The following is a 230,686-nucleotide window of genomic DNA, read 5'->3' on the forward strand; positions in this document are numbered from 1 at the left end:
GCCTGCCGCTTCTTGGTCGCCAACATAATCACGCTTTACGGTTTCCGCATCTAAGATCTGCGCATCGTAATCGAACGTGTCACGCAGCAACTTGGCTTCTTTCTCAAGCGTTGCCATCACTTTTGGACGGTGAGCCACATATAGGTGACCGCCCGGCTGCGGGTCACAATCGATGTCTTTGATCAGTGACTTGAACGTTTCCATGCCATCCACACACTCGCGGTGCATTTTTAGCGCCGTTTCTAGACCCCAGCGTTCAATCCACTGAGAACGCTTCAAACGCCCAGAAGCACACTGTGCTTGACCACCATTTCGGGTACTGCAGCCCCAACTCATACGGTTAGCTTCAATCACCGTTGCTTTAATGCCGTACATTTCAGCAAGGTGTATCGCGGTACTTAGGCCTGTGTAGCCTGAACCGATAATGGCCACATCGACATCCATGTCTGACGTGATTGGGCCATCATCTTCAGGTGGCGCGCCTGCAGTATCTACCCAATAAGTCGGGGCATATTCCTTACCGTGACCTGGGCTCTTGTCTTTAAGTGGGTCGTATTTTGGATCGTATTTATCTTTTGCTTGGGTACTTTCTTTTGCTTGGGTGCTTTTCACCTTTGGCGGCACATCGGCTGCCGGTTGTTCCATTACTAAACTCATAATTCGACTCTCCTAGTCATAACACGTGAACGGGTTGTGGTTTCGTGTCTAGCTATTGGGAGTGTTGTTAGGAGTCAAAAGAGGTCGTGTTTTACGGAAGGCATTTTTTACGCTGATTTTTCCATCTTTCAGGGTAAACACGTCGACCATGCGAGCTTCGATGACGCTGCCATCTGGGTTCGTCGCAGAAAACGTTGATTCACTCACAGCGCGGTCACCGCACACAAAGTGGACAGGGTCGCTCCAAGCCGCATCTGGAAAGTTCTGCCAAACCAATTCAAAGCTATTTCGAACCGCTTCGTACCCTTCGATAGTGTTTCCAAGCAAGCCTTCTCCTGCCACCGTGTGGAATACACAGTCTTCTGTCATGAAAGACATCAGCGCTTCAATATCATGGTTATTCCACGCATCACTAAAAGACTGTAAAAAGGCGGTGTCGACTTGGTTTTCCAGCACGAACGTCGCTGCATTGGTTTGCATATTCATATTCCAGAATCCTTTATGTTTTCGTTATTGGTTTAAATTTCAGTAGCTTTGCGCCACTTTTTTATTAGAGTGTTTAAACTAGATCTGTGAAAATTTAACAACTTGATAACAAGGTTCATCACTCTAACTTCGAGTTAGGTTATAAACAATCTCTAAGCTCACAGATTTCATCTTTTTATAAATTAATTAGTGTTCTAATTTTATTTACTCAACTTTTCACTCACGATATAAGAGGTATAATTAAATTAGAACATGTTAGCCTTTAGTCGAAATCAAAGTCTTGATGATACTTTCGACCATACTGTTCAAGTTGACGATCATGAGTATTAACTTGCAATTCGATATTGCCGTCACCTTTATTTATGACTTGGTTGTTATCTACATGTGCTTCGTTTTTTAAATCCGTTAGTTTCTCTTCGACATACTCTGTCGGTTCATTTAAAACGTTCATGGATATTAACTCCTTTATTAGGTTTACTTTCACTGATGGAAGAATATGAACGGATACTAGACCGTTTGAATATTCTTTCTCATCGTACAAAGGCTGAATGGCATCATTGCCACCTTCCTTAAATGGGTGAATGGAATACCACTTGTCCTTACGTGGCTCTTGCTTATCGCAATCCGCCACATTAAATATCTGAGTTTTGTTGAGATCATACGGCGAACGAAAAACACTAACCCGCTGATAATCAATAGCTTTAATTATGTTTATGCAGTCTTTACTTTGGCAGTGACACACCGACCAAAGCGCATTTAACAGGTTATCGGTCCATTCCAGTAAACGGGTGGGAAAGCCCTGCTTCTTGGCTAAACACATCAATAACCAGTCATTTATGTCGTGTGAGCTCAGCGAGTGACCACCGTAAACTCTCACTGTTGAAAGCAACTCTTGTTCGACACGGCGTATGTTCTTACGATTGGAACGGCCTAAACTTGGCATTAGATTATTATTTTCATAATCACACACGTTATACATCAAACCACGTTGGTCACTGCATTCAGCCATTAATGAATCAATTATTTTATACAGTTCTCCGAGTGTGCTGATATAACGTTTATTGTTCATATTTGGTTCCAACCACTCGACAATATAAATAACTAGATTAAAATTTATTCGTTAAAAACTGACATGTAATAAAATACACAGACTAAAGTCTAATAACTCTATCGACTTATCGGTAATTACTATTTAAAAGCAACTCATAATAATTATTGATAAGTCTCTATTAATGAAACCGAGCACCTATTCACCTTAGTTATTTCATTAGGGCTCTAATATTTAGAGCGAAATAATAAAAATATATGACCCAATACTTAGATAACAGCACTATTAAGAATCTTTAAAAACCACTCGGCCGCTAAACCATTTTGTTTCATCATCTAATTTAAAATTAATGGCTAGTGTTAGAGCTTAATTTGTTTGCCCGACCACATTCTCGATAACTCTTTATCTAGCATTCACGAGACTGCTTTGGTCGGGCAAACTTCCTATGACTTATACGTAGTCTTTGTACTTATCTAGGAAACGAACCGGCGTTGATAGTGCATCTCGGCGGAACGGGTCGCCCAATTCCTGAGTACACATGATTTCAATGATGGTTGTTTTGCCTTCGTTCATTTGCATGTCGATGGCTTTCTGTAGAGTTGGGCCAACATCTTCTAGCTTATCAACCGTGATACCTTCAGCGCCCATTGCTCGTGCGATTTCTGCAAAGCTTTGGTTGTCCAGTTCACCAGCAACAAAACGTCGGTTGTAGAAGTCGACTTGGTTCTTCTTCTCTGCACCCCATTGACGGTTGTGGAACACCACGGCTGTCACTGGAATGTTATGACGAACACATGTCATGGTCTCCATCAAGCTCATGCCCCACGCACCATCGCCTGCATAAGAGATAGCCGGACGATGAGGTGCTGCCGCTTTCGCACCAATGATGGTTGGGAACGCGTAGCCACAGTTACCGAAACTCATTGCCGCGAAGAAGCTACGTGGTTTTTCAAAGCGTAAGTAGCTATTTGCCACCGAGTTGATGTTACCGATATCCGTTGAGACCATAACGTCTTCTGGCATCGCTTTTTCTAGTTCACGCAGTACTTGGCGTGGGTGTAGATATTCGCCACCAGAGAACGGAGTCTCGTGCGAATTTTCTTCAATCATATCCAAGCTGAACGAGTCACGTTCGTGCGTCCACTCATCAAGCTCTTTCTCCCACAACGCTTTTTCTGTTGCTACTGTGTCTTGGCGAGCGCCTTTATTGTCATCACACAACAGTGCACGACCTTCCAGTCTTTCAGCTAATGCCACAGCCGCTGCTTTTGCGTCGCCACAGATACCAACAGAGATCTTCTTAACGAGACCAAGCATCTTGTTGTCGGCATCGATCTGAATGATTTTCGCGTCTTTCGGCCAGTAATCCATGCCATGTTGAGGCAAGGTACCGAATGGACCTAGACGTGTACCTAATGCGATAACCACATCCGCTTGAGCCATCAACTTCATTGCTGCTTTCGAACCTTGGTAGCCTAAAGGACCACACCATAATGGGTGGCTAGCAGGGAAAGAGTCATTGTGTAGGTAGCTGTTTACTACGGGTGCGCCTAGTCTTTCTGCCAATGCCGCACACTCTTGAACTGCATCAGCCATTACCACGCCGCCACCAGAAATGATGACTGGGAATTTCGCTTCAGCAATTAGGTCTGCCGCTTCATTCAGAGACTTCTCACCACCCGGGCCACGGTCTAAACGCGCTGGCTTAGGGATCTCGGTTTGAGTTTCGCCGTAGAAATAATCACGTGGGATATTCAGTTGAGTCGGACCCATTTCGCTCATTGCGCGGTCAAAGCATCGGCCCGTGTATTCCGCCATACGGTCTGGGTGCGTTACGTGTCCTTGATACTTAGTAAACTCTTGGAACATTGGAAGTTGGTTACACTCTTGGAAACCACCTAAGCCCATTGTTTTAGTACCAGTCTCTGGCGTCACAATCACGACCGGGCTGTGTGCCCAGAATGCCGCTGCAATCGCAGTTACACAGTTACTGATACCCGGACCATTCTGCCCGATAACCACACCGTGGCGACCAGATACACGAGAGTAACCATCTGCCATGTGAGCAGCACCTTGCTCGTGTACCACTGGGACCAATCGAATGCCAGCAGGAGCAAAGATATCCATTGCGTCCATAAATGCTGACCCCATGATGCCGAACATGTCGGTAACATCATTAGCAACCATAGTTTCAACGAACGCTTCTGATGGTGTCATTGTTACTGTGCCGGAAACAACCGTACGTTTTTCTTGCTCACTCATTCTTCCATTCTCCTTGAGTTAACCAAAATTTCATTTTTCGGAATGAATTGTCTCTTTTTCGAATTCAATTTCACCTTAGTAGTAGATTTTTTGCGCGTCAACTTTTTATATTAAATTGGAACAATTCATTCTAATTAATAAAACTGGATCACATTATTGATAGTTTTTCGTACAAAAAATGCCGTTAACTTAGAGTGAGCTGTTAATAATCGATGACATATGGCCCATCGCGGCAGTCATGGAAGCTATTAAGAGGGAAGAAAAATGAATGATGCGGAATTGATACCAACGCAACCAGTAAGTGTGAGAGAGTGTTTTGGCATCGACAGCAACCTAACCGTATTGGCGTTTCAACATGCGGGAGAGTATGTACCCAAGGTCGATCCTAACTACTGTTTTGATCCTGAAGTAACACTAGCGATATTGGCGGGTTTCACCTCTAATCGCCGCACGTTAATACAAGGTACACACGGAACGGGCAAGTCTTCCCACATTGAGCAAATTGCCGCGAGATTGAATTGGCCGTGTTTGAGGATCAACCTAGACGGGCACTTAAGCCGCTTGGATTTCATAGGAAAGGACAGCATCGTTATTAAAGATGGAATGCAGGTGACAGAGTTTAAAGAAGGCATTCTTCCACAAAGCATCCAGCAACCCATCGCTCTGGTATTAGACGAATACGATGCAGGACGACCAGATGTGATGTTTGTGATCCAGCAACTCTTAGAGCAAGACGGCAAATACACCTCTTTAGAGCAAAACCGAGTGATCACGCCTCACCCTTCTTTTCGCCTATTTGCTACCTGTAACACGCTGGGGTTGGGTAATTTCTCAGGTTTGTATTCCGGTACTCAGGTACTTAACCATAGCCAACTTGACCGATGGAACATCATCGCCACGCTTAACTATTTAGATCCACAACATGAAACCAAGATCGTGTTATCCAAGCGCCCAGAGCTGAACAATGAAAGTGGTCAGCAGTTAGTTGAGAAAATGATCGCAACCGCTGGTTTAACGCGAAATGGTTTTAGAGCGGGTGATCTGTCGACGGTAATGTCTCCGAGAACCGTGCTCACATGGGCTGAAAATATCCGAATATTCGATAACGTAGCCACGGCATTTAGGCTTTCATTCCTAAACCGTTGTGAAGATGAAGAGAAAGAGTTGGTAAGCGAATATTACTTCCGCTGTTTTGGTGAGGCCCTAGAAACGCCTACTCAGAGTTATGCGCAGTCGGAGTCGTAAACCATGGCCAATGTTTCTTCTCAGCAGAAAAAGATCCTCGACCTTGGTGTGTCTGTCGCTAGAGCGATCAGTGGTGAATTGAACCTAAATTATCGGGGCGAGCGTCTCTATAACGGCAATAGCCCCTGCTATTATCAGTCTGCACACACCAACGATCTCACCTTTGTGTCTCGCCACGAGCTGACAAACAGCAAGCTCTCAATGCAAGGCAAGATCGATTCATCGGCGCTGCGACTCTTGTTGTCAGACTCTGATCTTCACTGTTCATTGCGACCCAAAAACGAAGTCGAACGTCTGTTATATGATTTTTGTGAACAAGTACGAATCGAGTCACAAGTCCCGTCTTACCTAAAAGGCGTGACTAAGAGCATTCAGTTCAACTTTGCGTATTGGAGCGATCAGTACCATCAAAATGGCTTTACTGAGTCACGAATAGGGATGTTACTGTTCACTCTGATGCAGGTCATCCACACCCGCTTAACCGGTGTCCCAGTCTCTGAGCCGATTGCTGAAACCATTGAATCAACTCGTGCGGGCATCGTGCCTATTTTCGGAAACAGCCTGAAGCGCTTGAAGGAACATCGAGCCGACCAACGACAGTTTGCTCACTGCGCCAATGAACTCGCCTCTTTAGCACAAGAGCTCATCAACCAAGAACAAGAGAGTAATAACTCAGCGACACCAACGTTTGAAGAAGACATCAAGATCCTTGCTCAGCTGGCTCTTATCGTTGATGGCGACATTCAAGATGAAGACGTCGATACCGACATAACAGGCAGCAGCAAGGTATTTGAACTGTCGGGCGCTAATTATCAGGTCTTTAATTCAGAATTTGACCAAGTGATCGCCGCAGACAAACTCGTCAGGCGCACCCTGTTACTCGAACTGAGGCAAAAACTCACCGATGACATTATGGCGAGACAAGTGAACACTCGCCGTTTAGCCGCTATGCTCACCAGCTTTGTTGCGACGCCCCAAAGTAACCGACGTCAGGATCATTTAGAAGAAGGCATTGTTAACGCCACCACTATCACCAAGCTCATCACTTCACCGCTGGATCGTGCTGTCTTTTATCAGCCAGATATTGGCGCATCCCATCAATGTGCCATCACTTTTTTGATGGATTGCTCAGGTTCAATGCAAAAACACAGTCACAAACTGAGTCTACTGATGGATACGATTCTCAAATCCGTTGGACTCGCCAATATCCCTTTCGAGATTATCGGCTTCACCACCAACAACTGGAATGGTGGCAAGGTCTATCGACAGTGGCTCAAACAAGGTCAACCGAAACACCCAGGTCGTTTAAACGAGATTCGACACATTGTGTTTAAGGATTTTGATACCCATTGGAGACGCTCTCGCCTTGGCATTGCTAGCCTTCGAAAAGCAGACATCTTTAAAGAAGGGATTGATGGCGAAGCGGTTCAGTTCGCTAGCCAGCGCTTGCAGCAACATAGCGCACAGCGAAAGGTGTTGATTGTGTTCTCAGACGGCTGCCCGATGGATACCGCCACCAGCACAGCCAATGATCAGTTCTATTTGGATAACCATCTCAAACAAGTGATTGAGCGTGAGTCGACCAAAAACGTTATTGAGATTCATGGCGTGGGAATGGGAGTAGATTTGAGCCCGTACTACCGCAGTAACATTACTTTAGATGTACAGGAAAGCTGCCTGTTTGGGTTATCTAGGAGCATCTTTGAGATGCTAAAGCGTGTTTAAACATGGGAGGCTTAGGCTAGCGAATCACTAGCCTCCTTTGTCGAAAATGGTTTAGGAAGAGCCAAGCAACGACCACGCAGAAACAGCCATCAAATACCCACCAATCAACATCAGCACCATAAATACTAACTTCCTGAGTTGGTCATTCGACAATGGCGGCGGGAAGCGCCGAGCACACATAGTCACAAGCGCCACCAAGGGAACTGCAATCGCAGACAACCACAGTATGCTTGCTTCCATGGCACCTGCCGCGTAGACATTGACGGTACGGGACATCGACGTACAAGCGAACACCATCAGCAATGTGCTTCGCACCAAGTCGAGCGTAAAAGGCTGTCGATAGAGGTGATAAACAATCGGTGGACCCGCCATCCCAAACAACCCGCCCGCTAGGCCAGAACTAAAACCAGACAACAAGAAAGATACGGTTGCCGAACGGTCTTTTCTGGTTTTAGGTTTGAACATAAAGCTCAGACCTGCGAATAACACCATTGCCCCCAATAATCCTCTCAGGATATGCGTTGCCGACTCGCTCAACTCGTCCAGTAAAAACACACCCAACGACACGCCGGGGATTATACCGATCACTAACACCACCAGAATTTTGAGTTCCCCAAGCAGTGGCTTGCCCATCAACGCGACCAAACAATTAAACAAGGTCACAATACTAACCACGGCAGCAATCACCGGCAACGAAACCAGATTAAGACTGACCGTAAGACCAATCACGATAATGCCAAGCCCAAACCCCGTGACGGTTTGGAAATAAGTACCCACCGCAATGGTGGCAAGAATAGCGAGTAAAACAGGTAACTCCATTAGCAATCCTAATTAGGTGTTTTTACTTAGTATGAGTGCGAGCTTTAAGTGTGATCCTTAGTATCTAAACTCAAATTCTGATTCTTCTCTTTCTTCAGCTTTTTGATCTTCTGGAGCTTCTTGAGCATCAGCTTCAACATCCGTCGTTGTATTTGCCGTTTTACATTGTTGTGCTTGCACGGCAGTCACCGCGATTACATTGAAGATATCTTCGGCACTGCACCCTCTGGATAAGTCATTGGCAGGTTGATTCAGCCCTTGCAACAACGGACCAATTGCGACCGCGCCACCTAACCTTTCAGCAAGCTTATAACCGATATTGCCTGCTTCTAAGTTGGGGAATATCAACACGTTCGATTCGCCCTTAACCTCGGAATCGGGCAATTTTTTCGCTGCTATTTCAGTGACAATCGCCGCGTCGAGTTGAACGTCCTGATCAACCGCAATTCCCGGGCAACGCTGCTTCACTAACTGGGCGGCATTACGCACCTTATCAACCGATTCATGTTTGGCACTGCCATTAGTAGAAAACGACAACATCGCCACCTTCGGTTCTTCCATCAACAGCGTTTGTGCACTGTTTGATGCCGCCACTGCAATTGATGCAAGTTCAGTTTCATTGGGGTTAATCACCAAGCCACAATCACTGAAAATCATGCCGCCTTTAAGGTTATGGAAAGGCTCGCACAACATCATTAAAAAGAAACTCGATACCAATTCACTGTCTGGTGCTGGCCCAATGATCTGTAGCGCAGCTCGCACCACATCTGACGTGGTATAAACCGCGCCATTGACCGTGCCGTCGACCAGCCCTTCTCTTACCATCAAGTTGGCAAAAATCAGTGGGTCTTTAACCTTCTCCAAGGCATCTTCATAACTCATGCCTTTGGCTTTTCTTAACTCATACAGTCGTTCAGCCAACACAGCTTTAAGTGCTGATGTTTGTGGTGAAACAATATGAATGCCCGCGAGGTTAATATGATGCAACTGAGCGGCTTCGATAATCGCCTTTTCGTCGCCCACCAGCGTGATATAAGCGAGCTGTTTATCTATCGCTAATCGCGCCGCTTTCAGTACACGGGGGTCTTCCGCTTCGCTCAAAACCACACGCTTACGATCTAAGTGCGCCTTATCAATAATCCGTTCAATTGCTTTCATCTTAAAATTCCATTTATTGAGATTAATTGTTCCACAATTTATGTTTATATTATTGAAATAATAAAAAAGGTCAAATTTTATTCAGATAATTGAAGAATATTGATTTGGTATGTACACTCTTACACATAGACATATCGCAAGGATGAATCACTGTATGCAAACAGAAACACCACAAGTTCAAGGAGATACGCCCACTCTCCGACTTTTTGCACTATTAGAGGTGATAGCGCAAAAAGACGAGTTTATTTCCCTTCAAGGGCTCGTTGAAGAAACAGGACTACCGAAACCCACTCTGCACCGCATGCTGCAACAATTAGAATCCGCAGGCATCATTCAAAGAGACGGTGATGAAAAGCATTACAGCTCTGGCATTCGACTCAGAAAGTTGGCTGAAAACCTACTGTTCAACAGCACCATGCATAGTGCACGACGTACTATTCTTGAAAACCTTCGAGCAGAAGTCGGCGAAAGCTGCAACCTAACCGCACTATCGAGCGGTGAGATCATCTACCTTGACCGTGCAGAAACCGAAGCACCACTTCGCTTCCACCTGCAACCCGGCTCTCGCGTTCCTGTTCACTGTTCAGCGACAGGCAAACTGTTTTTGGCTCACATGTCGAAATCACAACGCAGAAGACTGATCGAAAACGTGCCACTGACTCAGTACACAGTCAAAACCATCACCGACTACTCAGTATTAGAGCAAGACATCGAAGAAGCGAAGATCCAAGGCTTTGCGATTGATGACGAAGAGTTTCTGCCGGGTTTGGTGTGTATTGCGGTGCTCATTCCATCGCCAACGGGCCAATCTAATCTCGGCTTAGCAATTCAAGCACCTGTGATTCGAGTAAAGCCGGACGAGGCGATCAAGTTCCTACCTGCTCTACAAAAAGCCGCGAAAGCATTGGCGAAGATAGAAGCAGACAACTGGGCGCAAGAATAACCTTGGTAGGCTAAAGCGAATCATCAGCACTGCCATAGACATCAACTCAATAACAGTACCAACACGTGTTAAGTAATCATCGAGAAGGAATCACATGCTAGAAATTAATAACCAGCGCTTACTCTCTTTTATGGTGACAGAAGCGAATAACGCGGTTGCCGTGAGCAATCCAGCAACAGGTGAACTTATTGGGCATGCGCCTATCTCATCTGAGGAGGAATTGGACAGTGCTATCGATCGATCTCATATTGCGCAGAAAGAGTGGGCGAAAATTCCAGCTAAATCTCGTGCTGCGATACTGAAGGCTTGGCATCAACTGATCCTTGAAAACAAGGATGACCTTGCTCACTTAATGACGATTGAACAAGGCAAGCCATTGGCAGAAGCTGCAGGCGAAGTCGTTTACGGTGCAAGCTTTATCGAATGGTTCGCCGAAGAAGCCAAGCGCACTTATGGTGACTCGATTCCAAGTACCGCTGGGGATAAGCGTTTAGTGACAATCAAGCAGCCAATTGGCGTTGCATGTGCCATCACACCGTGGAACTTCCCAATTGCGATGATCACCCGTAAGGCCGCGCCTGCTCTAGCGGCTGGGTGTAGTTTTATTGTGAAGCCTTCTGACGAAACGCCACTTTCTGCGTTTGCTGTTGTTGAACTGGCTTACCAAGCGGGTGTTCCTAAAGACCTGCTTCAAGTCGTGCTGGGTGACAGCCCAGAACAGATTGGTGAGTTATTCACATCACATCCATTAATCAAGAAGATCTCTTTTACTGGTTCTACTCGCGTCGGCAGTATCTTGATGGCTCAAGCGGCAAAAGGTATCAAACGCACCTCGATGGAACTTGGCGGTAATGCTCCGTTTATCGTATTTGACGATGCCGATATCGATGCTGCGGTCCAAGGGGCAATGGCTTCGAAATTCCGTAATGCAGGCCAAACCTGTGTTTGCGCTAACCGATTCTATATTCACAGCAAGGTGCACGACGAGTTTGTGGCTAAATTCGACCAAGCGGTACAGCAACTTAAAATTGGCAACGGCTTAGACGCGGGCGTCAACATTGGCCCTGTGATCAGCGAAAGAGCGAAGCAGAACATCCAAGGTTTGATTGACCGCGCCATTGAACAAGGCGCACAGCCTGTCACCCCAACTCAAGAGCTTGCAGGCTTGTTCATTCAGCCTGTCATTCTTAAGGACGTGAAGCATGATATGGACATCGTTCAACAAGAGATCTTTGGCCCTGTCGCTCCAGTTATGAAGTTCGACAGTGATGAAGAGCTGATCGAAATGGCGAACGATACCATTTATGGCTTGGCGTCTTACTTCTACAGTCAGAATATCCACCGAGTGTGGAAGGTAGCAGAAGCTCTTGAATACGGTATGGTTGGTATTAATGACGGCATGATCTCAACTGAGGTTGCACCTTTCGGTGGTGTGAAACAGTCAGGCATTGGCCGTGAAGGCGCTAAAGAAGGCATCGATGAGTACATGGATATTAAGTATCTATGCTTCGGTGGCAACTAAGCTTCGATGGGAACTAAGGTTTTGGCGAAAATTAGGTTTGATGATAGATAAGATAACTGTTTTTCATTTCTAACCTCTGATTCCGCATCTAATCTCAGACCCTCGCACTAACTAACAGCTAAAAAAAAGCCGCGCTATAAAGCGCGGCACCTTGGGCTCGGTTAAAGGGGGTTTCTTTTTTTAGTATTTTTTCTTTCTCTATTTTTATTATTAGATCACTTTGCTATTTCAGTGATTTAGGCTTTTTGTGCTTTCGCTTATCTGCGACTCAGCACTTTCCGACTCAAGCACTCTGCGCTTTCAGCTTTAGACGCATCGCGTGTAACACTGGCTCAGTATAACCACTCGGCTGAGCACAGCCTTCAAAGACCAACTGACACGCTGCTGAAAATGCAATGCTGTTTTCGAAATCAGGCGCCATGTTTTGGTAGCTTGGATCCCCAGCATTTTGCTCATCAACCACAGCTGCCATGCGCTTCATGGTTTTCATTACTTGGGCTTCCTCGCAAATACCGTGGCGTAACCAGTTAGCGATATGTTGGCTTGAAATACGCAGCGTTGCACGGTCTTCCATTAACCCTACATCATTAATATCAGGCACTTTCGAACAACCTACACCTTGGTCAATCCAACGAACTACGTAACCAAGAATACCTTGCGTGTTGTTGTCCAGTTCATTTTGGATATCTTGAGCTGTCAGCTTTTGATTGCCTAGCAACGGGATAGTAAGAATATCGTCAACATTGGCTCTCACACGCTCACGAAGCTCTTTCTGACGGCTAGGAACACTCACCTTGTGATAGTGCAAGGCATGCAGAGTCGCCGCAGTTGGAGAAGGAACCCAAGCAGTATTCGCACCAGCTTGTGGGTGTCCAATTTTCGCGTCCATCATCTTGGCCATGTTATCTGGCTCTGGCCACATACCTTTACCAATCTGGGCTTTACCTTGCAGGCCACAAGCTAAGCCAAGATCAACGTTTTGATCTTCGTACGCGCCAATCCATGTCATGGTTTTCAGCTGTGTTTTAGGAGCAAAAGGACCCGCTTCCATACTGGTGTGGATCTCATCACCCGTTCGGTCTAGGAAACCTGTGTTGATAAACACGACACGGTCTTTGGCTGCGCGAATACACTCTTTCAAGTTCACAGAGGTACGGCGCTCTTCATCCATAATGCCGACTTTAATCGTGAAGCGGTCTAAACCTAGTGCATCCTCAATGCGACCAAACAACTCATTAGTAAAAGCCACTTCTTCCGGGCCATGCATCTTAGGTTTTACAATATTGATGCTGTTCGCAGTCGAGTTTTGGTACGGGCTATTACCCTTTAAATCGTGCATAGCGATAAGCGATGTCACCATGCCATCCATGATACCTTCAGGCACTTCATTACCTTCGGCATCAATAATCGCAGGGTTAGTCATTAGGTGGCCCACGTTGCGTATGAACAACATGCTGCGACCTTTAAGCGAGATTTCACCACCCGTCACACTTGTGTATTGACGATCGGGGTTCAGGTTACGAACTATGGTTTTACCGTTTTTCTCTAGCGACTCTTGCAGGTCGCCCTTCATTAAGCCTAACCAGTTGCGGTAAGCCAATGCTTTGTCTTCACCGTCAACCGCAGCGACAGAATCTTCGCAATCCATAATCGTGGTCAGTGCCGATTCCACCAACACATCTTTAATGCCCGCAACATCAACGCTACCAATTGGCGCGCTCGGGTCGATTTGAATTTCGATATGAAGATTGTTGTGTTTAAGCAGGATACAAGAAGGCGCGCTTGCGTCTCCTTGATAACCAATAAACTGGTTGCGATCAATTAGCGTGACTTCTTCGCCATTATCTAGAGTTGCTGTGAGCGTGTTGCCAATGCTCACATTGCTGATGCTGTATTTGGTCACGTCTTTATGAGAAACACCATTCAGCGGTGCGGCGTCATCAAGGAAGCCGCGAGCATAGCTCACTACTTTAGCGCCACGAACAGGGTTAAAGCTTCCACCTTTCTCTGCCCCGTCGCTTTCGCTGATCACATCGGTGCCGTAAAGCGCATCGTATAGACTGCCCCAGCGCGCGTTTGCTGCGTTAAGTGCAAATCGCGCGTTCATGATAGGCACCACAAGCTGCGGCCCAGCTTGTGTTGCGATTTCAGGCTCTACGCTTGCGGTGGTCACTTGGAAGTCTTCGCCCTCTGGTACAAGGTAGCCAATCTGCTGTAAGAACTGTTTATACTCTGCTGCATCCAGTGTTTGACCAGCACGCTCTTGGTGCCAAACATCAATCTGATGTTGAAGATCTTCACGCTTGATAAGCAAAGCACGGTTCTTTGGTGCCAGGTCTTTAAGGATGGCTGCGAAAGATTGCCAAAAGTCCTCTGCGACAATGCCTGTTCCAGGAATGACCTGCTCATTAATTAATTGGTAGAGGGTGCTATCAATGCTCAAGCTTCCCTGTTGAATACGACTGCTCATAAAATCTCTCTCAAATTAACCGCTGACTACTAAATAAATTTACGTAACTGACGAAAATTTAGCTAATTTATGCCGTTTATATTGGATATTCACAAAAGAAATACCACAAAAACTGTGTTATCCCGTCACACCACTTTCGATTTCATTGGCGACACTTTTGATCAAGCGACGCATCCACTGGTGGTCTGGATTGGTTTGTAACAATGGGCTCCACGCCATCTTCACCTCAAAAGGTTCAATCGCAAATGGGGCTGGTTTGATTAACAAATTAGGGTTGTTGCGCTGCAATTGCGCGGCTTTGGTTGGAATAGTAAGGATAAGGTTTTTCTGCTGAGCGAAGAGAATCGCAGATAGGTAATGTCGGGTAAACACCGTGATGTTACGGGTTTTACCAATGCGCATTAACGCTTCATCTATCCAACCGAGCTTTTGCGCTTCACTTGGGTTGATCCCGACTCCGGTTCCCATTCCCGTCTTACTTACCCAGATATGTTGCGCCTTTAAATAAGACAAAATATCAAAGTTATCGGCTATTGGATTATCACAGCTAAATAGGCAAGAGAACCCGTCGTGCCAAAGGCTCATCTGGTGAAAGGACTGTGGAATATCATCAAAACGGTTGATGATAATGTCCACGGTGCCTTGCTCAACATCCTGGTAGCTCACATCACTTGGCGTCATTATATCCAGCCGTATTTTCGGCGCTATCTCGCTCAGTTTTTTCAATAGCGGTTGAATAATGGTCGACTCTGCATAGTCACTCGCCATGATGCGAAACACGCGTTCACTGTCTTCTGCATTAAACTCTGTGGTCGGTTGAAGTGTCTTTTCTACATTCGCCAAGATGTTGCGGATCAGCGGTTGCAACTTTTGCGCGCGCTCGGTTGGCACCATCCCTTCACTGGTTCTCACCAATAGTGGATCTTCAAACAGATCGCGTAGTCGGCGCAGTCCATTACTCATGGCTGGTTGAGTTATTCCTAATTGATTTGCCGCTCGTGTAACGTTTCTTTCACGTAGCAACATGTCTAAATACACAAGCAAATTAAGGTCTATACGAGCAATATTCATAAGAAAAATACCGAATATAATAACTATAAATTAACAAAATTATCACATGCGTGGTTATTCTTTGTCCATAGCAAAGTTTTAATCCAAGCCAATTTGGCAACCATACCCCACGTGAAACTAAGGAATAGTTATGTCGCAAATTACACAAGATATCGAAATGATAGAAGTTGCAAAAAGCGCTGCAGGTGCTCCATGGGATGCAATCAATGCTGAATCTGCTGCTCGTATGCGAGCTCAAAACAAATTCAAAACAGGTCTAGATATCGCGCAATACACGGCAGATATCATGCGTGCGGATATGGAGGCTTACGATAAAGACAGCTCTCAATACACTCAGTCTTTAGGTTGCTGGCATGGTTTTATCGGTCAACAAAAGCTGATTTCTATTAAGAAGCACTTTGATGGTAAAACAGACCGACGCTACCTATACCTTTCAGGTTGGATGGTTGCTGCACTTCGCTCAGACTTTGGTCCACTTCCAGACCAATCAATGCATGAGAAAACATCGGTTGCAGGCCTAGTAGAAGAACTATACACATTCCTGCGCCAAGCTGATGCACGTGAGCTAGGTGGTTTATTCCGTGAGCTAGACGCTGCACGTGAAGCGGGCGACGTTAACCAACAAGACCTTATCCAAGACAAAATCGACAATCACGTAACACACGTGGTGCCAATCATTGCAGATATCGATGCAGGTTTCGGTAACGCAGAAGCGACTTACCTAATGGCTAAGCAGATGATTGAAGCGGGCGCATGTTGTCTACAAATTGAAAACCAAGTTGCCGATGAGAAGCAATGTGGTCACCAAGACGGCAAAGTAACGGTTCCACATGCAGACTTCCACGCAAAACTTCGTGCACTTCGTTACGCTTTCCTTGAACTAGGCATCGACAACGGCGTTATTGTTGCTCGTACCGATTCTCAAGGTGCTGGCCTAACAAAAGAAATCGCAGTAGTGAAAGAGCCGGGCGACCAAGGTGATATCTACAACTCATACCTAGATGTTGAAGAGATCGATGTTGCAGATATGGCAGAAGGCGACGTTTGCTTTAACCGTGACGGCAAGCTAGTTCGACCTAAGCGTCTGCCTTCAGGTTTATACCAATTCCGCCAAGGTACTGGTGAAGACCGTTGTGTATTCGACTGTATTGAAGCAATCAACGCAGGCGCTGACCTACTTTGGATTGAGACTGAGAAGCCACACATCGGCCAAATCAAAGAGATGATGGACGGCGTTCGTGAAGTTCACCCTAACGCGAAACTGGTTTACAACAACTCTCCATCATTCAACTGGACGCTAAACTTCCGTCAGCAAGCTTACGATGCATTGGTTGCTGAAGGTAAAGATGTATCTGCTTACGACCGTGCAAACCTAATGAGCGCGGAATACGACGAAACTGAACTGTCTGCAAGTGCTGACGAGAAGATTCGTACATTCCAAGCGGACGCATCTCGTGAAGCGGGCATCTTCCACCACTTGATTACGCTACCGACTTACCACACTGCAGCGCTGTCTACCGACAACCTTGCGAAAGAGTACTTCGGCGACCAAGGCATGTTGGGTTACGTTGCAAATGTTCAACGTAAAGAGATCCGCCAAGGCATCGCATGTGTTAAACACCAAAACATGTCTGGTTCAGACATCGGTGATGACCACAAAGAGTACTTCGCTGGTGAGAATGCACTAAAAGCAGCGGGCGAAGCGAATACGTCTAACCAATTTGATTAATCGCTAGAACTAAAGCCTCCCCCGCCCTTCTCTCTTACTTAGGTAAGATCCGGGGGAAGGCTTTGAGATAAAGCTTGTACTGCCGGCTTTATCTCAAAGTCTAAGAATTGTGTTCTACACCACGGTCAGCTAAGCAACATCTGTTTAAGCTAACTGTATTCATGTTTGTTGAGATTCCTGTTTGTTGATATTTCTTTTGATTGAGAGTGCCTATGACTTCAATACCTAAACACCTACAAGATGCAAAAACGCTGCTGTCAGAAAATGGTTTCGCAACGGGTGATACTTGGTATCACGGCACGTCTTCAGCCTTACTCGCTTCAATTAAAGGCCAAGGTCTGAAACGTTCTGGAGACAAAGCACTCAATGAAGCCGCTTCAAAAACCATGGCAACGATTGGCAATAACTACACCGAGTCGGTTGAACCTGTGTTCCTGACTCAGAGTAAAGAGCTGGCGTATTACTGGGCTCAACAAACCGTTCGTGAGCGCAGTGTTCGTTTCGAAGGGGAAGAACAACCTATCGTGTTAGCGGTAAACCTGTCTGAAAAGCAGCGTGCCAAAGTAAGACCGGATGTAGGAGCGATGAGCCTGTTAATGATGAGTGTGGGCGAGCAATTCATGGCTCACATGGCTAAGGTTTATCAAGAGAACAACATCGCAGGCCCAGACATTGAGCTTCGCACTGCTGATCGTATGGATTACTTGAACAAGCTGGGAATGGCTTACATTGATGAAGACATCAGCCGAGCTTGTGTACAAGAACTGTCTGAGCCTAATATTTCTGAACCAGAGCTTTCTGAACCCGCGCTAACGGATTAGGAACGTCTTCTATTAGACATAATAAGCTGACCTTAATTAGAATCAAAAATGGCTCCCAATTGGGAGCCATTTTTCTTATTCGTCCATCGAGCCTAGTCAGTAATCTGACTCAACTCTCTAATCAACTTGCTTATTGGCACAAACGACCTTGCTGTGCAGCCTGCATCATTTCGATATCACCTTGAAGTGAACGATAAACAACAGTATTCCACACCTGACCATTATCCATTTCAAACTCGATCGCGTAGTTCAAACCCGCAACAACCTGAGTGCGAACGCTCAAGATTTTTTCAAGCTTTGCTGAGGTATTCATTTGTCCAAGAACCACATCTAAAGCTTGCTTGGCTTCTGGGGTGATATCGCTTTGTGACCAACCACCTGTCAGGTTCTTAGTGCTACAGATCGGATTCGCCGTCTCTTGTGCTTGTTCTGGAACCTCAGATTTCTGACTACACCCTGCTAACGCAGCGACACTAAATACGGTTACCAATAATACTTTCTTCATAGTTATCTCTACCTCTATCACTCACGAGAGGTTACTCGCAATGATGTTTCATATGCAGAAAAGCTTAAACCTCGAATGTCATCACTTCATCAGAGATTATGGTGTAACTACTCTATAAACACAGAACATTGTCAGAAAAACAAAGCCGGACACTGATGCCCGGCTTTTATCCGTCTACTTTATTGATATTTAACCGATTAGTTTAGTGACATTGTCATTAATACAGCTTGGGGATACCCCCTTTTTTAATGCCAATTACCTAACGCCTATTCTGTCAGTGAAAATACACCAACATCTCGACATCATCCCCTTGCTGCTCTGCACTCAATAAGAAGTGTATATAGCCTTCTTCTGTTATAGGGATTTGCAGATACTCATTGCTTCCACGGTAATCAGACGCGTAGTCATGCTGCCCAGCTGTTGGCCAATATGAGTGGCAGGCGAACAGATCAACGTTACCCGAATTCGACTGTTCGTTTTCAGCAGTGTCGCTCTTATCGCTGAGCCATACTCGCACCTCTTGTACGCCTTCTGGTACATAGACAGCGGCATAACGTCGTTGGTGCACGGTAAGCACTTGAGCCTGACCGGACTCCAATACCACAGGCGTTAAATCATCTTGCTGTTGCGTTGGAGGCGTTGGCGTTTCTGTGACTACCGATGCCGTTAGAGACACCTCATTAAAACCGGTACGACCCGTGACACTCATGTAGTAACGACCCGACTTGATGTAGCCCGAAGATTCTTGTTCAAACGTCACCACTTCAGTGCTGCCATTGCCGTATTGGCTGAATTCAAAATCGTAGTAATGCGCTGGTTTGTTGTAGCTCATGTATAGGTCCGCATCACCTTGAGTTTGCCCCTGTATAGACACTTCAAAATGCGTCGTGTTCTCCGGAATATCAACATAGAACAACTGCTCGCTATACGCATCGCCACTCAACACCATATTTTGGTTTGCTGCAAGCACTATGGCTTGGTCTGTTGGTTGCGTAGGATCTGTCGGTTCTGTGGGATCAGTTGGTTCTGTAGGCTCTGTGGGTTCACTTGAAACCGAGTCTAACCAACACTCAAACTCCCCGTTGTATTGCTGCCCTAGCACTTTTACTTGTTGTGCCCATTCGGAGAATTGACCAGTGCGAGACAATGCCAATAAACCTTGCAACTCTTGAGGATGCTCTTCCAGCATGAAGCGTACCGCCAAGTATCCCCAGCGATATATTCGATTGGAATCATGGGAGTAAGTGGTCGCAAGCACATCCGACAGACTCATCTTCCCGCTGCTAATCAAACCAATCGCTGCATCGTAACCTTGCTTGTAATGCATAAATTCGGCAAAGCCCTCTAACCACCACACTACATAGCCATGTGCTAGGTTGTCGTTGAATGAGCCATATTGGTTAAAGCGGGCATCAAGATAGTGAGTGTATTCATGCTCTAAATTGAGAATAGAAAGATCATCACCATTGGCATAACGATAAGCCACAAAGCGAGCGACGTTACCTACTACTGCAGGGTTACCCTCTAAATACTGACCGCCATTGTCTGTGGTATTGCCAAACAAGAACGATGAATAATCAATGTAACTGCCTTTGCTGCCAAACACCGCGACTTCTACTCGCTCGTTGTTATCATCAGCGACAGGTTGTTGACCCGTATTCACGACTTGGTGGAAGTCGGCCTCTTTGACAGCCAACACATCACACGCCTCCATCGCTTGTGACTCCGTAAGATCTTGAGAGCGAATAATCGCAGGTCCTTGACACTCATAACGATGAGGAAGTACACGCGTTGCCAAGTCTCGTTTCGCTTGCTCTAGGTCTAACCCATTCAAACCTTCTGGTGCGAAGTAACTCATCATTTCGACGGCCGCTAGCCATAGCTTATCGTGCTCGCTGCCCAGTGGGTTTTGCGCCATCACTTGCTGCATAACCCGCATCGCTTTGTCTTTGGTCGCTTTATCCGGGCTGGCTAACAAGCGGCCTGTTTCACGTACGGCGTTATAAACAAGGAAACTCGTATCCGTATCCAACGCCCACGTGTTATCACGAGTAAAAGTCGCCAGCGTATCGATATGTTGGGTGTGGTTTGCCATGTAATCGTAGAAGTCATCTCGAGCGGCGTGCCCTGCCATTGCTCGGAATAGATTGTTAAGACCATCGACCCATTGTGAATCCTGCGCTGTTTCATGGTTAAAGTGATTCAATGCCGCAAGTTGCGCATCCATGGTCAGTGGAAGTTGCTTAACATTATCGACCATCAGCGTCAGGCTTTTCATCGCCCCAACTTGCTCACGGCCTTGATCGAGTGCATTTGGGTTCGCCAGAAAAGCATTAATAGATTGAGCGAAGCGTTGGCTTAACGCCTCGGAGAAATCCTGCGCTCGCGCGTTATAGCGAACGTAATAAGCGGCGCGAACAAATTCGCCAAGGTTTTCAAGTTTACGAGCCTGTTCAGCATCACCTCGGTAACGGGCAATTTCTAGGTTAAGTGCTACTTGAATACGGCTTAGGCTCGCTTCGCTATAGATATTATTTAACGAACTCTCTTGAGCAGAGAACCAAGCGCCATAGCAACTGTTGTCTGCTGATGAGACAGCGAGAGCAAGGTCAGACGCCTGCTGAAGATCAAGCACCTCACACTGACTTTGAGCAAAGGAGAAACTGGAAACACTGGCTAGCATACAAGCGAGAGCCAAACGATGACGTGGAAATAAACGGTTATGAGACATACAACACTCATTAGTTAATTATATATTTGGGCTCGCCGTTATATTCCTTACGATTAATAAGGTGAATTCAGTTGCGTATGATTTATGAGCTTGGTTCAAAAAATAGATATTTTACGTTAATTTATAAATTCAAAGAATTATGCTCAATTGATACAGGTCAGACTCGGGGCAAGGTTAGGCTCTAAGTGATTGAGAATATTCTAATTTAGCAACTTATAAACTAGTAAATGTTCTGTTGTTAAGGGGTAGCGCAAGTAGTAAACTTACGCTCGATTATGCAACTTGTTTTTAAAAACTATAGACACAATTAGAGTTACTCAATCTCAACAAGGTAACTTTATATCAAATAACTTAATAACAATTCGTGTCTGGTTAACGAGTACAAATCCAATAAAAATAATTATATAAACCTAGGCTAGGTTAACACCATGGAATTAACGTCGTCTTTAGTCTCACTGTTGGCTAGCAGTCTGGCTATCGAAAAGAAACAACACGCGCTGATCGAGCTCGTGATCAACACTTATCAGCCACAAGATCGCACTGCGCTTTTCCAAACCGTCACAGACTACCGTAGACGACTATTGGAATCGTTCTTCCCAGAACATCAACATAAAAGCCTCTCCGTTTTATTTGAATTGATGGACTATCGCGATCTCATTCAACGCTATCCCAGTAGCTTATCGACCGAGATGGCATTGTTAGAGGAAGCGGCAGGTCAGTGTTACATGCATTGGTTAGACTTTTGGTGCGAATGCGAAATTGCCGCCATAAAGGCAAAGTCGCCGCTCGATAGTCGTTCACCCCCTGGTATCGATCTGCCGATTAAAGACAGCGCTTACTACAGTGCGATCATTGATCAGATAGAAGAAGATCAACTTGTGGTGCAAACACCCAGTCACCCACAAGGAATGCCTATCAGTGATGCCATCGCTTTAAGCAACCTTGAGGTTTTCATCAAGGGTGAAAAATGGTTTGAGATGCTGCCTTTATTACACCTGTCACAAACGGGTAAACACTTTATTTTGCTCAAACACCCAGACGATGAAGCCTTCCCGACATTAGTCTCTTCCGCATTGATTCAAGATTGGTCAAAAAACGAAACCTGGCTGAGCTACGCCCCGCCATTCAGCAATGATCACTGGCAATACTGCTTACCAAATCATGGTTACGATTCACTTTCGGGGTTACAGCTATTCACGCCACCGATATTGTTAAAATGTGATTCTCTGCCAAAATTCGATAATCAGTTTCAGTTACAACTATCCGAAACTCGAGCCATATGTGAAGTTCTGCGCTTAACCGTCAGTGGAAATACCCAACAAAAACTCTACTTCCTCTATCTCGCTCAAAAAGAGCTGATGAGCGTCTTACATCAAGTTGGCTACAAAATTGGCTTCACCATCATTGAACAACCTTTCATGCTTCAGTTTTATCAAGCTATTGACCCAAAAGCGTATTTCCATTCGGGATATTGCGAATTGAACGATGACGGCACCACCATTTACCGTGGCTTTTGGAATTTCGAATTGATGGTCAACGTATTTAATGACACCGATTTTAAAGGCTACAAACGCGCCGTGCGTAACAGCAGAATGCTTGGCTCAGCAGAAAAGTTTAACTCTGTTCAACAACCTGATTCTCTGCAACAGCCAAGCTCGGTAAATAAGGACGAACATGTTTGATTTCGGCTTAGAAGCCATCATTCACGCCAAAGCAATAACGCTTCTTGCAACGGTTGCTGTGGTCGTGATGTGGTTACTCTACTATTGCTACCGTCTGAAACTAAAGAGCGAAGCGATCGCAGGTACACACCACGTTGCCTACATCGCCTACTCGGTCTGTATTGTGGCGTGGATAAGCAGTAATGCTTACTTCCATACTGACTTGTTGCCAGAACTTGGGCCGTCAGCTGCTGTGTTTGCAGCCAAATTTGCCAACCTCGCCTCTTTCTTTGCGTTTGCCTTTGCGTATTACTTCTCGTGTCAGCTGGCCGCCGAGCAACGCAACGGTAAGGTGCACCTTTGGCAACAAACGATTTTCGTCACCCTGACCGTCTACTCCTTGTTTATTAATTTAAGTCCGGACTTAACCGTTGAAGACGTTATCATTGTTGGCCCAAGTCAATTTGTAATTGAATTTGGCCCGCACACTTCGTACTTCTTCATCGGGATGATCAGCTTTGTGGTACTGACACTGGGTAACCTAGTGGCAATGCGCGCCAACAGCAGCAAGCTCACGCTGACCAAAACCAGCTACATGATTGCAGGTATCTTGGTGTTCATGCTGTCTACAGCAACAATCCACCTTGGTATGACTTACTTCTTGCGTGATTTCTCACTGACTTGGCTACCACCCGCCTTATCAATTAGTGAGATGTTGTTTGTTGGGTATGCTCTGCTGACTTCTCGTTTCTACAGCGTGAAATACCTTGCGTACATGAGCCTAAACGCCCTGTTAGTATGTGCGATTTTAGTGATACCGTTTGGTGCGATATTCATCCCATTGACCGAAGATAATCAATGGCTAATCGCCATTCCAATCTGCGCGCTGATAGGCATTACTTGGCATGTACTCTACAAACGTGTGAGCCGTTATGCCTCCTTCTTTGTCTACGGGAACAAGAAAACACCAGTACAGCAAATCCTTGCTTTAGAGGAAGATTTCAAGCTATCAATTGATGATGCGATGCGTCGTTTAGGTAGCCTACTGCAAATCCCAGAAGACAAACTGCGCCTTGTTAACAGCAACTACAACGAGACTTTCTACGAAGACTACCTGTCTACTAACAAGTCTGTTTTGGTATTCGACGAACTGTCTGAAGAGCTCGATTACACAGCGCCAGCAAAACGTTCGATCAAGGCGCTCTATGAGAAGATGAGTTCGAACAACACTGCCTTGGTAATGCCTCTGTTTGGTCAGGGAAAATCGGTCACGCACTTGTTGGTATCATCACACAAGAGCAACGATCAAATGTTCTCTAACGAAGAGATCTCTGCACTGCAAACCTTGTTAACACGTGTGCAAAGTACCATCGAAGCGGATAGACGCATTCGCCAAAGTCGTGCTCTGGCGAACTCCATTGCTCATGAGATGCGTAACCCGCTCGCTCAAGTGCAACTGCATTTCGAAGTACTAAAGCAGCACATCGACAACCAAGCGCCAGCGAAACAGATCCTACTTGATATAGAGAACGGCCAAGCTGCAATTCAACGCGGTCGACAGCTAATTGATATCATTTTGCGTGAGGTCAGTGATAGCTCTCCTGAGCATGGCCCGGTGACCATGACCTCAATCCACAAGGCCGTGGATCAAGCGGTCAGTCATTATGGTTTTGAGAACGAAAAGATCATTGAAAGGATTCGCCTACCACAACACGCTGATTTTGTGGCAAAGCTGAACGAGACCTTGTTTAACTTCGTTATCTTTAACCTGATTCGTAACGCAATCTATTACTTTGATTCGTATCCAGACAGCCAAATCGAAATCAGTACCAAAACGGGTTACTACGAGAACGTGCTCGTTTTCCGAGATACAGGTCCAGGGATTGATGAGACCATCGCCCATAAGATCTTCGATGACTTTTTCTCTTACCAAAAGAGTGGCGGCAGCGGCTTAGGTTTAGGTTATTGCCAACGTGTGATGCGTTCATTTGGTGGCAGAGTCGAGTGCAAATCCAAGCTTGGTGAGTTTACAGAATTCCACCTGTACTTCCCTGTTGTACCGAATGCGCCAAAAGCCGATGACCTGCGTACGCCTTACTTCAACGATTGGAAACACAATCAACCGACAGAAGAGCAAGCCGAAGCAGAGGCGCAGGCAGAAGTGCAGCCAGAGAATCCAACGTCAAGCGTTGATAACGTTTCTGAACCAGCACCTACACCTGCACCCAAAACTGAGCCAGAAAAGACGCAAACAGCAAATCCACTAGCATCAAACCATCTCGCGCCAACTGTTCTGATTGTTGATGACAAAGAGGTACAGCGCACCCTTGTTCAGATGTATTTGAGCAGGCTCGGCGTAAATAGCTTACAAGCCAAAAATGGTGAGAATGCGGTTGAACTGTTTAGGACTCATCAAGTTGATTTGATCTTGATGGATGTGCAGATGCCAGTCATGAACGGCTTTGACGCAAGCCAGATCATCAAGGCACGTTCGCCCAATACGCCAATCATTGCTCTGTCTGGAGAGTCGGGGCAACGCGAACTCGACATGATCAGCAAGTTAATGGATGGCCGCCTAGAAAAGCCAACGTCATTGGATGCGCTTCAACATGTACTCGATAACTGGTTGAAGCAAGGCAAAACATCCAACGCTTCTAAGCAAGCAGAAAGCGAGTAGCGACTCGCTCACTTGCTGTTAGCTGTTAGCCCTTGGTAAAGAACGAAAAAAGAAAGGAACGTAAAAAGTCCCCTCAAGAACCTATCTTGAGGGGACTTTTAATTTAGACACCTATCGCTATAACGACTTAGCTAACGACTCAAAAGCTTCCACTCTCACTTTTGACTCTTCACGCGCTGCATTCGAAGCGCTCTCTGCTGAAGAGAAAGTTGCGATGACGACATTCTTGTCTTGGTTGATATACAAGAACTGACCAAACACCCCACGATATGTCGCAATGTTTTTGTCTGAGTCATGTACCCAAAGGAAATTTTTGTAACCCTCTAAGTGTGGATCAAAAACTTGAGCCTCAGTATCTTTGTAGACACTGTTCATCATGTGTCGATTTTCTTCTGGCGTAATGTTGAAACTGTCTTTGACCCACTTTTCAGAGAAGACTTGTTGGCCGTTGTATTCGCCATTGTTGACCATCGCTAACCCAACACGTGCAAAATCTCTTAGCGTAGTATTGAAACCGCCAGTTGCGACTGGGTTGTAGTTCATGTCCGTCATGAAGAAGGCGTCATGCTCCGTACCCAGCTTGTTCCAGATGTTGTCAGCAATAAATTGATCAAGCGTTTGACCGGAAACGCGAGCGACAACCCAACCAATAACATCAACGTTCGGGCTGTGGTATTCAAACTTATCGTTCACCTTTAAATTTTCATTCTGTTCAAACATCGCAGAGAAACTCAGCAAGTCACGAGGCTTATCTGTCTTGGTCGGATCCAATGCCAGCAAGTCATACGCTGGAATAAAACCTAATCGACGGAAGTATTCGAAATGCACATCACCCGGAGCCATGTTGACGTAGTCTTCGCTGTAATCAATCGCAGAGGTCATGTTCAGTAAAGTTCGTAAAGTCTGCTCACCAAAGTGTGTTCCTTTAAGCTCTTCGATGTATGTGCTGACCTTTTTCTCAACATCAACCTTACCTTGCTCAACCAACAAACCTAAAGCTTGGCCAACCAAAGATTTGGTACTTGAAGCCCACAAGTGGTGATCTCTTGCTGTGAAGTCACCAAAGTACTCTTCATGCAATATCTTTCCGTCTTGAATAATAATGTAACCATCGGTGTGATCATTAATCATCGCATCACGAAAAGTCAGCTCTTCCCCAGCATAAGTAAATTTGTGTTGAGCGACTTCAGCGTTTAACGCTTGTGGGATCTCGTTGATTGCACCATCTCGAGACACCATAACCGTTGGATGGATTCCCATGTTCTGGAAAGCCCATTTATTAAATGGCGCATGCGTCCAGTTTTCCAGTGTGACTTGTTCATTCGCTTTTGCTGGCACTGTAGACATAGGCTTGATATCCGCCATCGCGGTTGTCGAAAATAAGCCCGCCGTGACCAATGAAATAATCGACTTTCTCATCTGAAATCTCCGTTAACAATCTTTTGTGTACGGATGTAGAGTACTTTGCTAAGTTCAAACATATAAATCCAAAATGTATGCCCAAACAGTACAAAGGTGATCAAATGATGATTTCAAATGAACAGGTGGCATGCTTCACCAGTGTTTATGAACTTCAAAGCTACAGTGCTGCAAGTAAAAGATTGAATAAGGCTCGTTCTACGGTGCGAGAGAGAATCAACGCATTGGAAGATTTGATGGGAATGGAGCTGTTTTCTATCGAAGGAAAAAAGGCAGTTGCAACGGACATTGCTCATCGTCTGTACCCAAGAGCACGGTTACTGGCGAGACAATCGTTAGAGTTCGAGAACATAGCCTTATCTGCGTACAAAGGCGAGCTCAACAATATTACCGTTTATCACGATAGTTCGATCCCTTGTCAGCTTTTGCTTAGCATTGAGTCTGAGATCAAGGCTCTTCACCCTCACATGCTTATCAACTGGCTGCAACGAGACAGAAACCACTGTTTACAGCAGATTGAAGACGGAGATGCCCTGTTTGCCATTATGCCGGGGATGGGCAACTTACACCCGAATGCGGGTATCGGGAATATCAACCTTGGATCTTTTCAGCTGAGCCTGTTCACGTCCGTTCACTCTGGCATTCCAAACCGAACGATTTCGATTGCTGAACTGGCTACCTTTCGTCAATTAATCACTGAGAATGACGTTGCGAACGAGCTCAGACACACCAAGATCAGTAGCGAGTTTGAAGTGGTCACATCACAAAGCCTGCTTATCGAAAAGTTAAAGCAAGACGGATGGGTTGTGTGCCCTCGGGAGAACCTAGCCCAATACATAAAAAGTGGTGAGGTACGTGAAATCGAGCTCCAAGAAGCGCCAAATATGATTCAGCAAGATTGCATTATGTTTTACAACTTATCGTCTAAAGCGTCTGAACAAGAATCTCAAATCATCGACGTGGCCGCTAAAGTGATTAAGAATCAGGTGCTTCGTAAAGAGCTATCCTTCTGATGAAAGCCAGTATTCGATCTGCCATTTCAAGAACGTTCTAGCAAAAAAACGCCCTCAAGAAACCAGTCTTGAGGGCGTTTTAATTTGAATCAAATCAACCTAGAAATAATAATCTAAATAGAGAGTCACCTAAATAAAGGGCAATCTAAAGCTCTTTAATCTCGATCTTACGCAGCGTTTCCATGTACTCCAAAGTTTCATTCACATCAACGGGCTCGTATAAACGCAACACGCCCGCCCAGCCTTCAGACACTTCAAAGTCATAAGCTTCACCGGAACCACAGTTGAATGTCACTGACACAGTACCATCACCGTTATCACGCATAGACTCACCCGACGCATAGAAATGCTCAGAATCAATCCAACCGTCCGCACCATAGGTTGTCAAAGAGTAATAACCACCACGCCCTTCAAAGTCCAAGTTTGGTGTTGGAATCGTCCATTCTTGGCAGGTCGTTTTGCCTTGTCCCGGAACGCGCTCTAGATACTGTGCAGTGTCTGCTGGTAGTCCGGCATAACCAAATGCCGTCACGTATTTAAAGTGGTGATCTTCTACGTCATCCAAAGTCGCACCAAATCCTTTTAATCCTTCAATAGGCGCACCATGTTTCATCACGTTATTGATCAATTTCAATCGGTAGTTTTCAACGTCACTTGGGTTGTAACCCTTGCCTTGATAAGGCTTGTTAGAGTTTGCTTTGATAGACAGTAGACTCTGACGACGCTTGGTATCTTCGATTGATTCAGCGATACGTGTTCTTGCTAGTACATGAACATGAGTACCCATCGTTAGATCATCGGCAGTCAGATTGAGCGTTTCACCACGGCGAACTACTTTATGAACAAGGTGGTTTTCGTCCATGATATGAATAATTTGGAAGTAGTCATTGTCCTCGTCCGGCACATGGAATGTTGCACCTTCAGATACATCCACAACCATGGTTGAGTAAACGACATCGCGATTAGAGCGAATCACCGTTTGTGCGTCTTTAGATACTGGGTCTGCGTGCAGCCAATGGTTAACACCGACTTTGTTTTGCAAGCCAAGGAAGTTCCAGTCAGACTCCGCTTCAGGGTAGTTGTCCCAATTAACACCACCGATAGCCGCGTGGTCATAAACCGCTGAGCTGTTATTGTCTGCAGCCGTTGCGCCGAATGCGGTTAACGCCAAGAACGTCACTAACGTTGTTTTCTTCATAATGGTTTCTCATGTTTGTTTCGATGAGCTCAGTATGTAGATGCTGCGTGATATACTCCAATTGATTATATGAAATCAAGATATACAATATAGGTATATCTAAACCATTTCGATGATGGAGTCCCGCGATGATGAGTAACCGGTTTAAACAACTAGACCTCAATTTACTTAAAGTATTGAAGGTGTTGATTGAGGTGAAAAATACTCGCAAGGCTTCAGAACTGCTGTTTACCAGCCAACCCTCAATCAGTCGATCACTACAAAAACTTCGTGATTACTTTGACGATGAGTTGTTCATACGATCTCAACATGGCCTAGAACCGACAACCAAGTTGCTTGAAATTAAGCAGACTTTGTTACCCGTGTTATCGCAGTTGGAACAGGTGCTTGAACCAGAATCTGAATTTGACGTTGCTCAGTTTGATGGCACAGTGAACATCGCGATTAACGGATTTATTGCCAACAGCATCTCAGCAAAGCTGACTCAGATATTGTTAGCACAGGCACCACAGGTAAAAGTGAATATTGTAGATTGGGGAAGCCATACGTTGGATTTACTCACCTCAGGCGAGGTTGATTTAGGGGTCAATTATTACCCACTAGAACTGTCTAAACAGGTTTACCAAAAACGTGTCGCAAGTGATGATTTTGTATTGGTATGCCGCACAGGCCACCCACTCGCCAACACATTATTGAAAAGTGACCAGCAAGAACCTTTGCAATTAGCGAGCTTGGTCGTCAGTGATTGGAACGACAATATTGCCTTAGCACCGAACGTGTTAGCCGATGTCGGCATCAAGACTGAGGTCAAAATACGTTCGACGTACTTACACAGTTTATTGTCTATAGTGAAGCAGAGCGACGTGTTATTCCCATGCTCAAAACTACTGGCCAATTCGCTTTCAAATGAATTTTCCTTTGTGCAGTTTCCTCATATGCCCAACATGCCAAATGGCGATATTGGCATGACTATCGGGCGTAAACATCGCAATCAACCGAAAATGCGCTGGTTGGAATCGTGTATTGAAGAGGTATTCAGAGGTTAGTTACTGCAGCTCTGAAAGTAGAAAAACAAAGCTAGCTCTTACTGGTGATTAGCCTCAGCCATCGCCGTTTCAATCAAATCCAACAGCCATTTGTATTTGGCTGAGTGCTGATTTTTCTTATGAAGATAAGCGAACACCTCCATCTCCTCGGTTCCCTCTTCCAGTCCTTCAATCACGATTGAGCGTAATACACCTTTGTGTTGCTCAATCACTGGAGGCATGCAAGGAGCGATAATATTGGAATGCTTGATCGTTTCAATTAACCCGACAATAGAAGTCGTTCTCAGTGCCATGTTAATTGTCTTACCTTGACTTAATACTTCCTCCTCCAACCGTGAATGCTTGTTTTGGTCGAAATAAGCAAGGTCAACGTGAGCAAATGGAAACGACAACAAGTCATCAATCGTCGCGATGGATGCCTTGAAAGGATGATCTTCTCTTACTGCCAATACAAACTTTAAGTTCACGAGAGGTACAGCAATGATCTCAGCAGGTAAATTCTGAGCTTCGAAATGAATGACAAAATCAATCTCGTCACTCTTAAGCCTTTCTAAAGAGTTTTGGGAACTCGTATGGCTGATCAATCTTGAAAGTGGACTTTCTACTGATAGCTGATGAAACAGAGCGGGAGTCAACCAAGGTAGAACATGAGGGTTCGCCTCAATCTTAAAATCTTCACTGAGGTCCGCGGGATTAAATTGTTTTCCTTCTTCTATCGCCGTAACCAATCCGTCCAATAGAGGGAAAACGCGTTGATAAAGGTCGTCCGAATAAGGCGTTGGTAAAAACTGCTGATGAGACAGCACAAACAATTCTTCACCTAAGGATTCCTTAAGCTTCTTGATGCTCTGGCTAACCGCTGGTGTCGAGACAAACAACTTCTCAGCCGCTTTTCTCAAGCTCTTCTCCTGATACACCACCACAAACACTTTCAATAAGTTCAGATCAACATTGTTCAGTTTCATGAGACACCATAAAGCATTGCTTAACGAATGGTTAAGTTTATATGAATTAACTTAACAAAGTCCACTTTGTATAGTTATCCCACCTTCACAAAGTACACGGATGTAGTGAGATAACTCTATGAGGCAGCTATGTTATTACAACGTTCGATCCTTTCTCTAACCCCTCTTTTGTTAGCTAGCGGTGCTATCGCTGAAGAAACAGAAGTTCAAGATATGTCAGACCCATTAGCGGTCTACACACAAGCAGGCTTCGGCTACACCGACAAGGGCTTAAACCTAAAAGTTGGACAAACCTACGACACTGGCAGTGATACCACCATGGGCATGAATGTGTTCGAAATCAAAGGTATCGCTGGTGAGGCTATTGGTTGGAATGGTCGAGGTGCAGACGACAGTATTGATTCCTTCCGCTTTAGAAACTTCGGTGTAGACCTAACTAATGGCCGAGGTTCGCAAGTTGATATGTCTTGGGATTTCGATAACAACCAAGGCAGCGCGTCTTACAGCTTTATTCAAGCTTTACCGCAAATGGGCATGTTTAACTTCTACCCGCTCGCTGGTGTCGGTATCGCTGCAGGTGAAGAGCTAGTTGAAGGCACTGGAGGCGATCTCGATGCCGATCAACTTCGCGACCGCTACAACATGCACGGTACTTTCTACGTCGCAGGTATGTACGCCAAGATGCAACTGACTGACAAGATTTGGCTGAACTATAACCCAATGTATTTAGGCACAATGTCGGGGTCTTCAACGTTCAAAGATTTTGGCTTTGAGGGCAGTGACTCAGTACTCGCACATGAATTTGCAGCGAGCTATCAGATCACTCCAAGAGCCAACGTTCGTTATTTCGCAAATTGGACTGAAAACACCAGTATCGAAGACGGTGATCACCGCATCGAGTTTAACTATCAGTTTTAACTGAGCATTTCTAACGAACGGTTTCAATTTCTAAGAACAGTTTCAAATTAAAAACCAAGTTTCGAATAAAAAAGTTTCGAATTTTTGAGGACACAACATGAACATTTTATCTAAAGCGATAGCCGGTACTTTCACCTGCCCACTGCGATCGACAGCGATGCTCGTTTCTGTAACAGCTTTGTTTTCAGCAACAGCTATTGCTGGAAACGATAACCCAACAGAAACCCTTCAAACACGTGCGGGAGACTTCACCTTCGAAACCGACTTTCTTCATGGTATTCCAACACAAGAAAGTTCAGCGAAGCTATTTGAACTGATGGACTATCAACGTGCTTCACAAGCTTACATTTGGTCGGTGCCTTTGGTTTCAAACTACGCATGGAAACAAGCTTATGCCGACATGGGTGCAGAGGACGGTCAAATTACTTATGTTGAGTCCCATGAATCTAAGCTAGGAGGTTTAACTTACAACACCTCTACGCCTTACGCGATTACTTGGTTTAACGTAGAAAAAGAGCCCGTTGTTATAGAGATTCCCACAGATGAACTGCGCGGTGCAGTGCACACCATGTGGCAAATCGGTATTTCTCAGATGACAGAGCCGGGCGTCTACGTGGTAAAAGCCAAAGGAGCAGAAACACCGAGTAACCTGCCAAAAGGCGCTAAAGTTTTTGAGTCTGATACCAACTATGTTTTCTTCGGCGTTCGTTTAATGGCAGATTCAGACAAACAACGTATGAAAGACTTAGATGCTCTCAAAATTACAGACCTCAACGGTAAGCCACTGAGTGATAACGGCGTAAACTTCCCTGAGCGTGGTGAAGATGCCAAACACCCAAGAGGCATGGCATTTTGGAATACGTTGAATGAAGCCATTCAAGCTGAACCAGTAGAAGAGCGTGATCGCATGATGCACGACATGTTACGCCCACTGGGTATTGAGAAAGACAAAGCATTTGCCCCATCGGCTCAACAGCGTGAGATTTTAGAGCAAGCTGTCGTGATGGGAGAAGCAATGGTTAAGAACATCGACTTCAACAAAACAGAACGCTTGCCACACGCGGCTTACGGTAAAGAAGGCAACTTTTGGGAAGTCGCAACGGCTTCCACACCGAACCAAGACCGTTACTACGGTATGGATCTCGATGGTCGCGCAGCATGGTTCTATGAAGCTGTGACTAATGACGTTGCAATGCACGGTTTTGAGAATGGCGGTTGGGGTCAGATCTATCTAGACAACTACCGTGATGACAGCGGTAAAGGGCTTAATGGCAGCAACCACTACACTCTGACTCTGGATGGTGATGTAAACTTCGCCGATTTGTTCTGGACAATCACTGTTTATAACGTTGAGAACCGCGCCATCATCGACAACGACATTGAGCGTGCCGATGTAGGTTCAAACATCGAAGGTACGGTCAAAGACGCACAAGGCAATTACACCTTCCACTTCTCGCCAACTAAGCCAGCAGGCGTGAATGAAGCTAACTGGGTGCAAACACGAGAAGACGAAAACTGGTTTGTTTACTTCCGTGCATACTCACCAAGTAAAGCGTTTGTCGCGCAGCAGCCAGAGACCCTGTTGCCTAACTTTAAGCGTGTGAACTGATCATCTAAAGCTCATCATATATGACCTGTTCACGCCAAAAATAACAATCAGGTTCAAAGAGCAAAACAAAAGAGGAGCCTCAGGGCTCCTCTTTTCTATCTTCTATCTTCATCTAGCAGCTATATAAACTCTTGATAAACTTAATCTAAAAGTGAACGAACATAGTCTGCAATGTCTGGATTTTGGCAATGATCAAAGAAGCATTGTTGGAAACGCTCACTGCCAACCGCTGTTTTCACCAGATCTTGGTCGATTGCTCTTAGCGAATCAATAAAGTTGTCTTTTACCACCGCCGCTTTCACTTCATTTAAAATGGCTGCATTACGCTGTTGTGGTTCTGCGCGCTCCAGTGGGTAACCTTGGCCACGTTCACCTTTGAAAGCTTTTTCGAATATATAACGGATATTCAGCTCACCAGCCCAGCCAAAGCCTTTAGCAAAAGCAAGAGCGATAGCATTGCCGTTGTTGATTTGATTAAACAAGAACGCATCTGATGGCTCTAGGCAGTAACCACAAACCACCCCCGGATGCAGGTTCAATGACATCAAAGCCCCTTGCCCTGTACCGCAACCAGTCACAACAAAGTCCACAGCCTTTGAGTTGATCAGAATGCTCGCCATGATACCGAGGTGGATATACGTTAAGTGGTGATCGTTCTCGTCTGTCATGCCTAAATTGAAAACATCGTGACCAATGCCACCTGCCACTGACTCTAGCTCAGCTGCAACCATGGCATTTTTACCTGCCTGACTGTTTTCCATCATTAAAGCGATTTTCATTTATCTTCTCCTGCAAGATTGCTGCAAACTCAAAATTTAGAATAAAAAACCAATTAGCGTGCTAACCAACCACCGTCAACAGCGATGGTGTAGCCGTTAATGTAGTCCGATGCTGATGATGCTAAGAACACACAAGGACCTGCGATGTCTTGCGGTTTGCCCCAACGTTCAGCCGGAATGCGCTCAAGGATCGCTTGATTGCGCACAGCATCTTCACGCAGAGCTTGAGTATTGTTCGTTTCCATATAACCGGGTGCTATCGCATTCACATTGATATTGTCTCGCGCCCATTCGTTCGCCATCGCACGTGTCACTCCCATCACAGCACTTTTTGAAGCCGTATAAGAAGGAACTCGAATGCCACCTTGGAATGAAAGCATCGATGCAATGTTAATGATCTTTCCGCCAGTGCCTTGAGCCTTAAACTGCTTTGCAACCGCCTGAGACATAAAGAATACAGTCTTGGTGTTCACATTCATTACGTCATCCCAATCTTGCTCTGAGAACTCAATAGCATCTTGGCGACGAATAATTCCGGCATTGTTCACGAGGATGTCGACTTGACCAAACTCAGCCAAAGTGCGCTCTATAACCCCGGGAATGCACGCTTGATCGAGAAGGTCAGCACGAACGTTTAGGAACGTATGGCCTGCTGAATTCATTTTCTCAATAGTCTCTTCAGGCTCTGTACGGTTAACACCGACAACTTTACAACCTGCTTCTGCTAGGCCTAACGCAATACCTTGCCCAAGCCCTGTATTACAGCCCGTCACTATCGCTACTTTCCCTTCCAGACTGAATGACTCTAAGATCATGCTCGCTTCCTCAATTACATTGGATTCATTGCGTATCGTTATTATCAATAATTAAATCATACAATAAGATGTAAATGCGAGAGCGACATTGTGGAAGTTCGATCTTGAACCAAAACCCGTCTTACAAGTTGAAACGATCACAACAAAATGAATAGATGGGGTAATGATTTAAAGAGGAGTAAATCTGTAACCGACGAGGAATAGAGAGCCCGAAGATTCTCTAAATCAGATAATTGGGGATTATGGCAACAATCCCATGATTTATAAGGTAAAAAGGTTTATACATAATAATGTGTTATTTAAAGTACTAAAATTATCATGACGCTCAAAGAAATCCTGAAAATTCCCAATGTCCGCTACTTCTTGATGTTCAGAAGCAGCTACTTTGCGCGTTTTTATTACCCTATTTTCACCCTACTCTATTTAGATTACGGCTTAACCCTTTCTCAGTTTGCCATGCTCAACGTAGTTTGGGCGGCGACCATCGTGCTTGCAGAAGTACCTTCAGGGGCGTTCGCCGATACCTTAGGCCGTAAAAAGCTTGTGGTGCTGTCTTCGATTGTCATGTTCATTGAGATCGCTATGATCGCGCTCGTGCCAACCGGAGACGCTAACTTGGTGTTCATGGTCTTCTTGGTCAACCGGATACTCAGCGGGCTAGCGATGGCATTAGCAAGCGGTGCTGATGAGGCACTGGCTTACGACACCTTAAAAGAGCAAGGCAATGAAGAGTTGTGGCCGCGAGTGTTACAAATCCAGCTTCGTATTGCATCTAGTGTTGGTATCTTTGTCACCTTGATCGGTGCTGCGATGTACGACGTAAATTTCATGGCGAACATCTTTAATGCTCTTGGACTAGCCGAGCCAGAAAGCACCAAAGACCTGATGCGTATTCCTGTATTCGCCACGCTATTGGTCGCGTTGCTCGCGATTTATGCCGCAGTAAACATGCGTGAAGAAAAGAAAGTGATACCAAGCGATCAGAGCAAATTAGCAACGACTGTCGCCAGCCTCAAGTTAACGGCTGATACCGGTAAGTGGGTACTTGCTACGCCTTACGTGCTGTTCATCCTGTTCTATTACAGCCTGTTCGAACACACTTCACGCATGTTCTTAACCATGAACAGCCAATACTATCTCGCGATTGATATTCCTATTATCTATTTTGGTTTTATTGGCGCGGGAATCAGTCTGCTAAAAATCATTTTAGCGGGGCAAAGCCGCAGGTTAGCAGAAAGTATCGAGCCAAAAACCTTTATTATTGTCATGGGCTTAGCAAGTATCGCGACCTATTATTGGATCAGTTTAGGGTGGTCAATTTATGGAGTGATTCCAGCTCTGGTACTTATCTTTATCATCATGACGATGAACATTTTCATCAGTTATCACCTGAACAAAAAGACCGAGTCACACAACCGAGCCACAGTTCTTAGTTTCAAAGGTTTGATGTTTAACCTCGGATACGGGTTGATCGGTATTTTGTATGCTTACTACTACAAATTGGTCTCTAATAATTACACCGAGCAAGAAATAGAACAGAACCTTGCTTTCCTAGCATCGTTGTCTTCGTTCTGCTATTACTTCGCCTTGTTGTTCGTTTTGATCAGCGCGCTGTTCTATTTCAAAAACAAGAAACAGCCGATCTTCTGAAGAAAGCGTCGAACTGTTGAAGAGATCTTTACTGCCGAGTAGAGAATAAAGGTGAACCTGTGGCTATAAACAGCTCATGACGGTTCTTATCATGTGATTTTTTGTTAGTATCATCATCAAATTACATTACTCATGGAAGCGTCATGTCTTTTAGTTGGATCGCCTTTACCCTGCTTGCTGCCTTCAGCCAATCTTGGCGCAATGCCTTTCAAAGCAAGCTAGCCGGCACAATGAGTGTGGCTGGCGTGACACTGGCTCGTTTTATTTGGGCAGGGCCAATTGCGCTTCTCTACCTCTATGCTTTATATCAATGGCAGCCAGTCTCAGCGCCTAATTTTTCTGGTGAGTTTGTTTTCTATATAGTTGCTGCGGCAATTATGCAGATCCTTGCGACCGGCTTAATGGTGATGCTGTTTAAGCTAGAAAACTATGCGATTGGTGCTGGGCTTGCCAAGTGTGAGGCTCCAGTTTCAGCCGTACTTTCGGTACTCTTCTTTGGTACGGCATTAACCTTAACAGGCTGGATAGGCGTGTTAATTGGTACCTTAGGTGTATTGATCATGAGTAGCGCTTCCGGCTGGCGAAGCCTCTCTCCTAAAGTCTTTTGCTTGGGTATGGCATGTAGCACCGCCTTTGCCTTGACCTCGCTTTGGGTACGTGAAGCGAGCCTAAGTATTGGACTCCCTTTCCCTCATAGCGCTGCTTGGGTGCTGTTTCTGGTGATTACCCTTCAGACATTCATCATCTGTACTTACCTCTTCTTCAAAGAACGCGACACATTACGCCAGATATTCAAGAAGTCGAGACTGGTTGTGATGACAAGCCTAGCCAGTGTGATTGGCTCTCTTGGTTGGTTTAGCGCGATGTCACTTCAAGCCGTGCCATATGTGAAAACACTGGGACAAATTGAAGTGGTCTTTATGGTGCTGATTTCTTACTTCTGGTTGGGTCAGAGCATCGCTCGCAAAGACATTCTTGCGCTGATTTTGCTTTCTATCGCCGCAGTATTGGTGATGTGGCAGTAGTTTGACCAACACTACCGAGGTGAGTCCTGGCAAACAAACGTAAGCGAACCGCCCTTTTATCCATACTCATGATAAATATATCACGCCATCATATAAGTTTTATGATAGCGTAAAATGATAAGAACCACCTTCACATAATTTTTATAGTGCCCGTATCAGCTATTTGTAATTGCCTTTACTCAATAGGATACAGCCAAATGAAAACACTCACTCAAATCGCACTAGCAACAATCGTATTTACAACCTCACTAATGGCATTCGCTGAACCGACGACCACCAACGAAGTCCCATCAGAAGCGCAGACTATAACGGTAAAACATGAAGCAATGACAGTGACGCTAACAGATAAACATTTTGTGCCTGCAGATGAAACTGAATCCGCCGAGGCTCAGAAGCTAACGCAAAATACCGACTCAAAGCCACAACCAACAATATAGTGTGAGCACCAGTAAAGACTTGTCACGGATTTACTCATCATCGAGAACGTTCACATCGACTTAGGTGTGGACGACATCGTTGAGAACGCAACAACAATCAAGCAGTTCAGCGCTACAGTTAATTTATTGTCAGGAAATCGATAAGCATAGCTCTGAAGGCTAGAATTAAGCCAAGATTCAACCATAATCTAATTATTGTTAACGTTAGCTTAAATGGTTTATGTCATGGATCTTAATCTTCTCAAAACTCTCGATGCGGTAATGAAGGCACGAAGTGTTAACGTTGCGGCGGAAGCATTGGGCATTTCAGCTCCGGCAGTAAGCCAATCCCTTAATCGATTGAGGGAGCAATATAACGACCCTTTATTCATACGAGAAGGACGCGGTATTGCGCCAACAAACTTTGCCATAGAGTTACACGCGGAAGTACAAGAGCCTTTGAATTTACTCTTAAATGGGTCTAAGTCTCGCCAACATTTTGATGCCCAGAATAGTCGCCGCACCTTTCGAATATCCAGCCATAAAGACATCGACATATTAGTCGTTCCCACATTGACCAAGTATCGAAACGAACATGCTCCTAATACCAATATCGAAGCTGACATTGAGCACCTTGATGAGCAATCTCGACAAGCCGATTTAAGACAACGCAAAGTCGATGTGATCTTGTCTACCGTTCCCCTAGAAGAGCACGGTTATGACAACATGAAGTTGTTTGAACAGCGCCTTGTCGTGGTACTCAATGCAAGCCATCCTCGCATCCAAGGCAGCATAACAATGGAACAGTTTTTTGCCGAAGAACACATCATTTGGCAAACACAAAGAATGAATGACTACACACTCAACTCGGTCAGTAATGTTCCACTGCCCGTGCGCAAAGTCGCTTACACAACAAGTTCCGCGCTCACTGGGTTGGTATTAGCCAGCCAAACTGATTGGCTATGTGTCACCGCGAGTTCCATTGCAGACAAAGTGTCTAAAAGCGATAAATATCAGATCATCGAGTTACCCTTCTCGACTGAGCCCGTTCCCATCTATATGACTTGGCATCATTCTCAACGCAACGACAACGGTCATAAATGGTTTCGCGATGCTCTGATTACGTCGACTCAATCTATCAACTAAACAATACCCTCCCCTTCAATTAAGCCAAAGCGCGCTTTCGATTAAGTAATACTTAAATGTCATTTAACCTTTACCCTATCGATTGGGTAAGGGTTCGCTTTTATGCTTTCTGATACTGCTGAAATTAATGGTCGATTTCATCCGTAATGGAGAGAGCCTTATGAACCTTACTTTAGATTACTTATCTTTGGGTATTCTGATCCTCGTACTACTGATCCTAGTGTACGGCCTGATTGTGATTCACGATATTCCTTATGAGATTGCTGTAAAACGCAATCACCCTCATCAAGATGCCATCCACGTAGCCGGTTGGATCAGCCTATTTTTCTTACACGTAATGTGGCCACTGCTTTGGGTTTGGGCCATGTTGAGTGAGCCTTTGAGAACGACGAATGCAGAACAATCAAAGCTCGATGAGCTAGAACAACGTATCAATGCGCTGCAAGCAAAAAGTGAGGAGGAACAGTAATGGAAACCTTGATAATCCTAAGCTATATCGCATTGTGTGTGATTGTATTTCGTGTCTTAAAGCTGCCTAAAAACAAATGGACAATTACAACCGCAACGGTCATTGGTGCCTTCTTAGTCGGTTGGATCTTCTTATACATGGCGATGTACCAGCCAGTAGCAAGAGTGGCCGGTGTGTATAGTGTGACTACCCCAATCACCTCAGAAGTTTCAGGCGAAGTCACCGACGTTTTTGTAAAAGGCAATGTTGCTTTGAAAAAAGGCGATCCTCTGTACCAAATTGACCCGACTCCATTTCAAGCAACAGTAGGCAGATCCAAAGCAGAAGTCACCGCAGCAAATGCCGCCATTGATGAACTGCTTCTGTCTAAACAAGACATCCGCGAATCCATCAACAAAACGCAGGCTCAACTTGTCTTTAACGAAAAGGAATTAAGCCGTTTTAATGAGTTGGCAAAAAGCGATTTTGCTTCTCAAACAAAAGTAGACAAATGTACTGATTCGATTGCAGAGCTCAAAGCCGTTCAAGCACAAAATCACATTCAATTAGACGTAGCTGACTCAAAGATTGCACAACAATTGGCCGCAAAAAAGGTTCACCTAGCCGAACTCGATAAAGCTCAGTTCGACCTCAATAAAACGTTGGTTGTCGCACCGACAGATGGCTATGTCACGCAGGTAGCACTACGCCCAGGCATGAAAAGTCGTGTCGTCCCTTTTCAAGGAAACCTAACGTTTGTGCATGACGAATCTAAAACCATTGTCGCGGCATTCAAACAAAACCCAGCGCGTTATATCAAACCCGGCTACGAAGCAGAAGTGACTTTCAAAACCATTCCCGGCCATGCTTACCGAGCAAAAGTCGTCGATGTAATGGACATATTTAAACAAGGTGCCGTCACGCCATCGGGCAATCTGAATGACCCAATTCAGAGAGTCGGTGGCCGCGTGTTAGTGAAAGTCGAACTTGTTCAACCGGAGTTATTGGATGGTCAGCCTATCCCTGCGGGCACAGACGCGCATGTCGCTGTGTATTCACCGAAATGGGAAATGTTCTCTATCGTACGTAAAGTAATTCTACGCATGCAAAGTTGGCAAAACTGGGTTTTTGAAGGGTAGAAATAACCTTTAAAAAGTATTTATCAAAAATAACATTTAACTTAACAGAGAAAACAAAATGAACTTGCAACACATCACCAACAAAGTAGGAAAGAGCGTGTTCGTCGCGCTCGTATTGTTTGGTGTAAGCATGGTGTTTAGTGATATTAACGCGCCATTCACGACTAACGCCTATCTAAAAAAAGACATCATCTCAGTGACAACAGGAGCAGAAGGCAATGTTAGTGAGATCTTTGTGAAAAACGGCGACTACATCAAGAAAGGCGACCCAATTTTTGCCATTGATGAGCAGGATTTGGTTGAAAATAAAGACATCGCTTACGCCAATATGGTGGTTATTCAGCAGCATCTGACTCGCTTAAAAATCGAAATAAAACAAGCAACACAGCAGGTGGATCAGCAACAAGAAATTGTTGATAACACACGAACGCATTGTCAACGCTTCAAAGCACTACTTACCAAAGGAACCATCAGCCAAGAGATGTTTGATGATGCGCACTTAGCTTATTTGGACGCTGAAAAAGAACTTAAAAAGGACAAACTGGAACTTGAATCAAAAACAATTCAGTTGGCAGAAGAAGGTGAGAATGGCGGATTAATGCTGGCACAAGCTCTAGTTAATAGAGCGGATAGAAAGATCTCAAAAGCGATTACGTTTGCTTCGGTTTCAGGCTGGGTTACAAACCTACAACTGAATGTTGGTGAGTTTATTAATAACCGCAACCCTCAAGTAGCTATCACGTTAGATCACAATGCCAACCTAGTGGCAAACTTCAATGAAAAAGCGTTAGGGCGACTAGAAGGTGCTACCGTCATGGTCGTGTTTGATGCCCTACCCGGTGAGATATTTACTGGAACCATCAAATCCAAAGACTCCGCGGTGCAAGTAAACCAGCGTAACGATAATGATCTAGGCAAAGAAGCATTTGTGCAACGTGATGAACGTTGGATAAGAAAAAGCCAACAAGTAAGAACAATAATTGAAGTTGAAGACTTACCCACTGAACTCATATCTGGATCTAAAGCCACCACGATGATTAAACCGGAAGGTTCCGGGTTTTGGAGTTTGTTCTCTGTCACCGTGATGAAGTTCGTCTCCCTGTTTCGCTACATCTATTAGATCTTGCCCCATGAATATACGCCCAGTTCTTCGAGCTAGCTTATTTTTTACCGTCGCTATCGTGATTGCAGAGTTATTAAACATGCAGCAAGTCGTGCTGTGTGTTTTCTTAGGGCCTGCAATCATCAGTGGTCATAAATTTAGCCTTAGAGTGTCAGTCATTTTCCTGATGCGAATCTTAGCTTTTGTGGTGGTAGGCATGTTGGTTGGGGAGATGTTTTATAACAACCAGATGTTTGCAGTCATGTTGAGTGCCTCATTATTCTGGTGCTTGATGACTGGCATAAAATACCCATCAAAAATCATGGCCTACACGTCACCCGTTTTTCTGTATTGTTATGCCTTTATCAATACAACCAGTGGCTTAGTCGTCGAAAATACAATTCTAGAGTTACTACAAGGGGTCTCATTTATGATTCCGCTCGGGTGGCTCTGCTTTAAACTGTTTCCGTCTGACAACGAGCTTCCCAAAACAAAAAGCACAGCCAAGGAACCTACGATTTCAGAACTGCATAAACTGCTGATAGTTGTCCTGATAACGTGCGCTTTAGTCACATTTCTGACCATGGATATTGGTGGTGCTATTTTTTGTCTTTCTGTCGTAATCAATGCCGCGCTACGAAGCAGTATTAAGCAAGGTAAATTGGTCGTTCAATCCATTATCCCAGTGCAAATTACAGGCTGCTTAATGGCGCTACTATTCCACCTTTTACTGCTTGGTCATCCAAACAACATTGCGCTCTTTGCCTTACTATTGTTTGTATTGACTAGCGTGGTTCATTACTTTTCATTCCATAAAGAGTTGCGACATAAGGATATCCCAAACTTCGAAGTGGGCTTTATGTCTGCGGTATTAGTCCCTGTAACTCTTTATACACAATCGAATGGTTTTCATGTCGAACCTTTTGTTGAACGAATGTTTGATATGGCATGCATTTGGGCAGTCTTAAATGTCATCGTGTACTTCGTGCTACGGCATAAACGTAAGAATCATCCGGTATCCACTAATTAACCTCGATTCACTTCGCCATTAGTTATTGTGTTACTCATGGCGTGATTGGCTACGCTCGACATCTAACAAAACAGGGCTTCAGGATTAATGGCAATATCTCACAGTACTAAGTTACTATTGTTATTCTAAAATCGAAAGCTCATCCCCACCAGCTTAATGCAATAACTCCATTTTAAACGATAAATCGAAAGCTTCGATCTCTTCATTACTATTCCGATTATCAATATCGACCATTTCATTCAGTTTTTTAGTCCGTGTAACTGTTGTTTTATTGAAAATAATTGAACACATGCTGATCGTATTCAATCTAAATTTATCGCCATCCTCCCCCAATACATGCAAATGCAAACCCTTTTTTTTCACGCAATAATCTTCTATAAATCCACTTTTGCACCAGTGCAATTATGAAGCGTAATTCAAGATATTTATCGAAAACAAGGTGGTGAATATACTCTCTCTCAACAACACGGCACTACGCCAAATTTTAAATTGAAAGAGAAAAACATCATGAAACTTAATACCACAACAACCGCTATCCTAATTGCTTCACTGGCTTCAACTAGCGTTCTAGCAGCTAGCAATACAGATACTTCTTCTGTTTCCGCAGGTATTGGCTTTGACAACTACGGCGCAAGCGTAAAAGTTCAATTCGATGACCAAACTGAAGCAAACCAAACCAAAAGTATTATTGAAGTAAAAGGCATTGCAGGGGACAACCTAGGTTGGTCTGGCTCAAGCGAGCGTGATGATTCAATTGATAGCGTTCGAGCTCGTTACTTCAATACTGACAAGGCATCGAACATCGGTAGCTACATTGATACCGAATATGACGTAGAAAAAGAACAGCTTGATCTATCAGCAAACATCACTTGGAAATACCAATACAACCGCATTGAAGTTTTACCTTATGCGGGTGTTGGCTTAACCATCATGAACGGCGAACTGCCTCTTGAAGAAAATGGTTACCCAATTGATGACCACGTTACAGGCTACACCCTACCAGGTACTTACGGCCAAATCGGTGCGTACGCAAAAGTGAAAATCTTAGACAACTTGGATTTTATGTATAACCCAGAATGGCGCAGCACATTGGGCGGTGCAACGGTTTACACAGATAACTATTACAACGGTGAAGACACACTATTCACGAACGAAATACGCTTAACGTACCAAATCACCGCAGATTTAGACGTTCAATACCATGAAGAATGGGATTCAGAACAAGACTACTCAGACGCAACACGTGGATTTGAATTTAACTACAAATTCTAACAACGAGAATCAACCTCATTAATTTTAATCACTATCAATCCTAATAAATAACATTTCATAACCAATGAGTTAATTGAATATTTATTAGGATAGGAGACATACCATGAATACACATATGACAAAAATCGAAGCACCAACATGGCTGCCAAAACTGTTTCAGGCAATTGATACATTAGATTTTTCTGAAAATTCAGGCTTCGAAATCTTGCGTGACGATATTGTGATGCAATTTGGACAGGAAAAGATCATCGGCCTTGAGAACGTGAAAGCTTACTTCAAAAAAATAGATGAACCCTTCATCACTGAGCATTTTATTCACGACGTTTACCAAGTGGGTAACGCGATCATTATGAACGGTGGTGCAAAAATCACAGAAAAACAGAACCTTGATAATGTCATTTCTTTTGATTCGTTATTGAACATTCTGTGGCTTGATGAAAATAACTTAGTTGAACGTTATGTCGTCGATTATCCGCCAGAACTTGAGCAGCACAAACCGAAAAACTAAGCGCCTTAACAAAACAAATTCCATTGGCAGCGTTGCCGTTATACCCAGCAGCGCTCAATAAAGTAAGAATTAGAGACAAATATTATGAATACGAATCAACACAAAGTTTATCAACATATTGCAGATACACTTAACCTATCTACACCAGCATCAGACATCAATGTGGTTCAAACACCGACTTACCTAAAAGAAGATCTAGCAACTGCAGATTACATTACCGGTGTGATTGCAGCATTTGGGGCTAGCTTGGAAGAGATTGGCGAACTACGAGGCCTGCCAAAACAGAGCGTAACCGTTGACCGACGCCATGCGACCATGAGTTTGAACGACCCGGCATACCATTACCTAAATGGTACACTAATTCTTGGTGGTGAAATCGAAGTTCCAGTGAACAGCATCCAACAATCGAAAGACGGTCAATGGATGTGTATGAATGGTGCTTACCCGCATTTACGCGATGGTATTTTAAATTACTTCGATTCAGCAAATAACTACCAAAGCTTGAGCGACCAAGTTGCTAAAGTTGACATTGCAAAAATTGAAGCCGATTTTGAAGAGCAAGGCCTATGTATGGCGCCGCTTTACACACCAGAACAATGGCTAGCACATCCGCAAGGGCAAGCTATGGCTAAGCATCCTCTGGTATTGGTTGATCAACAAGGCGATGCAAAATCTAAAAAGTTAACTCAAGCAAAACATCGTCCACTTGAAGGGCTTAAAATCATTGATGTCACTCACGTGGTGGCTGGCCCATGGTCTACTCGTCAGCTCGCGGAATACGGTGCAGACGTCATCTCGGTTCGTAACCCTGAATTTCCGTTCTTGTACCCAGTAATCTTTGAGCAAAGTTACGGTAAAAAGCAGATACAACTCGACTTGAAGCAGCAACAACACAAAGAGAAGTTCACTGAATTGTTGAAAGATGCCGATGCACTCGTATGGGGTTACGGTCCAAACTCTCTAGAAAGACTAGGATTCGATCAAAAAACACTAATGGAGATCAACCCTAACCTCGTTATTACTCAGATCTCTGCATACGGTCCAACGGGCCCTTGGAGCAAACGTAAAGGTTGGGAGCAATTGGCTCAAACTTGTACAGGCATGACACACATCGCATCGCAAGGTCGCGACCAATACCACCTTGTTGGCGCTCTCGTACTGGATTTCAGCACAGGGTTCTTAGCTGCAATCGGCACGATTTCAGCACTGATCCAACGTGAGAAGAAAGGTGGATTCTGGAATGTAGAAACCATGCTAGCACGTTCAGCAATGGAGCTTTTAAGTTTAGATGCCCAAAAAGAAGAAGTTGTGCCGATTTCAATGGCTGACATGCGCGAGTACTTAATCGACCAAACCAGCGAATCAGGTTCGGTGTTCACTCGAATTACACCTTATGTACAGTTGTCTGAGACCCCAGCTTACTGCCAAACAGGACCTTCCGTGATGGGCGCACATGATCCAATCAAAACAACATGGAGCGACGAACCCGCAGGAAACGGCGCAATCACTCACCGTCCATCAGAAGTCGTTAACCGAGGCTTGTTTGGTTTCATACCGGGCTATGGCCACGAAGACATCATGCTACGCTAAGTAAACGTTCTTCATAAAAACAACGAGCATTAGCGATAAGACTGGGGGTTTCGTCCCCCACCCTGCCCACACAAAAACGAAACGAATTATGAGTCACCAAAGAGACGGGATAAACATAGGAACTTATGTTTATCCCGTCTCAATTTTATTTGACTATATGCCTACACATACCGGAAATAATTAGACATGAATTCAAGGAAATATTCAGTCCTCATAGGTTTAAGTTTCCGTTCTGGATACAACATATTAACCACCGTTTCAGAAAAAATCTCACTCTCTAATATCGTCACTAATTGTTGGTCAGCGTCATATTTATTGGCCATCGATTTCGTAATATAAGCAAGCCCAAGGCCTGCTATACATGACTGAAGTACCGCATAACTGCTGTTTACCGCAACCGAATACGGTAGGTGTTTTATCGCGTTTTTATCTTTATAATTAAACGGGTTTTTGTTTAACACTTGTCGGTGAGGGGGAGTCATTTCGTCAATCGAATTAATGTCACCGTACTGAGCTAAATACTCTTTCGAGGCCATTAAATAGCGTCTGTGTGTCATAAGATGTTTTGAAATTAAACTTTGATTCGATGCTTCACCGATACAAAACCAAACATCAACGCCTTCTTCAACGATATCTACGGAACGATTTGAAAACTCTAAATCTAACACCACTTTTGGGTACTTAATCGCAAACTCATTGAGCGCATTGTTTAGCGCCAAGTTACCGAGATCAACTGGTATCACCAATCGTAACACCCCTGTCGGCTCAACTTGCGTATTGGTTATCTCGTTTTCCGAACGAACCAACAAGTCTTCGATGTTCTGGCAGTAGCCATAAAACGCCTTACCTTCCTCAGTAAGGGTGAGTGTTCTGGTTGTTCTCAGTAGTAGCTTAACCCCATAAAATGATTCGAGATCTGATATTTTTCGACTCACAGTTGATGGATTAATGACTAGCTCTTCCGCTGTCTTTGAAAGCGAATTTAGCTCTACAACTCGCCTAAAAATAGTCAACGTATTTAGATCAAAATTATTATTGCTTCTGTGCAAAACTCTTCCTCATTTCTGGACGTTTATCCCAAATATAGACTGAAGTAAGCTGATTATCTATTACGAAAACATCAAAGGTTTATTTATGTTATATGGTCTAGAAAACTTAAAAAAAGTGGTCGATATAGAAATATCGTCAGACATTGAAAGTATTGATACGAATTACGAACCAAGCTCAGATGAACTATCACCGTACAGTATGTCGGATAGTTTTTCTTCTTTATTAATGATGAACGGTTTGTTGGTTGCAAATATTTGGAAACATAAAACTGGCAAAGCTCAAACCGTCACAGTTGATCATAAAAAAGCGATGGAAATGCTTTATCGCCCTAACTTCCTTCACATCAATGATCAGCCACTCTCGCTAGATGCTTTCAAGCGTTTTGAATCGCTCACTCACAAAACAAAAGATGGGTATTTTGAGACCATTACTGCACTGGAGCATTTACACGACAAGACTTTAAAAGTATTGAACTGCCCACCAGAACAGGAAGCTATTGAAGCTGCCTACTTGTCTAAAACAGCGCAAGAGTGGGAAGATATCTTTAATAAGCATGGGTTAAGTGGCACCAAGATTCGAACTCAACAAGAGTTTCAAGCGCACCCACAAGGCCAAGCTCTAAGTAAGCTTCCACCAATCCAAGTCAAAACGCTTGGTACGGGTTCTAAAGTTCCGTTCAAACCGAGCGAAAGACCGCTCAGTGACGTAAAAGTGCTAGATGTTAGCCATATTATTGCAGGGCCCTCAATGTCGACCTTTTTGGCGGAACAAGGCGCTCAGGTTTTGCATATTGCCAACCCTTCCGCCGAGCGTATTACGTCAAACTACCTTGATACTGGCTTTGGTAAACGCAATGCTTACCTGAACTTTAATAAACAAAAGGATCTCGAGACGTTCTATCAGCTGATCACAGAAACTGATGTGTATGTAAATGGCTATGCTCCAGGTCGGCTTCAAGAGAAGTTTGGTTTAACAGAAGAGAAGTTATTATCAATTAACCCTAACTTAATCATCGTAACCAGTTCGGCATTTGGCGAAGTTGGACCATGGGCGAATAGGCACGGGTGGGAAAACATCGCACAAGCGGCTGTTGGTTCAGCCTTTGATCACGGCACCGAGAACCAACCGATTCTATGTCCTTACGGTTTCATTACCGATTACGGCACTGGCTTAATGGGTTCTATCGGCATTCTGAAAGCGCTTCACAACCGTGCTTTCATTGGTGGTTCCCAACGTGTCAGTGTTTCATTAGCCCAAACTTGTATGTGGTATCAAAACCAAGGTTTGAATTCGAACCCGCAGAATCAACAAAGAAGTCAAAAGAAAGACCAAGAGAACATCGATAAGAAATTCGCCACAATACATAAAGTAATTTCCGGTGGAAACATCAGCGAGAACACCATAAAAACGCCAACGCCATTTGGTGTGATCACTCATTTAAAACCGGTCTTAGAATACTCACGCACACCGGCTTACTGGGATAAACCAACCTCACCTCTAGGCTCCGATTTCCCGACTTGGAAGTAACAATATCTAAGAGGGAATAATATCTAAGCAATCAGTTGCGAGTTAGCTTTTAGCATTAAGAGTAAATCCAAAATAAAGAACACCTTACGTTAGAAAAGCGTCTTGCTTTACTAATGTAAGGTGTTTTTGCATTCACCAAAACAATTAATAAGAGACAACCATTCACTATTGCAGCAATGCAAAAGTGAAAACCAATTTCAGATATTTTTCGCCTTTATCCTCTTGATTATACTTCTCCCATCTTAGCGACAACGAGCATTTACAGGCTTGTTCACTATCACGTTGAGTCTACGGAATAACACTTCAGGCCATGTATTTGCCCGACACGGAATGACAAAACATAAGCACTCGTTTTATGTGTGCGGACTTTCTAAACAAACAAGATGTTAAGAAAACCTGCGTACGTTCAGTTCACCCATTTATTAGGTCATTCCTATGAAAAAAATAAACAAATTAGCAAGTTGTGTTTCTGCCATTTTATTATGCAGCAGTATGGCAGCACAGGCAGACATTACGGTTCACGAAAATAAAGAAGCGTATTTCGGTAACTTACACGTCCATACTGGCTGGTCTTTTGATGGCTTTCCGCAAGGCGCAACCTTCAACCCTGAAACGGCGTATCGCTGGGCTCGTGGTGAAAAAATTGTTGATGAAAACGGTAATGTTTTCAAAATCCAAGGTAAACCTCTTGATTGGTATTCAGTGACAGACCACGCCGAATTTTTAGGCGTATTCCAACAAATGGTCAACCCAGAAAGTGACCTTTATGACTTGGACATATCTAAGCGTTTGGCATCAAAAAACAAAGTTGTGGCTTGGGGGGCCTATGCTGACATCTTCGACTGCATGAATAAAAACAGCTGCGATCCTCGATTGGTTGACCCTAAGCTCGCAAAATCATTATTCGCGCAAACAGTCGAGATCACAGACAAATACAACACACCAGGTCAGTTTACGACTTTTGCTGGCTTCGAATGGACCTCAGGCCCTGAAGCTCGCAACATGCACCGTGTATTGATGTTCAGAGATACTGACCACATTCCAGAAATACCGTTTACCAGCTTCGATTCGAAACGACCAGAGGACCTTTGGGCTTGGATGGACAAGCAACGTGAGAACGGCTCAACACTGTTAGCGATCCCTCACAATGGTAACGCCAGCGATGGTTTGATGTTCCCTGTCGATACCAGTTACGGCGGCTCTAAAGTAGACAAAGCCTATGCAGAAACTCGTATGAGAAATGAACCACTTTACGAAATCACTCAGATCAAAGGCACATCAGAGACGCACCCTGAGTTGTCTCCGAACGATGAGTTCGCAGGTTTTGAATTGTGGGATTATCGTTTAGATATGCACGGTCGTCTAACAGACAAACGAGTGGGTGGTTATGCACGCGACGCTCTACTGCGCGGTATTAAGCAAGAAGCAGAAGGTCAAGGTAACCCATACAAGTTCGGTTTCATTGGCGATGCTGATACCCACAACGGAGCAAGCACTTTCCAAGAATTCAACTTCACCGGTAAATTTGGGGTTGAAGTTCATCCAGAAGAACGCATGTACGGTTCACCGGGTAACTCAGGTCGTAACATTGAAGAAATCCGTAAGTTCAGTACGTCTGGTTTAGCTGCAGTTTGGGCAAAATCGAATACTCGAGAAGAGATTTATGATGCGTTAGCAAACAAAGAAGTTTACGCAACAACAGGAACTCGCATGAAAGTGCGAACTTTCGCAAGCTTCGACTACCCACAAGAATTGCTAAAACAAGCAGACTGGGAAGCAACGGCTTACGATGAAGGCGTGCCAATGGGTAGCGACCTAACCTCTGCAGATATTCACGGTAAAACAGCACCAACCATTATAGTCCAAGCTGAAAAAGATCCTGATAGCGGTAACTTAGACCGAATCCAGATCATCAAAGGCTGGGTAAAAGACGGCAAAACGTTTGAAAAAGTCTACAACGTTGCGATGTCTGATGGTCGTGTTGAGAATGAACATGGCAAAGTGCCTGCCGTAGGTAACACCGTGGACGTGAAAACAGCCACCTTCACCAATGATATTGGCGCTGAGTCACTTCAAGCTGAATGGGTCGACCCTGACTTTGATGAATCACTGCATGCGTTCTACTACGCTCGTGTACTAGAAATCCCAACTCCTCGTTGGAGCACATTTGATGCAGTAGAAATGGGCACAACCGTTCCTGAAGAACTGCCAGTTTCTATTCAAGAGCGCGCGTTTACCTCGCCAATTTGGTATACGCCTTAGTCTTATTGAGACTCGTCGAAAACTAAGTTTAACCTAGCTACACAATAGCACCATAGAGCCGCTCTGTGGTGCTATCCACTCAATGGATTTGATGCCCTATTTATCTGTTAAAAAGATTACTTTCATGAAAAATTTAACTGTACGTTTATTGCGCCAACCTCTAATGCAATTTTTCCTAATTGCTGCCGCACTTTTTGCTTACAACCATTACTCCGAACAACAGAAGTTCAATGAGGAGAATGTGATTGTTATTACGGAAGATAAACTTGAGCAAATCCATCTTAAATACGTAAAACTGTGGCGCAAACAGCCTACCCCCCAAGAACTACAAGCGTTAGTTCGTGACTACGCACTTGATGAAGCTTACGCACGAGAAGCAAGAAAAGTCGGCTTTGATACTAACGATGCCGTCATAAAACGTCGCCTCAAACAGAAGCTTCGCTTCATGATTAATGACGTTTCCGTGATGGAGCAACCAAGCGATGAGTCGCTGCATGAGTTTTATCAAGCACACATCGATAACTACAAGAAAGCCGATATCTATAGCTTTGAGTTCATCGCGCTGGACAGCACAAACGGAGCAATCAACATCAGTCCAGACTTGATTACAAGTTCGGACTCTAGCGGAAATTATTCAGAACAACCCAATCCGATCGCAGTTTCCAATTGGGATTCTTACGACGTAGATAAACGCTTCGGTGCCAAATTCTTAGAACAGTTGGCTACCCAACCTCTGGATCAATGGTCGTCACCTATCAAAGCGACATCGCAGTATTTCCAAGTGAAAGTGACGAGCAAGACAGAGAATGACTACTTCTCGTTTGATAATGCCAAAGCTCGAGTATTAGACGATTGGCGTATTCAGCGCAATCAAGAAAATCTAGACACTTACGAAAGCAAACTGCTGAACGACTATCAAGTTGTGATGAGCAACTCCGACGCCAACTCTTAAGGAAACCGTGATGAAAAAGCTAATCTCGTTACTTTTCTTATGTTTGATGACCATGTCACTGGGGGCTTACGCCGATGACATGCAATCAGCTTCGTTGCTGATCAAACAAATCGACAGCACGCACTCCGACTTTCTGTGGAAACGCCCAGTAAAAGGCGACAGAACCGTCGACCTTGATATCGTTGTTGATGGACAGAGCCAAAAAGACCACGCCAATATGCTCAGCTCGGTGATACCCGGAGCCTATGTTCAACAATGGACTATTGAGCGAGAGAACGGCTTAAAAGGATTACAACTCGATATTGATGGTTTAACCAAGTATCAAGTGGATGTGATCGTCCGGATTGAAGATGCCGAAAACAACATCATTTCACGAGTGCTAAACGTTAGTGACCACCAGCTAAAATTGGCTGATGAGTTTAAATCTGACAACGTGATGACGGCGTACGTTAAGTTGGGAATTGAGCATATTCTGGAAGGCTACGATCATCTGTTATTTATATTGTGCTTGATCTTCATTGCGCGAACACCCAAGAAGATCGTAATGACTATTTCTGGCTTCACGATTGCTCACTCCATCACATTGATCATGTCTTCAATGGGTATGATGAACATCAGCATCGCTCCCGTCGAAGCCAGTATCGCGTTGAGCATTGTGTTTTTGGCCTACGAAATTGCCTCCAACAAAACTGATAGTCTAACGTTTAAGTACCCGTTATTGGTGTCGTCGAGCTTTGGTCTATTGCATGGTTTTGGGTTCTCCTCTGTGTTAAGCGAAATCGGCTTGCCACATAATGAGGAGCTCATGGCGCTGGTCAGTTTTAATGTCGGTGTCGAAATCGGACAAGTAATTTTCGTTGCGGCGTCTTACCTGTTTATCCAACTCATCACCAAAAAGTTGACGCTGGTTTCTAACACCATGGTGAGAAATTCAATCAGTTACTTTTGTGGCGTCACATCGATGTTTTGGCTAATTCAACGCGTCATCGCTTTTTAAGACCGAACGACTATGCCTAAAACTCACTAGCTTTAACCTTTCAAATCACATAACTAACTGGAAGGTTATGGTTGGGATGGTAAACATTAATACAAAACTCACATTCATTAGAGTCAACCATGAAAAATTTCCTCGGAAATACCGATACCCACTAATGATTTCGATGGTACTTCCAACCATGCTACTCAGCCTGCCAGCCATCGTGGCCGCCAAGAACCTACCACAAGACGATATTTTTTGATGCGTGGATTTTTGCTGCATGGATGGCTGCGATTGGTCAAATGCTACCATCGGCTTTGCTAGTGTTTGCTGTAGTCGCGCCAATCGCCAGGCTATTCGTGACTAAGGTTCTTTTGGAGCCAATCAATAACGAGCAGTGTTGAGTGTTATTACGATAACAACAGATTATTCCTCCTAGTTACTTGGTTGAATGGCACCTGTCTGGCATTATGCGCTCAAGAAATCCGTGGTTATTACGCGGTACAGAATGAACGAAGGTAGTCAGTGGTAGAAAACAGCCAACAATTAAGTAGCCAATACGACGAGCATGGTTACTTTGTTATCAGAAATTATTTCGATGAAGCTCAGATAGCATCGCTTAGAGAAGTCGTGCTCAAATTCCATGAATCATGGAAAGCAGACAACGAAGAGTTCTATCAAGAAGAGGCATTTAACTCATCTTTGATTACAGGCAGCGAGTATCTACCCGCCAACGATAGAACCGTACTGTTTGACTTCATCAGCTCAAAAAAAGTCATGGAAGTGGTCGATGCGGTCATACCGAACAAGCCTGCATTCATGAACACGCAACTGTTCTTCAACCCTGTAAACCCACAACAAAAAGACTTCTGGCATCGCGACTGTCAATACGACTACGACATTGATGACCAAATGAAAGTCATCATGGAAACCCAAGTATTGCACCTCCGTGTACCGATCTTTGATGAGCCCGGAATGGAGCTTATCCCCGGAACACACAAACGCTGGGACAACGAAGAAGAATACAACGTTCGCCAAGAAGTAAATGGAAAGGTAAGCAGCGATAACATCTCTGGCGGTAAACAGATACCGTTAGAGGCGGGCGACTTATTAGTCTTTTCTGCGGATATGATCCACCGAGGTCGATACGGGCTGGATCGTTTAGCATTGGATATTTTGATCTTTGACTCGGCGGCAGACTATGTCGACTACGTTGATGACGACTGCTTACCAACACCAGCGATGCTAAGCAATATTACCGATCCAAGACTGTTTATGAACACGCTACACTTAAAGTCGATGCAGTACTCATAAACCACAAAGGTGCCCGAACCATGACTGACACTAAGCAAAATACCCGAATTAGCCAGTTCCGTTTCGGGCAGCCGAAAGAGTCTCTCAAGCTAGAACATGTCGCTTTAGGCGCACTTGATAAAGATAAGGTGCGAGTACGAATTGAAGCGACCAACATCAACCCTAGTGATCTATTGTCGATTTACGGTGTGGGGCAATACAAACACAGCCACCAGCCACCGAGAGTTCCGGGGTTTGAAGCGGTCGGAAGGGTTGTGGAGTCTGGCCATTCTGAGTTTCCTCTAAACCAGCGAGTGCTTGTAGCTACAAGTGGTACATGGCAGAACTATGTCGATGTGTCACCAGACAACCTCTTCCACATTCCTCAACACCTAGATAATGGCTACGCCTGTCAGTTATATATTAATGCGCTCACCGCGTGGGTGCTGACGACAGAAGTGGCGAAGTTGACCAAAGAAGATGTGTTGATCATCAATGCTGGCAGTTCGGCCATTGGCAAGATTTTCTCTCAGTTGTCGGAATCACTTGGGTTTCAAATCATTACCGTGACGTCACAACCTGAGCGCACTCAAACGACTTCATGTTATGTGCTGGATGCCAACAGTGATTTGGTTGCACAAATTCAGCGACTCGGTTTGCCTCAACCAACTGTGGCCTTCGATGCGATTGGCGGTTCACCGGGAACGGATCTTATCCATACTCTGGGTAATCAAGGCCGCTTTATCAACTATGGCACGCTTTCGCTCGATTTTTATGAACCGCGATTCTTCAAGCACGCAAAAAACCAAGCTATCGATTTCAGTACTTTCTTCTTACGTTATTGGGAAGAGGCTGAGGGGAAAGATGTTCGCTGTGATAAGTTCACAACTATGCTAGATCACTTCATCACAAACGACATAAAACTCGACGTTGACCGCTATCTGCCATTCGATGAAGTTCAAACCGCGATTGATCTCATCGAATCGAAAAGTACGCGGTTAAATGGCAAGATAATCTTGCTTCCGATGTAAACGAATCGTGGGGGGCAGTTGGAGCACATTATGTCTGTCCAATTGATTCAAAGAACGACTAGGCAGTTCAATCTGACTTTCGATGGCATGGCGTTTTATAAACAAGTTAAGTCTCTGTTTGAAAATGCATAGGTGATTGATGAAAAGTATTGCTCGAAAGCAAGCGTGGTAAGGAAATGATGCGTTGCTGCTTCAGCATCATTTGGGGCAATACAGCTCACCGAACCTCTCACTGAGTTTTGCTAAATACATCCAGAGATAAAGTATTGAGATTATCTTCACTGAAAGCCCATTATATCTTACAGAGACAAGCTTTGATTTAGCATTCTACCTGGCAGACTCTCCGCCCAGAGGTGACGTGACACATCACATTAGCTCACTGAACATAAAGAAAATACCGGTCGATCACCCATGATGAAACGCTAGCTTCCTGTTGAGCATATGTTGTTTACAAGAAAAATCTCAGTCCTACTGTAAAGTTAATATCCGTTGAATTATCTTTATTGCCCATATTCTCAGTGGTCGATATCTCTACAGCTACCCCATCAAATGTTCCTCTTAAACCCAGTACAAACTCCTTTGAAGGCTCGGAGAACGCACTATTGTCATCCAGCACACCTTGATAATGGTGGTATTCAACGAGCATCTCATATTGTTTGAGGAACTGGAGCGAATAACCAGCTGCAAATGACATCGTGGTATTACTTACGGGTATAGAACCCAAAGCAAGATCATTTTTTCTGTGCGTTGCACCTAAGGTGCTAAAACCCGTGTGAACACCTGAATGGTAGGAATAGTTTAACTGCAGACCTTGCTCAAAGCTTATATTTGAAAACTCAGAGTCACCCACATGGTTATAGTAAAGAGAGCCTCCTACGGATAACGCATGTGCACTCGTTTCAAAAAATTGATAAGACAAGTAAGAATGCAAAGCTTTTGCCATAGTCTCACCCTCAAAGTCCTCTATAGCAGAGCCATAAGATGAACCAATATTGAACTGATCATCATCCACTTCATCACGCCCATTTTGCGCTATACCAAAAGTGTTGTGAAAGCCTGCGACTAATGAGTCAAGATGATTATTGCCAGCCCAAGAATACTGCAGCATGATTTCTGCAGAAACCTTGTTGTTTATTGGGACTTGAAAACCACTAAAAACTTGATTTTGATAATAATCGAGTTGGAAGTCATTACTTTGAGCCCAGACACTCGCTATGGATGAAGTAATGAAAACCTCGGTGGTATCGACACTAAATGCACTTCTTAATTGGGTAGATAGAGAAGTCGATTGATAAGGAGAAGTAGCATAAGTTCTTAGTGGTGTTGACGCCACCTGAGCAAAAACAAAGTTATGGTAACTTAAAAGAATTAAAACCAATAAGAGTGCTGCGTTTCGCTTTAATAACACGAGGATGTCTCCGATATTGTCAAATATGGTATTGGATCCATCCGATGGATGCGTGCCTGAAATCTTGAGACTGCTTTGTCTGTTGGATTTTCGTTTTGGTCGGAAGAGTATATTTATTGAGCGAATAGCAATAAACCTCTCGGTTTAGCTTTGACTATTGCATTGAGGCAAAAATCTAGAACGTATTTGAAGGAGATCTGTGGTTATGGTTATGGTTATGGTTATGGTTATGGTTATGGTTATGGTTATGCAACTGTGGGAGCTCTACTCCTTAGAAAATAAGCAAAGCCGCACAGTTAATGAATAGATTATTGGTAGACGAATAGAAATATGACTTTAAGTCTCTAAAAGGAGCAGCCTAGTTCAAGACTTTATATCCTCGGCCGATCATGCACTGCCTCTGCACATTATTGACACCCTCTTCGTGCTGGGCTTGATTGTAAGCAGCTGCGTGCCTATGATGCAGTAACCCTCCAACAACACCAACACCTGCCCCTACTTTTGCTCCATCACTACCATGCCCTCCAGCAATAGCCGTACCTGCCGCGCCAAGAGCAGCCCCTCTGGCAGCTGAACCTGCGACAGAGCGACCAACTCCCTTAGTTTGCTCTTCTTGAACTTGGGTTGATAATTGTTGGCATTCCAGTAAATCTATGTTGTATTGCTCCATATTGACACCTTTAGTATCCACAATTAAGTTTGCAGAACTGAATGTCGAAAATAGAGACAATGACATTAGTATAATTATCTTATTTTTATTCATGGTATATCACTCTATTTATTTAAATAATTAACACATTATTCATCGTTTAGATTTTTATCTCTTAGCTTTATTTGATGCCCATCTATCAAAGAGGCCGACCATAACGTTCCATTCTGTGCCTTTTCATATCCATATTCGTAGAGTTTGTTCATATACTCTTGGTCAAAAAATAAATCCTCACTTGGTTCGACGTCGAAGTCTTCTTCTATATAACTAAGATACGTATTGGCTTGGGCTTTATTTGTCACATAAACCTCTTTGTACAAATCGCCTCTAGTTTGAGAAAATATCAAATTATTAACACTTCTCTCACTTAGAGAAAATACATTATCTTCTACTTTTTCAAAGTTGTTCTTTAAATACCCATTTCGTATAATATAGATATTAGGCTTTTTTGTTATTCCGTAAAGTTCTGATATTTCCTTCAAATCAAAGTCATAAGAGTTAAAAAATAATTGATGAGATAACCCACCATCAACGTGCATTTCTTCATATTCATGTCCATTAGAATAAACAGTAAAATATTGCGGAGGAAAGAACCCTGGAATAGATGAGCTTGCCATTAGTACTTTATGAATAATTTCAATTTTATTAGGTATGTCGCTGTCCGCAATGCGGCCAATGTTCCAAACCATTTGTCGACCAGAATCAAAGTGAGTTGTTCCGATTTGGAGTCGTTTACCCTTTCGGTATTCACGAGCAATGGCTTCAATTAATTTATCATCGTAAGTTTTCTCTATGAATTGATAGAACTTTTTCCCTTCAACCATTGATGTACTGTATAGAGGCCATAGAGCGCTTCTCTTGTCCAAAAGATCTTGGTCATTTAAAGCAAGCATTGCCGTTTTTAACTCATGAATATATTCCCCGCCAACAAATACAAAAGGTGCGGTTAACGCTCCGGTACTAACGCCGGTCACCATAGAAAATTCTGGTAACTTTCCACTGTCATATAGTCCATTAATAATTCCAGCACCGTAAGAGCCTCGTTCTCCACCACCAGAGAGGACTAACACGCTAAATTGGTCGCCCACTATACGCGGAATATTATCTTGGTTTACAATTTCACTAAGCTTAGGGTTATCTCTTACTTCCCGTAGGTACTTAGGTGTTTCATCACCAAAGAAGCGATATGGCTCATCATAAATACTATTAGTTTTAGGGGTGCTAATAATAGAAGCACTCTCATAGTTATCTTCAGTGACTCTTTTATCTATCGAGTGTGTACTTGAACATGCTACTAACACCATTGGTAAGAGCATAACTATGATTGATTTAATTTTTTTCATTGTGATTTCTCAAACTAACAATTTATATTAGATATTATCCATCCAGACTATTAACGCTAAAATTAAACAGAGACTAATCTAGAACAGCTTTAAAATCTTCGATTTAATGTAGATACGAATTGGTGTTTACGATCGCTTACCCACCCATATTCAGCAGATACAGACCAATCCTTATTGAACGTATAATTAGCACCAACCAAACCGGACCATTTATCGACATTACTTTGCTTTACGTTGTAATCTATCCCAACACCTTCATAGGTATAAGTTCCCGTTAGCGTTAAAGTACTATCGATATATGTTGCACCAGTATATAGCGCAATAGATTGGGATCCTTTAACAGGAAATACTTTACCAATACGAGGAGTAATATTAACAATTAAGCCTTCAGCATCATTTTTACGCATATCTGCGTAGGTCGCCGACATCGGTACAGTAAAAAAATAATCATGCCACCCAGTTGCTAGAATAGTTCCGACCGTATAGTTGGTGCCTCTCAGGTCAGCAGTGACGTTATAAAGTGGATCTTTACCCCTTAAACGACATACAAAGGGCTTAAGCCTTCCACTACAGTCTGTTCCAAGTTGCCCAACAAGATCGTCACCACTAAATTGAATACCAAGATCAGCTGTACCACTTATTTTCCCAACCGACCCAAACACATTCATAAAAGGGAACAACCAAGCGTCCAATTTTAATTGGGGAGATTGAGTGTCATTACTGCTGTTGTGAAAGGATACAAAATCAATTGGGTACTTTTTGGAACCGTTGATACCTACATTTAAACCTGTGATGTCCATATACTGGTAAGTATCTGTATAAACGACACTGACCCCGAAAGGCTTAGGCAATGAATAGCCTTTATCAATAACGTTTTGTGCATAAAATGGAAGAGCACGATTCCAATTCTTGGCAGTTGTTGTCTTTTCAACTTCTTTGTTTGCAGTCTGACGATCACCCAAGCCAGTCTCAGTCAGGTCATAGTTGATGGACGTAGACATAACTTGTGCACTTGTCCCCGCAGAAGCACCAGAATAATCGAGTAGATATACTGGAACATCAAGGTCACCATCTAAAATAGTGGCTTTTGATCTTCCACCACTGCCACCAAGGTTAGCATTTGCTGCAAAGGATAAATGCCAGTTACCCTCTTTATAGGCTTCCAACTGTTCCTCAGTATCAAATATGGCAATGCCATCATATTGATGTAGCGCAAGCCCCGCACCTAAGTCATATTTATCGACGTCAATATACGTAACAGTACCATCAGTATTGTTGTATATGGATCCAATCCCTGATGACTTACCTAATATAGGAAGTTGAACCTCAGACATTCGCACAGTCGCGTACCCGTAGGCATATTCCATCTGTTCCGGAACCTCAACATAGTGCTCGCTGATCCTGTTAACGACCTCATTTGAAACTTTGTTGACCTTTTGGCGAGCTTGTTCACGATCAGCCGGAGAGTCAGGAGAACTGCATCCAACCATCAATAGTGTCAATGATATAGTGACTAATTTTTTCATTATTTTTCTTACTGTTAATTACTGATGACACAAGGAATAAGAACGAAGTTTTATTAGATTCAATCTCAAGCAATTCATAGGTGTCTGAAGGTTAAATCAAGGATGAATGAACCCCGCCTAGCCGCAGCCGTCGGTGGTCTTTCAACGCGATCCTTGATTAACGCTTTATTCGATAGTCGATTTAGGGAGAGAGTTTATTTTGTGTGCAGGTTTAGATAAATGGCTCGAAGTCGTTTTGATTATTGCTTGAGTGCAAGAATAAAAAGAATGAAATTTCAGCTACAAGCAACGCAAAAGAATTGAACAAATTCATCAACTACCGCTGCGTGAAATCTTGATAGAACACGAACCTTTCTTCCTTGGAGCGAAAGTTTACGTATCAGGTATGACTATACCAATTGACACGGATGAAGACGGGAATCGCATCTACGAAGTCATGGTTTCTAGCGAGCACGCTACAACCAAATACTCAATCGTTGTGATCGAGCATGACTCCAAGCTTAATGCGATCAATGATAGCCAACTTATCGAGTGCAACTTTAAAAATAGCGACGCTGAAATAACCGAGGCAATCTTGGAAGTCATGGGGGAATTCGTAATCGTAATTACCCCCCTTGTATTGAAAATACCTAGGATACGACTCACTCTTCAATTTAGAGGAAACTCAAATGCCAGAGACTTGCTCTTCCAAAGGAGAGTAATCCAAACAAAGAAACCTGCCGAAGCAGGTTTTTTTCTATCAGGTCTGTAATAAACCTCTAGCTTCACAATAGTTGACACACTCCCTGCGAACATTACGAGGTTATTCGTATGGCTCAACTTCCAAGCCTTCCAAAGAATATCCCACTCTATTTGCTAACTCGTTAACCGTAACCTCTGCCTTGATGGTCCCACTCACATAAATGACGCTTTGGAATTTTTCTATAGGCATTGGCTCTTTGAATTGCACATAAATGATTTGATTTTCTGGTGGCGGTGGCACATGAATGCACGCACCTGCATAGGGAACGAGTAGGAGCTGCGAGATCGTTTCACCATCAGATTCTAATGGAACAAAATATCCGGCAATCCTAATTTTTCTCTGATTCAACTCAGGGCGAATTGCATGTCTAACTAGAGATTGCTTAGCGGAAGCTTCGCCTCCGAAGTTATATTGCATCGTCTTTTCACTTTCTGGAATAAGGTCATCCCAACTGAGCTCTTCATAGGTACTGGCATTAGCACCGAACGCTGCACCCAGTAAAATCAATGTGAAGGCAATAAGTTTTTTCATGATGATGTTCGCTTTCCAATTCTAACTTAACGTTGCGAGCCGATGCTTTAAACAACAACCCACCCAAATCAATTTTAACGACGGCCATTGGAATGATTAATACCTCCAAATACGAATTAAAATTGCAACAGTGCAAGAATGGGAATGACGCTCTTCAAAGAGCAATACAGTTAGAATACAAAGCTCAAACCGAGAGCACACTGAAGAAAGCTGATGAAAAGCAATATGCCAACCCTCCTGCGGAAAGGAGTTGCCAACTTACACATCTGTGGTTGCTAATGTCTCATCGTTGCCTCTCAGAGTGGCAGCTACACACCATCACAAGCCCAAAAGAGGCAGCAGAAGCAAGATCGCAAGATCATCTTGCTTCCGGTTTAGGTTTGCATGGATCTAAGAAGGCACTTTCAACCCCAAGAATAGAGATCGAAAGTGCCCAACTGATTGGAGCTTGGAGCCGTTCCTAAGCTCCATTTTTGATGAGTTTCCCTGATTCAATAAACAAGCTACTTGCGCCAAACAAGATATAAGACAAACAACCCACCTAGCGCCGCTGTCACAATCCCAACAGGCAATTCTTGTGGCGCTAATATGGTTCGACTGACTAAATCCTCAAACAATAAGAGAACCGATCCCCACAAGGCGATCAAAGGAATAGCTCGCTTGTGAGTCACACCTGAAAACGGTCGAACAAGATGAGGCACCATCAAGCCAATAAAGCCCACCACGCCCGTCATTGAAACAATCGATGCAGTGCAAAACGCACAACAAAGAAAAATCTCACTTTGCAGGCGGTGAACATTGATCCCTAATGAGCTTGTGGTCTGTTCACTCACTAACAAAGTGTCGAGTTCGCGATAACGTTTAATCACTAAAACAATAAGACACAACACGCCAATTAAGGCAAAAATTAAGTTATTCCAACGAGCAAGCCCTAAGCCTCCCATCGTCCAAAATAAAATCGAGCTTGCCGCTCTTTGATCGCCCGAGTAAATTAAAAAACTCGTAACCGCCCCTATCAGTTCCCTATTGGGAAGGTCCTATTGTGATTGAAGGAACATACTCAGGTACTGGATATATGGAGCTGACGGGGTACTAAATCAATAAAACAAACAACACAAGGTAAGAACTAACACAACCGGAGAACTAATCACCTTAACTTGTTCCTTTTCTTTGTAATCAATAGTAAATACGCACGCTGCCTAAGTTGTTGGGGAAGAGCCTTCATCCTTTTCCAAAGACCTCATAATTTATCAAAACAAAAACCTGAGCCTTAACCCTGCCTTAACCATGTAGCTGCTATTCTTTTTCTTATATTTGTAATTATGCTTCTAGGATAAGGTTTCATTATGTCTCTACCCCACGCGTTAAGATTGCCTTTGGGCCTGCTTCTCTCTAGTTCTTTATTATTGGGCTGTGGCGAACAAGCTATGGAACAACGACCAGCTCCAGGTCCTATTCATGTTGATGTTTTAGACTTGACCCCAACAACACTGCGTTTAACGACCGAGTTGCCAGGGCGAATTGCTGCGTTTAAACAAGCAGAAGTGAGACCTCAGGTAACGGGTATTCTCAAAAGCCGTCTATACAAAGAGGGTTCTCAGGTAGAAGCCGATGAAGTACTTTATGAAATTGACCCAACCACTTATCAATCCAACGTTAATAGCGCACAAGCCCAATTAGCGAAAGCACTCACGAGCGAAGATACCGCTCGAAAAACGGCACTTCGTTATAAAGAACTATTAAGAAAAAAACTGACCAGTCAGCAAGATTTTGATGATGCCGATGCGCTTTACAAAGAAGCTCAAGCTGAAGTCGCGATCCGCCAAGCGGAATTGGATTATGCCAATATTGAACTGTCTTACACCAAAATCAAAGCACCTATCTCAGGTCAAGCAGGCCTATCTTTGGTATCGGAAGGTTCTTTGTTGACCTCTGAACAGTCTTCTTACCTGACGACAATTGTGCAAACCGCGAATGTTTACGTGGATATGCAGCAATCTTCGTTAGCGATTACCAAAATCAAAAAAGAGTTTGCGACCTTCACCGACAAAGATGCGGAGATTCCAGTAACCATCACGTTAGAAGACGGCAGTGCGTATGACGAAGCAGGCCGTTTAGAATTTTCCGATACGCTGGTTTCGGACTCAACAGGTACGGTAACGCTGCGCGCCATTATTCCAAACCCTGACAATACTTTACTAGCAGGCATGTACGTACGCGCCCATATTTCAATGCCAGAAGCTCGTGGCTACCTTGTCGTTCCTCAATCAGCTGTGGTAAGAAGCCAATCTGGTGAGCCTTCCGTTTTTGTGGTCACCGAAGACAACAAGACCGTAAAAAAATCAGTGATTCTCGGTAATGAAGTGGGTAACGGTTGGGTAGTTAAAGAAGGACTATCTAGCGGTGAGCAAGTCGTCATAACCAATATCATCAACATGAAAAATGATATTGCGGTTGTTGTCGATAGCAGTACAGACAGTGCTGTTCCTGCTTTGGCGAGTGAGGAATAAACCATGTCCTTATCGAACTTTTTTATCAACAGACCGATCTTTGCTTGGGTGATTTCCATTGTCATTATGCTTTCAGGCATAGCGGCTATCGTCTCTTTGCCTGTCGCGCAATACCCAACAATTGCACCGCCAGCCGTGACCATTTCAACGTCTTACCCTGGTGCTTCAGCAAAAACAATTGAAGACAGCGTTACTCAGGTCATCGAACAAGGCATGACAGGGTTAGATAACTTGTTATACATGGCGTCTAAAAGTGACTCTTCTGGTAGTGCGAGTGTTACCTTAACGTTTAGCGCAGACACTGACCCCGATATCGCTCAGGTACAAGTGCAGAACAGCTTACAGCAAGTGAGTAATCGCCTGCCGACAGCGGTACAAAATCAAGGTACGTCTGTCACCAAGAGTACGTCAGGTTTTATGTCGGTAACCAACTTATATTCTCCTGACGGCAGCATGAGTGCGGGAGATATTCAAGATTACGCTAACTCAAACATTAAGGACATCTTAAGCCGTGTGAACGGTGTGGGCGAAGTGACTATTTTCGGCCCATCTTATGCGATGCGTATCTGGTTAGACCCAGCCAAGTTGAACAGCTACAGCCTCACGCCTGTTGACGTTTCGAATGCGGTATCGGTTCAAAACAGCCAAGTCACGGTTGGACAATTAGGCGGAACGCCTGCTGTTGATTCTCAGTTAATTAATGCCAGTATCACGGCGCAAAGCCTACTAACCAGCGTTGAAGAATTTGAAGACATCTTAATAAAGGTCGACAGTGACGGCTCTCAAATTAAGCTCAAAGACGTCGCACGTGTCGAGTTAGCCAGTGAAGAATCTTCATCTATTCCTGCTTACATGGGTAAGGACTCTTCTGGTATTGCTATCACCCTTGCTACCGGCGCGAACTCGTTAGACACACAAAATGCGGTTGATGCAAAACTTGAACAACTTTCAAAAGGTTTTCCGGATGGACTAGAACTGGTTAAAACCACCGACAATAACTTATTTATCCGTTTATCCATCAGTGAAGTGGTCAAAACCCTTTTCGAAGCGGTTGGGCTTGTATTTGTCGTAATGTTGCTGTTTTTGCAAAACTTACGAGCAACTTTAATCCCAACCATCGCCGTACCAGTCGTACTGCTTGGCACCTTCGGTGTTATGGCTATGCTGGGGTTCTCGATCAATACACTCACCATGTTTGGTTTAGTCTTGGCTATCGGCCTTCTGGTTGATGACGCCATTGTTGTTGTGGAAAACGTTGAACGTTTAATGCATGAAGAGAACCTATCTCCTCTTGAAGCAACCAAAAAATCAATGGGACAAATTACCAGTGCCTTAATCGGTATTACGATGGTGTTGTCGGTTGTATTTATTCCTATGGCCTTCATGTCAGGGTCAACGGGCGTTATCTACCAACAATTCTCTTTGACGATTGTTTCAGCAATGGTGTTATCTGTTGTTGTGGCATTGATTCTGACTCCCGTATTGTGCGCAACGCTTCTAAAGCCTGTCGATAAAACATCGAGCAATAAATTTTTTGCACTGTTTAACCGAGGGTTCGACAAGCTCTCCAGCCAATACCGAGGTTCAGTTAAACACGCTTTACAACGTCCACTGCGCTTCGTTTTTGTTTATCTAATGCTTTTTGCCGGCACGGCTTACCTATACAACGTGCTACCAAGTTCATTTTTGCCAAATGAAGACCAAGGTGACTTCATGGTGATGGTCACCACACCAACAGGGACCACATTACAAAAAACGCAAGAAGTGATGTTGGATATCAAAGATTATTTTGAAGAGAACGAATCACATACTGTCGACCACGTGTTTACCGTGTCTGGATTCAACTTTTCAGGCTCTGGGCAAAATGCAGCGATGGCATTCATTGGCATGAAAGATTGGTCAGAAAGGACAGAACCCGGAACCGATGTGGATTCCATTATCGGCCGTGTCATGGGTGAGTTTTCAAATTACAAACATGCACAGATCTTTGCTTTTAGTAGCCCAGCAATTCGAGAACTTGGTACTTCAACGGGTTTTAACTTCTACCTAGAAGACGTGGGGGCTGTTGGCCATGACAAACTGATTGAGTTCAGAAACCAGTTACTGGCGGCGGCGGCTCAAAGTCCATTATTGCAAAGTACACGACCAAACGGCCTTGAGGATACCGCGCAACTATTCCTTGATGTCGACTATGAAAAAGCGAAAGTTCTAGGTCTAGAAATTGATGACATCAACCAGTCATTATCGATTGCTTGGGCATCGTCATACGTGAATGACTTCATCGATCGTGGTCGCTCTAAGAAGGTTTACATTCAAGCCGATGCTGAATATCGCATGACACCAGAAGACCTGAACTTATGGTTTGTGCGTAACAACAACGGTGAGATGGTGCCAATCTCAGCTTTCAGTACTTATCACTGGGGTCAAGGCTCACCACAGTTACAACGTTATAACGGCAACCCTGCAGTAGAAATCGTCGGTGAAGCAGCTTCTGGTTACAGTACTGGTGAAGCGATGGATGAAATCGATAGATTAGCCGCAGAGATTTCAAACGATGTACAGGTGAGCTGGACGGGAATGTCCTATCAAGAGATCGAAGCTGGAAACCAAGCGCCAATTCTGTACGCGATCTCCATCTTGATGGTTTTCCTCTGCTTAGCCGCTTTGTATGAAAGCTGGAGCATTCCAATTGCGATTATTCTGGTGGTTCCATTAGGGATACTCGGCGCACTGGCTGCGATCATGTTGCGAGGGCTAGAGAACGATGTTTACTTCCAAGTGGGCGTTTTGACTACTATTGGTTTAACCGCCAAAAACGCAATTCTGATTGTTGAGTTTGCAAAAGAGCTTTATGAAAAAGGCGTCAACATTATTGATGCAACGGTACAAGCCTGTGAAATGCGTCTGCGCCCGATAATCATGACATCACTGGCGTTTGGACTCGGCGTGTTGCCATTGGTACTAAGTACGGGAGCTGGTGCTAATGCTCGTAACGCGATAGGTACGTCTGTTCTGGGCGGCATGATGGGTGCGACATTATTGGTAATTTACTTCGCTCCGCTATTTTTTGTCTTGATCTGCAAATTGTTCAAATCAGATGATAAAGCAGCAATAGCGAACAACGCCGAACAGCCAAACTGAGTACTAACAAAATGAGGAGATGATGAGCCTCGGAGTGGCTCATCATTACTCGCTGAACACTTTCAAAGGATAGAAAATGACGAACAGCCGTACCACTCGTATTGGAACACTATTATTAGTCATCGCTTTTTCCGCTGTGCTAGCGGTTGCCGTGATGATCTTTGGGGCGCGTTTGGGCTTGTGGGATCCCATAATTGGCTTTGGCTACATTCGAAATTATCTCAACCCCATCGGCCTATCTTTACTCGCTATAAGTACACTCGGGCTCATCTACCAATGGATTACTCGTAATCGCACTGGTGCACTCAAGTCTCTGGTCGCTGTATTCATAGGGCTTAGCCTCACCGCGCCAATGATCCACGGCATGATTCAACCAGTGAAACGTGGACCTGCAATTCATGACATTACAACCGATACCATAAACCCACCTAAATTTTTGGTGCTGGATGATACGCGTGCCGGTGCCAAAAACTCTCTGATTTATGCAGGGGAAGAAGTTGCAGCAGTACAGAGGAAGTTGCACCCATACATTAAGCCAATTCCGTCTAGCCTCTCTGCTGAAGATGCATACGAAAAAGCTCTGGATGTTGCGCAGAACAAAGGTTGGGAAATTGTTGCAAGATTTCCTGAAGCATTACGCTTTGAAGCGACAGCTCAAACAACTTTCTTTGGCTTTATAAACGATGTGGTCGTTAAAGTCACACCGATAAACAGCGAAAGCCGTGTCGACATTCGTAGTGTGTCTCGAATCGGTCGCAGTGATAAAGGAGTCAATGCAGCTCGAATTGTAGAGTTCACCGAAAGTTTTAACCAGTAAGCCGTTTTAGTTACAACACCGAAATTTATTAAAGGATGAAATAGATATGAAACTGAAAAGTGTAGCCAAAGTCATTGTGGCATCTAGCTTAGTTGCTGCCCCTTCATTTCTCTTTGCAGCAGAGCCGAATGTGCCGACAGAGCCTCCATACATTGTATTAAGTGATAATTTAGATGAGCCAAACGGTTATGGATTTTGTATTGATACCTACGGCCCTGGTCAATCCGAATTAATGCAGACCCACACCTGTAAGCCCAAAGCGCCTGAAGGTTCACCTCGTAACTACTCTGGTCATGATGTGAGATTTGAATACGACAATGAAACAAATAAGATTCAATCTTATGCGTTTGAAGGGTTGTGTATGCAAGGTCTTTTAGCTAAAGGAAAGAGCGAACTCGCGTTACTAGAGTGCAGTGATGCAAAACACCAAGGTTTTGTTTATAGCGAAAATGATCAGACTATTCGATTGAAAGCGGATTCTAGTTACTGTTTGGCTGTGACATCAGAAACTCAAGAAGCCGGTCCTTGGGTAAAACGTCCACTTGAACTGATTCAGTGTGAGGAAGCAGAGCCAGTTCTAATGAAATGGACGGTCGTATCTAAGTAATACACACTTTTTGGCAAACCTCTTCGTTCCACAACTCAATGCCTTATAGGTGACATTGCATACATGTAATGTCACCTTTATTGTTGAATGAAAGATTGAGATTTTCAATATGTCGCTCTACCTGAGTATTAAACACACTAACAAGCTATGGGAAAAATATGTTATGGATACAGCTTTCGCTCGCCTTATCCTTACACAAAATAATCTTCATCCAGATACCAAGCGTTGGAATTGGCTACCCTTAGATGCCGTAAAAAACCTTCTAATAAATAACCCAAGGCGATGTGATAATTCAAAGACCCAACGAGAGTCCGAATTCCACCTCTCACTGATCTATTTCTCTCTGTTCAAAGTACAAGTTACTAATAATTCGATATAAATCGCTCTATTGTTTGAAATTGTTGTCTACAGTTTGATAGTCATTGTTGGATACAAGGAGAGGAAATGGAAAACCCAGTTGTCACGCTGAAACAGGCCAGTAAAAGCTTTGTTGACGGCAAAGACACCCATAGCGTGTTGGACAGTGTCGACTTCACTTTAGCGACGGGCGCTAGTGTGGCTTTGACAGGAGCAAGTGGCAGCGGGAAAAGTACTCTACTCAATCTCATCGCGGGATTTGAACCGCTTTCAAGTGGCGAGTTATGGCTCGATGGTGAAAATACATCCGCTTGGAAAGACCCACAGTGGAGCCGCTTCCGCCATCAAAAACTGGGCGTTATCTTTCAGCAGTTCAACTTATTAACCCCACTCAACGTAAAACAAAACATCGCGTTCCCGTTGCATTTGAATCAACAAAAATGGGGCGATTGGTGTGATTACTTGGTGGAAGCGTTAGGCATCAGTGAACTACTGGATAGGCATGTGTCAGCGCTCTCTGGTGGACAACAACAACGAGTGGCGATAGCTCGCGCATTAGCTCATAAACCGAAACTGCTGCTTGCTGATGAACCCACCGGTAACCTCGACCACAAAGCAGGTTTAGAAGTAATGAGGCTACTGAACGAAATCACTACACAAGGCAACACCGCGGTACTACTGGTGACACACAGCCCGGAATGTGCCAGTTTTATGCAGAGACAACTGGTGTTAGACGATGGAGACCTGAAGCGAGCCGATCTAAACCAAAAGCAAGCGAGTGACATTTCTTATGTTGAAAGCTAAGCGGATAGCCGAATCAAATCGCCTCAAAATCACTCACACAAAACTTACGCTGAACCTATTCGCTGCGCACTATCGCCAATCCCCTTTGCAAGCTGCAGCGATCTTGATTGGTATCGTATTGGCGGTCACCCTGTTTGTCGCCGTGCAAGCCATCAACCTTAATGCCAAACGCAGCTATGCAGAATCCGCCGAGCAACTTAGCGCTCAAGCAAGAAACCTTATTATCCCACCACCGGGGCAAAACTATTTGCCAGAATCGCTCTACTTCAAGCTAAGACAAAACGGATTAAGCGCGATACTGCCTGTGATTGAAGGGCGAGTGAGAGACGAACAAGGTCGTCGTTGGTCAGTACAAGGTAGTGAGCTAATCTCTGCTCTCACCTCAAGAGCTCGCTACTCCGAAGAGAACGAACAAACAAATCAGAACCAACAAAATATATCCCTGTTCGATAATGCCCTACCCCTACCTCAACTGTTGGCGGGCAATCCCATCGTGATGATGAGCCAATCGCAACATCAAAGCTTGGGTAAAGTAGAAACACTTACCCTCGATGAAGTGGTCACAAAAGTTGTGGTGCTGCCCGATGAATGGCAACTGGGCAGCCGAATGTTGATGGATATAGGCTTCGCCCAACAACTACTGAACAAGCAAGGTCAACTGAACTACATTGCCGTTTTTGATGCCGAGAACCATGCGCAAGACAAATGGCAGGATCTCATCGCAGAACAAGGGCAATGGATCACCAATAACCAGAGTACCGATCTCGGATCTATTACCGACAGCTTTCACCTCAACCTCACTGCCATGAGTCTACTGGCTTTCTTGGTTGGTTTGTTCATCGCTTATAACGGTGTGAAATACAGCTTACTGAAACGTAATCGGTTATTAGTACAAATCCAGCAAGCAGGTGTTTCACCAAGCATTGTGTTTTCTGCCTTGCTCGTTGAGCTTACCGTCTTGGTAACCCTAGGCGCTTCACTCGGTTTCATTTTAGGGATTCAATTAAGCCATTGGCTTCACCCCACCGTTGCGATAACCCTTGAACAACTTTATGGCGCAACACTTCTGCCCGATTCATGGCAGTGGTCATGGTTAGCACAAGCCTTATTGCTTACGTTAGCCGCTACGCTTGTTGCGTGCTGGCAACACTTTAAACAACGCGTTCGACAACCGCTTTCTTCTCATGGCGGTTTTTACCAAGCGCCAGAAAACTCGAACGAAAACCAATTGTTTGTCATTGGTTTAGCGCTAACCGTTATCGCATTAGTTGGGTTGTGGCTTAGCGAACATCATCGCTTCACGATGGCGTGGCTTGGTGTATTAGTGGTATCGATTCCTTTATATCTGCCCAAAACGCTCAGCGTGTTAGCAAATTGGAGTGAACAACGAACCCAATCGGGGTTGATGCAGTACCTGTTTGCTGAACTGCGAGAGCTAATATCTCCCCTCTCCCTTGCCATGATGGCACTGCTGCTTGCGGTTACCGCCAACATGGGAATGAATACCTTAGTTGGCAGCTTTGAATCCACCCTAAAGCAATGGTTAGAGCAACGCTTACATGCCGACATTTATGTTAGCCCTGCTCAGGGTGAAATCGCTAATGTAGAACGCGCATTAGAACAGTTTGAGAACGTTGAAACCGTTTATAAACAATACTATGTCGACGATAACTTACAGGGCCTGCCCACGTTACTTGGCACTAAAGACAAAGATACATTAGAGCAAACCATGGTGTTCCAGTCGCAGCTTGATAACTTTTGGCAGCGCTTCTACCAAGGCGAACTCGTGGCGATCAGTGAACCTACCGCAGTGAAGCTTGGCTTATCACTGAATAGCGAATTTAAGCTCGACTCCATCCCAGACAAATCCCTGTTGGTTGGCGCTGTTTTCCATGATTACGGCTCACCCAATGGCGAAGTGTTACTTGCCCCTAATTTATGGCTTGAAAGCGGTTTTACCGACTTGCCCACCAGCCTCGGCATTAAAGTGTCTGGCGACCAGCAACAGGTATACGAACAACTGCGCCAACAACTAAATTTGCACCCAAGTCAGCTCTACGATCAAGCACAGATCAAGTCCCTCGCTTTAGATATCTTTTCACAAACCTTCGCCATCACTCGCGCGCTTAATGGCGTCACCTTAATGGTCGCGGTGATTGGCCTGTTCTGTGCGTGCTTCATGTTGCTCGATGCACGTAAGGCCGCTATTGCAAGGTTGTATGCGCTTGGCGTGAGCCGCAAAAAGCTGATGGCGATGGTACTCGGGCAAATCGTTGTGCTCGTGGCGTTTACTCTGGTTATCGCCATCCCACTCGGCGCGATGGTGGGCTACGTACTTACCGACGTCGTCACCCTACGCGCCTTTGGTTGGAGCTTAAACTACCAGTGGAATTGGAGCGATGCGCTCAGCATTTCCTTCATCACGATTATTGTGGCTGTGATTGCGACACTCATCCCCCTCTGGCGTTTGGTCAGTAAACCAGTGGTATCTAGTTTGCAAAGTGAGGTGTTGTGATGGACATTGATATGAAAAGTAAGCTAATCAAACTGTCTGTTCTCTCACTTAGCCTACTTTCTCAATGGGGTTGTGAAAAAGCCGATCTCAATTCAGCTCAAAATATGGGTTCAATACTCGGCGGTAACAATGAGCACAAGCAGAATGATCAATTCACTCCCGTAGTTAAAGGCGTAGAGATCACCTTCCCTGCAGACCACCAAGCGCACCCAAGCTTTCGCCATGAATGGTGGTATTTAACCGCCAACCTCACTGATGAAAATGGCAATGAACTAGGTGTGCAATGGACACAATTCCGCTTTGCCGCAGCTCCAGAAGATAACGCCGAACAAACCAAGCAGCTTAAGCAAACAGCATGGCAAAGCCAACAGATCTACATGGCGCATAGTGCTATCACCACCAAAGACAAACACTATGCCGATGAAAAATGGTCGCGCGACCAAGCAAAATTGGCAGGCGTAAGTGCTTCGCCATTTCGAGTCTACCTTGATCATTGGCAGTGGAGCTCTTCAAGCAATGATCTATTCCCCGCTACACTGAACGCCAACTCAGATCAATTTGGTTACTCGTTGACACTCACGAGCAACGCTCTATATCAAAAACAGGGGGAACAAGGCTACAGCACCAAAAGTAGCGACGGAAAAGTAGCTTCCTATTACTACAGCCAACCATTCATCGATGTATCGGGCAACGTGACGATTGATGGCGTGACGCATAAAGTTTCTGGCAAAGGCTGGATAGACAGAGAGTGGAGCTCGCAGTTCTTACTCGACTCACAACAAGGCTGGGATTGGTTTGCACTGAGGCTCAATGATGAGACTAGCTTAGTCGTGTTCCAACTACGAAACTCAACAACAGGCGAAGCCAGTTATGCTAACGCAAGATTAATGCAGCAAGACGGTTCTGGCATTGCGATTTCACAACAAGACATCACCCTAACCGCCGTCAAGCAAACAGTAATCGACGGACGCGATTATCCAACAGAGTGGCAGGTTTTAATTCCAAGCCAGCAAATAGAGCTGACAGTCTCGGCACTCAATCCCAAAGCAAAAATGCCCCTATCGGTTCCCTATTGGGAAGGCCCTATTACGATTGAAGGAACACACTCTGGTACGGGTTATATGGAGTTGACTGGGTATTAGATATACCAATAGCTACGGTGCCATAGACTACTTTTTAGCACCATTGTGCCCTTTACCTCATGTTAATAACACTTCTGGCGACCTAATTCGTATCACGACTTAGGCTCATTCAGCTAGACTTTAGATTTATGCTTGGGGCGCAACATGTGGTGGATTGTTTTCAAGTATTTAACGACAGCAGCAATTGTCGTTCTTATTTCTGAAGTCGCCAAGCGTAACGACAAGCTCGGGGCTTTGGTCGCAGCCTTACCAACAGTTACCATTCTCGCGTTGATATGGATGTATATCGAAGGCCAAGGGCCGGACAAACTATCAAACCATGCCTTCTATACGTTCTGGTTTGTCGTGCCGACACTTCCAATGTTCCTACTGTTTCCCTATTTACTGAGCAAATATTCCTTTTGGGCGACGTTATTATTAAGTTGTTTTATATCAATCATTTGTTTTGGTGTCGTAAATACACTGGCCAAACATTTTGGAGTTAATCTCTTATAGTTGATGAGTCCGTGATAAACGTTGAGCCACTATCAAAGTGACACTCAAGGTTCGGCAATTTCCATTCAGATTAAGGGTTGTGTTTATCGAGCTGATGTTTAGGCTAGTGATTAAAAGCCATCTCTAAGATGGCCTATTTATTTTTCAGGGGTATAGCTACCGATTAGTGTTGTTTAAGCGACTCATTACCCGTTACATCTACTGCTATAAATGTCGTTCACCCAATTTGGGTTATCAATGAAGGGGTTGCGGTTGCCTTGCCACTTAACGGCTTTTTCGTGGCGGTTACGTTCCCAATCGTCCACTGGATCCGCGTTATGCCATTGAAGTAAAGTGCATAGTTTTCCAACCTTAGGCTGACCTGAGGTACTCGACACATCATCAACCAGATACAAGTCAGGCATTTTCGCGTTATTTCCTTCATAGCGTACAGCCATATAAAAAAGCGAACGAGCTGTATCACCCTTTACGGCATCTCTAGGCTCAAAACTGTCGTAATCCGTTTTATTAAGCGGAGACTTTTTCAGTGGCGACCCGCCAAAATCAAAGTCCTTGTTTGAACGAATTGAGTTAATCTCTGCATCGGTTGGCTGCAGGTGATGAATATCGGTATAGCCCCATTGATCTTTACGCTTAAAACCAAAAGATTTAGGCCAAAGATGTTCACGGTTCCAAGCATTTTTGTCGTTGTTACCCGACGAGGTAAAATCTTTAGATTGTGAGCGACCGCTGTAATACAGAATAACGTTATTCGAATTATTCGGATCTTCATTCGTGTCTTTCAATGCAGACCAAACTTGGTTATACGACAATTGCTTTTGTCCACGAGCAGCAATCACACCGAGCATGTCTTTTAACGCATTTCCACTCAATCCTTCAGCTTCTAGGTAGTAACCATTGGGGTATGTAGTATTAGCAAGCGCAACTGGACTAAGAGCGGTTGAAATCAGCAGAACGCTGAGATTTAAACGCATTTTCATTGTGTTGAGTATCCTTATTATTGTTGTAATGCCCCACCGCTGGTGAGTGCCACTCATACTCTACAAAACAGGGTTTATATGCAATCTGTTTATTTTATAAAAATATCCGGCTGGATATTTATTATTCAAAAAGCAAATATCCAGTGTTCGACGTTGATGTCTACCGAAACAAAACCTACAACAACCGATTCTTATATTGCTCGGGTGTTTGACCGGAATATTTCTTGAACATACTAATGAAGGGGCTCGCTTGGTTGTAGCCTAATGTGAGAGCGACCTCTTTGACCGACTGTCCGTTTCTTAGCAGATCCATTGAGTACAAATACCGAACTCGCAGTCGCCACTCCGTAAAGCTCATCCCTAATTCACTTTGGCAATGACGCGACAGAGTTCGCTCGGTTGCGTGCACTTTCTCTGCCCAATCCTTTAGCGAGATATCGTCTGTTGGGTTCTCTTCTATCGCAGCCAGAATAGGCGCAAGATACTTGTTATCGGTTGAAGGTAAGAAGTGATGCTCGACTTGGCGTTCTGCCAATTGGTCCAATAATACTTGTACAAGCCTTTGATCTTGTTCGCTTTGTGCGACATTGATGTCACGCTGGCGAAAGTCATCGATGATCGAAGATACGATCGGTGTAATCTTAATAAGGCTGGTTTTCTCAGGCAGATGTTGAGTTAATTCACGCGCAATATTCAAAGAACAGTAGTCCAATGGTTTTCGGTTATAACTGCAGTGCATGACCCCGGCGGGTACCCAAATAGCAAGGTGTGGCGGTGCGAGAAAGCGTGTTCCTTCTGCCTCCATTTCAAGAATCCCACCGCTGATCAACTGAACCTGTCCCCAAGGGTGGCTATGCACACGAGTTTCGGTGTTCGATAAGAACGCTTCGAAATTCATAAATACGTTGGATGGTGCCTTGTCGATTGATAAGGATGGATGAAGGTTTCTTGAGTGTTTTTTCAATCTTGTCTTCCTATCGCGCCTGATGTCTTTTTAAAGATATCTGTAAGTATAACGACCTGTCAAACTAGCCGCATCAACTCATTTGCGACGGAAACCACACCACATGCATTATCTTTTACCATTTTTCACAGTCTGTATCTGGGGTGCTAATGCGATCGTCAATAAGCTGGCCGCAAGCACCATCGAACCGAGCGCGATGAGTTTTTACCGTTGGTTCATTGCAATGTTAATCCTAACACCTTTCTGTATCCGCTCTGTTATCAAGCAGTGGCCAATCATTAAACCTAACTTGTCGAAATTGGCTTTCCTTGGCTTTTTGGGCATGGTGTTAAACCAATCATTGGGTTACTACGCCGGCCTAACTACAACGGCTTCTAACATGGCATTGATCACTTCATTAGTGCCGTTGATCAGCGTGTTCCTGAGCGTTCCACTGCTCAACAAGTCGATTTCTAGCTTAAGTATTGTCGGCGGTGTGTTGTCTCTGTCTGGATTAGCCCTAATGCTTGGTAAAGGTGACCCGCTATTCTTTATTCATCAAGAATTGACTCAAGGCGATGGTTACATGTTAATCGCGGCATTTGTTTATGCCTCTTACTGTGTGCTGTTGAAACGTTGGAAAATGCCAATCAGTAACTGGGTGGTGATCTACATGCAAGGGATGTTCGCTGTCGCAATGTTGGCACCACTTTGGCTAACCAGCGACCAACTTATTCCTTCGCAACAAGCGATTCCTTTAATTGCGTACGCGGCGGTTGCGGCTTCTATTTTAGCGCCTTGGATGTGGGTAAAAGCGATTGATACCATTGGTGCCGATTCCAGTGCAATGTTCATGAACTTGCTGCCTGTTGTGGCGATTGTGTTGGCTGCAACTTGGCTAGGTGAAGAGATTAACCAGTTCCATATCATTGGTGGTGTGATGGTGATTTCAGGCGTTATCCTTGCTCAAATTAAACGAAAACCAAGGCTTGAAGCGCCCCTGCCTCAGCAAGCTAACTGAACTTCGCTTGGGTTAGATTAGAGTAAATTACTTAGACGACCAATAATGCGCTCATCAACCTTTCACCACAATGCCTGCTTTATCGCAGGCATTTTTATTTTGTTCACAACACTTTCAAATTCCTTTAATACGCACTTACTGTTGTTGCAACCAACGACCGACTCATGTTTAATGCATCGAGTACTGTTTAAGTTGTAAAAGGAATTACAATGCCCCAACCAACGCTACCTGTGATCATATCGTCACTGCTGGCTTTAACGTCTGCTTCAAGCTTCGCTACCTCTATTACTAACGATACTCCGCTAGCTGAAGAACAACACTTTGTTCGTGGTAATGGCGCAGAACCCAATACTCTCGACCCAAGTTTCGTCAATTCAGGCATGCCAGGAGACATCATCGTCAATGACATGTTTGAAGGCTTCGTGATCGAAAACAGTGATGGGCAGATCATTCCAGGACAAGCTGAAAGTTGGACGTTCAGCAACGGCGGTAAGACGGTTACGTTCGTTTTGAAAAGCGGCCTTAAGTGGTCGAATGGCGAACCAGTCACCGCATCAGACTTTGTGTTTGGTTGGCAGCGTGCCGTGTCTCCGAAAACGGGCAACAACACCGGATTTGTGTTCTCGACAGCAAATATCGTCAACGCCAGCGAGATTCTTGCAGGGGATAAAGATCCATCAGAGCTTGGTATTAAAGCGCTAGACGATCGCACGGTGGAGATCTCGCTTTCAAAGCCTACGCCCTATTTCATGAGTTTAATGAGTATCAAGACCTTCTTCCCTCTACCTTCTAAGTTGGTTGAAGAGAAGGGAGACCAATGGACTCGCGCCGAAAATATCGCAACCAACGGCGCTTACACACTCAGCAAATGGGTACCCAATGAATACGTCGAAGTCACCAGAAACCCAAATTACTGGGATAACACTTCAACCGTCATCAATAAGGTGACCTACCTAGGTTTATCCTCTCAAAACGCAGAGCTGATTCGTTATCAGTCTGGTGAGATTGATATGACGAACCGCGTTCAACTTGAGTATTACCAAAAGCTTGTCAAAGAGAGCCCTGAACAGATTAAGGCGCAAGCGTTATTAGGATCGTATGTTTATTCGTTCAATACTCGCCAAGCTCCGTTTGATGATGTCAAAGTTCGACAAGCACTGAGTATGGCGGTCGACCGAGACATTTTGGTCGATAAAGTAACAGGCCAAGGCGAACCTCAAGCTTACAGCGTGACACCTAACAATATCCCGAACTACACGGCGCCTAAGTCTTTATTCGAAGCGCTTGATAGCTCACAACGCCAAGTAAAGGCCAAACAGTTACTCGAAGAAGCTGGGTACAACAAAGAGAACCCACTTACATTCACACTCACCTATAACACTAGCGAAAACCACAAAAAGATCGCCATCGCGATTGCATCGATGTGGAAACCACTTGGCGTGAAGGTAGAACTCGAGAATATGGAGTGGAAGGCGTATGTCGCAGCTAAAGGAGCGGGAGATTATCAGCTTGCTCGTTCATGGGCATTTGGTGACTACCCAGAGCCCTCTGCACTACTAGAAGCCTTTACATGTGGCCACACAGCTAACGAGAGTGGTTTCTGTAACACTGATTTTGATGAGCTGTTACAGAAAGCGAGCAAAACGGAAGATCAGGCTAATCGCTTTGCTTTATACCAGCATGCTGAATCACTACTTAACGAATCAGCAGCAGTTATGCCTTTATATCACTACAATCACACTCGATTAGTGCGAAATACACTCAAAGGCTTCCCTAACAATAATCCGAAAGGAAATATCTACGCGAAGGATCTATACTTCATAAAAGAGTAAAAGTGAGCTGAAGAATAAATAGTTTTAACTACCACTTTAGTGGTAATTGCGATAAAGTCACTTTAACTAAACCAAACAAGCAACGGTTAGTTGGCAAACAATAAAAGGTACCGACATGAGTACCTAAAGGCTTAGAAACACCTAGCATTACGCTAGGTGTTTTTTTTGCAATCGACTTTTTGTTCTAGCTTACTCTCGATTGTCTTTTCGTGTTTATCTCTCACCTTGAAACTCAATAACCATCAATGTTCATCGGTTCGTCATCCGTTTGAAAAAAATAGTCTTAACCGTGAGATTATCCGCTTTAATTTCTATCATCTTATGTATATTGTTATTAGCAAGTAACAAGCATGTTATGCAGCACAATAATAATGAAGGAAGATAGATGAGCAGTAACAATAGCCGACAAGATGGTAAACGAGACGTTACTCTGCGTTTTTTAGCTGAACCCGGGGATGTGAACTTTGGTGGTAAAGTTCATGGTGGCGCGGCAATGAAGTGGATCGATTTAGCTGCCTATGCTTGTTCTGCTGGGTGGAGTGGCAAATATTGCATTACGGCCTACGCTGGTGGTATTCGATTTGTTGCCCCAATCCATGTAGGCAACCTAGTAGAGGTAAGTGCGAAAGTCATCTATACCGGTTCGTCTTCTATGCACATTGCGATAGATGTACAAGCTAGCGACCCTAAAGAGTTGAATAACCGTCTAACCACTCACTGTATCGTGATTATGGTGGCGGTTGATGAAAACGGTAACCCAACTAAGGTGCCGGAATGGGTACCAGAAACACCAGAAGACATCGAATTGAGAGATTCCGCTATCCGCCTAATGAACATGCGAAAACAAATCGGCGAAGAGATGGAAGCGCACGTGAAGTACCTTAAATAGGTTTAGTCACTAGCCCTGCTTTGCAACCAAGTTCTTTCAATACCCACTATTTCAATGCCAAGCCGCCGCTTGGCATTTGTTTATCTAACGTTCTCAACCAACGGCGAAGCACTCAATACAGCTGATAGAGCGTGATACTCAGCCAAAGGTTGAAATGAATCGACACGAGTTCAAAGATTTATTTTGACTGTCATAAAGTCGTCATTTAGCTCTGATTAAATACCGCCAATCATAATGGATGTATTTGAATTTCCCGGAGCCACACTTGAGCGTCACACGCCCCACTCTTAGCGAATCTACACTGAACAATTTGAAGGCTGTTGAGTATCAATGGGTTAGAACCTTGTACGTCGAGGGCTACGACAGTAATGAAATTAATCACTACATCCAGACGTGCTTCGGCGGTGATCCAACGTTTGCGGATCTGTTTCGTCGTGTCGCACTCGATCAAGAAAGCATCTATGTGTTGTTACAACACTTGGGCTGTGCACCTTCAAGCAAAGAGTTCTAGCGACTAGAACTCATTATTCACATTCTATCGCTACCCATTCCAAGTTAATCCAGCCCAGCGTTTTGATTGTTACTCTTCAGATATAGCTCCAACACCATTCAATTAGTCTGAGTTATGACTCTTTAAAACTCACAGCCACATCCCGTTTCTATATGCACTTTCTGTGCAACTTCAGCACTTGTTGCATACAAATCATTGAAGTATCACGCATTGGATTATTAGCAATATATCAATAGATCAACAGCTCCTTATACTGAGTGTCTGATTTGTGAGACTCGTTCATGCCTTCAAGTAAGAGGAATGAGTCAAGAAAGGTTTAGGAGAGAAGTGACTCGAAGCTTTTAATATTAAAGCGGTTATCATCACAATAACGGTGATGGATACAAGAGTTGACGAGTAAAGCAGACACAAAGACAAAGCAAAAAGTAGCAGGCATAAAAAAACCCAAGTAAGTACCTGGGTTAGAGTTACAAAAACCACTAATCATTAATAGCGTAAGGAACCTGATTAGTAGCCAGCTATGCGTAACCTGAGGGTTATTTTTATTACTGATCGGCGGCCAAACCAAATGATGTAATAAAAATGCCAATATAGAGCGACCAAGAAGGTCGCTCTTTTTCTTTCTTATGAGATACAGCTTATCCTTTTACACCACCTGCCGTCAAACCGCCAACTAACCAACGTTGAGCAAGTAAGAACACGATAGTAATCGGAAGTGCTGAAAGTACAGCCGCTGCCGCAAAGTCACCCCATAGGTAGTTCTGAGGGTATAGGTATTGCTGCATACCTACTGCTAGTGTGTAAGAGTTCACATCGGTAAGTAGGATAGACGCTACTGGTACTTCACCTACTGTTGCAATGAACGACAGAATAAACACAACTGCTAGGATTGGCACAGACAATGGCAGTAGAACCAGTCTGAATGCTTGCCAAGGCGTTGCACCATCCAGTGCTGCAGCCTCTTCCAAAGAGTTATCAATCGTTTCAAAGTAGCCCTTAATCGTCCAAACGTGCAGTGCGATACCGCCTAGGTAAGAGAAGATCAGACCGCCATGCGTGTTCAAGCCTAAGAACGGGATGTATTGACCAAGTTTGTCAAACAACGCGTAGATAGCCACTAGAGCAAGTACCGCTGGGAACATTTGGAAAATCATCATCGCTTTCAGGATAGTTTCTTTACCCTTGAAGCGCATACGAGCAAATGCGTAAGCCGATGTCGTAGACAGCGCCACAATCAAGATAGACGTCACACCCGCCACTTTAACCGAGTTCCATAACCACGTTAAAACAGGGAATGGAGGTGGCGTTACCGAGCCATCTGCGTTCGTTACTGAAATACCTAGTGCGAGTTTCCAGTGCTCCAATGATGGATTGTCTGGAATCAAGCTACCTGTAGCGAAGTTACCTTCACGGAACGAGATTGCGATGATCATCAGAAGTGGGAAGATAATCATTGCCAAGAAGCACCACAACACTGCATGCGTTGCCCACACTCGGTATTTAAGGCCTTTACCTTGTACCATAGCCATTGTCGTGCTCCTTAATCTTGAGACAGTTTAGTGAAACGAAGGTTTAGTAACGCTAGTGCACCAACCAATAGGAAGATAAGCGTTGCGATTGCACTTGCTAGACCGAAGTCTTGACCGCCGCCGCCTTCGAATGCAATTCGGTACGTGTAGCTTACAAGCAAGTCTGTGTAACCCGCTGGCTCAGAAGTACCAATCATGTTCGGGCCACCGTTCGTCAATAGTTGAATCATTACGAAGTTGTTGAAGTTAAAGGCAAACGCTGCAATCAGTAGCGGTGTAAGCGGTTTAATCATCAATGGGAATGTGATGCGCTTGAAGTTATCAAGGAAGTTCGCACCGTCAATTGCTGACGCTTCGTATAAGTCATCAGGAATCGCTTTCAGCAAGCCCATACATAGGATCATCATGTAAGGGAAACCTAGCCATGTGTTAACAATCAACACCATGGTTTTCGCAAGGATTGGATCTGAGAACCAGTTCGGGCTTAAGCCGAAGATATTCTCGAGCACCATGTTGATCTCACCAAAGCTCTGGTTGAATAAACCCTTAAAGATAAGAATCGAGATAAACGCTGGTACTGCGTAAGGCAGAATCAGTAGAACACGATAAATAGAGCGGCCTTTCAATTCTTCCCACTGTACGATGTTCGCCAGTACAAGACCGATGACAAGTGTGAACACTACGGTACATACAGAGAAGATAACCGTCCAAATAAAGATGCTGATGAAAGGTTCTTTGATGCCTTCATCTTTCCACACACGTTCAAAGTTATGTGTACCAATGCTAACAACGAAGCCCGGAGAGATTGTGTTACCTGTAAACTCACCATTGGCATCAACAGGTTGGTAGAAACCTAACTCCATATTTGGCTTAAGAACATCACCCGTTTCGTTGTTGATTAACGTTTCGTCATCATCCTGAAGGGTGTAAAGCGGAGCAACAGAAGCAAACTTACGTAAGCCACTCATGCGGATGTCACCACCGTCCGGTAGATTGAAGTCAACACCACTGATCGCCGCTCGGTTTTGGATGATCGCTTTGATCTTCTCTTTTTGACCTTGCGTAGACTCGATTGCAGATAGGTCCATTTCTGTCGCTGTCATATTGTCTAAAGAAAATACGTCAGTCGCTAATAGTTGGTCGCCATCTTTAACCACGATCTGGTGACCGTCGTCTGTCTTGTACAAAGTGAATGGGTAGCTATCACCACTTTGGAAAGTGCGGTCTAAAAGAACGGTTTGAGTACGTTCTAGAGAAAGCTGGTTTTTTGCGCTGTAGTTTGTAAACGCAAGCCCTACGGTGTATGCCAATGGGAAAAGAATGAATAAGATCATTCCGGCAATACCTGGGTAAATATAACGGTGGGCGTAAGTTTTCTTACTACCAAAAATGTAAAGTGCCAAAGCCGTTAAGATCACTGTAAGCAACGCAAAAGCGAGCTCACCGCGAGAATACATTAGAATTGTAGCGTAGCCGTTAATTAAGCCAACGCTACCAAGCAACCCCCATTTGATGAAGACGCTTTTACTGCCTGGAAGGCTTGTTGGTGCTGGGATAGCATCTGTACCTTGAACTGACTGCATAGAGGAACCTGCTAGCGATATAGATAAAAAATAGAAAAGTAAGGAGAGGTTGCCCTCTCCTTAAAAGGTAGTGCTTGGTTGTTACTTAGTCATACGACCTTCAGCAGCTTTTAGTGCTTGGTCTACTGATTGACGGCCGTCAACTACGTTGCCGATCGCTTCTTCCATGCTGTACCAGAACGTTGTGAACTGAGGGATGTTAGGCATGATTTCGCCGTTCATCGCGTTGTCCATTGTTGCTGCAATACGAGTATCGCTGTCTAGTTGACGTTGGAAAGAGTTAAGAGCAACAGCGCCTAGTGGCTTGTCGTCATTCAGGCTCTTCATACCTTCATCAGTTAGTAGGTAGTTTTCCATGAACTCAACAGCTAGGTCGCGGTTTGGAGAAGCCGTGCTGATACCACCAGCCCATACACCAACGAAAGGTTTAGACGCTTTACCGTTGAACTTAGGTAGCGTTGTTACACCGTAGTCTACGCCAGCTTTCTTGATGTTTTCCCAACCCCAAGGGCCGTTGATTGTCATTGCAACGTTACCTGCAACGAATTCAGACTCAGCTACTGAGTAATCCATGTCTGCAGAGATAACTTTGTCTTGTACCATCTTCTCGATGAAACCTAGAGACTTCTGAACACCGTCAGTCGCTACGCCCGCATCTTTAATGTCGTAACCTTCTGCAGTCTGCTTGAATGCGTAACCGCCGTCAGCTGCAAGTAGAGGCCATGTGAAGTAAGCGCCGCCACGTAGAGGCCACATGATCGCTTTCTTGCCGTCTTTTTGAAGTTCAGCGTTAAGTGCTGGGATTTCTTCCCAAGACTTAGGTGGGTTAGGAACAAGTGCTTTGTTGTAAATTAGAGAAACTGACTCAACGGCAACAGGGTATGCGATTGTTTTACCTTCGTAAGAAACAGCGTCCCATGCGAAGTCTACGATACCTTCTTTAGTCTCTTTAGAAGGTTTGATATCTACAAGAAGACCCGCTTCTGCATAGCCGCCAAAACGGTCGTGTGCGTAGAAGATCATATCTGGGCCGTCGCCCGCTGCTGCTACTTGAGGGAATTTCTCTTCTAGCTTGTCAGGGAAAGCAACTGTTACTTTAACACCAGTATCTTCTTCGAAGCGTTTACCTACTTCAGCCATGCCTTCATAAGCTTTGTCACCACCTACCCAGATTGTTAGTTGTCCTTCTTCGATAGCAGCGTTTGCACCAAAAGAACCCAGAGCAACCAATGTACCTAGAGCTACAGCGCTTAGAGCGTTTTTCATGTGAATATCCTTTTTATATTTATACGTAGGGCACATCTACCAAGACGAGCCAGTTTTCGGAGGTTATGATCTGAGAAAACAGACCCTAGCTCATCATCCTAGCCACTACGCCCTAGCTATTATGGCTTAAATTCGTGATCGCCATCCGGTCAGATTAGAGACTAGAATCACAAAACACATACTCATCGTGATCAACATCACCGTTATGTGGTGGATTTATTTGAACTGGATCGCCAATTATTATTAACCCCCTATATCTACTCATCCCCTCCTACTCCCCCTAGTTAATTTTCTATTAGGAGGATGTACCCTTCCGCCAATTCACGGAAACTGCATTCATCCAAGAGTGGATAGTAAGAACCCTTTACCAGCAAGTGTCGTGTGTAACCACATTGTTCATTAAGCTGGCTTCACTGCCCGCTGTTGTCTTTATTAAGCATCGAGCTAAATCTGTGATTGAATCACGGGGGAGGTTTAGCTGGATGTGGGGGAAATAGGCACCAGTTTGGCTATGACGGGTGGGCTTGGTTACAGAATCCAAGTCTCACCCACTTTTTTCTTACTCACTCAATACTTACCAATTCCTACAGTTACTGCTGACCCAAAAATTTCTTATAATGATAAGCAGTAAAACTTAAAATTTGATCGATCGAGGACAAGCTAGATGGCGAGTGTCACGTTAAAAAACGTTTATAAATCATATGGTGATGTACAGATTTCTAAGGACGTAACCTTAGACATCAACGAAGGTGAATTCGTAGTATTCGTTGGACCATCAGGTTGTGGTAAATCGACGCTATTACGTTGTATCGCAGGTCTAGAAGACATTACGTCTGGTGATTTGTACATTGGCGACCAACGCATGAACGACGTTGAGCCATCAAAGCGTGGCGTAGGTATGGTATTCCAATCTTACGCGCTTTACCCTCACCTGAACCTTTACGACAACATGTCTTTTGGTCTTAAGCTAGCGAACGCTGATAAAGCTGAGATTGATAAGCGTGTTGAGCATGCCGCTGAAATCCTTCAGCTTGGTCACTTACTAGAGCGTCAACCAAAAGCACTTTCTGGCGGTCAACGTCAACGTGTTGCCATTGGTCGTACTCTGGTTTCTCAACCAAACGTATTCCTGCTAGATGAGCCGCTATCTAACCTAGATGCTGCGCTTCGTGTTCAAATGCGTTCACAAATCACTAAGCTACAACGTCAACTTGGTTGCACCATGATCTACGTTACCCATGACCAAGTGGAAGCGATGACAATGGCTGATAAGATTGTTGTACTTGATGGCGGTTACGTATCTCAAGTAGGTAAGCCACTTGACCTATACCACTACCCTCAAAACCGTTTCGTTGCTGGCTTTATTGGCTCGCCGAAGATGAACTTTATGTCTGTACACATTGAACAGGCTGAAGCAGAACGCGTATTGGTTCAGCTTTCAAACGGCATGACTTTCTGGATCCCTGTTGATGGTACAACCGTTAACGTTGGCGACCGTATGTCTCTAGGTGTTCGCCCTGAGCACTTGATGTCTGCTGAAGCAGGTGATGCAACGATTGAAGGCGAAGTAATGATCGTCGAGAAGCTAGGTAATGAAACTCAAGTTTACCTAAACCTTGAAAGCGCAGATGCTGACGTTATCTACCGTCAACCAGACACGCTAACGGTTGAACCTGGCGACAAACTAGCGATTGGCATTCCAGCGCACCGTTGTCACTTGTTCCACAGCGATGGCCGAGCATGTCGTCGTCTATACAAAGAGTACGGTACTGATTAATCGATTCGCTGTTAGTCGATAACTGTCCAAATTCAATCCCTCTTACGTTGTAAGGGGGATTTTTCTTTCTGTTAGGTCTTAATCAGTAACACGCATTACTTTCAATGGCACATTATCGACAGAAAATAAAAAAGGCCTAGCATGCGCTAGACCTTTATCTGTTCAGTTAGAGCCTCGGCTCAACCAATCACTTCAAACTGTCACTCAAAACCATTACTTAAAAGAGAGGACGTGTCTCAAGCTTAGTGGATTGGTGTATCACTTTTTTTGTTGAACTGGCCAAAATGCTTTTCCAACACTTCTGGAGTCAGTTTGCCTTCCGCTTCTAGTCGCTTAAATTCAGCAACGATCGCTTTTTGCTCTTCAAGTGATGGCAGTTTTACCTCTGGCTCATCGCCCATCTCTTGAGTCATCTGCTCTAGTTCTTTTTCAAAATCGCTCATGATACTTACCTAAATATTAAACCTAGTCAGATTTTACTCATTTACGCCCTGTGATGCTAGGGTGATTGAGTTTAAAGCCCGAAACCAGATCAAGCTAAGGTCAGTTAGAAGAAAATAAAACCACAAAACAAAAAGAGCTGGATTCACGATTAAATGAATCCAGCTCTTAGTCGATGTAACCATCTAAGCCATTCTATGGCCTAAGGTATTCAGGCTTAAAGATATTAAAGCTTGAATGAACCAACCATCTTATCTAGACGAGAAGAAAGGTCGCGAAGCTCTTGGCTTGCTTCTGCAAGCTGCTCAGCCGTGCCGGTCGTAACTTCGTTGATTGCGTTGATCTCTTCAATGTTCTGGTTGATGGTGTGAACCACGGTCGATTGCTCTTCCGTTGCCGTTGCTACTTGAGTGTTACGGTCAGTAATATCAACGATACGATCTGAGATACCACCCAGTACGTCTACCGCTTCATCCGATGCAGACACACCCTCAAGGGTAATAACCTTACCTGCACTCATTGCCGTTACTGCATCTTTTGCATCACTTTGCAGTTGGTTGATCATCTTCTGAATCTCTTCCGTTGAATCTGCAGTGCGGCTTGCTAGGTTACGCACTTCATCTGCTACTACGGCAAAACCACGACCTTGTTCACCAGCACGTGCGGCTTCAATCGCGGCGTTCAGTGCAAGCAAGTTGGTTTGCTCTGAAATATCACGGATAACACCCAGAATAGAGCCAATGTCTTGCGTTGTTGAAGCGAGCTGCTCAACTACTTGGCCTGTACTTTCGATATCTTGAGCTAAACGGCTGATCGCGTCTTTCGCTTTATTCACAACAGAGCGTCCCACTTCAGTATTACCCGAAGCTTGCGTTGCTGTTTCTGCTGCTGTTGCCGCGTTTGATGCAATCTCACTGATGGTCATACCCATTTGGTTGATTGCCGCCACTACTTGAAGGGTTTGATCACGTTGCTCTTGGCTGTTGTCGTGGGTGATGTGCGCTTTGTTAGAAACGCTCTCTGCCGCCACTTGAAGGGCTTGGCTTGTAGAACATACCTCTTTCATCGACTCGTGGATCTTTTCAATGAATCCGTTGAAGCCTTTTGAAAGCTGTGCGATTTCATCATTGCCTTTCACTTCGATACGCTGCGCAAGATCACCGTCACCTTCACCAAGGTCACTGAAGCGCTTAGCCAATAACTTGATTGGCTGAGTGATGCTGTTCGCTAGTACTACGCCCATCAAGATAAATGCTAATGCCACAACCGCAGTCATGATCAGCATCTTTTGGGCTGTCTCATCTAACTCAGCAAACACTTCACCTGTTGGAACAACGCCAATAACGAACCAATCCATTGACGACACGTACAAACTTGCCACAAACAGTTCTTGGCCTTGGCTCTCTGTCGTGATCAGGTTGAAACCTGACTTATTCAGAAGTTGGCTTGATTGAGGGCCGTAAAGTTGTTGAAGAGAAGAATCACTGCGAGAACGCTCACGGTGAATCTGCACGTCACCTTGGCTGTCGGTTAAGAATACAAAACCAGTATTCTCAATTTTGAAGCCATTAAGAAGGCTCACCATGTCGTCCATCGATTTTGATAGACCAGACATCGCCAAACCAGAAGGCTGTTGGTAGTTAGCGAACATCTTCACTTCACCGTTGGCTTCTTGGAACATGCTCACCATGGTTGGCTGCCCAGATTGAGTAAAGCCAAAGAACCAACCATCTTGTTGTTGATTTAGCTGGCGTAGGAAACCATTTTGGTTCCAGTAATACGCCGTTTGACGGTTTGCTACTGAAGCATCATTTAAGTTGTATTGGTTACGCACATTATTCAGTTGTTTAACCAACTTACTCTCTAACGCTGGATCGCGATCTGTCGACTCGATTGCATCAGAAATAAATTCATTTGAAGCAATTTGCTCAGCAGCCAGCAATAACTGGGAAACTTCACGGTCAATCTCACCATTGATTCGCTCTAGCATTCCAGGAAGTTCAATATCGACCAATCGATGACTCAATACGTCTCGTGCTTGTTGCTGTGCCATCGCGCCAACAATAACCGTAGAGGCAAGAACCGCAAAAGTAATACCTAGTACTACCTTTTGCTTAATACTCAGAGAGTTAGTTTTAAACATATTTGGACCTTTTAAAAAGAATCGCTCGTTATTTGTGTACCCTGAACAGGACTTTTTTAGTGCACTCCAATCAGAAGTGGACAATCTAAGTTATGTATCGACCACAACCAATAAAACTAGAGACTTTTCTCTCAAAAACTTGCAAACATGATGTAACAACTGAATTAACTTAGTCGGATGTAACATCATCAAACTAAATATAGAGAGGCTTGATATTTGTTTTTGTTATCTGAGCATTGAGATTTCACCTAATTCTCACGAGCCCCCTCCTTTTGAGCTTTAGTATGTAAAAACCAGTTGATATGGTAAAAATCATAATCGAGTGGTGCTTTTATCTAACTACTTGTAAATCATTCCAAATTTGAAAAAATAAATTACGCAGATGTACTGGAACTTTTTGCTACGGATAAGTGACCAATACTCAAAATAAAAATCAAATGGATACCCAGAGAGTCCAAAATGCACAAAACAAATTTCGAAGTCCTTCAAAACTATTTAGAGTCTCAAATCATTGGTCAACAAGAGCTCGTTAAGCAGCTGATGATCGCGCTGTTGGCGGATGGTCATATCCTTGTTGAAGGACCTCCCGGCTTAGCAAAAACTCGCGCAGTAAAATCACTGGCTGATTGCGTTGAGGGGGACTTCCACCGCATTCAATTTACGCCTGACTTACTGCCTGCTGACTTAACAGGTACCGATATCTTCCGACCAGAGACCGGGGAGTTTACCTTTCAATCTGGCCCGATTTTCAACTCACTTATTTTAGCGGATGAGATCAACCGTGCTCCGGCGAAAGTACAAGCCGCGATGTTAGAAGCGATGGCTGAAAAGCAAGTCACTGCGGGTCGAAGAACCTATGCTCTACCTGAACTGTTTTTGGTGATGGCAACACAAAACCCTATTGAGCAAGAAGGCACATACCCACTGCCAGAGGCCCAGCTAGACCGTTTCTTGCTTCATCTGGAAGTTGAATACCCAGATATGGAGAGTGAACTTGAGATCCTGCGACTCAACCGTGGTGAAGCTCAAGGCAACGAATCGGTTCAGCCACAAGAGATATCTCAGCAAACGATTTTTGAAGCACGCCAAGAAGTACTCAATATTCATATGGCAGATACCATTGAGCAGTATATTATCAGACTGGTAATGGCGACTCGCCAACCTAAGCAGTACAGTGACCAACTTGACCAGTGGTTAGATATGGGTGTTAGTCCGCGTGCGACCATAGCTCTAGACCGCTGCGCTCGTGCACACGCTTGGCTTGCTGGCCGCGACTATGTCACTCCACAAGACGTTCAAGCGATGGCATTCCCTGTACTGCGTCACCGCCTACTTCGTAGCTACCACGCACAAGCTGAAGGTGTCACTGCAAACCAAGTGATCGCACACCTTATTTCACTGGTTGGTAGCGCATAGGAATACGCGCATGAATAATCAACTACCTAACCACAGTGACGGCGTAATGCTGAATCTGGATGAATTGCTGCAATACAAGGCGCAGTCTGTTCGATGGTTACCTCCGGCGAAGAGCCTCTGGTCTCAACTCAATGGTCAACATGAGAGCAACCGCAAAGGGCGCGGAATGAATTTCTCGGAAGTTCGTCAGTACCAAGCGGGCGATGACATTCGCAGCATTGATTGGCGCGTGACAGCTAGAACGGGCAAGACGCATACCAAGCTGTTCTCTGAAGAAAGAGAGCAGCCTGTCATTTTGTTCTTGGACCTATCAAGCAGCATGATTTTCGGCTCAACCTTATTGCTAAAGTCGGTTCAACTTGCGCACTTTGCTAGCCAATTGTGCTGGTTAACTGTGGCTCAAAAAGATCGAATTGGTGCTGTGATTGATACGGGCAAAGAGATCATTGAGATAAAACCTAGTGCAAGCAACCATGCTCCACTACGTATTTTGCAAAAAGTCATAGAAATCAATAACTCGGCACTGACTAATCACGACAATCATAGTGACACGACTTTAGAGCATGGACTGAAATCTCTGCACCAGCTTTGCCCTAAAGGAAGCGATATCATTATGCTCAGTGACTTTGTACGTTACCAAGAAAGTGATTACTCACTTATCAGTCAAATACGTCGACACAATAGAGTACGTCTGGTGCATTTTTACGACCCGTTAGAGCAAGGTCAAACGACCTATAAAGGCTCGAAACAAGTCACTGATGGCAGTAAAACACAGTGGTTCAACTTCTCCTCTAATAAAGAAAAGGAAAAGCTCAACCACGCCTTCTCGGCCAAGCAGCAACAGCTACAACAGATGGGATTATCTCTCGCGATACCCTATAGCTCGCTGTCGAGTGCGCAGCCATTGATGAGCCAGATATCAGGAGCTCAGTCATGAATCAGCCCTTAGATTTAAGCCCTGTTATTACGCCAGACGCACCAACATGGTGGCCTTTGGCGTGGGGTTGGTGGGCCGTAATTGTCACAGCCATTATCCTGATTGCCTTGGTGTTTTTCATTGTAGAACGCAGAAAAAACAATCAACAGGCGAAGCAAGAAGCGCTGTCTTACTTCAACAATAATCAGCCTTCAAAGCGCTTATCACCTAGCGAAGCACAACGCATCCTTCGTCAAGCAGCATTGAGCTACTTCCCACGTGAGAAAGTAGCAGGCCTAGCGGGTGATGATTGGTTAAAGTTCTTAGACGCACAACTAAAAAAGCCGTTGTTTATAGAAAAACAATCCCAGTGGCAACAGTCGCTCTATCAAGATCCAACTTCAATGAATGACGATCAGCGCAAGGTTCAACAGCAACTAGTTAATGACTGTGAAACTTGGATTCGCAAAGCCCTTCCTCCAAAGCGAGGTCGCTATGACTAACTTTTTAAACGCGAGCTTACTCAACATTGAGTTCGTTTGGTGGTGGATGTTTTTCCTAGCACCACTGCCGTTTCTCGTTTACTTGTTCTCACCTAAGGCGGAATCAAGTAGCGCCCTTAAGCTTCCATTTCTGCCAGAGGACAGTAATACCAAAACGCCAAGCACTCGCTTGCCAAAGGCGTTGTCCGTCATTATCTGGCTTTTACTGGTGACAGCACTCGCACGCCCCGTTTGGTATGGCGAACCGGTGGAGTTTCAACCGAAGCACCGTGATTTGATGTTGGTTGTCGACCTCTCCTACTCGATGAGCCAAGAGGATATGAAGTTCAATGGCGAATACATCGACCGCTTATCGGCAGTCAAACATGTATTGAGTGACTTTATTGAGCGCCGTAAAGGTGACCGAGTTGGATTGGTACTCTTTGCCGATCATGCGTATTTACAAACACCGCTGACGTTAGACAGAGACACACTGTCACAACAACTCAATCAAGCAGTACTGAGACTAATCGGTAATCAAACTGCAATTGGCGATGGCATTGGCCTTGCAACCAAAACCTTTGTTGATAGTGATGCACCTCAACGTGTGATGGTGCTACTCAGTGACGGTAGCAATACCGCTGGGGTATTAGACCCATTAGAGGCCGCAGACATTGCCAAGAAATACAACGCGACCATTTACACCGTCGGTGTTGGCGCAGGCGAAATGATGGTTAAAGAGTTCTTCATGACTCGTAAAGTGAATACTGCTCAAGACTTAGATGAACGCACACTAATGGAAATTGCGAAACGCACAGGCGGTCAATACTTCCGAGCGCGTGACAGTAAAGAGCTGGCGACGATTTACGACACCATCAATCAATTAGAACCCGTGACAAATGCCACCAAGGTTTGGCGACCACAACAAGAGTGGTTCGTATGGCCTTTGTCTGCGGCAATGTTCTTCGCATTTATGCTGTTAGCCATTAGGAGAAACAATGTCTAACTTTACTTTTATCTACCCATATTGGTTCTTGGCGCTTGCCGCATTGCCCGCGATTTGGTGGCTTAGCAAGAAGCAATCTAAGCAAGGGTTATTGGCGTCTCATATCGCTCGATACTTGGCGCCAGAATCAAGCAAGCCATCAAAAAGCCGCAGCACTTACTTTGGTATTTGGTGGTTAGTCGGTGTTATTGCTCTAGCAGGACCCAGCTTTCAAAACAATGAACAGCCGAGCTTTGAAAAAACGCAGGCGCGAGTTGTGATGATGGATATGTCGATGTCTCTATACGCAACCGACATAAAACCAAATCGCCTAACTCAAGCGCGATACAAAGCTCTTGATCTGCTTTCGTTGTGGAAAGAGGGTTTAACTGGAATGGTCGCGTACGCTGGCGATGCCTACACCATTAGCCCGCTAACGTCCGACATCAACACCATCAAGAGCCAAGTGCCGAACTTGTCTCCGGATATCATGCCTTACCAAGGCAGTAACGCGCCCGCTGCGGTTAAGCTTGCCATTGAGATGATGACTCGCGCGAAGATCTATCAAGGTGACTTGGTATTGATTGCTGATGACATAGATGACCAAGAGAAGAAAGAGATCAACTCGCTGCTATCTGGTAGCAATTGGACGCTATCCATTTTAGCGGTGGGTACTGAAAGTGGCGCGCCCATCTCTTTGCCAACAGGCTCAATGCTGCAGACTGATTCAGGGCAAACCGTGGTCGCGAGAACCCACTTAGAGAACATGCACGAGCTTACACGCAGTTATGGTGGCACGTTCACTGAGGTTCAATTTGATAACTCAGATGTTGAGCATATCGCAAGTTATCTCGACCGAGTTGCAACAACTTCTGAAGTGACCAAGACCAATAACTCACTCAACACCAGAGTCAACAATGGCTTTTGGCTTCTGCCGTTCCTATTACTCCCTGCACTTGGGCTGTTTCGGAAGGGGGGTATTTGGTGCGGATTAGCTGTAGCTTTGTCATTCAGCCAACCAAATACTGCGTTTGCGAATCCTTGGAAAACCGATGACCAAGTGGGTTATCAGCTTTATCAAAATGAAGACTTCCAACAGGCAGCTGAACAATTCAAACAACAAGAGTGGAAAGGCATCGCACAATACAAAGCGGGAGACTTCGAAGCTGCAGAGCAGACGCTACAAGGTTTGAATGGCGAAGATGCTCGCTACAACCTTGCAAATGCACAAGCTCAGCAAGGCAAGTACGATCAAGCGATAGAAGAGTATCAACACATTCTAGAAAACAACCCTGAGCACACCTATGCGAAGAAGAATCTAGAGATCGTCAAACAAGCCCAACAGCAACAGCAACAGCAACAGCAACAGCAACAGCAACAGCAACAGCAACAGCAACAGCAAGGCGATTCTGAATCCAAAGATCAAAAAGACCAAGACCAAGGTCAGCAAGGTCAGCAAGGTCAGCAAGGTCAGCAAGGTCAGCAAGGTCAGCAAGGTCAGCAAGGTCAGCAAAATGATTCTTCGCAGGACTCATCGGATCAACAGCAAAGTTCTGCAGACAATAAAAACTCCCAGAACCCAACAGACGACCAAGCTGAAAGTGCAAACCAAGGGCAAGCCAAAGACCAACCGGATGCAAATGCAGGCGAGCAAACAGCTCAGTCTAAGCAACCAATTAAAGCCGAGCAGTCAGAAGTTCAAGATGAATCAAAACCTCAAAGTGCGAGTGCACAACAAGCTTCAAGCGAAAAAGGTGAAGACGGTGCTCAACAAGCTGTAGCACAAACCTCAGGGCAGCCGCTATCGAGTGACCCAGATATGCGAAAGCTTGAGCAAGTAGAAAGCGCCCGTGACCCGAGCCAACTGCTTAAAGCACAAATGATTTTACAAGCACGACAAAAAAGTGCTCCTAACAACCAGAACAAAAAGTGGTAACCATGCGATTTCTTAACAAGCCATTTTTATCCATACTCCTAACGCTGCTGTTAGGAGCTTTCTCGTCCTTTTCGGCATTGGCGGCGACTGCCGTAGCGAGCGTTTCACAAAACAGTGTCACCAAAGATCAAGTATTCCTACTTAGAGTCGCTACCGATGAAAAGGTCTCTTCTGATGCTTTAGATCTAACGGCGATCCAGAAGGATTTCTATGTCAGTACACCAAGCTTTGGCACGTCGATGCGAATCGTCAATGGTAGCCGTTCAGTATCAAGTGAATGGAACATCAGCCTTGCGCCACTGCGTTTGGGCAAGGTTCAGATCCCTAGCTTCGATATTGAAGGGGCAAAAACCAAGCCAATCACCATCAATGTTACCGTTAATAAAGCTGCACCTACTCAACATGATATGGCTGAGTTCCAGCTTAATCTGAGTAAAGACTCGCTATATCCACAAGAAGTCGCTGAGCTTGATGTAAAACTCATCATTAAAGCTGACCCAAGAAGGTTGCAAGATCCTAAAATAGCGCCACCGAGCTCGCAGGGCTTAGACGTGGAACCTATTGGTGAATCGAAGCAATTTCAAGATGTCCTCAATGGACAAGAAGTGACGGTTGTTCAACAGTCTTTCCGTATATCTTCACAAAAATCTGGTCAGTTTAAGCTGAACGGACCGAAGCTGACTGGAGCCGTTGTCTACTCGACCAACAACTCCAGTACAACGCGCTTGTTCCAACTCGATACTCCCGTTGAAACCCTAAATGTAACCGTCAAAGAGGTGCCAAAAGGCTACCAAGGTGAGTGGTTACCAACATCGAACTTCAAGTTGATTCAAAAATGGTCAGATAGCCAAGGTAACGAGCTAACTAAAAACAATGGTTTGGAAAGCGACAACCAAACCATCGAAATGGAGGCGGGTGATTCGTTAACTCGTACCATGACTATGACGGCTAGCAACTTAACCCAACACCAACTGCCGAAGCTGAATATCACCTACCCTAAATCGGTTCGTGTTTATGAAGAGAAGCCGCAATTTGGTACCACACAGTCAGGCGATGCAGTGGTGGTTTACAAGCAGGTATTGATCCCGAAAGAGGCAGGAAACATCTCGCTTCCGGCTGTTTCTCAAGCTTGGTTCAACACTGATTCACAATCGGAGCAAATCAGTAAAGCACTTGGACTAGAGTTGGCGGTAAAGGCAAGTGACCGTGCGACATCTAGCACACCACCAGTCACAACACCGCCAGCCCAACAAGTCAGCCCGACGGTTGTGACGGTTGATAGCCCGGGGTTCTGGCCTTATCTGACCGCTCTGTTCGCTGTCTTATGGTTGATCAGCTCAGCAATGGCTTTCTACTTCTGGTCACGCCGCGGTGTAATGACAAAACCAACACACACTGTTAAACGTCAATCGGATACAGCAGAAGCGCTTATTGAAGCTCTAAAATCGAAAGATGGCGTGATGACCAGAACCTTATTTGAGCAATGGAAAGCTGAAAACCCAGACTTGAGTGATGAGACGTTAGAAGTCGTTGAAGCTGAGCTAGGCAAGCTAAACCAAAACCTTTATGGTGAAGCTAGCTCGACAACCTCATCATGGGACCCTTCTGAGGCAATCAAAGCAATTAAGAAGCCAAAGCGAGTCTCTAGCAAAACGCCTAAAAGCTCACTAGAAACGCTTTAATTCAGCCGAAAAACTTTAATTTGGCGAAAAAAGAAGCCGTGATGACCACATTGTGAGCATCACGGCTTCTTTCGTTTTTACGCTAAGAAGAAACAGGTACCAGACTAAGAGATTGAAACTGCGACTTTTTTTCGCTTCAAGGCTGAGACTATTCTATTTCGCCCTGAATCTTTAGCTTGATACAAGGCCTTATCCGCCTTGCCGTAAAGCAGGTCAAAATCAAATTGGTGCTGATCAGAAGTTATCGAGGCATACCCGACTGATGCGGTTAGATATGGGCTAGTGCTACTTTCACAGTGCAGGATTTTCGCCTCTTCAATGCACTTTCTAATCGATTCTGCACGCTGCTTCGTTTCAGAATGATTAGTGCCGATCATCAACAACATGAACTCTTCTCCGCCAATACGACAGAAGGTTTCCTTATCACTATGAACATGTGCATTAAGTATCTTGCCGATGGTTCGTAAAGCCGCATCACCTTCAGTATGACCATAAACACTGTTGTACAAACCAAAATGATCCAAGTCGACCAAAATTAACCCAAATGTAATTTCATGTTGTGTGGCAAAGGCACCTTGATCGTCGCAGTTCAAATCTTCTAGAACCTGCGACAACATACGACGGTTTCCAAGGCGTGTCAGAGGGTCTAATTTAGAAATAATATCCAATTGCTCATTCGCCAACTCTAGCTCTTGAGTGCGCTTACTGACCTCCTGCTCCAGAGTTTCATTGAGCTTCTTCAACTCCTCTTGAGCCATGGTTCTTTGCAGCACCTCAGCGAGGCTTGAAGCAAAAATACGGATTACTTCACGCAGCTGTGAGGTTAATGGGCTACGAGTTAACAGGTTATCGGCTGCAATAAACGCAATCGGCTCACCCGTGTTTGTGGTGAGCATGGTCATTGCCGTCCAACCGACGCCAACAATATTAAAATCGTGATAAATAGGGACTGATTCTTCAAACGCCACTTGGTTAGGGCAAGCACGCGCTGCGGCTACGATGTCACGTTCCACCAGCTCAGAGCGATAATAAGACTCATCGACTATGTCGCCTTTAATATCAGTACCCCATGTGCCTTGCATGTAGCTACAGTTTTTATCAGTGAGGAACACCGCTAATCGATCAATGCCTAAATGCTGAATAGCAAAACTGACCGCGGACTTACAGACTTCACTGACGCTGTCGCAGCGAGACAGCTCAACCATACTCGAGTGCAGCATACGTATGTTCTGCTCTTGACGCTTACGGATGTAGATCTGAGAAAGCAGAGAACCAAAAGACTCAAGCATCTGCTTTTGATAATTGGTAATCGGGGAACGATGAATGTAGTTATCCATGGCGATCCAGCCGACAGGTTTGTCCCCTTCGCGCAAGATAAGCATACCGTTCCAGCCTTGCCCAACGACCTTCCCTTCTGTGTATAGGGGCGCGTTCTCTATAATGACGAGATTGTTATGATTATCGGACAATGCCTCAATGTACTCGGCTTCAAGTTGATGCAAGTCGTATTGAGTATGATGCTCGCTATTTGTCTTGCCCGCTTCGTCAGTGCCATAGGTACCACTGAAACAGCGCTTCTTCATATCGAGCAACATGAAGATCGCACGATCAAAACCCAAACGGTCACGGACAGCTTCAACCGAAGCCTTGTACAAGGCATCCAGAGATTCAGGGTTAGAAAGCTCTAACGCGACTTGATGAACCAGTTTCATGTTCTCAACAAACAGCTCTCGTAGCTTTATCTCATCAAGGTACTGTGCTTCGCGTGTGTCTCGGTGCTTTATCTCAAGGGCCGCATTCTTTTCGGCACGAATACATTGCCAACGAGCAGCCGCGAGCTGTAAAACATCAAGTTCTTGGTCGAAGGTTTGATTAACCTTCTCAGCATTGCAATTTTGAACAATTAAATAAGTTCTACAGGCAGGCGCGTTGTCGAGCATCATGATAAACGACTCCCCACCCAGCACTTTCATGTGTTCCCAATTACAGGTATTGATTGCCATAGGTAACACGCCGTCTGCGGTATCGAACTGTGAAACCCAAGGCCAAAATGTAGAAGGGTAATTCTCAAGAGAGGTTAATTCGCCATGACAAAACAAGGGTAACGAATCACTTTCCGGAATTGGCTCAGCAAATATCCCAACCCCTTTAGGGTCAAGCATCTTAGCCAAGTAATCGAAAAGAGACTCTGCCAACAAACGGTGATCGCGCGTAGCAGATATTTGTTTTGCAAAGGCTTTTACAGGCACAGCTTCCGTCCATTGGCTATTGAGAATACAGCAAAAATACAGAAGCCTTGATATGCAATCAATGTAACTAAAAATGAGATGTTAAGCGGGTCGCAATTTCACTTTTTACATTATCACAAGCATGAGAAGGACTACAAAAATGGGACTTCCTGCCCAAAATTTCATCGACATTGGGACTTTTTTAAAGGCATAAAAAAGCCCCACCTAAAGTGGGGCAAAACTTCCATCGCTTATAGTTATAGTGATAATTCTGTCGATCTATTCGATTATCTAACCTGCGTATCAGTTAGCGTGCTGGTTTTGCTAAAAGGCCAAACACAGCAATTGAATAATCAATTAACCAAAGTCACCGTTTACGTAACCTTTAGTACGATCATCTTTTGGTTCGCTGAAGATAACACTTGTTTCGTTGTGCTCGACAAGCTCTCCCATTAGGAAGAAAGCAGTACGGTCTGAAATACGACGCGCTTGCTGCATTGAGTGCGTTACGATAACGATAGTGAAGTCCTTCTTCAGGTCTTCCATCAATTCTTCAATCTTGTGTGTCGCGATTGGGTCTAGAGCCGATGTTGGTTCATCCATCAGGATTACATCCGGTTCCATTGCAATGGTACGAGCGATACATAGACGCTGTTGCTGACCACCAGACAAACCAAATGCGTGTGCTTTAAGACGGTCTTTTACTTCGTCCCAAAGTGCCGCACTGCGCAGCGAGCTTTCTACGACTTCATCAATGTGCTTCTTGTCTTTGATACCTTGAGCACGTAAGCCGTAAGCTACGTTCTCGTAGATGCTCATTGGGAATGGGTTAGGCTTTTGGAATACCATGCCTACGCGGATACGTAGGTCAGCCACATCAATATTGCCGTAGATGTTTGTGCCATCCATATCCAGCTTACCTTTAATAGTAACGCCTTCAATTAGGTCATTCATGCGGTTCAAACAACGAAGTAGCGTTGACTTACCACAACCCGATGGACCAATCAGTGCCGTAACCTGACGAGTTGGAATTGGCAGGTTGATAGATTTAAGCGCTTGGTTGTCGCCGTAAAACAGATCTAGGTTCTCAATATCAAATTTGTTCATGTTCGTAATCTCTAAATTCTTAAATTCGTGTCTAGCTTGATGCTTTCTTTATCACGGAGGCTCTCGTTATGGTTGAGCCAGCTAATGAGCTTAGTAAGTTGCCGTGTTGAAGCGTCTCGCAATCAGTTTTGTAACCATGTTGATCAAGAGAACCAATACGATTAGGACAGTCGCCGTGCCATAGGCTTGGTTCCACTCATCGATAGTAAATAGCTCTGTTGTCAGCTTATATAGGTGAACCGTTAGTGTACGGCCAGAATCGAATACAGACTCAGGAACACGTGCCACCATACCTGCTGTTAAAAATACAGGTGCTGATTCGCCAATTACACGACCAATACTAAGAATGACCGAAGTTAAGATACCTGGCATTGCGCTTGGTAAGATCAAACGCCAGATAGTGTAGATTTTTGAAGCGCCAAGGCCGTATGAGCCTTCACGGTAAGTTTGTGGTACTGCCATCAATGCTTCTTCTGTAGTACGAATGATTACAGGAAGAATCAAGATACTTAGCGTTAATGCACCCGATAGAATCGAGAAGCCAAGGCCAAGAATCGAAACAAAGAAGGTCATACCGAACAGACCAAAGATAATCGATGGGATACCAGCGAGCGACTCAGTACAGAATCGAATCACTTTCACCAATCGACTACCTACTTTCGCATATTCTGTTAGGTAGATTGCCGTCATGATGCCCAGTGGTGCTGCAACGGCTATCGATGCAATTACCATGTAGATCGTGGCGATGATCATTGGGAAAATACCACGCTCTTCACCAGTACGAGTGTAATCGTCAGTGATGAAGTTCCAATCTACGTATTGCAGACCGTTCGATAGGATGTACCAAATAATCCAGAATAAGAAACCAACGGTTACAGCTGCTGCTGCCCAGATAAAACCTTTCAGGATGTTATCTTTGGTTTGACGTGCTTGTTTTAGTTTTACGAGATCCATATTACTCATCCTCGCCTACTTCGCTTTTTCACGGTTAAGATAAAGTAGAGCACCATTTAACATCATGATGAACACTAGAAGTACAACACCTGTTGCGTACAGTGCGTTAGCGTGAACGCCACTTGCGTAAGACATTTCAATAGCAATGTTTGCTGTTAGCGTACGAGCCGAGTCCAAAATACCTTCTGGCATTGCTGGCGCGTTACCCATAACCATGATGATCGCCATCGTTTCGCCAAGTGCGCGACCGATACCCAAAATCACACCAGTCATAATGCCTGAACGTGCAGCAGGAACGAGTAGCTTAAAAATCGTGTAGATTTTCGAAGCACCCAGTGCAAGTGAACCTTCTTTGTACGTACGAGGTACAGCACGAATCGAAGTTTCAGAAACCGTGATAACGGTAGGAAGAATCATGATACCCAGAACAATGATACCCGCCAGGATAGTGTTACCCGCCGGTACTTGGAAAATGTTCTGAATCATTGGAACGATAATTACCAGACCGAAGAAGCCGTAAACTACCGACGGGATACCCGCTAGAAGTTCAACTGCTGGTCGAATAATATCTGCAAGACGCTTTGGAGCGATCTCAGCAATAAAAATAGCGGTTAGTACACCTACTGGAACACCAACAACTACTGCGCCTAGTGTCGACACAATCGATGCAACAATCATAGTTGCAACACCGAATAGAGCTGGAGGTAACCAGTCAACACCCAGAACGATGCCAGAAACACCGGCCTCTTGGAATGCAGGGATACTCTCTGCAACGATAAAGTAAGCGATAACGGCTAGTGATACGATGCCGATTACAGCACTCGATAAGAACAAGCCGTGGAAGATTCTTTCTCTCCAGTCAACGCGCTTTTTGGTGCGCAGACTCGGCTTATTGATTTGAGTCGCTTCAGTATTCATAAGCTTTTCACTATTTGCGATGGTCATATATAAAATCTCAAACTTTGTGGCTCAAAAAGAGCTCGAAATAACCAAAGTTGAAAGAAAAGGCTCAGCCTAAAGACAGGCTGAGCAATAATTAAAAGTGAGTCAGTTAAGATTAGTTAACTGTGATGTAGCCTTTTTTAGCTGAGATAGCTTGAGCTTCGTCTGCAACCATCCAGTCTAGGAATTGTTGAGTTTCAGCTGATGGAGCGCCATCTTTGTAAAGAACTAGGAAAGGACGAGCAACTTTGTAAGAACCGTTCTTAACGTTGTCTACAGTCGCAGCAGCGCCGTCGATAGTTAGAGCGTGAACAGATTCGTCAACTGTACCTAGAGAGATAAAGCCGATTGCGTATGGGTTGCTTGCTACAGAAACTTTAAGTGCGCCGTTACCGTTTGCAACTTGTGCACGTTGAGAGATAGCCGATACTTTCTTATCGCCAATTGTCTTCTTAAGCTTCATGATGTCTTCGAATGCACCACGTGTACCAGATGCAGTATCACGAGTGATTGCTACGATTGGCTTGTCAGCACCGCCAACATCTTTCCAGTTAGTGATGTCGCCTTTGTAGATTGAAGTGATTTGCTCAGCAGTTAGAGCAGATACTTCGTTGTTCGGGTTAACAACAACTGCGATACCGTCACGAGCGATTACTAGCTCTTTCAGGTCAGCTGTTTTCTCTTCTTCTTTTAGGTCACGAGAAGAGATACCAAGGTCAGCACTTCCATTTTTTGCTGCTTTGATGCCTGCAGAAGAACCTGGTGCTTGAATTTCGATGAACACTGGTTCGCCTTTATTCATGTAGGTTTCTGCAAAAACTTCAACCAGTGGAGAAGCACTGTTAGAGCCAACTACAGAGATAGTTTCTTTAGCTGAAGCTGTATTCACTGTTAGAGCGCCTAGTAGTGCGATTGCACCGATAACTGTCTTTTTCATCACAAATTTCCTTTAGTGGCGTTATTGCCGTAATGTTGTGTTTTGCTTGAACGGTGCCCACTTTAGAATCTGAATGTGACAGTTGTGTTTCACTAAATTGAAGCCTATATGACAACTGCAATTTATTTTCTTGGTTTTCCCTTACTAAATAGCATTGAGCTAATAGAACAAGTGAATTCATAGGCGAAAAATATCAATTGCAACGTCTTCAAACCAAAACGCTTAATATCTCACCACCCCTTGTCATTACTGACTACCAGCCTCTTACCTGTATTAAATACCCCACTTAAACCAAGGGTAAAGCCTTGTTTGTACAATAAATATTCAATATTTATCAAATACCTATCGCATATATCAAAATCGAATCTATTACTGATTGAATTGTCATTCTCAGAAGTTAGAATCACCTGCTAATTACAATAATAACAATTGCTTCTGCTCATTTACTTATTCAAAGAGGGACAATACATGCGCCAACTTCTCAGTGGCTTATCGATAAAAATACAAATTCTTATTCCAGTACTCTTTTCTGTCGTACTACTTTTGACGGGTGTCATCATCGGTGGTGACAAACTGGAAAACGCTTTTAAAGATGTATCAACAGCAACCGACCAACTCATCCTACATAAAGAAGAACTCAGCGAAATCGTCGACAACAGCTATGGCATGCGCATCAAAGCGATCTATAGCCTATTCAATGCTGATGATGTGAAGACACTGGTTGCAACGCTCAATGAAAAGCGTGACCAGAATACTCGCTTACTGAATTCACTAGACACAGTGCCAGGCATGCAAGATGAAGTAGCCGCAATGAGTAACGCGATGAATCACTATGTCGACTTTTCTCGAACCACTATGCTTCCTCTATTAAAAGCAAAGCATGGCGATACTGCGCTATCTTCTGATTTTGAGGCTCGCTACCAAGTTGCTATCGATCAATACCGTCACGCAGGTAATGACATGGTGCAAGCAATCAACACGCTTTCTAAAAAGCTGAATCTACTTGCGACTCAAGAAGTCGACATCAATGGTCAGCAACACACCAGCACGCTCAATACAGCGACCATTGCCCTACTCGTGATTCTTTCAATTGCATTAGTCATCAGTTGGACGCTTGCAGGTATCATTGTTAAGCCACTGAGCAATATTCAAGAAACCATGCGCGAAGTAGCCAAAGGTAACCTATTGGTTAAAGCGGAAGAGTATGGCGATAACGAGATTTCACGCCTAGCACAAGACGTAAACAAATCCGTTGAACAACTGCGTGACACGGTAAGTTCGTTGTCTCGAATCAGTATCGAAGTCGCTTCTGCATCTACGGAGTTAGCTGCGGTAATGACACAATCAAGCGCTAACTCAGACCAAGAGAAGCAAGAAGTTGAGCAAGTCGCTTCTGCCGTGAACCAGTTAGAAAGCACAGCAGCAAACGTGAACGAGAACGCAGTACAAGCTGATTCGGCGTCTAAACAAGCGGACGAAATGGCGACACATAGCATGAGCTTGTTTAATGAGAGCAACCAAGCTAACGAGCAAATGGCGGTTCAACTTAGCGAAGCGGCTAACGTTGTCGGCACGCTAAAAGAGCATTCAGAGCAGATTGGTAAAGTGATTGAGGTGATTCAAAGCATCTCTGAACAGACCAACCTGCTTGCGCTCAACGCAGCAATTGAAGCAGCGCGTGCGGGTGAAAGTGGCCGTGGTTTCGCGGTTGTTGCTGACGAAGTTCGAATGCTGGCAGCACGCACTCAAGATTCAACCAAAGAGATCCAAACTATTATTGAAGGTTTGCAGGTTCAATCTGGCAACGCTAACGAGAGCATGAGCAGCTCACTAGCAATGCTAGAGCACAACCAAACACTGACAGCGGAAGTGAGCACGGCCCTTTCAGGCATTGCTAACTCGGTAACGGATATGACGGAGATTAACACTCAGGTAGCCTCTGCCGCAGAAGAGCAAAGCCAAGTGACGTCAGACATCAACCGTAATATCTCAAACATCTACAGCTTGGTAAGCCAAAACGTAACCGGTATTACTCAAGCCGCAGCAGCAAGCCATGAGCTATCTAACCTAGCTGAGCAACAGAAGCAGCAGTTGGACTATTTTAAAGTATAAGTTTCAAGGTCTAGGGGCTAAGGTTTAGGCTTTAAGTTAATACCTGTTTACCAAAACCTAAAAGGCCGTGGAAAACCACGGCCTTTTTATTTACGTCTTAAGAACTAATTCATTCTGCAACTAATAAAACACTAAACTTGTATTGCGCAGCGTTGTACTGATAAACCTCACCATTAATGGAATCAAACGTCATCACGCTCTGTCCATCACTTGCAGGAGTCGAACTCCATATAAATGAAGCCAAGTTTCCTGCTTCAACGTTAAACGTATCACCGAACACCTTGTGACTTATTGCTGGAGAGTGGCAGGCCACTTCTTTTAATGACACTAACTCTTTGATGTTTGGCATACGCCATTCTTTTACACCTGAGAACTGATGCAACGCATGACTACCGCTCTGGTCATTAATTGATTCAACCATCGCAAGTGCACTCTGCCAGTGGTAGGTTTCAGCTGGTCCACTACAAGCTAACGTCTTTGCATCCCAAGTTTTCCCCAGCTGGCAACGCATCCAAGTCAGCCCTGTGAGTTCATCACTAAACGTCCCATTATCGTTCGCTACATAGCGCGTACTTGGAGCCGATTTTTCCATATCTAGGCTGCATTCTTGTGCCATTGCACCCGCAGAAAATAGGCCAATTAAAGTTATTGAGAGTAAATTTTTCATATCTATTGACCTTGTAGTGAAACTAAACGAACTGGGAATTGGTACGAATCATAATTATCTGAAGAATCAACATCACCTGAATAGATCTCTATGGAACCAACAACCCCTCTATCTGCTCCCTGAGTTCCAATCTCGTTATAATAGAAGCCACCTTCAACAGCTGTGTTCGTATATTGGCTATAAGTAATGGATTGAGTCCATACCGAACCAGTGTAAGCCGTATAGTCAATACCAAGGGTTTGATGTGGGAAGTACTTGTAAGTTAAACCATAAACTTCACCATCCGAGTTGGTTTCTGTCTCACCGAAGTCGAGCAAGTTGTAGAACTCATGGAACGTTGGTAAACGCCAATCTGACTTACCGCATAAGTTCATTACGTTGATATGCTCAACGTAATCTTGAGTGGTACATATCGCATCACCTTTCGTTTTACACGTCGCTAGATCAACATCCTGATCGTAAGGCGTTACTAATCCAGGTAACTCTAGCGCTAAGATCCGATCTTTATATTGAACAGAGTTTTCATCATCCGTTTTCGACTCCCAAATCAAGCCACTGCGTTGATCGAGGACACAAGACCACTGTGCAGCATCATCAGCAAGCACCTGACCACTTGAATCTAACTTTGCAAACTGGAAACCATTGCCAGTATTGCTATTCAGCTCCGTTTTATCAAAGCCGTATTCTGCATCTTGACCTGGGAATGAACTCTGTGGCTCAGCGACATTTTGTGTATCATCGATATCTGAGAAATAGCGTAGAACACCAGTATCATTCAATGCTGTGGCAGCTTTCAATTCACCTTCTAAGAAATTAGCAAAAGCGGTAACTTCATCATTTGTGAGCACGCCATTTACATAATCAGCCGCACTCTTATCAAATTTCGCACTCAACTGAGCGAGCATGAATGCACGATTCGAGTGCTTAAACGCCTTAATTGTTGATACGATATTTTGCTCCAAACTCGCGAGCTCAGACGCAGATAAATCGTCTTGTATGTCACCAGAAATAGAGATACCACTTTTCGCGAGCTGAGCTTTTAATTTGCTGTTGGCCTCAGCAACCGTCAGTCCATCTGCAACATAACCCGCCAACAATGAACTAATACCATTAATCTCATTTCCCGTATTTTTTTGAAGACCGGGAGCTGCAATATAAGCGTAAGAAGATGCAGAACCGCTCGTGTTATTGGCTGCAATCCCCGTAACCACTTGAGCTAATAAAGGAACAGATAAAATCGACTTCTTAGTACTAGTAATACTAAATTCGCCATTCGCGCTAGCCGTCGAACTTGGCTCTCCACTATCACACATGTAGTTTTGATTGATGTCTGCACAGACCTTACTTTGTAAATCTACATTCTGTGCTGTCACTGTACCTGAAACTGTGTAGGTTGGTGCTGCCGATGCAGAGGTATCGGAACCGCCCGAACCACCACAGCCAGCTAGGGCCAAAGAGATGGCCAAAATAGTCAATTGAGGTTTCATAGAGTTATCTTCTTGTTTTGTTTTTAAAGAGCCTTGCCATTTGAGGCAAGTAACGTGTAGCAAATGACCTGCCTAACGAAAGCAAAGACATAAATAGAATCAAGATAGGTGAAGCTGAGCCTCCAGAAGAGCTATTGGTAGCTGTTGGTTCTTGAGGTGAAGTCGTCGTTTCTCCACATTCGTATTTCGAAATAGTGCCGAGACCCCAGCGCTTTAAGCTCCCAGTTTCACCATTTACATAATCGGCAATTTCTAAACGCCAAGACCCATTAATAGGCTCACCCTTAAACGAATCAAGAACCGAGTCATGCTTGAGTGTGAAGTAGCCATCAAAGCCAGAAAAGCGTGTCGACTTATGGTTAAGTAAATCAACTCGAGTTCCCTTCGGTGAAATCAGAGTTACCACTAAGTCGCTTAAACGAGGATGCTCGATTTCTAAATACATACCGAAATTTTCGTCTGCGATCTGATCCGTTCCACTTAGTGTGAAATTGAATGTTTTAAAGCCAACGATCGGCTGATTAGTCGAGCTAAATCGGCTATCGGGAAGATAGCTATCCAACTCTTTGATATCGGATTCGAGTACAGGCAAGCCATATACAAGGGGCAAATCATGCTGCCACTTTTGTGATTTGAGTGTGTCGCTGTATCGATAGTCGACATTCGTATTCATGGTGACTGAAGAACCACACACCTCGCCTGTAGGAAGTGTCGCTTCAATCGTTAGTTGGTTAACCGGAGGACTCACAAACGACTTCACCAATTCTGAAATATTAATTTCGCCATCGACTTGAGCCTGTCTTAACGTCGGGTACAACTCAATCGTCAACGGCTTCTTTGGGTCAACATAATGATCAGGAACCTCTACTTTAAATGGCTCGATGATCAGTCCATGCACATCAAACTTTTGCTTCAATATTTCGGCATAATCTCGATTAGGATAGAGCTGTTGAGCCACAAACAGTGTGCTCTCAGCTAGATCATGCATTTTCACCCCTCGACCGAGCCCGTACATAGACTCAAGTATGATTGAATCGAACTCTTTAAAAGCGAGCTCACCATACTGTTCAACCGATGCTTTCAGAGCTTGGAACAACGGCGTTGACCAAAGCTCATCACCTAGCTCACCCGCAACACTTTCATGGGGGCGATATTCCGCTTGTCTAAAGTACCGTGCTCTTTGGTTCCAAAGGCTGCGAGTGGTATTTCTTACGCCAAAGTAGCCATCCCAGTTAAAGACGGTATCAATCTCGAACTCTTGTCCACGAGTTTGGGCATTTTCATATTGAGTACGAAAGCTAAAGCTACCCGCCCAGTAATCACCAAAACCCTCACCGACTGCACCGGTATGACCATAAGCCCAATCTTTTACTATGTGATAATGAATCCCATGCCCAAGCTCATGCAGAATGACGTCGCCGTCTAATGCATCTGGAGAACCACCACCGACACCAAACAGAGTTGCTTTAGGACCGTAGTAGTAAGTCGAGTTATCTGCAGATAGTCCTCTACCATCGAACTCAAGAGGTGCATCAAACACATCAAAGCCCAAGCTACTGATATAACGCAAAGACTGATCAAGGTGAGCAAAAACCATCAACTGTGGGAATCGCGTGTCTTGCCAATCTACATTTTGTAAATCAGCCAGGTCAGTAAACTTAGTGACACCTTCAGCTGCAAGGAAATTTGAAGCATCACGGTTCGTTACAGCACCCGAGTCAGGGTCAATTGAGTATAAGGCAGCTGCATCAACCTGAGAGACACGATCATTAGTAAGGTAGATTCCATCACTATGGTTCAACACCTCCACATCCGTTTGGACGTAGCTCGGAGAGTTAGGATACTGGCTCACATCCGTTAATAGCGTTTCTGGTGGCGCAGACCTGTCCATAGTTCTCAAGTCTGGACTGAACACGTTCACATGAGTCGCAACAACTTGCCCACTGCTTAAGCTCGGCGGACGTTCTGCTTCTAATAAACGAGGAGCTTCTAACTCAGCAGCCGTTGTCGGATTTCCGTTAAGTAACACGGTATTTTCTAAGCTTCTGAAAACACGTAACACCTGTTGGTCAGTATTCGTGGAAAGAACCATAGACTTCTGTTGTTGATACTCACCTTCGATCAATACATCGAAATTGTAGTGGTTCCCCAATTTAGACTGTGTTTCATAGCGAAACCTTAGCGTACCAACCTCAGGATAAGCATTTTCCAAATAAGCCTTAGCTTCTTGTTGCGTTGTCACAACGGTGCTGCCAATTGGGTAATCCCATTCAGCGGCACTGCTTGTTGCAGAAGCTAAGCACAAAGCAAGATAAAGAGAACTCTTCTTCATATGTCCTCCTTAAAACTCATACTTGGCGTTAACAGTGAAGTAACGACCAGGTTCTGTAGAGTAAAGTTTATTGCTGTCCGCAATACCCGCAACATCTTGGTATCGGATGTATTCTTTATCAAATAGGTTGATCACATTGGCGCTAACATCCAAGCCAAAGTTCCAAGAGTAACTCAAACCTAAATCGACACTCGCCCAGCCAGCGGTCGTCGCACAATCGGTAACGATACCTAAGTCATCTTCACATTGAGGTACGTTATCCATAGCTTGTGCCCAATTGACCTGCGCATAAGCAGAGATAGCGTTGTCGTCATAAGCTATCTCAGCATTACCTTCCCAAGGTGTGAGTGTACGAACTTTTTCTCCATCTTCGTCTTCTCCATCAACGTAACCAACCTTGGTACTCACACTCCAAAACTCGCTTAAACGATGAGCAACTGAAGCTTCAATGCCATACGTCTCGACTCCATTTACATTTTGATACTGCTTGTAGTAGTTACCTGTATTTGAGTCCGGCACAAACGTGATCTGTTTAACGTCGATAAAATTATCGAACTTTTGATAGAAAACGGCCGCGTAAAGCTGCGTTTGTCCATTATCAAACTTACTGCCTAATTCGAACGAATCACTGGTTTCGGCCTCTAGATCCATATTCGGCACAATGACAAATGGGGTGATTGGGACAAAATCATGGTTCTGGTAACCATAAATTTTGTCATAACCCGGAGCTCTAAAGCCGTGATTGTAAGAAAGGTATGTATTTAACGAGTCCGTCAACTGATAACTCACCGATAAGCTAGGAGAAAACTCACTCGAATTTTGTTCCTTCACTTCATAGCCATTGATCGTGTTCTGTGACTCAGGTTTCAACTGGTGTAAATCAAAACGAGCACCTGCCGTCACAGTCCAATGGTCAATTTCAATCGCGTCACGAATAAAGGCGGCAAAGTTATACGAGCGAGCGGGAGCAAAAGGCACATCCGTGTTAAGTGACACTCCGTTCCAATCTAAAACAGAAGATTGACTTGGACGCTCATGGAGGTTGGTCTCCATATTCACGCCATAAGACAAGGTATGACTCATGTTGCGATGTTGGAATGCACTAATGAAATCGGCGTTTACACCAAGAAGCTGATCGGTAAAACCACGAACATCAATCGTTCTGCGTAACTCAGAAACGTTGTTGTTGGTTCGAGACATCAAACGATTGGTGGTATCTTCATTAGTCATATCACGCCAATAGATCTTGGCATCCAATTCCTCGAACCAAGTATTGGAAGGAAGGTACTCAAAGCCCGCATACGCAGAAAAAGTCTCGGTATAGGATTGTTGATCAAAATCTTCAGTATCCCACTTGCCATCTTTTTGGATCTTAGAGGTGCCCTCTTTTCTATTCAGATTCTCTTTATAGTACTCAACATTCCCTTTAAGCATTAATGCATCACTTGACCAGTAATTCAGCGTATAACCACCACCGACACCATCTATGTCTCGGTTATATAAGTCTTCGTCAAAATTACGAGTTTCTTCACCTTCCCAATAAGAAAGGTTTATCAAGCTTTCAAACTTTCCCGAACGAAAAGCAAGGTTTGTCGCGCCTTTGTATTTATTACTGATACCGGTGTAGGTTGCTGAGACATCACTATAGAAGTCTTCGTTGTCGAGATAATCCCCCGGTTTTTTAGTCCGAACCACTACCACACCACCAATAGCACCCGAACCAAATACAGATGAACTCGCCCCTTTTATAACCTCAATACTTTCGAGGTTAGACATATCAAACGAGTTACGCCCAATTTTGTCATTGAGGTCATTGGCGCCAAAGCCATCAGCAGACTTTATTCCGTCTTTAACAATCAAGATACGGTTACCAGTCATTCCGCGGATAGTGATATTTTGAGGTCGCCCGGCTCCCCCAGAAACACTGACTCCCGGTTCGCTCTTTATTGCATCATAAAGCTCTGTTGCGCCCTTTTTTTCGAGTTCTTCACCAGTAATCACGGCAACTGAACCTGCAACTTCAGATAGTGGCTGTTCAATTTTATTCGCTGTTACGATCACTTCTTCAAAGTGATAAACCTCGGATTCGGCGTGCACGAGGTTGGCAGCAAGTACGCTCAGTACTGCCGCTGATAGGGGGGAAAGCTTCATTTACTGCTCCGCTTTAATGTCTTTCAGGGTAAGTGATAAAAGAAATGCGTACTCAAACGCTTGTTGTGACTGGGAGCGCCGCCTGTCGGTCGAGTGCCCCTGAGTAAAGTTTGTCGCTAACAGATAGGGCCCGCTTCCGGTCGTAAGCTCGTTAAGTTTCGCGTAATACTTAGCCCCTTCCCAATAAGGAACGCGGCGGTCGTTGAGGCCAACTTGAATTAAAATCGGTGGGTAATTTTGTTCTCTAAGATTCAAATAAGGGTCGTATTCTTCCATTGCCTTTAATTCATCGGCGACACTAGGGTTACCCCACTCACCGTATTGTTGAGCGGTTAATGGTAAAGAGGAGTCAGACATGCTGTTTACTACATCGACGAATGGCACTTTGAGGACTGCACCATTAAATAATTCAGGAGCCTGATTTAGAGCTGCCGCAACAAGAGTTCCACCAGCACTGCCACCCATCGCATAAATAGAACGCTTACCTAGATTGTATGTAGTCAAATTACGAGCAACGGCGATGAAATCCAAGATGGCATTTTCTTTTTTAATCCCCTTACCTGCTTGATACCAAGAGTCACCATAGAAGCCCCCACCGCGAACATGCGCAATCGCATAAATAACACCTTCATCAAGTAAGCTGATAATTTGAGGCATAAAGTAGGGCTTCATCGTCACACCATATGCCCCGTATCCATACAAAAATACAGGAGTATCCTGAGTGAGTTTATCTTTACGATAAGCCAGAGTAACGGGGATCGATACCTCGCCAGAATTCACCATAACTTGTTCAGTTTGATACGCTGATTGTTGGTATTGAGGGTAATGATCTTGAGAGAATAATTCTCGTTTTAGAGAACCCGTATTTAAGCTTGCCCACGTAGCAGGTTGGGTAAGAGACATACTTCTAATATGCAGTTTATTACTCGCGTAGTCGCCAACTTGGCTCACCCAAGCAACCTGGTCCACCTCGGTTACTGGTTGGCTTAAACGATATTTGTTGCTGCTATCAAAGAAATGTAAGGACTGAGTTGCCCCACTCTGACTAATAACCACAGGGCCAGATTCAAACAAATAAAAGTTGTTGATTCTGGATTCATCTGCCGGCTCAAAGACGGTAGTCCATTGCTCTACTTGTGAAGCTTGGTTCAGCGGTACAGAGTAAAATGCAAAATGACTGCGTGTATGGTTACTGTTGACGAATAAACGAGAGCCAGAAACATCAACGTAGTATTCCACGCCAACTTTACGTGGCAAAACGGGTTGAGATATTTCCCCAGAATCAAGGTTTAATAAGCGCTGCTCACTTGAACTACTACTGTTTGCCTGTACCACAGCAAATTGAGTATCACTTGATAGGTAATACGACAGTAACCAAGCAGAATCTGACTCTTCTAGTAGCTGAATGGGATCTGACTGATCTAAGAAGTATTTCGCTAACGCATAAGGTTTTGAGGTCTGTTTTTCAAGTTGAATCAAATACAGAGACAATCCATCTTTAGACCATGCCAGTGAACTGTCTACATTTTGGGCTACAGAAATAACTTGATGAGATTGAAGATCAACAACACTCACTCGGTACTGTTCTGCCCCTGTCACATCTTCAGCGATCGCAAGTTTTGTTCTGGTTGAGTCTAGTGTCCAAGCGCCTAATTGGTAATAGTCAAATTCAGCAGATCGAGCATCAATGTTAAGTAACTCAGTAAAATCTTCACTCCCAACTAACCGTGATAGCAAGGATCTCTTACCATCGCGATCTAGGATCGCATATTCATACCCACCAATTTCCTGCCATGGTTTGTCAGCTCGATTAGGACGGTTGTCATACCAATTTTTTTGTAGAGATTCACTCAAAGATTGAATACGTTCTTGATACTGGTGAGTTTTGTTATTTTGTTGTTCAAGATACTTGAGCACATTGCTCCCGCTACGAGAATCATCTCTGAGCCAGGAAAATTGATCAGAAGCACTAACCTCTCCCGTCAGCAAGAGAGCAAAAGCTAACAACACAAACGCTTTCATAAATACAACAAATCCATACGCTAATTTAATAAATTTCGCGTATACTGCACTTAAACGATAATGAGATCAATTATCATTTGCATAAATGTGTGATTTGAATCACGAGGAATGCATCAATTAATGATGGCTTGCTATTGCAACCATAGGGGAAATTTATATTCAAATAAGAGTGATAACTTAGTCAATAATGTTTCTTGGCGGCAAATTCATGGCCAATTATAGAACAAGCAATCGTTTACTTGATTTTAGGAAACGACTTAATTCAACAAGCTTAATCTATACATTTAACTAACACGTTGGCTCAGCAAACCTACTCACCAAGATCTTTGTCCCAGATCCTTTCTATCGCTTCTACTCTTCGAATCTGCTTTGAAGGAAAGTGTGCGACCCTAAGATCAGCGATCGTTTCTTGTTGTTCTATCTGTGACAGCGCAGCATCGTTGAGAATGTCGTTTCGTTCTAATTGGTAAACTTCCAAGGCTTCTTCAAATTCAGCTCTTTGTTGGTCGAGCGCTTCAAGCCTTTGCGCAGCTTCTTCGCCTACGAGTTCATTTCGCTGTAAGTATTTATCTTGTTGATCAAGCCCCTCAGAGCTTGATAACTGTTGCAGCAAGACCTGATTCTGATGGCTCGTTTGAACGTAATCAGGCTGTTCTAACATCAAAGCATCCATCCTTTGTTGATAGTCTTGCTCACCTAAGCCCTCTTGTTTCAGAAGTAACTTTTCTAAAGCGATTTCTCTCATGCGATTGTCATGAGTAAACAGAATGCTTATTTCGCTCTGGCTAAAGAATTGCGCCTGGAGATCGAGTAGCGCTTGATTAAGTGCTTGTAAGTCTTCGGCTGAGATTGATGTAGTGTCGAACTGAACATCCAACGAGGTCAGTGCCGATTTATATTCAAGGTATTTGGTAAACAGTGCTTCATCGACAACGGCACTTTGTGATTGATCGTGGTGTTTCGCCACGTTGTCACGAATATCTTCGAGGGTTAATTCTGTATTGCCTGACACGAAATATTCCATCATGTCTTTAGCTGATGCATTATCGATTTCGGTATCTTGTTGAGAGGTTGCCTTCAAAGAGGAGGCGCTGTGTTCTATTCTTTTGTTTGAATTTAGCTCGTCTGTCTTAACAGGAAAAAAGGTTGGATACAAAAAGACCGCCGCTGTACTCATCAGGGCTATCGTGGTTATCGACAAAATGGCGGTCTTTTTCATTATGTGTTCCTTAAGGTCTTAATAAATGGATAGGCAACCTAAAGGCCGGCCAGCTTCAATCGATTGGCGTGTTGACGATAAAGCGTTACAGGATCGGTCTCAAAGAGATGGTGAATGCCCAGTAATCCATTAATTTCGTCTAGGTGATTCATTTTATAGTCGTCACCAATCACTTTGCCCAAGTGCGCGCTGCACGCCCCCACTAACCCATCATTCGGTTCATTGAAGGCTAAGCCAAGGATTGTCATTGCTCCATCGGTAGGATCAAGAAGGTTGGTAAAAGTGGATGACCCTGTCCAGGAGTAGTAATAAACGCCGTTACCTGCTTGCCATTCACCATCACCGCACTCAGATGTTGGAACGCCTTCAGGGTAAAACTGATTGAATGCAAGCGAGCCTTCTGTCGTAAGAGCCTCAAGAGATGCGAGACCGTCTTGGTCAAGATCCGTTCCACCAGATAACAGGTTGATGAGCGTAGTCAATCCACCAGCAAGTTTAACCGCAATACCTTCTGTGGCTGAGCCTTCAGGTACGGTGCCACGAACTAAATCGGCCACCTTAGAGCCTTTATGAACACCACCAATACTTGTCACTGATGCAACCAGGTCTGGACGAACGGATGCCACATAGCGTGCAGTCGGCCCGCCATGGCTGTGTCCAACCAGATTCACCTTACTAGCTCCGGTTGCCGCTAAAAGTGTTTCAACTTGAGCCAGTAACTGTTCGCCACGAACTTCAGAGCTGTTGGTCGCAGAAACCTGAGCGACGTATACGCTCGCGCCATCTTTTGTCAGCGATTCAGGTACGCCATAGAAATAGTCGACACCTGCCAATGTATCGAAACCAAACAAGCCATGTACCAACACAATGGGATATTTCGTTTCAGTGTATCCGCTGACTTCTAATGCCGATGCGCTCGTTCCTGCATAGGCACCAAAACTGGATAGACAAGCTATCGTCCAAATTAATATCTTTTTCAATGCTCTTTCCTTAAACAGATTAGACCTCTGATGAGTAAAAGAACCGTAGTTGATGATTTTATAAAACAGAAAATAGCGACTCGATATTTGTGAGATTGAACTGGAATTAAACAGTAGTGATTAACATCAATACAAACAGATTAGGATCTAAAGCAAAGATTTTAACTAATTGATTAAATTAACATTTAACGTAATCACATGAACTCGCACTTTCAGTAAACGAATTAAAATATCAACCTAGCATTCGCAAAGTTCAAAAGCTCAATGACAAACGTTCAAGCGTTTAAACCGTTATTTATCAACCATAAACCCGTTGGAAATTTGATATTTATGCCAGTAATAACACTCCAATAGTTTGAATGTATTGACTTGAATTATTAGTTTTCTGTATAGGTCGTACCAGTCATTTAGTTATTCACTTATCAACAAGCAACAACGTTTCCGTTGGCTCACCTCAAAATAAAAAGAGAACACAATGATGAAAAATACGGCTTTAATACTCGCGTTAACCATGCCTTTTGGTGCTTATGCCGCTGAAGATCTAATACCAACACCTGAATCTATAACATCTGCTCAAGTACTAAGCACGCAAGGCTCAGAAACTTACTCTTATGTTCGATGTTGGTATCGAACCGATGCGTCGCATGACTCTGCCGCTACCGATTGGAAATGGGCGAAAAAAGAAGACGGGGACTATTACACGATCAACGGTTATTGGTGGTCTTCTGTTTCATTCAAAAACATGTTCTACAGCGATGCCCCGCAATCTGAAATCAAACAACGCTGTGAAGAGACGCTCGACATCCAGCATGACGCCGCAGACATCACCTATTTTGCCGCAAACAATCGCTTCTCTTACAACCATTCAATCTGGACCAACGATAACGCAGTTCAATCCAATACCATTAATCGCATTGTTACTTTTGGTGATAGCCTTTCTGATACTGGGAATCTATTTAACGGATCTCAATGGGTTTTCCCCAATGCGAATTCATGGTTTCTAGGGCATTTCTCAAACGGTTTGGTTTGGACGGAATATTTAGCCAAAGCCAAAGACGTTCCTCTTTATAACTGGGCCGTTGGTGGTGCAGCAGGCACTAACCAATATGTCGCACTGACTGGTGTCTATGACCAAGTCACTTCCTACTTAACCTACATGAAAGTCGCTAAAAACTATCGCCCTGAAAACACCCTATTTACGCTCGAGTTCGGGCTCAATGACTTTATGAATTACGATCGAGAAGTCGCCGATGTTAAAGCCGATTTCAGCAGCGCTCTTATCCGACTAACCGAGTCTGGTGCGAGCAACATCTTACTGTTCACATTGCCCGATGCGACCAAAGCACCACAATTCAAATATTCAACCGAACAAGAGATCATCAAAGTCCGAGGAAAGATCTTAGAGTTCAACCAGTTCATTAAAGCGCAGGCTGAATATTACCAAAGCATGGGTAAAAACATGGTGTTGTTCGATGCGAGTGCGTTGTTCGCCAGCATTACTGATAATCCTGAACTACATGGTTTTAGAAATGCGAGTGACGCTTGTCTTGACCTCAACAGAAGCTCAGCCGCTGACTACTTACGAAGCCATAGCTTAACCAATGACTGTGCCACCTATGGTTCAGACAGCTATGTATTCTGGGGCGTGACACACCCAACGACAGCCACACATAAATACATTGCAGACCACATCTTGGCGTATTCGTTCTCGACGTTCGATTTCTAGCTAATTACCTGAAGCTAATGGCTTAGAGAAAGTCGAGATACAAAAAAACCGCCTAATATTGGCGGTTTTTATTTATGTCAGTTTTACAAAAAAACGCTTCTAAACTGGCTGGTGATTACTCGTCATCCACTTTTGGCGCGACTTTCTTCTTAGGGATAAACACTGTGTCACCCACTGCCACATTTTGGTGGAAGCTCTTATCACGTTTAACCGGTTTCTTCGGCGTTTTCTTCGCTTGAGTGTTGGTCTTCTTCTTAGCAGGGCCGCCTTTAGCAAACGCAGGTTTACGTGGCTTAATACCTTTGAATTTACCTTTAAGGCCTTCAAGTACAGAGAAGTTGAGATCTTGTTGAAGGTAAAGTTCAACACGCTTGAAGCTGTCCCAGTCTTTCGGACCAACCAAAGAAATCGCGTCGCCTTTGTTACCCGCACGGCCAGTACGACCTACACGGTGCACGTACTCTTCCGTATGCTTAGGCATATCAAAGTTGATAACGTGGCTCACGTTTGGAATATCAATACCACGTGAAGCAACATCGGTCGTTACCAATATCTTGTAAACCGCACGCTCGAACTGGCTCATAATAGCATTACGTTGCGTTTGGTTTAGGTTACCGCTCAGTGCTACCGCTTTAAGTTTCTTCTCGTTCAACTTATCTGTTAAACGGTCAGTATCAGCGCGTGTTGCTGTGAAGATCATTACCTGACGGTATTCAGCTTCTTCCAGTACACGGTCTAAAATCGCTTCTTTGTGATCTAGGTGATCACATAAGTAGAATTTCTGTGTGATATCTAAGTGCTGCTCGTTAGAAACACCAACAGAGATACGCTTAGGTGCGTCTAGCATTTCATTAGCAATGCCGTTTACTTCAGCGTGATCTAACGTTGCAGAGAACATTAGAGTCTGACGACGACGGTGTTTAGCTGCATTGGCAATGCGACGAAGTTCTGGAGCGAAACCCAGATCAAGCATACGGTCCGCTTCATCAAGGATTAGCGTTTCAACACCATCTAGGAACAATGAACGATGTTCTAGGTGGTCAGCAAGACGGCCTGGAGTCGCAACGATAAAACGAGGGTACTTACGCAGTGCTTTAACTTGGTCGTTAAAGTTCTCGCCACCCAAGATAAGCGCCGCTTCGTAAGACAAACCACCTAGCATGCTACGTAATTCACCGTAAACTTGCTTAGCCAGCTCACGAGTAGGAGCCAAAATTACACCACGAGGATCACGAGCAGAAAACGCTTTGGTTTTTAATGCTTTGTGAATCATTGGCAACACAAACGCCAATGTTTTACCTGAACCCGTTTTTGATGAAGCCAATAGATCCTTACCGGCAATAGCAACAGGGATCGCTTTCGATTGGATCTCTGTCGCTTTCTTAAAGTCGTAATGTTTTAAGTTCTTCAGTAAGCGATTATCTAAGCCTAAATCTTTAAAGTGCAAAGGACTCTCCAGTCATGATGGTATTGAATAAAATTAATTTAACGTGACATGATACCGCGAAAGTACTTTATAAGGATAGAGATCACATTAAATTTATCTCTTTATCTGTCGTTAGCTAAAACATTCTATGCATTGCTAACAAAGGGATGGCTGCGATAAATCTCTTAAAATCGGATGCCAAATCTCTCATCTCATAAATGAGACAGATCGTGATACTGAGCTAATTAGCTCAAAAATTTAGCAATTTCTTTAGTTATTGTTTTTGCAGTTAAAAAATTAGTCGCTACAATCATTATTGAAGCGACTATATGATAAAGAATGTATAGCGCATCTTTTGATGATAAATAAGCAAGGAGTTCTTATGAATAAGACGTTAATCGCAGCTGCAGCCTCAGTTTTCATTTTAGCCGGTTGTTCTTCAGAGCCAGAAGAAGCTGCAGTGTCAGAAATGGATCAACTAACTAACCAAGTCGCTCAACTAACAAGCGAAGTTGAAGCACTTAAGAGTGACAAAGCCGCCGCTGAAATGAAGGCTCAAGAAGCAGAAGCAGCCGCAATGGCAGCGAAAGAAGAAGCGGACCGTGCTAACGACCGTATCGACAACATTGCAGAGTCTTACACGAAGTAGTTGAGATATAAGCGCTACTAGCTTTAGATCAAATAAGTCGTAAAAGTAAAAAGCAGTAATTAGATAGCACCACCTCTTAACGGAAGTGGTGCTTTTATTTGGAATGAAGAAAATGAAGATAAGGGACAGAGGAAAGCCATAACGCTTTCCCAAAAACCATCGAATTAAAACTCAATCACAGGTGGTGCTATCTCAACAGGCACACCGTTTTGGGCAAAGATAACCGCTTTCGCTTTTGAGTTAGGTAGATCTGCGTCTTCTAGCCACCATTTCAGTTCCACCGGGATTTCCAGCAACTTCTTAGAACCGTCGCTTCTCGTCAATGGTTCGTGCGCTTCAACAAACACACTTCTATCTGGTTCTAGTGACACTTTAATCGGCTCATTAATGATCGTGACTTGTTCACCGCGATTCACTTGTTCAAACAGCCATTCAATATCTTTAGGTTCCATTCGGATACAGCCAGAACTCACACGAAGGCCTATTCCAAAATCTTTGTTGGTACCGTGGATCAAGTAATCCCCTGCACCATAAGCTAGTCGCATTGCGTATTCGCCCAGTGGGTTTTCAGGCCCTGCTGGCACGACCCTCGGTAATTCGATGCCTTTCTCTAAATACTCATCACGGATCGACTTAGGTGGCGTCCAAGTCGGGTTAGGTCTTTTTTGACTTATCTTAGTGATCATCTCCGGCGTATCACGCCCAACTCGACCAATCCCGACAGGGAACACATGCACCTGATTCTTCTCAGGTTCAAAGTAATACAGCCTTAATTCGGCAAGGTTAATGACAATGCCTTTTCTTGGGGTATCCGGCAGAATTAAACGGCTAGGAATACTTAACACGTAACCTTCAGCAGGAAGAAAAGGATCAACGCCCTTATTTGCCGCCATTAAAGAGAGAAAGCCAATATCGTACTGCTTTGCAATAATCGCTAACGTTTCACCCGCTGCCACTTCGTGTTGTTGTATTCTGCCTACAATGCGACTCTCGGCTGGTGGCAACTCAAATGTAGCGGCATACACCCACGATGAAGCCATCCCTCCGGCAATTAAGGTAGTTCGCACAGCAAGCGAAGCGATTTTACGTAATCGAGTTTTCATAGCATGCAAAGGCGTCGAGCTAGCGCAATACGACATACAATTCCTTGGTTTGTCTTTTATCAAAGCTTAGATTATCGCTGATTAAATGTCGCGACAACGGTTAGTTACCGCTAAATTCATATCCCTTTCTCTCTCAATAGACCTGCGCTTCTGCTGATACAAAACGATTTACCCACACAAAATCGATTGCCTTTAAGGTTTCAACATATTTGGTTATCAATAATAATAAAACACTATGGGTAGACCCATTTTGTGACAAGCATCTCATGGAGCCTCGTTTTAACTCGCTAATATTGCCTCAACAAAACGAATTCAATTCAACAGAATCGGTAATTGATTAAATCCTGTTCCTATAATTACCGTTTAAACTTTGGAGAACGACCATGGCTACACCTCATATTAATGCTCAAGCTGGTGATTTCGCAGAAACAGTACTTATGCCAGGCGACCCGCTTCGCGCAAAATACATTGCTGAAACATTCCTTGATGACGTGAAGCAAGTTTGTGACGTTCGCAACATGTTTGGCTACACAGGCACTTACAAAGGTAAGAAAGTTTCTGTAATGGGCCACGGTATGGGTATCCCATCATGCTGCATCTACGTACACGAGCTAATCGCTGAGTACGGTGTGAAAAACGTTATTCGTGTAGGTAGCTGTGGCGCAGTACGTGACGACGTTAAACTAATGGACGTGGTTATTGGTATGGGTGCTTCTACTGACTCAAAAGTAAACCGCATTCGTTTCAACAACCACGACTTCGCTGCTATCGCTGATTTCGGTCTTCTAGAAGAAGCAGTAAACCAAGCTCGTGCACAAGAAGTTCCAGTTAAAGTTGGTAACGTATTCTCTGCAGACCTTTTCTACACTCCAGAAGCTGACCTTTTCGAAAAAATGGAAAAACTAGGCATCCTAGGTGTTGATATGGAAGCAGCTGGTATCTACGGTGTTGCTGCAGACCTTGGTGCTAAAGCACTGACGATCCTAACAGTATCTGACCACATCATCCGTGGCGAGAAACTAAGCTCTGAAGAGCGTCAAAAGTCTTTCAACGACATGATGAAAGTTGCTCTAGAGACAGCAATCAACATCTAACGATTTGATAAAAGATACATTGAAAAGCGTTACCCCGCAGCCAAGCTCACTTGGCTGCTCAAATAATCCCGAGGGGGAGATCGTGTCTAACGACAAGCTGCCAAAAGATGCGGATGGTTTGCAACTCAACTTTTGTAAAACATTGGCGTGTGACAACTTTGGCTTGAGCGATGCAAAACGGTATGTTTTGCAACACGCTAACCCTAAGCGTCCAGCGATGGTTTGTCGTGAATGTGGAGCTTTCCCCCCCTTACTTAACAATCGTGAAGTGTTAAGCGAACTTCATCGCCTAAGACAGCTTCACAGCGATGGGCTCCCTGCCTGTCGTAATGATGATTGCGGTAACTTCGGCTTATCGGTTCATACTCATAAACATCTTTATCATGCCTTCGGCTACAGTGGCGACAGGCAGCGTTATCGATGCAAAGACTGCCAATCAACCTTCGTTGATAAGTGGTCTGGATCCAATAAAAAACTCCAGTTTCAAGAGAACCTCATGGGCTTATTGTTCATGGGCTATTCCGTACGTGAAATCTGTAGAAAATTAGAGATCAACCCAAAGACTTTCTATGACCATGTCGACCATATCGCCAGCCGATGCCGTCGCAAATTAGCGATGATCGATGCACGATGGGTTAATCATGCCAAAGACTATCAGTTCGCTTCCCACTATCAGCGCTTACAACCACAAAGTAATAACGGTGTGGTTTGGATAGCGACGGGTGAGGCGCATTCTGGCTATATCCTTTGCCAACACGTGAATTACTCACAAAATGAAGAGCCATCAGGGAATGTTGATCACAACCCCTATGATGATGTAGCGCGCTTCGTTTCCAAAGAGCACTCTTCAGAGGCAAACCTTGAGCTTCCTCAACCATCAGACAAACTAAAAGAGCGTATTGAACAGCAATACCAAGTGATTCTGGCAAGAGGCAATGTTGAAGACCCTATGGGTAACCTCACAACGTTTAGCTACCCTTCAAAAGGGGCGCTCATTCGACCGCCTTATACGTCTTATGCTCACTTCCTGCATGTGCTTGATATGTGTGATGAGAACAAGCACGTTGCGATCTATATGCCACAAGATCCATTACTAAGATCTGCCGCCCTGAGCGTATGTTTGCCGCGTATACAGAGTCAAAATATTGACCTTATGTATGTGGAAGAAGATCCAGGCTGGCAAGACGAACAAAGTTTTGAAAAGATCGACATCGTTCACATGAGTTGGTGGCGCGATCGTTGGGCTATTGCTAACCAAGGTGATAACCAGAAAGGTATTTGCTATCTAACGGGTAACAATCCAGAACCAAAACAGTGGTTTAATACCGCCTCAATTCAACAAACTAAGTTCTATCAACAGCGTTTCCAGCTGTTATTTGATAGCTTTATCAATGAACCTAGACGTAAGCTTCGTCCTGGGGGCATTCTTCCATTACTTGACATATTTAGAGCTTGGCACAATCTGTGCTACCAAGATAAGCAAGGGCTCACGGCAGCACAACGCTTAGGTGTTGCAGAGCAGCCATTGACCCTAAAGCAACTGCTTTCATAGAAACTGAGCATCTAGTTTATTATTCGGGAACTCATTGATTTTAAAGTAACAACATGAGGTAACACCCATAAATGGAAAAGATAGATGTTCCTTTGACGCTCTACGAAAGATAATTGGTGCTTATCCTAAATCACACTCTTATAATGATTGTGTTATCAATATGTTCGATAATTATGGATCTAAGCCTTGGACAAAAATCAGTACCTTCTTGAAACAGAACTAGAACAACTCAAAACTCGCGTCGACTCTGAACCATTGGTGATCCTTGAGATCGCACAACAATGCCTCGTCAGATCTGAGCAAGTTCTGTTTGAAGAGGGCGCGATCCAGTCGCTGATGTTAATGGCAAGATGTTGTTGGAACCTGATGGATTACCAGAAAGGTTTAAAATACATCAAAGAAGCCTACAAACGACAAAGCCGATTAGACACCGATCTTTTTCTTCCTGAAATCCTCCACTTACACGCACTCCAATTCTGGGGACAAGCCAAGTATTACTCAGCACAACAGTTCTGGATCAATGCCTTAGAGCAATCAGCACTGGTTGATGAAGTCGAAATACAGATCGAATGCCTGATTGGCCTCGGCAACATCTGGCGAATGACCCATGAATACAAGCTAGCCCGCTCTACTCACCAACTTGCCGTAAAAGTCGCAAACAACAGTCGTATTGGTTGGTTAGAAGGTAAAGCAAGAATACTGCTGGCGTGGGATTACTACCTACTCAACAACTATGTTGAAATGCTGTCGGTACTCGACGGCGCAGAAGAAGCATTAAAAGAACATAAAGATAATACCTGGCATGCAGAAGTCTGGGATTTCAGAGGCTTAGCCCTACTTGGCCTTGAGCGTTTAGATGATGCAGAGCGTGCCACAGCCAAGGCACATAAGTTAGCTGTCGAACATAACCTTATATGGATGAAAGCCCACTCTTACATCAGCCGAGCTCGTCTAGAACTGCTAAGAAAAAGACCAGAACAAGCAGCCGAACTGCTTAGGCTCGCGGAAGAGTCAGCAAACGAATTCGACAATGGTGAACTGCTCAGTCAGATTTGTTACCAACAATCTTTAGTCGCAGAAGAAAACCAAGATTTCAAAGCTGCGTTAATCGCCTTTAAAAAGTACCGTCAATATGCTATCGGTATGCTTCGTGAGCAAACTACTCGCGTCGGTTTAGATAAAGCGCGCAGTTCAAAGCGCCAACTTGAACAGAGAGCCAGAAAACTCATCAATCGCATTCGTGGCCAACACGAATACGACCCAGAGAAGCACCTATCTTATGTGGTTTCCGAAACCTTTTGGTGGGAACAACTGGTGCTCTTCAAAACAGAACTTAAACGTTCAAACCACAGCATCATCATGTTCCAACACGTCGATACTGATTACTTAGACGTCTGTACTGAGATTGCACACGCCCTGTGTAACCAGAACGATTTCATCTCCAGACTAAGTTCGGAACGTGTCGCACTTATGCTATCCGAAAAAGGTGAAGCCGCTGAGCAAACCTTCCAAACGCTGAGCACCATGCTTGATATCTATCCATGGCATAGAAAGGGATTAAAAGGCTCTAAGCCGACTGTCAGCCTCAATGACATTTTGACGTTCCCTTTCACTCTTGAACAACTAGAAGAAGACGATGCCGAGGTAACTGATTAATGGAAACGCTATTGAGTAAGATCACAGACGCTGGTTTAGACCCTTCATCAGTATCGGGTGAAGAGGCGATCATATTCTGGGATCACATTCGTCAGCACGTGTCGACGACTAAAACAGAGCAAGCGCACTGTTACATCATCAGCTCTGAATACCGCACTGAGTTACAACAGAATCAAACCAGCATCGAAGAGCTAAGGTTGGCACTCGACCTACTCCACTTACCAACTGACATTGAAGACATTCTGACTGTCAAAACAAGCTTAAGTGACCGCTTAGTTGAAATTGGTGATTACACATCGGCACTCAATGAATTCGTCAGTTCTTCATCAATCGCTGTAGAGCACGGTTACATCGATGAATACGTCATGGCGATTTTGGGTATGGGTAACCTATGTGATGCCTACGGTGATCACGGCAGAGCCCTTCGCTACTACCAGAAAATCAACAGCATCGACCATGCTATAAGTAGTCGCTCACTTCGCCTCAAGTTCAAGCTGCACATGGTGGCAAGCCTGTTATTGCTCAACCGAATTACCGCAGCCAGTGATTTACTGAATGAGTGCGAAGAGCTCAGCATTCTGGTCAGCGACAAGCTGCTTACCGCTCAAATCTTGCTTTACCAAGCAAAAGTGCTGCGTGCTAAGAAGAAATACAACGAAGCGCTACGTTGCCTATCTAAGGTTCAGTATTCCGCCAACAATACACAAGCAAGTTGGCTAGCAACCATGACTCGACTCGAATTGGCACACTGCCTCAGCGCAACGGGCAAGCAAGAGTACGCAAGCATGATCTTGTCGAGCACTGACAAGCGCGTAAAAGCTTATTCATCCCCTGTACTTGCTAAACGTTTCTATGACTCGTTAAGCGACGTGTGTATGAATCAAGGACGTTTTCAAGAAGCACTGAGCTATGAGAAGAAAGGCTACCGAATTGAAACAGACCTGATGAAACAGATCCCTATCAGTGAACTTGGTGCAAGTCAGCTTCGCCGCCTGTCTCGATTCGAACTGCAACTCAAGCTCATTCTCTCTGAACAAGAGAACCGAGAGCTGAAAGAGACCACAGAGCAACACAAAAATGCCGTGGCTCAGCTACAACAAGATGTGTTCACCGACCCGCTGACTGGTTTACATAACCGTCGCTGGTTAGATGTGAAACTAAAAGACATGTTGCTACACGAGACCTCGTTCGCATTAATGGTTGTCGACATTGACCACTTTAAGTCGATTAACGATGAGCTGAGCCATTTAGTCGGCGATAAAGCGATTGTCAGCGTGTCTCAAGAGCTGCGTTCTTACTTCAAGTTCAGAGGCGCCTCGTGTGTCCGATTTGGTGGCGAAGAATTCTTGGTCATCCTAGAGAACACCAATCTTGCTAAGGCAGAAATGCACTCAGAAAACTATCGAGAACGCATCTTCCAATTTGGTTGGCATGAGATATTAGGAGAGCGTGGCTTAACCGTTAGTATTGGTATCACTTTACACCGCGAAGGGGAAAATACTCAGCGTACTTTCTACCGAGCAGATAAAGCGCTATACCGAGCCAAAGCCAACGGCCGTAACCAGGTTTGCACTGAGTAGGTAAGTAAGATTAGAGTAAGTGCAGAGCATGCTCTTTACTTACTCACCATTAAAAGTCGCAGATCCAATCTAAGTTATCGATAACAGGCTGATCTATTGATAGAAAAACAGAGATATTCCACCTAACGCCGCAAGTGTGCCGATGATACTTTGCTTCGACACCTTCTCCCCTTTAAGCGCGTAAATCACCAAAATAAACACCGGACTGGTCGCTATCAGTGTTTGAGCAATCGCAGGGTTGGCATTTTTCAACGCTACTTGCTGCAGCCATAACGCGAGAAACGTCCCGACAAAGATTGCTCCTAACAGCCAAAGCTTGTCGAGCTTGGTCATCGCCCATAAATCTCTTTTTATTGATACATAAGGCTTCTTCTCAATAAATGGGATAATCAACATCACGGCAAACACACCAATCGTCAGGCGAATCAAGGCGCCTAATAATGGCGGGATATCACCCGCTACTAACGCATAGTGAGAAATTACCACGCCCGAAGCCTGACATACACTCGCCACAAGCCCATAACCAATGCCACTCCATTTCGCTTTGTCACTCGATTCGCCATTGGTCGATTTAGAGGGTTGAAACACAACAAAAGTGACGGCGAGGGTTGTGATTACTACGCCTAGCCAGCTTTGTAAGGTCAAAGCAGCACCAAGGAACATCAATGCTAATACACCGGAAAGCGGAGGAGCTAAAGATTCAAGCAACAAGGTTTTGTTCGCACCAATTCTTTTCAAGGATGCAAAATAAGCGCTGTCTCCAATGGCAATGCCAATAACCCCTGAAATGGCCAATATCCAAAAGTGACTGGCGCTGAGTTTAAACTCAGGTATTGGGATAAGAGGCATCACAAGCAACATCATGCCTGAAGCCACTACGCCCTTAATAATATTGAGCTGCATTGCAGAGAAACGGTGACCAAACTGGCCATAAATCCAAGTTGCACACGCCCACACGATAGCCGCTCCAATCGCCGCTATTTCACCTATATACATTTGTATTCATCCTTGGAGTTATGTACATCCACTAACATTACTCCAGTCATCGCTTTATTAGAATGCCAAACAAAAACACAGAAGAAACCTCTCCAAACAGAAAGACGATTTTATAAGATGCAACAATAATATCGTTCACATTAGAAGCGAAAACACATTATTTGTAACTCGGTAAATCATTTCGATAACAATTACTTGGATGATAGCGTAGTATATTTATAACTAATATCTAACATTACAAGGATCTGTTATGTTTTTAGACTACTTTGCGCTCGGTCTACTTATTTTCGTAGCATTAGTAATCTTTTACGGCATCATCGTTATTCACGATATTCCCTATGAAATTGCGAAAGAACGCAATCACCCTCATCAAGATGCTATTCATGTCTCAGGCTGGGTTAGCCTATTCACCTTACACACTATCTGGCCATTCCTTTGGATTTGGGCGACGCTATGGCGCAAAGATCGCGGCTGGGGCTTCGCTAAACTCGAAGAAGAGCAGCACGATATTCACCACCGTGTTGACACCTTAATCGACCAAGTTAGCACCCTTCAGCAAGAAATCGCGCAACTTAAACAAGCCGATTCCGTTAAAGCGGAGCAAAATAAAGATCAGAATAACGCTCAAGATCAGGAGGTTAAGTAATGGATTTACTGCTGATAATGACTTATGCAGCACTTTGTATCACCATTTTCAAGGTGTTCAATATCCCGCTAAATAAATGGACGGTTCCAACTGCGGTTCTTGGCGGCGTCATCATCATAGGCACATTGATCCTTTTGATGAACTATAACCACCCTTTCACACAGATCGGTAACCAAGTTTACTCAACAACACCGATTGTTTCTGGTGTGCGCGGTAAAGTAATCGAAGTACCTGTCGAAGCGAACAAGCCCCTTCAGAAAGGCGATATCCTTTTCAAAATCGACCCTATCCCTTTTGAAGCGGCCGTTGCAAAACTGGAAGCGCAAGTCAAAGAAGCGAGCCAAGGCGCTCTAGGATTAGAGTCTCAAGTGGGAGAAGCTGAAGCCGCCAAAATAAAAGCGATTGCAGAAAGAGACAAAGCACAGCGTGAATTCTCTCGATACAAACGTGGCTTTGAAAGTGGCGCCTTCACCGAACAACAACTCGATACTCGTCGACAAGCGTACAAAGGTGCAGAAGCTGCAGTCAAAGTTGCAGAGGCGAATCAACAACAAGCTCAAATCGCACTCAACTCAGAAATTGGTGGCGAGAACACAGCCGTCGCTGGTTTACTTGCCGATTTACGTAAAGCCCAATTTGACTTAGACCAAACTATCGTTCGTGCGCCAACGGATGGTTATGTGACACAACTGGCCCTTCGTCCGGGTGTAATGGCAGTGCCACTTCCACTGGCGCCAGTGATGACGTTTGTTCACACCGAAGCTCAGTTCTACACAGCTGCCTTTAGACAGAACTCATTGCAGCGTCTGCAACCAGGGTTCGAAGCTGAGTTCTTATTCAGAGCTCTGCCAGGTAAAGTGTTTAAAGGCCGTATTGATGAAGTCTTGCCAGCGATTGGTGAGAGCCAATTCCAAGCTAGAGGTGCTTTACTAGGTACGGATGCTCTGCGTACCAGTGGTCGCGTGTTTGTTAAGTTAACCATCACTGATGACCTATCTGAATACCACCTACCTATGGGTACTGCGGTTGAGGTTTCGGTTTATTCAGACAGCTTCACCCACGTATCTATCATGCGTAAGGTGCTTATCCGTATGAAGAGCTGGCAGAACTATTTATACCTAGATCACTAAATCACTAAATCACTAAATCACTGTCATCTAGACCAAGAAATTAACGATACCTAGCCCTTAAATGGAATTAACACATTGTTAATATGAATGAAAAAGCCAGACCCGCTCTGGCTTTTTTGTTGTTTGATTAACCGTAAATTTGCGTATTTTTCATCATATTTACGTGTTCAGATGGAATTTTAGACATCTAGACACTTACCTTCCCTTATGGAAGGGTTCTACTGTATAATGCGCGCCTTATTTTTTATATTTGCCCAAAAAACGTTCTCATTGAGACGCATATTAATAATGGCGAATATTCGTTCTTTATCATGTTTTATCTTTCAGTATTCGAGGTTATCTATGAACTTTTCAGCTAAAACAGTCGTCGTTATCGCCATTGGCGCGGCACTGTACGGCATTGGTGGTTTACCTATGTTTGGTGTCCCAGTGTTTGCGAACACGACATTGAAACCAGCAATGGCAGTTCTAGCACTGTTTTCTGTTTTGTTCGGCCCAATTGTAGGCTTCTTGGTAGGCTTCATTGGCCACTGGGTAACAGACTTATTCGCAGGTTGGGGCGTATGGTTAACTTGGGTATTAGGCTCAGGTATCGTGGGCATGGTTATTGGTCTATTCCCTATGATGACTAAAAACCGTCTTCAACAAGGCGAACTGCCAATGAAAGATTTTGCGCTATTTGTCGTACTGGCTCTCGCAGGTAATGTTGTCGGCTACGGCTGTTCCGCATTCCTAGACACCATCTTATACGCAGAACCGTTTACTAAAGTCTTCACTCAACTGTCTATCATCGCAGCGGGTAATACCGTTCTGATCGCTGTTGTTGGCTTCCTGATCCTAAAATCAGTCGCTAAGCGTAACAAACAAAGCCGCAACCTGACTGAGGCATAAGCGATAATGACTATAGCATTTTCGAACTTCTCTTTTAGATATGAGTCGCTGGATAAACCGACGCTAAAAAATATCAATCTAAGGATAGAGAAAGGAGAGAAAATCGTCATTATTGGACCAAGTGGTAGTGGTAAATCTACCCTAGGTCAGTGTCTTAACGGTCTAATCCCTCACGCGATTAAAGGTGAGGTTTCCGGTTCTTTAGAGATCAACGGCAAGAACATCTCTGAGTTTTCAATGCACGACTATACCGAGCAAGTCGGCACGGTATTGCAAGATACTGACAGCCAATTTGTCGGCTTAAGTATCGGCGAAGACATAGCATTCGCATTGGAAAACCAGTTGATGTCGAACATCGATATGTATCCTCTCGTTAAGTCGACTGCAAAAATGGTCGACTTGGCGGATATGCTTGATCGCTCTCCACACGACCTTTCTGGTGGTCAAAAACAACGAGTATCGTTAGCGGGTATCTTAGTTGATGACGTTGATATATTGCTGTTTGATGAGCCTTTAGCAAGCCTTGACCCTAAGACAGGCAAGGCAACGATTGAGATCATCGATCAACTTCATAAAGAAACCAACAAGACTATCGTGATTATCGAACACCGCCTTGAGGATGTTCTACATCGCGATATTGATCGTGTGATCTTAATGGAACGCGGCGAAATCGTTGCAGACATGACACCCGATGAAATCTTAGCTTCTGAACTGCTTGAGACACACGGTATTCGTGAACCGCTTTACCTATCAGCACTTAAAGCAGCCAAAGCGCCTTTAACAAGCGAAGACAAACTGTCTAACCTCAAAGCTTTGGACTACAAAAGGTTCCGTCCTACGGTTCAATCTTGGTTTGCTGAACGCCCTACTCCTGTTGCTGAAAAGCAGTATCAACCTTTGCTCGAAGTGCATGGCCTGACTTACTCTTACGACGGTGAAAAAAACGCACTCGAAGATGTCAGCTTTAAGATTGGCAAAGGTGAGTTTGTTTCGATATTAGGTAAGAACGGCTCCGGTAAATCGACCATCACCAAGATTATCATGGGTGTGATTGACGCGGATTCTGGCTCTTCGTACCTGAACGGCGAAGACTTATCTGAGCTTTCTATCTTCGAAAGAAGTCAGAAAGTCGGTGTGGTCATGCAGAACCCGAATCATATGATCTCGCATCATATGATCTTCGACGAAGTTGCATTTGGCCTTCGTAACCGTGGCGTTACAGAAGACGAAATCAAAGGCAAAGTAGAAAACGTTCTTGAGCTTTGTGGCTTGAGTAAGTTCCGCCACTGGCCAATCGAAGCACTGAGCTACGGTCAGAAAAAGCGCGTAACAATAGCGTCTATCTTGGTTTTAGAACCAGAGCTTCTGATCTTAGATGAGCCAACGGCAGGTCAAGATTACCGTAACTACACATCGATGCTGGCGTTCATTCAAAAACTCAACCGCGACCTAGGCATCACCGTTGTGATTATCTCACACGACATGCACCTCGTTCTCGAGTACACCACACGTTCAATCGTGATTGCAGACAGCAAGCTGATTGCCAATGCCGCGATGACAGAAGTATTCAGTCAACCATCGCTATTAGAACGTGCAAATCTTTGTACCACAAGCATTTATGAACTCGCGACCATGATGAAAATCGACGACACCAATGCATTTATGCAGTACTTCATCGACTACGAGAGAAGCGCTCAATGAATGCATCAAAAGTAAAATTCGGCATCAATTACATCGATACCAAATCGCCGCTGCACGCTCTCAATGGCATCACCAAGTTTGCGCTGTTTTTAGCTTGGGTAACCGTTGTACTTACAACGTTCGATCTCAGACTCATCGTTGTTTTGATCCTGACTGGCTTATATCTATTAAAGCTGACTCAAGTTCCTGTGCGAGTTTACAAGCCGCTGTTGATTGGTACTGCAAGTGTTCTGAGCCTAAATGCCTTATTTATGTATTTACTGGCTCCACAACAAGGTCCCGAACTCATCGGCAGTGAAACGCTATTATTGACGCTTCCTGGTAATTACTCATTGAGCCAAGAAACACTGTTTTACTTGGTGACCGTGACGCTCAAATACATGAGCATGTTCCCGATAGCACTGATCTTTGTCTTCACAACGCACCCAACTGAGTTCGCAGCAAGCCTCAACCGTATCGGAGTTCCTTACAAAATTGCTTATGCGGTGAGCTTAACGCTACGTTACTTGCCAGAAGTTAAGAAAGACTTCGTCAATATCATGCATGCCCAACAGGCTCGTGGTGTAGAACTTTCCAAGAAAGCACCACTCATTACACGCATCAAAAATGTTGCAAAAGTGTTAGGTCCATTAATTTTTTCAAGCTTGGATCGAGCAGATGAGATCTCAAACGCGATGACATTGCGCGGTTTCGGACGACATAAATCTCGCACTTGGTACAGCTATGCACCTCTCAAACGAGTCGACTATATGTGCTTGGCAGTCATCACCTTGATAGTGATATTGGCTATTGTAAAACGTATTGTTGAACCCGAATTATTTTGGTATCCATGCTAGTTCTTATTTACCACATATAAACAACAGCTTAAAATAACACACCGCTCAATAGAGCGGTGTTTTTGTATGGACTCAAAGCCGATTAAATTTCAAGCAGGCGAGCTATGTTTATCGACTTTTGACGATAAACTGACGTTTTTCTTACCTCTATGATTTGAGATCTCATTCAGAAACCCTTAATATATGTTGTTTACAGAATGTTACACTCAATAGAGATTTGTAATGGCTCGAATTACTCAAGTACAGAAACTAGAAAACCAAAAACACTACGATGAAATCGTACTAAACCTTTTTCTGGCTGAAGGACATGAAGCACTAACTTATGCAAGGATTGCTCAAGAAATTGGCATTAGTTTAACGACGCTTCAGGGCTATTATTCATCGACTCGCGCTATCCGCTCAGTGCTTCACAAACACATGTTATCGATTGTTATCGAAAGCTTAGACTTCTCGTCAGAAGCCGCTTTTGTTCAGTCTTGGCAAGATGCTTTAGGTGATGAACAGTTCCAATACGTTATTAAGCTCATGTTCTTCCATGCATCTCAGGTTAAAAGCCCCGAAGAGTTCGACCTCAGCTCAAATGGCGAATTTCGAGAGAAGATGTTTGAGAGCTTTGGAACCGACTCGGTTCGTATTCTTGAAACTGTCGTTGGACGCTCTATGTTCCATCTTACGAACTTCAAGCAGCATTAAGCTAAACGAACATTTATATTCAATACAAAAAGGGAGCCCGAAGGCTCCCTTTTTTATACTTTCTACTACGTGAATTATATTACGAATTCAGTTTATAGAAGACCGTCGATAGCGGCGGTAAACGCAACTCAATCGATGTATCCAGACCTTCGCTTTCTACTGATTCGATCTCAGCAGTCTGCTTCACTTCAAAACCACTACCCGCGTAGTCAGTCGAGTCTGTATTCAACAATAGTGAGTACTTACCTTGTGCTGGAACACCTAAACGGAAGTGCTCGTGAGGAACTGGCGTAAAGTTAGACACCACCAATACACGCTCACCAGATTCACTGATACGTTCGTGCGCTAGGATACTCGCTTCTGCTGAATCTTGAAGACGCCATTCAAAGCCTTTCGGGTCAAAATCAAGGTCGTGCATTGCTGCTTCTGAACGGTAAAGATTATTCAGATCTTTTGTTAAACGCTGAACACCTTGATGACGCTCATAATCCAACAAGAACCATTGCAGTTGGTCGTCATGGTTCCATTCAGCCGTTTGACCAAATTCAGCCCCCATGAAGTTCAACTTCTTACCCGGTTGTGCATACATGTAACCCATGTAAGCGCGTAGGTTAGCCGTTTGCTGCCACTCATCACCTGGCATCTTGTTATGGATAGAGCCTTTACCGTAAACCACCTCATCGTGAGACAGAGACAATACGTAATTCTCACTGTGTGCATAAACCAGTGGGAAGGTAATTGTATCGTGGTGATATTTACGGTTGATTGGATCTTCTTGAATATAAGACAAGCTATCGTGCATCCAACCCATGTTCCACTTAAAGCCGAAGCCTAAACCGCCCATAAAGGTCGGTGCTGAAACACCAGGGAAAGCCGTCGACTCTTCCGCAATTGTCATTGCATTCGGGAAGTGCTTGTACACTTCTTCGTTCATCCACTTCAGGGTAGCGATAGCATCGTAGTTTTCGTTGCCACCATCCACGTTTGGAATCCACTGATCATGGCTACGTGAATAATCTAGGTAGAGCATCGAAGCTACCGCATCAACACGGATACCATCAATATGGAATTGCTCGAACCAGTACAGCGCGTTTGCCACCAAGAAACGACGCACATGTTCACGACCTAAGTCATAGATGTACGAGTTCCAGTCTTGGTGCCAACCACGACGTGGGTCTGGATCGTGGAATAACGGCGTACCATCAAAATTAGCTAAACCGTGATCATCGCTTGGGAAGTGTGCTGGAACCCAGTCAAGCACAACGCCAAGACCCGCTTGGTGACATTGGTCTACGAAGTATTTGAAGTCATCCGGTGAACCGAAACGGCTGGTCGGTGCGAAAAGACCAACAGGTTGGTAACCCCAAGAACCGTAGAATGGGTGCTCTGAAACAGGCATCAATTCAACGTGCGTATAGCCAAGATCCGTTAGGTATGGAATCAGCTCTGCTGCTAGCTCACGGTAATTTAGGAATTCGCCTTCAGAGTTCCGCTTCCAAGAACCGGCATGCAATTCATAGAACGAAAGCGCTTCTTTACGCTTTTGCGTCACTGGACGATTCTGCCACTTAGCATCTTGCCACTCATAACGAGCGTGATCGTAAGTCACAGAAGAAAATGATGGGTATTGCTCGGAGTAGAAACCCCATGGGTCAGCTTTATGTGGTAAGCCTTCGCCATCCGGTCCTTTTAATTCAAACTTGTATTGAGCGCCCTCTTCCAGTTCAGGAATGAATAGGCCCCACATACCGTAATCTAGACGTTGCATTGGGTGGCGGCGACCATCCCAAGCGTTGAAGTTACCCACCAAGCTTGCCGCTGTTGCGTGCGGTGCATACACCAAGAAACGAGTACCTGAAATCGTCTGTCCATCACGCTCTAGCGTAATAAACTGAGCCCCCATGTGATGGTACATATCTTTCGGTGTATGAAGATCTTCATAGCTCGCGTACAAATCATGGTACTGGTACGGGTCATCAATGATCTGCTCTACTCCAGCCCAATCAACCGCAAGCTTATAGTGAGTAAAACGTAAGTCTCTTTCTTGCTTAAGAATGAAACCACTTTCACCCTCTCGCGCTAACTCAATACGAGGTTCCTTTCCAACAATCAACTCGACCTTATCTGCTCCAGGAATCCATACACGTAGTGCACCTTGGTCAGAAGGTAGGTATGGACCTAAAAACGCAAATGGGTCTGTGAAGCAAGCCTGTGATAGTTGGGTATATATTTGTTTTTGCTTTGAAATCGAACTTAGTTCCAAAACGTTTCTCCCTAACCAAACATCCAAAAAATATAATACAAAAATGCCCGCTATTAGTGCGGGCAATATAACGACGGTTTATTCTACCAGATGAGCATTCATTATTGAGTGACCGAGGTTGTAGTTTCGTACGCCGTAAGCAAAAAACCACCTATATTCAAGTCACTCAATGTCATTACTTACCTGCTTTTTCTCGAACGTCTGTCAGCTTAGAAGCGATACGATTAACGCCTTCGTGAGCAAAGATTTCGTCCAAGTTCATTGATAGTTTACGACGCCAGTTCGGGTACTCATCGACGGTACCAGGAATGTTTACTGGCTTATCCATCTCTAGCCAGTCTTCCAATTGAACACTTAGCAATGTTGAACCACCCGCTGCAACGTGCAGTTGAAGTGCTTCCGCAAGATAAGAGTCCATCGGTACTTGGCTTGCATCGCGACCAACACCTTCAGGTAGGAAACCATGCCATGCCACTGAATCTAAGATACCTTGCTTACACTCAAGACGGTCATCGAACAGAGTTTCTAGCTGTGCTGCGTCTGGGTATAAACCAATCTCTTGACCCATCTTCAAGTCATCACAGTGCCAGAAGCCACGTAATGTTGGCATATCGTGCGTACACAGAGCCGCCATTGATTGTGATGCGTAGTGTTTCGGAGAGATGAAACCACCATCTTCTTCTGATGTTTCGAAGAAGAACACCTTGTAAGAGTGCACGCCAGCATCCGCTAGGATGTCTACGATCTCATCTGGCACCGTACCTAAATCTTCACCGATAACGCTACATTGGTAACGGTGAGATTCAAGCGCAAGAATCGACAGCATATCTTGTACTGGGTAGTAGATGTATGCGCCCTTCGTTGCGTTTTCACCTTTTGGAATCCACCATAAACGTAGCAGGCCTAACACGTGGTCAATACGCAGTGCACCACAGTGTTTCATGTTCGCACGAAGTAGCTTGATGTAAGCATCGTAGCTTGTTTCTAGAAGCACTTCTGGATTCAGTGGTGGTAAGCCCCAGTTTTGGCCCAGAGGACCAAGGATATCTGGTGGAGCACCGATGCTCGCATCCATTACTAGGTTGCCTTCGTCAGCCCAAGTCTCGCTGCCTGAATCTGCAACGCCTACCGCTAGATCTCGGTACAGACCAACCGCCATGCCTTTCTCTTCAGCAAGCGATTGAGCATCGTTGATTTGGCAATCTGCTAACCATTGCAGGTACATGTAAAGATGCACTTGCTCTAGGTTCTCTTTGATGTATTTCTGTGTTGCTGGGCTGTCGAATGTACGGTATTTCTCAGGGAATACCGGCCAACCCCACATGCCAGAATCTTCAGCATGCAATTCACCGTGCAGTGCATCGAATGCCGCTTGGTGCATCAGGCTGTCGCCGCCCTCTTCCACAAACGCTAGGAAGGCTTGTGCACGATCGCTGTTCTTGTCTAGGTGACGAGTCTTAAACTCTGCGAATAGCAAAGGCAAGATGCTCATCTTCAACTCAGACACTTCGGTGTAGTTCACCCAGTGTGCATCACGAGCTTTCTGTAGGCGCTGTTGGAACTCTGCGCTGCCTACGGTTTGTTGTGCTTCTGCACTTAATGCGAATTCAGGTACTGAGCTCACATCAATGTATAAGATGTTCAACCAGCGACGTGAAGACGGGCTGTATGGGCTCGCACCTTCAGGGTTCGCAGGGAACAATGAGTGAATCGGGTTTAGACCGACAAAGTCACCGCCGCGAGACGCGATATCAGCAACCAACTGTTTTAGATCGCCGAAGTCACCAATACCCCAGTTGTGCTGAGTTCTTAGGGTGTAAAGCTGAACACTTGGTCCCCACAGCTTTTTGCCTTGCTCAATTGGAGACTGCTTGAAACACGCTTTTGGCGTAATGATCAGTGTCATCTCGTAAGGCTTCTTACGGCGCTTACGGCTCACAATTAGCTTGTGGTAACCCCATGCCAAATCACTTGGCAATGCAAACACTAAAGGGCCACCCTCGGCACGCTCATCACGAACGACTTGAGATTGAAGATAGCCTTCGAGTACCTCTCCTTGCTCGGTTTCTAAGCGCCAGCTAAACTCGCTTTCACGAGCACTAACACCTAAATTCAGCGCCACTTCTACTGGCTCACCATCACGCAAGACAAGAACCGGGTCTAGTACATCTTTTTTGTGTTTTCTTTCTGCTGACTTTAATAGTGCATCATCGCTGCTGGTATCGTAGCCCAATGAAGCCAATAGAGACGTGATAGTTTCGTCTGATACCTGTGCTTCATCGCCCCACGCACTAACGTAACTGTCGGCAATGTTTGCCATTTCTGCGACTTGTTTTAATACGGTCTGTTCTTTCATCGCTCTCTCCGAAAACGTTCTGACGCTTTCAATTTTTGTAGGGTTGTTTATTTAATTTTTTACTAATCAATTAGCTTGTGACAATCAGTTTGTAAGCATTGCTATCGGATAAGCCATCTGTTTGCTCACAAGCTAATTGAGCCAAGGCAGAAGCTGCCTTGGCTACTTGGGAACTATTAACGGTTAACCGCTTCTAGTTTCCAGATGTTGTTCACGTAGTCGCGGATAGAGCGGTCTGATGTGAACTTACCAACCAATGCTGTGTTAAGAATCGCTTTCTTAGCCCAACCTGCTTGGTCTTTGTATTGCGTGCCCATGTCTTCGTGCGCTTTCACGTAAGATGCGAAGTCAGCAAGACATAGGTATGGGTCACCACCGTCTAGCAGGCTATCAAACGTTGCACGTAGAAGACCTGGTTGACCTGGAGTGAACTCATCGCCAGTCAATAGGTCTAGAGATGCTTTCAGTAGTGGGTCTGCATTGTAGTAGTCGTAAGGGTTGTAGCCCTGAGCTTTCAGTGCTTGAACGCCATCAACGTCTAGACCGAAGATGTAGATGTTCTCATCGCCAACTTCTTCACGAATCTCAACGTTCGCGCCATCCATCGTACCGATAGTTAGAGCGCCGTTTAGAGCCATCTTCATATTGCCCGTACCTGATGCTTCTTTACCAGCCAGTGAGATTTGCTGAGAAACGTCTGCTGCAGGGATGATGATTTCAGCCATGCTTACACGGTAGTCAGGGATGAATACCACTTTAAGCTTGTTGCCGATGCGAGGATCGTTGTTGATCTTCTCTGCAATCTTGTTAACTGCGAAGATGATCTCTTTCGCTAGGTGGTAACCCGGTGCTGCTTTCGCTGCGAAGAAACATACGCGAGGCTCACACTCGAAACCAGGTTCGTTAAGAATACGGTGGTACAGAGATAGAATGTGTAGCAAGTCTAGGTGCTGACGCTTGTATTCGTGTAGACGCTTGATTTGAACGTCGAAGATAGCGTTAGTGTCTAGCTCGATACCCATGTTCTCTTGAACCCAATCAGCAAGGCGCTGTTTGTTTTCTTTCTTAACAGCCATGAATTCTTTTTGGAATTTCGCGTCTGTTGCAAACTTAGCGATGCCTTCTAGCTGCTCAAGTTTTGCTGGCCACTCAGTACCGATCTTGCCAGTAATTAGCGTAGATAGACCTGGGTTACAGAACTTCAACCAACGACGTGGCGTGATGCCGTTCGTTACGTTAGTCAGTTTACCTGGGAAGATTTCGTTGAACTCAGGGAACAAGTCTTTCTTAACCAGTTGAGAGTGAAGCGCAGCTACACCGTTCACTTTGTAAGAACCAATCACACATAGGTTTGCCATGCGAACCATGCGGTGGAAACCTTCTTGGATGATAGAAAGCTTCGCTTGCTTCTCACCGTCACCAGGCCACATCTTGCGAACTTCTTGCATGAAGCGGTGGTTGATTTCAAAGATGATTTCCATGTGACGTGGAAGAAGACGATTGATCAAAGATTCAGACCAAGTCTCTAGCGCTTCTGGAAGTAGTGTGTGGTTCGTGTAAGCGAACGTGTGAGCACTGATTTCCCATGCTTGGTCCCAAGATAGACCTTTCTCGTCAATCAGGATGCGCATTAGCTCAGGAATCGCGATTGTTGGGTGCGTATCGTTAAGCTGAATCGTTTCTTGCTTAGGCAGATCTTCTAGAGAGAAACCTGCTGCTTCGTGGCGACGTAGAATATCGCGAACCGATGCTGCTGAGTGGAAGTACTGCTGCATTAGACGCAGTGTCTTACCTTTCTCGTGGTTGTCGTTCGGGTAAAGAACCTTAGTGATGTTACCTGCATCGATTAGCGAGTGTTGCGCTTCGAAGTAATCACCATTGTTGAAGCTTGCTAGTGAGAATGGTGCGATTGCCTGACATTCCCAAAGACGCAGCGGGTAAACCGTGCTTGACTCGTAACCTACGATTGGTAGATCCCAAGGCATTGCTTTTACTTCCATACCTGGAACCCAAGTACGTACTTCTTTACCGTCAATGAATTCAACTTCTACATGACCGTAAAAACCAATGTGTTGTGCTAGTTCTGGACGAGCAACTTCCCATGGGTAACCTTCAACACCGCGCCATGCGTCAGGTGCTTCTTGTTGGCGACCGTCTTGGAAAGACTGTTTGAATAGACCGTATTCGTAGTGAAGACCGTAGCCTACTGTTGGGTATTCTTGAGCGGCACAAGAATCCATGAAACAAGCAGCTAGACGACCAAGACCACCATTACCTAGTGATGGGTCGCGTTCTTCTTCTAGAAGGTCAGTTAGGTTTTGACCTAGCTCTTCCATTGCATGAGTGATTTGCTCATACAGGCCCATGCTGATTAGGTTGTTACCTGTCAGACGGCCAATCAAGAATTCTAGCGAAAGGTAGTTAACACTCTTCGCATTTTTGATTTTTTCATCGTTTTCTGTTTCTAACAGATCGAATGTCGTTAGCTCAGCAAGAGCACGACCCATCGCTAAATACCATGAACGGCTGTCAGCGGTTTCTACTGTTGTTGCGTAGGTTGCAGATAGATGTTTCTTAACACTCTCTTGGAATGACACTTTATCGAAAGTTTTTTGCTGAGTTGGTTTCATTTCAGAAATCTCGCTTTTAATAGTTCTAATTCATCTGTGACATATCGTGCATGGTCACCAATAACTAAACATCCTCCTGGCCGTACGACTAACTAGGAGTAGATGGGAGGGCGTAGGGGGCGTACCCAGATTGGGTTAGTGATCTGACTCTCATGTTCTAGCCCAGAATAAAAACTTGGAGTGATTAAGATCACAAGCTCCCGTTCGATAACTTAACTTCAATTGATGTGACTTTTATTTAACCCATTTAAAGTCATTGCCAAATCTGAGTTTCAGATCACGAAAATATTTTTGGACTCTCATCGATTACATAAAAACATGTGTAAGAAAGGACAAAGTCACATTCACAAATCACCCCGCAAGGTGAGCAAAGTCACAAATAAAGGGCGTAGAACCCCAAAAACATGCAGGAGTGCAAGGTTTCTGAGGAGGATCATAGTCGGTATCGTTTTGGTTCACGTAATATGAGTAAAGACTTAAGTAATTAGGCTAATGTCATTGGAGTGCACTCAACGATAGATTGGGATATTCCAGAACATAGCCACGGAATAGGTGTAAAACTTCGACATGTGGATCCCTTCGAAACTGACTCGTCCCGGCCGCTTACACAATGCAATTCTGCGACCTAGGGTTCTCGATCTGCTTCAGAATGCAGATTGCTATAAGCTAGTACTGTTCCGCTCTCCAGCTGGATACGGCAAAACCACCATGGCTGCCCAATGGCTGGTAGAAAAACCTAATGTAGGTTGGTACAGCATCGATGATAGTGACAACGATGCCTTCCGTTTCATCAACTACCTACTTCAATCCCTTAATAAAGCGACTCAAAATGCCTGCCCGAATGCCCAAAAGCTGGCAGAGAAACGACAGTTTTCATCGTTGCATTCTTTATTAAGTGAAGTTTTTGCTGAGATGTCTGAATTCCACCATGAGTGTTTCCTTGTGTTGGACGATTATCACTTGGTGAACAATGACGACATCCATGAAGCGATGCGCTTTTTCCTTAAACACATGCCCGACAACCTAACGTTGGTTGTGACTAGCCGTGGCACACCGCCGCTTGGCACAGCTAACCTGCGCGTTCGCGATTTGATGATTGAGATTGGCAACGACTCTCTGGCTTTTGATACGGAAGAAACCACACGCTTCTTCAATCAACGTGTCGCTGATGGTATTGACGACACGACCGCAGGCAGTATTTGTAGTTATGTAGAGGGTTGGCCTTCTGCATTACAACTTATTGCCCTTCAAGCACAGCACCAAAAGCGCACACTGGCACAATCTGCCGAGTCGTTCTCCCACTTTAACCATGCCCACCTTTGGGATTATTTGGTTGAAGAAGTATTTGACCTGCTAGACAAAGAAACCCGACAGTTCTTGATGCAGTGTTCAGTGCTTGATCACTTCAACGACGAGCTTGTTTGCGCACTAACACAACGTGAAGACGCGCTCGGTATGATTGAATCGCTCAACCGATTTGGTTTGTTCATCTACCCTCTTGAAGGCGAGAAGAACTGGTATCGCTTCCATAACCTATTTGGTGAATTCCTCGCCCACGAGCGCCAAGCTCGTATTCCGCAACAAGAAGCGGAATTGCATCGCAGTGCAGCTAAGGCTTGGATCAAACAGAAAACACCTCACCAAGCTTTGCGACACGCACAGCGCGCGGACGATCCACAACTGATTGTTCAGATCCTCAGTGAACACGGTTGGCAGATGTTCAACCAAGGTGAGTTGTCATCACTAGAGATGGCGATCAAGCAGCTGACTACTGACCAACTCTACAGCGAACCTAAACTATCAATGCTGCGTGCATGGCTAGCGCAAAGTCAGCACCGTTATGATCAAGTGGGTACTCTGTTAGAAGAAGCCGAAACTCAGTATCAAGCTCGAAATATCGAACTGGATACTCAGCAGCAAGGTCAATACAACGCGTTGCGTGCACAAGTCGCGATCAACAGCAATGAGCCAGAGAAAGCGCTCGAACTCGCAGAGCTTTCATTGAGCCAGCTGAATACCACAGTTTACCGTAGCCGCATTGTCGCAACCTCGGTTGTTGGCGAAGTGAATCACGTAATGGGTAATCTGAGCCGCGCTCTACCAATGATGCAGCAAACTGAGAAGTTAGCTCGCCAGTATCAGGTTTACCATCAAGCGCTATGGGCGATTCTGCAACAAAGTGAAATTCTAATTGCTCAAGGCTACGTTCAAGCTGCATTTGAACTGCAAGACAGCGCATTCAAACTGATTGAAGAACACCAACTTCAATACGTGCCTTTGCATGAATTCTTGTTGCGTGTTCGAGCTCAGATTTTCTGGTGTTGGAACCGATTAGATGAAGCAGAAGAGTGTTGCTACAAGGGCTTAGATATTCTTGGTCACCATTCACCAAGTAAGCACTTACACAGCTACTCGATGCTGGCTCGTATTTCACTGAGCCGTGGCGAGATTGATAAAGCATCGAAGTTTATCGACCAGATTCAGCACTTGTTGCGCCAATCAACGTACCACGTAGATTGGACGGCGAATGCGTCACTGTCTCTTATCTTGTTCTGGCAAGTGAAAGGCGATAAAGACGCAATCCGTGACTGGTTGAGCGTAGCAGTTCGACCTGAATCAGCAAGCAACCACTTCTGCCAACTTCAATGGCGCAACATCGTGCGTGCTCACATCATCCTTGAGCTGTATGAAGAAGCAGAAGAAGCGCTAGCATTCCTGAAAAGCGAGGCTCAGCGTTCGCATCTGATTACTGATACCAACAGAAACTTAATCGTTGAAGCGGTATTACGCACCCAGATCAACGATGAAGACAGCGCGCGCGTATTGCTAGAAGAAGCCCTACACATGACCAACCAAACCGGTATGGTCGGTAACTTCTTGGTCGATGGCGGTACTATCGGGCATATCTTGGATAAGTTGAGCAACAAGCCAGGCTTAGGTGATTTAGAACGTCACCGCGCGCAACAAATCATGAAAGATATCTCGACGACTCAACGCAGTCGCTCGGTTCACTTCGATGAAGACTTTGTAGAGAATCTGGTTAATCACCCGAACATTCCTGAGCTTGTACGCACGAGCCCACTCACCCAGCGTGAATGGCAAGTACTTGGCTTGATCTACTCGGGGTTCAGTAACGAGCAAATCGCTCAAGAACTTGATGTAGCAGGTACCACAATCAAGACTCACATTCGTAACCTGTACCAAAAGCTCAACATTGCTAACCGTAAAGAAGCGATAAGCACAGCAGAGAACTTACTTCAGTTAATGGGGTACTAAAACAGGTTCACGATTCAAGATTGATTCGAGAAAACATAAGCTAGTCACCGATGGTGGCTGGCTTTTTTTTCGCTTGGAGAATGGTGAGTAACCAATAAACACTAGAGATCGCCAAACGACAGGCAAAAAAATAGCCAACCGCAATAATCGCGATTGGCTCTATATATTTGTGAACAAATCATAAGTTCACTAACAACGTCAGTTGGCTAGGTGACCCTCGGCTTAAGAAGGGTCAGTTAATATAATGCAGTTAGCGTGCCAACTTTAATTTAGCGTTTTATAAGCCCTGCATCGCATAAAAACCACGATTTTTACATGCGAATTGCAAAGTGCATTTGCATAATGCAACCAAGATGCAATATCGATAAGACACCAGTTTCATCGATACTCTTAATGACAAATCACTAAGTGGTTGTATTTTAAATATTAGGCCAAAGTTCACTTCAACTTATTGCCTTACAATTAAAGCGGTAATAAAAGTATCGACCCAGTGGCATATTCATACTTTTTTTACACTAAAGTTTGTATACTGCACAAAATCATCCTCAACTCTATGAATCAATGAACTACTTAAGTACTTTTTTCAAAGGCATGGCAATGGGCGCAGCCGACGTTGTCCCTGGCGTGTCGGGCGGAACCATCGCATTCATCACTGGTATCTACGATACGCTGCTAGAAAGCATTCGCAGAATTAACCCTAGCGTACTTGGCTTATGGAAACGCGAAGGCTTCAAAGCTGCGTTTAACCACATCAACGGTTTCTTCCTGATTTCACTGTTCGCGGGCGTATTCACCAGCATTGCAACATTCGCAAAACTGATTTCTTGGTTATTGGTCACGCATCCTGTTCCACTGTGGTCTTTCTTCTTTGGTCTGATTTTGGTGTCGGTTTTCCATATTCTTAAGCAAGTAGAAAAGCGCGATATGATTCGATTCGTCTTTTTACTGCTTGGTGTTGCCTTCGCTTACAGCATTACTGTGCTTAAGCCATTGCAAATGGAGCCAACCAGCATCAACGTCTTGATTGCAGGTGCGATTGCGATCTGCGCGATGATTCTACCGGGAATTTCAGGCAGCTTTATTCTGCTTCTGATTGGTATGTATGGCCCAGTGCTTGGCGCTGTTAAATCGTTTCAAATCGATGTACTTGCCCTATTCCTTGGCGGCTGTGTGATTGGTCTACTGACTTTCTCGCACGTACTCTCTTGGTTACTACGCTCATTCCGCGATTTCACATTGGTGTTCTTAACGGGTTTGATGATTGGTACGCTACCGAAGATCTGGCCTTGGAAAGAGACCATTAGCTGGCGCATCAACTCGAAAGGTGAGCAAGTACCACTGATTCAAGAGAACCTATCTCCGTTCAATTTCGAAGCGGTAACGTCGCAACCTTCTCAGCTCACTTTATCGGTGATCATGATGTTGGTGGCTATCGCGCTAGTGCTAGGTTTAGAAAAGTTTGCTGAGCGCAATGCTGACTGATCTCTAACAATCGTGCTTAAGTTAGCATGTAGGGTGCCGAGCTTAGATAGCGACGCACCTTGTGAAATGAATCAAAGCGAAGCTTATGGCTTCGCTTTTTTATATCTACCATACGCACAAAATTGCTTTTTGATACAAGCACGTATTGAGGGGTGTGATAACATCGCCGCTCTTATAAAATTAGATGAGAACTCGACATGCACCCAGCATTAAAGGTTGCAGCTCTTGGAATCGCTCTCGTGGCAGGCTTTTATGGGCCACAAGCAATTCAGCATTTTAAGTCAGCGATGGTGCACGCTCCCGCTGATGTTAATTTAGATGATTACTGCATGCTTTCAACAGAATCGTGTGAACAAAATACCGTTGCGATGACGCTTGAACATGAGACGGCACAGCCTCTGGTTCCGACCAAAATCAAAGTCGTTTGGGAAGGCGCAGCATCTGAAACATTAATGCTGTCACTCACTGGATTAGAAATGGAAATGGGATCAGCACGTTTTCAATTAAAGAATATTGGCAACAATACCTATGAAGGTGATGTAATTTTACCTGTGTGTACCATGGATAAAATGACTTGGCTTGGCGAACTCACCGATGGTGTTGAAACCGTAAACCCTGCAATAAGGATGGCAAGATGAGTAAGAATTGGTCGTTAGCATTAGTGGTAGCGTTTGTACTTGGCTTTGGTGTCAAAAGCTACCTTGATGGGCAAAACGAAGCTCAAGAACAACACGCTGCAAAGCAAGAATTCTCTGCAACAACCCTTTTTGGTAAAGATAACCAGCCAACGGAAATCTTTGACCAAACCGACGACAGAATCCGTATCGTTTACTTCGGTTTCACACGTTGCCCAGATGTCTGCCCTACCTCACTAGCAATGTTAGCCGGCGCACTTAACCAAGTCTCTGACGAAGCAAAAGCAAAGATTCGCCCGATGTTTGTCTCTCTTGATCCTGAGCGCGATGCCGCAGAAGCTTCTTACGAATACGCACAATACTTCCACCCAATGATGGAAGGATTAAGTGGCCCGTTAGATTTGACAACAACGCTTGCACATAACTACGGTGTTATTTTCAGAAAAACCAAGCTTGAAGGTTCAGAGTTGGAATATACCCTTGACCACAGCTCATATTTTTATTTTTTAAAGCCCGACGGTACCTTGATTACTAAAGTACCGCACACGTTAACACCTGCACCAATTGTTGAGGCCATCAACAAACTGACGCAGTAAAACGTAATAACAAAGAACTTAACGAATAAAGTTCAAACATAAAGTCAGGTCCCAGACCAAAACATAAAAATAAGGACAACAACATGAAGTTAAAAGCACTTGCTCTAGCAGGCTTATTGCTCACTCCCTTTGCTCACGCGAACAGCGATATTATGGTTCACGACGCGTACGCTCGCGCAACACCACCTTCAGCAGTAAACAGCGCAGTATTCACGACTCTGATGAACCACAGCGATAAAGATCGCGCTATTGTTTCTGCGGCTACACCCGCAGCAGGCAAGGTAGAGCTTCATGATGTTATCGTTGATGGCGACGTAATGAAGATGCGCCAAGTTCAAGAGATCACAATCCCTGCGAATGGTGAAGCGATACTTAAGCCTGGCAGCCTGCACATTATGTTGTTCGACCTAAAAGATGGTCTAAAAGAAGGTGAGCAGATAGAGATGACTCTGACTTTCGCTAACGGTGAAACGCAAACCTTTGAAGCGCCAGTTAAGAAAGTAATGAGCGGCATGAAAAAGATGAATCACGATCATCACTAATCGGATTCACAATCAATGAAATAAATTAAGCCACGATGACTTCTCGCCATCGTGGCTTTTTGTTAAACTGAGCTCGCTTTTTATTCAAAGCCTGACCACATTAATAACCAAGGAGAATAGAAGATGATTGTAATGAAAACACTAAAACTGGCAGTAAAAGTAACGCGTTAATTTGTTTGGTTAAACAAACTTTAATCTAGAACGACCAACATCAAGCCATCTACTGGCTACCGCACACTTTTACCCGGTTTACTATTGATCTATAAGTGATCGATACCTGCATGCTCAATAACGCATGACTAAATCCGGGGTCCTATCTATTTGAATTCGACCCAAGCTCAAACATTTTTGACGTCTCGATGCTTTTATCTCATTAACTCTGTTTGGTCTCATAAACACTTTTTGATCTCGTCAATAACCTGAGATCTCACAAGATGTTAATGCACTGATAAGACTTTAATGCTCTCACAAGAAAAGAAAGCTCGCACGTCTGGGTAAATAAACATGAATTCACAAAACGCATTTTCTCATCCAATGTCACTTCAACAACTTGGATGGCAACCTGTATTCCAACAACAACTGACACTCGAAGACTATGACCAATCCGTCATTGCTCGTATCACCGCGCACCATCGCAGCGGCTATACACTAGCGTCAGAACAAGGCGAAATCGTTCTACCTATCCATCAAAACCAACCCGCAATGACGGTTGGCGACTGGGTAATCTTGAACTCTGAACTGCAATTCGACCGCTTGCTAGAGCGTCAATCACTCTTCAGCCGTAAAGCAGCTGGCAGTCGCGTCGCAGAACAATATATTTCGGCTAACATCGACACGGTTTTTATCGTGGTTTCGTTAAACAATGACTTTAATCTAAGCCGTATCGAACGCTACCTAGCGCTCGCCAATGAAGCACAAGTTGAAGCGGTTATCGTACTCACAAAGAAAGACTTATGTGACGACTACGAAGACAAAATACAACAAGTGCAAAGCTTAGATTCTATGCTGATAATCGAAGCAGTGAACAGCCTTGACCAAGAGTCAACTCAAGTCTTGTCACCTTGGTGTAAAACAGGCAAAACCGTCGCTCTAATGGGTTCATCCGGTGTGGGCAAATCTACGCTAGTAAACTCATTGCTCGGTGAAACTCAACAAGCCACGGGTGGCATTCGTGAAGACGACAGTAAAGGCCGTCATACAACTACATCACGATCGCTCCACTTGCTAACATCGGGTGGTTTACTGCTCGATACTCCAGGAATGCGAGAGCTACAACTTGCTGACTGCGCAGAAGGCGTAAGTGAAACCTTTTCTGATGTCGAAGAGTTAGCCATGCATTGCCGATTCTCTGATTGTCATCATGAATCAGAACCGGGTTGCAAGATACGCAAAGCCATTGAGGAGGGTGATTTGTCTGAAAGACGATTTACTAACTATCAAAAGTTATTAAGAGAGCAAGCCAGAAATGGCGCCTCATTGGCAGAGCAACGCGCGAACAGCAAACAGCTTTCCAAGATGTACAAAACCGTACAGTCAGAAAGCCGAAACATAAAAAAAGCGACCGACTAAACCAATCAGGTTAATCACAATACGCTTTATTTAAACGACTAAGCCCCACCGTGTTAAACACGTGGGGCTTTTTGTTTCAATTTGGTAGCAAAGCGACTATTTATGCACTCAATGTTCTTACCTATGAGCATTTACATTTCCAAATTTACAGTATATTAGGTCTAATAAATGCAGTTCCGCAGATTTATAGCTCAATCAAAATACAATTATTTAACATTTAGCTCTAAAAACACCACGTAGCGCAAACAATCACCCTAAAAGTAAACTATTCCTAGACACCCTCTAAGATCCCGCTAATATGACCGCCCATTCCACTAGTGTATAGTTGGATTTGGTACAACTTTATAAAAGATACATCACTATAATAATTTAACAATTGCAGGTATTTTATGCAAAATCACAACATGCTCGCCCGCATCGCTCGTGGGAATCTTGTCCTACAGATCCTTGCTGGTATTGTTTTCGGTGTCGTTCTCGCCATGGTTTCTCCTTCAGCAGCTCAAGACGCAGGCCTACTAGGTAGCCTGTTTGTTGGTGCTCTGAAAGCTGTTGCCCCAATTTTAGTCTTCATTCTTGTTGCAGCTTCTATCGCAAACCAAAAGAAAGGTCAGCATACTCATATGCGTCCAATCATTGTGCTTTACCTGATTGGTACCTTCTCTGCTGCACTGACTGCAGTAGTACTGAGCTTCATGTTCCCAACCACTTTGACACTGGTTGCGGGCGCTGAAGGTGCTAACCCACCTCAAGGTATTGCTGAGGTTCTTCATACTCTTCTATTCAAGCTTGTAGATAACCCAGTTAGCGCGCTAATGAACGCGAACTACATCGGTATTCTTGCTTGGGCAATCGGTCTTGGCCTTGCACTGCACCACGCATCTGCAACAACCAAAGCGGTTTTCGAAGACCTAAGCCACAGTGTTTCACACATTGTTCGCTTCATCATTCGTCTTGCGCCATTCGGTATCTTTGGTCTTGTTTCAACGACATTTGCAACAACGGGCTTCGATGCTCTAGCAAGCTACGGTCAACTGCTAGCGGTTCTACTAAGCTCAATGCTGATCATCGCACTTGTGGTTAACCCACTGCTTGTATTTGTGAAAACAAAACAGAACCCATACCCACTCGTACTGCAATGTATTCGTGAATCTGGCGTAACAGCATTCTTCACCCGTTCAAGTGCTGCAAACATCCCAGTCAACATGAACCTTTGTAAGAAGCTGAACCTAGACGAAGATACTTACTCTGTGTCGATTCCTCTAGGCGCAACAATCAACATGGCGGGTGCTGCAATCACCATCACTGTGTTAACACTTGCAGCTGTACACACAATGGGTATTGAGATTGATATCTTCACAGCGATTCTACTAAGCCTTGTGGCTGCGGTATCTGCATGTGGCGCTTCTGGTGTTGCTGGCGGTTCACTACTGCTTATCCCACTAGCTTGTGGCCTATTCGGCATTTCTAACGATGTAGCGATGCAGGTTGTTGCGGTAGGTTTCATTATCGGTGTGATTCAAGATTCTGCTGAAACAGCGCTTAACAGCTCAACTGACGTAGTGTTCACTGCTGCAGTATGTAAAGCTGAGCAAAACAAAGCGGCATAAGCTTTGGGTTTTAGCTCTTAAAGCAGACAGCACACAAATAAAAAGGGAAGCATCTGCTTCCCTTTTTTGTTGTCTGATTTTCGTGGTTAAAGCTGAAACGATCATCACTTAATAGTTCCTAGTCATATGCTTCATAGGAGAACCTATCAAGCCAATGAGCTCGACTTACTGGTTTCTGTTCCAATTAGACTCAACCGCAGACTGACTGAAGTCTAGAGGGTCACTATTTGGGGTCGCTTGTCTCTCTGTTGATGCTTGCTCGGTATTAGGTTGTTGGCTGTAATCGACATTCGTATCTTGAACACTCGAAGTTTGAGTATCTAAATGGCTCGCATCTACGTTTAATGCCTCACCTTCTTCATCAGACGCTTCTTTCACTTTCTTAGGGATCGGTATATTACGCTTGTAGAGCTTATTGAGCGCTTTAACGATTGAATGCTTAGTGATCGCTTCTTGAGTCAACTTGGTCATTATCGGCTTAGTCAGAGCTTGTAAGCCCACGACGGCATCCACACCCAGTTCACCACCAACTTTATCCCTCAAATGCTTTGCTTCTGAATAGCCAAAATGAGCCGACAAGAATAGCCAGATATAAGCAATTGCGTTGCCGTGTTCACCGTGATCAATCCAAGCTTCGCCTGCTCTAAACATGGCTTCTGCGCTATTCTTTTCTGCGGCAGTTTCAAACCAGTACACCGCTTCGCCGTGATTCGGTTCAACACCAACACCGTTCAAATAGCTCATACCCAGTTTGATCTTGCCATCTAGGTTATTTTTTTCAGCGGCCTTGTGGTACCACTCAAACGAGCTTTCGGCGGAGTAGTCTGGGTTTTCTTTGTCTAGACACCACTCGCCCATAAACAGCATGGCTTCGGTGTTCCCGCCCATTGCCGACTCTTCGATATAGGTGTAACCCTTGGGGATGTTCTTATCGGTTCCACGCCCTGATACGAGTGCTTTACCCATCTCAAATTTCGCCACCAGATCGTTGTCCATCGCTGATATTGCAAGCTGCCAGAAGTTGGCTTTTTCTCGTAAAATCAGGTCTTCTTTGCGCTTCATACTCAGGCGCACAATGCCATACATACCGTTGACATTATCTAGATGTGCGGCTTTGTCGTACCAATACAAAGCTTCCTTGATATTGTTACGTTCGGCCTCTTTCGCTAAATATAGAATCGACGGAACATGTCCGGTTTCGGCTTTGAAGTGACGCTCTTTTTGCTCTTGGATGCGCGCTTTTTCAATCGCTTTTCGGTAAGCGACTGCACGAGCTTTGCGTTCTTGTTCCAAGCGCTGTTTTCTTAGCGATAAAGAAATCAGCCACACAGCCACAAGTATTAACGAAAGAGCCGTCGCACCAATTGCGATTCCCATTGTACTCATAAAATATTTTAACCTAACTCGGCTGATACAAATCTCGATGTCGAGGTGTTATCAACCATAGTGAATGTTTCGAATTACAGGGAAAAGCGCCGTTATTAACGCGTTCCACCTTAAAATTAACTTAGTTCAGTATCTCAGGAATACATAACGATAAAAAGTCTACCGAGGCCTATCGGTATGCACTCCCTAAAGGGTGTGATCTTGCTTCAATATAGAGGTTAATTGAAGACTATCTTTCATCAGAAAAAATCTAAATGTCGGTGACAAAATTGATGGGTTTCCATCAGGAATTTCGCACAGTGATAGTTAAGTTAATTGTCCGTATATGTAAGCCAGTTCCGCAACCGTCTTCGCTGAGAATTTCTTCATCAAACTTGCTCGGTGTACTTCTACTGTTCTCATCGCAATGCATAATTCATCAGCGATTTTCTGGTTACGCTTGCCATCAATGATCTGCTTAAGGATGTCGATTTCTCGTTCGGTCAGCGACGCATAAGCTTGGCGATACACATTCATGTGAAGATGCTTTTCAGAAGCCTCTAACCCTTGCTTGATTGCTTCGGCCAATTCACCACCTTTCACCGGCTTTTGGAAGAAATTCACCGCGCCCGCTTGCAAGGCCTCCACCGCCATTGGCACATCACCATGCCCTGTGAGATAGATAACCGACAGCGGACTCTGTGCTTTCACCATCAACTCATGAACTTGTTGCCCTCTCATCTCAGGCATTCTGCTGTCTAGCACTACACAGCCCGGCTTTGTGAGATCCGCAGAGTCTAAAAAGCTTGGGCCATCTTCATAGGCTGACACAGTGAAATCATGCTCTTCCAATAAGAACACCAATGAGTCACGCATCGACTCATCGTCATCAACCACATAGACTGGCAACGTTTGATGCAGTTCAGGCATAACAAGATTCCTTATGAATCATTTGAAAGAGAAAAAGGTAACGTCACTGCAACGTGACAGCCATGAGGAGTCAATGACTTAATGGTCATTTGGCCGCTGTGGTCTTCAATCACGTCTTGGCAAATCGCAAGCCCTAACCCCAAACCATTTTCTTTGCTACTCACAAAGGCTTGAGTGACTTGCTGCTCAGTAAAATCTAAGCCCGTGCCGTTATCGATAACCGACAACATCATTTTATCCGGTTGATACTCGGTAATCACTTTAATTGTCGCGGGTTCACTGTTTTTATTATCAATATCAGACGTAGCGCTTTGTTGGCGGTGCTGTTGTGCATTACATGCGTCGGTCGCATTGTTTATCAGGTTTACAATCACTTGTTGTAGCCCCACCGAATCAACATGCAGCTCAATAGGCTTACCTACGGCATGGCGCTCAATGGTTATCTTGTGTTTCTGTAATCGAAATTGCAGCAACTCGATGGTGTCGGTGAGTAACTGTTCGATGTCGGTCTGCGACTTCTCAGATGAACGTTTCTTTATCATGTTCCTTAGGCGCTGAATGATCGCGTCAGCCCTATCCACTTGCGACTGAATCTTCTCAAAAACAGGTTCAATATCGGTCAATGGTTTGTTCTTTGAAATCCGTAACAAACCGCCTTCGCTGTAGTTACGAATCGCCGCCAAAGGCTGATTGATCTCGTGCGCCAAACTACTTCCTAATTCACCAACCACCGCGATACGTTGAGAGTGCTCTAGTTGCTCACTCTTGCTTTTTAGCTTGTGCAACGTGGCTTCTAACTGTTTTTTGCTGCGGCTGAATTTGTACTCCAACCAAAAGTGGTAAGCATTCAAGAACACGACTAACAAGAAAAACGCCCATGCCCATTGCTGATTGTACTTCAGCCAAATTAACGCTTCTTTCCACCAAGGTTGTTGTAGTGGATGCATGTCGAGTTGCTGATAGAGCTTGTCGATAGGCAGCAAACTGGTTGGTGATGTCCAGCCCGAGGCATTCGCCGCAATGGCTGGTGCACTGCTCTTTGGCATCGAAAACAGCACCTGACTCATTTGTTTAGCCAGTGCCGAAGAGGCTCGTTCTGTTTTGGCAAACGACCAGTTGGAATACAAAGGTGTAGACACTTGGCATCGGAAGCCTTCAGGGGCTTGATTACCGATGATTCGATATTGCCCAGCCACCAGCAAGCCTTCACTGATCATGTTTTCAACCAAACAAGCAGGGACGACAGCAGCCTCAATGTGTCCTTCTCGCAGTTGGTACAAACTGGCATCAATCGGGAAACCCAAGAACTGAGTATTAGAGAAAAAGTGATTAGGGTTCAACCCTTCTTGCATCACTTGGTAGCGCATAGTCAGGTAGCCACCAAACGCATTTTCAGAGACAGCCGCGATTGGCTTTCCGCTCAGTTGTTCAAACGAGATATACGGTGACATCCTTCTGACCACCAATGCCGAACCGATACTACGCGTGCTGCTCACACCTTGATCGTCGTAATTGTGACTGGTCATAGTTGCCATCCAAGAGAGCGCGTATTGACGCCCTAAGCGCACTGCTTGACCGGGATTGGTGACAACAAAATCGACCGTGACATCTTTTACCGCTTCCGCCATTTCTTCCAAATTAAAGGGCTTGAGAACAAAATGCTTTCCCGGAATGCGTTCAGATAACCAATCCATTGTTGGTTGCCAACGTTGCTGCGCAGAAAGCTTACCTCGAGTCGCCAATACACCAACCTCGATAATCTGGTCAGGTTCATCTGTGTTTTGGTTTGGGCTTATGCTTGAAGCTGCTACCGCTTGTTCAGATTGAGCAGCGACACATACACCTGCAGTTAGGCTCAACCAACAAAGGCTGACAAAGGTCATTAGTTTTCGAACGGTCACTGAAATCTCTTTCTCCAAACGGACTGTTTATCCAATTTATTCTGGCTTTATTTTAGGTTAACGACGTGTCCCACGCTTAACCATGTTTTAGATCGCCTTAAATAATCCTCTGAAACAAAGCATAACAGCTAGATTGCTAAAACCGCATTTGTTCTAGATCAACTTTAATATGGGTATGTGGAAATCCACAATACCCCGTGTACGGTCAAAATCTGACAATGAGCCCAACAGAACGAATACCCATTTATAGGTACCAATATGGACTCATTGAAAAGACGGTTTCTCAGCCAGTTCGGTAAGGTTTCCGCCGGTGCTGCGCTCATTCCCATTACCGGAATCAACACCGCAGTCGCAAGCACAGCCATTCGCAATAACAACCAACCAGACCGTAAAGGCGAAGTAGGCAAACGCTACGCCATGGCGATTGATTTGCGTAAATGCGTTGGCTGTCAGGCATGTACTGTTGGCTGTAGCGTTGAAAACCAAGCGCCAATTGGCCAGTTCAGAACCACAGTAAAACAGTATGAAGTCTCCCTTGATGATGGTTCGACGGCTCAACAAGAGGTGAAATCATTCATGTTGCCTCGCCTATGTAACCATTGCGACAACGCACCCTGCATCAAGGTTTGTCCTGTTCAAGCGACCTTCCAACGTGAAGATGGCATTGTGATGGTGGATAACGAACGCTGCGTAGCCTGTGCTTATTGTGTTCAAGCCTGCCCTTACGATGCTCGTTTTATTAATAACGATACACTGACCGCTGACAAATGTACCTTCTGTGCACACCGCCTTGAAGATGGCTTGCTGCCCGCATGTGTAGAAACCTGTGTCGGTGGCGCTCGTGTGATTGGCGACCTGAAAGATCCAAACAGCGAGATCAACCGTCTGCTCAATGAAAACCAAGACGACATCAAGGTGCTTAAGCCAGAGCAGAATACCAACCCACATGTTTTCTATATCGGCATGAACGAGCGTTTCGTTAGCCATATCGAAGGTCAACCTGCGATTTATGATCCAGCCGCCATCGATAACTCATCCTCTAGCAAACAAGGAGAGACAGCATGAATATCACTGAGGTGTTAGTTCCCGCTCAAGAGATCGCTTGGCTACCGTGGGCGGTTCAATATTTCTTCTACATTGGTTCTGCCTACGCGGCGGCTATTCTGTTTTTGATTGCACTGATCTTCAAAAATTCAACTAGCCACCAATTCCGCTCAGCCCTTGTGCTTGTAATGGCCATTGGCGCGATTGTTGGACCATTAGCCCTTACTGGTGACTTGCACCAACCAGGACGCGCGTGGCATTTCTACGCACACATCACGCCTTGGTCATGGATGTCATTAGGCTCTCTGTTTCTTCCTCTGTTTTCTGGTCTGGCTGTCGCAACCGCATGGGTTTACCTACGTGACGACATCGCACAACTTGAAGAAAGTGAAAACCCGCTTCTAAAACGCTTGTCTTGGCTAACACTCGGACAATGGCAGGTTTCAACCAAACTGATGATAGCACTCGCTGCTGTGACGGCCATTTCGGGACTAAGCATCGCGCTTTACACAGGAGCCGAGATTGCAATTTTGGCGAGTCGCCCACTTTGGCATCAACCGGCTTCCCCGCTGCTTTGGTTCACAACAGCATTTTTTGCTGCAACAGGTTTAACGCTGTTGATTTGGGCTCTGCTGCCTTCAACCAAGCCAAGCTTAAAACCGACAGACCTCGCTCTGGTACAAAGAACCATTACCTTAACGGGCGGCCTTGCCATCATTCTTACGTCGATTTGGGCATCTAACCATGGTCACTTCAACCTGTATGAGAACGACGCTTGGGGCATTAATTTAGGCATCATGACCACCAGCATTTTGCTGTGCATGATCTTGGTTCTTCCGCTGCAGCGTCTATCGCAAAGTAAGCTTGGCGTCATCCTTGTAGCGCTTGCGACCATGGTTTCAGCATGGGCGGTACGTTGGGTCACCATGATGGAAGTTCAAACCATTCCACGTTTTGATGTGGGTGCATTCCCTTATGAATTGCCAATGGGCAGCGCAGGTTTACTCGGCATTGTTGGTATGTGTGGTCTTTGGTTAGCCCTTGCCTTGTTCGCCTCTGAAATCGTGTCTACTGGTTCTGGAACAAAAACTATCTCAATTAAATCAGCTCAAAAAACATCATCACCACTTAACCGCTCACATAGCTTGTAGTCTGAGGAATCATCATGGATAACAAACGTCGTCAATTTTTGAAAACAGGTCTTGCTGCCGGTGGTGTTGGAGCTTTTGCTGCAGGTTATGCGACAACCACAAAACACATGGTTCACGGTGCTATCGATGGCACTGCGGGTAAGAAAACTAAGCACATCCACCACGGTAATTCGTTAGAGACGGAATACAGTGTCGATGAGCAAGGTAAGATCTCGCCGAATCCAAACCAACGCGTAGCGCCATCAATGTGTTTTGGTTGCTGGACACTGTGTGGCTTGCGTGTGCGTATCGATAACCGCAATGACGAGATCTTACGTATCTCAGGTAACCCGTACCACCCGCTATCAAGTGATCAGCAAATCCCGTTCAAAACGCCGGTAAAAGACGCCTACATTGGCTTGTCTGGTGAGTCCGGTATCAACAATCGTTCGACAGCCTGCGCCCGTGGTAATGGCATGTTAGAGATTCAAAACAGCCCATACCGAATCACTCAACCGCTCAAACGTGTAGGTAAGCGCGGTGAAGGCAAGTGGGAACCAATCAGCTACGAGCAGCTTATCTCTGAGATCACCGAAGGTGGTGACTTATTCGGAGAGGGCGAAGTCGAGGGCTTACGTTCGATTCGTGACATAGAAACACCACTCGACCCGAACAATCCTGAATACGGTCCAAAAGCCAACCAACTGCTTGTGACCAATGCCGGTAATGAAGGCCGTGATGACATCTTGAAGCGCTTTGCGTTTAACAGTTACGGCACACGAAACTTCGGTCACCACGGCTCTTACTGTGGCTACGCATTCCGTGCAGGTTCTGGCGCGATCATGAACGACTTAGACAAGTTCTCGCACCTAAAACCCGATTTCAACAATGCGGAATTCATTCTTTTCATCGGTATGTCTCCAGCTCAAGCAGGTAACCCGTTTAAGCGTCAAGCACGTCAACTTGCTGAGGCTCGTACTAACGGAAAACTGAGCTACACCATAGTTACGCCAAGCCTTCCTGCAGGATCTTCAAGCCTTGCAGCAGGCGATCGTAACAATTGGCTTCCGATTAAACCGGGCACCGATTCAGCATTAGTTCTGGGGATGATCCAATGGATCATCGAAAACCAACGCTACAATCACGACTTCTTGTCTCGCCCAAGCGCACAAGCGATGCAAAAAGCAGGCACCACACACTGGTGTAATGCATCTCACCTCGTGATCAGCGACGAGTCGCACCCACAAAATGGGCGTATGCTTCGTGCATCGGATATAGGGTTGCTAGAAACAGGCGAACCGATGTCTGACGATGATGGATTCGTCGCACTAGGTGTGACAACGTCACTATTAACATCAAATATTAAGGTCGATGAAGCGGCGTTGTTTGTCGATCAAGACGTAGAAATCGATGGTCAGACTGTTCGTGTTAAGTCTTCTCTACAAAGATTAAAAGAAGAAGCCTTCAAATATGACCTTGCTTACTACAGTGAGCAGTGTGAAATCCCGCAAGATCAGATCATTGCACTGGCAAAACGTTTCACCAGTTACGGTACAAAAGCAGTGGTGGATACTCACGGTGGTAACATGCACACCAATGGCTTCTACAACTCGTTCTCTATTCTGATGCTGAACGCGCTGATCGGTAACATCAACGCGAAAGGCGGGGCGATGGCGAAAGCAGGTGGCTACCCAACTTCTGTTGCAGGCCCTCGTTACGACTTTACTAAGTTCAAGGGTAAGACTAAGCCACAAGGCGTGTTCTTGTCTCGCAGCAAGTTCCCGTACCACAAGACCAGCGAATACAAACGTCGTGTTGCCGCAGGTGAGTCACCTTACCCAACGCGTGCGCCGTGGTACCCAATCTCTGCGCCGCTGTTAACCGAGCATTTATCAGCGGCCATTGATGGCTACCCATATCGCGCAAAAGCGTGGATCAACCACATGGCGAACCCACTTTATGGCGTTCCGGGGTTAGACAACCTATTAGGCGAGAAGCTCAAAGACCCAAAACAACTTGGTTTGATCGTCTCTATCGACGCCTTCATTAATGAAACCACAGCACTATCTGATTACCTTGTGCCAGACACAGTAACCTACGAAAGCTGGGGCATGGCAACACCGTGGCACGGCGTCGCAACTAAAGCGATCACCGCTCGTTGGCCGATAGTTGAGCCTAAAACCTCACGCACTCAAGACGGACGCGCCATCAACCTAGAGAACTTCTTTATTGATCTGGCAAAAACGCTTGATCTCGGTGGCTTCGGCGAAAATGCCATTAAAGACAGCCAAGGCAGCTGGCACGGTATCCACAGTGCAGAAGACTTCTACCTGCGATCTGCGGCTAACTTAGCATTTGCCAAAGGCGGTGTTCCAAATGTGGATGCAGAAGACATTGTTTGGTCTGGCCTAGAGCGCCTAATGCCAGTGATGAACAAAGCGCTCAAGCCAGAAGAGATGCTCAAAGTGGCGTACATTTTTGCACGTGGCGGTCGTTTCGAGGACGCCACCAATGCCTACACCAACGAAACCATGAAGTACAAATGGACCAAACCACTGGCTATTTGGAATGAAAAGCTTGGTACCTCTCGCAACACCATCAGTGGCGAACAGTACATGGGTTGCCCAACATGGTATCCACAAAAGCTGGCAGACGGCACGCCATTGGCTGAGCAGTTCCCAGCAAAAGAGTGGCCATTTACCCTGACTAACTTTAAATCCAACATTCACAGTGCAGTGTCTAACTTGTCACCACGTTTAGAGTCGATCAAAGGCGTGAACCCGGTGTACATTCATCCGCAAGACGCCTCTTCAGCGGGCATAAAAACTGGTGACGTATTTGCCATTGAAACACCGAGTTCAACCACACATGCGTTGGCGATGGTGATTGATGGCATCAAGCCGCGCACATTAGGCTTTGAACATGGCTTTGGCCATAAAGAACTCGGCGAACGTGCGCACTGGATTGGGGACACGCAGCAACCAGTAAAAATGAAGTCAAACGATGGCGTTAACATCAATGATATTGGCTTGATTGACCCGACGAGAGAAGGCAAAGGTGTAATGCTGGATTGGGTGGTGGGCGCTGCAGCAAGACAAGCGCTTCCGGCGAAGATCTACAAAGTCTAATCACAAATCCAATACACGCCCCTACTGATACATAGCTAGGGCGATAACAGAGCAACTTTACCGTTCGAAGTTGCTCTGCTTTTTTAACAGCCAATGCATCGATAGCATTCAATCCGCGACATCCAAGCCTCAACAACCAATCCAGTCGCAACAACCAAAGATTCTTCTCTTTTCTTCTCTTCACCACAGCTTTTTTAGTCAGAATCCATAAAGCGGCTATGCTTATACAATCGGTGCCATAAAAGAGCCTTAACAAGCAGTTACACCGAGGCGAACATGGCAGTTCCCTTGCATTTCGTTAACGGCAATCAGATTCGCCTATCGAAATTCACATAAATACCATCATGGTGACTGAGGTTATTAATGTGAGACTTACCTCAAGTTCCAAGTGAATTAATGTGGAAATCCACAATAGCGCGAGCAACCAATTATGTCGAAAATGCGTGCACTATAACCAATAGCGACGCCTCATGATTAAGCTGAACATAAAAACTCAAACTCTAACGCTTTGCATCGCTGCTCTGGGAAGCCTTTCTTTATCCGGTTTTGCACACGCAGCGCCTAATCCAATGCCAGAAGCCGCAGAAACCTGTAGCGGATGCCACCAAGCCGACGGAAAAGGGATGCCTAACATCGCCCCGATGCTTGCAGGGCTTAATGCTGACTACCTAGAACATCAACTGGTTCTATTCTCTAGTGGTGAGCGTCAAAGCGCGATCATGAAGGGCATGGCGGATGGTGTGTCTGATCCTGCGATTCGTCGTGAAGTTGCCGAGTACTTCGCTTCGCTGCCTTCTTATGAATTCACTGATTTAGAACAACGTGGCTCACAAGCTGATATCGATAACCCGTATCGTAAGCTGGTATTCCAAGGCGATTGGGATCGAAACATTCCAGCTTGTGCAACCTGCCACGGCCCAAGTGGTATGGGCGTAGACAAGTTCCCACGCCTAGCGAGCCAACACGCCGACTACATTCAAACTCAGCTCAACGCTTGGAAAAACGGCACTCGTAAGGGTGATGATTTGAACATGATGGGCAACATCGCCGGTAAGTTGACCGACGATGAAATCAAAAACCTGTCTTACTACTTCGCATCTTTCCGATACTAAAGGGCTCGCATGAAAACATTACTTTTAATTACCGCAACCCTTGCCTCTGGACTCGCTTACGCCGAAGGTGAGTTGCCTGATCGCCAAACCGAACTGCCCGCAGTTGAGAAACCTCAAGATAACAAATATCTGGTGCCACGAGACTTGGTCGATATTCCTGCTGGGGAATTTGGCGACAAAGTAAAACTGGGCTATTCGCTGTTTGTTGACTCACAGCAGATGCGCGGCGAGTACGTCGGTAACGAGCAAAGCTGTGTCAACTGTCACATGCAAGCAGGCATGAAAGCAAACGCAGCACCTCTTTGGGGTGCTTACATGGCCTACCCAGCTTACCGTAAGAAAAATGACAAGGTAAACAGCTACGCAGAACGTATCCAAGGCTGTTTCACTTACTCAATGAATGGCTTGCCACCAGCCGTTGGCTCAAAAGAGATGGTCGCGCTCACGGCTTATTCATACTGGTTGGCGATGGGTGGCATCTTAGATAAGAACGGTATGCAAGATACACCCGTACCTGAGATCAGCGATGCCGATTTACAAGTCGGTGGTAAAGCGGAAAGCTTCCCTCTTCCGGAAGAGCTGCTCAGCAAATACCCAATTGATGATCGTAGCAAGTTGGCAGGTCGTGGCTATCCTAAGATTGCTAACCCTGAACAAGAACCTTCGATCGCGCGTGGTGAGAAGGTTTACCAAACCAGCTGCCAAACCTGTCATGGTCCAAATGGCGAAGGCATTAAAGGAGCTGATGGTCGCTCATACCTACCACCACTTTGGGGCGAGAACTCGTTCAACTGGGGCGCAGGTATGCACCGCGTAAACACAGCTGCATACTTTATTTACGAAAACATGCCGCTTGGAAAGAGCCAACAGCTTTCCATTCAAGATGCATGGGATGTGGCCGCTTTCGTCAACAGTCATGAACGCCCACAAGATCCGAGATACAAAGGCGATGTAGCTGGCAATGCTGAGCGTTACCACAACCATCAGGGCTACTACGGTAAAGAAGTTGATGGCCACGTGCTAGGTACAAAATCTTACCCAAGTGGCAAAGAAGTAATTCACAATCACTAGCTAAGCTTTACATTGTAAATTAGTGACTGTCGGAAAAGTAAAAAGGAGCCAGAACGTATGACGAACTGGCTCCTTTTTTGATTTGATATGGCCGAGAAGCAACTAACCTTGCTGCATCTTCTCCCAAATGGTCGGAGAGCCAATATAGTCTTGAACCGTAGTGATGAATTCTTTAACTAGCTTGGTCTGCTTACGGTGTGGATAGACAGCATAAATCGCGGTATCGATTGTAGAAATCGGGTAATCCGGTAGCAAGGTGACCAAGCCAAGCTCTTTCATTGAGGCATAGAGGTTTGACTGATCAAGGAAGCCATAACCCAAGCCATCTTTCACACAAGACACCATGGTGCGAACATCACTCACCTTATAGTTGCCACGAATCGTTAGGCTTTGGAAAGTATTGCCATGCGGCTCTTCACTGATACGTAGATGATCAACCGTCATATCACCATTGGTATAAATCACCGCAGGCAAAGCTAGCAGATCTTGTGGTGTCTTAGGTTCACCGTGCTGCTCAACAAAGTCATTTGAGGCGACCAGCATGAAATTACTGTCGGCTATCTTCTTCGCTATTAGATTTGATTCCACCAACTTGCTGAAACGAAACGCGATATCAAACTGCCCTGCAATGATATTGGCAATCTTATCGTCCAGTGAAAGTACGATCTGAACATCAGGGTACTTTCTCATAAACTGAGTGATGATAGGTTGTAGGTATTGCTGACCAAAATAGATCGGCGACGTAATCCGCAGTACGCCTTTAGGCTCAGACTGATACGAGTCTGCAATACCTTGGATCTGATTGATGGTGTCTTTCAACACATAGGTTTGTGCGAGAATATCTTCTCCCGCCGACGTCAAAGAAAACGAGCGCGTAGAACGGTTGAGTAACTGAACACCTAAGTCTTGCTCAAGCTTTTTGATCTGTTTAGAGAGTGATGAATTGTCCATATCATGCAAGGTTGCCGCTTTGGTAAACGACCCTTGTTGAACCACATCTAAGAACAATAACAACTGATTAGTATTGGGCACTGCGCCTCTCCTGCAATAAAACTCGATTAGCGTTCATCTTTAGGGGTATCCATCACAACCATAGTCGTTATGGACTGAACCTGAGCACATTCTCCAAGCACATCGGCATGAAACTTCTTATAGCCCGGCAGATCTTTGGTTTCGACTCTCAGCAAGTACTCGTTAGCGCCAGTGATGTTATGGCACTCCACCACCTCTTTTTCCATGCTGACGTGTTGTTCGAATTCCAACTGAGCCGCTTTGCTGTGGCTCGATAAGCCAATTGAAACGTAGGCAATAAAGCCCACGCCCATCAAGCCATTATCGAGAACCGCACGGTAACCTTGGATGATACCTTTACGCTCAAGATCTTGTACTCGTCTTAAGGTCGCTGAAGCCGACAAACCAATTCGTTCTGAAAGCTCAATGTTGGAGATTCTGCCGTCCAATTTAAGCTCTTGCAATATCCTTTCGTCAAATCTATCCATAGGTACTTATTATTGTGCATTTAATGATAATAGAGGAAATAAAAGCACATAATTGCCTCACATTCCACCTACTATGTTTCTCAACACGTGAAAGTCATGACCGGTCAGTCACTTCGTTCATTTTATTGCTGGAGAACCATTATGCCTTTAGAACAACTTAGCGCACTTGCCTTGTTTGCGTTTGTCTCGACCTTCACGCCGGGTCCAAATAACATCATGCTCATGACATCAGGTGCGAATGTTGGCTTCGCCCGTACGATTCCACACATGCTTGGCATTGCTCTAGGGTTCGCGGCCATGTTGCTATTGGTTGGCTTCGGCTTAATGGGAATTTTCAATGCGTACCCGGTGACGCACCAAATCTTGAAATACCTGAGCCTTGCTTACCTCGTCTACCTAGCGATCAAGATAGCATTGAGCGGCAAAGCCAAAAGTACCGAAGCGTATAAGCCGATGACCTTTCTAGGCGCAGCAAGTTTTCAATGGGTGAACCCGAAAGGTTGGTCGATGGCGCTGACGGCGATCTCCGTTTATAGCAGCGGCAGCTCATGGTGGGAACTTGCAATCATCGCCGCGATATTCACACTTGCTAACTTGCCATCAGTGACCTTCTGGACGGCAGCAGGCAAACAACTGCAACACTGGCTAACAACACCAGTACGCATCAAAAGCTTCAACTATGGCATGGCGGGATTGCTGTTAGCCTCAACTATTCCAATGCTCTAATCGATTCACTATAGCTATTGATGGTTAGTACACAGGTATTAACCATCAATGCCATTAAAAATATCCAATAATTTCGCTAACCCAACGACCAAATTTCGCCTGCCCGCTCGGTGTTAACGTCCACACAAACGCCGCTACATTAATTACCACTGTTAGCCAATAAATCGCTCTAAACGGCTGCTTTTGCGTTTTATGACGCAGCTTTTCTTGTGCGATCAAAGCCCCCAACCAACCACCAGCAACAGACAAAATATGCAAGGTTTTCTCAGGCACACGCCAATTATCATTGATCGCTGCTCGCTTGTCTTTCGCGTACACAAAAAACGTCACTAATCCGATAGCCAAATACCACATTAATACCGCTTTCGAGCTTTCTGCAAACAACGCAGATACCGCCACCAATACCAGATAAGTAATAACGATTTGAATAGATGAAGACAACATCAACTCCTTTTGGGTAATGGCTCACATACTGTAGCAATTACGCCCTGTAGATTTTGATAAGGATGAGTAAGGCATATTGTAATTCAGTTAGCCTGCCAAGTAATAAACAAGCCCTTTCATCCCTACATAACATGATGGAAGTTAAAGGAATTATAAATATGTACAACCAAAAGTACGCCATCTACCAAGTTTTTACGCGTTTATTTGGCAATAAAAACACCCAACATGTTCCATGGGGCACAATCGAACAAAACGGCGTCGGCAAGTTCAGTGATTTTACAGATAAAGCGCTGTCAGAAATCCGCAAACTCGGAATGACTCACATCTGGTATACCGGAGTTCCACATCATGCGCTCATCAATGATTACAAACACCTTGGTATTTCAGACGATCACCCAAGCGTGGTAAAAGGCCGTGCAGGCTCACCTTATGCCGTCAAAGATTATTACTCTGTAAACCCAGATCTCGCCGACACCCCCGAGCGCCGTCAGGAAGAGTTTGAGGCATTAATCAAAAGAAGCCACGACAACGGCTTAAAGGTAATCATCGATATCGTCCCTAATCACGTTGCGCGTCATTATGAGGGGCTAAATAACCCACAAGGCGTCAGTGACTTTGGTGCGGATGATGACACAACACTCGAATACCATCGAGATAACAACTTTTACTACATCCCGAACAGCGACTTTGAACTGCCAGATATCGAGCCCGCCTTTACGCCACTTGGTGGTGAGCAGCACCCAAATCTAAGTTCTCCGTTTATCGAAAAGCCCGCAAAATGGACAGGCAACGGCTCACGCTTGGCTAAACCTGATTTCGACGATTGGTATGAAACCGTGAAGATCAATTACGGTGTACGCCCTGACGGTTCAAAGGACTTTCCAGACTTACCGAGTGACTATACTCAACGTGATTACCATGAACACTACCATTTCTGGAAATCTGTCGATGTGCCTAACTCTTGGGTGAAGTTCCGAGATATCGCCTTGTTCTGGTTAGACAAAGGCGTTGATGGTTTCCGATACGACATGGCTGAAATGGTGCCTGTTGAGTTTTGGAGCTACCTCAACTCATCAATAAAGATGAAAAATCCCAGTGCCTTTTTGATGGCAGAGGTATACCAACCAAACTTGTACCGTGACTACATACATCTCGGAAAAATGGATTATCTATACGATAAAGTGGATCTATACGATGGACTTAAAGACATCATGCAAGGCAAAGCTTCAACAGCTATCATCCCCGATATCCAACATCAGATGATGGATATTGAACATCACATGATGCACTTCTTGGATAACCACGATGAGCAGCGCATCGCGTCTCCTGAGTTTGTTGGTAATCCTAATATTGCTAAGCCTGCAATGCTCGTCAGCGCCTTATTGAGCAGTTCACCAACCATGATTTACTTCGGACAAGAAGTCGGCGAACCGGGGGCAGAAAATGCAGGCTTTGGACAGCCCTCACGTACATCCATCTTTGACTACATCGGCGTCCCACAACACCAAAAATGGATGAACCAAGGTGCATTCGATGGCGGGCTATTAGACGAAAACGAAAAACAACTACGTCACTTCTATCAGAAGATCATGAACTTTTCGCTTGAGCACTCTTCAATGACGGGGCAGTACCTAGACTTACATCAGAGCAATAATTTGAGTGATTCGGTTTACACATTTCTGCGCTATGACGACCAAGAGCTGACCATCGTTGCTGCGAATTTCAGCCAACATGTCACCGAGAATATTCACTTAACCGTTCCAAGTGATGTTATACAAACGCTCACAATCGCTGATGACAGTTACTTGTTAGATGAACATATTGAAGGCATTCAACAACAGGTATTAAAAGTTGAGAAAAGTACTGGCAGTTTTAGTCTTGAGCTAAAGCCACTAGCTTCGTTGGTTTGGGTATTCCCCTTATCTGAATAGGATATTTATCATTATTAATTCCCAAACAATTTGAGTTTTAATTAATTGACAAATAACTTAATTCCCACATTAAATTAACGTCACCTCAATTCGATACCTTCCTCACATTAATAAGGATGAGCTCTCATCCTTATTATCTACTCCCATCCTCTACGCCTTCTACTATTGATATTAAACATATGAGTTATTGATCCAATTAATTTAACTTAAACCAAATACAAAGCGTGATATTGACACTAGGTTTCCTATTTTTACACATTAAAAATAACTTTATACATAGCCATCACAAATAGTTGACCATCGTTAAGACTAGGATATTCATCTTCATAAAAAGTGAAATATGGATATTAAAACGTGAACAACATAAATATTAATAAAATTACCTCTCTACGAAATACCTTCAACATCACCAAAAAGAAGAGCTTCAAACGCTCTACATTGGCCAAATCAATTTTACCGCTCTTCACCGCTACTTTGATCGCGGGTTGTGGTAGTGATAATGATAGCGACAACGGTACAGACCCTGGCAACAGTGGTTTATACCCTGCAGCTGAAAACGAAGTCGTTATTTACTACAAACGCGATGTTGCCGCTGCAAGCTCATCTGGCTCAACTTACGACGGTTGGGGGCTGCACCTTTGGAATGGTGAAGGCTGTACCAGCACAGATTTAGTCGGCATGGGATTAAGTGAGACCGGAACCGACTGGAACAGCCCTTACGAATACGATGGCATTAGCGATACTTACGGTGCCTACTATGTATTGAAAGTTGACCCAGATGCCTCTGACCCACACAAATGCATGAACTTCATCTTGCACAATGGTGATGAGAAAGCGTTTGGCAGTGCGAACTCAAAAGTCGAGTTAACTAAGCTTGGCGATTCACAAGGCGTATTCGGTTTCCATGGCAGCAGCGAGTTGTACTACGACCCTATTTCAGAGCGACCAGTCAATATTGATGGCCAAAAAGCACATTGGCTAGATGCAACCACGATTGGTTGGGAAGCAGCGAGCAATGCTGATTCTGTAAAACTCTTCTATGCACTAGACAACAGCATCACAATGAACGATGACAAAGAGATTGTCGGCGGAACTGCAATTGAACTAAGCAAAGACGGAGAACTATCTTCTGAATTGAAAGAGCGTTTCCGACACCTAGCAAGCTTACCAGCAGTGGCAATTGATGTTGATGACACAACACTGCGCACCATTTTGAAGTCTCAGATAATTCTTGTTGCCTACAACTCAAATGGCGACGTTACCTCTTCAACTGAGGTTCAAAAGCCGGGTGTGCTTGATGCGGTATTTGCCAGTGAAGATGCTGGTAATGCGATGGCTGAAGAACTAGGCGCGATTGTTGAAGGCAGTGCGGCTACCTTCAAACTTTGGGCTCCAACAGCGCAAGATGTAGAACTCGTACTGTACAGTGAAGATCTACAAAGCTCACAAGTAATCCCGATGACGGAAAACACTGAGACAGGCATTTGGGCGACTGATGCCGTGTCTAATGCAGTGAACAGTTACTACCGTTACCAAGTGAAGGTTTATCACCCAACCACAGGCAATATCGAAACTCGCCTTGTGACAGACCCATACTCTCTCAGTTTGTCAAAGAACTCAGCATACTCTCAAGTGATTGACCTGAATGATTCAACCTTGAAACCAGCGAACTGGGACGACTACGAACGACCAACCGTAGAGAAAGACGAAGATCATGTACTTTACGAATCTCACCTTCGTGACTTTAGTTTCAGCGACAAACTAGGTACAGCAAACCTAAATGGAAAATACCTCGCTCTCACAGAAGCAGAGCGTGAGTCGGTCAAACATCTACAAGAATTGAAAGATGCAGGCTTAACGACGCTACATATCTTACCGGCATTTGATATTGCTACCGTTGATGAAGATGAAGCGAGCCGTGTCGATATCACCGACACCGTTGGCAAACTGTGTGATGTAAAACCGACAGCCACCTTATGTGGAAGTGAAGACGAAAATAAAGTCATCGAAGAAGTACTCGATGGTTATGATCCTTCAACAGGCGATGCACAAGCGCTAATGAACGATTTACGTATGCTCGACAGCTTCAACTGGGGTTACGACCCATTCCATTACACAGTGCCAGAGGGAAGTTACGCGACGGATCCAAACGGATCTAAGCGTATTCTAGAGTTCCGTCAAATGGTCAAAGCCACGCATGACATGGATCTTAAGCTGATTATGGACGTGGTATACAACCACACCAATGCATCTGGCGTAAACGATAAGTCAGTATTGGATAAGATTGTCCCTGGGTACTACCACCGTCTTAACGTCAACACAGGTGGCGTAGAGAACTCAACATGTTGTGACAACACCGCGACCGAAAACCTGATGATGGGTAAATTGATGGTCGACTCACTTAAGGTATGGGCTGACGACTATAAAGTGGATGGTTTCCGTTTTGACTTAATGGGCCACCAGCCGAAAGACGTGATGGTAGAAGCTCTTGCTGAAGTACGCAAAATCGACGAAAACACACTGTTCTACGGTGAAGGTTGGGATTTTGGCGAGGTAGCAAACAACGCACGCTTCGACCAAGCAAACCAAGTCAACATGGCAGGCACAGAAATCGGTACCTTCTCAGACCGTTTGCGTGACGCAGTTCGTGGCGGTAGCCCGTTTGATGGTGGCGTCGATTCAGAAGGTAATCACCCACTTCGCTTCAACCAAGGCTTCGGTAACGCTGCGATTGCTAACGATGAAACCAAAGTCGATCAAGACTCTATTAACGGTCGTTTACACAACCAAGATCTTGTCCGCTTAGGCATGGCGGGTAACCTCGCAGAATACGTGCTGATTGATTACAAAGGCGATACCAAACTGGGTAAAAACGTCGACTACAATGGTGCACCTGCTGGTTACACCAAGATGCCTTCAGAGAACATCTCTTACGTTTCAAAACACGATAACCAAACACTTTGGGACAACAACGCTTACAAAATTGCCGCAGGGACTAGCTCTGCAGAGCGTGCTCGTATGCAGTCTGTGTCGCTCTCTACCGTGATGTTAGGCCAAGGTATACCATTCATCCATATGGGTTCTGAACTGCTTCGTTCTAAGTCGATGCAGCGTGATTCTTACGACTCTGGTGACTGGTACAACCGCGTAATGTTTGATGGTACAGATAACAACTGGAACGTCGGCTTACCTCGTGAAGACAAAGATGGCGCAAACTGGGATCTGATCAAAACCATCATTGCTGACCCAACGGCGAAACCAGACGCAGACGACATTGAGCTAACTAAACAGCAATTCCTTGAGCTATTAAAGATCCGCAGCTCAAGCGAACTGTTCCGCTTAGATACAGCTGACGAAGTTATGAAGCGTGTCGATTTTCGTAACGTTGGCGAAGACCAAGTCGAAGGCCTGATTGTCATGTCTATCGATGATGGTGTGTCTGCAGGTACAGACCTAGATCCTGTGAACGATGCGATTGTCGCAGTTGTAAACTCAACCAATGAAACTCAATCGTTCAAAATCACAGGAGCGACAGACTTTACACTTCACACAGTTCAACAAAACTCAGCTGACGACACAGTGAAAAACGCAACCTTTACCGCTGAAACCTTCACAGTACCGGCATTAACTACCGCTGTGTTCGTGCAAGCTCAAGACGGTGCGCAAGGTGCTGGTCTGCCGGTTGATAACTCAGACAAGGATGTGTCTAGTATTCCACCATACGGCCAAACAACAGTTTACGTTCGTGGTGACATGAATGGATGGAATCCTGTTGATGATTGGGCGATGAGCTTTGTTGCTAATGGGGTTTATTCTGTAACAGGCAACTTGGAAGCGGGTAACTATGGCTTCAAGTTTGCTGATGCTGATTGGGTATCACCTAACTTTGGTTGTGATTCCGTTGAACTTGCTGATGGTTCAATCGACCTAGGTACTGATGGTAACTGCCAACTAAGCGTAACAGAAGCTGGTAGCTATACATTCACTCTGAATGCGATTCACGAGCTGGATGACAACGTAGATGGTCCAGTTGTTTCGGTCACTAAGCAGTAAAGCTTAAAGTATCGAAGCGAAGTAACAGATAATAAAAACCAGCGAAAGCTAGCCTTTGGGAGACGTCAGTCTCCCTTTTTTTGTCCTCAACAAACACCATTCCCAATACACCACATCATTCCCTCGCCTCCATTAACTCCAATGTTAAGAGATAAATGAACCACCTTAGTTCTTAGTTCTTAGTTCTTAGTAGAAAGCATAACGACTTCGTGTAAACGTATAATTCCAGTGTACGTAAAACTTAGGAAGCCGAGCTTAGGTCGGTAGATGAAATGGTGATACGTCAATAGAGTTCGTATTAAACTGTTTGAGGGGAGTAAAATAGACGAGAGTGTTTTAACTAATAGTAAATAAAAACCATACACACGCATTTATATTAGCATTGGTTATTATGTGTAAGTCTGTGGTTATTTACAATCAAGTATTCTGTGAATATGGGTATTACTTTTAATTTATTACCGGCAATAAAAAAGGCTCCTATTTAGGAGCCCTTCTCTTTATATCAATCGGTATTTACAAACTCGTCGACTACTTTTTATTGACTGCTTTGACAAAAACTTCTTGTGCGCCTTCAATACCCAATGCTTTTGCTTCATCTAGTAGGCTCAGAGCTTTTGGAATATTATCTGCGTCTACTGCTGCTTGAATGGCATTATGGTAGTAAGTTTGTGTTTCTGGTTGAATTGTCTCAACCTTAGCTGCTGCCGCTGGTTTAGCGTTAGATTCACTGCTAGACCCAAATGAGAAGAAGCCCACTCTATCAATCGTTACTTCTATCTTACCGACATTCGCATTTGGAACTGGAATATCTTCTACTTCTGGCAAATAATTACCGCGGCCTTCCGCATCTAGACGTGCAGGGTGAATTACATCAGTAGAACCACCAAGATCTTCTTGCTCTGTATAGATAACTAAGTACACAGACTCAGCAGTTGTCGGTGGGTAGAAGTCATTTTCAGCAACAAGACGGTTGCCCAAATGCAACCTAGGCTTCGCGTATTCAAAGCTGTCTTTACCGTAACGCTCTAACTCACGACCATTCTTATCATAGATAACCGCATTAGGAACAAATGCAGTCTCACCGATCATGCTAGTGATCTTAATAGAGTATTCACCACGATCCGCTGGTAGTTCGATCGCAACTACAGGGCTATTTATACCCTGATAGTTTAAAATTTGACTGTCTGGTGTTACATCGAAAATTGCCGAGCTTGGAAGCTTCATAGGGGCAAATTGAAGACCAGCAATAGAGTTAACTTGTTCAGCCTGTGCCACTTGCACTTGCTCAACTACTTGTGCAGATTGACAACCGGCCAACGCAACACAGCCACTCAACATTAGAGCTTTAAAATACATAACCCTTCCTTCTTGTTATTTTTTTAAGAAATTTACTAACTTTAATTACCACAAAGAGAACTATTCACCTAGGGAACGATCAACTTAATCGTACATTCCTTAAAAAAATAGCCGACGCGAGCCGGCTATGAATTAGGACAGTTTAGGATTTGTTACGCTAGGTGTTTACCACCAAGCTTCAGCTTGGATACCGAATACATATTCTGTATCGTCGCCATTGAATGCTTCTTTGTTTTCAGTATCTAGGATGTAAGAACCGTAAACACGGATTTCAGGACGAGCCCAGAAGCTGTCACCCATAGCCCAAGCTTGAGCTACTGTGAATTTAGCGTTACCGAAATCTTCAGTCGCTAGACCACCTTCAGCAATTCGCTCACCAGCGTTGTAGCCAGCTTCAAATACTGTACGCATAGTGTCGTTCCACTTGTACATTGGACGAACTACAGCAGAGTACTGGTCGATATCGAAAGTCTTGTTTGTGTAGTTACCATCTTTGTCTGCACCACCAATATCGCTACCCGCTAGGTAAGCTAGTTGGTGACCCATTTCCCAAGATTCGCCAAGGTTCATTACACCCCAGTTAATTAGACGGAAACCAGATGCTTCGTTGAATGCTTCAGTACCACGTGCGTAGTAAGAACCAGAACCCCAGAAGTTTGCAGCTTGTACGCCGTAGCCGTTAGTACCGTACTGAAGTACTGTTTGGTGGAAACCGTTGCTAGTTCCTTGGTGTAAAATCGCAGAAGCTAGTAGGCCGTCGTCAGCAGACTCGCTTGCGTCATCTGAATCAGTTGCGAAGTTGTACGCTAGAGCAAACTCTAGAGAAGCATCTTGCCAAAGACCGATGTTCGCTAGGCGAGCATCAAAGATGTAACCAGTTGAATCATCAGTGTCGCCATCTTGAATCAATGCAACAGATAGTTTTTGGTCGCCAATAGAAATGTTTTCAACACCGCCACCAGTACCAGATGTATTTAGGTAGTAGAAGTCGGTAATGTGGATGTCTTTACGTTGGTAGTATGTTTTACCAGCCCAAAGAGTCGCTTCTTGGTCAAAAGATAAAACGCCTTTCGCTTTAACTGCGAACTGAGCAACGTTAAAATCAGAATCTTCCCAACCATTTGCGCCTGGTGCACCAGAAGCAATCATTGACTCAACGCGCCACGTTTGCTCACCAGTTTTTAGTTCTTCAGCTAAACCAAACTCAGAGTAGTTGTCATTTTCGTTACCTAGACGACCAATACCGTTTTTGTTAACTGATACATCACCATTACCGTTACCGCTGATACCAGTACCAGCACGCATGTAACCGTTAAAGTCAACAGCGAACGCAGAGCCAGCAGCTAGCGTAGTCGCCACTGCAGCAGCAATCAAACTTACTTTTTTCATTCTTAACTCCATTAAGGACGATTTATTTTTAGGTTTTTATATTTTGCTCTCTTGCGGCAACCAAAGGCAGTAATGGTAGTCGTAAGATAGAGAGGTTTAGGGTTTCCCCTGATTCGTTTCAACGGGGTCAATATTAAGAGGGGATGACAAGTTTGACTTCCTCCACCCCTAACTAAATTAAGGGGGACTAGAGGGGAGTAGAAAATATACAGAACGGTGTTTTAAAGAGGTAGATCACTTAATCTAGGAGGAGTAGACAGCACTCAGATCTAATTATTCAGCATAAGTGAGATCTACTTCAAATATATAATTTGAACTTCATCGATGAATTATTTTTTTAACCGTAATTATTCTGTGAAGTTGCTTGACCTTACTGTGACAAAGCTTTTTACTTATAGTTCACTGATGTTGATAAACGAACAAGAAATCAAGCAATGACTAGAACGCTCGCTCGCCCTTATCCGCTAGGCGCAACGCTAGGTAACACTGGCTGCAACTTCTCAATTTATTCTCCTGACTGTAAATCTCTCTCTCTCGCCCTTTTTGATGAGAACGATGAATTCACCACTTATAAATTGGAAAATGAATACGCTGATATCAGATATGTATTTATTGAAGGTATTAAAGCAGGACAAAAATACGGTTTCATTGCAGAAACAGACAATGGCCCTATCCTGCTTTCAGACCCGTACGCGAAAGCAATAAGCGAACCGCTCGATTACGTCACGCCCTATAGCAATGAGAAGAGCTTTGCGATGGCGAAATGTGTCGTTGTCGATGACAACTTCGATTGGCAAGACGTGGAAAAGCCGCGAATTAGCCGTGAAGAGACTGTTCTATTTGAAACCCATGTAAAAGGCTTATCTCAACTTCATCCAGAAGTAGAAACCAACACTAAAGGCCGTTACTTGGGATTAGTCAGCCCTGAAATGCTTGCGTTCTACAAACAGCAAAACATCAACTCTCTACAACTTTTACCTATTGCTGCATGTATGCACGAACCTCACCTATTGGATATGGGGAAAGTGAACTACTGGGGTTACAACCCATATTTGTTCATGGTGCCTGACCCTCGCTATGCAGAGAAAGACGCGGTTACTGAGCTTAAGACTGCGATTCGTGAGCTGCACCGCAATGGTATCGAAGTCATTCTCGACGTTGTCTACAACCACACCGCAGAAGGCGGTGAAGGCGGCACAACCTTCAACCTAAAAGCGCTAGATAGTCGCTACTACATCAAACATGGTTGTCATTACGCGAACTTCACTGGTTGCGGCAATACCGTCGACCTCACCCACCAGCCTGCACTCAACTTAGTCATGGATACACTCCGTTACTGGGTAAGTGAGTTCCAAGTCGACGGCTTCCGTTTTGATTTGGCCGCGACACTAGGACGCGAAGGTGACAACTACAACCCTGAGGCTGCTTTCTTTAAAGCCGTGGCTCAAGATCCGGTACTCAAAGAGACCAAATTAATCGCAGAACCGTGGGATATTGGCCCTAATGGTTATCAAGTGGGTAATTTCCCGCTAGGTTGGAATGAGTGTAACGACAAGCTTAGAGACATCACTCGTAGCTTCTGGCGTGGCGATCAAGGCTACCTGAAAGAGTTTGCGACTCGCTTAATGGGCTCACGTGACATCTATAGTGCTGCGCACTGGCCTTACAAATTGACCGTCAACTACATTACTTACCATGACGGCTTCACCATGCAAGATCTTGTCTCGTACAAGCACAAGCACAATGAGGAAAATGGTGAGAACAACCGCGATGGGCACGGTGACAACCGCTCTGAAAACTACGGTGTAGAGGGCGAGACCGAAAACCTATTGGTTATTGCAACCCGTGAAAAGCAGAAGCGTAACTTCATGGCGAGCCTACTGTTTGCCTTCGGTATCCCACATATCCTGACAGCAGACGTGTTATCGCATACTCAAAAGGGCAACAACAACGCTTACTGCCAAGATGGTGTGACAAGTTGGCTTAACTGGGAAGACTCTGAGCGCAAGACTTACTTCAAGACTTGGCTGTCGGAAATGATTTCTGCTCGTCAGCAATACATGGTGCCATTTATTAAGGCATTCAGTGGCGAAAAACGTAACTCTAACCGCATCTTCTGGAGCCGTGTCGATGGCACACTGATGGAACATGATGATTGGAACCGTTTAAGCTCGGTAGCACTACACTTGGGAATTGGCAAAGACGGTGACGAGTTGATTTATCTCATCAACCAAACCAACGCCCCTGCACGCTTCGCATTACCTAAGGATCGCGATCAAAACTGGGTGACCATTTGTGATACAAACCTGAGAAATGTAAAACCGGGTCATGCTGAAGGTGAAATGCTGTTATCGCCAACGTCGATGGCTATTTTGCATTATTCGCCAAGTAAGACTGAGTCAATCTAAGTTAAAAGCTAAGCCAGCTCAATAAAACACCAAAAATCATAAAAGCCAGTTATGTTTGTAGCTGGCTTTTTTGTTAGCTGAATATCACAAAACTCATTCTTTTATATGGAATCATTTGCATTGCTGTGATTAAGAAAACTGTTTAGTATGGCCGTACTATAAAAATGAATCTATTACGTCTTTGGATATCATGGCTTTACCTAAAACACTTATTCGGCTTTTCAAACCATACATACTCTTATTAACCGGAGGAATGCTTTACCTAGCGGCAGCTCAATTAGAAAAAGTAGAGACTGCAGCAACCAACCAATCATCATCAAATATCCGCATTGCTAGCTCCACTATTCGTTCCAATATCGAAGCGGTATTTGGCAAGCTTTACTTCCTAGAAACCAGCCTAGGTTTACCTCAAGCCACCAGCTTTGATGACAAAAAATTCCGCGAACTCAGCGATAATATTCTAAAAAGAACACCTAACTTCTCTGACATCATTCGATACCAACCTCAATCTCAAAACTATATTTCCACTCGAGGCCTGCCTCTATCAAATGAACAGATATCAACAATACAGTGGCATTCAATAGACAGTGTTGTTGAAGACTTCTATATCTCTTCCGTTTACCAAAAGGCAGATGGTCGTTGGGTATTCGCCGTTAAACACACTGCCGAAAGGTTGAATGAGGAAATATGGATTGAGTTTGATCTTCTGCACACCACGCAAGGCTTAAGAGATTTAAAGACCCTTAACCATGGTTATGTGTTCGTGGTGGATAGAGCAACAGAACGACTGGTTTTTCACCCTGACCCGAAACGTATCGGCTCTAAGTCCATCAGCTATCATGCAGGAATCAGCCATCAACTCTCACTCGGTGAAACCGTCGGTAAACACGAATACTACTATCAAGATAACTTCAAAATATCGGTATTTGACGCTGACAACAGCTTGAACTGGGTATTCATCGCAGGCACTGATCGCCATGACATCCTAACCAGCTCGCACCAATTTACATTAACGGGCGTGGTGCTTGGCTCCCTGCTTCTGTTATGGATTGGCGCAAACTATCTGGCTTACCGTTTAAACGTCTCTTTGTCTCGACTGAATAAAGTGGAAGATCTTGCTAGCTTTAAGCGGAAGTTGAAATCCATCTTAGATAGCTTTACCTATCATAAAGGCATCCAATTCTGTCTGTATCAGCCTGAGAGCCACTCATTCAGTACCATCGACTACCACGGAAACAAGTCAACGGTGTATTGTGATGATGCCTTAGCGGAGCGCTTTGCCCCAGACACCATGGCTTACAGAAACGGAAAGTACGCCGACCCACTGGCGCGTAAACTCAAAATACACCAACGTCATTACTGCATTCCTTTGTACTCTCGTAAACAATTAATCGCGGTGATTTACCTAAACGCTAACTTACCGATCAGTCAGAGCATTCTACGAATGATCAGAGATTACACCGAAGTCTCGTTATCTAACTTGCTGCTTCAACATCAATTAAGCAGTAAAGACCTGATGACACAGTTAGACAATAAAAGCAGTTTCAACATTGCGGTCGAGAACTACGTAAACGAGCCCGACACCTATGTCGCTTTGCTTGATATTGACAACTTTGACCACGTAAACCGAGCTTACGGTGAAGCGGTTGGTGACAAGATGATCAAGCTGACTGCAGAAGCGCTACGTTCTTACTTCCCTAAACCAAAAGGACTTTGTTTAGCTCGTATTGGAGGTAAAGAATTTGCCGTCTTGTTCAAAGCGAATGATGCCAAAGATGCTAAATTCCAACTGGATCAATGCCGACTTGGTGTTGCGGAGAAAACCATTGTGACTCCAGACATCACATTGTCGTTGGGCGTCAGTGTCGGGTTCTCGCACATAGAAGGCGAACGTGATTCTGCTTTGGCACTCGCGGAACAAGCCAAACTGATTGCCCAGCAGCTTGGTAAAAATCGAGTGGAAGGTCATATCAGAGCTGTCGCTAAAGCATCATAGACACGAGCTAATACACTCGTATCACAATTGGTACGATACCGAGAACAACAAAGCACCTAGGATTCATACCCTAGGTGCTTTTGTTTTTATGGAAAGTCATTACAATGCGCGTTCAACACGACAATACCCCTTTTCTAACGACACGAGCCTTATGAAGCTAAGTAACCGACTGCAAACTCTCCATTCCCTTGTCAGCAATGACTACCAACATATTTGGGATTGTTGCTGTGATCACGGCTTCTTGGGTGTTCAATTACTGTCGGATAACAAAGCCCCTCAGATTCACTTTGTCGATATCGTCCCGTCTCTGATGAATGAATTGGAAGGCAAGCTAACTCGTTACTTTCCCCAAGATAATTCAGAGCAACAAGCGGTTACCAGCCAATGGCAAGTCTACTGCATGGATGTTGCAGCGATTCCATTGGAAAAGCACACTGGCAGACACTTGGTTATCATAGCGGGTGTGGGTGGCGATCTAACTCAGAAACTAGTCGATGATATTCACCATCAGCACCCAGACAAAGCGATCGATTTCTTGCTGTGCCCTGTGCATCAACAATTCGAACTAAGAAGTCATTTAAAAGCGCTCAAATTCGGCCTTATTGACGAAGTGTTGATTGAAGAGAACCGCCGTTACTACGAAATTTTATTGGTCAGCAATAACTTAGGCGAAGCTGAAAAGAGCCGATCTGTTAGTGAGATATCAAACGTGGGTGACAAAATCTGGGCACCGAGTTGTGATGAAAAAATGAAGGTATCTCAGCAATACAAAGCCAAAACACTGCAGCACTACTTACGTATTCATCAAGGCCAAGAGAAGCAAGGTAAGCCTAGTGAAGTTAAACATATCATTGATGCGTACCAAGCCATTTAATGGTAGTAAGCACTAACTTTTTCGCTTACCTCTAGTAACCCTAATTCAATAAAAAAGCCGATAGTTCAATGAACTATCGGCTTTTTTAATGCTACCGATTTGGTTTAGGTTTACTGCTCTTGTTTCTTATGAACCGCATCGGGCTCACCAATCGTTTCAACCTCAGAGGGTGTATCAACCCCGTAAACCGTATCAAGGTAGGCGTCTTTCTCTTTCCACGTGTTGTTTAACCAACTGTGGAAGCGACGTTTAAACGCTTTATCTTCAAAGTAATTACCGTTTACGTTCTCGTCCATCGGGTGCAATTTAATACGCACCACCACCTTGGTCATTTTGCCTTTCAGCATATCTTCAAACGGAGAGACTTGGTTTTCAGGGTAAGCCAATGTGACATCCACAATGCCATCTAAGATTGGGCCCATTGCAGAGAGAGCAAACGCCACACCGCCGGTTTTTGGCTTCAACAGGTGTCGGTATGGAGTTTTCGCTGTCGCCAGTTTGTCGTGGTTAGCACGCGTCCCTTCCACAAAGTTAACCAATGTTGTCGGCGCTAGCTTGAACTTAGTACACGCTTTGTTGATGGCATCGAAATCATCATTACGACGCTCTGGGTTGCGTAGCAAAAACTCGCGTGAGTGACGTCGCATGAACGGCATATCTAAGCCCCAGCAGGCCAAGCCAACAAAAGGCACGTACAGCAGTTCGTGCTTAAGGAAGAACTTCGTCATCGGCATCTTGTCTTTCAAGATAGAAGACAAAATCACAATATCCGCCCAGCTCAGGTGATTCGACATCATCAAATACCACTGTTTAGTCGAGATATTTTCCCCGCCTTCCACTTGCCACTCGATGTCATTATTCACATTTAACATCCAAAGATTGAGCGAAGCCCAACACCAGAATGTGAAGTTAGCTAAACGAGTACACGACTTTTGTACAACAGAGATTGGCAGAATCAGTTTGATGAGGCCAAAGAAGCTCACGGTAAACGCAGTCATTGCGGTATTGATGGTCACGAACAACACGTTCAAGGCCATACGAAGATTATCAAGCATAAAACACGGCTATATTGAGATCGAAAGCCGCCATTATACGCATCTGTAAATTATTCTCTTTAGTTATTAGTGCAATACTTCAGGGGTCAAACCACTCTGCAGACTTTGCTAAAGCTCGGCTCTAGATCCCCCAAAACAACGCACCACGCAAACAACAAATACACTTAAGAGTCATTTGGACTAATTTACAGAGAAGTCTTTTTGACACGAAAACATTTAATTTTATCCACCAAGTAAGTATTGATAAGCATTCTCATTATTGGCATGCTACATGCAACTCCAAAGTGTAAATAGTTGAGTATCCTTAATGAGATAACTTCTCTTCTTAAAGGTGATGATATGACAGATATTCCTCATGGTTTAGTAACCGGAAAAGTCCTACACAAGACAGAATGGACAGATCAATTGTTCTCGCTCCAAGTCAGTGCTCCAGTCTCCCCTTATCAAGCGGGCCAGTTCACTAAGCTCGGTTTGCTAAACAGTGAGGATGAGTTCGTGAGACGTGCTTATTCAATGGTTAATGCGCCGGAACACGAGCAAGGTCATCAGTATCTAGAGTTTTTGATTATTAAGGATCAAAACGGTCAGCTCTCTCCTCAGCTTCATGAATTGAAGGCAGGCGATGACATCTTTGTCGGCAAAGACCCAAGCGGCTTTATGACATTGGATGAGATCCCAGAGATCGCCGACGATCTATGGATGCTTTCAACCGGAACCGCGGTTGGTCCATTCATCTCAATGCTCGAAAGCATGCAGATCCAACAACTGAATGGATTGGCTTCAGACAAAGCCTCTTCATTCAAAAATCTGGTTTTGGTACATGCCGTAAGAACAGAACGAGACCTGACTTATCGAGACCGTATCACTCAACTCGTCGATCACTTTCAAGGGAAACTTAAATATGTGCCAATTATTTCTAGAGAATCAGTCACCGGAACTTTGCGCGGACGAATCCCAAGCTTGTTACTTGGAGGCGACCTTGAGCAAGCCGCGTCTGTCGCTTTCAATCAAACCCGCAGTTTCTTCTACCTTTGCGGCAATCCGCAAATGGTTCGTGACACAAGTGAAGCGCTAGCCAGCTTAGGTTTCGAAAAGCACTTACGTAGAAAGCCCGGTCAATTCAGTAGTGAGAACTATTGGTAAAGATTGCTCACCTACGACATAGAAGTACCCATTTCAAAGAACAGTCAGATAAGAGGTTTTATATGAGTCATTTACGTATTCCGTCACACTGGAAAATCCAACGTTCAACACCGTTTTTCACCAAAGACAACATCCCAGCAGCACTCCTTAACCATCACAACACCGCGGAAGGCGTGTTTGGTCAGATCTGTGTAATGGAAGGCACAGTGACCTTCTATGGCTTTGCTGATGCAGAAGCAACAGAACCAGAAAAAGTGATCACAATTGAAGCCGGGCAATTTGCCACTAGTCCACCTCAATATTGGCATCGCGTAGAGCTCAGTGGCGACGCGCAATTCAACATTAACTTCTGGTCAGAAAAAGAAACCAAGAAGATGTTCAACACTCGAAAGTAAGATCCATTCGATATTGATGAACTTATAAGCAAGCTACTTCGTACTGTGATTTTTAGTGTTCAATAAGTGAAGATAAAAAACCAAATAACCATAGTAATAACAATGACTAATGGTGATGGACAAGAGAAAAAAACTCTAGCACACTGAACAGAGTTATTAGTTTTAGCCCGATTTTAGATTAATAAAACAGACGGGTTATTTATATTTTAGGTAAGAGAGGAAGCCATGCTCAACATTGCTTTTTTTAGCTCAAAATCATACGACGAAAAATCATTCAACCTAGCGAAAGGCGAACTCAACGCTGAGTTTCATTTCCATGATTTTCGCCTCACTACAACCACAGCAAAAATGGCACACGACAACGAAGTGGTTTGTGCATTTGTAAACGACGACCTATCACGAGACGTGCTAGAGATTCTTGCACAAGGCGGCACAAAACTGATTGCGATGCGTTGTGCAGGCTTTGATAAAGTCGATCTAGACGCAGCCAAAGAGTTTGGCCTGCAAGTGGTTCGCGTTCCTGCTTATTCACCGGAATCGGTAGCAGAGCACACAGTAGGTATGATGATGTGTTTGAACCGTAAACTGCACAAGGCATACCAACGCACTCGTGATGCGAACTTCTCCCTTGAAGGCTTGGTAGGCTTTAACTTCCACGGTAAAACCGTTGGTGTGATTGGTTCAGGTAAGATCGGCCTAGCAACGATGCGCATTCTGAAAGGTTTGGGCATGAACATCCTATGCTACGATCCATATCCAAACCCATTAGCCGTTGAACTAGGTGCTAAATACGTAGAACTGGATGAGCTTTATCAAGAGTCTGACGTAATTTCTCTGCACTGCCCAATGAGCAAAGAGAACTACCATCTGTTGGATGCGACTGCATTTGAGAAAATGAAAGATGGCGTGATGATCGTTAACACTAGCCGTGGTGAACTGCTAGATTCAACGGCAGCAATTGAAGCACTAAAACAGAGTAAGATCGGTGCGCTTGGCCTTGATGTTTACGACAACGAGAAAGAGCTGTTCTTCCAAGACAAGTCTAACGATGTGATTGTCGATGACGTATTCCGTCGTCTATCTGCTTGTCACAACGTGCTGTTCACAGGTCACCAAGCTTTCTTGACCAAAGATGCTCTGTTCAACATTGCCAATACAACCCTAACCAGCGTTGACGCTTTCTTTGCAGGCAACACCAGCGGCAACGAACTTGTTCAATAACGAGCTGATTTAATAACAAACTAGATCTACAAATACAAAGCCACGCTATTCCTAAGTGAACAGCGTGGCTTTTTGGTTCATGCCTGTATAGTAAACAGAACTAGATGCAGAAGTGGCAATCCTCGATGTCTAATCCGTAAGTACCTTTTCTAATAGCCAGATGCTCTTCTCCTGCCTTCACGCCCATCTCATAACCTGCATCCAAGATGCTTTGATCCATAGTCAGTCGCTTAACCGCGAACGCCTCAGGTGGCGCTATCACCTTAATGGTCGCATCTTTTGGAGGGTTACGAATGAACTCTAAAGATTGGTTGTAGTTTTCGGCACGCACCGCCATCGATTCGGCAATGTTTGGGAATTTCTTTAACAGCTTTTTCAGCATCCATTGATACTTCTGCGGCTTCATTCGGTAGCTCAGAGGGTGAGATAGAATCACGGTAATATCGCGCGCACCTCGGCGGTATGCTTCACGAACCGGAATCGAATCCGCGACACCACCATCGGTATAACAACCACCAGAGAAACACGGTGTTTCACGGTAAGCGATGGGTAACGCCGTTGTTGCTTCAACCACATTAGACAGGTTTTCAGGCTTAATGTGATAATAATCGGCACTGCCTGTATCCACATTCGTCACAGCGGCAATCAGTGGGATACTTGAAAACATCTCACCACAATCAAGCGGGTAGCGTTGGTTTGATTCATTCCATAGCCACTTCACGTCCACCAAGTTACCACCCTTGGCAAAACGAGCTGGGTTGAAGAAGGTTTTATCGGTCGCCATCGTGGTGATCACGTTGTAGCTGCGTTTGGGCGCTTGAGATAAGTAACCAACCAAATTGGACACACCCGCAGATACGCCAATGGCAAAATCATAAGGACGGAAATCGTCTTCCATAAAGGCGTCCAACACTCCGGCAGCGAAGATGCCTCTCATTGCCCCACCTTCAACGATTAATGCGCTTTTACTCATCTCAAACTCTACTACTTTATAAACTGATAGCCGTAGGATAATCCCGTCCATCTTATAAAGATAATGGGATAGATTTATCAATTCGATAGGTAAAAGCTATCAATATAGATAGTTCAACTTTTCAATGATTTAGGGTGATTTGATGAGCAGCAAGATCAAAAAAGGCCATTGAGTGATTCACTCAACGGCCTTTCATTTAACTAATCAAGTTTATTGATTACGACTTAAATTCGCTTACATCGATTTCAAGCAGTTTACCAATGCCTTCGCCGTATGCTGGGTCGGCTTTGTAACAGTGTCTTAGGTGACGCAGTTGAATCTCTTTAGGTACGCCGCCTAGGTTACGAGCTGTGTTATCAAACAGAATTGCTTGTTTTTCTGGTGTCATCAAACGGAATAGGTCACCCGGTTGTGAGAAGTAATCTTCATCTTCGCGGTGATCCCAGTGCGCTGCCGCACCATCCAAGTTCAATGCTGGTTCTGCAAAGTCTGGTTGCTCTGCCCATTGACCTTCATTGTTTGGCTCATAGCCTAGTGTGCTACCAAAGTTACCGTCAACACGCATCGCACCATCACGGTGGTAGCTGTGTACAGGGCAACGAGGTGCGTTCACTGGGATATGCTGATGGTTAACACCTAAACGGTAGCGCTGTGCATCACCGTAAGCAAACAGGCGACCCTGCAGCATCTTGTCTGGTGAGAAGCTGATACCCGGAACCACGTTTGCAGGGTTGAATGCAGACTGCTCAACTTCAGCGAAGAAGTTTTGTGGGTTACGGTTCAACTCAAACTCACCCACTTCAATCAATGGGTAATCTGCGTGTGGCCAGATCTTAGTCAGATCGAATGGGTTGTATGGTACTTTTGCCGCATCCGCTTCTGGCATCACCTGTACTTTCAGTGTCCATTTAGGGAAGTCTTGGTTATCGATGCTGTCTAGCAAATCACGTTGGTGACTTTCGCGGTCATCGCCGATCACTTGTGCCGCTTCTGCATCCGACAAGTTCTTAATACCTTGCTGAGATTTGAAGTGGAACTTAACCCAGAAACGTTCGTTGTCTGCGTTAATAAAACTGAATGTGTGGCTACCAAAACCGTGCATATGGCGGTAAGTCGCAGGGATACCACGATCACTCATCACAATAGTAATTTGGTGAAGCGCTTCAGGTAGAGAGGTCCAGAAATCCCAGTTGTTCTTTGCGCTGCGCATATTAGTGCGCGGGTCGCGTTTCACGGCATGGTTTAGATCTGGGAATTTAAGAGGGTCACGTAAGAAGAACACGGGCGTGTTGTTACCTACCATGTCCCAGTTACCTTCTTCGGTATAGAACTTCAATGCAAAACCACGAATATCACGCTCTGCATCAGCCGCGCCGCGCTCGCCCGCAACTGTCGTAAAACGTGCAAACAAGTCGGTTTTTTTACCCACTTCAGAGAACAGTTTTGCCTTGGTGTACTTTGTGATGTCGTGTGTAACGGTAAATGTGCCATAAGCACCTGAGCCTTTCGCGTGCATACGACGCTCTGGAATCACTTCGCGGTCAAAGTGGGCCAACTTCTCCAAAAACCAAACATCTTGAAGAAGTTGTGGGCCACGTTTACCCGCAGTTTGAACATTCTGGTTATGAGCAACAGGACAACCCGCAGCTGTAGTTAGTTTTTTACTCATCATCAATTCCTTATTACCATTTAGGTACAGCATCTTTGCTGCACCTTCACTTCTGTATGGTGGTTATTCATCAGACAAAACCACGCAGCAATTAAGGATATAGAATAAGCCTGACTCAAAGTAAAATATAATCGTTTGTAATTATCGTTATCATGGATAAAACCTATCGAATTAATGATCTAAATCATAATCATTCAATATTGATAATAATATTTAGAATATAATAATCATGAACTTACATGACTTCATGAACTAGTTCCAAGGTTCTCCCTTTTTCATCATAACTCACTAATTTTTCGATATTTTGTGACCTAACCGTAAAGTCGCAGCGATATTTCTTGCCGTTCTCGTTAAGTTAAGCTCTGCCTCTTGTAATACTTTTCCTAAAGTTTGTGGCGATCTTACGGTCCCGAACAAGCTGCTCATTTCACCATATAAGGCTTCGACGTCAATACCTAATGATCCGGCAATCCCTATAGTCGGAATACCTTGCAAGCTCGCACGTTTAGCAATGCCATAAGGCGTTTTGCCTTGCAGGGTTTGGTTGTCCATTTGCCCTTCACCGGTAATCACAAGGTCTGCGCCTTTCAACACTTCATCGGCTTGTAAAACATCGAGTACCATCTCAATGCCGGGTTTAATCTGCATATTGAATAGCAAGCCAAGTCCCATAGGCGTGCCACCAGCCGCGCCATAACCAGTGCGCTTATGAACGGGTTCATCGCCACTAACACAACTCTGCATCTCAGCTACGTGAGCAAAGTTCGCAAGCGCTTTATCCAGCATCACAACTTGTTCTGGACTTGCGCCTTTTTGTGGACCGAATATATGGCTGGCACCGTTTTCACCACACAGCGGATTATCCACATCACACGCGACAATCAACTTTATATCAGCACAGCGTGAATCTAGACCTGTTAGGTCAATAGATGCTAACTCCGCTAGCGCAGCACCACCTCGGCTAAGCTCTTGCCCCGCATTATCTAACAGTGTCCCACCTAACGCTTTAACAATACCCGCTCCACCATCATTGGTCGCACTGCCACCTAATCCAAGAATAATAGTTTGAGCACCCTGCTCTATCGCTTCTAATATCAGTTGCCCAGTACCGAAAGAAGAGGCAACCAAAGGAGCTCGTTGGGCTGGCGTCAGTAAATCCAATCCAGATGCTGCGGCAATCTCAATCAGTGCGGTTTTGTTTGGATTACGCGCTGACGGTTCAAGCATTGCCCATTCTGCGTTTACAAGCTCACCCAGCGGCCCTTCTACTTGGTGGGTTAGCTTCTGCCCCACTAAACCTTGCAGCAACACATCTACTGTCCCCTCTCCTCCGTCGGCCAAAGGTAAGGTCACATAGTCAGCGTCTGGGAAGATTTCACGAAAGCCCTTTTCAATACACGCCGCCACCGATACCGCCGATAAAGATTCTTTAAACGAGTCTGGTGCAATAACAATTTTCATACTGATAAATCCAAAGGAATAATAATTTTGATAGGTTGCCGATCCAAAAATGCCCCTATGTCAGATTAGCAAGCCAATCAAGCAATAGGGGCAGTATATAAAGGAATTAGTAGACTCATCACGTTGCAGAGATTGAACCACCCAGTTTGTGAGAGAGATCGACTACTTACATATTGGAATCATAGTTTGAGAACATCGACCGAAACTTTAGACTTGGTAGAGTAGAGTTAAATAAATCGATAATGATATAGTCCACCAAAATCAAATACCTTGGACACGACCATGCATTCTAGCGACATCATCAAATTGGCTAATTTAGGCGTTAATATCGAAATTTCAAAAGACTCTTCATTGCATCCTTCTGATGCGTTAGAAGTGGTAAAGATTGTTGCTGAAATCGGTAGCCAAATCGTTATCAAGAAGAAATACCACACGGACTACCTCATTCAGATGGCTGAAGTGGGTCGTGATCACGTGACGATCGCTGTTTAAACGCAGCCACTATTTCGACATTGACAGAACCTCAGCTTCAAAAGTTTAGAGCGACATGTTGATATAAAAATGCAGCATATTGGGGGCAATATGCTGCATTTTCTCTTTTCGTTAGGAACATGGAGAACGCAAAGAGAAACTCGTTAAGCATCCTAAATAGAGCTAGTGGTCAAACAACATCGGAACACCCGTCTGAACACACACTTCATTCAAGCGTTTTTGTGCCGTAAGTATATTCTCTTTCCAGCATTCATCTTGAGCCCACATCTCGATCACGAGTGGTACAACGCACTCAGTCTCTTTCAACGTTTCAAAAATGGCATTGAAGTCAACTTCACCATCACCAATCACTAAGTCTCGGAATTGCCCTTTGTACTCGTCAGTCACTTTATACGTGTCTTTGAGGTGGATCTGAGTGATATGAGGCTTACTCAGTTTTAGCTCAGTCACTATGTCGTAATTCCAACCAGAGATATTGCCCACATCCGGATACGCCGTGAAATACGGTGAATTAACTTCGCGACTCAGCACTTCGAACTTACTCAAAGAGTTCAGGTAATCGGTGTCCATGATTTCCACGGCAAGCATTAGGCCCGATCTTTCAGCCAACTGCGCCGAAAGCTTCATTCCTTCAATGAACCTCTGGTGAGTTACTTTATCAGCAGGCTCATAGTAGACGTCATATCCAGCCAGTTGGATGGTACGAATACCCAATTTGTAAGCCAACGAGATAGCCTTCTCCATATGGATAACCGCTTGTTCACGAATCGCCGGATCTGCTGAACCAAATGGGAACTTGCGATGCGCGCTTAAACACATGGATTGCAGAGGTACACCATGCTTTTCACACAGGCGACGTAGGGCATACACTTCCTCGTCATTCCAATCTAAGCGGCTGCGGCGCTCGTCTGATTCATCTACCGATATCTCAAGAAAATCAAAGCCGAGTTCTTTGGTTGTTGCCAGCTTATCTTCCCAGCTAAGTTCGTTAGGTAGGGCCTTTTCATAAAGCCCTACACGGTGGCGTAACAAGTTTTGATACATAACGCCTCCTAGTTCCAGTAGCGATCGATCTGAGCTTTTAGTGCTTCTGCTGTTTCTTTACCTTTGTCACCCGCAAGTGCGCGACCCGCGATAAAGGTTTTCGCTTTAATTCCTTCAAATAGGTATAGGTCTTCAGGCACGATGCCCCCTGTGATAGAAAGCTCGATGCCCATTTCAGATAATGCACGCATCTTCACAAGATCCTCTTCTGTCCAACCCACACCCGCTAATTCAGCGTCACGAGAACGGTGGTAAATCGCTTGTGAAATACCTAGGTCGACCCAAGATTGAGCGTCATCCATTGTCCAGTTGCCGTAAATTTCGATTTGGATTTCACCGTTAAATTCGTCAGCGACTTTCTTACATGCACCAATGGTTGCGATGTGTGCAGCCGCAGAAACTGTTATCCAATCAGCACCGGCTTCGAATGCCATGCGAGCCAAAATCGCGCCACCATCTGTTGTTTTCATGTCACACACAAGGATATGGTCTGGGTGATTCTTACGAAGCGTAGAAACCGCCGTCATTCCTTCTGCAAACGCCAAAATAGTGCCTACTTCAATTACATCAACAAAGCTTTCAACGTTGTTTGCCACTTCAATGGCAGCAGGAAGGTTTGTTTGGTCTAGGGCGATCTGAATCATTGGTTTAGTCATGTTGTTATCCTTTAATTTGTTCACGTATTAGACGGGCTAAGCCGTCATGGTTGTTATCTGTTGAGCACACGCACTGAACGTGTGACTTGACGATGTCATCAGCATTGAGCATCGCTACGCCTAATCCGGCGTACTTAAGCATGGAAATGTCATTGTGGTTATCGCCGACGGCAATCACGTCAGTCGGTTGGTAACCTAGGTCTGCGATGTATTCAGCAAGGCGTAGGCCCTTACTGTTACCTTTCGCAGAAAAATCAATTCGGTTTGACCAAGAACGCTCACCGTTGAAGTTCTCTTCTATCCATGGGTGTTGCATTAAACGGTCTACCGAGTCTTGGCTGCCTTCCACCACAAACTTCCAAACATGTTCGGCTTGCTGAGCCACTTCAGTGAATGATTCCACTTGGTATATTTGAGGTCTGTGTTCCTCCGGTGCGGTTTCAGCCCAGCTTTCCAACGCCAGCATGTAAGCAAATGGGTTGTACTGTGAGTACGTCATAGCATGTGTGATGTACATGACCATTTTGAGTTGAAACTCGTCAGCCATATCGATGAAGGTAAGCGCCTTATCTTTCTCTATGGCGTTTTGAGTCAGTACCGTTTCAGTCTGATAGTCATAAACATAAGTGCCGTTACAGCAGATGATTGGCGTATCTAATCCCAATTCGTAGTAGTAAGGTCGCGCAGCTGTGTGGTGTCGACCTGTAACAATCACGACATGACAACTTTTTTTGGCTTCTTGAATCGCCTTTTTTACCTCTGGATGAATCGTGTGATCATCCTTTAACACGGTTCCATCGAGATCTAACGCCAGCACTTTATACATAGAATCCTCTCACTTATTCCCTGAAATCAGGCCTAATCAATATTGAAACTACTTAGAATCGAAACTCGTTGAACGGCAAATTTAAACGGCTTACTTAAACAAAAGCCGATTTACTGTTGGCCGTAATAAGCATTTTCACCATGCTTACGCAGGTAGTGTTTGTCGGAAAGCTCTGGCTGAATTTTGATGCCGCTGTTCAAGGTGCGCGTTGCCAATGCCATTGCAGATACTTCCTCTAGTACCACCGCGTTATGAACGGCGTCGTTAGCGTCTTTACCCCAAGAAAATGGCGCATGTCCTGCGACAATCACGCTTGGAACTGCCATAGGATCAATTCGGCGCTGCTGGAACTCTTCAATGATCACTAGGCCGGTATTTTTCTCGTACTCTTCAGAGATTTCAGAGTGAGATAAACGACGCGTACATGGGATATCACCGTAGAAGTAGTCTGCATGCGTGGTGCCCAAAGCTGGAATGTCGATACCGGCTTGCGCCCAAATCGTGGCACTGCGTGAATGCGTATGAACAATGCCACTGACCTCAGGGAAAGCTTTGTACAGCTCTAAGTGAGTCGCTGTGTCACTTGAAGGGTTAAGCTTCCCTTCAACAATGTTGCCTTCTAGATCGACGACGACCATATCTTCAGCGGTCATGTCGCAGTACTCGACACCCGATGGTTTAATGGCTATTACGCCGTTAGCACGGTCAAACTCAGAGACGTTTCCCCAAGTGAAAGTCACCAAACCGTATTTAGGAAGTTGCAAATTGGCTTCTAAAACACGTTGTTTCAATTGGCTATATTTAGACATCGTTGCCTCCTTACGCCGCTTCCGCTTGAAGCAATGCAGCATCAATTAAACGCGCCACTTCTTCTGGGCTTTTGCATGCACGAAGTTTCGAGAAGTCTTCATCGAATTCAATCAAGTTCGCCACTTGCATGGTGCCTTCGATGTGCTCTTCTGAGTCTTTACCCGCTAGCGTGATCAACACATCTACAGGCTCATCAACACCTTCAAACATGATTGGCGTTTCAAGTACAGTTAGTGCAAACCCAGTACGAATAACACCGTCTTCAGGGCGGCAATGCGGCAGTGCGAACGCATCGTGAATACAGATATAAGGACCTTCTTCACCAATCGCTTTGGTAATCGCGTCGTAGTAACGCTCTTCTGCAATACCCGCTTTCACCAATGCATCAGTCCCAAGCTTGATCGCCGCTTTCCAGTCAGCCGCTTTAGCGTTGAGTAGGATAGAGTTGTTCTGGATAAGAGATTCTTTTAGGTTCATGTTATTGCTCACTTATATAATTGTTTTTATTGGCTCAGTAGCGCTATGCCACTGAGCCATTTTCATTATTTGTGGAAGTTATTCTCGATGATGGAAACCAGCTCGTCGCCGAAGGTTTTCACCATAATCATGTTCTTCACTGCTAACTGCTGTTTGCCCTCAGGAAGCCCCGTGATCTTCGCTGCAAGAGCAACCGAAGTAACGATGATGTCGAATGAGCCAAGGTGCGATTTGTAATCCGTGATAGCGCTGTTGAATGTCGTGCTTGGGATGCCTTTCTTGTCCAAGTACTCTTTGATTTTCTTAGAGCACATCATTGAAGAACCTTGCCCAGAACCACAGCACACTAAGACGCGAACTGGTTTCTGCTCAGCTGCTGGCGACACTCGATTTTCTGATGTTATAGAAGTAGCCGTTGCAGAAGCCGATGGTGTTTCAGTGGTTGCTGTCGATTGTTGTGGTACCGCAACTTCAACCTCAATGCCTTCAGGCGTTACGGCAGTCATTGTTTCAGCAGCAGCTTCTGCGTCTTCTTCAGCTCGTAGTTGCTTAGAAGCGAAGTACATGTAGATGCCAGCCAAAGCCAAAATCACAAAGAAGAACATGCTAGAGCTTGAGATACCTTGCATGATTGGTGGGAATACTAGAGCCCAGTCAGCCATGCCCATCCAGCCATTAAACTCAGTACCTGATTGAGCGAAGATATGGATTGCCCACGCAGAGCCAACCACTTCGATGATGCCCATCACGAAACAGATCTTCATCACCGCTTTCCAGCCACCAAAGTGGTTAGCAAACACGCCGATGGTTGCGTTCGAGAAGAACATTGGGATAAAGCCAGGGATGATCATGATTGGTGCGTCAAACGCGAGCATTGCAAGCACTGCCGTAAATTGACCCACTGCACCCCACATGAAACCGAATACCATTGCGTTCGGTGAGTAGGCATAAATAGCCGCACAATCGATTGCTAAAACAGCGTTTGGAATAAGACGTTGTGAGATACCGTTAAAGGCCTCAGACAATTCAGCTACGAACATACGAACGCCGGTTACGATAACTTGAATCGCCACTGCGAATTTCAAACCCGTTTCGAAAATGTAGATAAGCCAGTGAGTCTTGCCTGCCATGTCTTGAAGGTTATCAAGACCGAACGAAAGAAGAATAATGCCGAAGAAGCCAGTCATCACTAACGTTGTTGCAGCGATACTGTCGTGGAAAATGTGTAACCACTTAGGCAGTTTGATGTGGTCAACACTGTCGTTCTTGTCGCCAAGCTTCGGTGCAACCTTGGTGGCTACCCATGAAGCAAACTGTTGTTGGTGACCAATCGAGAAACCCGCACCGCCAGTGACTTCTTGAGTCGGCTTGAACATGATGTTTGACGAAATACCCCAGTACAACGCCATCAATATTGCAGAGTAAATGATGGTTTCCCACATGCTTGCGCCAAGCACGAAGTAGAAAACAGCAATAAGGCCAGCTTGCTGGAACATGATATGTCCAGTCAGCATGATGGTTCTGATACCTGTAATACGACGGAAGGCAACAAGAAGAATGTTCAGCCCAAGTGCCAGTAATACTGCATACCCAACCCAAGAGTAATTGTCGCCCATGGTTTCCATGGTGGACATCATGGAGGTGTACGGGTCAATCACCGACCCCGTCAATCCATGTATTTCACTCATTTTTTCAATAACTGGTTTGAAACCCGCTACCAATGTTCCCGCACCTACCTGCACTATCATGAAACCAACGATGGTTTTTATAGAGCCGGAGATAACAGTTGTTGCGTCACGTTTTAAAAGGATGTAGCCGAGACAAGTAACAAGACCGAGTAGCAACGGTGCTTTGGTCATTACCTGACTGTAAAAAATATAGAAAATATCATATAAGAATTCCATATCTTTACCCCTGGTTAGTTTTTAATTTTAATGATTTGTAGGATGTGATGATTCTAAGTTTTGCTCACGAACTAGACTTTATCAATCAAAAGTAATCATTCAATGCTCACTTGTGATTACTTTGATTTATGTCAATTAACCACACTAGGAATACGCCTAATTGAGCTTGGGATCACACACAAAAACAATAAATTATTTAAAATCAATGGCTTATAAAACATTGTGATTGAGATCCTATTTTTATATCGATGTAGTTTGACAATCATGATGGTGATTATTAGAATCAAAACAAATCAAAAGTAATCATCAAATTGTCACAACGACATAAAGAGTGATAAATATGAATGAAGTACAAAGACATAACGGCATCGTGTCGCTGTTAGAAGATATGCAGACAATCAACGTCTCACATATCATTGATAAATTTAGTGTTTCACCAGCAACTGCAAGACGTGATATCGCTAAATTAGATGAGCTAGGCCGACTTCGAAAGATTCGAAATGGGGCAGAGAGAGTAGAAACTCAGAAAAGAAAGTGGTCACCACTGAATATCAACAGCACTGAGTTCTATGAAGAGAAATCTGAGATTGCACAAGCAGCCGCTGGGCTTTGTCAGTCGGGTGATACAGTCGTAATCAACTGCGGTTCTACGGCTTTTCTACTTGGCCAACAGCTATGTGGGGATGACGTTCAAATCGTAACGAACTACTTCCCACTCGCAAGCTACTTGATCAACGAGGATCATGACGATGTCATCATCATTGGCGGTCAATACAACAAAGCGCAGAACATCTTTTTGAATCCAGCCCCTAATTCACTAGGCGGTTATGCAGGAAACTGGATGTTCACTTCAGGCAAAGGCTTAACTGACGCCGGGTTATATAAAGCCGACATGTTAACAGCCGTCGCTGAACAGCAAATGCTTGAACAGGTTGATAAACTCGTGGTGGTGGTCGACAGTTCAAAGGTTGGACAACGCACCGGAATGCTCTTTTGCAATACCAAGCAAATAGACATCGTCATCACCGGTAAAGACGCCAATCCAGAAGTTGTTAAACAGATTGAAGCTCAAGGGACGCAAGTCATCTTAGTTTAAATCACAGGGCAACCTGCCCTCCCAATAATAATAAATTCAGCTCAGTGCCTTAATCCAAATTAAGGCGCTCGGCTCCCTACATCCAAAATTAATCAAATTATTGAAATAAAAGGTATTATCATGAGCAATGTAAACGAAATCACTCGCGAGTCTTGGATCCTAAATACATTCCCTGAGTGGGGCACATGGTTAAATGAAGAGATTGAACAAACAGTTGTGCAACCGGGTACGTTTTCTATGTGGTGGCTGGGTTGTACGGGTATTTGGCTAAAATCAGAAGAAGGTGCAAACCTATCAATGGACTTCTGGTGTGGTACTGGTAAAAAAACACAAGCCGTACAAAAAATGAAAAACCAGCACCAAATGATGCGTATGGGCGGTGTGGAAGCACTTCAACCAAACCTACGTACCGCGATCTTCCCATTGGACCCTTTCGCTATTAAAGAGATCGATGCAGTTATGGCATCTCATGACCACGGCGACCACATTGATATCAACGTTGCAGCGGCGGTTCTACAAAACTGTGGCGACCACGTTAAATTCATTGGTCCTAAAGCGTGTGTTGATTTATGGATGAAATGGGGTGTGCCAAAAGATCGTTGTGTTATTGCTAAAGTTGGCGACGAGATCAAAATCAAAGACGTGAACATCAAGGTCCTAGATGCGTTTGACCGTACTGCACTTGTAACACTACCAGAAGGCACTTCTTCTATAGACAAAGAAATTCTAGACGGCATGGATGACCGCGCGGTGAACTACTTAGTAGAAACAACTGGCGGCTCTGTTTACCACTCTGGTGACTCTCACTACTCAAACTACTACGCTAAACACGGTAATGATCACAAGATCGACGTTGCACTGCTTTCTTACGGTGAGAACCCACGTGGCGTAACAGATAAAATGACATCTTCAGACATTCTTCGTGCTGCTGAGTCTTTGAACTGTGAAGTGGTTGTTCCGTTCCACCACGACATTTGGGCAAACTTCCAAAACGACCCACGTGAAATCGAGATGCTTTGGAATATGAAGAAAGAACGCCTGCAATACGGATTCGCTCCTTTCTTCTGGCAAGTAGGTGGTAAATACACTTACCCAACAGATAAAGGTCGCATGCACTATCAACACTTCCGCGGCTTTGCTGACATCTTCAAAAATGACCCAGAACTGCCATACCGAGCATTCTTGTAATCATTAGTAACCACTTTAAATAGGGAGCGATTCGCTCCCTTTTTTCATCATCGAATAAGGACATTGATATGGTATTACGCGAATTTAAGAATCACTTTAGTCGTGGCGATTTGAAAGCAGCCATTGGTGTTGTTTCACCTTGTGCGAATGGCTATTACTTAATGGTGAAAAGCAATCAGTGGGGTGTGAATAGTTTTCTCGAATCTGATAGAAAGATGCAACCCAGAGTATTTAAGACTCAACAGGCGCTACTGAATGCGGCAAAAGCGATCGGTTTTCCTTACCACTCGATCGATATCCAACATCTCTAACCGCTCATATTCCGATTAAACTAAACTCGTAGAGAACCGTTACTCCAACTTAAGAAGCAAGTTATTCACCTAACGAATACAATAAAACAGAAAGCATTTATTAATCCACTCGATAAAAATAATTCTTACAAATAAGCGTGTTTATTCGTTAATAATATTGTTACTCAGCGGCATAATAGTCACGAATCCATTCAACGAGTTAGGTTATGTTCTGCAAGCGCCTTTTGGCATTGGTTTTACCCATTTCTGTTATCTTTTCTACGCACGCTGAAACCTTTGGTGAGCGAATAGAGCGCATCGAGCAAGAAAATGCATTAGCGAAAACAATCAGCGAGACACAAGCAGAGCTCATACAGAAGGTAGTACAAACCAACCACTGCGCCAAAGTGGCATTAGTCCATCATCATCGGATTTTAGGCCAATACAAAAAGCCAACCTCGTCTTCTGAACTATTCGTTAAATGGCGAGAGCTAGGCAAGCAACTAGACAGCAAATATGAGACGAATTACCCGGGCTATCCCAAGCATGTATTTCAAGAATACCCAACCGCTTCAAGCAAGGTTGATGGTTATCTCTTTGCTCTAATCGACAATGGTTTGAATGAAAAGTCATGGATCGCCAAAGAGTTCAAGCAGTGCAAAAACAATAAGCTAATCTCAAGAACCTAGCTTCGATTTCATGGTCAGGGCTTCCCCGAAAAGAAGCCCTTTTAACAAGTGACATCACTTTCAATATCCGCCTAATAAAGTAAGAACAGTCCTTCATAGCCACCTATCTCTATTTGCGTGACATATTCTCCGATGTTGCCGTTTGCATCGACAGGCTTCATCGGCACGTCTAATACAATCGTCAGTTTCTCTGCCTCATAAAAGCTCGCGTTCTTACCGTTGAAATCCGTACGGTACAACACTCGCCCCTTATCAAACTCTCTCGCCAACACCATATCTTCAGGGCCACCAGCCACAACTGTTCGCTCAGACTGATGTAAGAAATAGGTATAAGTAGGCAATACGTGTGTCATTCCATCGGGTAAGTCTACATGCACCATTTCATTCATCGAGGAATCACCAACAATGGTGTAATCCGCAGGTACAGGCGTAGTTGTCGAAAGCATCAAGGGAATGGCTTCAAAGCCTTCAGGTATGAGATTGCTCGGTTCTCCTAAATCGACCGCCAATAGCTCACTTGGTTGATAAGCGACATTTTTCGGCACACCATTTTTCCAAAAGTTATCCGCTGTGGTGTTGTCACTCCCATAAACATAACCATTGTTCCACTGGTTGAAATAGCTGTGTTGCGAATGATGATTCAAGTAATAAATCGCCAATGCTGAGTATTGGTCTTGTCGCCAGTTTTGTTCAGAACCACCAAAGAACTGAACACGACCAAAACGCGTTGTCGCTTGAAAGATCACGCTTTGATCGGCATACGCTAATGCCGAGTTATCCCAAAACTTGGAGATACCCGAATAACCGCTAAAACCAGTCGATGGGAACACGTAGTGCTCCCTGAAATACAAAGAGCCTGCTTCCACAAGGTGAGATTGACCATTACGCCCAAGTAAGTTGGCTGTCCCTATATTCAAGCCTATCAAGGCATCACGATTGAGAGTTGCGAGGCTTTTTAAGAAAGCAGAAAATTGCGCTTTATAAAGATCATCGGCCTCGGTAGAACCCGCCACCAACCCTAGCTCTTGCACCGTGCCACCAGAGTGAACATAAAACTGGTTTCCCCCAAGCAGCTTGCTGGTATCATCGTTATAAGCACCATTTAGCCCCTGCTCTACCCAGCTTTTCTGATAATAAGCGTGAACCGCCGATAGGTAATTGAGATCGGCGACATTAGCTAGCGCCCATGAAGAACTCTGACTCCACATTCGGCCAAATGGCACCACGCGCGACTCCCAACGAAATCGAGCGGTGGCATTTTTATTGGTGCGATTTTTATATTCACTTTGTGACAAGTAGTTGTCTTGATTCAAGTCGGCTGACACATCAAAACCACGGATCTTACGCCACTGGCTAATAACATTCCCATCAGGGGTTGTTTCAGGCGCATCGGTTAGCTTCACCACAGGAAAACTGTTTCTGAGTTTCACTTCTTTGAGGCGCGGTCTGTTATTGGCGTTATCACCTTGCCAACGAATTCTCATCACATACAGACGCCCGCCGTCACGCACAAAAGTAGAACCGAAATATTGGCCTCCGCCATAGCTAGCGCCACTGCCGTCATGAGTTGTAGCCCTTACCCAATCAGATGGAAGGTTCCACAACACAGATTGGTTCTTGGTCATGTTGAGGGTTTTGTCTTTCTTTAGATCCAACGCAGACCATTGTGATACCTGCCCATGGGCATCAACTTCTGTTGGATACTCAAGCCAAAATTGACCACCAGAGGCGAATTGAGAGAACTTTAGTGTCAGCCTATCGAACTGCTCTGCGTGATACACATAAAGCGCACCGCCTTGTTCGAAGTTCTCAAACACATCCGCATCCCAAGGCGGTTGTTGATAGAGCCAAAACCCGGCATGATCTTCACTTGCGGTGTAACCGACGATCATAGGTTTTCGATTAAGAAGGGTATTTTCACCGTGGCTTTGGTCGACTTCAGCAATCACTGTATCTTCAGCGAAATGCAGAAAGAAGTCTTCATAATTGGCACCGTTTAGCGCTGTGTTATTGCGAAGATCGTTTTCTAACCAGCCAGAGTTTATCTCCAACTTTTGGTTGTACATGTAACCAATCGCTGTAATTCGCTCATTGTCAGCTTTGTCTGCATAAGAGCCAAACACGATATCATTGTTTGTGATTTCCCAATCAATGACATCAGTTGCCGACATTGTCGAATCGCTTAAGTCGACACCTTGCTGGTGTGATCCGGGCAATACAATCGCTTTACCAGCAGCAAAAGCGTTACTAGCGGTTAGGTAGAATGGAATAAGTGCTAGTAACCATAAAATGTAGGGGTTCATCATTCAGTTTTCCTAATCGATACTGTCGTTACTCAAAAATACGAGACGAAAAGTCAGCCAACTTACGTGTCAATTTAGGAATCAAAATACGAAAAAAGTATCGGTTAGAAACATGTATTGATCAAGCTCCATCGGCTCAGTATCTCTTGCTTCGAAAAATACCTCCTAATACATACGTAAAGTCAGCACGTTAGAACGAAAGCTAAAAACTTATAATCTTAATTTTGCTGACAAGCTAAGTATTCCAGAATCACGATTCTCGGCTTCACTTTTTCTCATTATGAGAATTAAGTCGAACGAACAGTGAATGCGTGATGGCTACAAAGACAATTCAGTTTGGGAGAAGTTAATCTTGTTGTTCGAAGGAAAATGGAAGCGGGAATTGGATTTACTGCATCTAATCTCAGTTTCAATGCCACTCTATTGAAACTCAATTGGGATAGGTTAGTCTCTGAAGCTATATAAGAACAATGGCAATAAAGAGTGGTAAATAAAGCAATGTACGTTGACTATCATACGCGGCTGATTCCCGTTGTCCGCTATCTAGAGAAGCACTTTAACGAGCCACTCAACCTAATCGAAGTCGCGGCGTTGGCCAGCTTTTCACCCTACCACTTTCATCGCACTTTCAAGGCTGTTCAGGGCGAGACCCTTGCTGATTTCATTCGCCGATTGAGACTCGAAGCGGCAGCTAATGATCTATTCAAATCCAAGCAACCCATTATTAATATTGCATTGGATTACGGGTTCTCATCGTCACAAAGTTTTGCCAAGGCATTCAAACAACACTTTGGTGCCACACCCAGTGCATTCCGTGATTGTGAAGATTACCAAGCGTTTTCTGAGTTAACTCGAAATAGCAAGATTGGACACACGTTGCGCAAGAATGGAAACGATGCAGTCGCAGGCAATTCATATACTGACTCCGAACGAACAACATGGAGTATGACAATGAAAACGCAACAATTCGAACCATCAAAACTAGCGTATGTACGAGTGACAGGCCCTTACGGACAAGGTTATGAAGGGCCAAGCGGTCGTCTTTATCAATGGGCCGAAATGAAAGGGTTAGCAGGTAACAGCTGCATCTTTATCTATCATGACAATCCGGAAATCACACCGAACGATAAATGCCGTACAGACATCTGCTTAATGGTTTCAGACGACACTGAAGTGCCCAGTGGGATCGAATTGAAAGATTTTCCCGGCGGACAATATGCAGTGATGCGCCAAACGATCACAGAGCCAAGCCAATACGCTAAAGCATGGGACGACCTAATGAGTAAGCTCATAGAGTCCGGCCTAGAAACCGAAGACCGCCCTTGCTTTGAGCTCTACCACAGCTACGATCCACAAACTCAGCATTCAGACGTTAGCTTCTGCACCGCAATTAAATAATAAGAGTAAATACCGTAACAAAGCCTACCTCGTGTAGGCTTTCGTTCTTTAGTTAGCGAACCAATCAGAACTCTGACTAAAGCTTCTTAAAGTCTATGGTTCCACTTACCTTGATGGTCACGGTCGCAATTCTCTTGTGTATCGAAACTCACGTGCTTATCGATATTCTTCAATGTAATCCCAACCTGACTAAACGCCTTTTGGATGGTAACAGAGACCTCCTGCTGACCACCTCCCTCTAAGAAGTTAGCTCTATCTTGATTGGTGTCGAATACGCAGACGATTTTTAAACTCTGTGGAAAAGAAGATAAATTGACCGTATGAGTCACCCATAGAAAACCATCGTAGCTCTTCAACGTATCTTCACAAACGTCGGTTAACACGTCTCTGATCTGATTTTCGATCTTCTTATCTGATTTACGCATGCAGCAAATCTCCTATTTAACACCTTAAAAAATAAGGTTTTTCGGTCAATATTGTTTGAACGACATTGGACACTGTGGCTGTTTCAAATGCAAAGTATTTATTGAGGATAATAGGATAGAGGGATTAGAAAAACGCCTCATGCTTGATAGCTTACTAGGCTACCAAGTATAAGGCGTGTACAGAATTTGGCAAAGACACTAGCTAGCCGCTTGCTCCCAATCAGTCAGTAACTTCATGATGACGCAAGAGTCTTGATGGGTCGCCATTGGCGCAACAAGTTGCGTGTCACCTCGCTCAACTGCTTGGCGGATATTACGCACTTGGTAATGGAAGCCATCGCCTTGCGCTTCGACTTTCACTTCACGTGTCGATGTTTCATAGATCTCGACCGTGAATGTATTCTCTTCAGTCGGTAGCCATGGGTTGGTGTCGAGCGTGATGCAGCCTTTGCTACCTAAAATCGTAAAGCCATGCTTTAAGCCGTGGTCTTCTGCAGTATGAATCTGCGCAGTGAAGTGGTCATTGAAGCGCATTATCGCCGATGATTCACAGATGTTGCCATCTTGGCCTCGTCGGCCGATTGCAGAGATCTGCAGATCATCAAACACACTTTCACCAAACTGGTGTTGTGCGACAGAGTGAATCAGCGACATTGGGTAACAACCTAAGTTGTACAGTGCACCCTTGCTCGCAGGATTAACGAACTGGTCAATCGCAGCGACGTATGAACCTTGAATAGAGCGTACTTCACCGATCTCACCTGTAGCTAATTCTTGATGAAGCTTGGCGATCAATGGATGATTCAAGTACATCAAACCTTCTGCAAAAAATACGCCCGCTTCTTTCACCGCTTTCAGAGCTTGTTCGGTTTTTTCCATATCAACCGATAACGATTTTTCACACAGAATCGCTTTGCCTTTTTGTGCGGCTTTAATCACGTATTCGTGGTGAACGTGGTTAGGTAGCGCGATGTAGATAATGTCGACCGACTCGTCTTCAATCAAGGCTTCATAGCTGTTGAAGGTTCGTGTTGGTTGATACTGCGCGGCAAACTCATTGAGTGTTTTCTCTGCGCGTCCTGCAACAGCATACAGTTCGCTTTGAGCATCGCCTTTAATCGCATCTGCCATAACACCTGAGATAAAGCTGGTTCCTAGGATTCCCCATTTCATGGCTTACTTCTCCTGCTCTTTTGATTCAAGCTGCGTTTCGAACGCCTGAACCAACTCGGTAATATCACGCTCAATAAATGCTTGCGTGTGGGCCATTCCAAAATGCTGATTGATCGCTTCGCGGTTAACGTATTGCTCTAGCAAGATCACGCGATCGCTTTGGTTTTGATCATAGGTTGCTATGGCTTGTAGGCAGCCCAGTTCACTCTGCATGTCTAAGCAAAACTGTTCGAGGGCTTCAACTGCAGCCTCACGTTCAATGTTGGTTTTAATCTTAAGTTCGGCAGTAACAAAGATGGTTTCGTTTATTTGAGGCATTTCACGCTCTTATTTTAGTTAATTATCGGTTTGTCATTAATATAATTAACCCCTAATAATTGATAAACTCACCTTTTGTTTATTATTTATCAACCAAGAGTGTTCAATGGATAAGTTAACCAGCATGAAAGTCTTCGTTTACGTAGTGGAGCAAGGTAGCTTTCGCAGTGCCGCCAACCACTTCAACCTATCGGCGACCATGATCAGTAAACATGTCCATCACCTCGAATCGAGCCTCAACTCTCAGCTGATTCATCGCACCACACGTAAACAGTCTTTAACCGATTCAGGTCAGCTTTATTATCGAGAATGTAAGCGAATTCTTGAAGACATCAGCAACGCTGAAAACCTGATTCAAACCTTGGAAAACCAACCTCAAGGCACGGTAAAAATAAACTGCCCAGTCACCTATGGGAACAAGGTGCTTGCCCCAATAGTGGCGAAGTTCCTTGCGAATCACCCAACGATTAATGTCGAGCTCGTGCTGAACAACGACCTTGTCGATCCTTATTCCTCCGATATTGATTTGATTGTGCGAATAGGCGACCTGTCTGACTCCAGTTTAGTCGCTAGATACTTGGGAGATTACGAGATGTGTTACTGCGCGGCTCCAGAGTACCTTAGTCAACATACAGAAATCCGCGTATTGGAAGACCTTGCACAGCACCCATCGCTTGGGTTCAGTTATAGCAGTCGTCGTGATGTGAGTGGTCGAGATGCACAAACGCGGAGTGCGCAAAGCAGTGAATCGCAACTCCTAACCTCTCAGAACCACCAAGCAACGCATAGCGCGGTGAATAAAGGGCAAGTTCGTTTGATGTCGAATAATGGGGATGTGTTGCGATATGCCGCCCTGCAAGGCGTAGGTGTGTTATTGCAGCCAACTATTTTAGTGGCAGAAGAGATTGAACGTGGTGATCTACTGGAGATACTACCCGGCATGGCACCTTTGCCTAAGCCGATTCACTTACTCTACAAAACCAAACAACTGTCGTTGAAAAACAGAACCTTTGTCGAGTTCTTGTTAGCCGAGCTTGCTGAATAACGAGATGGTTTATGTAACTAGGACTTTTAAGCAACGATAAACGTTAAACCGTTTGCCAATGACTCATCAGGCGCTTACCAAGATCAGAGGGCGTGGTGTTATGGACGACCATCTCATCACATTGATTGAACACCATGAAGTGTTTTAGCTCATCACATAAGGCATGAACAAATGATTCATGTTTTTTGATTCGCTCTTCCATAACCAAGTTGCGAATATTGAGTAAACGACTCTTCCTGTCGACCTTACAATCCATTCGTGCCACCAGTTTTCCTTGCCACAGAATCGGTAAACTAAAGTAACCAAACTGGCGCTTGGCTTCAGGAACATAACACTCCAGAAGGTAGTCAAAATTGAACAGTGATTGCATTCGCTTACGTTGAATCAACAGATTATCGAACGGAGACAGTATCTTTAACTTAGTTCGAGATAGAGGCTGATTCAGCAGGTCAAACGCATTAGGCAACACATAATAATCAACACCTTGAACATCCACCTTCACGACTTGTTTATCTTCAAGCATCTGTTGGAGTGTTTTCTGTATCAGTGGTTTGGTGTTCTTAAGGAGATAGCTCATTTCCGATGCGATTCCCACACCGTTCGCTTCTAAATAACGCGTGATCAGATGCTCGATATACTCTTGTTCCGTTGGTTCAGAGGTATCAATGCCACTCGGCAAAACTCGCTCGGTTAGGTCATACACCTTATGAAAGTTCACTCGACTCGGCACCATTAAGTCACCTTGCATGAACAAAGTTTCTAGCGCCTGTTTGGCCGGTTTACCGCCCCATCCGCCGGGGTTGGGTCTATCCCCTTCAAAGTCTTTCGCCATCAATGGCCCTTCGCTCTCAATACGCTTGAGAACATGCGCCATGAGTGCGTCGTCTTTTTTATACCAATGCTTAAGCTTACCGCTCGCAAACCCATTCTTTCGATGTAGGCTGAAGCGGTAGTCACGCATGGGTAAATACGCGGCGGCGTGCGACCAATACTCAAACACTTCTCGACGCTCTAACAGCTTATCCAGATGATTCAACTGGTAGTCTTGATTGCGATTCCAAAGCGTGTGGTGGTGAGCTCGCTGAATCACGGAGATGGTATCAATTTGTACATAGCCAAGGTTTTCAATCGCAGACAACGTGTTCGCCAAAGCGCCGCCATTACGTTGCTTTTTGGGCGGCAGCTTCTTAGGTGGTAATTTTTGCGAAAGCAGTACCATTTTTTGCGCTTGTGCGAGTGAAAGTGATTCCATGAAATTCAGACTCTAATTGATACCAATGATCGGCTTATGATTCGGCCATAAGCTCTTGAAGGATTTGCTTATACGTTTCGACCGTCTGCGCGCCTGTCACTGCACTCTTACGATTGAATACCACAGTAGGAACCGCAGAGATGCCCATGCGCTGCCATTCAAACTCTTGCGCTTCAATTTGCTTTAAGTTGTCGATGTTCTTCAAGCGTTTCAGTGCCTTCGCTGAGTCTAAGCCAACCGCTTCAAGTTCTTGTGCAATCACTTCAAGATCAGACAGATCTTTCTGCTCTGAAAAGTGCGCAGTAAAGAAGCGTAGCTTTAGCTCAGTCTGTTTACCGTGCGCGAGAGCAAAATCAAGCAGCACATGTAGGTGACGTGAATTCACCATTCTCATGCTGTCATAGAAATTGAAATCGAACCCTACCGCTTTGCCACGAGCAGCCAGTTGCTCACGTGAACTTTGGCTCTCTTCCGCACTAGAGCCATATTTTCTCATGATGTGGTCACGCAGGTTTTCACCTTCTTGCGGCATGTCTGGATTCAACTCAAACGGCTGCCACTCAAGTTCAATCTGTTGTTCTAAGCCAAGTTCTGAAACGGCTTGCTCTAGGTTTTTGTAACCGACTACGCACCAAGGGCACATTACGTCAGAAATAATATCGAGTTGAAGCTTCTTGCTCATAATCTTTCCAAATATCGTTGCTAAGGCGTATCCAATTCGAAGTGGATACCCATCTTTCTGATCAGACTACAACAAACTGAACACTCGTTCAAATTAAACTCAATGCACCATTAGCGAACAAAAAAGCCGACTCATGTTAGTGAGTCGGCTTTGATAAAAATCGGTACGAGCTTAACCGCGTTACGCTAGCAGTTTCTCAAGTACTTGGAATACACCTGCATCGACGTTACTTGGCGCGCCAAAACGTGCGATCTCTTTCAACTTAGGGTGTGCGTTTTCCATTGCGTAAGAATGGTAGCTCTCTTTGAGCATTTCGTAGTCATTCAGGTAATCACCAAAGCTCATCGTCTGCTCGAAAGTGAAACCTAGTGTGTTTTGTAGATGTTTGATTGCCGCCCCTTTCGACGCTTCAGCATTCATCACATCCAACCAAATTTTTGCACTCACAACCACTTGGTAGTTTTCACCAAACTTAGCATTGATGCTTGGGTTTACTTTCTCTTGTGAGCCGTCGAAATGGCAGATAGCAACTTTGATGAACTCGTCTTCTACCGCCAGTAAATCTTCTACTTGCTCGCGGCGGTGGTAGTACTTAGAGATCTCTTCTAGAGCACGTTCGTCTTTGGTTTCGATGTATGCTGACTTCTTACCACACAGCACCACGTGAGCACCTTCGATAGCACGCGCTTCTTTGATGATGTCATTGATGGCATCAGTATCAAGCAAGCAGCTGTAGAGCTCTTGGCCTTTGTGCATCACTAATGTGCCGTTTTCAGCAACAAACATCATGCGATCTTTTAGTGGAGCAAATGTCTCCATCAAGCTGTAGTACTGTCGACCCGATGCCGCAGCAAAAATGATGTCTTGAGCTTCGAGTCGCTCATAAAGATTGAAGAATTCAGGGTCTAGCTTTCCGTGTTCATTAAGCAGAGTGCCGTCCATATCAGCAGCGATAAATTTGATGTTCTGTTGTGGCATTTCTGGGCTTACCTATAAGTAAAAATTAAAGTGTAAATTATGATTTTCGTTATCTTGTGTGACGGTTCTATGTTCGATTATATCGCTAGAGTAGCCAGTGAATACAATGCTTATTTCTGAGCTCTAATAAATCGCTTCAAATGTGGTTCAAACGCAAAACTGAATTGCTCGACATGTCGCTTTGAATGATTGAGTCCTACATACCTGAGGTGAACGAAAGTCCTCAAGACTATACGATCCTTAGACTCTATCACTTTATTTTTTGACCACTGTAATCATGATTCTAGCTATCACTTCGACCTTATTTTGCGTCGTTACCATCAAGTTTTTAATCACACTTGCCAATTTGGCGCGCCATCGCGTTCACATTACGCCTAAAGTTTCTCTGAACAGAACGAAATGGCCAACCGTGTCCATTATTATCCCTGCAAGAAATGAAGAAGATAATATTGAGACCAGCCTCAGTTCGCTAATGAAGCAGAGCTACCCAAGAGACAGGTTTGAAATCATCGTGGTTGATGATTTTTCTACTGATTCGACAAGGGCTATTGTTGATAAGCTCATCGACACATCAAGTGTTAACGTTCGTTGTATATCAGGAAGAAAGTTACCGCCCAATTGGCTCGGGAAAAGCAACGCTTGCATGGTCGGCTCACAACACGCAACCAGTGAGTATTTGTATTTTATCGATGCAGATACAAAGTCTGAACCCTTGATGCTACAGAGCGTTATCCATTTCGCCTCAAGACACAAAACGGATTTGCTGTCGTTCAACCCTAGACAAGCATTCACATCAACGGTTGAGAAAATCACCTTACCCGGCATATTTCTTTCAGTTGCGTCTTACATGAACTTCAAGAACGCAAACGACAAGTCAAAATCAGACGCTATTGCTAACGGCCAAGCCATGCTTTTTACAAGAAAGTCATACGATGCTGTCGGGGGACATACTGCGGTAGCCAGTGAGATATCCGAAGACATCGCTTTTGCAAAACTCATAAAGACATGCGGTTTAAAAGCATTTTGGGCTTTTGCGGACGAGCTTATGAGTACTCATATGTATTCAAACTTTAGTTCGATTTGGGCGGGCTTCTCCAAAAACATGAATCTTATTGTAAATTGCCAATCAAGATTCCAAGTACTTGGTGCATTCATCAAAACGAATATCATTGCATGGGCTGCCCCGGTGATGATGCTTGTATCAACTCACCATTTCATCGGCGACCCTTCATCAATCAATAGCTACTCCTTAGCGATCAATGCTCTGATGTTGCTCGCTTCCATTGTCACTTATCTTATTTTGGTCAAAGAGCTATTTATACCAGCTCGTTATGCACTAACCGTGCCTTTGGGGATTTCGTTGCAAAGCTTGTTGATTCTCAACAGTTATCGCTTATCAAAGAACAATAAAATCACTTGGAAAGGGCGAGCACTGTCATGATCAGTAAGATTCTAACTTTCGTTATGATTGCGACGTCTTTTTCAGTGTTAGCGTCGGATGCCAATGAATGGAAGCTCGTTCGTGATAAGAAAGGCATCGAAGTCTACAATCGAAAAATCGAAGGTAACGACTTCAAGGAGTTTCGTGCGGAAGCCGATATCCAAGCCAACCTTACGTCAATCATCGCTTTGTTTACGGATACTTCAGTAGGCACTCAGTGGGTAGAAAACATTGATAAAATGGAAGAGATAGAACACTTTAGCGAAGCACACACGGTCACTAAAACCTATACAAAAGCGCCGTGGCCCGTCTCGGATCGTGAAGCCATTGTCGAAAACTTTATCGAGCAAGATCCAGACACATTAACCGTGATGATTACCCAGCATGGTAGGCCTAATTATCAACCAAATGACGATAAACGTATCGTCAGAGTGGCTCATTTAGAGTCGCGATGGATTCTCACACCACTGGATCACAATACAACTCACATTTCTTATCAAGTGTTGAGTGACCCAGGAGGATCGATTCCATCTTGGTTAATCAATATGGTCGCCGTATCTCAACCCTACAGGACGCTTCTTGGTCTGTCTGAGATGTTGGATTCACATGCCTACTCAGATCGTACACTGGATTTCATCAAGAACTATGAGTCAGCTGAGTAACAGAGTTTTGAAGCTCCAAGATAGAATTGTTTAATGGAGATAGGGGCAGCCTATCTTCGTTAATCTCCTTAGGAATCAAGCTAAAGTCGCTAAAACGTTTAGTGCTTGTTGGTAGGCTTTTTTCTTGGCGTCATGGTTTGAATCTGATGTTGAATCAAACTCACCAAATTCACTTCTTACAATCAGCCCTTCGATAAACGTCATAATCGATTCTGTTCGTCGTTCGAGCGTTGCAGCGTCTGCGGCTTCGCCACCGCTTACCACATTGTGGATCGTATTCTTTAGCCAAACCTTGTGTTTGTGCGAGAGCATTGCAATGTCATCTTCTGACTCTTTAAATTCGGCGAGTGCATGCATGAACATACATCCTTTGAAGTCAGGTTGTTCAAACCATGCAAAATGCCAATCTAACAGAGCATTCAATTGGTTATGTAACCCACAAGTGGATACTAGTGCCGCTTCTAAACTCGACTCAAAACGCTGGTGACGCCTTTCCAACACCGCTTCAATCAGCTTGGTTTTAGAACCAAAGTGACGATACATGGATGTCTTAGAAACCGCTGCCTCATCTCGGATCATATCCACTCCAACAGCGGTATAACCAAACTGATTAAACAAAGACTCAGCCACATCCAAGATTAGTTCTTTCTTACTCATCCTATCCACTCGTTCAATTAGGGTCGCAAAATTTTACGTTGTAAAGAGTGTACAGATCTGTATCATTCAAATCAAACAGTACAGATCTGTACACTTTTATTTTCTACTCATAGGCGAGGAGTTCGTGATGATACAAAAACTGATCGGTGGAGGAGAGCTACCTCCAAAGGCAACATTCAGCCAACTACTTAAGGGTTTTGTCGGTGGTACGGTAGGCATATTTATCTTGTGTTTACTTGCCGAGCAATCACAAGTGCCTTGGTTAATGGCACCGTTCGGCGCGACTTGTGTGCTGTTGTTTGCAGTACCCACCTCGCCGCTTGCTCAACCACGCAACATCATTGCGGGTCATTTCATTTCAGCGGCAGTCGGGCTCGCGGCGCTGTATGGTTTCGGGGATTCTTATTTAGTGATGTCGGTAGCAGTAGGTAGCGCGATATTTTTGATGCAGTACTTTCGTGCAGTTCATCCGCCAGCAGGCGCCAACCCGATTGTTATCGCGTTAGCAGGCACATCACTTGTTGATTGGACCTTCTTATTTACACCGGTTTTAGTCGGCAGTGTCGCACTCGTTTTGGTGGGCGCTATGCTCAATAACACCTCGAGACAACAACGATGGCCACTGTATTGGGTAGGAAAATAGAGCTGATCACTTATTTCTAGCTCGCACAGTGATCACTAAATTGGTCTTAATCGCGCATGTGAATATTGCATGTTTGGTGCTTAAGTTTTGCGACTTTTAAAATTCGCGTTGACCGCCAAAAGAAATAGGCTTACTATTAATCGTCTTTTAACGATTAGTAGTAAGTGAGCCACCTAAGTATGACTGCAACATGCCAAGCAACAGAAAGCTGTTCTCTACCTCTTCCGCCGAGTAATGCTGAAGCAGAAAAAGAGATGGCTGCGTTAGCAAAAGCACTCGCTCACCCAGCAAGAATTCGCATACTTAGTATCTTGTCCGCATTAGAAAAATCGGGCGGCTGCTTAAACAGTGATCTGGTAAGTGAATTGGGTTTGGCTCAATCAACGGTATCAGAACACCTAAGAATATTAAAAAGCTCAGGTTTTATCACTGCTGAGTCTATCCCGCCGAAGATGTGTTACCGCATCGACCGCGACAATATTCAACGCTTCGAATCGGTATTTAACAGCATTTTAAAATAGAAGTTCACGCTTGAGGGATCGGCTTTGATAGCCTTTACTTTTAAGCGTTTTTTTTTTGCCACAATTAATCGTTTTTCGACGATTTACGATATCAACAAAGAGAGATTACCATGAAACCAAAGTTAGGTTTTCTAGATCGCTACTTAACACTCTGGATCTTCATCGCCATGGGTATTGGTGTGCTACTTGGCACCGTGTTCCCACAAATCGAACAGTGGAACGAATCTATGTCTGTTGGTACGACCAACATTCCACTCGCGATTGGCCTTATCTTAATGATGTACCCTCCTTTGGCTAAGGTTAACTACAGCCTATTGGGTACTGTGGTAAAAGATAAGAAAGCCATCAAACTGTCTCTGATCATGAACTGGTTGGTTGGCCCTATCCTAATGTTCGTATTAGCGCTGACGTTCTTGGGTGATCACCCAGGTTACATGGTTGGTGTGATTCTGATTGGTCTTGCTCGTTGTGTGGCAATGGTTCTGGTTTGGAACGACATCGGCGGCGGTAACAAAGAGTACGGCGCGGCATTGGTTGCTCTCAACAGTGCATTCCAAGTGGTGAGCTACAGCTTTATGGCGTGGCTATTCATCAGCGTTCTTCCACCAGTATTTGGTTACGAAGGCATGATGGTTGATATCTCAATGATCGATATTGCACACAGTGTTCTTATCTACCTAGGTATCCCATTCTTAGCGGGCTTCCTAAGCCGTAAGATTCTTGTGTCGATGAAAGGCGAGCAGTGGTACAACGATGTGTTCATTCCACGCATCTCACCAATCACACTGATTGCTCTACTGGCGACTATCGTTCTGATGTTCAGCCTAAAAGGTGAGATGATTGTTGAACTGCCAATGGACGTATTATTGATTGCTGTTCCACTGACCATCTACTTCACAGCGATGTTCTTCATCAGCTTCTTCATTGGTAAGAAGATGGGCATTGAATACGACAAGAACGCATCTATTGCCTTCACAGCGACAGGCAACAACTTTGAGTTGGCTATTGCCGTAGCAATCTCTGTATTCGGTATCAACTCAGACCAAGCGTTTGCAGGCGTTATTGGTCCACTGATTGAAGTGCCAGTATTGATTTACCTAGTGAACGTTGCGCTTAAGATGAAAGACAAGTACTACAACGGACAGACCGTTAAATCTAGCATCTAGCAGAAGATTAGAAAAAATAAGGGCTTACCTTTCGGGGTAAGCCCTTTTTATTTGTCTGTCGCTTATAAAAGATTAGTCGAGCAAGGTTTTGAGATGCTCTTCTAACCACAGTAAACCCGGCCCTTTCATCGCTTTCTTAGAGATCACTAAATCGACAGGTGGCGACCATGTTTTATGGTCAAACGAGACATTAATCTGGTTAAGCTTTCCCTGTTGAATCTCATCTTCCACCAAGTAACTTGGCAAGTATGCCCAGCCCACCGAGCTATGTACGATCATCTCTTTGATAGCGACGAAGCTGTTCGCCCACCACACCTTGCCAGCGACTACCGGAAAATGGTCAATCACCTTACCTTTGTTACCGCGTAGAATCAGCTGACGGTGAGAGATAAAGTCGGGCAACTTAGCAACCGACACTTCAGCTAAAGCATGATCTGGATGACACACTGCAACGAAAGGTAAGTTACCAATAAAACACGGCTCTGAATCGGCATGGAATGCGAGGTCGGTAAACATCAGGCCGATATCTGCGCGGTCTTGCGACACCAAACGATTCACGTCGGTACTCGCCGCAGCCATTAACTCTACTTCGGTAGCTGGGAATGTTCGGCTGAATTTATCCAACACCTTAGGCAATGAAGGAAGCAACAAGGCATCATCTAATGCGATACGCAGTAGCCCTTCCTCTTGATTGTTGATGGCATTGACTGATGAGTTGAGATCTTCCACCTGCAGAATAATCGCTTTGACCTGTTTGAAGATCTGTTGGCCTTGCGCCGTCAGCGTTGGTTTGCGCGTCGAACGGTCAAAAAGTTGAACATTAAAATCTATTTCAAGATTACTGATGCCTTGGCTCACCGCCGACTGCACCTTGCCCAACTCACGAGCGCTGGCAGAAAATGACCCTAATTCAACGGCATACACAAACATCTTCAACTGTTCTATGTTGTACATTCGGTGTCTCCCAACACTTACTATCACCATATGTGATGCTAACTATCTTTATATTATCACTTAAATAGATATTATCTAGCCAAGTCATTAGCCCATAGAGGCTAGAAAAACATAAAGAGAGTAAAGAGATGTCACATAAAGAACGCATGTTACATATGGTGCTATTTGAATTAGCAGCTTTGATTTTGATGGCCGTGGCGGCAACTTACATTGTCGGTGGCGGAGCAGTAAAAATGGCAGGCTTGGCGCTGTCTTTATCGTTGATTGCGATGACGTGGAACTACGTCTACAACTACGGTTACGACAAGATTTACGGCGCTGACCGCAGCAAACGAACCAAGAAAACACGTATTCTGCACGGCTTAGGTTTCGAACTAGGTTTGATGTTGGTGTCGTTCCCGCTACTGATGTGGGTACTTCAACTCGATTTCTGGACAGTATTAATGATGGATATCGGGATTGTTATCTTCTTCGTGCTTTACGCAATTGCGTTCAACTGGGTGTATGACTCGATCCGAGCTCAGTTGGTTGAGAGAGGAAAGGTCGCAGCTCTGGTTTAGAGAACCAAGTTCTAGAAAAACAAACACCCAAATTAAAACTGCCAAACTACACCGTAGTTGGCAGTTTATTCATTTATGCATATAAGCTCACTGGTTAACGCCCTTGTTACATAGCAAGAACATCGCCTAGCCCTTCTTAATTAAGTCTAATTATCGACCACTCACGAATCAGCATCACAAATCCAGCCATCAACTCCTCGTACCAGTTGTGCATCCGTTTACATACAGGTAATTTTAGCGGCCTCAAACACATCAATTCGAGCAATGACGTTCATGCGAGCTTCTTTTTCGAACAAAAGTGTTCGGATTAACATTTCAAGTGACTTTAATTAACAATTCTATGCTCAAACGCTCACTTTTAATGTTCGTTTATTTTCGAGTTCGCAAATTTATGCACAATACACGTGCTAGATAAGCAAAACTAAAAAGGACTCGAACATGACAACAAATAAACACCCTTCTTTATTTGGGCAATGCTTAGCCGAATTTATCGGCACAGGATTGCTCATATTTTTTGGCGTTGGCTGTGTGGCTGCACTGGTATTAACCGGTGCAACATTCGGACAATGGGAAATCAGCATCATCTGGGGCTTCGGTGTTGCTATCGCGATTTACTGTACTGCTGGTGTTTCTGGCGCACACATTAACCCGGCAGTGACCATCGCACTGGCAATGTTCCACGGCTTTGATAAGGCGAAAGTTGTACCTTACATCATCTCTCAGCTACTTGGTGCATTCTGCTCTGCAGCTTTGGTTTACAGCCTATACAGCAACCTATTCACTGACTACGAAATCGCGCATAACTTCCTTCGTAGCAGCCAAGACGCACTATCAACCGCTGGTATCTTCTCGACTTACCCACATGCTTCACTTTCTTTCTTCGGCGCTTTTGCTGTGGAATTCGTGATTACAGCAGTATTGATGTTTGCCATTTTGGCGCTAGGTGATGAGAACAATGGCGCATCTCGCGGCGCGATGAACCCACTGCTGATCGGTATTCTTATTGCGGTAATTGGTGGCTCTTTAGGTCCACTAACTGGCTTCGCAATGAACCCTGCTCGTGACTTTGGACCAAAACTTTTCGCTTACTTTGCAGGTTGGGATTTCGCATTGAGCGGTGCTCGTGATATTCCTTACTTCATCGTTCCAATTCTTGCTCCAATTGCTGGTGCGTGTTTTGGCGGTTGGTTGTACCCACGTGTTATCGGTGCTTACCTACCAGTAGAAGGCCAAGGCTGCACAATTCCAAACCAATGTGAAACAGCAGAAGAAGCTGAACAAGCTCAAGCTTAATCCCTAAGCGACCCTACATTTACTAAAATATAAATAACAAAAGAAAAAGGATTCTTACCATGACCGAGCAAAAATACATTGTTGCCCTAGACCAAGGCACCACAAGCTCTCGCGCTGTAATCCTCGACCACGATGCAAACATCGTAAGCTCTTCTCAACGAGAATTTACTCAAATCTACCCGAAAGCGGGCTGGGTTGAGCATGATCCAATGGAAATCTGGGCGACTCAAAGCTCTACATTGGTTGAAGCACTTGCTAAAGCAGGCATTCGCAGCGACGAGCTAGCGGGTATTGGTATCACTAACCAACGTGAAACCACCATTGTTTGGAACAAAGAAACAGGCAAACCGGTTTACAACGCAATCGTATGGCAGTGTCGTCGTACAGCAGACATCTGTGAAGACCTAAAAGCACGTGGCCTAGAAGACTACGTACGTGACAATACTGGCTTAGTCCTTGACCCGTATTTCTCAGGTACAAAAGTAAAATGGATTCTAGACAACGTTGAAGGTGCTCGCGAAGACGCTGAAGCAGGCAAATTACTATTCGGTACGGTTGATACTTGGTTGGTTTGGAAGATGACTCAAGGACGTGTACACGTTACGGATTACACTAACGCGTCTCGTACTATGTTATTTAACATCAACGACCTATGCTGGGATCAAAAGCTCCTTGATGAGATGGGTATCCCTTCATCAATGATGCCAGAAGTGAAGCGTTCTTCTGAGGTTTACGGTCAAACGAACCTTGGTGGTAAAGGCGGTACTCGTATCCCAATCGCGGGTATTGCGGGTGACCAACAAGCTGCACTATACGGTCAAATGTGTGTAGAAGCAGGCCAAGCGAAGAACACATACGGCACAGGTTGCTTCCTTCTAATGAACACTGGCCAAGAGAAAGTAACGTCTAAAAACGGCCTACTAACAACACTGGCATGTGGTCCTAAAGGTGAACCAGCTTACGCACTAGAAGGTGCGGTATTCATGGGTGGTGCATCAATCCAATGGCTACGTGATGAGATGAAGCTACTGGCTGGCGCAGAAGACTCTGAGTACTTCGCAACTAAAGTGGATTCTTCGAACGGCGTTTACGTGGTTCCTGCATTCACTGGCCTAGGTGCACCATACTGGGATGCTTACGCTCGCGGTACGATTGTTGGTCTAACTCGTGGTGTTAACTCTAACCACATCATTCGTGCAACGTTGGAAGGCATTGCTTACCAAACTCGCGACGTACTGGACGCGATGCAAGCGGACTCTGGCATCAAGCTAGCTAACCTACGTGTTGATGGCGGCGCAGTAGCGAACAACTTCCTAATGCAATTCCAATCAGACGTGCTGGATACTGAAGTTCACCGTCCTGAAGTAACGGAAGTAACCGCTCTGGGTGCGGCTTACCTTGCTGGCCTAGCGGTTGGTTTCTGGGACAGCATTGACGAGCTTCAAGGCAAAGCAGTTCTAAACCGTACCTTCTTGCCACACCACGATGAAGAGAAGCGTAACCGTCGTTACAAAGGCTGGAAGCGTGCTATCAAGTGTGCTCAGGTTTGGTCTGAACTACACGATGACGACGAAGAGTAATACTGAGTCTTCGGCTATTCGCTACTCGTTTAATACTAGCCGTTCACTGAGCTAAAGCATTCGAATAATCACTTTCATGTCGATTGAATTGTTCGAATCTCAGTAAACGAAACTCAAAAGAGCACTATTTTGTGCTCTTTTTTGCGTTTCAGGCTTAAATTTTCCGCTCTGAGCACCGTTTTTGCGGTTTAGACACGATTCCTTACCATCATTACTTCTCTCTCTTCGTCAATTCGAGCACAATAGCGCGAGTTTATATTTTCGATTTTGACACGTCAGAGCCTTTGGCGTGCAGGGAGTGGTAAGTTAAGTGAAGCAGATACCAAGACACCAGCAGATTGTAGACCTGGTTAAAACACAAGGATATGTGAGTACCGATGAGCTCGTTGAAAAGTTCGATGTCAGCCCACAAACCATCAGACGAGACCTCAACGAACTGGCCGATAGCAACAAAATCCGTCGCTATCACGGTGGTGCAACCATTCCTTTAAGCTCCGAAAACACCTCTTACAACACGCGTAAAGCGCATAACTTCAACGAAAAAGACGTGATCGCCGACGAACTGGTTAAACATATCCCAGATGGCGCAACCTTGTTCGTTGATATCGGAACCACACCTGAATCGGTTGCTCGCGCGCTCAACAAGAACCATAAACAGCTACGAGTTGTAACCAACAACATTAACGTTGCGAGCATCCTTCTGCCGAACCCAGAGATCAAGGTTATCTTGGCGGGCGGAGAAGTGAGAAACCGCGACGGCGGCATCGTGGGTGAAGCAACACTCGATTTCGTTAAACAGTTCCGTCTTGATTTCGGTATATTGGGGATCAGTGGTATCGACTTTGACGGTTCACTGCTCGATTTTGACTATCACGAAGTTCGAGTGAAACAAGCTATCATCGAAAACAGCCGCAGTATCTTCTTAGCTGTCGACCACACTAAGTTTGGCCGTAATGCGATGGTTAAGCTTGGTAATATATCTCAGGCACACATGGTGTTTACTAATAAGCAGCCGCCGGAAGAGATTCTTAACATCCTTAAAGATTCAGACATTCCGTTAGAAGTCATCGATACCGCTCAGCCTTCAACACCAAGTGAATAGCCCTAGCTAAGCCAAGCTAGACTAAATTGGTTTGAGCCGAGCTAGGTAAGCACTCGCGTCCGTGAGCAATCAAAAGCCAGTTCTATTGATAAACACTTATCGATAGCTGGCTTTTTTAATAACTGAACCATCAATACTTGATCCCTGTTCATGTCACTTCTATGCTCGAATAAGTTTTATTTGAACCTCTGCTTTCATAAGCAGAGGTTTTTTTATGCGCAAATCACATAAAACGCGCATAAACGAAAATAATAAATGACCGCAAACGAAAGTTAATATAGGATTCAATTATGTTCTAAAATGCTCGTTCGCTCAGCAAGAGGTCAAAACCATGAGTGCTCAACAAAATAATTCAAAAAATAGTACATCTTCAACTCTAGACTTAATCGTGATCGGCGGCGGCATCAATGGTGCAGGCATCGCGGCAGATGCAGCAGGTCGTGGTCTAAACGTTGGTTTATACGAAGCAAATGATTTCGCCTCTGCGACATCGTCTGCAAGTTCAAAACTTATCCACGGTGGCTTACGTTACCTTGAACACTACGAGTTTCGTTTGGTTTCGGAAGCACTGGCCGAGCGCGAAGTATTGCTAAGAAAAGCACCTCATGTTGCTCAACCAATGCGTTTCCGTTTACCTCATCGACCATTTTTACGCCCAGCTTGGATGATCCGCTGTGGCCTATTCCTTTACGATAACTTGGGTAAACGCACCACGCTTCCTGGTAGTAAAACAGTGAACTTGGCGAAATCAGGTTTACTAAAGCCAGAGATGAAAACCGGTTTCGAATACTCAGATTGCTGGGTAGATGATGCGCGTATGGTATTGCTGAACGTATTAGCGGCGAAAGAGAATAACGCAGAAGTTCGTAACTACTGCCGAGTTGAAAAAGCGCACCGTGAAGGCGATGTTTGGCATGTAACGATTCTTGATGTGATGACAAACCAACGCTTCGAGCGAAAAGCAAAAGCGCTTGTTAATGCTGCTGGCCCTTGGGTGAAACAGTTCTTCGATGATGGTTTAGAGCAGGCGTCTCCACGTAATATTCGTTTGATCAAAGGCTCGCACATTGTTGTGCCACGCATTCATGACGAACCACAAGCGTACATTCTGCAAAACAAAGATAATCGCATTGTGTTCATGATCCCTTACCTAGACAAATTTTCGATCATCGGTACTACCGACCTTGAATACAAAGGTGATCCGCGCGAAGTGGCTATCGACGATGTAGAAGTGGATTACCTGATTGATATCGTTAATCAGCACTTTGTTAAGCAACTTGGTCGTGAAGACGTAGTGTGGACATACAGTGGCGTAAGACCGCTTTGTGATGATGAATCTGACTCTCCACAAGCAATCACTCGTGACTACACATTAGAATTGGACGCAGAGCTGGATCAAGCACCGCTGCTTTCGATCTTTGGCGGCAAGTTAACGACTTACCGTAAGCTAGGTGAAGCAGCACTGAACAAACTGCAACCTTACTTGAAACACATGGGCGCACCTTGGACAGCTAACGACACGCTACCAGGTGGTAACTTCAGCTGCAGCAGAGAACAACTGGCGACCATGATTCACACCAAATACCCTTGGGCATCAGAAGCGCTGTTGCTTCGCTATGTCACTCAATTTGGTACTTACACGTGGAATCTGTTGGAAGGGGCAACCAGCGAAGCTGACCTTGGCATTAAATTCTCGAGTGAAGCACATGGCGTTTATCAAGCTGAGATCGATTACTTGATCAATGAAGAGATGGCGATGACAGATGAAGACATCTTGTGGCGCAGAACCAAGCTTGGCCTGTACATGAGCGAATCAGAGCAGCAAGCCGTGTCCGATTACTTAAAAGAGAAGCTCCAAAGCAAAGTCGTGAGCTTTTCTCAAGTAGGCTAATTCCACCAGCCAACAATACATTTCAAAAACCTGATTATCACGAAGCTTAGCGTCCCCCGCGCTAAGCTTTTTTATTGTCTGCTATTCCGCTCTGAGTGAGACGTTGTTCGCACTTCCATTTTCAATAAAATCTAAATAGTGTTTTATTAATCCCGTTGATTATCAACTTCGTAAAAGGTTGCTATTCTTTATCTCAACGAAACAACACATTTAAAAACGCTCGCGATGTCAGCGCTTTAATAAGGAATCTATTCCATGCAAAAAGTTATTCTGATCACAGGCTCTACCGACGGTATCGGCTTCGAAACTGCAAAAGTACTCGTTCAACAAGGTCACCACGTTTTATTGCATGGACGTAACCCAAGCAAACTCAAAGACGTTGAGCAGCAGCTTGTGGCTATTTCGACGGAAGCAAAAATTCAAAGCTACGTGGCAGACTTGTCTGTTTTGGCTGATGTGGATGCGTTAGCTGATGAATTGATTGCTGAGCACGATAAGATTGATGTACTGATCAACAACGCTGGTGTGTTCAACACTCCAAACCCAATCACTAAAGACGGGTTAGATGTTCGTTTTGCTGTAAACACAGTGTCACCGTATCACCTAACCAAGCGCCTGCTGCCAGTGTTAGGCTCATCTAGCCGCGTGGTTAACCTATCTTCAGCAGCGCAAGCCGCAGTGAGCATTGAAGCGCTAGAAGGCAAGAAACCAATGTCTGATGGCGACGCTTACGCACAAAGTAAACTGGCGATCACCATGTGGACTCGTGAAATGGCAAAAGAGCTAGGTTCTACAGGCCCTATGGTTGTTGCGGTAAACCCAGCTTCGTTACTGGGCAGTAAAATGGTGAAAGACGCGTACGGCATTGCAGGCGGCGACCTAAGCATTGGTTCTGATATTCTTGTTCGCGCATCATTATCTGACGAGTTCGCACAAGCGGGCGGTCAGTACTTTGATAACGACAACAACACCTTTGCTAATCCGCACCCAGATGCCATTTACGGTGATAAATCACAGCAAGTTGTCGCTAAAATTGATGAGATCATCGCAGCAACGCTTTCTTAATGACAGCTCAGCTCAATTGATTGTCTGATTCCAAGAAAAAAGCCCTGCGTGACTAACGTATAACTTAGTCATGCTGGGCTTTTTCGTTAAATCTATCTGACTCTACTTTTGTTCCCAATACGGCGGATTGCCATAATACTCAGAGAAGTAGTCAATAAAGGCTCTCACTTTAGGCGCAAGCAACCTTGTGCTTGGGTACACCGCCCAAATCGCCGCTTCAGAAGTGAGTGGGTAATCTTCCAACACTTGAATCAGCTGACCGCTTTTCAGCTGTTCGTACGCACACCAATTCGACGTCACCGTAATACCAATACCACCTAACGCCGCATCACGCAGCGCTTCGCCGTTATCCGCTCTAAAAGATCCTGAAGCCTTAATCGTTTTAGGTCCGTTTTCAGTGTGGAAAGTCCAACTTTCTAAGCCAATCAAACTAATACACTGGTGGTCATTAAGATCTTGAGGCGTGGCTGGCTTACTGTATTTGATGAGATAATCTGGCGATGCACAAACGACACGCTTGTCTGTTGCGAGCTTGCGAGCAATGAGTGTCGAATCTTTCAGTTCAGAGATACGAATCGCGATATCGAAGCCGCCTTCTACAAGATCGACCATAGAGTCTGACAGTCTGAAATCGACTTTTAAACCTGGGTAACGTTCTAAGAATCCAGGTAAAGCAGGCACAAGATGCAAACGCCCAAAAGATGCAGAAGCGGTAACGCGCAATGTTCCGGTTGGAGAGTCACAGCCCACACCAACCGCCGACTTGGCAGCATCAACACTCGATAACACCTCTTCAGCGTGAGGTAAGAATGCTTCCCCCTCCTCTGTTAAAGACACTTTACGAGTGGTGCGGTGCACTAAGCGAACGCCCAAATTGTCTTCTAGTTTACTGATGTGTGAACTAGCGACCGCAGGCGACAAACCCAGCTCTTGGCCAGCCATGCTGATGTTATGTGTCGAAGCTAAACGAACAAACAATTTGAGGTGTTCAATATTCATGTGATTACCAATAAAATCTTAAAAATCGTGTACCAGTAACCCTCATTATGCGTTATTCACATAACAATACAACGTATTAACTCTGTTTAATTGTGGGCATGTTATTGAGCCCAAACGAAAAAACTCCCGAAGGAGTTTTTAGTATCTAAATCTGCAATTCGCCATTTAGCTGATAAGCCAAATTGCCAACTGATTAAGCAGTTAAGCGAGCGTGCAGTGCGTCTTTCAGTACCGAACGATCATGTTTTAGTTGGTGCATCGAGCCGTCATCAATGGGTGAATCTTTCAGCTCAAGCTTACGAATCTCTTTATCAAGGTTGTCGTACGTCTTCATGTCTGCTGCAAAGCCATCGTCAGTTTTAACAAGCTCAGCAATTTTATCTTTCATTTCAGGAAATTCGTGAACAAGAGAATGATTTTCACCTAGCATAGAAACCTCTTAAGTTGAGTAAAGTGATTGGTATTACACATATTCATTATTTACCTTAGCAAGGGACTCAAATAACAAATGAGATCCAGTACACAGCATAGAATATAGACAATTCAGATTCACAAATTTACAACATGTACCTAGAAAATGGCTTTGTTGATTTTGAATTGTCTCAGTAACGAAAGTAGGTTCACGGCGATCATCACGCTTCACAAACACTACTTCCATTTGTATTGTTTTATCTTTGTCGCTTTGTTGGCAGGTATCGCTTTTAAATAAACGCTACCAAGCAAACGTCTGAATAACGCTATCTTTAGCCATCGGGTTTGATGCTATTGCATGGTTCACCTTCGCTAAAAATTGCTCTCTAGAATCCAGCAAGAAGCCTTTCTGAGTCACGATGTTATTACCATGGTCACCCCAATAGAAAGTGTCGATGTTTAGATTCTCAAGCAGATACTTTTCTTCTTCCAGAATCTGAAGTTGAGTCGGCATAATGAACTTGCCGTCTTTCACTTCTTGTTCCATCACAGTGCCAGGCTGAATCGCTAACGCCATTGGCGCAATTTGTTCAGGCTTCATGATGTTCAATAATCTTGTGGTTTCGACAATGTGCTCACGTGAACGATCACGGCCACCAAGACCAAAGATGAACGACAATAAAGTTTCAATGCCGGCTTCTTTTGCCAGAGCCATGCCTTCAAGCGCTTGTTCTGGGGTCATGCGCTTTTTAATGTTGTCGAGCACAACCGCATCACCCGACTCAAGACCCGCATAAGCCATGGTTAGGCCTGCACTCTTAAGCTCTTTAAGTTCGCTCAGACTTTTACGACGGAAATCGTTCAGGCCACTATAAAGCGATACTTTTCTGCTTTCAGGAAAGGTATGACGAAGCTTATCCAAAATCTTAAGAAGGTAATCTGTGCGAGCGGCCATCACGTTGCCATCAATAAGGAAAATCGATTCAACATAAGGATAGATCAGGCGCGCTTCTTCGATATCTTTAAACACATCTTCGATGTCACGAACCTTGAATCGCTTATCGCTGAACATATTGCAGAACGTACACGTGTTGATGTTGCAACCTAATGTGGTTTGAATAAGAATGCTCTTCGCCTCTGTCCATGGACGATATACTTTTCCCTCGTAATTCATATTGGTTTCTCCGGTCTATAAGCACGAGAGCGTGCTTGAATAAAACAGAGTTTATCAACACCAATATTCATTGATAATCCGCAATATAGTCGAATCAGTTTTTAGATTTTGTATAAAATAAAAGCCTTGTGAGAACACAAGGCTTCATATTGGTAACTCTTGATTGGATCTTTTATAGGGGGCGCTATCGGAGCAGCTGAAAAGGTGTTGCCACAAAAAAAGATTAGCTGCTGCACCCCTGAGTATGAACTCGATTCATGTCGTCACCAACTTGTGCTTCTTGAGAGCCCGTCGATTGGCATCCTGCCACGAATAATAGCGTTACAGATAAGATAAGCCATTTCATAATAAATCCTCTTTTGGTCATGACTAAGCATAGTGCTTAAAAGCGCGGATACCTCAGCCATTAACTAAAGCCTTACCTGCCGATAAAGCCTTGGTTAATGAACAAAGCATCGCTTCATTAATTAACGACCTGCTTTTGTACAAAAAACTTTCACTCCTATGAATAAAAATTACACAAAAGCGAAAAGAGGACAGTTATGGAACCAAAATAATAGCTAGATTCTAGTCACTCGTCGCCAAGCGTACCGCCGCCTCAGCGTGGATAGCCGTGGTATCAAACAGAGGAACATCGGTGTGTTGCTGTTGAATCAGGAGAGCGATTTCAGTACAGCCTAGAATAACGGCTTCTGCCCCTTGCTGGCTTAGCTTCTCAATGATCTGACTGTAGATAGTGCGAGACTCTTCTTTTACTTCGCCTCGGCACAACTCTTGGTAAATGATGTCGTGGACTTGTTTTCGGTCACTCTCATCTGGAATAACAACATCGATACCGAATTTTTCGGTTAAACGCCCTTTGTAGAAATCTTGCTCCATCGTAAAAGCCGTACCGAGTAATCCGACTTTCTTAACGCCATGTTCTAACAGCTTCTGCGCGGTGGTATCGGCGATATGTAAAATAGGAATCGTGATCTTCTCTTCGATTTCAGGCACAACCTTATGCATGGTATTGGTACAGATAAGGATGAAGTCCGCCCCGCCCTTCTCTACCGATAAAGCCGCGTCCGATAATATATCTGCTGTCTCAGCCCAACGACCTTGGTGTTGCAGTTTTTCTATCTCATCGAAGTTCACGCTGTACATACAAACCTTTGCAGAGTTGAGCCCGCCAAGGGTAGCTTTCACACCCTCGTTAATGGATTTGTAGTAGCTCACTGTCGACTCCCAACTCATACCACCAAGCAAACCGATCGTTTTCATTTTTCTATTCCTTTAATTTCTGACTATCCCGATTAAAGCGTCATACGTTGAAAATTTATAGTACGTTCTTGCTTAAAATGAGACGAAGCCTTCGCTATTTAGCAAAAAAGCTCGAATCAAAAATCCGAGCTTTTATGAATCAAGAATAAATTAGGTGTTAGTACACCTCACACCAATCAGATTTCATGTCGATCAGCGTCCAATCATCTCTAGAGTTCGCTTCGTCGAGTGCTTTATCAAGCTTACCAACATGGGATTCGCGATCGTACTTCCACTCACGCTCGGCATCGGTGTGATGAACAATCATTGCCATTGAATTTGGTTGACTGGTTGCCCACTGCATCATCGCTTGGTCGCCGTCTGAATTACCCACAGCTAGAATCGGCTTCTTACCGATAATATGCTGAATGTTGGTGACTTTTCCGGCTTTGTCATCAATCGTCAAAATGGACGAATCTTTGGTCACGGTCGGGTTGCCATCGTTGTAGCTGTAATTGTATTTGAGCGCGCTGCCGATGATCTGTTCTGTAGGAATGTTGTAAGCTTGCGGAGCCCACGCTCGCATGAAGTCAACGCCACCTCCCGACACGATGTAAGTCTTAAAGTCATGCTCTTGCAGATAGGTCAGCATCTCTTTCATTGGCTGGTAAGTTAGGTCTGTGTACGCTTTATTAAAGCGCTCGTCTTTTGCTACCGCCAACCATTGCTTAACGTCTTGCTGGTATTGTTCAACTGTCATACCTGAATGTGTCGCCATGATGATTTTCAATAACCCTTCTTCACCACTGCCCAGAACGCTCTCAATATCCCCTTCAAGTACAAACTTAAACGGTACTTCTGTTTTCCATTCAGGGTGTTCAGGCGCCATCTCTTTTACACGGTCTAGCGCAAAGGCCAGTTGGAAGTAGTATGGCTTTTCTGACCAAAGCGTACCGTCGTTATCGAACACGGCGATGCGATCTTCAATTGCCACAAACGTATCGGATTCAGCTTTGGTGGCTTGGCCAACAAAGTCGACGATGGCGGATTTACTCTCACTGTCTTTCCAAGAAGGCAGCAATGTAGGGTCACAATCTTTAGCAAAAGATGAGAAGGAGATACTGGATAAAATCGCGACTGACAAAAGGGTTATTTTCTTCATAGCACTACCATGTTGTTGAATTAATTACCGGGTTTAATGTAATTCATCCTAGTTGGTCTACTCTGATTTTCCACTTATGAACACTATAACCAGTGTTTATGTTGCTCTTGGTACAGACGTAAAACGAGGGCTGACCTCACAGCCGACCCTCATTGTTTTAACGCTAAATTGAAAGCTTAAAGGCTAGGCGGAGTGCCTTCACCATTGGAAGCGATGGCATCAATTTGCACCAAAGCCCCCATAGGAATATCAGAAACACCGATAACCGTGCGCGCAGGCAATGGGCCGTCAAAATAATGCGTGCAAACGTCATTGAGTACATCTAAATCAGCCATATATCTTAGTTGGATATTAAGCTTCACGATGTCATCCATGACATGTCCAACGCTCTCAACCGCTTCTTTAATATTATTGAGGCACTGCATCGCCTGCTCTTTGGCACCATGCGTCACAATTGCGCCAATTCTAGGGTCAAGCGGCAACTGGGCAGAGATATTGTTGTAGTGAGAAAAAGCCACGGTTTGTGTTGAGATCTCACTGATTGGCGCAGCTTTGGTATTGTTTGCCTTAATCACTATTCCATGGCGATCTTCAACCGCTTGTGGTGGTGTGCCATCGCCGTGTGAAACGGTCGCATCCATCTGTACTAGCGCTCCCATCGCTAAGCCTTCTGCAACCGTCACCGAGCGCGCTGGCATATAGCCGACGGTTCTTGCAATCGCAGAGTCAGGGAAGAAGGTGGTATACACTTCATTGATGGCAGCAAGGTCATCCAAACTTCTCACATGGATATTCACCTTCACAATGTCGTCTAGTGGAACATCAACATTTTCCAAAATCGATTTGATATTTTTTAGACATTGAATAGCGTGCTCTTTGGCTCCACCAACAACGATATTGCCCGATTGAGGATCAATCGGTAGTTGGGCTGAAATATGGTTATAGTGAGAGAAAGCCACCGTCTGAGTTGATAAAGAACTGACTGGTGCGTGTTGGGTGTTTCTTGCGATTTTAACTAACTCACAAGCCGCTTGAGGATAGGTACCTTCACCATTCGAGATCACCGCATCCATTTGCAAATGAGCACCTTCTAGCGGTAAATCGGCTACCGCGAGTGTCGTGCATGTGGGTACATAGTGTTGGAAAAAAGACGCATAGATTTCATTCACTGAGTCAAGATCCGCAATGTTCTTCAAGTATATGTTTACTCTCACAACATCGTGCATGCGGTGTCCAATGCTCTCCACAATCGCTTGAATGTTTAATAAGCACTGTTTTGTTTGATCTTCTAAGGAGCCTGGGATCAGGCTACCTGTTTTAGGATCAATCGGTAATTGAGCAGAGAGGTTATTGTAGTGTGAAAATGCCACTGATTGTGTTGAGAAAGGGCTCAATGGTGCATCTTCAGTGTTTCTTGAAACTTTAATAATATCGGCACTCATGTCGATACATCTCCTATTCGAGTATTGATGTCAGATAGAGCCAATTAGCTGCGTGTTTACCGACATTTCAAAATAAAAGGTACAAAAATAGCCGAACCAATAAATCGTGATAAATATTGGTTCAGCTTAATTCGAGCATCACAGTGGAGGCTCTTACGCCCCCACAAATAAACCCCTACAGAGTGCTTAAGAAGCTACTGATTTTTTCTTCATGATGCTTAACGGTTTCTTGTGTTGGGATAACCGCATCTTTATGTGTGAAGTACACCAAAATCGCCATCTGAGCAGTGAGTCGGTTTTCTGCTTCATCGAACGCCACTGAGTATTCACTTTCTAGTGCGCCGCGAGTCACTTCTTCTTTGTCATTCGCAGGTAGGCAGTGCAGCAACATTGCGCCCGGACGAGCCTTAGCCATTAGCTCTTCTGTAATCACATAGTTAGGCATGAATGCCGCAAGGCGCTCTTCCTTCTCATCCATTTGTGTCACCCAGTAGAAGCTGTCGCCGTACACCACATCACAATCACTGATACGCTCTACATCATCGGTAATTTCAATCTTGCCACCAGACTCTTCACAGAAGTTCAGCGCCATATCGATCCACTCTTGCTCCATGTGGTATTTCTTAGGACCAATTTGCTTAAAGCCCATGCCGTACTTAGCACAGGTCAGCATCAAAGAGCGGCACACATCTGTCGCGTCACCCATGAATGCCAATGTGAGGTCTGACAGTTTACGTCCATCTGTGATGTGCTCTCTGATCGTGTAGAGATCCGCTAGCATTTGAGTTGGGTGGAAACGCGTATCAAGGCCGTTGATTACTGGCACTGTCGACATTTCAAGTAGGCCATCGAGTGTTTCAGGGCTATTGGTACGAGCCATGATGATGTCGCACATACGTGATAACACACGAGACGTATCATCAATCGACTCTTTGCCACCTAAGTGAATATCTTTTGGAGATAGGAATAGTGCGTGACCACCCAGCAATGTTGCCGCCACCTCGAAAGAAACACGTGTACGAGTAGAACCCGCTTCGAAGATCATCCCTACTGATTTGCCTTTAAACAGAGGTGGAATTGCATTGTCTTTACGCGCCTGTTTCAGGTGAGTCATCAGCTCCATCATGTTGTCCATCTCTTCTACAGAGAAGTCTTTCATGGAAACCATGTGCTCTAGGTTTGCTTTGTTTAGTTCAGTTGCGCTAGAAGAAGGTAATTTCATAATAAGTTCCTATTTTTCATAATTTTGTGTGCGGTTTTTTCCGTTCGATTTGATTTCGAATACCTGCCATCACTTTCAAGAACCGCTACGTTTGGATTAAATATTGGTGTTAACGACTTTGTTAAGCCTTTGTTTTCTTTCGATTTTTATTTATAAATTGGTTTTATTGTTCCAACTAAACTCTTGGCACTTGTTGGGTGATGCAATGGATATTGCCGCCACCTAACAAAATTTCTCTAGCTGGAACGCCGTTCACTTCGTAACCGGGATAAATATCTTCTAAGATCCCGATAACATCGTTGTCGTAGCGTTTATCCAATAACGGCAACACAATTTGGTTATTGGTAATCAGGTAATTGGCATACGACGCCGCTAAACGCTCACCCGCTTCTCGCTCCATTCCGTCTGCGATATCGATACCTGCCGCTTCTTCCTCGGTCATGAATAGAGGACCTGGCATTGGCAGTTTGTGTACCTTTATCTGACGCCCTTTTGCATCGGTCTGACTGGTGAGGTAGTCATAGGCTTCATTGCTGATCTCATATTGAGGATCGTTCTTGTCATCGCACCATGTGAGAACGACTTCACCCGGCTTCACGACGTGGAGAATATTGTCGACGTGACCATTGGTTTCATCGTTGTATAAACCACGAGGCAGCCAAATGACTTTCTCAACATTGAGGTGTTCGCAAAGCACTTCCGTCAGCTCTCCTTTACTCATGTCTGGGTTGCGGCTTTCGTGTAATAAGCACTCTTCTGTTGTGTAGAGCGTGCCTTCGCCATCAACATGAATTGAGCCACCTTCAAGAACGATTGGAGCGCGGTATCGAGAGTCACGAATGGTTTCACACATCTTTTGAGCGACTTGGTTGTCGCGGTTCCACGGTGAATACAACCCATCCACAAACCCGCCCCATGCATTGAATTCCCAATCCACACCTCGGCGTTCACCGCTGTCATCAACAACATAAGTCGCCCCGATGTCGCGCATCCAAGAGTCATCCGTCGAGATTTCCAACACTCGAATGTCCTCAGGTAAACGGGATACCGCGTTATCGTATTGCTCAGAGCTCGCTAGCATGGTGACTGGTGTTGTATGGCTTATCTTGGTAGCAACGTCTGCAAAGACCGCTTGTGCTGGTTTTGCACCATTGCGCCAGTTGTCGGTACGCTCTGGCCAAGCCATCCAAATTTCGCTGTGTGGCTCGTGTTCCCCCGGCATTCTGAAGCCATCATGTTTTGGAGTAGTCTCAATCAGTTTTTTCATCGTTATGTCCCCTAAATTATGCTTGAGCTTCTTTTTTATCTTGCGAATCGGCAGCGTCGTTGTCGTCCGAGCCTTGCTGTTTCTTGCGCTTTAGCGCACCGAGTAGAATCCACTCACCAGCGAGAACGGTGGCAATCACGCCAATCAAAACAGGTCCTGTGTATCCCCAATCAGCAACGGTTAGATCAAGCGCCTCAGGGAAAATAAATAAAATCACGGCTTGAAGGATGACGAAGAAACAAACAATGGACATAACCCACTGAGCCGCCATACCACCCGGTACTTTGAATGGACGTTCACGTTGACCATCAACCACACGAAGCTTTAGGTATGCTGGGAACATGAACAGATAAGGAAGTAAGAAGATGCAGCTAGAGAAAGCAAATATCGACCAGAACAGATCATCATTCCCTTGTGCAAACAGTGCGTAAGACAGGATAACGACCGTTGATACGGTACCTGTGATGTTGTTTGCACCAACTGGGGAACCTTTCTCTGATACTTTCGCGACAGGCGCTGGAAGCTCACCTTCTTGAGCGGCTTCTGCTGCAGCTCGGCTAGCACCCATTGTCCAGCTCACCATGTTGCCGATAAGCGTTAACAGAGCGAAAGTTCCGAAGATATAGACCATGGCTGTGCCAAACACGCCACCACCAAAGAGTGTTTTGAAGGTGTCGATAAGGCCCGATACTAAGCCAATGCTTTCGACAGGCAGCGCCATCAAGATGCCTACCGTACCGAAGATGTATAAGAAAGCGGTGATACCGATAGAAAGGAAAACAGCCTTAGGCATGTCGCGAACATCTTTCATTTCTTTAGTCATAGTCGCAACCAGTTCAAAACCCATTAGGTTGAACACAATCGCTGGTAAGAAAGAGACAGCTGAATCCAATGAAGGCATCATTGCGGGTAGCGTAAATTCGTTGGCAACACCGTTTTTCATCGCATAGATGAAACCACCTACACCTAATGTGCTGATCACGATAATTTTTAGTACCGCGCCGATATTCGTAACCCAAACACCTATGTCGGCTGACACATTACAAATCCAAACTGTTAGCCAGGTAAGTAATATACAGATGGCGATTTGGCCCCATAAAGACAGGCCCGGCATAAAGAGTTCGGCAAACATGCCTGCAAACATGATGTATACCGCTGGCATCCATAAGCCAACGTTAATCCAATAAAACCATGTTGTTCTGACTGCCCATTTAAAGTTGAAGGCTTGTTTTACCCAATCGTAAATACCACCTTCACCTGGATAGGTTGTACTTAATTCAGAAGTAATTAAGCCGTATGGGATAACAAAGAAGACCAGCATTAACACCCACCAGCCAATGGCACTGACACCAATACTGGCTGACGCGGTTAATGTGTCGACCACCAAAACTGCACACAGTGTAAAGAGTGCAATTCCCGTAACCCCCATTTTTCCTTGCGTTTCGTTACTCATCTCTTAGCTCCTTAATCTCTAATTCGGGATTAATTAAACGGCAAAGCGATGAAGTGAACTGGGATGAGAATTGAATATCGGTTTTGCACAAACGAATTCGGGTAAAAAACAAAATAAACCCAACAAATATTAGATTTATAATGATAAAAGTCGGAATACTTGATTTTGGTCAATAACCATTCGATTAATAAATACATTTTCTATTTCAAAACCAAGATCACATATCTAGTTAATTTAGAGATAATTAAGGCTTTCTGTGACATATAGGTGACTAAAAACATCAAATATTGAGTACAAATCGAATTGTGATTTTTATCCCCACGACTCCGACAATATTTAAATACAATTCAAACCAACTTATTTGCTATGAGCGAAATATCATTTGGAGAATTAAACATGTCGAAGCCTATTATTGTTGTTGCTGTCGGTGGGAATGCTTTACTACAACGTGGTGAGGTAATGAGTTGCGAAAACCAAAAAAAGAGCATCGCGCAAACCGCCGCTTCTTTGGCTGAACTAAGTAAAGATTACCGTTTGGTTGTTGTGCACGGAAATGGCCCTCAAGTAGGCTTACTCTCGTTGCAGAATAATGCTTACAAAGATTGCCCACCTTACCCATTTGATGTGCTTGGCGCTGAGACGCAAGGGATGATTGGTTATCTTATCCAACAAGGCTTAAACGCTGCGATTCAAGATCGCTTTACCACCACGATCTTAACTCGAATTGTTGTTGACGAAAATGACCCTGCAATTGCTGACCCGACCAAATTTATTGGCCCTGTCTATACAGAAGAACAAGCTAAACAACTCGCCGAAGCCAACCAATGGATTGTGAAGCCTGACGGAGCACACTGGCGCCGCGTGGTTCCGTCCCCTTCACCGAAAGAAGTACTAGAGATAAAAGCCATCAAAGACTTGCTAGAGAAAGAACACTTAATTATTTGTGGCGGTGGTGGCGGTGCTCCAGTCGTCGAGAAAGATGGCGCTTATGTAGGTTT

The 230,686-nt window shown here is 44.6% G+C and carries 186 protein-coding genes and 3 pseudogenes (2 of these 189 cut by a window edge); 104 read left to right on the forward strand and 85 right to left on the reverse strand.

Annotated features, from left to right (window positions below):
• The 4 genes from L1D37_RS06970 to xsc all read right to left on the reverse strand — a co-directional run.
• On the reverse strand, nt 1–657 hold the 5' portion of the coding sequence (locus L1D37_RS06970) for an FAD-binding oxidoreductase (protein ID WP_239847356.1). 810 nt of this gene lie to the left of the window's left edge; 657 of the gene's 1,467 nt are visible here — the first part of the coding sequence; its start codon is at nt 655–657; the stop codon falls past the left edge of the window.
• A gap of 48 nt (nt 658–705) precedes the next feature.
• Nucleotides 706–1,143, reverse strand: coding sequence for a nuclear transport factor 2 family protein (locus L1D37_RS06975; protein WP_123284846.1), 438 nt, complete (start codon nt 1,141–1,143; stop codon nt 706–708).
• Nucleotides 1,144–1,405: 262 nt separating this feature from the next.
• Nucleotides 1,406–2,212 carry an FRG domain-containing protein gene (locus tag L1D37_RS06980; protein ID WP_239847357.1) on the reverse strand — a complete coding sequence of 269 codons (807 nt, stop codon included), beginning with the start codon at nt 2,210–2,212 and terminating at the stop codon, nt 1,406–1,408.
• Between the two features lie 429 nt (nt 2,213–2,641).
• The gene (gene xsc, locus L1D37_RS06985; RefSeq protein ID WP_050643312.1) at nt 2,642–4,453 is read right to left on the reverse strand and encodes a sulfoacetaldehyde acetyltransferase; all 1,812 of its coding nucleotides are present in this window, start codon (nt 4,451–4,453) and stop codon (nt 2,642–2,644) included.
• 264 nt (nt 4,454–4,717) lie between these two features.
• Here xsc and L1D37_RS06990 point away from each other — a divergent pair, with 264 nt between their 5' ends.
• Both L1D37_RS06990 and L1D37_RS06995 read left to right on the forward strand, forming a co-directional pair.
• Entirely contained in the window at nt 4,718–5,698 is a 981-nt protein-coding gene (locus L1D37_RS06990) for an AAA family ATPase (protein ID WP_239847358.1), read from the forward strand.
• A 3-nt stretch (nt 5,699–5,701) separates the two neighbouring features.
• Nucleotides 5,702–7,423, forward strand: a complete 1,722-nt coding sequence (locus L1D37_RS06995; protein WP_239847359.1) for a cobalamin biosynthesis protein CobT — start codon at nt 5,702–5,704, stop codon at nt 7,421–7,423.
• Between the two features lie 51 nt (nt 7,424–7,474).
• Here L1D37_RS06995 and L1D37_RS07000 read toward each other — a convergent pair whose 3' ends face one another.
• Together L1D37_RS07000 and pta are read right to left on the reverse strand one after the other, a co-directional pair.
• Nucleotides 7,475–8,242 (reverse strand): sulfite exporter TauE/SafE family protein, encoded by a 768-nt coding sequence (locus tag L1D37_RS07000; RefSeq protein ID WP_239847360.1) that lies wholly within the window; start codon nt 8,240–8,242, stop codon nt 7,475–7,477.
• 57 nt (nt 8,243–8,299) lie between these two features.
• Nucleotides 8,300–9,400, reverse strand: coding sequence for a phosphate acetyltransferase (gene pta / locus L1D37_RS07005; RefSeq protein WP_239847361.1), 1,101 nt, complete (start codon nt 9,398–9,400; stop codon nt 8,300–8,302).
• A gap of 154 nt (nt 9,401–9,554) precedes the next feature.
• Between pta and L1D37_RS07010 the strand changes: the two genes are divergently transcribed.
• Both L1D37_RS07010 and L1D37_RS07015 read left to right on the forward strand, forming a co-directional pair.
• The gene (locus tag L1D37_RS07010; protein ID WP_061038008.1) at nt 9,555–10,343 is read left to right on the forward strand and encodes an IclR family transcriptional regulator; all 789 of its coding nucleotides are present in this window, start codon (nt 9,555–9,557) and stop codon (nt 10,341–10,343) included.
• 94 nt (nt 10,344–10,437) lie between these two features.
• On the forward strand, nt 10,438–11,865 hold the full coding sequence (locus L1D37_RS07015; protein WP_239847362.1) for an NAD-dependent succinate-semialdehyde dehydrogenase: 1,428 nt from the start codon (nt 10,438–10,440) through the stop codon (nt 11,863–11,865).
• A gap of 283 nt (nt 11,866–12,148) precedes the next feature.
• On the opposite strand, the gene L1D37_RS07020 is transcribed toward L1D37_RS07015, so the two are convergent.
• Both L1D37_RS07020 and L1D37_RS07025 read right to left on the reverse strand, forming a co-directional pair.
• Nucleotides 12,149–14,335 (reverse strand): malate synthase G, encoded by a 2,187-nt coding sequence (locus tag L1D37_RS07020; protein WP_086712804.1) that lies wholly within the window; start codon nt 14,333–14,335, stop codon nt 12,149–12,151.
• A 117-nt stretch (nt 14,336–14,452) separates the two neighbouring features.
• Nucleotides 14,453–15,406, reverse strand: a complete 954-nt coding sequence (locus tag L1D37_RS07025) for a LysR family transcriptional regulator (protein WP_061038005.1) — start codon at nt 15,404–15,406, stop codon at nt 14,453–14,455.
• Between the two features lie 130 nt (nt 15,407–15,536).
• On the opposite strand from L1D37_RS07025, the gene L1D37_RS07030 reads away from it, so the two are divergent.
• Both L1D37_RS07030 and L1D37_RS07035 read left to right on the forward strand, forming a co-directional pair.
• Complete coding sequence (locus tag L1D37_RS07030) at nt 15,537–17,135, forward strand: isocitrate lyase (RefSeq protein WP_017633361.1); 1,599 nt, start codon at nt 15,537–15,539, stop codon at nt 17,133–17,135.
• A gap of 212 nt (nt 17,136–17,347) precedes the next feature.
• The gene (locus tag L1D37_RS07035; RefSeq protein ID WP_239847363.1) at nt 17,348–17,956 is read left to right on the forward strand and encodes a hypothetical protein; all 609 of its coding nucleotides are present in this window, start codon (nt 17,348–17,350) and stop codon (nt 17,954–17,956) included.
• Between the two features lie 130 nt (nt 17,957–18,086).
• Here L1D37_RS07035 and L1D37_RS07040 read toward each other — a convergent pair whose 3' ends face one another.
• Together L1D37_RS07040 and L1D37_RS07045 are read right to left on the reverse strand one after the other, a co-directional pair.
• A complete protein-coding gene (locus L1D37_RS07040) occupies nt 18,087–18,461 on the reverse strand; it encodes a cystatin domain-containing protein (protein WP_210441277.1) in 375 nt (124 codons plus the stop codon).
• 274 nt (nt 18,462–18,735) lie between these two features.
• Nucleotides 18,736–21,192, reverse strand: a complete 2,457-nt coding sequence (locus tag L1D37_RS07045) for a M9 family metallopeptidase (RefSeq protein ID WP_239847364.1) — start codon at nt 21,190–21,192, stop codon at nt 18,736–18,738.
• A 428-nt stretch (nt 21,193–21,620) separates the two neighbouring features.
• Here L1D37_RS07045 and L1D37_RS07050 point away from each other — a divergent pair, with 428 nt between their 5' ends.
• Both L1D37_RS07050 and L1D37_RS07055 read left to right on the forward strand, forming a co-directional pair.
• The gene (locus tag L1D37_RS07050; protein WP_239847365.1) at nt 21,621–22,874 is read left to right on the forward strand and encodes an acyl-homoserine-lactone synthase; all 1,254 of its coding nucleotides are present in this window, start codon (nt 21,621–21,623) and stop codon (nt 22,872–22,874) included.
• Nucleotides 22,867–25,530, forward strand: a complete 2,664-nt coding sequence (locus L1D37_RS07055; protein WP_239847366.1) for a hybrid sensor histidine kinase/response regulator — start codon at nt 22,867–22,869, stop codon at nt 25,528–25,530. Before L1D37_RS07050 ends, L1D37_RS07055 begins: the two co-directional genes overlap by 8 nt.
• Nucleotides 25,531–25,647: 117 nt before the next feature.
• On the opposite strand, the gene L1D37_RS07060 is transcribed toward L1D37_RS07055, so the two are convergent.
• A complete protein-coding gene (locus tag L1D37_RS07060; RefSeq protein ID WP_239847367.1) occupies nt 25,648–26,949 on the reverse strand; it encodes a serine hydrolase in 1,302 nt (433 codons plus the stop codon).
• Nucleotides 26,950–27,053: 104 nt separating this feature from the next.
• On the opposite strand from L1D37_RS07060, the gene L1D37_RS07065 reads away from it, so the two are divergent.
• Nucleotides 27,054–27,962: a LysR family transcriptional regulator gene (locus L1D37_RS07065; protein ID WP_239847368.1), complete on the forward strand. Its 909-nt coding sequence runs from the start codon at nt 27,054–27,056 to the stop codon at nt 27,960–27,962.
• Between the two features lie 145 nt (nt 27,963–28,107).
• Here L1D37_RS07065 and L1D37_RS07070 read toward each other — a convergent pair whose 3' ends face one another.
• Complete coding sequence (locus L1D37_RS07070) at nt 28,108–28,383, reverse strand: hypothetical protein (RefSeq protein ID WP_239847591.1); 276 nt, start codon at nt 28,381–28,383, stop codon at nt 28,108–28,110.
• A gap of 441 nt (nt 28,384–28,824) precedes the next feature.
• Nucleotides 28,825–29,160 (reverse strand): annotated as a pseudogene (locus L1D37_RS07075) (DUF1254 domain-containing protein); the annotation flags it as partial.
• A gap of 128 nt (nt 29,161–29,288) precedes the next feature.
• Here L1D37_RS07075 and L1D37_RS07080 point away from each other — a divergent pair.
• Nucleotides 29,289–30,206, forward strand: coding sequence for a LysR family transcriptional regulator (locus L1D37_RS07080; protein WP_239847369.1), 918 nt, complete (start codon nt 29,289–29,291; stop codon nt 30,204–30,206).
• A 38-nt stretch (nt 30,207–30,244) separates the two neighbouring features.
• On the opposite strand, the gene L1D37_RS07085 is transcribed toward L1D37_RS07080, so the two are convergent.
• Nucleotides 30,245–31,171, reverse strand: coding sequence for a LysR family transcriptional regulator (locus tag L1D37_RS07085; protein ID WP_239847370.1), 927 nt, complete (start codon nt 31,169–31,171; stop codon nt 30,245–30,247).
• A gap of 129 nt (nt 31,172–31,300) precedes the next feature.
• Here L1D37_RS07085 and L1D37_RS07090 point away from each other — a divergent pair, with 129 nt between their 5' ends.
• Both L1D37_RS07090 and L1D37_RS07095 read left to right on the forward strand, forming a co-directional pair.
• Nucleotides 31,301–32,089, forward strand: coding sequence for a hypothetical protein (locus L1D37_RS07090; protein WP_239847371.1), 789 nt, complete (start codon nt 31,301–31,303; stop codon nt 32,087–32,089).
• A gap of 97 nt (nt 32,090–32,186) precedes the next feature.
• Nucleotides 32,187–33,698, forward strand: a complete 1,512-nt coding sequence (locus tag L1D37_RS07095; protein WP_239847372.1) for a DUF1214 domain-containing protein — start codon at nt 32,187–32,189, stop codon at nt 33,696–33,698.
• 140 nt (nt 33,699–33,838) lie between these two features.
• Here L1D37_RS07095 and L1D37_RS07100 read toward each other — a convergent pair whose 3' ends face one another.
• Nucleotides 33,839–34,477 carry an RpiB/LacA/LacB family sugar-phosphate isomerase gene (locus tag L1D37_RS07100; RefSeq protein WP_239847373.1) on the reverse strand — a complete coding sequence of 213 codons (639 nt, stop codon included), beginning with the start codon at nt 34,475–34,477 and terminating at the stop codon, nt 33,839–33,841.
• Nucleotides 34,478–34,530: 53 nt separating this feature from the next.
• The gene (gene kduD, locus L1D37_RS07105; RefSeq protein ID WP_239847374.1) at nt 34,531–35,292 is read right to left on the reverse strand and encodes a 2-dehydro-3-deoxy-D-gluconate 5-dehydrogenase KduD; all 762 of its coding nucleotides are present in this window, start codon (nt 35,290–35,292) and stop codon (nt 34,531–34,533) included.
• A 318-nt stretch (nt 35,293–35,610) separates the two neighbouring features.
• Between kduD and L1D37_RS07110 the strand changes: the two genes are divergently transcribed.
• From L1D37_RS07110 to L1D37_RS07160, 11 genes are all read left to right on the forward strand, one after another.
• Entirely contained in the window at nt 35,611–36,942 is a 1,332-nt protein-coding gene (locus L1D37_RS07110) for an MFS transporter (protein ID WP_239847375.1), read from the forward strand.
• A 143-nt stretch (nt 36,943–37,085) separates the two neighbouring features.
• On the forward strand, nt 37,086–37,967 hold the full coding sequence (locus L1D37_RS07115) for a DMT family transporter (RefSeq protein WP_239847376.1): 882 nt from the start codon (nt 37,086–37,088) through the stop codon (nt 37,965–37,967).
• 197 nt (nt 37,968–38,164) lie between these two features.
• Nucleotides 38,165–38,404, forward strand: a complete 240-nt coding sequence (locus L1D37_RS07120) for a hypothetical protein (RefSeq protein ID WP_239847377.1) — start codon at nt 38,165–38,167, stop codon at nt 38,402–38,404.
• Nucleotides 38,405–38,629: 225 nt separating this feature from the next.
• A complete protein-coding gene (locus L1D37_RS07125) occupies nt 38,630–39,529 on the forward strand; it encodes a LysR family transcriptional regulator (RefSeq protein WP_239847378.1) in 900 nt (299 codons plus the stop codon).
• Between the two features lie 160 nt (nt 39,530–39,689).
• Nucleotides 39,690–39,998, forward strand: coding sequence for a DUF3302 domain-containing protein (locus tag L1D37_RS07130; RefSeq protein WP_239847379.1), 309 nt, complete (start codon nt 39,690–39,692; stop codon nt 39,996–39,998).
• Nucleotides 39,998–41,116 (forward strand): HlyD family secretion protein, encoded by a 1,119-nt coding sequence (locus L1D37_RS07135; protein ID WP_239847380.1) that lies wholly within the window; start codon nt 39,998–40,000, stop codon nt 41,114–41,116. The genes L1D37_RS07130 and L1D37_RS07135 overlap by 1 nt, the downstream gene beginning before the upstream one ends.
• A 58-nt stretch (nt 41,117–41,174) precedes the next feature.
• Entirely contained in the window at nt 41,175–42,236 is a 1,062-nt protein-coding gene (locus tag L1D37_RS07140; protein WP_239847381.1) for an efflux RND transporter periplasmic adaptor subunit, read from the forward strand.
• 10 nt (nt 42,237–42,246) lie between these two features.
• Nucleotides 42,247–43,248: a hypothetical protein gene (locus L1D37_RS07145; RefSeq protein WP_239847382.1), complete on the forward strand. Its 1,002-nt coding sequence runs from the start codon at nt 42,247–42,249 to the stop codon at nt 43,246–43,248.
• Between the two features lie 507 nt (nt 43,249–43,755).
• Nucleotides 43,756–44,520, forward strand: coding sequence for a hypothetical protein (locus L1D37_RS07150; protein WP_176679312.1), 765 nt, complete (start codon nt 43,756–43,758; stop codon nt 44,518–44,520).
• A gap of 103 nt (nt 44,521–44,623) precedes the next feature.
• Nucleotides 44,624–45,028 (forward strand): hypothetical protein, encoded by a 405-nt coding sequence (locus L1D37_RS07155; protein ID WP_176679311.1) that lies wholly within the window; start codon nt 44,624–44,626, stop codon nt 45,026–45,028.
• 84 nt (nt 45,029–45,112) lie between these two features.
• The gene (locus L1D37_RS07160) at nt 45,113–46,618 is read left to right on the forward strand and encodes a CoA transferase (protein WP_239847383.1); all 1,506 of its coding nucleotides are present in this window, start codon (nt 45,113–45,115) and stop codon (nt 46,616–46,618) included.
• 161 nt (nt 46,619–46,779) lie between these two features.
• Here the strand turns inward: L1D37_RS07160 and L1D37_RS07165 are convergent, their stop codons facing one another.
• A complete protein-coding gene (locus L1D37_RS07165; RefSeq protein WP_176679309.1) occupies nt 46,780–47,667 on the reverse strand; it encodes a LysR family transcriptional regulator in 888 nt (295 codons plus the stop codon).
• Nucleotides 47,668–47,752: 85 nt separating this feature from the next.
• On the opposite strand from L1D37_RS07165, the gene L1D37_RS07170 reads away from it, so the two are divergent.
• The 6 genes from L1D37_RS07170 (at nt 47,753) to L1D37_RS07195 (ending at nt 55,709) form a co-directional block, all read left to right on the forward strand.
• Complete coding sequence (locus L1D37_RS07170; RefSeq protein WP_239847384.1) at nt 47,753–49,195, forward strand: CoA transferase; 1,443 nt, start codon at nt 47,753–47,755, stop codon at nt 49,193–49,195.
• Between the two features lie 435 nt (nt 49,196–49,630).
• Nucleotides 49,631–51,457: a DUF3604 domain-containing protein gene (locus tag L1D37_RS07175; protein WP_176679307.1), complete on the forward strand. Its 1,827-nt coding sequence runs from the start codon at nt 49,631–49,633 to the stop codon at nt 51,455–51,457.
• Nucleotides 51,458–51,581: 124 nt separating this feature from the next.
• Nucleotides 51,582–52,409, forward strand: a complete 828-nt coding sequence (locus tag L1D37_RS07180) for a peptidylprolyl isomerase (RefSeq protein ID WP_239847385.1) — start codon at nt 51,582–51,584, stop codon at nt 52,407–52,409.
• Between the two features lie 10 nt (nt 52,410–52,419).
• Nucleotides 52,420–53,406, forward strand: a complete 987-nt coding sequence (locus L1D37_RS07185) for a HupE/UreJ family protein (protein ID WP_239847386.1) — start codon at nt 52,420–52,422, stop codon at nt 53,404–53,406.
• A 504-nt stretch (nt 53,407–53,910) separates the two neighbouring features.
• Nucleotides 53,911–54,699 carry a phytanoyl-CoA dioxygenase family protein gene (locus tag L1D37_RS07190; RefSeq protein ID WP_239847387.1) on the forward strand — a complete coding sequence of 263 codons (789 nt, stop codon included), beginning with the start codon at nt 53,911–53,913 and terminating at the stop codon, nt 54,697–54,699.
• A 20-nt stretch (nt 54,700–54,719) separates the two neighbouring features.
• Nucleotides 54,720–55,709, forward strand: a complete 990-nt coding sequence (locus L1D37_RS07195) for a zinc-dependent alcohol dehydrogenase family protein (protein ID WP_239847388.1) — start codon at nt 54,720–54,722, stop codon at nt 55,707–55,709.
• Between the two features lie 448 nt (nt 55,710–56,157).
• Here L1D37_RS07195 and L1D37_RS07200 read toward each other — a convergent pair whose 3' ends face one another.
• From L1D37_RS07200 to L1D37_RS07215, 4 genes are all read right to left on the reverse strand, one after another.
• Nucleotides 56,158–57,117 carry a DUF3187 family protein gene (locus tag L1D37_RS07200; protein WP_239847389.1) on the reverse strand — a complete coding sequence of 320 codons (960 nt, stop codon included), beginning with the start codon at nt 57,115–57,117 and terminating at the stop codon, nt 56,158–56,160.
• Nucleotides 57,118–57,475: 358 nt separating this feature from the next.
• The gene (locus L1D37_RS07205) at nt 57,476–57,787 is read right to left on the reverse strand and encodes a glycine zipper family protein (protein WP_239847390.1); all 312 of its coding nucleotides are present in this window, start codon (nt 57,785–57,787) and stop codon (nt 57,476–57,478) included.
• A gap of 128 nt (nt 57,788–57,915) precedes the next feature.
• The gene (locus L1D37_RS07210) at nt 57,916–59,169 is read right to left on the reverse strand and encodes a patatin-like phospholipase family protein (protein WP_239847391.1); all 1,254 of its coding nucleotides are present in this window, start codon (nt 59,167–59,169) and stop codon (nt 57,916–57,918) included.
• Nucleotides 59,170–59,258: 89 nt separating this feature from the next.
• The gene (locus L1D37_RS07215) at nt 59,259–60,695 is read right to left on the reverse strand and encodes a hypothetical protein (protein ID WP_176679300.1); all 1,437 of its coding nucleotides are present in this window, start codon (nt 60,693–60,695) and stop codon (nt 59,259–59,261) included.
• Nucleotides 60,696–61,080: 385 nt separating this feature from the next.
• Here L1D37_RS07215 and L1D37_RS07220 point away from each other — a divergent pair, with 385 nt between their 5' ends.
• Nucleotides 61,081–61,446, forward strand: a complete 366-nt coding sequence (locus tag L1D37_RS07220; RefSeq protein WP_239847392.1) for a hypothetical protein — start codon at nt 61,081–61,083, stop codon at nt 61,444–61,446.
• A 51-nt stretch (nt 61,447–61,497) separates the two neighbouring features.
• Here L1D37_RS07220 and L1D37_RS07225 read toward each other — a convergent pair whose 3' ends face one another.
• Entirely contained in the window at nt 61,498–61,968 is a 471-nt protein-coding gene (locus L1D37_RS07225) for a DUF3299 domain-containing protein (RefSeq protein WP_239847393.1), read from the reverse strand.
• Nucleotides 61,969–62,060: 92 nt separating this feature from the next.
• Here L1D37_RS07225 and L1D37_RS07230 point away from each other — a divergent pair, with 92 nt between their 5' ends.
• A complete protein-coding gene (locus tag L1D37_RS07230; RefSeq protein WP_239847394.1) occupies nt 62,061–62,432 on the forward strand; it encodes a hypothetical protein in 372 nt (123 codons plus the stop codon).
• Between the two features lie 39 nt (nt 62,433–62,471).
• Here L1D37_RS07230 and L1D37_RS07235 read toward each other — a convergent pair.
• A pseudogene (locus L1D37_RS07235) lies at nt 62,472–62,981 on the reverse strand (iron ABC transporter permease); the annotation flags it as partial.
• A gap of 14 nt (nt 62,982–62,995) precedes the next feature.
• Between L1D37_RS07235 and L1D37_RS07240 the strand changes: the two are divergent.
• From L1D37_RS07240 to L1D37_RS07280, 9 genes and pseudogenes are all read left to right on the forward strand, one after another.
• Nucleotides 62,996–63,064: pseudogene (locus L1D37_RS07240) on the forward strand (hypothetical protein); the annotation flags it as partial.
• Nucleotides 63,065–63,314: 250 nt separating this feature from the next.
• On the forward strand, nt 63,315–64,478 hold the full coding sequence (locus L1D37_RS07245) for an efflux RND transporter periplasmic adaptor subunit (RefSeq protein WP_176679296.1): 1,164 nt from the start codon (nt 63,315–63,317) through the stop codon (nt 64,476–64,478).
• Nucleotides 64,479–64,481: 3 nt separating this feature from the next.
• A complete protein-coding gene (locus L1D37_RS07250; protein ID WP_239847395.1) occupies nt 64,482–67,619 on the forward strand; it encodes an efflux RND transporter permease subunit in 3,138 nt (1,045 codons plus the stop codon).
• Between the two features lie 76 nt (nt 67,620–67,695).
• Nucleotides 67,696–68,436 carry a DUF1499 domain-containing protein gene (locus L1D37_RS07255; RefSeq protein ID WP_239847396.1) on the forward strand — a complete coding sequence of 247 codons (741 nt, stop codon included), beginning with the start codon at nt 67,696–67,698 and terminating at the stop codon, nt 68,434–68,436.
• 46 nt (nt 68,437–68,482) lie between these two features.
• Nucleotides 68,483–69,043: a ricin-type beta-trefoil lectin domain protein gene (locus L1D37_RS07260; RefSeq protein WP_239847397.1), complete on the forward strand. Its 561-nt coding sequence runs from the start codon at nt 68,483–68,485 to the stop codon at nt 69,041–69,043.
• Between the two features lie 444 nt (nt 69,044–69,487).
• A complete protein-coding gene (locus tag L1D37_RS07265) occupies nt 69,488–70,204 on the forward strand; it encodes an ABC transporter ATP-binding protein (RefSeq protein ID WP_239847398.1) in 717 nt (238 codons plus the stop codon).
• On the forward strand, nt 70,191–72,719 hold the full coding sequence (locus L1D37_RS07270) for an ABC transporter permease (RefSeq protein ID WP_239847399.1): 2,529 nt from the start codon (nt 70,191–70,193) through the stop codon (nt 72,717–72,719). The genes L1D37_RS07265 and L1D37_RS07270 overlap by 14 nt, the downstream gene beginning before the upstream one ends.
• Before the next feature lie 11 nt (nt 72,720–72,730).
• Entirely contained in the window at nt 72,731–73,861 is a 1,131-nt protein-coding gene (locus L1D37_RS07275; protein ID WP_239847400.1) for a lipocalin-like domain-containing protein, read from the forward strand.
• 144 nt (nt 73,862–74,005) lie between these two features.
• Nucleotides 74,006–74,356, forward strand: coding sequence for a DUF3147 family protein (locus tag L1D37_RS07280; RefSeq protein ID WP_176679290.1), 351 nt, complete (start codon nt 74,006–74,008; stop codon nt 74,354–74,356).
• Nucleotides 74,357–74,541: 185 nt separating this feature from the next.
• Here L1D37_RS07280 and L1D37_RS07285 read toward each other — a convergent pair whose 3' ends face one another.
• Nucleotides 74,542–75,336, reverse strand: a complete 795-nt coding sequence (locus L1D37_RS07285) for an endonuclease (RefSeq protein WP_239847401.1) — start codon at nt 75,334–75,336, stop codon at nt 74,542–74,544.
• Between the two features lie 175 nt (nt 75,337–75,511).
• Nucleotides 75,512–76,300, reverse strand: a complete 789-nt coding sequence (locus L1D37_RS07290; RefSeq protein ID WP_026084481.1) for a helix-turn-helix transcriptional regulator — start codon at nt 76,298–76,300, stop codon at nt 75,512–75,514.
• Between the two features lie 103 nt (nt 76,301–76,403).
• Between L1D37_RS07290 and L1D37_RS07295 the strand changes: the two genes are divergently transcribed.
• The 4 genes from L1D37_RS07295 to L1D37_RS07310 all read left to right on the forward strand — a co-directional run bounded on the left by L1D37_RS07295 (nt 76,404) and on the right by L1D37_RS07310 (nt 80,532).
• Nucleotides 76,404–77,300 carry a DMT family transporter gene (locus tag L1D37_RS07295; protein WP_123283567.1) on the forward strand — a complete coding sequence of 299 codons (897 nt, stop codon included), beginning with the start codon at nt 76,404–76,406 and terminating at the stop codon, nt 77,298–77,300.
• A 209-nt stretch (nt 77,301–77,509) separates the two neighbouring features.
• The gene (locus L1D37_RS07300; RefSeq protein WP_239847402.1) at nt 77,510–79,132 is read left to right on the forward strand and encodes a peptide ABC transporter substrate-binding protein; all 1,623 of its coding nucleotides are present in this window, start codon (nt 77,510–77,512) and stop codon (nt 79,130–79,132) included.
• Between the two features lie 385 nt (nt 79,133–79,517).
• Nucleotides 79,518–80,021: an acyl-CoA thioesterase gene (locus tag L1D37_RS07305; RefSeq protein ID WP_008215795.1), complete on the forward strand. Its 504-nt coding sequence runs from the start codon at nt 79,518–79,520 to the stop codon at nt 80,019–80,021.
• A 265-nt stretch (nt 80,022–80,286) separates the two neighbouring features.
• Nucleotides 80,287–80,532 (forward strand): hypothetical protein, encoded by a 246-nt coding sequence (locus L1D37_RS07310; RefSeq protein ID WP_026084480.1) that lies wholly within the window; start codon nt 80,287–80,289, stop codon nt 80,530–80,532.
• Nucleotides 80,533–81,170: 638 nt separating this feature from the next.
• Here L1D37_RS07310 and malG read toward each other — a convergent pair.
• The 3 genes from malG to malE form a co-directional block, all read right to left on the reverse strand.
• Complete coding sequence (gene malG / locus L1D37_RS07315) at nt 81,171–82,061, reverse strand: maltose ABC transporter permease MalG (protein ID WP_017633186.1); 891 nt, start codon at nt 82,059–82,061, stop codon at nt 81,171–81,173.
• Nucleotides 82,062–82,072: 11 nt separating this feature from the next.
• Nucleotides 82,073–83,644: a maltose ABC transporter permease MalF gene (gene malF, locus L1D37_RS07320; RefSeq protein WP_239847403.1), complete on the reverse strand. Its 1,572-nt coding sequence runs from the start codon at nt 83,642–83,644 to the stop codon at nt 82,073–82,075.
• Between the two features lie 81 nt (nt 83,645–83,725).
• Nucleotides 83,726–84,910, reverse strand: coding sequence for a maltose/maltodextrin ABC transporter substrate-binding protein MalE (gene malE / locus L1D37_RS07325; protein WP_176679282.1), 1,185 nt, complete (start codon nt 84,908–84,910; stop codon nt 83,726–83,728).
• Between the two features lie 664 nt (nt 84,911–85,574).
• Here malE and malK point away from each other — a divergent pair.
• Entirely contained in the window at nt 85,575–86,687 is a 1,113-nt protein-coding gene (gene malK, locus L1D37_RS07330) for a maltose/maltodextrin ABC transporter ATP-binding protein MalK (RefSeq protein WP_017633183.1), read from the forward strand.
• A 242-nt stretch (nt 86,688–86,929) separates the two neighbouring features.
• Here malK and L1D37_RS07335 read toward each other — a convergent pair whose 3' ends face one another.
• Both L1D37_RS07335 and L1D37_RS07340 read right to left on the reverse strand, forming a co-directional pair.
• The gene (locus tag L1D37_RS07335; RefSeq protein WP_017057910.1) at nt 86,930–87,130 is read right to left on the reverse strand and encodes a hypothetical protein; all 201 of its coding nucleotides are present in this window, start codon (nt 87,128–87,130) and stop codon (nt 86,930–86,932) included.
• A gap of 224 nt (nt 87,131–87,354) precedes the next feature.
• Nucleotides 87,355–89,271 (reverse strand): methyl-accepting chemotaxis protein, encoded by a 1,917-nt coding sequence (locus L1D37_RS07340; RefSeq protein WP_239847404.1) that lies wholly within the window; start codon nt 89,269–89,271, stop codon nt 87,355–87,357.
• Nucleotides 89,272–89,730: 459 nt separating this feature from the next.
• Between L1D37_RS07340 and L1D37_RS07345 the strand changes: the two genes are divergently transcribed.
• From L1D37_RS07345 to L1D37_RS07370, 6 genes are read left to right on the forward strand one after another with little or no spacing between them, the layout of a single operon-like run.
• A complete protein-coding gene (locus L1D37_RS07345) occupies nt 89,731–90,687 on the forward strand; it encodes a MoxR family ATPase (protein ID WP_239847405.1) in 957 nt (318 codons plus the stop codon).
• A 10-nt stretch (nt 90,688–90,697) separates the two neighbouring features.
• Nucleotides 90,698–91,624: a DUF58 domain-containing protein gene (locus L1D37_RS07350; RefSeq protein ID WP_239847406.1), complete on the forward strand. Its 927-nt coding sequence runs from the start codon at nt 90,698–90,700 to the stop codon at nt 91,622–91,624.
• Entirely contained in the window at nt 91,621–92,106 is a 486-nt protein-coding gene (locus tag L1D37_RS07355; RefSeq protein ID WP_239847407.1) for a DUF4381 domain-containing protein, read from the forward strand. Before L1D37_RS07350 ends, L1D37_RS07355 begins: the two co-directional genes overlap by 4 nt.
• Entirely contained in the window at nt 92,048–93,091 is a 1,044-nt protein-coding gene (locus L1D37_RS07360) for a VWA domain-containing protein (protein ID WP_239847408.1), read from the forward strand. Before L1D37_RS07355 ends, L1D37_RS07360 begins: the two co-directional genes overlap by 59 nt.
• Entirely contained in the window at nt 93,084–95,006 is a 1,923-nt protein-coding gene (locus L1D37_RS07365) for a VWA domain-containing protein (RefSeq protein ID WP_239847409.1), read from the forward strand. The genes L1D37_RS07360 and L1D37_RS07365 overlap by 8 nt, the downstream gene beginning before the upstream one ends.
• Before the next feature lie 2 nt (nt 95,007–95,008).
• Nucleotides 95,009–96,688: a BatD family protein gene (locus L1D37_RS07370; protein ID WP_239847410.1), complete on the forward strand. Its 1,680-nt coding sequence runs from the start codon at nt 95,009–95,011 to the stop codon at nt 96,686–96,688.
• Between the two features lie 104 nt (nt 96,689–96,792).
• Here L1D37_RS07370 and L1D37_RS07375 read toward each other — a convergent pair whose 3' ends face one another.
• The 5 genes from L1D37_RS07375 to L1D37_RS07395 all read right to left on the reverse strand — a co-directional run bounded on the left by L1D37_RS07375 (nt 96,793) and on the right by L1D37_RS07395 (nt 102,856).
• Complete coding sequence (locus tag L1D37_RS07375) at nt 96,793–98,937, reverse strand: GGDEF domain-containing protein (RefSeq protein ID WP_239847411.1); 2,145 nt, start codon at nt 98,935–98,937, stop codon at nt 96,793–96,795.
• A gap of 336 nt (nt 98,938–99,273) precedes the next feature.
• Nucleotides 99,274–100,023: a phosphate ABC transporter ATP-binding protein PstB gene (gene pstB / locus L1D37_RS07380; protein ID WP_004732036.1), complete on the reverse strand. Its 750-nt coding sequence runs from the start codon at nt 100,021–100,023 to the stop codon at nt 99,274–99,276.
• 90 nt (nt 100,024–100,113) lie between these two features.
• Nucleotides 100,114–100,977 (reverse strand): phosphate ABC transporter permease PstA, encoded by an 864-nt coding sequence (pstA, locus tag L1D37_RS07385; RefSeq protein ID WP_017632259.1) that lies wholly within the window; start codon nt 100,975–100,977, stop codon nt 100,114–100,116.
• Nucleotides 100,978–100,992: 15 nt separating this feature from the next.
• The gene (gene pstC, locus L1D37_RS07390) at nt 100,993–101,922 is read right to left on the reverse strand and encodes a phosphate ABC transporter permease subunit PstC (protein WP_239847412.1); all 930 of its coding nucleotides are present in this window, start codon (nt 101,920–101,922) and stop codon (nt 100,993–100,995) included.
• Nucleotides 101,923–102,034: 112 nt separating this feature from the next.
• A complete protein-coding gene (locus L1D37_RS07395; RefSeq protein WP_050652528.1) occupies nt 102,035–102,856 on the reverse strand; it encodes a phosphate ABC transporter substrate-binding protein in 822 nt (273 codons plus the stop codon).
• 468 nt (nt 102,857–103,324) lie between these two features.
• Here L1D37_RS07395 and L1D37_RS07400 point away from each other — a divergent pair, with 468 nt between their 5' ends.
• On the forward strand, nt 103,325–104,968 hold the full coding sequence (locus L1D37_RS07400; RefSeq protein ID WP_239847413.1) for a methyl-accepting chemotaxis protein: 1,644 nt from the start codon (nt 103,325–103,327) through the stop codon (nt 104,966–104,968).
• Nucleotides 104,969–105,077: 109 nt separating this feature from the next.
• Here L1D37_RS07400 and L1D37_RS07405 read toward each other — a convergent pair whose 3' ends face one another.
• The 7 genes from L1D37_RS07405 to L1D37_RS07435 form a co-directional block, all read right to left on the reverse strand.
• Entirely contained in the window at nt 105,078–105,635 is a 558-nt protein-coding gene (locus L1D37_RS07405; RefSeq protein WP_048662424.1) for a DUF1566 domain-containing protein, read from the reverse strand.
• Between the two features lie 2 nt (nt 105,636–105,637).
• On the reverse strand, nt 105,638–107,122 hold the full coding sequence (locus L1D37_RS07410) for a DUF1566 domain-containing protein (RefSeq protein WP_239847414.1): 1,485 nt from the start codon (nt 107,120–107,122) through the stop codon (nt 105,638–105,640).
• 4 nt (nt 107,123–107,126) lie between these two features.
• Entirely contained in the window at nt 107,127–109,454 is a 2,328-nt protein-coding gene (locus L1D37_RS07415; protein ID WP_239847415.1) for a proprotein convertase P-domain-containing protein, read from the reverse strand.
• 9 nt (nt 109,455–109,463) lie between these two features.
• Nucleotides 109,464–111,605, reverse strand: a complete 2,142-nt coding sequence (locus L1D37_RS07420; protein ID WP_239847416.1) for a TonB-dependent hemoglobin/transferrin/lactoferrin family receptor — start codon at nt 111,603–111,605, stop codon at nt 109,464–109,466.
• The gene (locus tag L1D37_RS07425) at nt 111,606–113,627 is read right to left on the reverse strand and encodes a prolyl oligopeptidase family serine peptidase (protein ID WP_239847417.1); all 2,022 of its coding nucleotides are present in this window, start codon (nt 113,625–113,627) and stop codon (nt 111,606–111,608) included.
• 310 nt (nt 113,628–113,937) lie between these two features.
• Complete coding sequence (locus L1D37_RS07430; RefSeq protein WP_239847418.1) at nt 113,938–114,846, reverse strand: lipase secretion chaperone; 909 nt, start codon at nt 114,844–114,846, stop codon at nt 113,938–113,940.
• A gap of 38 nt (nt 114,847–114,884) precedes the next feature.
• Nucleotides 114,885–115,826, reverse strand: coding sequence for a triacylglycerol lipase (locus tag L1D37_RS07435; RefSeq protein WP_239847419.1), 942 nt, complete (start codon nt 115,824–115,826; stop codon nt 114,885–114,887).
• Between the two features lie 478 nt (nt 115,827–116,304).
• On the opposite strand from L1D37_RS07435, the gene L1D37_RS07440 reads away from it, so the two are divergent.
• Entirely contained in the window at nt 116,305–117,552 is a 1,248-nt protein-coding gene (locus L1D37_RS07440) for an SGNH/GDSL hydrolase family protein (protein WP_275665471.1), read from the forward strand.
• Nucleotides 117,553–117,667: 115 nt separating this feature from the next.
• Here L1D37_RS07440 and L1D37_RS07445 read toward each other — a convergent pair whose 3' ends face one another.
• A complete protein-coding gene (locus L1D37_RS07445; protein ID WP_239847421.1) occupies nt 117,668–118,999 on the reverse strand; it encodes a DEAD/DEAH box helicase in 1,332 nt (443 codons plus the stop codon).
• A 361-nt stretch (nt 119,000–119,360) separates the two neighbouring features.
• Between L1D37_RS07445 and L1D37_RS07450 the strand changes: the two genes are divergently transcribed.
• A complete protein-coding gene (locus L1D37_RS07450; protein WP_017064250.1) occupies nt 119,361–119,627 on the forward strand; it encodes an Lpp/OprI family alanine-zipper lipoprotein in 267 nt (88 codons plus the stop codon).
• 164 nt (nt 119,628–119,791) lie between these two features.
• Here the strand turns inward: L1D37_RS07450 and L1D37_RS07455 are convergent, their stop codons facing one another.
• Nucleotides 119,792–120,766 carry a L,D-transpeptidase family protein gene (locus L1D37_RS07455; protein ID WP_239847422.1) on the reverse strand — a complete coding sequence of 325 codons (975 nt, stop codon included), beginning with the start codon at nt 120,764–120,766 and terminating at the stop codon, nt 119,792–119,794.
• A 347-nt stretch (nt 120,767–121,113) separates the two neighbouring features.
• Here L1D37_RS07455 and deoD point away from each other — a divergent pair, with 347 nt between their 5' ends.
• The 4 genes from deoD (at nt 121,114) to L1D37_RS07475 (ending at nt 126,612) form a co-directional block, all read left to right on the forward strand.
• A complete protein-coding gene (gene deoD / locus L1D37_RS07460) occupies nt 121,114–121,824 on the forward strand; it encodes a purine-nucleoside phosphorylase (RefSeq protein ID WP_048661021.1) in 711 nt (236 codons plus the stop codon).
• Nucleotides 121,825–121,906: 82 nt separating this feature from the next.
• Nucleotides 121,907–123,376 carry a lactate dehydrogenase gene (locus tag L1D37_RS07465; protein WP_239847423.1) on the forward strand — a complete coding sequence of 490 codons (1,470 nt, stop codon included), beginning with the start codon at nt 121,907–121,909 and terminating at the stop codon, nt 123,374–123,376.
• 186 nt (nt 123,377–123,562) lie between these two features.
• Nucleotides 123,563–125,032, forward strand: a complete 1,470-nt coding sequence (locus L1D37_RS07470; RefSeq protein ID WP_239847424.1) for a hypothetical protein — start codon at nt 123,563–123,565, stop codon at nt 125,030–125,032.
• On the forward strand, nt 125,032–126,612 hold the full coding sequence (locus L1D37_RS07475; protein WP_239847425.1) for a GGDEF domain-containing protein: 1,581 nt from the start codon (nt 125,032–125,034) through the stop codon (nt 126,610–126,612). The genes L1D37_RS07470 and L1D37_RS07475 overlap by 1 nt, the downstream gene beginning before the upstream one ends.
• A 93-nt stretch (nt 126,613–126,705) precedes the next feature.
• Here the strand turns inward: L1D37_RS07475 and L1D37_RS07480 are convergent, their stop codons facing one another.
• Complete coding sequence (locus tag L1D37_RS07480; protein WP_239847426.1) at nt 126,706–127,608, reverse strand: DMT family transporter; 903 nt, start codon at nt 127,606–127,608, stop codon at nt 126,706–126,708.
• 250 nt (nt 127,609–127,858) lie between these two features.
• Here L1D37_RS07480 and L1D37_RS07485 point away from each other — a divergent pair, with 250 nt between their 5' ends.
• The 6 genes from L1D37_RS07485 (at nt 127,859) to L1D37_RS07510 (ending at nt 133,505) form a co-directional block, all read left to right on the forward strand.
• Nucleotides 127,859–128,254 (forward strand): DUF3302 domain-containing protein, encoded by a 396-nt coding sequence (locus tag L1D37_RS07485; RefSeq protein ID WP_055319660.1) that lies wholly within the window; start codon nt 127,859–127,861, stop codon nt 128,252–128,254.
• Entirely contained in the window at nt 128,254–129,384 is a 1,131-nt protein-coding gene (locus tag L1D37_RS07490; RefSeq protein ID WP_176679263.1) for an HlyD family secretion protein, read from the forward strand. Before L1D37_RS07485 ends, L1D37_RS07490 begins: the two co-directional genes overlap by 1 nt.
• Nucleotides 129,385–129,726: 342 nt before the next feature.
• Nucleotides 129,727–130,275, forward strand: coding sequence for an ECF-type riboflavin transporter substrate-binding protein (locus tag L1D37_RS07495; protein ID WP_048662433.1), 549 nt, complete (start codon nt 129,727–129,729; stop codon nt 130,273–130,275).
• A 6-nt stretch (nt 130,276–130,281) separates the two neighbouring features.
• Nucleotides 130,282–131,976 carry an ABC transporter ATP-binding protein gene (locus L1D37_RS07500; RefSeq protein WP_239847427.1) on the forward strand — a complete coding sequence of 565 codons (1,695 nt, stop codon included), beginning with the start codon at nt 130,282–130,284 and terminating at the stop codon, nt 131,974–131,976.
• The gene (locus tag L1D37_RS07505) at nt 131,973–132,812 is read left to right on the forward strand and encodes an energy-coupling factor transporter transmembrane component T (RefSeq protein ID WP_239847428.1); all 840 of its coding nucleotides are present in this window, start codon (nt 131,973–131,975) and stop codon (nt 132,810–132,812) included. The genes L1D37_RS07500 and L1D37_RS07505 overlap by 4 nt, the downstream gene beginning before the upstream one ends.
• Nucleotides 132,813–133,034: 222 nt before the next feature.
• Nucleotides 133,035–133,505 carry a TetR/AcrR family transcriptional regulator gene (locus L1D37_RS07510; RefSeq protein WP_239847429.1) on the forward strand — a complete coding sequence of 157 codons (471 nt, stop codon included), beginning with the start codon at nt 133,035–133,037 and terminating at the stop codon, nt 133,503–133,505.
• Between the two features lie 79 nt (nt 133,506–133,584).
• On the opposite strand, the gene glgB is transcribed toward L1D37_RS07510, so the two are convergent.
• The 3 genes from glgB to L1D37_RS07525 all read right to left on the reverse strand — a co-directional run bounded on the left by glgB (nt 133,585) and on the right by L1D37_RS07525 (nt 140,754).
• Nucleotides 133,585–135,768 (reverse strand): 1,4-alpha-glucan branching protein GlgB, encoded by a 2,184-nt coding sequence (glgB, locus tag L1D37_RS07515; protein ID WP_239847430.1) that lies wholly within the window; start codon nt 135,766–135,768, stop codon nt 133,585–133,587.
• A gap of 175 nt (nt 135,769–135,943) precedes the next feature.
• The gene (malQ, locus tag L1D37_RS07520) at nt 135,944–138,124 is read right to left on the reverse strand and encodes a 4-alpha-glucanotransferase (protein WP_176679258.1); all 2,181 of its coding nucleotides are present in this window, start codon (nt 138,122–138,124) and stop codon (nt 135,944–135,946) included.
• 176 nt (nt 138,125–138,300) lie between these two features.
• The gene (locus L1D37_RS07525; RefSeq protein WP_061037953.1) at nt 138,301–140,754 is read right to left on the reverse strand and encodes a glycogen/starch/alpha-glucan phosphorylase; all 2,454 of its coding nucleotides are present in this window, start codon (nt 140,752–140,754) and stop codon (nt 138,301–138,303) included.
• Nucleotides 140,755–141,321: 567 nt separating this feature from the next.
• On the opposite strand from L1D37_RS07525, the gene malT reads away from it, so the two are divergent.
• The 7 genes from malT to sstT all read left to right on the forward strand — a co-directional run bounded on the left by malT (nt 141,322) and on the right by sstT (nt 150,461).
• Nucleotides 141,322–144,030: an HTH-type transcriptional regulator MalT gene (gene malT / locus L1D37_RS07530; RefSeq protein WP_239847431.1), complete on the forward strand. Its 2,709-nt coding sequence runs from the start codon at nt 141,322–141,324 to the stop codon at nt 144,028–144,030.
• 561 nt (nt 144,031–144,591) lie between these two features.
• The gene (locus L1D37_RS07535) at nt 144,592–145,512 is read left to right on the forward strand and encodes a DUF368 domain-containing protein (RefSeq protein ID WP_017630202.1); all 921 of its coding nucleotides are present in this window, start codon (nt 144,592–144,594) and stop codon (nt 145,510–145,512) included.
• A gap of 197 nt (nt 145,513–145,709) precedes the next feature.
• The gene (locus L1D37_RS07540) at nt 145,710–146,150 is read left to right on the forward strand and encodes a hypothetical protein (RefSeq protein WP_239847432.1); all 441 of its coding nucleotides are present in this window, start codon (nt 145,710–145,712) and stop codon (nt 146,148–146,150) included.
• A complete protein-coding gene (locus tag L1D37_RS07545) occupies nt 146,147–146,743 on the forward strand; it encodes an SCO family protein (RefSeq protein WP_239847433.1) in 597 nt (198 codons plus the stop codon). The genes L1D37_RS07540 and L1D37_RS07545 overlap by 4 nt, the downstream gene beginning before the upstream one ends.
• Nucleotides 146,744–146,826: 83 nt before the next feature.
• On the forward strand, nt 146,827–147,285 hold the full coding sequence (locus L1D37_RS07550; protein WP_239847434.1) for a copper chaperone PCu(A)C: 459 nt from the start codon (nt 146,827–146,829) through the stop codon (nt 147,283–147,285).
• Between the two features lie 504 nt (nt 147,286–147,789).
• Nucleotides 147,790–148,854 (forward strand): ribosome small subunit-dependent GTPase A, encoded by a 1,065-nt coding sequence (gene rsgA / locus L1D37_RS07555; RefSeq protein ID WP_239847435.1) that lies wholly within the window; start codon nt 147,790–147,792, stop codon nt 148,852–148,854.
• Nucleotides 148,855–149,243: 389 nt separating this feature from the next.
• Nucleotides 149,244–150,461: a serine/threonine transporter SstT gene (gene sstT, locus L1D37_RS07560; RefSeq protein ID WP_239847436.1), complete on the forward strand. Its 1,218-nt coding sequence runs from the start codon at nt 149,244–149,246 to the stop codon at nt 150,459–150,461.
• 165 nt (nt 150,462–150,626) lie between these two features.
• On the opposite strand, the gene L1D37_RS07565 is transcribed toward sstT, so the two are convergent.
• From L1D37_RS07565 to L1D37_RS07575, 3 genes are all read right to left on the reverse strand, one after another.
• Entirely contained in the window at nt 150,627–151,847 is a 1,221-nt protein-coding gene (locus L1D37_RS07565) for a tetratricopeptide repeat protein (RefSeq protein ID WP_239847437.1), read from the reverse strand.
• Nucleotides 151,848–152,153: 306 nt separating this feature from the next.
• On the reverse strand, nt 152,154–152,756 hold the full coding sequence (locus tag L1D37_RS07570) for a response regulator (protein ID WP_239847438.1): 603 nt from the start codon (nt 152,754–152,756) through the stop codon (nt 152,154–152,156).
• A gap of 11 nt (nt 152,757–152,767) precedes the next feature.
• Nucleotides 152,768–154,657 (reverse strand): sensor histidine kinase, encoded by a 1,890-nt coding sequence (locus L1D37_RS07575; protein WP_239847439.1) that lies wholly within the window; start codon nt 154,655–154,657, stop codon nt 152,768–152,770.
• A gap of 258 nt (nt 154,658–154,915) precedes the next feature.
• Here L1D37_RS07575 and dsrO point away from each other — a divergent pair, with 258 nt between their 5' ends.
• The 5 genes from dsrO (at nt 154,916) to L1D37_RS07600 (ending at nt 162,142) form a co-directional block, all read left to right on the forward strand.
• Nucleotides 154,916–155,722 (forward strand): sulfate reduction electron transfer complex DsrMKJOP subunit DsrO, encoded by an 807-nt coding sequence (dsrO, locus tag L1D37_RS07580; protein WP_132969118.1) that lies wholly within the window; start codon nt 154,916–154,918, stop codon nt 155,720–155,722.
• Nucleotides 155,719–156,852 (forward strand): NrfD/PsrC family molybdoenzyme membrane anchor subunit, encoded by a 1,134-nt coding sequence (gene nrfD / locus L1D37_RS07585; RefSeq protein ID WP_239847440.1) that lies wholly within the window; start codon nt 155,719–155,721, stop codon nt 156,850–156,852. The genes dsrO and nrfD overlap by 4 nt, the downstream gene beginning before the upstream one ends.
• Before the next feature lie 14 nt (nt 156,853–156,866).
• Nucleotides 156,867–159,959 (forward strand): tetrathionate reductase subunit A, encoded by a 3,093-nt coding sequence (locus L1D37_RS07590; RefSeq protein ID WP_239847441.1) that lies wholly within the window; start codon nt 156,867–156,869, stop codon nt 159,957–159,959.
• A 470-nt stretch (nt 159,960–160,429) separates the two neighbouring features.
• Complete coding sequence (locus L1D37_RS07595) at nt 160,430–161,071, forward strand: c-type cytochrome (protein WP_239847442.1); 642 nt, start codon at nt 160,430–160,432, stop codon at nt 161,069–161,071.
• A 9-nt stretch (nt 161,072–161,080) separates the two neighbouring features.
• Nucleotides 161,081–162,142, forward strand: coding sequence for a c-type cytochrome (locus tag L1D37_RS07600; protein ID WP_239847443.1), 1,062 nt, complete (start codon nt 161,081–161,083; stop codon nt 162,140–162,142).
• Between the two features lie 102 nt (nt 162,143–162,244).
• On the opposite strand, the gene L1D37_RS07605 is transcribed toward L1D37_RS07600, so the two are convergent.
• Entirely contained in the window at nt 162,245–163,174 is a 930-nt protein-coding gene (locus L1D37_RS07605) for a LysR family transcriptional regulator (RefSeq protein ID WP_239847444.1), read from the reverse strand.
• 26 nt (nt 163,175–163,200) lie between these two features.
• The gene (locus L1D37_RS07610) at nt 163,201–163,641 is read right to left on the reverse strand and encodes an Lrp/AsnC family transcriptional regulator (RefSeq protein WP_009845852.1); all 441 of its coding nucleotides are present in this window, start codon (nt 163,639–163,641) and stop codon (nt 163,201–163,203) included.
• A gap of 141 nt (nt 163,642–163,782) precedes the next feature.
• On the opposite strand from L1D37_RS07610, the gene L1D37_RS07615 reads away from it, so the two are divergent.
• Entirely contained in the window at nt 163,783–164,367 is a 585-nt protein-coding gene (locus L1D37_RS07615) for a LysE family translocator (RefSeq protein WP_055319647.1), read from the forward strand.
• Between the two features lie 54 nt (nt 164,368–164,421).
• On the opposite strand, the gene L1D37_RS07620 is transcribed toward L1D37_RS07615, so the two are convergent.
• Complete coding sequence (locus tag L1D37_RS07620) at nt 164,422–164,811, reverse strand: DUF1294 domain-containing protein (protein WP_239847445.1); 390 nt, start codon at nt 164,809–164,811, stop codon at nt 164,422–164,424.
• 158 nt (nt 164,812–164,969) lie between these two features.
• Between L1D37_RS07620 and L1D37_RS07625 the strand changes: the two genes are divergently transcribed.
• Nucleotides 164,970–166,742, forward strand: coding sequence for an alpha-amylase family protein (locus tag L1D37_RS07625; RefSeq protein WP_239847446.1), 1,773 nt, complete (start codon nt 164,970–164,972; stop codon nt 166,740–166,742).
• A 405-nt stretch (nt 166,743–167,147) separates the two neighbouring features.
• Nucleotides 167,148–170,795: a pullulanase-type alpha-1,6-glucosidase gene (gene pulA / locus L1D37_RS07630; protein ID WP_239847593.1), complete on the forward strand. Its 3,648-nt coding sequence runs from the start codon at nt 167,148–167,150 to the stop codon at nt 170,793–170,795.
• A 528-nt stretch (nt 170,796–171,323) separates the two neighbouring features.
• On the opposite strand, the gene L1D37_RS07635 is transcribed toward pulA, so the two are convergent.
• Nucleotides 171,324–172,151: a MalM family protein gene (locus L1D37_RS07635; protein WP_239847447.1), complete on the reverse strand. Its 828-nt coding sequence runs from the start codon at nt 172,149–172,151 to the stop codon at nt 171,324–171,326.
• A 165-nt stretch (nt 172,152–172,316) separates the two neighbouring features.
• On the reverse strand, nt 172,317–173,540 hold the full coding sequence (lamB, locus tag L1D37_RS07640) for a maltoporin LamB (protein WP_176679227.1): 1,224 nt from the start codon (nt 173,538–173,540) through the stop codon (nt 172,317–172,319).
• Nucleotides 173,541–173,974: 434 nt separating this feature from the next.
• Between lamB and glgX the strand changes: the two genes are divergently transcribed.
• From glgX to L1D37_RS07655, 3 genes are all read left to right on the forward strand, one after another.
• Nucleotides 173,975–175,948 (forward strand): glycogen debranching protein GlgX, encoded by a 1,974-nt coding sequence (gene glgX, locus L1D37_RS07645; RefSeq protein WP_239847448.1) that lies wholly within the window; start codon nt 173,975–173,977, stop codon nt 175,946–175,948.
• A gap of 253 nt (nt 175,949–176,201) precedes the next feature.
• On the forward strand, nt 176,202–177,944 hold the full coding sequence (locus L1D37_RS07650) for a diguanylate cyclase (protein WP_176680056.1): 1,743 nt from the start codon (nt 176,202–176,204) through the stop codon (nt 177,942–177,944).
• Between the two features lie 151 nt (nt 177,945–178,095).
• A complete protein-coding gene (locus L1D37_RS07655) occupies nt 178,096–178,818 on the forward strand; it encodes a tRNA (adenine(22)-N(1))-methyltransferase TrmK (protein WP_239847449.1) in 723 nt (240 codons plus the stop codon).
• Between the two features lie 110 nt (nt 178,819–178,928).
• On the opposite strand, the gene L1D37_RS07660 is transcribed toward L1D37_RS07655, so the two are convergent.
• Complete coding sequence (locus L1D37_RS07660; protein ID WP_239847450.1) at nt 178,929–179,873, reverse strand: acyltransferase; 945 nt, start codon at nt 179,871–179,873, stop codon at nt 178,929–178,931.
• A 339-nt stretch (nt 179,874–180,212) separates the two neighbouring features.
• On the opposite strand from L1D37_RS07660, the gene L1D37_RS07665 reads away from it, so the two are divergent.
• The 3 genes from L1D37_RS07665 to L1D37_RS07675 all read left to right on the forward strand — a co-directional run bounded on the left by L1D37_RS07665 (nt 180,213) and on the right by L1D37_RS07675 (nt 182,632).
• Nucleotides 180,213–181,016, forward strand: a complete 804-nt coding sequence (locus L1D37_RS07665; protein WP_239847451.1) for a ferredoxin--NADP reductase — start codon at nt 180,213–180,215, stop codon at nt 181,014–181,016.
• A 62-nt stretch (nt 181,017–181,078) separates the two neighbouring features.
• The gene (locus L1D37_RS07670) at nt 181,079–181,411 is read left to right on the forward strand and encodes a DUF1971 domain-containing protein (protein ID WP_239847452.1); all 333 of its coding nucleotides are present in this window, start codon (nt 181,079–181,081) and stop codon (nt 181,409–181,411) included.
• A gap of 225 nt (nt 181,412–181,636) precedes the next feature.
• Nucleotides 181,637–182,632, forward strand: coding sequence for a 2-hydroxyacid dehydrogenase (locus L1D37_RS07675; RefSeq protein ID WP_239847453.1), 996 nt, complete (start codon nt 181,637–181,639; stop codon nt 182,630–182,632).
• Between the two features lie 100 nt (nt 182,633–182,732).
• On the opposite strand, the gene L1D37_RS07680 is transcribed toward L1D37_RS07675, so the two are convergent.
• The 3 genes from L1D37_RS07680 to L1D37_RS07690 form a co-directional block, all read right to left on the reverse strand.
• Nucleotides 182,733–183,605 carry a patatin family protein gene (locus L1D37_RS07680; protein WP_239847454.1) on the reverse strand — a complete coding sequence of 291 codons (873 nt, stop codon included), beginning with the start codon at nt 183,603–183,605 and terminating at the stop codon, nt 182,733–182,735.
• 217 nt (nt 183,606–183,822) lie between these two features.
• The gene (locus tag L1D37_RS07685) at nt 183,823–185,274 is read right to left on the reverse strand and encodes a catalase (RefSeq protein ID WP_123309551.1); all 1,452 of its coding nucleotides are present in this window, start codon (nt 185,272–185,274) and stop codon (nt 183,823–183,825) included.
• A 288-nt stretch (nt 185,275–185,562) separates the two neighbouring features.
• Complete coding sequence (locus L1D37_RS07690) at nt 185,563–186,735, reverse strand: glycerate kinase (protein ID WP_239847455.1); 1,173 nt, start codon at nt 186,733–186,735, stop codon at nt 185,563–185,565.
• A 282-nt stretch (nt 186,736–187,017) separates the two neighbouring features.
• Between L1D37_RS07690 and L1D37_RS07695 the strand changes: the two genes are divergently transcribed.
• Entirely contained in the window at nt 187,018–187,227 is a 210-nt protein-coding gene (locus tag L1D37_RS07695) for a hypothetical protein (protein ID WP_009845895.1), read from the forward strand.
• Nucleotides 187,228–187,389: 162 nt separating this feature from the next.
• Here the strand turns inward: L1D37_RS07695 and L1D37_RS07700 are convergent, their stop codons facing one another.
• The 6 genes from L1D37_RS07700 to L1D37_RS07725 form a co-directional block, all read right to left on the reverse strand.
• Entirely contained in the window at nt 187,390–188,271 is an 882-nt protein-coding gene (locus L1D37_RS07700) for an L-ribulose-5-phosphate 3-epimerase (RefSeq protein WP_239847456.1), read from the reverse strand.
• An 8-nt stretch (nt 188,272–188,279) separates the two neighbouring features.
• A complete protein-coding gene (locus tag L1D37_RS07705; protein WP_009845897.1) occupies nt 188,280–188,927 on the reverse strand; it encodes a 3-keto-L-gulonate-6-phosphate decarboxylase UlaD in 648 nt (215 codons plus the stop codon).
• A 4-nt stretch (nt 188,928–188,931) separates the two neighbouring features.
• Nucleotides 188,932–189,753 carry a pyridoxal phosphatase gene (locus L1D37_RS07710; RefSeq protein WP_239847457.1) on the reverse strand — a complete coding sequence of 274 codons (822 nt, stop codon included), beginning with the start codon at nt 189,751–189,753 and terminating at the stop codon, nt 188,932–188,934.
• A 110-nt stretch (nt 189,754–189,863) separates the two neighbouring features.
• A complete protein-coding gene (locus L1D37_RS07715) occupies nt 189,864–190,562 on the reverse strand; it encodes an L-ribulose-5-phosphate 4-epimerase (protein ID WP_210468325.1) in 699 nt (232 codons plus the stop codon).
• A 10-nt stretch (nt 190,563–190,572) separates the two neighbouring features.
• Nucleotides 190,573–191,040 carry a PTS sugar transporter subunit IIA gene (locus L1D37_RS07720; RefSeq protein WP_019827025.1) on the reverse strand — a complete coding sequence of 156 codons (468 nt, stop codon included), beginning with the start codon at nt 191,038–191,040 and terminating at the stop codon, nt 190,573–190,575.
• A 65-nt stretch (nt 191,041–191,105) separates the two neighbouring features.
• Nucleotides 191,106–192,944, reverse strand: coding sequence for a PTS ascorbate-specific subunit IIBC (locus L1D37_RS07725; RefSeq protein WP_239847458.1), 1,839 nt, complete (start codon nt 192,942–192,944; stop codon nt 191,106–191,108).
• A 340-nt stretch (nt 192,945–193,284) separates the two neighbouring features.
• Between L1D37_RS07725 and ulaR the strand changes: the two genes are divergently transcribed.
• The 4 genes from ulaR to L1D37_RS07745 all read left to right on the forward strand — a co-directional run bounded on the left by ulaR (nt 193,285) and on the right by L1D37_RS07745 (nt 196,207).
• Complete coding sequence (gene ulaR, locus L1D37_RS07730; RefSeq protein ID WP_019827029.1) at nt 193,285–194,040, forward strand: HTH-type transcriptional regulator UlaR; 756 nt, start codon at nt 193,285–193,287, stop codon at nt 194,038–194,040.
• A 120-nt stretch (nt 194,041–194,160) separates the two neighbouring features.
• Nucleotides 194,161–195,228, forward strand: coding sequence for an L-ascorbate 6-phosphate lactonase (ulaG, locus tag L1D37_RS07735; RefSeq protein WP_239847459.1), 1,068 nt, complete (start codon nt 194,161–194,163; stop codon nt 195,226–195,228).
• Nucleotides 195,229–195,296: 68 nt separating this feature from the next.
• Nucleotides 195,297–195,539 carry a hypothetical protein gene (locus L1D37_RS07740; protein ID WP_132981751.1) on the forward strand — a complete coding sequence of 81 codons (243 nt, stop codon included), beginning with the start codon at nt 195,297–195,299 and terminating at the stop codon, nt 195,537–195,539.
• Nucleotides 195,540–195,745: 206 nt separating this feature from the next.
• Nucleotides 195,746–196,207: a hypothetical protein gene (locus L1D37_RS07745; protein ID WP_239847460.1), complete on the forward strand. Its 462-nt coding sequence runs from the start codon at nt 195,746–195,748 to the stop codon at nt 196,205–196,207.
• A gap of 71 nt (nt 196,208–196,278) precedes the next feature.
• Here the strand turns inward: L1D37_RS07745 and L1D37_RS07750 are convergent, their stop codons facing one another.
• Nucleotides 196,279–198,510, reverse strand: coding sequence for a hypothetical protein (locus L1D37_RS07750; RefSeq protein WP_239847594.1), 2,232 nt, complete (start codon nt 198,508–198,510; stop codon nt 196,279–196,281).
• Nucleotides 198,511–199,008: 498 nt separating this feature from the next.
• On the opposite strand from L1D37_RS07750, the gene L1D37_RS07755 reads away from it, so the two are divergent.
• On the forward strand, nt 199,009–199,908 hold the full coding sequence (locus L1D37_RS07755; RefSeq protein WP_239847461.1) for an AraC family transcriptional regulator: 900 nt from the start codon (nt 199,009–199,011) through the stop codon (nt 199,906–199,908).
• Nucleotides 199,909–199,994: 86 nt separating this feature from the next.
• Here the strand turns inward: L1D37_RS07755 and L1D37_RS07760 are convergent, their stop codons facing one another.
• The 3 genes from L1D37_RS07760 to L1D37_RS07770 all read right to left on the reverse strand — a co-directional run bounded on the left by L1D37_RS07760 (nt 199,995) and on the right by L1D37_RS07770 (nt 201,824).
• Entirely contained in the window at nt 199,995–200,333 is a 339-nt protein-coding gene (locus L1D37_RS07760; RefSeq protein ID WP_239847462.1) for a Fis family transcriptional regulator, read from the reverse strand.
• A gap of 198 nt (nt 200,334–200,531) precedes the next feature.
• Entirely contained in the window at nt 200,532–201,506 is a 975-nt protein-coding gene (locus L1D37_RS07765; protein ID WP_239847463.1) for a Gfo/Idh/MocA family oxidoreductase, read from the reverse strand.
• A gap of 3 nt (nt 201,507–201,509) precedes the next feature.
• Nucleotides 201,510–201,824 (reverse strand): antibiotic biosynthesis monooxygenase, encoded by a 315-nt coding sequence (locus tag L1D37_RS07770; protein ID WP_239847464.1) that lies wholly within the window; start codon nt 201,822–201,824, stop codon nt 201,510–201,512.
• A 106-nt stretch (nt 201,825–201,930) separates the two neighbouring features.
• Here L1D37_RS07770 and L1D37_RS07775 point away from each other — a divergent pair, with 106 nt between their 5' ends.
• Nucleotides 201,931–202,869: a LysR substrate-binding domain-containing protein gene (locus L1D37_RS07775; protein ID WP_239847465.1), complete on the forward strand. Its 939-nt coding sequence runs from the start codon at nt 201,931–201,933 to the stop codon at nt 202,867–202,869.
• A gap of 43 nt (nt 202,870–202,912) precedes the next feature.
• Here L1D37_RS07775 and L1D37_RS07780 read toward each other — a convergent pair whose 3' ends face one another.
• The 3 genes from L1D37_RS07780 to L1D37_RS07790 all read right to left on the reverse strand — a co-directional run bounded on the left by L1D37_RS07780 (nt 202,913) and on the right by L1D37_RS07790 (nt 205,781).
• Nucleotides 202,913–204,121 (reverse strand): crosslink repair DNA glycosylase YcaQ family protein, encoded by a 1,209-nt coding sequence (locus L1D37_RS07780; RefSeq protein WP_239847466.1) that lies wholly within the window; start codon nt 204,119–204,121, stop codon nt 202,913–202,915.
• 34 nt (nt 204,122–204,155) lie between these two features.
• Nucleotides 204,156–204,803 carry a DsbA family oxidoreductase gene (locus L1D37_RS07785; RefSeq protein WP_239847467.1) on the reverse strand — a complete coding sequence of 216 codons (648 nt, stop codon included), beginning with the start codon at nt 204,801–204,803 and terminating at the stop codon, nt 204,156–204,158.
• Between the two features lie 180 nt (nt 204,804–204,983).
• Nucleotides 204,984–205,781 (reverse strand): Cof-type HAD-IIB family hydrolase, encoded by a 798-nt coding sequence (locus L1D37_RS07790; RefSeq protein WP_239847468.1) that lies wholly within the window; start codon nt 205,779–205,781, stop codon nt 204,984–204,986.
• Between the two features lie 277 nt (nt 205,782–206,058).
• Here L1D37_RS07790 and L1D37_RS07795 point away from each other — a divergent pair, with 277 nt between their 5' ends.
• Both L1D37_RS07795 and L1D37_RS07800 read left to right on the forward strand, forming a co-directional pair.
• A complete protein-coding gene (locus tag L1D37_RS07795) occupies nt 206,059–207,222 on the forward strand; it encodes a glycosyltransferase family 2 protein (protein ID WP_239847469.1) in 1,164 nt (387 codons plus the stop codon).
• Nucleotides 207,219–207,884, forward strand: a complete 666-nt coding sequence (locus tag L1D37_RS07800) for an START domain-containing protein (RefSeq protein ID WP_239847470.1) — start codon at nt 207,219–207,221, stop codon at nt 207,882–207,884. The genes L1D37_RS07795 and L1D37_RS07800 overlap by 4 nt, the downstream gene beginning before the upstream one ends.
• A gap of 75 nt (nt 207,885–207,959) precedes the next feature.
• Here the strand turns inward: L1D37_RS07800 and L1D37_RS07805 are convergent, their stop codons facing one another.
• Nucleotides 207,960–208,541 (reverse strand): TetR/AcrR family transcriptional regulator, encoded by a 582-nt coding sequence (locus tag L1D37_RS07805; RefSeq protein WP_239847471.1) that lies wholly within the window; start codon nt 208,539–208,541, stop codon nt 207,960–207,962.
• 127 nt (nt 208,542–208,668) lie between these two features.
• Between L1D37_RS07805 and L1D37_RS07810 the strand changes: the two genes are divergently transcribed.
• The 3 genes from L1D37_RS07810 (at nt 208,669) to arsB (ending at nt 210,871) form a co-directional block, all read left to right on the forward strand.
• The gene (locus L1D37_RS07810) at nt 208,669–209,184 is read left to right on the forward strand and encodes an HPP family protein (protein WP_239847472.1); all 516 of its coding nucleotides are present in this window, start codon (nt 208,669–208,671) and stop codon (nt 209,182–209,184) included.
• Between the two features lie 179 nt (nt 209,185–209,363).
• Complete coding sequence (locus tag L1D37_RS07815; RefSeq protein WP_008215942.1) at nt 209,364–209,705, forward strand: metalloregulator ArsR/SmtB family transcription factor; 342 nt, start codon at nt 209,364–209,366, stop codon at nt 209,703–209,705.
• Nucleotides 209,706–209,815: 110 nt separating this feature from the next.
• Nucleotides 209,816–210,871 carry an ACR3 family arsenite efflux transporter gene (gene arsB, locus L1D37_RS07820; protein ID WP_048662471.1) on the forward strand — a complete coding sequence of 352 codons (1,056 nt, stop codon included), beginning with the start codon at nt 209,816–209,818 and terminating at the stop codon, nt 210,869–210,871.
• A 72-nt stretch (nt 210,872–210,943) separates the two neighbouring features.
• Here arsB and L1D37_RS07825 read toward each other — a convergent pair whose 3' ends face one another.
• Entirely contained in the window at nt 210,944–211,825 is an 882-nt protein-coding gene (locus L1D37_RS07825) for a LysR family transcriptional regulator (protein WP_239847473.1), read from the reverse strand.
• Between the two features lie 128 nt (nt 211,826–211,953).
• Between L1D37_RS07825 and L1D37_RS07830 the strand changes: the two genes are divergently transcribed.
• From L1D37_RS07830 to L1D37_RS07855, 6 genes are all read left to right on the forward strand, one after another.
• Nucleotides 211,954–212,385, forward strand: coding sequence for a PACE efflux transporter (locus L1D37_RS07830; RefSeq protein ID WP_239847474.1), 432 nt, complete (start codon nt 211,954–211,956; stop codon nt 212,383–212,385).
• Nucleotides 212,386–212,823: 438 nt separating this feature from the next.
• Nucleotides 212,824–213,678: an MIP/aquaporin family protein gene (locus L1D37_RS07835; RefSeq protein ID WP_239847475.1), complete on the forward strand. Its 855-nt coding sequence runs from the start codon at nt 212,824–212,826 to the stop codon at nt 213,676–213,678.
• A 59-nt stretch (nt 213,679–213,737) separates the two neighbouring features.
• On the forward strand, nt 213,738–215,258 hold the full coding sequence (gene glpK / locus L1D37_RS07840; protein WP_057623509.1) for a glycerol kinase GlpK: 1,521 nt from the start codon (nt 213,738–213,740) through the stop codon (nt 215,256–215,258).
• 310 nt (nt 215,259–215,568) lie between these two features.
• The gene (locus L1D37_RS07845) at nt 215,569–216,360 is read left to right on the forward strand and encodes a DeoR/GlpR family transcriptional regulator (RefSeq protein ID WP_123285490.1); all 792 of its coding nucleotides are present in this window, start codon (nt 215,569–215,571) and stop codon (nt 216,358–216,360) included.
• Between the two features lie 331 nt (nt 216,361–216,691).
• Nucleotides 216,692–218,251, forward strand: a complete 1,560-nt coding sequence (gene glpD, locus L1D37_RS07850) for a glycerol-3-phosphate dehydrogenase (RefSeq protein ID WP_239847476.1) — start codon at nt 216,692–216,694, stop codon at nt 218,249–218,251.
• Nucleotides 218,252–218,506: 255 nt separating this feature from the next.
• Entirely contained in the window at nt 218,507–219,316 is an 810-nt protein-coding gene (locus L1D37_RS07855) for an SDR family NAD(P)-dependent oxidoreductase (protein WP_239847477.1), read from the forward strand.
• Between the two features lie 102 nt (nt 219,317–219,418).
• Here L1D37_RS07855 and L1D37_RS07860 read toward each other — a convergent pair whose 3' ends face one another.
• The 10 genes from L1D37_RS07860 to L1D37_RS07900 all read right to left on the reverse strand — a co-directional run bounded on the left by L1D37_RS07860 (nt 219,419) and on the right by L1D37_RS07900 (nt 229,688).
• Nucleotides 219,419–220,315, reverse strand: coding sequence for a LysR family transcriptional regulator (locus L1D37_RS07860; RefSeq protein WP_239847478.1), 897 nt, complete (start codon nt 220,313–220,315; stop codon nt 219,419–219,421).
• Between the two features lie 193 nt (nt 220,316–220,508).
• Nucleotides 220,509–220,745, reverse strand: a complete 237-nt coding sequence (locus L1D37_RS07865) for a YdcH family protein (protein WP_017631507.1) — start codon at nt 220,743–220,745, stop codon at nt 220,509–220,511.
• A 282-nt stretch (nt 220,746–221,027) separates the two neighbouring features.
• Entirely contained in the window at nt 221,028–221,900 is an 873-nt protein-coding gene (locus tag L1D37_RS07870; RefSeq protein WP_239847479.1) for a radical SAM protein, read from the reverse strand.
• 223 nt (nt 221,901–222,123) lie between these two features.
• A complete protein-coding gene (locus L1D37_RS24015) occupies nt 222,124–222,246 on the reverse strand; it encodes a hypothetical protein (protein ID WP_258182976.1) in 123 nt (40 codons plus the stop codon).
• A gap of 221 nt (nt 222,247–222,467) precedes the next feature.
• Nucleotides 222,468–223,163: an aspartate/glutamate racemase family protein gene (locus L1D37_RS07875; RefSeq protein ID WP_239847480.1), complete on the reverse strand. Its 696-nt coding sequence runs from the start codon at nt 223,161–223,163 to the stop codon at nt 222,468–222,470.
• Nucleotides 223,164–223,320: 157 nt separating this feature from the next.
• On the reverse strand, nt 223,321–224,304 hold the full coding sequence (locus L1D37_RS07880) for an HAD family hydrolase (protein WP_239847481.1): 984 nt from the start codon (nt 224,302–224,304) through the stop codon (nt 223,321–223,323).
• A 176-nt stretch (nt 224,305–224,480) separates the two neighbouring features.
• Nucleotides 224,481–225,746 (reverse strand): RidA family protein, encoded by a 1,266-nt coding sequence (locus L1D37_RS07885; RefSeq protein ID WP_239847482.1) that lies wholly within the window; start codon nt 225,744–225,746, stop codon nt 224,481–224,483.
• 175 nt (nt 225,747–225,921) lie between these two features.
• Nucleotides 225,922–226,968: an ornithine carbamoyltransferase gene (gene argF / locus L1D37_RS07890; protein WP_017078525.1), complete on the reverse strand. Its 1,047-nt coding sequence runs from the start codon at nt 226,966–226,968 to the stop codon at nt 225,922–225,924.
• A gap of 175 nt (nt 226,969–227,143) precedes the next feature.
• Nucleotides 227,144–228,235: an agmatine deiminase gene (aguA, locus tag L1D37_RS07895; protein ID WP_239847483.1), complete on the reverse strand. Its 1,092-nt coding sequence runs from the start codon at nt 228,233–228,235 to the stop codon at nt 227,144–227,146.
• Nucleotides 228,236–228,251: 16 nt separating this feature from the next.
• A complete protein-coding gene (locus L1D37_RS07900) occupies nt 228,252–229,688 on the reverse strand; it encodes an APC family permease (protein ID WP_239847484.1) in 1,437 nt (478 codons plus the stop codon).
• A 396-nt stretch (nt 229,689–230,084) separates the two neighbouring features.
• On the opposite strand from L1D37_RS07900, the gene arcC reads away from it, so the two are divergent.
• Nucleotides 230,085–230,686, forward strand: the 5' portion of a protein-coding gene (gene arcC / locus L1D37_RS07905) for a carbamate kinase (protein WP_239847485.1). The gene runs 307 nt beyond the window's last position; 602 of the gene's 909 nt are visible here — the first part of the coding sequence; the start codon lies at nt 230,085–230,087; the stop codon falls past the right edge of the window.

The sequence above is a fragment of the Vibrio sp. Isolate33 genome, assembly GCF_022397895.1.
In the GTDB taxonomy this organism is placed as follows: Bacteria; Pseudomonadota; Gammaproteobacteria; order Enterobacterales; family Vibrionaceae; genus Vibrio; species Vibrio pomeroyi.

Bases quoted from the DNA above. Each gene is read 5' to 3' on its own strand.
- L1D37_RS07510 (WP_239847429.1), top strand. From the start codon at position 133,035: ATGGCTCGAATTACTCAAGTACAGAAACTAGAAAACCAAAAACACTAC.
- L1D37_RS07090 (WP_239847371.1), top strand. From the start codon at position 31,301: ATGTTATTACAACGTTCGATCCTTTCTCTAACCCCTCTTTTGTTAGCT.
- L1D37_RS07815 (WP_008215942.1), top strand. From the start codon at position 209,364: ATGACTGCAACATGCCAAGCAACAGAAAGCTGTTCTCTACCTCTTCCG.
- L1D37_RS07625 (WP_239847446.1), top strand. From the start codon at position 164,970: ATGTACAACCAAAAGTACGCCATCTACCAAGTTTTTACGCGTTTATTT.
- L1D37_RS07505 (WP_239847428.1), top strand. From the start codon at position 131,973: ATGAATGCATCAAAAGTAAAATTCGGCATCAATTACATCGATACCAAA.
- L1D37_RS07250 (WP_239847395.1), top strand. From the start codon at position 64,482: ATGTCCTTATCGAACTTTTTTATCAACAGACCGATCTTTGCTTGGGTG.
- L1D37_RS07480 (WP_239847426.1), bottom strand. From the start codon at position 127,608: ATGTATATAGGTGAAATAGCGGCGATTGGAGCGGCTATCGTGTGGGCG.
- L1D37_RS07110 (WP_239847375.1), top strand. From the start codon at position 35,611: ATGACGCTCAAAGAAATCCTGAAAATTCCCAATGTCCGCTACTTCTTG.
- pta (WP_239847361.1), bottom strand. From the start codon at position 9,400: ATGAAAGCAATTGAACGGATTATTGATAAGGCGCACTTAGATCGTAAG.
- L1D37_RS07140 (WP_239847381.1), top strand. From the start codon at position 41,175: ATGAACTTGCAACACATCACCAACAAAGTAGGAAAGAGCGTGTTCGTC.
- L1D37_RS07210 (WP_239847391.1), bottom strand. From the start codon at position 59,169: ATGAAAAAAATTAAATCAATCATAGTTATGCTCTTACCAATGGTGTTA.
- L1D37_RS07230 (WP_239847394.1), top strand. From the start codon at position 62,061: ATGATTAATACCTCCAAATACGAATTAAAATTGCAACAGTGCAAGAAT.
- L1D37_RS06980 (WP_239847357.1), bottom strand. From the start codon at position 2,212: ATGAACAATAAACGTTATATCAGCACACTCGGAGAACTGTATAAAATA.
- L1D37_RS07045 (WP_239847364.1), bottom strand. From the start codon at position 21,192: ATGTCTCATAACCGTTTATTTCCACGTCATCGTTTGGCTCTCGCTTGT.
- L1D37_RS07100 (WP_239847373.1), bottom strand. From the start codon at position 34,477: ATGAAAATCGCTTTAATGATGGAAAACAGTCAGGCAGGTAAAAATGCC.
- L1D37_RS07050 (WP_239847365.1), top strand. From the start codon at position 21,621: ATGGAATTAACGTCGTCTTTAGTCTCACTGTTGGCTAGCAGTCTGGCT.
- pstB (WP_004732036.1), bottom strand. From the start codon at position 100,023: ATGAACAAATTTGATATTGAGAACCTAGATCTGTTTTACGGCGACAAC.
- L1D37_RS07145 (WP_239847382.1), top strand. From the start codon at position 42,247: ATGAATATACGCCCAGTTCTTCGAGCTAGCTTATTTTTTACCGTCGCT.
- xsc (WP_050643312.1), bottom strand. From the start codon at position 4,453: ATGAGTGAGCAAGAAAAACGTACGGTTGTTTCCGGCACAGTAACAATG.
- L1D37_RS07790 (WP_239847468.1), bottom strand. From the start codon at position 205,781: ATGCCACAACAGAACATCAAATTTATCGCTGCTGATATGGACGGCACT.
- L1D37_RS07710 (WP_239847457.1), bottom strand. From the start codon at position 189,753: ATGTATAAAGTGCTGGCGTTAGATCTCGATGGAACCGTGTTAAAGGAT.
- L1D37_RS07590 (WP_239847441.1), top strand. From the start codon at position 156,867: ATGGATAACAAACGTCGTCAATTTTTGAAAACAGGTCTTGCTGCCGGT.
- L1D37_RS07035 (WP_239847363.1), top strand. From the start codon at position 17,348: ATGACTTCAATACCTAAACACCTACAAGATGCAAAAACGCTGCTGTCA.
- L1D37_RS07750 (WP_239847594.1), bottom strand. From the start codon at position 198,510: ATGAACCCCTACATTTTATGGTTACTAGCACTTATTCCATTCTACCTA.
- L1D37_RS07620 (WP_239847445.1), bottom strand. From the start codon at position 164,811: ATGTTGTCTTCATCTATTCAAATCGTTATTACTTATCTGGTATTGGTG.
- L1D37_RS07365 (WP_239847409.1), top strand. From the start codon at position 93,084: ATGTCTAACTTTACTTTTATCTACCCATATTGGTTCTTGGCGCTTGCC.
- L1D37_RS07570 (WP_239847438.1), bottom strand. From the start codon at position 152,756: ATGCCTGAACTGCATCAAACGTTGCCAGTCTATGTGGTTGATGACGAT.
- L1D37_RS07475 (WP_239847425.1), top strand. From the start codon at position 125,032: ATGGAAACGCTATTGAGTAAGATCACAGACGCTGGTTTAGACCCTTCA.
- dsrO (WP_132969118.1), top strand. From the start codon at position 154,916: ATGGACTCATTGAAAAGACGGTTTCTCAGCCAGTTCGGTAAGGTTTCC.
- L1D37_RS07025 (WP_061038005.1), bottom strand. From the start codon at position 15,406: ATGAATATTGCTCGTATAGACCTTAATTTGCTTGTGTATTTAGACATG.
- L1D37_RS07295 (WP_123283567.1), top strand. From the start codon at position 76,404: ATGCATTATCTTTTACCATTTTTCACAGTCTGTATCTGGGGTGCTAAT.
- L1D37_RS07760 (WP_239847462.1), bottom strand. From the start codon at position 200,333: ATGCGTAAATCAGATAAGAAGATCGAAAATCAGATCAGAGACGTGTTA.
- L1D37_RS07830 (WP_239847474.1), top strand. From the start codon at position 211,954: ATGTCACATAAAGAACGCATGTTACATATGGTGCTATTTGAATTAGCA.
- L1D37_RS07810 (WP_239847472.1), top strand. From the start codon at position 208,669: ATGATACAAAAACTGATCGGTGGAGGAGAGCTACCTCCAAAGGCAACA.
- L1D37_RS07095 (WP_239847372.1), top strand. From the start codon at position 32,187: ATGAACATTTTATCTAAAGCGATAGCCGGTACTTTCACCTGCCCACTG.
- L1D37_RS07805 (WP_239847471.1), bottom strand. From the start codon at position 208,541: ATGAGTAAGAAAGAACTAATCTTGGATGTGGCTGAGTCTTTGTTTAAT.
- L1D37_RS06990 (WP_239847358.1), top strand. From the start codon at position 4,718: ATGAATGATGCGGAATTGATACCAACGCAACCAGTAAGTGTGAGAGAG.
- L1D37_RS07170 (WP_239847384.1), top strand. From the start codon at position 47,753: ATGTTATATGGTCTAGAAAACTTAAAAAAAGTGGTCGATATAGAAATA.
- L1D37_RS07490 (WP_176679263.1), top strand. From the start codon at position 128,254: ATGGATTTACTGCTGATAATGACTTATGCAGCACTTTGTATCACCATT.
- L1D37_RS07780 (WP_239847466.1), bottom strand. From the start codon at position 204,121: ATGGAATCACTTTCACTCGCACAAGCGCAAAAAATGGTACTGCTTTCG.
- pstC (WP_239847412.1), bottom strand. From the start codon at position 101,922: ATGACCATCGCAAATAGTGAAAAGCTTATGAATACTGAAGCGACTCAA.
- L1D37_RS07535 (WP_017630202.1), top strand. From the start codon at position 144,592: ATGAACTACTTAAGTACTTTTTTCAAAGGCATGGCAATGGGCGCAGCC.
- L1D37_RS07085 (WP_239847370.1), bottom strand. From the start codon at position 31,171: ATGAAACTGAACAATGTTGATCTGAACTTATTGAAAGTGTTTGTGGTG.
- rsgA (WP_239847435.1), top strand. From the start codon at position 147,790: ATGAATTCACAAAACGCATTTTCTCATCCAATGTCACTTCAACAACTT.
- L1D37_RS07900 (WP_239847484.1), bottom strand. From the start codon at position 229,688: ATGAGTAACGAAACGCAAGGAAAAATGGGGGTTACGGGAATTGCACTC.
- L1D37_RS07135 (WP_239847380.1), top strand. From the start codon at position 39,998: ATGGAAACCTTGATAATCCTAAGCTATATCGCATTGTGTGTGATTGTA.
- L1D37_RS06995 (WP_239847359.1), top strand. From the start codon at position 5,702: ATGGCCAATGTTTCTTCTCAGCAGAAAAAGATCCTCGACCTTGGTGTG.
- L1D37_RS07690 (WP_239847455.1), bottom strand. From the start codon at position 186,735: ATGAAAATTGTTATTGCACCAGACTCGTTTAAAGAATCTTTATCGGCG.
- L1D37_RS07545 (WP_239847433.1), top strand. From the start codon at position 146,147: ATGAGTAAGAATTGGTCGTTAGCATTAGTGGTAGCGTTTGTACTTGGC.
- L1D37_RS07615 (WP_055319647.1), top strand. From the start codon at position 163,783: ATGCCTTTAGAACAACTTAGCGCACTTGCCTTGTTTGCGTTTGTCTCG.
- L1D37_RS07865 (WP_017631507.1), bottom strand. From the start codon at position 220,745: ATGCTAGGTGAAAATCATTCTCTTGTTCACGAATTTCCTGAAATGAAA.
- L1D37_RS07175 (WP_176679307.1), top strand. From the start codon at position 49,631: ATGAAAAAAATAAACAAATTAGCAAGTTGTGTTTCTGCCATTTTATTA.
- glpD (WP_239847476.1), top strand. From the start codon at position 216,692: ATGAGTGCTCAACAAAATAATTCAAAAAATAGTACATCTTCAACTCTA.
- L1D37_RS07215 (WP_176679300.1), bottom strand. From the start codon at position 60,695: ATGAAAAAATTAGTCACTATATCATTGACACTATTGATGGTTGGATGC.
- L1D37_RS07660 (WP_239847450.1), bottom strand. From the start codon at position 179,873: ATGCTTGATAATCTTCGTATGGCCTTGAACGTGTTGTTCGTGACCATC.
- L1D37_RS07635 (WP_239847447.1), bottom strand. From the start codon at position 172,151: ATGTATTTTAAAGCTCTAATGTTGAGTGGCTGTGTTGCGTTGGCCGGT.
- L1D37_RS07725 (WP_239847458.1), bottom strand. From the start codon at position 192,944: ATGGAATTCTTATATGATATTTTCTATATTTTTTACAGTCAGGTAATG.
- L1D37_RS07755 (WP_239847461.1), top strand. From the start codon at position 199,009: ATGTACGTTGACTATCATACGCGGCTGATTCCCGTTGTCCGCTATCTA.
- L1D37_RS07665 (WP_239847451.1), top strand. From the start codon at position 180,213: ATGACAGATATTCCTCATGGTTTAGTAACCGGAAAAGTCCTACACAAG.
- L1D37_RS07525 (WP_061037953.1), bottom strand. From the start codon at position 140,754: ATGAAACCAACTCAGCAAAAAACTTTCGATAAAGTGTCATTCCAAGAG.
- L1D37_RS07270 (WP_239847399.1), top strand. From the start codon at position 70,191: ATGTTGAAAGCTAAGCGGATAGCCGAATCAAATCGCCTCAAAATCACT.
- malT (WP_239847431.1), top strand. From the start codon at position 141,322: ATGTGGATCCCTTCGAAACTGACTCGTCCCGGCCGCTTACACAATGCA.
- L1D37_RS07340 (WP_239847404.1), bottom strand. From the start codon at position 89,271: ATGTTTAAAACTAACTCTCTGAGTATTAAGCAAAAGGTAGTACTAGGT.
- L1D37_RS07540 (WP_239847432.1), top strand. From the start codon at position 145,710: ATGCACCCAGCATTAAAGGTTGCAGCTCTTGGAATCGCTCTCGTGGCA.
- L1D37_RS07220 (WP_239847392.1), top strand. From the start codon at position 61,081: ATGACTATACCAATTGACACGGATGAAGACGGGAATCGCATCTACGAA.
- L1D37_RS07765 (WP_239847463.1), bottom strand. From the start codon at position 201,506: ATGAAATGGGGAATCCTAGGAACCAGCTTTATCTCAGGTGTTATGGCA.
- L1D37_RS07800 (WP_239847470.1), top strand. From the start codon at position 207,219: ATGATCAGTAAGATTCTAACTTTCGTTATGATTGCGACGTCTTTTTCA.
- L1D37_RS07860 (WP_239847478.1), bottom strand. From the start codon at position 220,315: ATGAATATTGAACACCTCAAATTGTTTGTTCGTTTAGCTTCGACACAT.
- L1D37_RS07355 (WP_239847407.1), top strand. From the start codon at position 91,621: ATGAATCAGCCCTTAGATTTAAGCCCTGTTATTACGCCAGACGCACCA.
- L1D37_RS07655 (WP_239847449.1), top strand. From the start codon at position 178,096: ATGAAGCTAAGTAACCGACTGCAAACTCTCCATTCCCTTGTCAGCAAT.
- L1D37_RS06975 (WP_123284846.1), bottom strand. From the start codon at position 1,143: ATGAATATGCAAACCAATGCAGCGACGTTCGTGCTGGAAAACCAAGTC.
- L1D37_RS07420 (WP_239847416.1), bottom strand. From the start codon at position 111,605: ATGAAGCTTTCCCCCCTATCAGCGGCAGTACTGAGCGTACTTGCTGCC.
- L1D37_RS07715 (WP_210468325.1), bottom strand. From the start codon at position 190,562: ATGTCTAAATATAGCCAATTGAAACAACGTGTTTTAGAAGCCAATTTG.
- L1D37_RS07125 (WP_239847378.1), top strand. From the start codon at position 38,630: ATGGATCTTAATCTTCTCAAAACTCTCGATGCGGTAATGAAGGCACGA.
- nrfD (WP_239847440.1), top strand. From the start codon at position 155,719: ATGAATATCACTGAGGTGTTAGTTCCCGCTCAAGAGATCGCTTGGCTA.
- L1D37_RS07795 (WP_239847469.1), top strand. From the start codon at position 206,059: ATGATTCTAGCTATCACTTCGACCTTATTTTGCGTCGTTACCATCAAG.
- L1D37_RS07775 (WP_239847465.1), top strand. From the start codon at position 201,931: ATGGATAAGTTAACCAGCATGAAAGTCTTCGTTTACGTAGTGGAGCAA.
- L1D37_RS07155 (WP_176679311.1), top strand. From the start codon at position 44,624: ATGAATACACATATGACAAAAATCGAAGCACCAACATGGCTGCCAAAA.
- L1D37_RS07275 (WP_239847400.1), top strand. From the start codon at position 72,731: ATGAAAAGTAAGCTAATCAAACTGTCTGTTCTCTCACTTAGCCTACTT.
- L1D37_RS07835 (WP_239847475.1), top strand. From the start codon at position 212,824: ATGACAACAAATAAACACCCTTCTTTATTTGGGCAATGCTTAGCCGAA.
- L1D37_RS07180 (WP_239847385.1), top strand. From the start codon at position 51,582: ATGAAAAATTTAACTGTACGTTTATTGCGCCAACCTCTAATGCAATTT.
- L1D37_RS07245 (WP_176679296.1), top strand. From the start codon at position 63,315: ATGTCTCTACCCCACGCGTTAAGATTGCCTTTGGGCCTGCTTCTCTCT.
- L1D37_RS07065 (WP_239847368.1), top strand. From the start codon at position 27,054: ATGATGATTTCAAATGAACAGGTGGCATGCTTCACCAGTGTTTATGAA.
- L1D37_RS07360 (WP_239847408.1), top strand. From the start codon at position 92,048: ATGACTGTGAAACTTGGATTCGCAAAGCCCTTCCTCCAAAGCGAGGTC.
- L1D37_RS07745 (WP_239847460.1), top strand. From the start codon at position 195,746: ATGTTCTGCAAGCGCCTTTTGGCATTGGTTTTACCCATTTCTGTTATC.
- arsB (WP_048662471.1), top strand. From the start codon at position 209,816: ATGAAACCAAAGTTAGGTTTTCTAGATCGCTACTTAACACTCTGGATC.
- L1D37_RS07225 (WP_239847393.1), bottom strand. From the start codon at position 61,968: ATGAAAAAACTTATTGCCTTCACATTGATTTTACTGGGTGCAGCGTTC.
- ulaR (WP_019827029.1), top strand. From the start codon at position 193,285: ATGAATGAAGTACAAAGACATAACGGCATCGTGTCGCTGTTAGAAGAT.
- L1D37_RS07740 (WP_132981751.1), top strand. From the start codon at position 195,297: ATGGTATTACGCGAATTTAAGAATCACTTTAGTCGTGGCGATTTGAAA.
- L1D37_RS07415 (WP_239847415.1), bottom strand. From the start codon at position 109,454: ATGAAGAAGAGTTCTCTTTATCTTGCTTTGTGCTTAGCTTCTGCAACA.
- L1D37_RS07875 (WP_239847480.1), bottom strand. From the start codon at position 223,163: ATGAAAACGATCGGTTTGCTTGGTGGTATGAGTTGGGAGTCGACAGTG.
- malF (WP_239847403.1), bottom strand. From the start codon at position 83,644: ATGCAGTCAGTTCAAGGTACAGATGCTATCCCAGCACCAACAAGCCTT.
- L1D37_RS24015 (WP_258182976.1), bottom strand. From the start codon at position 222,246: ATGAAATGGCTTATCTTATCTGTAACGCTATTATTCGTGGCAGGATGC.
- L1D37_RS07450 (WP_017064250.1), top strand. From the start codon at position 119,361: ATGAATAAGACGTTAATCGCAGCTGCAGCCTCAGTTTTCATTTTAGCC.
- L1D37_RS07425 (WP_239847417.1), bottom strand. From the start codon at position 113,627: ATGAAAGCGTTTGTGTTGTTAGCTTTTGCTCTCTTGCTGACGGGAGAG.
- L1D37_RS07080 (WP_239847369.1), top strand. From the start codon at position 29,289: ATGATGAGTAACCGGTTTAAACAACTAGACCTCAATTTACTTAAAGTA.
- L1D37_RS07115 (WP_239847376.1), top strand. From the start codon at position 37,086: ATGTCTTTTAGTTGGATCGCCTTTACCCTGCTTGCTGCCTTCAGCCAA.
- L1D37_RS07150 (WP_176679312.1), top strand. From the start codon at position 43,756: ATGAAACTTAATACCACAACAACCGCTATCCTAATTGCTTCACTGGCT.
- L1D37_RS07410 (WP_239847414.1), bottom strand. From the start codon at position 107,122: ATGAAACCTCAATTGACTATTTTGGCCATCTCTTTGGCCCTAGCTGGC.
- L1D37_RS07670 (WP_239847452.1), top strand. From the start codon at position 181,079: ATGAGTCATTTACGTATTCCGTCACACTGGAAAATCCAACGTTCAACA.
- L1D37_RS07205 (WP_239847390.1), bottom strand. From the start codon at position 57,787: ATGGAGCAATACAACATAGATTTACTGGAATGCCAACAATTATCAACC.
- L1D37_RS07595 (WP_239847442.1), top strand. From the start codon at position 160,430: ATGATTAAGCTGAACATAAAAACTCAAACTCTAACGCTTTGCATCGCT.
- L1D37_RS07720 (WP_019827025.1), bottom strand. From the start codon at position 191,040: ATGAACCTAAAAGAATCTCTTATCCAGAACAACTCTATCCTACTCAAC.
- L1D37_RS07785 (WP_239847467.1), bottom strand. From the start codon at position 204,803: ATGAGCAAGAAGCTTCAACTCGATATTATTTCTGACGTAATGTGCCCT.
- glgX (WP_239847448.1), top strand. From the start codon at position 173,975: ATGACTAGAACGCTCGCTCGCCCTTATCCGCTAGGCGCAACGCTAGGT.
- L1D37_RS07345 (WP_239847405.1), top strand. From the start codon at position 89,731: ATGCACAAAACAAATTTCGAAGTCCTTCAAAACTATTTAGAGTCTCAA.
- L1D37_RS07675 (WP_239847453.1), top strand. From the start codon at position 181,637: ATGCTCAACATTGCTTTTTTTAGCTCAAAATCATACGACGAAAAATCA.
- L1D37_RS07565 (WP_239847437.1), bottom strand. From the start codon at position 151,847: ATGAGTACAATGGGAATCGCAATTGGTGCGACGGCTCTTTCGTTAATA.
- L1D37_RS07855 (WP_239847477.1), top strand. From the start codon at position 218,507: ATGCAAAAAGTTATTCTGATCACAGGCTCTACCGACGGTATCGGCTTC.
- L1D37_RS07130 (WP_239847379.1), top strand. From the start codon at position 39,690: ATGAACCTTACTTTAGATTACTTATCTTTGGGTATTCTGATCCTCGTA.
- L1D37_RS07350 (WP_239847406.1), top strand. From the start codon at position 90,698: ATGAATAATCAACTACCTAACCACAGTGACGGCGTAATGCTGAATCTG.
- L1D37_RS07370 (WP_239847410.1), top strand. From the start codon at position 95,009: ATGCGATTTCTTAACAAGCCATTTTTATCCATACTCCTAACGCTGCTG.
- L1D37_RS07040 (WP_210441277.1), bottom strand. From the start codon at position 18,461: ATGAAGAAAGTATTATTGGTAACCGTATTTAGTGTCGCTGCGTTAGCA.
- L1D37_RS07600 (WP_239847443.1), top strand. From the start codon at position 161,081: ATGAAAACATTACTTTTAATTACCGCAACCCTTGCCTCTGGACTCGCT.
- L1D37_RS07030 (WP_017633361.1), top strand. From the start codon at position 15,537: ATGTCGCAAATTACACAAGATATCGAAATGATAGAAGTTGCAAAAAGC.
- L1D37_RS07495 (WP_048662433.1), top strand. From the start codon at position 129,727: ATGAACTTTTCAGCTAAAACAGTCGTCGTTATCGCCATTGGCGCGGCA.
- L1D37_RS07705 (WP_009845897.1), bottom strand. From the start codon at position 188,927: ATGACTAAACCAATGATTCAGATCGCCCTAGACCAAACAAACCTTCCT.
- L1D37_RS07120 (WP_239847377.1), top strand. From the start codon at position 38,165: ATGAAAACACTCACTCAAATCGCACTAGCAACAATCGTATTTACAACC.
- L1D37_RS07685 (WP_123309551.1), bottom strand. From the start codon at position 185,274: ATGAGTAAAAAACTAACTACAGCTGCGGGTTGTCCTGTTGCTCATAAC.
- L1D37_RS07060 (WP_239847367.1), bottom strand. From the start codon at position 26,949: ATGAGAAAGTCGATTATTTCATTGGTCACGGCGGGCTTATTTTCGACA.
- L1D37_RS07870 (WP_239847479.1), bottom strand. From the start codon at position 221,900: ATGAATTACGAGGGAAAAGTATATCGTCCATGGACAGAGGCGAAGAGC.
- L1D37_RS07485 (WP_055319660.1), top strand. From the start codon at position 127,859: ATGTTTTTAGACTACTTTGCGCTCGGTCTACTTATTTTCGTAGCATTA.
- L1D37_RS07885 (WP_239847482.1), bottom strand. From the start codon at position 225,746: ATGAGTGCCGATATTATTAAAGTTTCAAGAAACACTGAAGATGCACCA.
- malG (WP_017633186.1), bottom strand. From the start codon at position 82,061: ATGGCTATGGTACAAGGTAAAGGCCTTAAATACCGAGTGTGGGCAACG.
- L1D37_RS07010 (WP_061038008.1), top strand. From the start codon at position 9,555: ATGCAAACAGAAACACCACAAGTTCAAGGAGATACGCCCACTCTCCGA.
- L1D37_RS07700 (WP_239847456.1), bottom strand. From the start codon at position 188,271: ATGTATCAAAACTTGTTACGCCACCGTGTAGGGCTTTATGAAAAGGCC.
- malQ (WP_176679258.1), bottom strand. From the start codon at position 138,124: ATGAAAGAACAGACCGTATTAAAACAAGTCGCAGAAATGGCAAACATT.
- L1D37_RS07195 (WP_239847388.1), top strand. From the start codon at position 54,720: ATGACTGACACTAAGCAAAATACCCGAATTAGCCAGTTCCGTTTCGGG.
- L1D37_RS07015 (WP_239847362.1), top strand. From the start codon at position 10,438: ATGCTAGAAATTAATAACCAGCGCTTACTCTCTTTTATGGTGACAGAA.
- L1D37_RS07825 (WP_239847473.1), bottom strand. From the start codon at position 211,825: ATGTACAACATAGAACAGTTGAAGATGTTTGTGTATGCCGTTGAATTA.
- glpK (WP_057623509.1), top strand. From the start codon at position 213,738: ATGACCGAGCAAAAATACATTGTTGCCCTAGACCAAGGCACCACAAGC.
- L1D37_RS07880 (WP_239847481.1), bottom strand. From the start codon at position 224,304: ATGAAGAAAATAACCCTTTTGTCAGTCGCGATTTTATCCAGTATCTCC.
- L1D37_RS07020 (WP_086712804.1), bottom strand. From the start codon at position 14,335: ATGAGCAGTCGTATTCAACAGGGAAGCTTGAGCATTGATAGCACCCTC.
- L1D37_RS07400 (WP_239847413.1), top strand. From the start codon at position 103,325: ATGCGCCAACTTCTCAGTGGCTTATCGATAAAAATACAAATTCTTATT.
- malE (WP_176679282.1), bottom strand. From the start codon at position 84,910: ATGAAAAACGCTCTAAGCGCTGTAGCTCTAGGTACATTGGTTGCTCTG.
- pstA (WP_017632259.1), bottom strand. From the start codon at position 100,977: ATGGATCTCGTAAAACTAAAACAAGCACGTCAAACCAAAGATAACATC.
- L1D37_RS07680 (WP_239847454.1), bottom strand. From the start codon at position 183,605: ATGAGTAAAAGCGCATTAATCGTTGAAGGTGGGGCAATGAGAGGCATC.
- kduD (WP_239847374.1), bottom strand. From the start codon at position 35,292: ATGATCTTAGAGTCATTCAGTCTGGAAGGGAAAGTAGCGATAGTGACG.
- L1D37_RS07000 (WP_239847360.1), bottom strand. From the start codon at position 8,242: ATGGAGTTACCTGTTTTACTCGCTATTCTTGCCACCATTGCGGTGGGT.
- sstT (WP_239847436.1), top strand. From the start codon at position 149,244: ATGCAAAATCACAACATGCTCGCCCGCATCGCTCGTGGGAATCTTGTC.
- L1D37_RS07055 (WP_239847366.1), top strand. From the start codon at position 22,867: ATGTTTGATTTCGGCTTAGAAGCCATCATTCACGCCAAAGCAATAACG.
- aguA (WP_239847483.1), bottom strand. From the start codon at position 228,235: ATGAAAAAACTGATTGAGACTACTCCAAAACATGATGGCTTCAGAATG.
- L1D37_RS07265 (WP_239847398.1), top strand. From the start codon at position 69,488: ATGGAAAACCCAGTTGTCACGCTGAAACAGGCCAGTAAAAGCTTTGTT.
- L1D37_RS07285 (WP_239847401.1), bottom strand. From the start codon at position 75,336: ATGAAAATGCGTTTAAATCTCAGCGTTCTGCTGATTTCAACCGCTCTT.
- L1D37_RS07550 (WP_239847434.1), top strand. From the start codon at position 146,827: ATGAAGTTAAAAGCACTTGCTCTAGCAGGCTTATTGCTCACTCCCTTT.
- L1D37_RS07500 (WP_239847427.1), top strand. From the start codon at position 130,282: ATGACTATAGCATTTTCGAACTTCTCTTTTAGATATGAGTCGCTGGAT.
- L1D37_RS07280 (WP_176679290.1), top strand. From the start codon at position 74,006: ATGTGGTGGATTGTTTTCAAGTATTTAACGACAGCAGCAATTGTCGTT.
- L1D37_RS07455 (WP_239847422.1), bottom strand. From the start codon at position 120,766: ATGTCGTATTGCGCTAGCTCGACGCCTTTGCATGCTATGAAAACTCGA.
- L1D37_RS07440 (WP_275665471.1), top strand. From the start codon at position 116,305: ATGAAAAATACGGCTTTAATACTCGCGTTAACCATGCCTTTTGGTGCT.
- L1D37_RS07160 (WP_239847383.1), top strand. From the start codon at position 45,113: ATGAATACGAATCAACACAAAGTTTATCAACATATTGCAGATACACTT.
- L1D37_RS07305 (WP_008215795.1), top strand. From the start codon at position 79,518: ATGAGCAGTAACAATAGCCGACAAGATGGTAAACGAGACGTTACTCTG.
- L1D37_RS07430 (WP_239847418.1), bottom strand. From the start codon at position 114,846: ATGAAAAAGACCGCCATTTTGTCGATAACCACGATAGCCCTGATGAGT.
- argF (WP_017078525.1), bottom strand. From the start codon at position 226,968: ATGAAATTACCTTCTTCTAGCGCAACTGAACTAAACAAAGCAAACCTA.
- deoD (WP_048661021.1), top strand. From the start codon at position 121,114: ATGGCTACACCTCATATTAATGCTCAAGCTGGTGATTTCGCAGAAACA.
- L1D37_RS07300 (WP_239847402.1), top strand. From the start codon at position 77,510: ATGCCCCAACCAACGCTACCTGTGATCATATCGTCACTGCTGGCTTTA.
- L1D37_RS07185 (WP_239847386.1), top strand. From the start codon at position 52,420: ATGAAAAAGCTAATCTCGTTACTTTTCTTATGTTTGATGACCATGTCA.
- L1D37_RS07770 (WP_239847464.1), bottom strand. From the start codon at position 201,824: ATGCCTCAAATAAACGAAACCATCTTTGTTACTGCCGAACTTAAGATT.
- L1D37_RS07260 (WP_239847397.1), top strand. From the start codon at position 68,483: ATGAAACTGAAAAGTGTAGCCAAAGTCATTGTGGCATCTAGCTTAGTT.
- L1D37_RS07335 (WP_017057910.1), bottom strand. From the start codon at position 87,130: ATGAGCGATTTTGAAAAAGAACTAGAGCAGATGACTCAAGAGATGGGC.
- L1D37_RS07405 (WP_048662424.1), bottom strand. From the start codon at position 105,635: ATGAAAAATTTACTCTCAATAACTTTAATTGGCCTATTTTCTGCGGGT.
- L1D37_RS07395 (WP_050652528.1), bottom strand. From the start codon at position 102,856: ATGAAAAAGACAGTTATCGGTGCAATCGCACTACTAGGCGCTCTAACA.
- L1D37_RS07650 (WP_176680056.1), top strand. From the start codon at position 176,202: ATGCTTTACCTAGCGGCAGCTCAATTAGAAAAAGTAGAGACTGCAGCA.
- L1D37_RS07695 (WP_009845895.1), top strand. From the start codon at position 187,018: ATGCATTCTAGCGACATCATCAAATTGGCTAATTTAGGCGTTAATATC.
- L1D37_RS07610 (WP_009845852.1), bottom strand. From the start codon at position 163,641: ATGGATAGATTTGACGAAAGGATATTGCAAGAGCTTAAATTGGACGGC.
- L1D37_RS07255 (WP_239847396.1), top strand. From the start codon at position 67,696: ATGACGAACAGCCGTACCACTCGTATTGGAACACTATTATTAGTCATC.
- ulaG (WP_239847459.1), top strand. From the start codon at position 194,161: ATGAGCAATGTAAACGAAATCACTCGCGAGTCTTGGATCCTAAATACA.
- malK (WP_017633183.1), top strand. From the start codon at position 85,575: ATGGCGAGTGTCACGTTAAAAAACGTTTATAAATCATATGGTGATGTA.
- lamB (WP_176679227.1), bottom strand. From the start codon at position 173,540: ATGAAAAAAGTAAGTTTGATTGCTGCTGCAGTGGCGACTACGCTAGCT.